At 66.9% G+C, this 228554-nt stretch carries 219 protein-coding genes, 5 tRNA genes, 1 pseudogene and 1 riboswitch (2 of these 226 cut by a window edge); of the genes and pseudogenes, 115 read left to right on the forward strand and 110 right to left on the reverse strand.

The window, feature by feature from the left end; all coding sequences use genetic code 11:
• The 8 genes from G6N53_RS27595 to G6N53_RS27630 all read left to right on the forward strand — a co-directional run.
• On the forward strand, positions 1–57 hold the end of the coding sequence (locus G6N53_RS27595; RefSeq protein WP_163894541.1) for an SMP-30/gluconolactonase/LRE family protein. Its footprint begins 1527 nt before the window's first position; the window shows 57 of its 1584 coding nt (coding positions 1528–1584); its start codon lies beyond the left edge, outside the window; its stop codon occupies positions 55–57.
• Positions 54–797: a GntR family transcriptional regulator gene (locus G6N53_RS27600; RefSeq protein WP_163894544.1), complete on the forward strand. Its 744-nt coding sequence runs from the start codon at positions 54–56 to the stop codon at positions 795–797. Before G6N53_RS27595 ends, G6N53_RS27600 begins: the two co-directional genes overlap by 4 nt.
• A complete protein-coding gene (locus G6N53_RS27605) occupies positions 794–2293 on the forward strand; it encodes an AMP-binding protein (protein ID WP_163894546.1) in 1500 nt (499 codons plus the stop codon). The genes G6N53_RS27600 and G6N53_RS27605 overlap by 4 nt, the downstream gene beginning before the upstream one ends.
• 1 nt (position 2294) lies before the next feature.
• On the forward strand, positions 2295–3080 hold the full coding sequence (locus G6N53_RS27610) for an SDR family NAD(P)-dependent oxidoreductase (protein ID WP_163894548.1): 786 nt from the start codon (positions 2295–2297) through the stop codon (positions 3078–3080).
• Positions 3077–4558, forward strand: coding sequence for an AMP-binding protein (locus G6N53_RS27615; protein WP_163894550.1), 1482 nt, complete (start codon positions 3077–3079; stop codon positions 4556–4558). Before G6N53_RS27610 ends, G6N53_RS27615 begins: the two co-directional genes overlap by 4 nt.
• A 25-nt stretch (positions 4559–4583) precedes the next feature.
• Positions 4584–5015 carry a VOC family protein gene (locus G6N53_RS27620; RefSeq protein WP_163894552.1) on the forward strand — a complete coding sequence of 144 codons (432 nt, stop codon included), beginning with the start codon at positions 4584–4586 and terminating at the stop codon, positions 5013–5015.
• A gap of 13 nt (positions 5016–5028) precedes the next feature.
• The gene (locus G6N53_RS27625; protein ID WP_163894555.1) at positions 5029–5694 is read left to right on the forward strand and encodes an NAD(P)H-binding protein; all 666 of its coding nucleotides are present in this window, start codon (positions 5029–5031) and stop codon (positions 5692–5694) included.
• A 228-nt stretch (positions 5695–5922) separates the two neighbouring features.
• The gene (locus G6N53_RS27630) at positions 5923–6429 is read left to right on the forward strand and encodes an STAS domain-containing protein (protein ID WP_163894557.1); all 507 of its coding nucleotides are present in this window, start codon (positions 5923–5925) and stop codon (positions 6427–6429) included.
• Positions 6430–6434: 5 nt separating this feature from the next.
• On the opposite strand, the gene G6N53_RS27635 is transcribed toward G6N53_RS27630, so the two are convergent.
• Entirely contained in the window at positions 6435–7508 is a 1074-nt protein-coding gene (locus G6N53_RS27635) for an NAD(P)H-dependent amine dehydrogenase family protein (protein WP_163894559.1), read from the reverse strand.
• 19 nt (positions 7509–7527) lie between these two features.
• Positions 7528–8316: an SDR family NAD(P)-dependent oxidoreductase gene (locus G6N53_RS27640; protein WP_163894561.1), complete on the reverse strand. Its 789-nt coding sequence runs from the start codon at positions 8314–8316 to the stop codon at positions 7528–7530.
• Positions 8317–8417: 101 nt separating this feature from the next.
• On the opposite strand from G6N53_RS27640, the gene G6N53_RS27645 reads away from it, so the two are divergent.
• The 12 genes from G6N53_RS27645 to G6N53_RS27695 all read left to right on the forward strand — a co-directional run bounded on the left by G6N53_RS27645 (position 8418) and on the right by G6N53_RS27695 (position 19697).
• The gene (locus G6N53_RS27645) at positions 8418–9020 is read left to right on the forward strand and encodes a TetR/AcrR family transcriptional regulator (protein WP_163894564.1); all 603 of its coding nucleotides are present in this window, start codon (positions 8418–8420) and stop codon (positions 9018–9020) included.
• A gap of 40 nt (positions 9021–9060) precedes the next feature.
• Entirely contained in the window at positions 9061–9792 is a 732-nt protein-coding gene (locus tag G6N53_RS27650) for a hypothetical protein (protein ID WP_163894566.1), read from the forward strand.
• 220 nt (positions 9793–10012) lie between these two features.
• Entirely contained in the window at positions 10013–11545 is a 1533-nt protein-coding gene (locus tag G6N53_RS27655) for a nitric oxide reductase activation protein NorD (protein ID WP_163894568.1), read from the forward strand.
• The gene (locus G6N53_RS27660; protein ID WP_163894570.1) at positions 11542–12336 is read left to right on the forward strand and encodes a CbbQ/NirQ/NorQ/GpvN family protein; all 795 of its coding nucleotides are present in this window, start codon (positions 11542–11544) and stop codon (positions 12334–12336) included. The genes G6N53_RS27655 and G6N53_RS27660 overlap by 4 nt, the downstream gene beginning before the upstream one ends.
• A gap of 15 nt (positions 12337–12351) precedes the next feature.
• Positions 12352–12483, forward strand: a complete 132-nt coding sequence (locus G6N53_RS30485) for a hypothetical protein (protein WP_264062788.1) — start codon at positions 12352–12354, stop codon at positions 12481–12483.
• Positions 12480–13214: a hypothetical protein gene (locus G6N53_RS27665; RefSeq protein ID WP_237166664.1), complete on the forward strand. Its 735-nt coding sequence runs from the start codon at positions 12480–12482 to the stop codon at positions 13212–13214. Before G6N53_RS30485 ends, G6N53_RS27665 begins: the two co-directional genes overlap by 4 nt.
• A gap of 18 nt (positions 13215–13232) precedes the next feature.
• Positions 13233–13661 (forward strand): hypothetical protein, encoded by a 429-nt coding sequence (locus tag G6N53_RS27670; RefSeq protein WP_163894572.1) that lies wholly within the window; start codon positions 13233–13235, stop codon positions 13659–13661.
• Positions 13658–14878 (forward strand): cytochrome P450, encoded by a 1221-nt coding sequence (locus G6N53_RS27675; protein ID WP_163894574.1) that lies wholly within the window; start codon positions 13658–13660, stop codon positions 14876–14878. Before G6N53_RS27670 ends, G6N53_RS27675 begins: the two co-directional genes overlap by 4 nt.
• Before the next feature lie 84 nt (positions 14879–14962).
• Positions 14963–16012 (forward strand): NAD(P)H-dependent amine dehydrogenase family protein, encoded by a 1050-nt coding sequence (locus G6N53_RS27680; protein WP_275999426.1) that lies wholly within the window; start codon positions 14963–14965, stop codon positions 16010–16012.
• Positions 16009–17184 carry a cytochrome P450 gene (locus G6N53_RS27685; RefSeq protein WP_163894584.1) on the forward strand — a complete coding sequence of 392 codons (1176 nt, stop codon included), beginning with the start codon at positions 16009–16011 and terminating at the stop codon, positions 17182–17184. Before G6N53_RS27680 ends, G6N53_RS27685 begins: the two co-directional genes overlap by 4 nt.
• A gap of 46 nt (positions 17185–17230) precedes the next feature.
• The gene (locus G6N53_RS27690; protein ID WP_163894586.1) at positions 17231–17800 is read left to right on the forward strand and encodes an isomerase; all 570 of its coding nucleotides are present in this window, start codon (positions 17231–17233) and stop codon (positions 17798–17800) included.
• Between the two features lie 73 nt (positions 17801–17873).
• Complete coding sequence (locus G6N53_RS27695; protein ID WP_163894587.1) at positions 17874–19697, forward strand: AMP-binding protein; 1824 nt, start codon at positions 17874–17876, stop codon at positions 19695–19697.
• Positions 19698–19714: 17 nt separating this feature from the next.
• On the opposite strand, the gene G6N53_RS27700 is transcribed toward G6N53_RS27695, so the two are convergent.
• From G6N53_RS27700 to G6N53_RS27725, 6 genes are read right to left on the reverse strand one after another with little or no spacing between them, the layout of a single operon-like run.
• Positions 19715–20155, reverse strand: a complete 441-nt coding sequence (locus G6N53_RS27700) for a type II toxin-antitoxin system Rv0910 family toxin (protein ID WP_163894589.1) — start codon at positions 20153–20155, stop codon at positions 19715–19717.
• Between the two features lie 13 nt (positions 20156–20168).
• On the reverse strand, positions 20169–20450 hold the full coding sequence (locus G6N53_RS27705) for an antitoxin (RefSeq protein WP_163894591.1): 282 nt from the start codon (positions 20448–20450) through the stop codon (positions 20169–20171).
• Between the two features lie 9 nt (positions 20451–20459).
• A complete protein-coding gene (locus G6N53_RS27710; protein WP_163894593.1) occupies positions 20460–22847 on the reverse strand; it encodes a cation-translocating P-type ATPase in 2388 nt (795 codons plus the stop codon).
• Positions 22844–24460, reverse strand: coding sequence for a serine hydrolase domain-containing protein (locus G6N53_RS27715; protein ID WP_163894595.1), 1617 nt, complete (start codon positions 24458–24460; stop codon positions 22844–22846). The genes G6N53_RS27710 and G6N53_RS27715 overlap by 4 nt, the downstream gene beginning before the upstream one ends.
• A gap of 27 nt (positions 24461–24487) precedes the next feature.
• Positions 24488–25600 carry an MBL fold metallo-hydrolase gene (locus tag G6N53_RS27720; RefSeq protein ID WP_163894597.1) on the reverse strand — a complete coding sequence of 371 codons (1113 nt, stop codon included), beginning with the start codon at positions 25598–25600 and terminating at the stop codon, positions 24488–24490.
• Between the two features lie 2 nt (positions 25601–25602).
• On the reverse strand, positions 25603–26337 hold the full coding sequence (locus G6N53_RS27725; protein WP_163894599.1) for an enoyl-CoA hydratase: 735 nt from the start codon (positions 26335–26337) through the stop codon (positions 25603–25605).
• 27 nt (positions 26338–26364) lie between these two features.
• Here G6N53_RS27725 and G6N53_RS27730 point away from each other — a divergent pair, with 27 nt between their 5' ends.
• Positions 26365–27840, forward strand: coding sequence for an acetyl-coenzyme A carboxylase carboxyl transferase subunits beta/alpha (locus G6N53_RS27730; protein ID WP_163894602.1), 1476 nt, complete (start codon positions 26365–26367; stop codon positions 27838–27840).
• A gap of 73 nt (positions 27841–27913) precedes the next feature.
• Here G6N53_RS27730 and G6N53_RS27735 read toward each other — a convergent pair whose 3' ends face one another.
• Positions 27914–28360, reverse strand: coding sequence for a hypothetical protein (locus tag G6N53_RS27735; protein WP_163896413.1), 447 nt, complete (start codon positions 28358–28360; stop codon positions 27914–27916).
• A gap of 25 nt (positions 28361–28385) precedes the next feature.
• Between G6N53_RS27735 and G6N53_RS27740 the strand changes: the two genes are divergently transcribed.
• A complete protein-coding gene (locus G6N53_RS27740) occupies positions 28386–29489 on the forward strand; it encodes an epoxide hydrolase family protein (protein WP_163894603.1) in 1104 nt (367 codons plus the stop codon).
• 3 nt (positions 29490–29492) lie between these two features.
• Here G6N53_RS27740 and G6N53_RS30540 read toward each other — a convergent pair whose 3' ends face one another.
• The 5 genes from G6N53_RS30540 to G6N53_RS27765 form a co-directional block, all read right to left on the reverse strand.
• The gene (locus tag G6N53_RS30540; protein WP_308206872.1) at positions 29493–29963 is read right to left on the reverse strand and encodes a hypothetical protein; all 471 of its coding nucleotides are present in this window, start codon (positions 29961–29963) and stop codon (positions 29493–29495) included.
• Entirely contained in the window at positions 29960–30715 is a 756-nt protein-coding gene (locus tag G6N53_RS27750; RefSeq protein ID WP_163894605.1) for a hypothetical protein, read from the reverse strand. The genes G6N53_RS30540 and G6N53_RS27750 overlap by 4 nt, the downstream gene beginning before the upstream one ends.
• A 76-nt stretch (positions 30716–30791) precedes the next feature.
• Positions 30792–32564, reverse strand: a complete 1773-nt coding sequence (locus tag G6N53_RS27755) for an ABC transporter ATP-binding protein (RefSeq protein ID WP_163896414.1) — start codon at positions 32562–32564, stop codon at positions 30792–30794.
• A 176-nt stretch (positions 32565–32740) separates the two neighbouring features.
• On the reverse strand, positions 32741–34639 hold the full coding sequence (locus G6N53_RS27760) for an ABC transporter ATP-binding protein (protein ID WP_163894607.1): 1899 nt from the start codon (positions 34637–34639) through the stop codon (positions 32741–32743).
• A complete protein-coding gene (locus tag G6N53_RS27765) occupies positions 34632–36608 on the reverse strand; it encodes an ABC transporter ATP-binding protein (protein WP_163894609.1) in 1977 nt (658 codons plus the stop codon). Before G6N53_RS27765 ends, G6N53_RS27760 begins: the two co-directional genes overlap by 8 nt.
• Before the next feature lie 176 nt (positions 36609–36784).
• On the opposite strand from G6N53_RS27765, the gene prrA reads away from it, so the two are divergent.
• Positions 36785–37495, forward strand: a complete 711-nt coding sequence (gene prrA / locus G6N53_RS27770) for a two-component system response regulator PrrA (protein ID WP_163896415.1) — start codon at positions 36785–36787, stop codon at positions 37493–37495.
• Between the two features lie 92 nt (positions 37496–37587).
• Positions 37588–38931 (forward strand): HAMP domain-containing sensor histidine kinase, encoded by a 1344-nt coding sequence (locus G6N53_RS27775; RefSeq protein ID WP_163896416.1) that lies wholly within the window; start codon positions 37588–37590, stop codon positions 38929–38931.
• Positions 38932–39007: 76 nt separating this feature from the next.
• On the opposite strand, the gene G6N53_RS27780 is transcribed toward G6N53_RS27775, so the two are convergent.
• From G6N53_RS27780 to G6N53_RS27795, 4 genes are read right to left on the reverse strand one after another with little or no spacing between them, the layout of a single operon-like run.
• Positions 39008–39370: an FKBP-type peptidyl-prolyl cis-trans isomerase gene (locus G6N53_RS27780; protein WP_163894611.1), complete on the reverse strand. Its 363-nt coding sequence runs from the start codon at positions 39368–39370 to the stop codon at positions 39008–39010.
• A gap of 20 nt (positions 39371–39390) precedes the next feature.
• Complete coding sequence (locus G6N53_RS27785) at positions 39391–40875, reverse strand: FAD-dependent monooxygenase (protein WP_163894614.1); 1485 nt, start codon at positions 40873–40875, stop codon at positions 39391–39393.
• Positions 40872–41753: an alpha/beta hydrolase gene (locus G6N53_RS27790; RefSeq protein WP_163894616.1), complete on the reverse strand. Its 882-nt coding sequence runs from the start codon at positions 41751–41753 to the stop codon at positions 40872–40874. Before G6N53_RS27790 ends, G6N53_RS27785 begins: the two co-directional genes overlap by 4 nt.
• The gene (locus G6N53_RS27795) at positions 41746–42357 is read right to left on the reverse strand and encodes a TetR/AcrR family transcriptional regulator (RefSeq protein WP_163894618.1); all 612 of its coding nucleotides are present in this window, start codon (positions 42355–42357) and stop codon (positions 41746–41748) included. The genes G6N53_RS27790 and G6N53_RS27795 overlap by 8 nt, the downstream gene beginning before the upstream one ends.
• A gap of 79 nt (positions 42358–42436) precedes the next feature.
• Here G6N53_RS27795 and G6N53_RS27800 point away from each other — a divergent pair, with 79 nt between their 5' ends.
• Together G6N53_RS27800 and G6N53_RS27805 are read left to right on the forward strand one after the other, a co-directional pair.
• Positions 42437–42685, forward strand: a complete 249-nt coding sequence (locus G6N53_RS27800; RefSeq protein ID WP_163894620.1) for a DUF2630 family protein — start codon at positions 42437–42439, stop codon at positions 42683–42685.
• An 11-nt stretch (positions 42686–42696) separates the two neighbouring features.
• The gene (locus tag G6N53_RS27805; protein WP_163894622.1) at positions 42697–44250 is read left to right on the forward strand and encodes a phytoene desaturase family protein; all 1554 of its coding nucleotides are present in this window, start codon (positions 42697–42699) and stop codon (positions 44248–44250) included.
• On the opposite strand, the gene G6N53_RS27810 is transcribed toward G6N53_RS27805, so the two are convergent.
• The 5 genes from G6N53_RS27810 to pdxH all read right to left on the reverse strand — a co-directional run bounded on the left by G6N53_RS27810 (position 44247) and on the right by pdxH (position 49017).
• Positions 44247–44666, reverse strand: a complete 420-nt coding sequence (locus G6N53_RS27810; protein ID WP_163894624.1) for a MarR family winged helix-turn-helix transcriptional regulator — start codon at positions 44664–44666, stop codon at positions 44247–44249. The genes G6N53_RS27805 and G6N53_RS27810 overlap by 4 nt on opposite strands.
• A complete protein-coding gene (locus tag G6N53_RS27815) occupies positions 44656–46092 on the reverse strand; it encodes an MFS transporter (protein ID WP_163896417.1) in 1437 nt (478 codons plus the stop codon). Before G6N53_RS27815 ends, G6N53_RS27810 begins: the two co-directional genes overlap by 11 nt.
• A 153-nt stretch (positions 46093–46245) precedes the next feature.
• The gene (locus G6N53_RS27820) at positions 46246–47550 is read right to left on the reverse strand and encodes a citrate synthase (RefSeq protein ID WP_163894626.1); all 1305 of its coding nucleotides are present in this window, start codon (positions 47548–47550) and stop codon (positions 46246–46248) included.
• Positions 47551–47655: 105 nt separating this feature from the next.
• A complete protein-coding gene (locus G6N53_RS27825) occupies positions 47656–48306 on the reverse strand; it encodes a TetR family transcriptional regulator (RefSeq protein WP_163894628.1) in 651 nt (216 codons plus the stop codon).
• 81 nt (positions 48307–48387) lie between these two features.
• Entirely contained in the window at positions 48388–49017 is a 630-nt protein-coding gene (pdxH, locus tag G6N53_RS27830) for a pyridoxamine 5'-phosphate oxidase (RefSeq protein WP_163896418.1), read from the reverse strand.
• A gap of 95 nt (positions 49018–49112) precedes the next feature.
• On the opposite strand from pdxH, the gene G6N53_RS27835 reads away from it, so the two are divergent.
• The 3 genes from G6N53_RS27835 to G6N53_RS27845 all read left to right on the forward strand — a co-directional run bounded on the left by G6N53_RS27835 (position 49113) and on the right by G6N53_RS27845 (position 51376).
• A complete protein-coding gene (locus G6N53_RS27835) occupies positions 49113–50225 on the forward strand; it encodes a citrate synthase 2 (protein WP_163894630.1) in 1113 nt (370 codons plus the stop codon).
• A 1-nt stretch (position 50226) separates the two neighbouring features.
• On the forward strand, positions 50227–50847 hold the full coding sequence (locus G6N53_RS27840; protein WP_163894632.1) for a maleylpyruvate isomerase N-terminal domain-containing protein: 621 nt from the start codon (positions 50227–50229) through the stop codon (positions 50845–50847).
• A gap of 67 nt (positions 50848–50914) precedes the next feature.
• Positions 50915–51376, forward strand: a complete 462-nt coding sequence (locus G6N53_RS27845) for a VOC family protein (RefSeq protein WP_163894634.1) — start codon at positions 50915–50917, stop codon at positions 51374–51376.
• Here G6N53_RS27845 and G6N53_RS27850 read toward each other — a convergent pair.
• Positions 51373–54105, reverse strand: a complete 2733-nt coding sequence (locus G6N53_RS27850; RefSeq protein ID WP_163894636.1) for a family 1 glycosylhydrolase — start codon at positions 54103–54105, stop codon at positions 51373–51375. The two genes, G6N53_RS27845 and G6N53_RS27850, sit on opposite strands and share 4 nt — an antisense overlap.
• A gap of 143 nt (positions 54106–54248) precedes the next feature.
• Here G6N53_RS27850 and G6N53_RS27855 point away from each other — a divergent pair, with 143 nt between their 5' ends.
• Entirely contained in the window at positions 54249–55025 is a 777-nt protein-coding gene (locus tag G6N53_RS27855) for a bestrophin-like domain (protein ID WP_163894638.1), read from the forward strand.
• A 4-nt stretch (positions 55026–55029) separates the two neighbouring features.
• Here G6N53_RS27855 and G6N53_RS27860 read toward each other — a convergent pair whose 3' ends face one another.
• Both G6N53_RS27860 and G6N53_RS27865 read right to left on the reverse strand, forming a co-directional pair.
• Positions 55030–56712 (reverse strand): FAD-dependent oxidoreductase, encoded by a 1683-nt coding sequence (locus tag G6N53_RS27860; protein ID WP_163894639.1) that lies wholly within the window; start codon positions 56710–56712, stop codon positions 55030–55032.
• 21 nt (positions 56713–56733) lie between these two features.
• Positions 56734–57771 carry an AurF N-oxygenase family protein gene (locus tag G6N53_RS27865; protein ID WP_163894641.1) on the reverse strand — a complete coding sequence of 346 codons (1038 nt, stop codon included), beginning with the start codon at positions 57769–57771 and terminating at the stop codon, positions 56734–56736.
• A 217-nt stretch (positions 57772–57988) separates the two neighbouring features.
• Between G6N53_RS27865 and serC the strand changes: the two genes are divergently transcribed.
• Positions 57989–59107: a phosphoserine transaminase gene (serC, locus tag G6N53_RS27870; protein ID WP_163894643.1), complete on the forward strand. Its 1119-nt coding sequence runs from the start codon at positions 57989–57991 to the stop codon at positions 59105–59107.
• Positions 59108–59236: 129 nt separating this feature from the next.
• Positions 59237–60016: a septation protein SepH gene (gene sepH / locus G6N53_RS27875; RefSeq protein WP_163894645.1), complete on the forward strand. Its 780-nt coding sequence runs from the start codon at positions 59237–59239 to the stop codon at positions 60014–60016.
• On the opposite strand, the gene G6N53_RS27880 is transcribed toward sepH, so the two are convergent.
• Complete coding sequence (locus tag G6N53_RS27880) at positions 59984–60262, reverse strand: DUF2537 domain-containing protein (protein WP_163894647.1); 279 nt, start codon at positions 60260–60262, stop codon at positions 59984–59986. The two genes, sepH and G6N53_RS27880, sit on opposite strands and share 33 nt — an antisense overlap.
• Positions 60259–61074 carry a TrmH family RNA methyltransferase gene (locus G6N53_RS27885; protein WP_163894649.1) on the reverse strand — a complete coding sequence of 272 codons (816 nt, stop codon included), beginning with the start codon at positions 61072–61074 and terminating at the stop codon, positions 60259–60261. The genes G6N53_RS27880 and G6N53_RS27885 overlap by 4 nt, the downstream gene beginning before the upstream one ends.
• Positions 61075–61178: 104 nt before the next feature.
• Here G6N53_RS27885 and G6N53_RS27890 point away from each other — a divergent pair, with 104 nt between their 5' ends.
• A complete protein-coding gene (locus G6N53_RS27890; protein ID WP_163894651.1) occupies positions 61179–61433 on the forward strand; it encodes a DUF2530 domain-containing protein in 255 nt (84 codons plus the stop codon).
• An 8-nt stretch (positions 61434–61441) separates the two neighbouring features.
• Positions 61442–61894 carry an SRPBCC family protein gene (locus tag G6N53_RS27895; protein WP_163894653.1) on the forward strand — a complete coding sequence of 151 codons (453 nt, stop codon included), beginning with the start codon at positions 61442–61444 and terminating at the stop codon, positions 61892–61894.
• Here G6N53_RS27895 and G6N53_RS27900 read toward each other — a convergent pair.
• Positions 61891–62709 carry a DUF3027 domain-containing protein gene (locus G6N53_RS27900; RefSeq protein ID WP_163894655.1) on the reverse strand — a complete coding sequence of 273 codons (819 nt, stop codon included), beginning with the start codon at positions 62707–62709 and terminating at the stop codon, positions 61891–61893. The genes G6N53_RS27895 and G6N53_RS27900 overlap by 4 nt on opposite strands.
• 88 nt (positions 62710–62797) lie before the next feature.
• Here G6N53_RS27900 and G6N53_RS27905 point away from each other — a divergent pair, with 88 nt between their 5' ends.
• Together G6N53_RS27905 and G6N53_RS27910 are read left to right on the forward strand one after the other, a co-directional pair.
• A complete protein-coding gene (locus G6N53_RS27905; protein ID WP_371870869.1) occupies positions 62798–64507 on the forward strand; it encodes an MFS transporter in 1710 nt (569 codons plus the stop codon).
• A complete protein-coding gene (locus G6N53_RS27910; RefSeq protein ID WP_163894660.1) occupies positions 64504–64998 on the forward strand; it encodes a DUF2771 domain-containing protein in 495 nt (164 codons plus the stop codon). Before G6N53_RS27905 ends, G6N53_RS27910 begins: the two co-directional genes overlap by 4 nt.
• Here G6N53_RS27910 and G6N53_RS27915 read toward each other — a convergent pair.
• Positions 64983–65999, reverse strand: coding sequence for a glutathione S-transferase family protein (locus tag G6N53_RS27915; protein ID WP_163894662.1), 1017 nt, complete (start codon positions 65997–65999; stop codon positions 64983–64985). The two genes, G6N53_RS27910 and G6N53_RS27915, sit on opposite strands and share 16 nt — an antisense overlap.
• A 91-nt stretch (positions 66000–66090) precedes the next feature.
• Positions 66091–66501: a cold-shock protein gene (locus G6N53_RS27920; RefSeq protein WP_163896419.1), complete on the reverse strand. Its 411-nt coding sequence runs from the start codon at positions 66499–66501 to the stop codon at positions 66091–66093.
• 169 nt (positions 66502–66670) lie between these two features.
• Between G6N53_RS27920 and G6N53_RS27925 the strand changes: the two genes are divergently transcribed.
• From G6N53_RS27925 to G6N53_RS27940, 4 genes are all read left to right on the forward strand, one after another.
• Positions 66671–67075, forward strand: coding sequence for a YccF domain-containing protein (locus tag G6N53_RS27925; RefSeq protein ID WP_163894665.1), 405 nt, complete (start codon positions 66671–66673; stop codon positions 67073–67075).
• Positions 67072–68142 (forward strand): GTP 3',8-cyclase MoaA, encoded by a 1071-nt coding sequence (moaA, locus tag G6N53_RS27930; protein ID WP_163894667.1) that lies wholly within the window; start codon positions 67072–67074, stop codon positions 68140–68142. The genes G6N53_RS27925 and moaA overlap by 4 nt, the downstream gene beginning before the upstream one ends.
• 3 nt (positions 68143–68145) lie before the next feature.
• Positions 68146–68412 (forward strand): MoaD/ThiS family protein, encoded by a 267-nt coding sequence (locus G6N53_RS27935; RefSeq protein WP_163894669.1) that lies wholly within the window; start codon positions 68146–68148, stop codon positions 68410–68412.
• A 282-nt stretch (positions 68413–68694) separates the two neighbouring features.
• A riboswitch (cyclic di-AMP (ydaO/yuaA leader) is annotated at positions 68695–68868 on the forward strand.
• Between the two features lie 8 nt (positions 68869–68876).
• Complete coding sequence (locus G6N53_RS27940) at positions 68877–70163, forward strand: transglycosylase family protein (RefSeq protein WP_163894671.1); 1287 nt, start codon at positions 68877–68879, stop codon at positions 70161–70163.
• 1 nt (position 70164) lies between these two features.
• Here the strand turns inward: G6N53_RS27940 and G6N53_RS27945 are convergent, their stop codons facing one another.
• The 4 genes from G6N53_RS27945 to G6N53_RS29965 all read right to left on the reverse strand — a co-directional run bounded on the left by G6N53_RS27945 (position 70165) and on the right by G6N53_RS29965 (position 71783).
• Complete coding sequence (locus G6N53_RS27945; RefSeq protein ID WP_163894673.1) at positions 70165–70590, reverse strand: molybdenum cofactor biosynthesis protein MoaE; 426 nt, start codon at positions 70588–70590, stop codon at positions 70165–70167.
• Entirely contained in the window at positions 70587–71066 is a 480-nt protein-coding gene (locus G6N53_RS27950; protein WP_163894675.1) for a MogA/MoaB family molybdenum cofactor biosynthesis protein, read from the reverse strand. Before G6N53_RS27950 ends, G6N53_RS27945 begins: the two co-directional genes overlap by 4 nt.
• Before the next feature lie 7 nt (positions 71067–71073).
• Positions 71074–71511: a cyclic pyranopterin monophosphate synthase MoaC gene (moaC, locus tag G6N53_RS27955; RefSeq protein WP_163894677.1), complete on the reverse strand. Its 438-nt coding sequence runs from the start codon at positions 71509–71511 to the stop codon at positions 71074–71076.
• An 80-nt stretch (positions 71512–71591) separates the two neighbouring features.
• Positions 71592–71783 carry a hypothetical protein gene (locus G6N53_RS29965; protein ID WP_205390482.1) on the reverse strand — a complete coding sequence of 64 codons (192 nt, stop codon included), beginning with the start codon at positions 71781–71783 and terminating at the stop codon, positions 71592–71594.
• Positions 71784–71886: 103 nt separating this feature from the next.
• Here G6N53_RS29965 and G6N53_RS27965 point away from each other — a divergent pair, with 103 nt between their 5' ends.
• Both G6N53_RS27965 and G6N53_RS27970 read left to right on the forward strand, forming a co-directional pair.
• Entirely contained in the window at positions 71887–74139 is a 2253-nt protein-coding gene (locus G6N53_RS27965; RefSeq protein ID WP_163894681.1) for a helicase-associated domain-containing protein, read from the forward strand.
• 31 nt (positions 74140–74170) lie between these two features.
• Positions 74171–75820, forward strand: coding sequence for a DNA repair helicase XPB (locus G6N53_RS27970; RefSeq protein ID WP_163894683.1), 1650 nt, complete (start codon positions 74171–74173; stop codon positions 75818–75820).
• A gap of 1 nt (position 75821) precedes the next feature.
• On the opposite strand, the gene G6N53_RS27975 is transcribed toward G6N53_RS27970, so the two are convergent.
• Together G6N53_RS27975 and G6N53_RS27980 are read right to left on the reverse strand one after the other, a co-directional pair.
• Complete coding sequence (locus G6N53_RS27975) at positions 75822–88127, reverse strand: Ig-like domain-containing protein (protein ID WP_163894685.1); 12306 nt, start codon at positions 88125–88127, stop codon at positions 75822–75824.
• A gap of 849 nt (positions 88128–88976) precedes the next feature.
• Entirely contained in the window at positions 88977–89969 is a 993-nt protein-coding gene (locus tag G6N53_RS27980) for an LLM class F420-dependent oxidoreductase (RefSeq protein ID WP_163894687.1), read from the reverse strand.
• 94 nt (positions 89970–90063) lie between these two features.
• On the opposite strand from G6N53_RS27980, the gene G6N53_RS27985 reads away from it, so the two are divergent.
• Positions 90064–90489, forward strand: coding sequence for a pyridoxamine 5'-phosphate oxidase family protein (locus tag G6N53_RS27985; protein WP_163894689.1), 426 nt, complete (start codon positions 90064–90066; stop codon positions 90487–90489).
• Positions 90490–90507: 18 nt separating this feature from the next.
• Here G6N53_RS27985 and G6N53_RS27990 read toward each other — a convergent pair whose 3' ends face one another.
• The 7 genes from G6N53_RS27990 to G6N53_RS28020 all read right to left on the reverse strand — a co-directional run bounded on the left by G6N53_RS27990 (position 90508) and on the right by G6N53_RS28020 (position 99904).
• Entirely contained in the window at positions 90508–91992 is a 1485-nt protein-coding gene (locus tag G6N53_RS27990; protein WP_163894691.1) for a class I adenylate-forming enzyme family protein, read from the reverse strand.
• A 38-nt stretch (positions 91993–92030) separates the two neighbouring features.
• On the reverse strand, positions 92031–93002 hold the full coding sequence (locus G6N53_RS27995) for a helix-turn-helix domain-containing protein (RefSeq protein ID WP_163894693.1): 972 nt from the start codon (positions 93000–93002) through the stop codon (positions 92031–92033).
• 249 nt (positions 93003–93251) lie between these two features.
• A complete protein-coding gene (locus G6N53_RS28000; protein ID WP_264064457.1) occupies positions 93252–94520 on the reverse strand; it encodes a sensor domain-containing protein in 1269 nt (422 codons plus the stop codon).
• A 231-nt stretch (positions 94521–94751) separates the two neighbouring features.
• Complete coding sequence (locus G6N53_RS28005; protein ID WP_163894697.1) at positions 94752–96899, reverse strand: 3-hydroxyacyl-CoA dehydrogenase NAD-binding domain-containing protein; 2148 nt, start codon at positions 96897–96899, stop codon at positions 94752–94754.
• An 11-nt stretch (positions 96900–96910) separates the two neighbouring features.
• Positions 96911–98122 (reverse strand): acetyl-CoA C-acetyltransferase, encoded by a 1212-nt coding sequence (locus G6N53_RS28010; RefSeq protein WP_163894699.1) that lies wholly within the window; start codon positions 98120–98122, stop codon positions 96911–96913.
• Positions 98123–98317: 195 nt separating this feature from the next.
• On the reverse strand, positions 98318–99421 hold the full coding sequence (locus G6N53_RS28015) for an alkene reductase (RefSeq protein WP_163894701.1): 1104 nt from the start codon (positions 99419–99421) through the stop codon (positions 98318–98320).
• Positions 99422–99481: 60 nt separating this feature from the next.
• Positions 99482–99904 (reverse strand): Rid family hydrolase, encoded by a 423-nt coding sequence (locus tag G6N53_RS28020; RefSeq protein WP_163894703.1) that lies wholly within the window; start codon positions 99902–99904, stop codon positions 99482–99484.
• Positions 99905–99999: 95 nt separating this feature from the next.
• On the opposite strand from G6N53_RS28020, the gene G6N53_RS28025 reads away from it, so the two are divergent.
• Complete coding sequence (locus tag G6N53_RS28025) at positions 100000–100491, forward strand: MarR family winged helix-turn-helix transcriptional regulator (protein WP_163894705.1); 492 nt, start codon at positions 100000–100002, stop codon at positions 100489–100491.
• Between the two features lie 24 nt (positions 100492–100515).
• Here the strand turns inward: G6N53_RS28025 and G6N53_RS28030 are convergent, their stop codons facing one another.
• Both G6N53_RS28030 and G6N53_RS28035 read right to left on the reverse strand, forming a co-directional pair.
• Positions 100516–101748, reverse strand: coding sequence for a dihydrolipoamide acetyltransferase family protein (locus G6N53_RS28030; RefSeq protein WP_163894707.1), 1233 nt, complete (start codon positions 101746–101748; stop codon positions 100516–100518).
• Positions 101748–103937 carry an alpha-ketoacid dehydrogenase subunit alpha/beta gene (locus G6N53_RS28035; protein ID WP_163894710.1) on the reverse strand — a complete coding sequence of 730 codons (2190 nt, stop codon included), beginning with the start codon at positions 103935–103937 and terminating at the stop codon, positions 101748–101750. The genes G6N53_RS28030 and G6N53_RS28035 overlap by 1 nt, the downstream gene beginning before the upstream one ends.
• A gap of 161 nt (positions 103938–104098) precedes the next feature.
• Here G6N53_RS28035 and G6N53_RS28040 point away from each other — a divergent pair, with 161 nt between their 5' ends.
• Genes G6N53_RS28040 through G6N53_RS28050 form a run of 3 tightly spaced genes read left to right on the forward strand, consistent with a single transcriptional unit; the run spans position 104099 to position 106692 of the window.
• Complete coding sequence (locus G6N53_RS28040; protein ID WP_163894711.1) at positions 104099–104623, forward strand: VOC family protein; 525 nt, start codon at positions 104099–104101, stop codon at positions 104621–104623.
• 7 nt (positions 104624–104630) lie between these two features.
• Positions 104631–105290 carry a GntR family transcriptional regulator gene (locus G6N53_RS28045; protein WP_163894713.1) on the forward strand — a complete coding sequence of 220 codons (660 nt, stop codon included), beginning with the start codon at positions 104631–104633 and terminating at the stop codon, positions 105288–105290.
• A 25-nt stretch (positions 105291–105315) separates the two neighbouring features.
• The gene (locus G6N53_RS28050) at positions 105316–106692 is read left to right on the forward strand and encodes an NADP-dependent succinic semialdehyde dehydrogenase (protein ID WP_163894716.1); all 1377 of its coding nucleotides are present in this window, start codon (positions 105316–105318) and stop codon (positions 106690–106692) included.
• A 1-nt stretch (position 106693) separates the two neighbouring features.
• Here the strand turns inward: G6N53_RS28050 and G6N53_RS28055 are convergent, their stop codons facing one another.
• Positions 106694–107701 (reverse strand): LacI family DNA-binding transcriptional regulator, encoded by a 1008-nt coding sequence (locus tag G6N53_RS28055; protein ID WP_163894718.1) that lies wholly within the window; start codon positions 107699–107701, stop codon positions 106694–106696.
• A gap of 97 nt (positions 107702–107798) precedes the next feature.
• Between G6N53_RS28055 and G6N53_RS28060 the strand changes: the two genes are divergently transcribed.
• Complete coding sequence (locus G6N53_RS28060) at positions 107799–108386, forward strand: carboxymuconolactone decarboxylase family protein (protein ID WP_163894720.1); 588 nt, start codon at positions 107799–107801, stop codon at positions 108384–108386.
• A gap of 75 nt (positions 108387–108461) precedes the next feature.
• Here G6N53_RS28060 and G6N53_RS28065 read toward each other — a convergent pair whose 3' ends face one another.
• The 6 genes from G6N53_RS28065 to G6N53_RS28090 are packed head-to-tail and all read right to left on the reverse strand — an operon-like array spanning position 108462 to position 115448.
• Positions 108462–109727 (reverse strand): M24 family metallopeptidase, encoded by a 1266-nt coding sequence (locus G6N53_RS28065; RefSeq protein WP_163894722.1) that lies wholly within the window; start codon positions 109725–109727, stop codon positions 108462–108464.
• Entirely contained in the window at positions 109724–110665 is a 942-nt protein-coding gene (locus G6N53_RS28070) for an NAD(P)-dependent oxidoreductase (RefSeq protein WP_163894724.1), read from the reverse strand. The genes G6N53_RS28065 and G6N53_RS28070 overlap by 4 nt, the downstream gene beginning before the upstream one ends.
• Positions 110666–110683: 18 nt before the next feature.
• Positions 110684–111442 carry an ABC transporter ATP-binding protein gene (locus G6N53_RS28075; protein ID WP_163894726.1) on the reverse strand — a complete coding sequence of 253 codons (759 nt, stop codon included), beginning with the start codon at positions 111440–111442 and terminating at the stop codon, positions 110684–110686.
• Positions 111439–113310, reverse strand: a complete 1872-nt coding sequence (locus tag G6N53_RS28080; RefSeq protein WP_163894728.1) for a branched-chain amino acid ABC transporter ATP-binding protein/permease — start codon at positions 113308–113310, stop codon at positions 111439–111441. Before G6N53_RS28080 ends, G6N53_RS28075 begins: the two co-directional genes overlap by 4 nt.
• Positions 113307–114188 carry a branched-chain amino acid ABC transporter permease gene (locus G6N53_RS28085; RefSeq protein WP_163894730.1) on the reverse strand — a complete coding sequence of 294 codons (882 nt, stop codon included), beginning with the start codon at positions 114186–114188 and terminating at the stop codon, positions 113307–113309. The genes G6N53_RS28080 and G6N53_RS28085 overlap by 4 nt, the downstream gene beginning before the upstream one ends.
• Before the next feature lie 48 nt (positions 114189–114236).
• Positions 114237–115448, reverse strand: coding sequence for an amino acid ABC transporter substrate-binding protein (locus tag G6N53_RS28090; protein WP_163894732.1), 1212 nt, complete (start codon positions 115446–115448; stop codon positions 114237–114239).
• 255 nt (positions 115449–115703) lie between these two features.
• Here G6N53_RS28090 and G6N53_RS28095 point away from each other — a divergent pair, with 255 nt between their 5' ends.
• Both G6N53_RS28095 and G6N53_RS28100 read left to right on the forward strand, forming a co-directional pair.
• Positions 115704–117215: an aldehyde dehydrogenase family protein gene (locus tag G6N53_RS28095; protein WP_163894735.1), complete on the forward strand. Its 1512-nt coding sequence runs from the start codon at positions 115704–115706 to the stop codon at positions 117213–117215.
• A gap of 42 nt (positions 117216–117257) precedes the next feature.
• On the forward strand, positions 117258–118385 hold the full coding sequence (locus G6N53_RS28100; protein WP_163894737.1) for an MFS transporter: 1128 nt from the start codon (positions 117258–117260) through the stop codon (positions 118383–118385).
• A gap of 5 nt (positions 118386–118390) precedes the next feature.
• Here the strand turns inward: G6N53_RS28100 and G6N53_RS28105 are convergent, their stop codons facing one another.
• The gene (locus G6N53_RS28105) at positions 118391–119293 is read right to left on the reverse strand and encodes an ABC transporter substrate-binding protein (protein WP_163894739.1); all 903 of its coding nucleotides are present in this window, start codon (positions 119291–119293) and stop codon (positions 118391–118393) included.
• A 72-nt stretch (positions 119294–119365) separates the two neighbouring features.
• On the reverse strand, positions 119366–120385 hold the full coding sequence (locus tag G6N53_RS28110) for a LacI family DNA-binding transcriptional regulator (protein ID WP_163894741.1): 1020 nt from the start codon (positions 120383–120385) through the stop codon (positions 119366–119368).
• A gap of 156 nt (positions 120386–120541) precedes the next feature.
• On the opposite strand from G6N53_RS28110, the gene G6N53_RS28115 reads away from it, so the two are divergent.
• A complete protein-coding gene (locus tag G6N53_RS28115) occupies positions 120542–121714 on the forward strand; it encodes a pyridoxal phosphate-dependent aminotransferase (protein WP_163894743.1) in 1173 nt (390 codons plus the stop codon).
• Between the two features lie 3 nt (positions 121715–121717).
• Here the strand turns inward: G6N53_RS28115 and G6N53_RS28120 are convergent, their stop codons facing one another.
• From G6N53_RS28120 to G6N53_RS28165, 11 genes are all read right to left on the reverse strand, one after another.
• Positions 121718–122161 (reverse strand): SRPBCC family protein, encoded by a 444-nt coding sequence (locus G6N53_RS28120; RefSeq protein WP_163894745.1) that lies wholly within the window; start codon positions 122159–122161, stop codon positions 121718–121720.
• Positions 122162–122221: 60 nt separating this feature from the next.
• Positions 122222–123298 carry a CaiB/BaiF CoA transferase family protein gene (locus G6N53_RS28125; protein ID WP_163894748.1) on the reverse strand — a complete coding sequence of 359 codons (1077 nt, stop codon included), beginning with the start codon at positions 123296–123298 and terminating at the stop codon, positions 122222–122224.
• Positions 123295–123735 (reverse strand): SRPBCC family protein, encoded by a 441-nt coding sequence (locus tag G6N53_RS28130; protein WP_163894750.1) that lies wholly within the window; start codon positions 123733–123735, stop codon positions 123295–123297. Before G6N53_RS28130 ends, G6N53_RS28125 begins: the two co-directional genes overlap by 4 nt.
• Before the next feature lie 196 nt (positions 123736–123931).
• A complete protein-coding gene (locus tag G6N53_RS28135) occupies positions 123932–125374 on the reverse strand; it encodes a hypothetical protein (RefSeq protein ID WP_163894752.1) in 1443 nt (480 codons plus the stop codon).
• Between the two features lie 528 nt (positions 125375–125902).
• On the reverse strand, positions 125903–127465 hold the full coding sequence (locus tag G6N53_RS28140; RefSeq protein ID WP_205390483.1) for a phytoene desaturase family protein: 1563 nt from the start codon (positions 127463–127465) through the stop codon (positions 125903–125905).
• 120 nt (positions 127466–127585) lie between these two features.
• Positions 127586–128191, reverse strand: coding sequence for a TetR/AcrR family transcriptional regulator (locus G6N53_RS29970; protein ID WP_205390484.1), 606 nt, complete (start codon positions 128189–128191; stop codon positions 127586–127588).
• Between the two features lie 29 nt (positions 128192–128220).
• On the reverse strand, positions 128221–128835 hold the full coding sequence (locus G6N53_RS28145) for a TetR/AcrR family transcriptional regulator (RefSeq protein WP_163894754.1): 615 nt from the start codon (positions 128833–128835) through the stop codon (positions 128221–128223).
• Positions 128836–128856: 21 nt separating this feature from the next.
• Positions 128857–129426 carry a chorismate mutase gene (locus G6N53_RS28150; RefSeq protein WP_163894756.1) on the reverse strand — a complete coding sequence of 190 codons (570 nt, stop codon included), beginning with the start codon at positions 129424–129426 and terminating at the stop codon, positions 128857–128859.
• 2 nt (positions 129427–129428) lie between these two features.
• Positions 129429–129502: transfer RNA gene (locus G6N53_RS28155), tRNA-Phe, on the reverse strand.
• Between the two features lie 42 nt (positions 129503–129544).
• Positions 129545–129621, reverse strand: a tRNA-Asp gene (locus G6N53_RS28160).
• Positions 129622–129658: 37 nt separating this feature from the next.
• Positions 129659–129731: transfer RNA gene (locus G6N53_RS28165), tRNA-Glu, on the reverse strand.
• A gap of 134 nt (positions 129732–129865) precedes the next feature.
• Between G6N53_RS28165 and G6N53_RS28170 the strand changes: the two genes are divergently transcribed.
• Positions 129866–129941, forward strand: a tRNA-Lys gene (locus tag G6N53_RS28170).
• Between the two features lie 160 nt (positions 129942–130101).
• On the opposite strand, the gene G6N53_RS28175 is transcribed toward G6N53_RS28170, so the two are convergent.
• The 5 genes from G6N53_RS28175 to G6N53_RS28195 form a co-directional block, all read right to left on the reverse strand.
• Entirely contained in the window at positions 130102–130527 is a 426-nt protein-coding gene (locus G6N53_RS28175) for a type II toxin-antitoxin system VapC family toxin (RefSeq protein WP_163894759.1), read from the reverse strand.
• A 6-nt stretch (positions 130528–130533) separates the two neighbouring features.
• Positions 130534–130773 carry an AbrB/MazE/SpoVT family DNA-binding domain-containing protein gene (locus tag G6N53_RS28180; RefSeq protein ID WP_163894761.1) on the reverse strand — a complete coding sequence of 80 codons (240 nt, stop codon included), beginning with the start codon at positions 130771–130773 and terminating at the stop codon, positions 130534–130536.
• An 83-nt stretch (positions 130774–130856) separates the two neighbouring features.
• Entirely contained in the window at positions 130857–131546 is a 690-nt protein-coding gene (locus tag G6N53_RS28185; protein ID WP_237166665.1) for a VldE C-terminal domain-containing protein, read from the reverse strand.
• A 135-nt stretch (positions 131547–131681) separates the two neighbouring features.
• Positions 131682–132587: a serine/threonine-protein kinase gene (locus G6N53_RS28190; RefSeq protein ID WP_237166666.1), complete on the reverse strand. Its 906-nt coding sequence runs from the start codon at positions 132585–132587 to the stop codon at positions 131682–131684.
• A 142-nt stretch (positions 132588–132729) separates the two neighbouring features.
• The gene (locus tag G6N53_RS28195) at positions 132730–133749 is read right to left on the reverse strand and encodes an oxygenase MpaB family protein (RefSeq protein WP_163894765.1); all 1020 of its coding nucleotides are present in this window, start codon (positions 133747–133749) and stop codon (positions 132730–132732) included.
• Positions 133750–133826: 77 nt separating this feature from the next.
• On the opposite strand from G6N53_RS28195, the gene G6N53_RS28200 reads away from it, so the two are divergent.
• The 11 genes from G6N53_RS28200 (at position 133827) to pstB (ending at position 145069) form a co-directional block, all read left to right on the forward strand.
• On the forward strand, positions 133827–134408 hold the full coding sequence (locus G6N53_RS28200; protein WP_163894767.1) for a TetR/AcrR family transcriptional regulator: 582 nt from the start codon (positions 133827–133829) through the stop codon (positions 134406–134408).
• A 106-nt stretch (positions 134409–134514) separates the two neighbouring features.
• On the forward strand, positions 134515–135525 hold the full coding sequence (locus G6N53_RS28205; RefSeq protein ID WP_163894769.1) for an acyl-ACP desaturase: 1011 nt from the start codon (positions 134515–134517) through the stop codon (positions 135523–135525).
• Between the two features lie 35 nt (positions 135526–135560).
• A complete protein-coding gene (gene dusB, locus G6N53_RS28210; RefSeq protein WP_163896421.1) occupies positions 135561–136694 on the forward strand; it encodes a tRNA dihydrouridine synthase DusB in 1134 nt (377 codons plus the stop codon).
• A gap of 211 nt (positions 136695–136905) precedes the next feature.
• Positions 136906–138870 carry an LCP family protein gene (locus G6N53_RS28215; protein WP_163894771.1) on the forward strand — a complete coding sequence of 655 codons (1965 nt, stop codon included), beginning with the start codon at positions 136906–136908 and terminating at the stop codon, positions 138868–138870.
• An 83-nt stretch (positions 138871–138953) separates the two neighbouring features.
• Entirely contained in the window at positions 138954–139622 is a 669-nt protein-coding gene (phoU, locus tag G6N53_RS28220; protein ID WP_163894773.1) for a phosphate signaling complex protein PhoU, read from the forward strand.
• Between the two features lie 136 nt (positions 139623–139758).
• A complete protein-coding gene (locus G6N53_RS28225; protein ID WP_163894775.1) occupies positions 139759–140457 on the forward strand; it encodes an arsenate reductase/protein-tyrosine-phosphatase family protein in 699 nt (232 codons plus the stop codon).
• Positions 140454–141119, forward strand: a complete 666-nt coding sequence (locus G6N53_RS28230) for an arsenate reductase ArsC (RefSeq protein ID WP_163894777.1) — start codon at positions 140454–140456, stop codon at positions 141117–141119. The genes G6N53_RS28225 and G6N53_RS28230 overlap by 4 nt, the downstream gene beginning before the upstream one ends.
• Positions 141120–141273: 154 nt before the next feature.
• Positions 141274–142245: a phosphate ABC transporter substrate-binding protein PstS family protein gene (locus tag G6N53_RS28235; RefSeq protein WP_163894778.1), complete on the forward strand. Its 972-nt coding sequence runs from the start codon at positions 141274–141276 to the stop codon at positions 142243–142245.
• Positions 142246–142267: 22 nt separating this feature from the next.
• Positions 142268–143212 (forward strand): phosphate ABC transporter permease subunit PstC, encoded by a 945-nt coding sequence (gene pstC, locus G6N53_RS28240; RefSeq protein ID WP_163894781.1) that lies wholly within the window; start codon positions 142268–142270, stop codon positions 143210–143212.
• Positions 143213–143310: 98 nt separating this feature from the next.
• Positions 143311–144156: a phosphate ABC transporter permease PstA gene (gene pstA / locus G6N53_RS28245; RefSeq protein ID WP_205390485.1), complete on the forward strand. Its 846-nt coding sequence runs from the start codon at positions 143311–143313 to the stop codon at positions 144154–144156.
• Positions 144157–144295: 139 nt separating this feature from the next.
• Positions 144296–145069, forward strand: a complete 774-nt coding sequence (pstB, locus tag G6N53_RS28250; protein WP_237166798.1) for a phosphate ABC transporter ATP-binding protein PstB — start codon at positions 144296–144298, stop codon at positions 145067–145069.
• 67 nt (positions 145070–145136) lie between these two features.
• Here pstB and G6N53_RS28255 read toward each other — a convergent pair whose 3' ends face one another.
• Positions 145137–145490: an ArsR/SmtB family transcription factor gene (locus tag G6N53_RS28255; protein WP_163894786.1), complete on the reverse strand. Its 354-nt coding sequence runs from the start codon at positions 145488–145490 to the stop codon at positions 145137–145139.
• 85 nt (positions 145491–145575) lie between these two features.
• Here G6N53_RS28255 and G6N53_RS28260 point away from each other — a divergent pair, with 85 nt between their 5' ends.
• Both G6N53_RS28260 and G6N53_RS28265 read left to right on the forward strand, forming a co-directional pair.
• Positions 145576–146913 (forward strand): NAD(P)-binding domain-containing protein, encoded by a 1338-nt coding sequence (locus tag G6N53_RS28260; RefSeq protein ID WP_163894789.1) that lies wholly within the window; start codon positions 145576–145578, stop codon positions 146911–146913.
• Positions 146910–148136, forward strand: a complete 1227-nt coding sequence (locus G6N53_RS28265; RefSeq protein WP_163894791.1) for an MFS transporter — start codon at positions 146910–146912, stop codon at positions 148134–148136. The genes G6N53_RS28260 and G6N53_RS28265 overlap by 4 nt, the downstream gene beginning before the upstream one ends.
• Here G6N53_RS28265 and G6N53_RS28270 read toward each other — a convergent pair.
• Entirely contained in the window at positions 148111–148443 is a 333-nt protein-coding gene (locus G6N53_RS28270; protein ID WP_205390486.1) for a YnfA family protein, read from the reverse strand. The two genes, G6N53_RS28265 and G6N53_RS28270, sit on opposite strands and share 26 nt — an antisense overlap.
• Positions 148444–148553: 110 nt before the next feature.
• Between G6N53_RS28270 and G6N53_RS28275 the strand changes: the two genes are divergently transcribed.
• The 5 genes from G6N53_RS28275 to arsA are packed head-to-tail and all read left to right on the forward strand — an operon-like array spanning position 148554 to position 152632.
• Positions 148554–148928, forward strand: coding sequence for an ArsR/SmtB family transcription factor (locus G6N53_RS28275; protein ID WP_163894793.1), 375 nt, complete (start codon positions 148554–148556; stop codon positions 148926–148928).
• Positions 148925–150016 carry an ACR3 family arsenite efflux transporter gene (arsB, locus tag G6N53_RS28280; RefSeq protein ID WP_163894795.1) on the forward strand — a complete coding sequence of 364 codons (1092 nt, stop codon included), beginning with the start codon at positions 148925–148927 and terminating at the stop codon, positions 150014–150016. The genes G6N53_RS28275 and arsB overlap by 4 nt, the downstream gene beginning before the upstream one ends.
• Positions 150017–150069: 53 nt before the next feature.
• Positions 150070–150456 (forward strand): arsenate-mycothiol transferase ArsC, encoded by a 387-nt coding sequence (locus tag G6N53_RS28285; protein ID WP_237166799.1) that lies wholly within the window; start codon positions 150070–150072, stop codon positions 150454–150456.
• Positions 150453–150854: an arsenite efflux transporter metallochaperone ArsD gene (gene arsD, locus G6N53_RS28290; protein WP_163894797.1), complete on the forward strand. Its 402-nt coding sequence runs from the start codon at positions 150453–150455 to the stop codon at positions 150852–150854. The genes G6N53_RS28285 and arsD overlap by 4 nt, the downstream gene beginning before the upstream one ends.
• Positions 150855–150859: 5 nt before the next feature.
• A complete protein-coding gene (gene arsA / locus G6N53_RS28295) occupies positions 150860–152632 on the forward strand; it encodes an arsenical pump-driving ATPase (protein WP_163894799.1) in 1773 nt (590 codons plus the stop codon).
• Here the strand turns inward: arsA and mshD are convergent.
• Together mshD and G6N53_RS28305 are read right to left on the reverse strand one after the other, a co-directional pair.
• Positions 152629–153522 carry a mycothiol synthase gene (gene mshD, locus G6N53_RS28300; protein ID WP_163894801.1) on the reverse strand — a complete coding sequence of 298 codons (894 nt, stop codon included), beginning with the start codon at positions 153520–153522 and terminating at the stop codon, positions 152629–152631. The genes arsA and mshD overlap by 4 nt on opposite strands.
• Positions 153519–154310, reverse strand: coding sequence for a winged helix-turn-helix transcriptional regulator (locus G6N53_RS28305; protein ID WP_163894803.1), 792 nt, complete (start codon positions 154308–154310; stop codon positions 153519–153521). The genes mshD and G6N53_RS28305 overlap by 4 nt, the downstream gene beginning before the upstream one ends.
• Positions 154311–154489: 179 nt before the next feature.
• On the opposite strand from G6N53_RS28305, the gene lmeA reads away from it, so the two are divergent.
• The 8 genes from lmeA (at position 154490) to G6N53_RS28340 (ending at position 158794) form a co-directional block, all read left to right on the forward strand.
• Positions 154490–155287, forward strand: a complete 798-nt coding sequence (gene lmeA, locus G6N53_RS28310; protein WP_237166667.1) for a mannan chain length control protein LmeA — start codon at positions 154490–154492, stop codon at positions 155285–155287.
• Entirely contained in the window at positions 155284–155718 is a 435-nt protein-coding gene (locus G6N53_RS28315) for a thioredoxin family protein (protein WP_163894807.1), read from the forward strand. The genes lmeA and G6N53_RS28315 overlap by 4 nt, the downstream gene beginning before the upstream one ends.
• 29 nt (positions 155719–155747) lie before the next feature.
• Positions 155748–155840 carry an Ms5788A family Cys-rich leader peptide gene (locus G6N53_RS30675; RefSeq protein WP_353961945.1) on the forward strand — a complete coding sequence of 31 codons (93 nt, stop codon included), beginning with the start codon at positions 155748–155750 and terminating at the stop codon, positions 155838–155840.
• A gap of 209 nt (positions 155841–156049) precedes the next feature.
• Positions 156050–156883 carry a sulfurtransferase gene (locus G6N53_RS28320; RefSeq protein WP_163894809.1) on the forward strand — a complete coding sequence of 278 codons (834 nt, stop codon included), beginning with the start codon at positions 156050–156052 and terminating at the stop codon, positions 156881–156883.
• A 2-nt stretch (positions 156884–156885) separates the two neighbouring features.
• Positions 156886–157188: a DUF1416 domain-containing protein gene (locus G6N53_RS28325; protein ID WP_159228423.1), complete on the forward strand. Its 303-nt coding sequence runs from the start codon at positions 156886–156888 to the stop codon at positions 157186–157188.
• A gap of 191 nt (positions 157189–157379) precedes the next feature.
• On the forward strand, positions 157380–157700 hold the full coding sequence (locus G6N53_RS28330) for a DUF732 domain-containing protein (protein ID WP_163894811.1): 321 nt from the start codon (positions 157380–157382) through the stop codon (positions 157698–157700).
• A 180-nt stretch (positions 157701–157880) separates the two neighbouring features.
• Complete coding sequence (locus tag G6N53_RS28335) at positions 157881–158510, forward strand: heme-binding beta-barrel domain-containing protein (protein ID WP_163894814.1); 630 nt, start codon at positions 157881–157883, stop codon at positions 158508–158510.
• Positions 158507–158794, forward strand: coding sequence for a hypothetical protein (locus tag G6N53_RS28340; protein WP_371870870.1), 288 nt, complete (start codon positions 158507–158509; stop codon positions 158792–158794). Before G6N53_RS28335 ends, G6N53_RS28340 begins: the two co-directional genes overlap by 4 nt.
• Before the next feature lie 271 nt (positions 158795–159065).
• Here the strand turns inward: G6N53_RS28340 and G6N53_RS28345 are convergent, their stop codons facing one another.
• The gene (locus tag G6N53_RS28345; protein WP_163894816.1) at positions 159066–159941 is read right to left on the reverse strand and encodes an aminodeoxychorismate lyase; all 876 of its coding nucleotides are present in this window, start codon (positions 159939–159941) and stop codon (positions 159066–159068) included.
• 51 nt (positions 159942–159992) lie between these two features.
• Between G6N53_RS28345 and ygfZ the strand changes: the two genes are divergently transcribed.
• Positions 159993–161078 (forward strand): CAF17-like 4Fe-4S cluster assembly/insertion protein YgfZ, encoded by a 1086-nt coding sequence (gene ygfZ, locus G6N53_RS28350; protein ID WP_163894818.1) that lies wholly within the window; start codon positions 159993–159995, stop codon positions 161076–161078.
• Positions 161079–161208: 130 nt separating this feature from the next.
• Entirely contained in the window at positions 161209–161394 is a 186-nt protein-coding gene (locus tag G6N53_RS28355) for a DUF3073 domain-containing protein (protein WP_159228429.1), read from the forward strand.
• A gap of 11 nt (positions 161395–161405) precedes the next feature.
• On the opposite strand, the gene purM is transcribed toward G6N53_RS28355, so the two are convergent.
• Together purM and G6N53_RS28365 are read right to left on the reverse strand one after the other, a co-directional pair.
• The gene (gene purM, locus G6N53_RS28360) at positions 161406–162479 is read right to left on the reverse strand and encodes a phosphoribosylformylglycinamidine cyclo-ligase (RefSeq protein ID WP_163894820.1); all 1074 of its coding nucleotides are present in this window, start codon (positions 162477–162479) and stop codon (positions 161406–161408) included.
• Positions 162480–162536: 57 nt separating this feature from the next.
• Positions 162537–162695, reverse strand: a complete 159-nt coding sequence (locus G6N53_RS28365; protein WP_205390487.1) for a hypothetical protein — start codon at positions 162693–162695, stop codon at positions 162537–162539.
• A gap of 92 nt (positions 162696–162787) precedes the next feature.
• Here G6N53_RS28365 and G6N53_RS28370 point away from each other — a divergent pair, with 92 nt between their 5' ends.
• On the forward strand, positions 162788–163759 hold the full coding sequence (locus tag G6N53_RS28370; RefSeq protein WP_163894822.1) for an NAD(P)H-binding protein: 972 nt from the start codon (positions 162788–162790) through the stop codon (positions 163757–163759).
• Positions 163760–163778: 19 nt separating this feature from the next.
• On the opposite strand, the gene purF is transcribed toward G6N53_RS28370, so the two are convergent.
• Positions 163779–165311, reverse strand: coding sequence for an amidophosphoribosyltransferase (gene purF / locus G6N53_RS28375; protein ID WP_163894824.1), 1533 nt, complete (start codon positions 165309–165311; stop codon positions 163779–163781).
• Between the two features lie 149 nt (positions 165312–165460).
• On the opposite strand from purF, the gene G6N53_RS28380 reads away from it, so the two are divergent.
• Positions 165461–166792: a DoxX family protein gene (locus G6N53_RS28380; RefSeq protein ID WP_163894826.1), complete on the forward strand. Its 1332-nt coding sequence runs from the start codon at positions 165461–165463 to the stop codon at positions 166790–166792.
• A gap of 14 nt (positions 166793–166806) precedes the next feature.
• Here the strand turns inward: G6N53_RS28380 and G6N53_RS28385 are convergent, their stop codons facing one another.
• Positions 166807–167199 (reverse strand): sterol carrier family protein, encoded by a 393-nt coding sequence (locus G6N53_RS28385; protein WP_163894829.1) that lies wholly within the window; start codon positions 167197–167199, stop codon positions 166807–166809.
• Between the two features lie 17 nt (positions 167200–167216).
• Between G6N53_RS28385 and G6N53_RS28390 the strand changes: the two genes are divergently transcribed.
• Together G6N53_RS28390 and G6N53_RS28395 are read left to right on the forward strand one after the other, a co-directional pair.
• On the forward strand, positions 167217–168419 hold the full coding sequence (locus tag G6N53_RS28390; RefSeq protein WP_371870871.1) for an MCE family protein: 1203 nt from the start codon (positions 167217–167219) through the stop codon (positions 168417–168419).
• Positions 168420–168452: 33 nt separating this feature from the next.
• A complete protein-coding gene (locus G6N53_RS28395; RefSeq protein ID WP_163894833.1) occupies positions 168453–168881 on the forward strand; it encodes a PPOX class F420-dependent oxidoreductase in 429 nt (142 codons plus the stop codon).
• On the opposite strand, the gene G6N53_RS28400 is transcribed toward G6N53_RS28395, so the two are convergent.
• Genes G6N53_RS28400 through G6N53_RS28420 form a run of 5 tightly spaced genes read right to left on the reverse strand, consistent with a single transcriptional unit; the run spans position 168811 to position 175183 of the window.
• Complete coding sequence (locus tag G6N53_RS28400) at positions 168811–169509, reverse strand: Rv0804 family intramembrane glutamic endopeptidase (RefSeq protein ID WP_163894836.1); 699 nt, start codon at positions 169507–169509, stop codon at positions 168811–168813. The genes G6N53_RS28395 and G6N53_RS28400 overlap by 71 nt on opposite strands.
• Positions 169509–171230: an alpha/beta hydrolase gene (locus G6N53_RS28405; RefSeq protein WP_237166668.1), complete on the reverse strand. Its 1722-nt coding sequence runs from the start codon at positions 171228–171230 to the stop codon at positions 169509–169511. Before G6N53_RS28405 ends, G6N53_RS28400 begins: the two co-directional genes overlap by 1 nt.
• Entirely contained in the window at positions 171227–173539 is a 2313-nt protein-coding gene (purL, locus tag G6N53_RS28410; RefSeq protein ID WP_163894838.1) for a phosphoribosylformylglycinamidine synthase subunit PurL, read from the reverse strand. Before purL ends, G6N53_RS28405 begins: the two co-directional genes overlap by 4 nt.
• 25 nt (positions 173540–173564) lie before the next feature.
• Complete coding sequence (locus tag G6N53_RS28415) at positions 173565–173912, reverse strand: VOC family protein (protein ID WP_163894840.1); 348 nt, start codon at positions 173910–173912, stop codon at positions 173565–173567.
• Positions 173913–173926: 14 nt separating this feature from the next.
• The gene (locus tag G6N53_RS28420) at positions 173927–175183 is read right to left on the reverse strand and encodes a M18 family aminopeptidase (protein ID WP_163894842.1); all 1257 of its coding nucleotides are present in this window, start codon (positions 175181–175183) and stop codon (positions 173927–173929) included.
• A gap of 52 nt (positions 175184–175235) precedes the next feature.
• Here G6N53_RS28420 and G6N53_RS28425 point away from each other — a divergent pair, with 52 nt between their 5' ends.
• The gene (locus tag G6N53_RS28425; RefSeq protein WP_163894845.1) at positions 175236–176261 is read left to right on the forward strand and encodes a Dyp-type peroxidase; all 1026 of its coding nucleotides are present in this window, start codon (positions 175236–175238) and stop codon (positions 176259–176261) included.
• Positions 176258–177055 (forward strand): family 1 encapsulin nanocompartment shell protein, encoded by a 798-nt coding sequence (locus G6N53_RS28430; protein WP_163894847.1) that lies wholly within the window; start codon positions 176258–176260, stop codon positions 177053–177055. Before G6N53_RS28425 ends, G6N53_RS28430 begins: the two co-directional genes overlap by 4 nt.
• 28 nt (positions 177056–177083) lie before the next feature.
• On the opposite strand, the gene purQ is transcribed toward G6N53_RS28430, so the two are convergent.
• Positions 177084–177758: a phosphoribosylformylglycinamidine synthase subunit PurQ gene (purQ, locus tag G6N53_RS28435; protein WP_163894849.1), complete on the reverse strand. Its 675-nt coding sequence runs from the start codon at positions 177756–177758 to the stop codon at positions 177084–177086.
• On the reverse strand, positions 177755–178003 hold the full coding sequence (gene purS / locus G6N53_RS28440; RefSeq protein WP_163894851.1) for a phosphoribosylformylglycinamidine synthase subunit PurS: 249 nt from the start codon (positions 178001–178003) through the stop codon (positions 177755–177757). Before purS ends, purQ begins: the two co-directional genes overlap by 4 nt.
• Before the next feature lie 91 nt (positions 178004–178094).
• Between purS and G6N53_RS28445 the strand changes: the two genes are divergently transcribed.
• Positions 178095–178748, forward strand: coding sequence for an MBL fold metallo-hydrolase (locus G6N53_RS28445; protein WP_163894853.1), 654 nt, complete (start codon positions 178095–178097; stop codon positions 178746–178748).
• A 55-nt stretch (positions 178749–178803) separates the two neighbouring features.
• Here G6N53_RS28445 and G6N53_RS28450 read toward each other — a convergent pair whose 3' ends face one another.
• From G6N53_RS28450 to G6N53_RS28465, 4 genes are all read right to left on the reverse strand, one after another.
• On the reverse strand, positions 178804–180435 hold the full coding sequence (locus tag G6N53_RS28450) for an FAD-binding dehydrogenase (RefSeq protein WP_163894856.1): 1632 nt from the start codon (positions 180433–180435) through the stop codon (positions 178804–178806).
• Positions 180436–180460: 25 nt separating this feature from the next.
• Positions 180461–181165: a DUF2334 domain-containing protein gene (locus G6N53_RS28455; protein ID WP_163894858.1), complete on the reverse strand. Its 705-nt coding sequence runs from the start codon at positions 181163–181165 to the stop codon at positions 180461–180463.
• A gap of 67 nt (positions 181166–181232) precedes the next feature.
• Positions 181233–181730: a glutathione peroxidase gene (locus G6N53_RS28460; protein ID WP_163894860.1), complete on the reverse strand. Its 498-nt coding sequence runs from the start codon at positions 181728–181730 to the stop codon at positions 181233–181235.
• 21 nt (positions 181731–181751) lie between these two features.
• Positions 181752–182306 (reverse strand): TetR/AcrR family transcriptional regulator, encoded by a 555-nt coding sequence (locus G6N53_RS28465; protein ID WP_163894862.1) that lies wholly within the window; start codon positions 182304–182306, stop codon positions 181752–181754.
• Between the two features lie 112 nt (positions 182307–182418).
• Here G6N53_RS28465 and G6N53_RS28470 point away from each other — a divergent pair, with 112 nt between their 5' ends.
• Entirely contained in the window at positions 182419–182850 is a 432-nt protein-coding gene (locus tag G6N53_RS28470) for a DUF3291 domain-containing protein (protein WP_163894864.1), read from the forward strand.
• On the opposite strand, the gene G6N53_RS28475 is transcribed toward G6N53_RS28470, so the two are convergent.
• Both G6N53_RS28475 and G6N53_RS28480 read right to left on the reverse strand, forming a co-directional pair.
• The gene (locus G6N53_RS28475; protein ID WP_163894866.1) at positions 182847–184973 is read right to left on the reverse strand and encodes a S9 family peptidase; all 2127 of its coding nucleotides are present in this window, start codon (positions 184971–184973) and stop codon (positions 182847–182849) included. The two genes, G6N53_RS28470 and G6N53_RS28475, sit on opposite strands and share 4 nt — an antisense overlap.
• Complete coding sequence (locus G6N53_RS28480) at positions 184970–185863, reverse strand: phosphoribosylaminoimidazolesuccinocarboxamide synthase (RefSeq protein WP_163894868.1); 894 nt, start codon at positions 185861–185863, stop codon at positions 184970–184972. Before G6N53_RS28480 ends, G6N53_RS28475 begins: the two co-directional genes overlap by 4 nt.
• Positions 185864–185903: 40 nt before the next feature.
• On the opposite strand from G6N53_RS28480, the gene G6N53_RS28485 reads away from it, so the two are divergent.
• Positions 185904–186533 carry a hypothetical protein gene (locus tag G6N53_RS28485; protein ID WP_163894870.1) on the forward strand — a complete coding sequence of 210 codons (630 nt, stop codon included), beginning with the start codon at positions 185904–185906 and terminating at the stop codon, positions 186531–186533.
• 84 nt (positions 186534–186617) lie between these two features.
• Here the strand turns inward: G6N53_RS28485 and G6N53_RS28490 are convergent, their stop codons facing one another.
• Genes G6N53_RS28490 through purB form a run of 3 tightly spaced genes read right to left on the reverse strand, consistent with a single transcriptional unit; the run spans position 186618 to position 189861 of the window.
• Positions 186618–187190, reverse strand: coding sequence for a DUF1707 SHOCT-like domain-containing protein (locus tag G6N53_RS28490; protein WP_163894872.1), 573 nt, complete (start codon positions 187188–187190; stop codon positions 186618–186620).
• 20 nt (positions 187191–187210) lie between these two features.
• Complete coding sequence (locus tag G6N53_RS28495) at positions 187211–188437, reverse strand: cytochrome P450 (RefSeq protein WP_163894874.1); 1227 nt, start codon at positions 188435–188437, stop codon at positions 187211–187213.
• Positions 188434–189861, reverse strand: a complete 1428-nt coding sequence (purB, locus tag G6N53_RS28500; protein ID WP_163894876.1) for an adenylosuccinate lyase — start codon at positions 189859–189861, stop codon at positions 188434–188436. The genes G6N53_RS28495 and purB overlap by 4 nt, the downstream gene beginning before the upstream one ends.
• 87 nt (positions 189862–189948) lie before the next feature.
• Between purB and relZ the strand changes: the two genes are divergently transcribed.
• Positions 189949–191703 (forward strand): bifunctional ribonuclease/(p)ppGpp synthase, encoded by a 1755-nt coding sequence (gene relZ / locus G6N53_RS28505; protein WP_163894878.1) that lies wholly within the window; start codon positions 189949–189951, stop codon positions 191701–191703.
• Here the strand turns inward: relZ and G6N53_RS28510 are convergent.
• Both G6N53_RS28510 and G6N53_RS28515 read right to left on the reverse strand, forming a co-directional pair.
• A complete protein-coding gene (locus G6N53_RS28510) occupies positions 191666–193102 on the reverse strand; it encodes an APC family permease (RefSeq protein WP_163894880.1) in 1437 nt (478 codons plus the stop codon). The two genes, relZ and G6N53_RS28510, sit on opposite strands and share 38 nt — an antisense overlap.
• 84 nt (positions 193103–193186) lie before the next feature.
• Positions 193187–193807, reverse strand: coding sequence for a TetR/AcrR family transcriptional regulator (locus tag G6N53_RS28515; RefSeq protein ID WP_163894882.1), 621 nt, complete (start codon positions 193805–193807; stop codon positions 193187–193189).
• Positions 193808–193881: 74 nt separating this feature from the next.
• Between G6N53_RS28515 and G6N53_RS28520 the strand changes: the two genes are divergently transcribed.
• The gene (locus G6N53_RS28520; protein WP_163896426.1) at positions 193882–194733 is read left to right on the forward strand and encodes an alpha/beta hydrolase; all 852 of its coding nucleotides are present in this window, start codon (positions 193882–193884) and stop codon (positions 194731–194733) included.
• Here the strand turns inward: G6N53_RS28520 and purD are convergent.
• Positions 194730–196013 (reverse strand): phosphoribosylamine--glycine ligase, encoded by a 1284-nt coding sequence (gene purD, locus G6N53_RS28525; RefSeq protein ID WP_163896427.1) that lies wholly within the window; start codon positions 196011–196013, stop codon positions 194730–194732. The two genes, G6N53_RS28520 and purD, sit on opposite strands and share 4 nt — an antisense overlap.
• Positions 196014–196130: 117 nt before the next feature.
• Between purD and G6N53_RS28530 the strand changes: the two genes are divergently transcribed.
• The gene (locus tag G6N53_RS28530) at positions 196131–197393 is read left to right on the forward strand and encodes a cytochrome P450 (protein ID WP_163894884.1); all 1263 of its coding nucleotides are present in this window, start codon (positions 196131–196133) and stop codon (positions 197391–197393) included.
• 31 nt (positions 197394–197424) lie between these two features.
• Positions 197425–198066 carry a TetR/AcrR family transcriptional regulator gene (locus G6N53_RS28535; RefSeq protein ID WP_163894886.1) on the forward strand — a complete coding sequence of 214 codons (642 nt, stop codon included), beginning with the start codon at positions 197425–197427 and terminating at the stop codon, positions 198064–198066.
• On the opposite strand, the gene G6N53_RS28540 is transcribed toward G6N53_RS28535, so the two are convergent.
• From G6N53_RS28540 to G6N53_RS28560, 5 genes are read right to left on the reverse strand one after another with little or no spacing between them, the layout of a single operon-like run.
• A complete protein-coding gene (locus tag G6N53_RS28540; RefSeq protein ID WP_163894889.1) occupies positions 198005–199231 on the reverse strand; it encodes a hypothetical protein in 1227 nt (408 codons plus the stop codon). The genes G6N53_RS28535 and G6N53_RS28540 overlap by 62 nt on opposite strands.
• On the reverse strand, positions 199228–199680 hold the full coding sequence (locus tag G6N53_RS28545) for a carboxymuconolactone decarboxylase family protein (protein WP_163894891.1): 453 nt from the start codon (positions 199678–199680) through the stop codon (positions 199228–199230). Before G6N53_RS28545 ends, G6N53_RS28540 begins: the two co-directional genes overlap by 4 nt.
• A gap of 4 nt (positions 199681–199684) precedes the next feature.
• Entirely contained in the window at positions 199685–200548 is an 864-nt protein-coding gene (locus G6N53_RS28550) for an NAD(P)-dependent oxidoreductase (protein WP_163894894.1), read from the reverse strand.
• Positions 200549–200579: 31 nt separating this feature from the next.
• Entirely contained in the window at positions 200580–201341 is a 762-nt protein-coding gene (locus G6N53_RS28555) for an SDR family oxidoreductase (protein ID WP_163894896.1), read from the reverse strand.
• Between the two features lie 28 nt (positions 201342–201369).
• Positions 201370–202839: an aldehyde dehydrogenase gene (locus G6N53_RS28560; RefSeq protein ID WP_163894898.1), complete on the reverse strand. Its 1470-nt coding sequence runs from the start codon at positions 202837–202839 to the stop codon at positions 201370–201372.
• Between the two features lie 174 nt (positions 202840–203013).
• On the opposite strand from G6N53_RS28560, the gene G6N53_RS28565 reads away from it, so the two are divergent.
• From G6N53_RS28565 to G6N53_RS28605, 9 genes are all read left to right on the forward strand, one after another.
• On the forward strand, positions 203014–203610 hold the full coding sequence (locus G6N53_RS28565) for a TetR/AcrR family transcriptional regulator (RefSeq protein WP_163894900.1): 597 nt from the start codon (positions 203014–203016) through the stop codon (positions 203608–203610).
• Positions 203607–204833 carry a cytochrome P450 gene (locus tag G6N53_RS28570; protein ID WP_163894902.1) on the forward strand — a complete coding sequence of 409 codons (1227 nt, stop codon included), beginning with the start codon at positions 203607–203609 and terminating at the stop codon, positions 204831–204833. Before G6N53_RS28565 ends, G6N53_RS28570 begins: the two co-directional genes overlap by 4 nt.
• Positions 204834–204853: 20 nt before the next feature.
• Positions 204854–205681, forward strand: a complete 828-nt coding sequence (locus tag G6N53_RS28575; protein WP_163894904.1) for an SDR family oxidoreductase — start codon at positions 204854–204856, stop codon at positions 205679–205681.
• Positions 205678–207033, forward strand: coding sequence for a lanosterol 14-alpha demethylase (cyp51, locus tag G6N53_RS28580; protein ID WP_163894906.1), 1356 nt, complete (start codon positions 205678–205680; stop codon positions 207031–207033). Before G6N53_RS28575 ends, cyp51 begins: the two co-directional genes overlap by 4 nt.
• 4 nt (positions 207034–207037) lie before the next feature.
• Positions 207038–207244: a ferredoxin gene (locus G6N53_RS28585; RefSeq protein ID WP_163894907.1), complete on the forward strand. Its 207-nt coding sequence runs from the start codon at positions 207038–207040 to the stop codon at positions 207242–207244.
• A gap of 2 nt (positions 207245–207246) precedes the next feature.
• A complete protein-coding gene (locus tag G6N53_RS28590; protein WP_163894909.1) occupies positions 207247–207801 on the forward strand; it encodes a nuclear transport factor 2-like protein in 555 nt (184 codons plus the stop codon).
• A gap of 91 nt (positions 207802–207892) precedes the next feature.
• Positions 207893–209020 (forward strand): NDMA-dependent alcohol dehydrogenase, encoded by a 1128-nt coding sequence (locus G6N53_RS28595; RefSeq protein WP_163894912.1) that lies wholly within the window; start codon positions 207893–207895, stop codon positions 209018–209020.
• Positions 209021–209026: 6 nt separating this feature from the next.
• A complete protein-coding gene (locus tag G6N53_RS28600) occupies positions 209027–209464 on the forward strand; it encodes a nuclear transport factor 2 family protein (protein ID WP_163894914.1) in 438 nt (145 codons plus the stop codon).
• On the forward strand, positions 209460–210314 hold the full coding sequence (locus G6N53_RS28605) for an SDR family NAD(P)-dependent oxidoreductase (protein WP_163896428.1): 855 nt from the start codon (positions 209460–209462) through the stop codon (positions 210312–210314). Before G6N53_RS28600 ends, G6N53_RS28605 begins: the two co-directional genes overlap by 5 nt.
• Here G6N53_RS28605 and G6N53_RS28610 read toward each other — a convergent pair.
• The gene (locus tag G6N53_RS28610) at positions 210311–211954 is read right to left on the reverse strand and encodes a long-chain-fatty-acid--CoA ligase (RefSeq protein WP_163894915.1); all 1644 of its coding nucleotides are present in this window, start codon (positions 211952–211954) and stop codon (positions 210311–210313) included. The two genes, G6N53_RS28605 and G6N53_RS28610, sit on opposite strands and share 4 nt — an antisense overlap.
• 58 nt (positions 211955–212012) lie before the next feature.
• Here G6N53_RS28610 and G6N53_RS28615 point away from each other — a divergent pair, with 58 nt between their 5' ends.
• Together G6N53_RS28615 and G6N53_RS28620 are read left to right on the forward strand one after the other, a co-directional pair.
• Positions 212013–213725: an HNH endonuclease signature motif containing protein gene (locus tag G6N53_RS28615; RefSeq protein WP_163894917.1), complete on the forward strand. Its 1713-nt coding sequence runs from the start codon at positions 212013–212015 to the stop codon at positions 213723–213725.
• 14 nt (positions 213726–213739) lie between these two features.
• A complete protein-coding gene (locus G6N53_RS28620; protein WP_163894919.1) occupies positions 213740–214144 on the forward strand; it encodes an HIT family protein in 405 nt (134 codons plus the stop codon).
• On the opposite strand, the gene G6N53_RS28625 is transcribed toward G6N53_RS28620, so the two are convergent.
• Positions 214116–215582 (reverse strand): sensor histidine kinase, encoded by a 1467-nt coding sequence (locus tag G6N53_RS28625; protein ID WP_163894921.1) that lies wholly within the window; start codon positions 215580–215582, stop codon positions 214116–214118. The two genes, G6N53_RS28620 and G6N53_RS28625, sit on opposite strands and share 29 nt — an antisense overlap.
• 30 nt (positions 215583–215612) lie before the next feature.
• The gene (locus G6N53_RS28630; RefSeq protein WP_163894923.1) at positions 215613–216329 is read right to left on the reverse strand and encodes a response regulator transcription factor; all 717 of its coding nucleotides are present in this window, start codon (positions 216327–216329) and stop codon (positions 215613–215615) included.
• A gap of 94 nt (positions 216330–216423) precedes the next feature.
• On the opposite strand from G6N53_RS28630, the gene G6N53_RS28635 reads away from it, so the two are divergent.
• The 6 genes and pseudogenes from G6N53_RS28635 to G6N53_RS28660 all read left to right on the forward strand — a co-directional run bounded on the left by G6N53_RS28635 (position 216424) and on the right by G6N53_RS28660 (position 220822).
• On the forward strand, positions 216424–217170 hold the full coding sequence (locus G6N53_RS28635; RefSeq protein ID WP_163894925.1) for a hypothetical protein: 747 nt from the start codon (positions 216424–216426) through the stop codon (positions 217168–217170).
• Positions 217171–217180: 10 nt separating this feature from the next.
• Positions 217181–217255, forward strand: a tRNA-Thr gene (locus G6N53_RS28640).
• A 78-nt stretch (positions 217256–217333) separates the two neighbouring features.
• Positions 217334–217447 (forward strand): annotated as a pseudogene (locus tag G6N53_RS28645) (HNH endonuclease); the annotation flags it as partial.
• Positions 217448–217565: 118 nt separating this feature from the next.
• Positions 217566–218162, forward strand: coding sequence for a PE-PPE domain-containing protein (locus tag G6N53_RS28650; RefSeq protein WP_163894928.1), 597 nt, complete (start codon positions 217566–217568; stop codon positions 218160–218162).
• A gap of 22 nt (positions 218163–218184) precedes the next feature.
• Complete coding sequence (locus G6N53_RS28655) at positions 218185–218541, forward strand: hypothetical protein (RefSeq protein WP_163894930.1); 357 nt, start codon at positions 218185–218187, stop codon at positions 218539–218541.
• Positions 218542–218710: 169 nt separating this feature from the next.
• The gene (locus G6N53_RS28660; protein ID WP_163894932.1) at positions 218711–220822 is read left to right on the forward strand and encodes a glycoside hydrolase family 183 protein; all 2112 of its coding nucleotides are present in this window, start codon (positions 218711–218713) and stop codon (positions 220820–220822) included.
• Position 220823: 1 nt separating this feature from the next.
• On the opposite strand, the gene G6N53_RS28665 is transcribed toward G6N53_RS28660, so the two are convergent.
• Positions 220824–221486, reverse strand: a complete 663-nt coding sequence (locus G6N53_RS28665; RefSeq protein ID WP_237166669.1) for a M15 family metallopeptidase — start codon at positions 221484–221486, stop codon at positions 220824–220826.
• Positions 221487–221518: 32 nt separating this feature from the next.
• Between G6N53_RS28665 and G6N53_RS28670 the strand changes: the two genes are divergently transcribed.
• The 5 genes from G6N53_RS28670 to G6N53_RS28690 all read left to right on the forward strand — a co-directional run bounded on the left by G6N53_RS28670 (position 221519) and on the right by G6N53_RS28690 (position 227121).
• Complete coding sequence (locus tag G6N53_RS28670) at positions 221519–222640, forward strand: XdhC family protein (protein ID WP_163894936.1); 1122 nt, start codon at positions 221519–221521, stop codon at positions 222638–222640.
• Between the two features lie 82 nt (positions 222641–222722).
• Positions 222723–225059, forward strand: coding sequence for a xanthine dehydrogenase family protein molybdopterin-binding subunit (locus G6N53_RS28675; RefSeq protein WP_163894938.1), 2337 nt, complete (start codon positions 222723–222725; stop codon positions 225057–225059).
• A gap of 2 nt (positions 225060–225061) precedes the next feature.
• Positions 225062–225760: an SRPBCC family protein gene (locus tag G6N53_RS28680; RefSeq protein ID WP_163894940.1), complete on the forward strand. Its 699-nt coding sequence runs from the start codon at positions 225062–225064 to the stop codon at positions 225758–225760.
• Positions 225761–225770: 10 nt separating this feature from the next.
• Positions 225771–226646 carry an FAD binding domain-containing protein gene (locus tag G6N53_RS28685; RefSeq protein ID WP_163894942.1) on the forward strand — a complete coding sequence of 292 codons (876 nt, stop codon included), beginning with the start codon at positions 225771–225773 and terminating at the stop codon, positions 226644–226646.
• Complete coding sequence (locus G6N53_RS28690; protein WP_163894944.1) at positions 226639–227121, forward strand: (2Fe-2S)-binding protein; 483 nt, start codon at positions 226639–226641, stop codon at positions 227119–227121. The genes G6N53_RS28685 and G6N53_RS28690 overlap by 8 nt, the downstream gene beginning before the upstream one ends.
• A gap of 19 nt (positions 227122–227140) precedes the next feature.
• Here G6N53_RS28690 and G6N53_RS28695 read toward each other — a convergent pair whose 3' ends face one another.
• Entirely contained in the window at positions 227141–227986 is an 846-nt protein-coding gene (locus G6N53_RS28695) for an SDR family oxidoreductase (protein ID WP_163894946.1), read from the reverse strand.
• Between the two features lie 55 nt (positions 227987–228041).
• A protein-coding gene (locus tag G6N53_RS28700; RefSeq protein WP_205390489.1) for an enoyl-CoA hydratase crosses the window boundary here: on the reverse strand, positions 228042–228554 show its 3' portion. Its footprint extends 384 nt past the window's final position; the window shows 513 of its 897 coding nt (coding positions 385–897); its start codon lies beyond the right edge, outside the window; it ends in the stop codon at positions 228042–228044.

Here is a 228554-nt window from a genome sequence, read left to right on the forward strand (position 1 = left end):
ACGCTGTACGTCTCGGCCGACGGTGACGGCAGCGTGCTGGCGGTGCGCCGAGTATGACCGCCACAGCCGGTGATCACCGCTACCTGCAGGTGGCGCGTGCGCTGCGCAAGGAGATCGTCGACGGGGTGTATCCGGTGGGTTCTCAGCTGCCCACCGAACACGAGCTGTGCGAACGGTTCTCGGTCAGCCGCTACACCGTGCGAGAGGCACTGCGCCGGCTGCGCGACGACAACCTCGTCGCATCCCGTCCGCGGGCGGGCACCCTGGTGGTCCCCCGCCCGAGCACCAACTCGTACGCGCAGGACGTCATGTCGATCGACGACCTGCTGGCCTTCGCCCAAGGCGCCCGGTTCGCGATCGAAACCAACGCGATGGTCACCGTCGACGACGCACTGGCCGAACGTACCGGCCTCGCGCCGGGCACGGAATGGCTTGCCGCGAGCGGCTACCGGCGCATCGACGACGCGACCGCCCCCGTCTGCCGCACCGAGTACTACATCAACCGCACGTTCGCCGCGGTGGGCCGGCTGCTGCACCGGCACACCGGGGCCATCTTCCCGCTGCTCGAGGACATGTTCGGGGTCAGTGTCGTCGAGGTACACCAGGAGATCTCGGCAGTGCTGCTGGACGCCGAGATGGCCGGGCGGCTGGAGACCGACGCCGGGAGCGTCGGCCTGCAACTGCAACGCACCTACACCACGTCCGACGGCGAGATCGCCCAGGTAACGGTCAACACCCACCCGGCGTCGAGATACCGGCACGCGATGACGATGCGGCGCGTCAGGGAAACTCGGTGACCACCCTGGCCGATGCGCTGCGCGGCGCGGCGGCCGCGACTCCGGACCGGATCCTGCTGCGGGACGGTGACCTGACATTGACCTGTGCCGGGCTGAGCTCCCAGGCGACCAGCCTGGCCGCTGCGCTGACCACGCGGCTGCCGGTCGGCAGCGTGGTGTCGTTCATGGTCCCCAACTGGCATGAGGCCGCCGTCATCTACCTCGGCGCCACGCTCGCGGGCATGGTCGTCAACCCGATACTGCCCTCGCTGCGCGACCACGAACTGCGTTTCATCCTCACCGACGCCGACAGCGGGGTCATCTTCATCCCGGAGACCTTCGGCGGTCACGACTATGCCGCGATGCTTTCCCGGGTGGCCGCTGATCTGCCATCCGCTCCCGAGGTCGTCGTGGTGCGCGGCGACCCCCGCGGCCACACCGCGTATGCCGACCTCTTCACGGCACCGATCGTCGAGCCGCTGCCCTCGCTGGACCCCGATGCGACCCGCATGATCCTCTACACGTCCGGCACCACCGGACGCCCGAAAGGTGTTCTTCACAGCCATAACACGATGGATGCGTTGATCGCCCAACTCGGGAAGTTCTGGCGGATAGAGGCCGGTGACACGTTCCTGGTGCCGTCCCCGGTCGCCCACATCGGCGGATCGATCTATGCCTTCGAGTGCCCGCTGCTGTTGAACACCCAGGCAGTTCTGATGCAGCGGTGGGACTCCGACGCCGCCGTCGCGCTGATGCTCGAGCACCGGTGCACCCACATGGCAGGGGCGACGCCGTTCCTGTCGGGTCTGCTCACCGCGGCGGAGCGGGCCGGCACCCGGCTGCCTGACCTGAAGGTGTTCATCTGCGGCGGCGCGTCGGTACCACCGTCTCTGATCCATCGAGCCGCAGAGTATTTCGAGCGTGCCCTGGTGACCAGGGTGTACGGATCGACCGAGGTTCCGGTGACCACGGTGGGCTCGCTCGACGACGTCGACCACGCCGCCGACACCGACGGCAGGCCGGGAATTGCCGACGTCATCCTCGTCGACCGCGAGATCCGCGCCCGCGGTCCGCAGATGCTCACCGGGTACCTGCACGCCGACGACACCCGCGCCGCCTTCGACGAGGCGGGGTACTTCCGCACCGGAGATCTCGGACGCTTCACCGACGACGGGTATCTGGTGGTGACGGGACGTGCCAAGGACATCATCATCCGCAACGGCGAGAACATCTCCCCCAAAGAGGTCGAGGACATCCTGGTCACCCATCCGCAGATCGCCGAGATCGCGATCGTCGGGATCCCCGACCCGCGCACCGGCGAACGGGCGTGCGCGGCCATCGTCGCCTCGCACCCGCCCGGTCCCGACGTCGCCGAGTTGCGGGAGTTCCTGCTGGCTCGGGGTGTCGCGAAGTTCAAAGCGCCGGAGCGTGTGGTGTTCTACGACACCCTGCCGAAGAACGCCGCGGGCAAGGTCCTCAAACACCACATCAAGGCCGAACTGACAGAGGAGTCCTGACATGCAGGTAGCGATCGTCACCGGCGCCAGCAGCGGCATCGGGTTCGGCTGTGCGACAACACTTGCCGCGCGTGGCATGGCAGTGCTGGGCACCGGCCGTGATCCCGGGCGACTCGCCGAACTCGAAGAGGCGGTGGGCGATCCGGATCGCATCGCCACGCTGGCCGTCGACCTCACCGACGACGATGCACCCAGCCGCATCGTCACCGCAGCGCTGGAAAGGTGGGGGCGGATCGACTTCCTCGTCAACAACGCCGGCGTCGGCAGCCCCAAGCCGTTGCACGAGACCGACGACGAATCACTGGACCATTTCCTGGGATTGATGTTGCGGGCGCCGTTCCGGCTGGCGCGCGACACCATCGGCCACATGCAGCCGGGGTCGGCGATCATCAACGTGACCTCGACGTTCGCCGTCGTCGGCGGTCTGCGCGGTGGCGCCTACTCGGCCGCCAAAGGCGGGCTGACGTCGTTGACCATACACATCGCCTGCCAGTACGGCGCACAGGGGATCCGTTGCAACGCAGTGGCACCCGGGGTCACGCTCACGCCGATGGTCGCCACCCGGCTCGAGGACGAACGGTTCCGCAAGATCAACACCGAGATGACCCCGCATCAGCGGCTCGGCCGCGTCGAGGACATCGCGTCCACCGTGGCGTTCCTGTGCTCCGAGGGGGGCAGCTTCATCAACGGCCAGACCATCGTCGTCGACGGTGGCTGGAGTTCGACGAAGTACCTCTCGGATTTCGCCCTGAACGCCGACTGGGTTGCGCGTGGGTCTTCGTCATGAACCTGTTCTCCCTGCTCGACCAGGCCGCCGCCCGCAACGGCGGCCGTGGGGCGGTGTATCACGGCGAGCGCCAGGTGCACACCTGGTCCTCGTTGCGGGAGAGGGCACTGCGGCTGGCGACGTCGCTGCGGGCGTTCGGCCCTGGGGCGCGGCTCGCGGTGGCCAGCGAGAACCGGCCCGAGATCATCGAGCTGATGTTCGCGATCTGGGCGGCCGAATGCGTGTTTGTCCCGGTCAATTCCAAGCTGCACCCCCGCGAGATGCGGCAGATCATCGACGACGCCGGCGTCGCCCGAGTTTTCGCCTCGCCCAAGATCGGCGCACAGCTGGCCGCGGAGACGTCCATCCCGATCGAGACCATCGGGGACGGTGCATACGAAGATCGTTGCGCCGCAGACATGTCGGGGCCGCCGCTGCACACCGATCCGACGAGCCTGGCGTGGCTTTTCTACACCAGCGGCACCACAGGTCGCTCCAAGGGGGCGATGCTGTCGCACCGGAACCTGATGGCGATGACGGTGTCACACCTGGCCGACTTCGATGCGCCTGACCAGAACTGCAGCCTGATCCACGGCGCCCCGATGTCGCACGGGTCGGGACTGTACGTGCCGCCCTACGTGTTGCGCGGCGCCCGGCAGGTGGTGCCGGCGTCAGGGGTGTACGACCCGGAGGAGTTCCTCGACCTGTGCGAGCAGCACCCGGGCTGCAGCGCTTTTCTGGCGCCGACGATGGTCGCACGGCTGGTCCGGACCGGACGGGCCAGGCCCCGCAACCTCCAGACGATCGTCTACGGCGGCGGGCCGATGTACGTCGACAGCCTCAAGAAGGCGCTGGCTGCGTTCGGCCCGATCTTCGTCCAGCTCTACGGGCAGGGCGAGGCGCCGATGACGATCACCGGTCTGCGCCGCGGCGATCACATCGCCGGTGATGCATGGGCCGAGGATGCGGTACTCGGTTCGGTCGGCTACGCACGCTCCGGCGTCGACGTCGCAGTGCTCGGGCCGGACGGCCTGCCTGCCGGGGTCGACGTCATCGGCGAGATCGTCTGCCGCGGTGACGTGGTGATGTCGGGGTACTGGAACAACCCCGAGGCGACGGCGGCCACGCTGCAGGACGGTTGGCTGCGCACCGGTGACATGGGGTCCTTCGACTCCGCCGGGTTGCTCACGCTGCGTGACCGGTCCAAGGACGTGGTGATCAGCGGTGGCAGCAACATCTACCCCCGCGAGGTCGAGGAGGCACTGCTCGAGCACCCCGCCGTCGTCGAGGCCGGCGTGGTGGGGGCTCCCGACGACGAGTGGGGCGAGGTTGTCGTCGCATTCATCGTCGGCGAGGTCTCCGTGGCCGAGCTGGACGCGCACCTGCTCGACCGCATCGCGCGGTTCAAGCGGCCCAAAAGCTACGAGTTCGTCGACGAGCTGCCCAAGAACAGCTACGGCAAGGTCCTCAAGCGGGAGCTGCGCGCCCGAGTGGGTTGACCGGATCCGTCCGTAGCATGGCGCTATGGACGTCCCCGACTCCGCGATCCCGCGGTTTCATCTCGCAGTACCGGTCGACGACCTGACCGCCGCCCGGCATTTCTACGGCGAGGTGCTCGGTCTCGACCAGGGACGCAGTGCCGAGACCTGGGTGGACTGGAACCTGTACGGACACCAACTGGTCACCCATCTGGCGCCCGACCGGATGGCTGCTCTGCACAACCCCGTCGACGGGCATGACGTTCCGGTCCCCCACTTCGGGCTGATCCTGACCATCCCGGCATTCCACGAGCTCAGCCGACGGCTACGCACCGCCGGTGTCGATTTTGTGATCGAGCCCTACGTGCGGTTCGCGGGTGAAACCGGCGAGCAGTGGACGATGTTTCTCCTCGACCCCGCGGGTAATGCTCTCGAGTTCAAGGCCTTCGCCGACGATTCGCAGGTCTTCACGACCTAGGAGGGTAGGACAAATGCACGTGGTGATCGCCGGAGGGCACGGCAAGATCGCGATGTTCCTGGAACGGTTGTTGTCCCGACGCGGCGACACTGCGGCCGGCTTCATCCGCAATGCCGCGCATTCTCCGGACCTGGAGAGCGTGGGCGCAAAAGCCATCGTGGTGGACCTCGAGGAAGCGTCCGTCGACGACGTCGCGACCCATCTGCACGGGGCCGACGCGGTGGTGTTCGCCGCGGGGGCCGGACCGGGCAGCGGTGCGGCGCGCAAGGAAACGGTGGATCGGGACGCGGCGATTCTGCTGGCCGACGCCGCCGAGCAGGCCGGGGTGCGCCGCTACGTGATGGTCTCGTCGATGGGAGCCGACGCGGCGGCACCCGATGACATCGGCGATCCGGTCTTCGTCACCTACCTGCGCGCAAAAGGCGCTGCCGACGACGACATCCGTGGGCGGGAAGCGCTCGACGCCACGATCGTGCGTCCGGGCATGCTCACCGACGACCCGGGGACCGGGCAGGTGACGATCGCCGCCGCGACCGGACGCGACAGCATCCCCCGCGAGGACGTGGCGTCAGTTCTGCTCGCCGTGCTCGACACCCCGGAAACCGCCGGTCACACCTTCGAGGTGATCTCCGGTGACACCCCGATCACCCAGGCCGTCAGCGCATCGGCCCGCACCTGACAACGGATTCCGTCGCGCGGGAGCGGACCAGAACCCCCGGCTCGGCCGCCCATGACCTGACTCTCCCGAGAAGTGCCTGCTGCCGCAGCGTGAATCGGAACTTCATCAAGCTGCAGACAGACGACGAGATCCGCACTATCCTTGATGACGGTTGAGCTCTCAGCCCGCGTACGCCGAGTCGGGCGTACCCCAACAGCATTGCTGCAACACAACCCGGGGATTTGAGCGATGGCCACAGACGCTGACAATTTGATCTTTCGTCCGGACCCGGCTGCAGCGGGCGGAACGCAACGATGCGGTGCGGCCACCTTCGCCGTCCGGCATCCGTCGTCGACCAGGATCTCCGTGGCCGTCCTCGGCGAGGTCGACGCCGTCAACGGCCGCGCCCTGGGCCGCTACGTCGAGCGCCACACCAGAAGTTCCAGACAACTGGTGCTCGACCTTCGGGCCGTCGAGTTCTTCGGAACCGCAGCGTTCACCGCGCTGTATTACACCAACGTGCACTGCACCCGCAGCGATGTGGACTGGGTGATCGTCGGCAGTCGCGCTGTGCGGCGCCTTCTGCGCATCTGCGATCCGCATGGTGAGTTACCGCTTGTTGACGACCTGTCGTCGGCCCTGCTCCGACTCGATCGTCTCGCACGGTGTCACCACCCCGTCGTCTGGACCGGACGTTCCGGGTGGCACACCGACAACAGGCCGCAGACGCGCGCCGACACCTCGGTCGCCAGCTGACCAACTCACCACATCAGGCCGCGAATGAGGTCGGTCGGTCGGATGTCCTCCACCGAGACCAAGCCGGCCGGGGCGCGGCACACCGAGTCGATCGCGTTGACCGCCCGGGCCGCCGTGGACACGCAGCCGGCATCGGTGACGTCGAGAACCGGATGGGACAGGTGCGTGCTCACTTCCACCCGTGGTTCGCCTTCCACGATCACCTTGTGCACCCCGAGATGTCCCTCGGGCGGGAACTCCCAGTGCGGCGCCGCCTCGGACGTGAGGCGGTTGATGTGTTCGACGGTGATGACGGGAACACCGGCGCGCACCCCCTCGACCGCGAACCGCACCGCGGCGAGCTGACCGGGCTCGACCGTCGTCATCGTGCATTCGATGCGCTCTGGGGTGAACCACGGCTCATACCGCTGCCGCACCTCGTCGAGTTTCACATCCAGATGGCCGGCCAGACTGTGCACCAGCCCGCCGAACAGTGACGTGATGACCCCCGGCTGAAACGCCATCGGCAACTCGTCATCCGGGCTGCTACCGAAACCCATTGCCGTACCGGTGTATTCGTAGTCATCATAGTTGCCGTAATCGAAGATCTCCTGCACGGTGACCGACTCGGCACGGGTGACCAGGCTCAGCGCGGCGTGCACGGCGGTGTCCCCGGAATAGCCTGGGTCGATACCGTTGACGTACAGCGAGGCGTTCCCGGCGGCGCAGGCTTGCTCCAGCGGCACCCGCAGCCAGTCGTCGGCCTGGTGCGGCGTCACCAGCCACACCATCGACGTTCCGACGACGTTGATGCCGGCGGCCAGCAGCTGCGACATCTGCTCGATGGCCTCCATCGGCCGCGTCTCCCCCAGCGCGGTGTAGACGACACAGTCCGGCTTCAGCGCGATCAACGCGGCGAGGTCATCGGTGGCGACGACGCCGGTCGCCTCACCGAGACCGCAGAGTTCTGCGGCGTCGCGGCCGATCTTGTTCTCGCTGGCAGCGTGCACACCCACCAGTTCCAGGTCGGGCCTGCCGATGATCGCCTGCAACGCGTGGCGCCCGACGTTGCCGGTGGAGAACTGAACTACTCTGCGCATCTGGTGTGTCCGTTCCTGCTCAGTAGTCGGGGATCGGGAGCGGCGAGTTGTTCGAGTCGATGCCACCGTCCACATGGAAGATAGCGTTCGTCGCGTAGCAGTCCCGCGTCGCCAGATACACGCACAGCCGTCCGAGGTCCTCGACATCGCCGAGCCGATGCAACGGCGTGGTCTCCTCCATCTTCTCCCGTGAACCGGGCATCATGTCCAGGCTGCCCTGAAGCCCCTCCGTGGCAAACGAGCCGAGGGCGATGGCGTTCACCCGGATCTTCGGCGCGAGTTCCTGCGCCATCGCGCGGGTGAGCGCTTCCATCCCGCCCTTGGCCACGCAGTAGGCCGTCAACGCACGGATGCCGAAGCGGGCCGACCCCGAAGAGATGTTGACGATCGACCCCCGCCCAGCCTCGAGCATATGTGGCGCGACGAGCTGACTCATGATGAAAGCTGACGTCACACACCAGTCGAAGGTGTGCCTGAAGTCCTCATCGGTGATGTCCAGGAAGCGGGCGTAGGTCGAGCCCCCGACGTTGTTCACCAGCATGTCGATCCGGCCGAACCGCTCGGCCACGGTGTTCACGACACGCTCGCTGTCCGGCCGACTCATCGCGTCCGCGACGAGCGCCAACCCGTTCCCGCCGGATTCCTCGATGCCGGCGATGGTGCCCACGATGTCGGACTCGGTCCGCGCGGTGCCCACCACCGTGGCGCCTGCCTCGGCGAGGACCCGGGCAATCCCCTGGCCGACTCCTTTACCGGCTCCGGTCACGATGGCGACCTGGCCACTCAGATCGAACTGTTCCAACGCCATGGGCGAATCCTCTCCACGAGTGCTGCCCATCTAACGTCTGCGCCTGACTTAAGTCAATCAAATCTCTGTGCCCACAACCCCGCCAGGGGTATCGTTCGCGAATGGCACTGGTGAACAGGCCCTCCCTGCGTCAAACACGGCGCCTGCAGACCCGCGAGCGGCTACTGGGAGCGGCCATTGCCGAGTTCAAGCGATCAGGAATCACCGCGGCAGACGTCGGTGCGATCGTGTCGGCGGCCGGGGTTGCGCACGGGACCTTCTTCTTCCACTTTCCGACGAAGGAGCACGTGCTGCTGGAGTTGGAGCGTCGCGAGGAGGAGCGCATCGCCAAACAACTCAGCCGCTTCGCCCGCTCGAATCGTGACCTGGCAGCCATCCTGCGCGAGTCGGTCCGGCTGGTGATGGGACTCGAGCGTCGCCTCGGCGCACTGCTGTTCAAAGACTTTCTTGCCCTGCACTTCTCACAGACACGACCACCGGCCGAGGCGGTCGGCCACCATCCCGTGGTCGTCGCGGTCACCCGCGAGATCGAGCATGCCCGAACGCTGGGCACCGTGGATTCAGACGTGGACCCGATGAACTGCGCGGTGTTCTTCCTGCTCGGGCTGTACGCACTTCTGACCACCACGCACGAGTGGCCCGGCCAGGCCGCGATGCTCGAGGACTACATGACGCGGACACTGCGGGGCATCCGGGCGGAGTAGCCAATTGACTCTGCAGATTCATTGACTATAGTCAGCTCGCATGAAGCTGCCCACGTTGGGAGGGCGCCGAGGCTCCGGCGGTTCAGCCACACCGGCACCTACACCGAGTGGGCTCGACGAACACATGGAGGCGTCGCGACGGGCGCAGCGCCAGGCCGACAAGTGGCTCATCTCCGGCAGTCTGCTGATCGGCACCGCCGCACTGGGAATCTTCGGCCTCCCACTGTTCCTGCGAGGCGTCTGGCTACTCCGCAGGGCGCAGCGCCAAGGCCTGTCCGTGCGCCCGATGCTGGTGACCCTGATCGGCTATCTCGTCATCATCGACGCCGCGATCAACACCGTGGGCTGGGCGCTGGACCTGGTCGCGAACCACACCATTCTGGCCCGAATCCTGTTGAACGGCTGGGGTGCGATGTTCGACGCCGGCTACTTCTGGCACTACAACGAGCTCTGGTTGGGCGGCGCCGCCGGCCCCGGCGAGAAGGCCATGGAAGTCGGCATGATCCTCACCGTGTTCACGATGCGGATCGCAGCGGGCATCGGCTTCCTCCAGATGAAGCGATGGGGCCACCAATGGATGATCATCACCTGCTGGATGGGAGTCGTCATCTGGTGCCTGTACGTGTTCAACATGACGATGTACGCCGATGTCCGGTTCGCCGGCGTCGTGCTGCCCGTGGTCGGATGGTGGCTCTACGACATCTTCTACATCACACCCTTCTTGGCGATCCCGTACCTTCACTCGGTCAACCGTGAGATCTTCTCCGACTAGGTATAGTGACTGCACTCAGTGACAGAACTCAGCGTTAGCCACAGGACAGCACGAGGACTGGAGGTCCGATGACATACCCCTGCTACGAGGAGAGCTGACGTGGGCGGCTGGATCTGGGAGATACTGCGTTACGTGGCCGCCTGGGGCGGAACCGGTCTCATCATCTGGTTCTGGTACTGGATGTTCTCCAATATCGGCACCTTCTGAGGCCGGACCCGAGATGTCCGAACTCTCCGACACACACGCCATGGCGATCGAGCGCAGCTGCGCCGTGAGTGCCGTTGCGCTGAGCGAACAGCGCCGCACCGGTGCGCATCTGGTCAGCGGGCAGCACCGCGGCTTCGGCTTGAGTTCGATGCTCGACGTCGTGCACGTTCCCTACCCCGTGACACACCGCGAGTGGACCCGCCGGACGCTGACATGCGGAGTGGCTCTTCAGTGTTCGCCGACAAAGGACCGGCTCGTCGACTATCGCCTCCACGAGCTTTCCGGTCGTGAACTCAACGCGCTCGCGCTTGTCGAGGCCGGCGTCGCACTCGGCTGGGTCGCGGCGAACTGGCCCGGGCTGCTCACCGAGCTGCGACGGCTCTTGCCGGAGCTTCCGATCTCACCGGCTGACATGGACGCCGAAGAGATGCTCAACCGCGCGGTGGCGTTGGCCCGCACCAGACAAGCGCTCGCCGTCGACCCCCTCTTGGGGAGCCTGCCGCGGGCATACACGATGCCCCGAGGACTGTCGGACAAGCTGCGCCGCTCCTTCGGTCGCCTGCCGTGGACGACGAACCAGAAGCGGGCTCCGCAACCGCATTCCGTCCCGGCCGGCGGTGACGGCGGGGTGCGCAACCCCAATCTGCCGCCACCCAGCCGCCCCCAGGACAACGATCTCGACCTCACCCCGGACCACCGCCCCGGTATCCCGTACCCGGAATGGAATGCGTGGACCGAGCGCTTCATGCCCGATCACGTCGCCGTCCTCGAGAAGGCACACAGCGGCAGGTCCGGGCCGCCCGGCGCCATCGCCGTCGACATCCGCAGATGGTTCGAGAAGAACACCCACCGTGCGATGACGAACCGGCTGGAGGACGGATCCGACATCGACATCGACCAGTACGTCAGTCACTACGTCGACGTGACCACCGGAGAGGCGGTGCAGCCACGCATCTTCCGCGAACTGCTGCCCGCCAGCCGCGACGTCACGACGGCGTTGCTTCTCGACGGCAGCTCCTCGCTCGGGGTGCACGGCGGCTCGGTATTCAAACTCGAATTGGCCTGCGCTGACGCGCTGTCCCGGGCGATGACGTCGGCCCGCGAACGGCACGGCATCTTCACGTTCACCGGGAACACCCGCCACCGCGTCGAGGTCACCTGCCTCAAGGACTTCCCGGATCGCCGGTTCGTCCCACCCGGCAGCCTCGGACTGTCCACCGGCGGGTACACCCGACTCGGTGCACCGCTGCGCCACATGACGAGCCGCCTTCTCGCTCAGCCGAGCGAACGACGCCTGCTGATCGTCATCGGCGACGGACTCATCTCCGATGAAGGCTACGAAGGGCGGTACGCCTGGGCCGACGCCGCCCATGCCGTCGCGGAAGCCGACGACGCCGGCGTCTCCATGTACTACGTCGGCGTCGGCCCGACCCGGGTGGACCCACTTCCCGAGGTGTTCGGACCGCGACGGTCCCAACGGATCCGCCGGGTCGAGGACCTTCCCCGTGTTCTCGCCCACGTCCACAGGGAGCTGGTGAGCGCATGACCTACTACGCCAACGGCAACGAGGTCCAGCTCTTCGAGCAGGCCTACCGGCAACGGCTACCCGTGATGCTCACCGGCCCCACCGGGTGCGGGAAAACCCGGCTGGTCGAGCACATGGGAACGCTACTGGGCCGCCCCGTCGTCACCATCAGCTGCCATGACGACCTGACCAGCTCCGATCTGGTGGGGCGGTTCGTCGTCACCGGCGGTGACGTCACCTGGACCGACGGACCGCTCACGCGTGCGGTCAAGGCCGGCGCCATCTGCTACCTCGACGAAGTCGTAGAAGCGCGGCATGACTCGCTGGCCGTCCTGCACTCTCTCACCGACCACCGGCGCACTCTCTATCTCGATCGCGCAGGCGAAGTCGTTCAGGCACCGGAGACGTTCATGCTGGTGTCCTCCTACAACCCCGCCTACCGCAGCTCGCTCAAGGAGCTCAAGCCGTCGTTCCGCCAGCGGTTCGTCACGCTGCCCATGCGCTATCTGCCACCCGAGCGCGAAGCCGAGGTGATCGTCACCGAATCGGGCATCGGGCCGGCGGCCGCTCAGCGCCTGGTCCGGTGCGCCACGGCGATCCGGACGGCGGAAGAGGCGTTCCACTTCGAACCACCATCCACCCGCGTTCTCGTCACCGCCGCACTTCTGATCGCGGCGGGTGCGACAGAACTGGAAGCCGCGCAGGCATGCGTGCTCGCTCCCCTGTCCAGTGACGGTGCCATCTCCGAAGGTCTGCGAGAGGTGGCCGCGGCCAGCCTCGCCGATGCCGACAGCCCGAATCCCAGCCGCTAGAAGGGAAGCGCCAACATGGTGGACCAGAAGGAAAAGAACCGCAAGAAGGCCCTGATCGTTCTGCAGGTCGTCATCTACGGATATCTGCTGACGATGTTCGGAATTCAGCTCTACATGTCGTTCGCCCGCGGCTGGTGGGAGCTGTGAACTTCCCTCCGCTGAAACGGAAGTCGGCAGCCGCGGTCACCGCCTCTGTTCCACTCGAAGGCTCGCTCGGCCTCGAGGAACACCACGAGGAGTCCCGGCTGGCGCAGCGGCGGGCCGACAAGTGGATGATCGTGGGCGCGGGCCTGATGGGGATGTGGGCACCAGGGCTGATCGGCTTTCCCATCTTCATGCGCGGCGTATGGCTGCAGCGCCAGGCCCTTCGGGCGGGATACTCCGTGCGCCCGATGATCGTCACGCTCATCGGCTATCTCGTGCTGATCGACGGCATGCTGAACAGCCTCGGGTGGGCTCTGGACCTGGTCGCCAACCACACCCTGATCAACCGGGTCCTGATGGTCGGCTGGGGAGCGATGTTCGACGCCGGCTACTTCTGGCACTACAACGAACTGTGGGTGGGCGGTGCCGCCGGACCGGGTGAGAAGTCCATGGTGTTCGGCATGATTCTCACCGTCTTCGCGATGCGCTGTGCCGCCGCGATCGGATTCCTGCAGATGAAGCGCTGGGGTCACCAGTGGATGATCATCACCTGCTGGATGGGCGTACTGATCTGGTGTCTGTACGTCTTCAACATGACGCTCTACGCCGACGTTCGCTACGCGGGCACTGTGTTCCCGGTCATCGGTTGGTGGCTCTACGACATCTTCTACATCACCCCGTTCCTCGCGATCCCGTATCTGCACACGGTGAATCGCGAAATCTTCTCCGACTGAATCCACCGAGGAGCAACTGTGAACACCGCATCTGAAGACACCGAAGAGAAGGCGGAAGACCTGCCTCCGGGCACCACGCCCTACTACGCGCGGATGCACAAGTGGATCAAACGCGCCGTCCTGGTATGTCTGGTCGCGCTGGTCATCGAGGGCGCCTTCACGCTGCCGTTCATGGCGGTGTACTACGGCTACCCGACACTGAGCCTCACCGAGATCTGCAGTGAGCTGCTCAAGGTCCGCTACTCCGACGACGAGCTGGAGTGCCAGGTGCCCTACCCGGCGTTCGGCCCGCCGGAAGGCGCCGAGGGCAAGGACACCGCACAGGACGAATGGGGGATCCAGCCCGTGCCGAAGTACAACCGGATCGGATTCCGAGAGTTGGTAAGACTGCACGAGGAACGCGAGGCCCGACAGGCCGCCGCACAACAAGGGGCGGCGAGTCCATGACCGAACCGCTCGCAGCACACGCCGCCAACTGGGATCTGCGCCACGAGGACTTCAACGACAACGATTTTCTGTACGACGTGTACTCCGTGATGCGTCGACAGTCACCGTTCGCCCGCACCGACAACCCCTTCCTCAGCGCAACACCGGCGGGAGCCTGGGTCGCGGTGCGCTATGCGGAGTGTGTGAGGATCCTGCAGGACTGGGAGCATTTCTCCAGCAATCCGACGCCGGAGGGGGCCGAGCAGCTCGCCGGTGATCTGGTGATCACCCTCGACCCACCGCGGCAGCAGAAGTTCCGCAAAGTCCTCAACCCGTACTTCTCCCCGGGCCGGATGAAGGCCCTGCGCCCCGAGATCGCCGCCGAAACCGACCGCCTCATCGACGGTTTCATCGAGTCGGGGAACGGCGACCTCGCCGAGGTCGCGTGGCGACAACCCGGCATCGTGTTCTTCAAGTATCTGCTCGGCATGCCGATCGAGGATGTCCCGCTGTGCGTCGAGCTCACCGACACCGCGCTCAACGGGGCCACCGAGGACGCCCGGATGGCCGCCTGGGGCGGGCTGTACCAGCATCTGCACGACGCGGTGACCGCACGCACCCAGCAGCCGCCGCAAGACGACATGATCGACGTCCTGCTGTCCGCCGAGATCGACGGCGAGAAGCTCTCGTTTCCCGACGTCGTGTCCAACGCGATGCTCCTGGTCCAGGCCGGACTCGAGACGACCGCCAGTGCAATGTCGTTCGCCTACCACTACCTCGCCACCAACCCAGCCGAACGGGACCGGCTGATCGACGAACCCGAGCTTGTCGCAAGGGCGGTCGAAGAGTTCATCCGGTTCGCCGGATCGATCCATGGGATTCCCCGTACCGTCACCGAAGATGTCGAACTCAGCGGTTGCACCTTCGCCCGCGGCGAGTCGGTGATCGTCAACTACGCCGCCGCCAACCGCGACGAGCAGGAGTTCCCCGACGCGGACCGGTGCATCCTGGACCGCCGGGACAACCGACACCTCGGCTTCGGCGCAGGTGTGCACCGTTGCCTCGGATCGAACCTGGCGCGACTCGAATTCCAGGTCGGCCTCGAGCGGGTGCTGTCCCGGATGCCCGATTTCACCGTCGCGCCAGGACAGCAGCCGAAGTTCCATGGCAACTCCGTGACTCGTGGATTCCGCTCGGTTCCAGTGGTCTTCAGCCCAGGCGAACAGTCGCGACCGTGACCTACCGGATCGTGCAGTGGACTACGGGCAATGTCGGCAAGAACGTCGGTTGCAGGCCGACCATCAAGAACTGAGAGGGTGCCCATGAAGACCTACCGAGTGATCCAATGGATGACCGGCGACGTAGGCCGGGTCGGGGTCCGCCACTTCGCCGACAACCCCGTCTACGATCTCGTCGGCGTTCTGGTTCACAGCAAGGACAAGGTGGGCAAGGACGCCGGCGAGATCGCCGGTATCGCGCCGATAGGCGTCACCGCAACCGACGACATCGAGTCGATCATCGCGCTCGATGCCGACTGTGTGTTCTACACACCGATCATCATGGACGTCGACACCGTCTGCCGGCTGCTGAGGTCCGGAAAGAACGTCGTCACCACGAGCGGATTCTTCCATCCCTCACCGGACTTCGAGGAGGCCGGGAAGGCGATACGCGCGGCATGCGAGGAAGGCGGCACGTCCTTACACGGCGGAGGCATTCATCCGGGATATGCGGGCGACGTCCTGCCGCTCACGCTCGCCCGCGTGATGAGCCGGGTCGACTCCATCAATGTGTACGAAGTCGTCGACGTCTTGAAAGATGCGCCACTGGATCACATCGATTGGATGGGGTTCGGCAAGGACAAGGACAAGTTCCTCACCGAGCCGACCATTCTCGGTCTCGGGACGTCGTTCTTCGCCCAGTCGATGTACATGATCGCCGACGGTCTCGGTGTCAGCATCGACGACGTGACATCCGAGGTGGAGGCGGCCACCGCGACCGAGGACATCCCGCACGACGAGGGTGTGATCCCGAAGGGCTCCGTCGCCGCGCAACGGCACGAGTGGACGGCGTGGGTAGGCGGACAGCCGCTGATCGTCTTTCACGCCATCTACCTGACCGCGGGACCCGAACAGCTGGAGCCGGCATGGGATTGGGGCACGACGCGGTACGAGATCGTCATCGACGGAGATCCGCCGACAGAGCTGACGCTGCAGGGCGTCCGGCAACCCGACGGGACGATGGCACACCCGGGTTACAGCTGGACGGCGATGGGTGCCGTCAACGCGATCCCCGACGTCTGTGACGCCGAGCCCGGGTGGGTCACCCACCACGACCTCGGCATGGTCCGGCCTCGCGGCCTGGTGCGCGGATGACCGCCGACCCGTCGGTCGATCTCCCCCATGTCCTCTATGGCGACCTGCCGATGGAGCGCGACCGCGGTGAAGGGTGGGCGGCACTGCGCCGGATGGGTCCGGTGCTGTACGGGGACGGCTGGTACTACCTCACCCGTCGGGAGGATGTGCTTGCCGCGCTGCGTGATCCAGAGGTCTTCTCGTCCAGAATCGGCTACGACGACATGATCAGCCCGGTGCCGTTGGTTCCGTTGGGGTTCGACCCACCGGAGCACACCCGGTATCGGCGGATCCTGCACTCGTACTTCAGCCCGCAGACGCTGAACGCGGCGCTGCCGTCGCTTCGGGCTCAAGCCGCCGACATCATCGCATCGATCGCCGAACGCGACGCCTGCGAGGTGATGGCGGACCTCGCGACGCCCTACCCGTCACAAGTGTTCCTCACGCTGTTCGGGCTGCCGCTCGAGGACCGGGACCGGCTGATCGCGTGGAAGGACGCGATCATCGCGTTCAGCCTCACCACGGACCCGGACAGCGTCGACCTGACCCCTGCTGCCGAGCTGTACGGCTATCTGAGCGAGGCCGTTTCGGCGCTGCGGGAGCAACCCCGCGACGGCATGCTGTCGGAGCTGCTGCACGGAGACGACCCGCTGTCGGACGCGGAGGCCGTCGGGCTGTCACTTGTGTTCGTCCTCGCCGGTCTGGACACCGTCACCTCGACCATCGGTGCGACGATGCTGGAGCTGGCACGGCGCCCGGAACTTCGCGCCTCGCTGCGGGAGAATCCGGACGGCATCGCCGCCTTCGTCGAGGAGATGATCAGACTCGAACCGTCGGCGCCGGTCGTCGGACGAGTCACCACGCGGCCGGTGACGGTCGCCGGCGTCGACCTTCCCGCGGGTGCGGAGGTCCGGCTGTGCCTCGGCGCCATCAATCGTGACGGCAGCGACGCGCAGTCCGGTGACGACTTCGTACTGGACGGCAGGCTGCACAAGCACTGGGGTTTCGGCGGTGGACCGCACAGATGTCTGGGATCGCACCTGGCCCGGATGGAATTGAAACTCGTTGTCAGCGAGTGGCTCACGCGGATACCGGAGTTCGAGCTGGTACCCGGATACATCCCGGAGATCACCTGGCCGTCGGCCACCTGCACCCTGCCGGAGCTGCCGCTGAGGATATTCACCAGGGAGTGACCATGGCTACCGGGACCGCAAAGCCGAGCCCCATAGAGTTCGACCGATGAGCTACAAGTTCGATCCGAACGTGCTGCACGAGGCCGCCAAGCAGGTCGCCGGTCTCCAGCTGGAGGGCAACGAGCTCATCACCAGGGCTGTCGCGCTGCTCAACGACGAGTACCCCGACCTCATCGACACCGCACCGGGACGCTGGGTGGGCAGCAAGGCCGGGGGCATCCTCGGCAAGGTCCGATTCCTGTACTTCAGTCCGCGCGAGTACATCGTGATCTTCGGGTCTCCGACCGGGACCCAGGGTTTCTCCGGCCGCTACAAGCATGTCGACGTCCACAAGTTCCTCATCGCCGGCCGGATCGACTCATACGACCTGGAGTCCGACGACACCGCGCCGCTCCCACCGCTGCTACCGGGTGACCACACCTGCCTGCAGAGGGGGCACGCCAGGGGCCTGACCATCCATCCCGGCTCGTGGCACATCGAGTACGGCCGCGGTGCCGTCGTCACCACGCTGCCGTTCGCGATGGTGGACACCTTGCTGGTGTCACTGGAGGTCGAGTCGGTGCGCCGTTCCACCGTGGAGTTCGCGAAGCTCGTGAGGCGGCGACTTCGCCGCTGACTCGCGTCGACCGCAGCTCGGCCGGCGACTAACCTTGCCCTGTCGTCCCACGCAGAATCCAGTGAGGAACTCCATGCCGGCTGCCGACCGCCCGGCCACGCTTCCGGAAGCCTTTCAGCGCACCGCGCGAATCGCGCCAGATGCGGTCGCCCTGCGCACGGTCGGCGACACCCAGGCCGTGCGGTGGCGCGACTACGCGGCCCGCGTGCGACAGGTGGCAGCGGGTCTCGCCGCTCTCGGTGTCGGCCGCGGCGACACGGTCGCGTTGATGATGGCGAACCGGATCGAGTTCTACCCGCTGGAGGTCGGCGCGCAGCACGTCGGCGCTACGTCGTTCTCGGTGTACAACACCTCGACAGAGGAACGCCTGGACCAGATATTCGCAAACACCGGAACCAGATTGGTGTTCTGTGAACATCGGTATGTCGAGCGAATCAAAGCGGGCGGCACGCCGGTCGACGTCATCGTCTGCATCGACGGTTCCCCCGACGGCACGATCTCTGTCGACGATCTCATCTCCTCTGGCACCGCGGATTTTGACTTCGACGCAACGTGGCAGGCGGTACGGCCCGACGACGTCGCCACACTGATCCACACCTCCGGCACCACCGGCGAACCCAAGGCGGTAGAGGCCACGCATACCAACCTGTTGTTCGAGGTGTTCGGCCTCGACGAGGTGCTCGGCCTGCGGTACGGCGACCGGATCACCTCGTTCCTGCCGACCGCACACACTGTCGACCGAGTGACCGCCCTCTATCTTCACGAGGTCATCGGTGCCCAGGTGACCGTCGTTCCGGATACCGCCGACATTCTCACCGCGCTGGCGGATGTGCGGCCGACCGTCTGGGGCGCGATGCCTCTGCTGTGGGAAAAGCTCAGGGCCGGAATCGAAGCCGAGGCCGCGGCACGGACCGGTGTGAAGAAGACACTGGGCGCCTGGGCGCTGGGCGCGGTGAACACCCGCGCCCGTGCGCTGCTAGACAGCCGCCAACCGGGCCTCGCCGACCGCATTCGATACGCGATTGCCGACAAACTGGTGCTCAGCGGGATCCGTGCGGCAATCGGACTCGACCGCGCCCATTGGTTGATCTCCGGGGACGCCCCCATCCCCAGGGAGACATTGGCCTTTTTTGTCGGCCTCGGCCTGCCGATGACCGAGGTCTGGGGAATGTCCGAACTCAGCGGTATCGCAACCGCGAGCCACCCACGCGATGCGGTGTTGGGTTCCGTCGGACGGCCGCTGCCCGGCCTGCAGACCAAGGTGGCCGCCGATGGCGAGTTCCTCGTTCGCGGACCACTGGTGATGCGGGGCTATCGCAGCCAACCCGAGAGGACCGCCGCGGTCATCGACGCCGATGGATGGCTGCACACCGGGGACATTGCCGCCCTCGACCACGACGGCAACGTCTGGATCGTCGACCGCAAGGAAGAACTGATCACCAATGTGGCCGGCAGGACGATGTCGCCGTGCCACATCGAGAAGGTGATCAAGGCCGAGTGCGATCTGATCGGGGCGATGACCACCGTCGGCGATGCTCGCCCCTACAACACGGCGCTCATCGTGCTCGACCGGGAAACCGCCCTCGCCTACGCGGCCCGCAACGGCCTCGCCGACGCCTCGGCGCAGGCGCTGGCCGCCGACGCCGGGGTGATCGAGCGGATCGTGACCGGCGTCGAGCGCGGCAACACGAAGCTGTCTCCCGCGGAGCGGATCGAGCGGTTCACGGTGCTACCGGTATTCTGGGAGCCCGGTGGCGACGAGATGACGCTGACCATGAAGCTCAAACGCCGCCGGATCGCACAGAAGTACGCTGTCGACATCGCCGACCTGTACTCGGCCGAGCCCCCGTCGAAGGTGCACGAACCGAAGTCAGCCACACTGCCCGTGAGCAGGTGAGAGCGAGCCCACCCTGCTCACGAGGGTGCGAACACCGCCTTGAAACGCTCCAGCGACTCCCGGATGTCACCCTTCAACGAGCCGGCGACGACCATCCCGATCGGGCCGAACAGTGCCGGCCCGCCCAGATGCACGTCGAACGTCACCGTGGACAGATCGTCGCCGCTGGGCTTGACCTTGCCGATCAGCTTGACCTTCACGCCGCCCTTGCCGTCACCGTTGAGCGTCATCGCCTCCGGCGGGCGGTAGTGCACGACCGTCCACCGCATGCGATTGGGCATGCCCTTGACCTCGACGATCGAGTCCAAAACCGTGCCCTTTTCGATGGTGTCCGGCAGCTTCGAACGCCACACCCGGTGGATGGACAACCACTCCTGGTAGCGGGACAGATCCGAGGCGCTCTCCCACGCCTTCTCCGGCGGCAGCGGTACGTCGACGGAGACCGACAACTTGGCCACGCGGCGAACCGTCCTAGGACGACGGCGGCGCCGTCGGGGGCTGCTGCTGCGGGGGCGTCCCCGGCGGCGCCTCGGGCGTGGGGGGCTGGCCGGACTCCTGCCCGGGAGGCACCTGGCCGGACGGGGTGGTGTTGTCCTGGACGGCCTTCTTTGCGGCGTCCTGCAGTTTGTCCACCTGCGAGGCGTACTTGCCCTGCGTCTTCTTGTCGACGAGGTCACCGGCCTTGTCGATCGCGGTGTCGACCTTGTCGGCGTTCTTGCCCAACAGATCCTTGGCCTTGTCGAGAAATCCCATGGGCAAAGCCTACCGTTCGCGTTGCCGCCACAACTTGCGGCGCTCGCCCAGAGCAGCGCCCTGAACCCACCAGATCACCTCGACCGCCAGTGCCCCGAGCAGGCCGATTCCCAGCGCCGTCGACGTGGCCGCGACGTTGGACGTGTCCAGGATGAACAACTCCCGCGCCGCCGGGATGCTGAAGATGACGAGGTAGGCCAGGGCGGACGCCGCGACCAGCGCCACCCGCCACCATTCGTAGGGCCTGGCCACCACGGCCAGCACCCACAACGCCGCAACCAGCAGCGTGATCAGCGCTGCGGTGGACGCCTGGGTCTGTTCGATCTCGGTGGCCGCGCGGCCCTCGTAGGCCAACAGGTACGAGGTGAACGTCGCGACGCCGACGACGATCCCCGACGGCAGCGCCGAGGTCATCACCCGCCGCACGAAGCCGGGGCGGGCCCGCTCCTTGTTCGGCGCCAACGACAGCACAAACGCCGGGATGCCGATGGTGAACCAGGCCGCGATGGTGACGTGGATCGGCTGGAACGGAAAGGGCAGCGGGTCGGAGCCGAACAACTCAGCCGACAACCCGGCCAAGCCCACCAGGACCGCGAGCAACACCGAGTAGACGGTCTTGGTGAGGAACAGATTCGAGACGCGCTCGATGTTGCCGATGACCCGGCGTCCCTCACCCACGACGTAGGGCAGGGTGGCGAACTTGTTGTCCAGCAGCACGATCTGCGCCACCGCCCGAGACGCCGAGCTCCCCGAACCCATCGCGACACCGATGTCGGCGTCCTTGAGCGCCAGGACGTCGTTGACACCGTCACCGGTCATCGCGACCGTATGCCCGCGCGACTGCAGCGCGTGCACCATCGCCCGCTTCTGGTCGGGCCGCACCCGGCCGAACGTCGTGCACTCCTCGAGTGTGTCGGCGAGTTCGTCGGGACATTCCGGCAGCTCACGGGCATCCATGGTCTGTCCCGCGAGACCGAGTGAACCTGCCACCGCCCCCACCGACACCGCGTTGTCGCCCGAGATCACCTTGACCGACACCTGTTGTGAGGCAAAGTAATCCAGCGTGTCCCGGGCGTCGGGCCGGATTCGCTGCTCGAGCACCACGAGCGCCGCGGGGGTGACCGTGCCCGGTGCGGCGGGATCGTCGACTGGAAGGTCGCTGGACCCGAGCAGCAACACCCGCAGTCCGCGCGCACCGATCTGTTCGGCGGCCTCGGCCGCCGGGGACGCCGGGTCCAGAAGCACATCCGGTGCTCCGATCACCCAGTCACCGTGCCCGGCGTAGGACGTACCGCTCCACTTGGTCGCCGACTTGAACGGTGCGGTGGCGGTCGCGACCCAGCCGGGCGGCGCCGTGAACGCCTCGGCGATCGCGGTCATGCTGGCGTTGGGGCGGGGATCGTCGGCGGCGAGTTGGGCCAGGACATCGGCCACTTCCGCTGCGCCCAGCATCTTCAGATCGCAGACCCGCATGCCGTTCTCGGTCAGCGTTCCGGTCTTGTCGGCGCACACCACGTCGACACGGGCCAGACCCTCGATCGCCGGAAGCTCGTTGACGAGGCACTGCCTGCGGCCGAGCCGGATCACCCCGACGGCGAACGCGATCGAGGTCATCAGCACCAGCCCCTCGGGAACCATCGGCACCAGTGCTCCGACCATGCGCAGCACCGATTCCCGCCAGCCTGCACCGGTGGTGAACAGCTGGGTGTAGATGATCAGCGCGCCGGCGGGGACCAGCAGGTAGGTGATGAACTGCAGGATCTTGTTGATGCCGCTGCGCAGTTCGGACTTGACCAGCGTGAACTTGGAGGCCTCTTCGGCGAGCTTGGCCGCGTATGCCTCGCGGCCGACCTTGGTGGCGCGATAGGCGCCGGTTCCGGCCACCACGAAGCTGCCCGACATCACGTGGTCGCCTGCGTCCTTGGCGATCGGGTCGGCCTCACCGGTCAGCAGGGACTCGTCGATCTCGAGGTTGGCCTCTTCGAGGACCACCCCGTCCACCACGATCTGGTCTCCTGGACCCAGCTCGATCACATCGTCGAGTACCACGTCGCTGGGAGCCATCGCCCGGGTACCGGCTTGCCTGCGCACCAGCGGTTTCGCCTGGCTGACGATGGCCAGCTTGTCCAGGGTCTGCTTGGCACGCAGCTCCTGGATGATGCCGATCGCGCTGTTGGCGATGATCAGCAGACCGAAAGCTCCGTTGATCACCGAGCCGGTGGACAGCACGATGATCAGCAACACACCGAGGATCGCGTTGATGCGCGTGAACACGTTGCCGCGGACGATCTCCGAGACGCTGCGCGCCGCCCGGGTGGGCACGTCGTTGGTCTTGCCCTCGGCGACGCGCTGGGCGACTTCGTCGTCGGACAGGCCGACGACGAGGGCGCTACTCATCGGGTGAAGGTCCCTTTGCCGTCCCGGTCGTAGTACTCCAACTCCAGCCAGTCACCGTCGAACGTCGCTTTCGAGATCGTGCCCGGGGGGGCGTTCTCGGTGATGAACGAGAACGTGAACACGTCACCGTCCCAGTGCTTCAACGGCACCACCATCTTCGGCCCGAGTGCCAGCTCCAGGCCGCCGTTCTTCTCCATCACCCGGGCCGGGCCCCAGAAGAAGTTCGAGTACTGGCCCACGTAGCTGGCGAGTGGGGCGGGCGGAGCGGGGTCGGCCGGCGGCCGCTGACCGACCAGCGAACCGACCGGTTGCTCCATCTCCTCGAAGGCACCCTTGTACAGCGCGTACCAGTCCTCGCGGATCTCACCGAACTGGACCAGGTCGGCGAACTCGGCGGTGAGCGTCTCCGGCACTCCGGACGGTGTGGCATTGGTGAGCGCCACGATCGCCACGTCGGCCGCGGGCAACATCACGAAGTTCGTTCCCGCCCCCAACTCGAATGCTCCGGAGTGCGACATCTCCATCCTGGCCGATGCCGTCGCGCTGACGTTGAACCCGAACCCGTAGAAGCCGGAACGCATCGCGGGTTCGCTTGCCCGACTCGAGACGCTCTGTGGGGTCAGTGCGGGCAGCAGCGCTTCGGGGTCGACTATCTGCTCGCCCTGATAGCTACCGTTGCCGAGCATCATCGTCAGCCACTTCGACATGTCGTTGAGCGAACTGCTGACCCCACCGGCGGGTGCCTCGGCCTGTGGGTCGCGGACGAAGTCGGGTTGGTATCCGTCGTCGATGTGGATGTGTCCGACTGCGCGGTTCGTACGGGACATGTACTCGTCGAATCGCGAACTGGTCGACCCCATCCCGAGGGGTTGGTACAGCACCTGCTGGCTGAGCTCCTCCCACGAACTCCCTGCCGCGACGGCGACCGCCTCGGCTCCGGCGGTCAACCCGAAGTTGGTGTAGGCGTAGGAGGTCCGGAACGGATCGAGCGGATACTCGCGCAGCTTCTCCAGCACCAGGCGCCGGTCGTAGCCGAGATCCTCCAGCAGGTCGCCGGCGTGGTCGGGCAGCCCGGACCGGTGCGAATACATGTCGCCGACGGTGACCATCCGGGTGACGGCGGGATCGGAGAGCGCAAACCAGGGCAGATGGTCGACGATCGGGGTGTCCCAGCTGATCGCGCCCTCACCGACCTGGTGTGCGACCACGGTCGCCCCCAACGGCTTCGACAGCGACGCCAACTGGAACACAGTGTCCGGGTCGACCCGATTCTCCGGTGCGTCACCGTTGCGCACATCCTTGACGCCGAAACCCTTGCTGTACACGGTTTCTCCACCGTGGACGACGGCGACCGCCATCCCGGGCACACCGGACTTCGCCATCAGGTCCTCGACCATCCCGTCGAGCTCCGACACGGCGTCGGCCACCGCGTTCTCCGGAAGTGGCATCGCAGGCACCAGGGGTGGCGGCAACTCCGGGGACTGAGCCGCAGGCGGCGCCGCCGACTTCGTCGGCCCTGCGGGTTCAGCGCTGTCGGTTGCATTGTCGGTGGCGCAGCCGGCGAGCAGAGCGACCAGCAACGACAGCACAGCCAGCCGACCCGGGAGTGTCATGTTCAGACCGTAGCGCGTCGCGGTGGTCTACATCCGCCACCACGGGTCATACGTTGATTCCGCATCGACACGCGCTCCCGGTATGGGCACCACGATACGGACCCGTTCGGCGTCGGCGGCCGACACCAGCCGCTCGGCCGGCTCCGCCCACGGATGCGGCGCCAGGCGAAACGTCGCCCAGTGGATCGGCACCATCAGGCCGGCGTCGACGTCGGTCAGATCGCGGTGCGCGCGTACCGCGTCCTCGGGGTTCATGTGGATGTCGGCGAACGCAGGGTGGTACGCGCCGATCGGCAGCAGCGTCAGATCGAACGGGCCGTGCTCGGCCCCGATCTCGGTGAAGCTCTTGGTGTATCCGGTGTCCCCGCCGAAGAACGCCCGGTGCGTCGGCCCGGCGATTACCCACGAGGCCCACAACGTGGTGTCACGTGCGAGCATTCGCCCGGAGAAATGCCGGGCCGGGGTGCACACCAACGTCAGCTCGCCGATCCGGTGGCTCTCATCCCAGTCGAGTTCGACGATCCGGCCCTCGGGTATCCCCCACTTGCGCAGGTGAGCGCCGATGCCCAGCGGCACGATGAACGGTGCGCGCTGGGTGCGGGCCAGCGCGACGATCGTGTCGATGTCGAGGTGGTCGTAGTGGTCGTGGCTGATCACCACCGCGTCCACGGCCGGCAGCGCCTCCAGCAGCAGCGGCACGTCGTGCATCCGCTGGGGGCCCACCGCGCGCGACGGCGAGCAGCGCTGGCTCCAGATCGGATCCGCCAGCACCCGGTACCCGTCGACCTCGATCAACACGCTGGAATGCCCGTACCAGCTGGCGGCAGCCTGCGCCGGCGCGGTGTCGGCCGGCGGCACCTCGGCCAACGGGACCGGACCGGGGGGCTTACCCAGCGATCCGGCGTTGGCCAGATCACGCAGCAGCATGCGCTGCATCTCCCGATTCATCGTCAGGCCCGACGGCGGCTCGAGGTTGGTGAACACCCCGTCGCGAAAATGCGGCGATCGGGACGCCACCGCAGCGATCTCGGCGGGGCCGGCGCCCAGCGCCTCCGGGGTTCCGTGCAGCGCCCGCAGCGCCCACCCGCCGGCCAGCAGTGACGCCGTGCCGAACCCGAACCGAAGCGCCGCCATCAGCATCGTCAGGCTCCCTGGAACCGGGGCGGACGCTTCTCGATGCGCGCCACCTGGGCCTCGATCACGTCCTGGCTCGCCCAGGCCCGGTCGAACAGTTCCTGATGCTGCGGCCACGGATCCTCGTAGGCACCGTCGTCGTTGAGCACCCGTTTCGCGTGCTGCAGAGCCAGGGGGGCGAAGCCGGCGATCTCGGCGGCCCACGCCTGCGCGTCGGCGAGGGTACCGACCCGGTTGGCCATGCCGGTCTGCACCGCGACGTCGACGGTGAGCCGCTCGGCGGCCAGCAGCATGCCACGCGCGCGGCCCGCCCCGACCAGTGAGGTCAACCGACGGATGCTCCAGTTGTCCAGCGCCAGACCGTACCTGGCCACCGGGAACTGGAAGTACGCCTCGGGTGCGACCACGCGCAGATCGCAGATCATCGCCAGGATCACCCCGGCTCCGATCGCGGGCCCGTTGATCGCGCCGATCACCGGCACCGGCGCCTGGTCGATCGCGATGTTGAGCGCCTTGGCCTTCTCGGGCAGCGCCTCGGCCACCCCCGCAGCGTCGGACAGATCCGCGCCGGAGCTGAACACGTGGCCCTGCCCGGTGAGCACGATCGCGCGCACGTCTTCGGCGGCGGCCTTCTCGATGGCGTCGCGCAGCGCGTCGACGAGTTCGACGTTCAAGGCGTTGCGACGCTCGGCGCGCTGCATCTCCAAGGTCATCACGGCGCCGTCCCGGGTCACACCAATCATGGACGCAAGCCTATATAGCCTGCTTGTGTGAGCCGGATCGGTGCCCTCAGATTGCGCGACACGTTGCTGGACGAGGGATCGTTCCGCAGCTGGGACGACCCACCGCTGGATATCGGCGCCGGTCAGGAGTATCGACGGGAGTTGGCTGCCGCGGCCGCCAAGACCGGTATGGACGAGTCGGTGGTGACCGGTGAGGGCCGAGTGTTCGGGCGCCGGGTGGCGCTGGTGGCCTGCGAGTTCGACTTTCTCGCCGGGTCCATCGGGGTGGCCGCGGCGGAACGGATCACCGCGGCGGTGATGCGCGCCACCGCCGAGAAGCTGCCACTGCTGGCCTCGCCGAGTTCCGGCGGCACCCGCATGCAGGAGGGCACCGTGGCGTTCCTGCAGATGGTCAAGATCGCCGCCGCCGTCGAACTGCACAAGCAGGCCCACCTGCCCTACCTCGTCTATCTAAGGCACCCCACCACCGGCGGGGTGTTCGCCTCGTGGGGCTCGCTCGGGCACGTCACCGCCGCCGAGCCCGGCGCCCTCATCGGTTTCCTGGGGCCACGGGTCTACGAACACCTCTACGGTGAGGCGTTCCCGTCCGGGGTCCAGACCGCGGAGAACCTGCAACGCCACGGCGTCATCGACGCCGTCGTCCCCGTCGAGGTGTTGCGATCCACCCTCGACCGCACGCTCAAGGTCGTCTCCGACCCACCCGGGGAACCACCAGCGGCGCCCGAACCCGATCTCCTTCCCGACATCCCCGCGTGGCAGTCCGTGGAGATCTCACGCCGCCCCGACCGGCCGGGTGTCGGCCACCTGCTGCGCCACGGCACCACCGAACGGGTGCTGCTGTCGGGAACCGGACAGGGGGAAGCGGCGACCACGGTGTTGGCGCTCGCGCGATTCGGCGGCCAGCCTGCGGTGGTGCTGGGCCAGCAGCGGGTGGTGGGTGGCCTGGTGGGCCCGGCCGCGCTGCGGGAGGCCCGGCGCGGGATGGCGTTGGCCGCCGGTTTGAGGCTGCCGCTGGTCCTGGTCATCGACACCGCCGGACCTGCGCTGTCCACCGAAGCGGAGCAGGGTGGGCTGGCCGGTGAGATCGCCCGCTGCCTGGCCGAGCTGGTCACGCTGGACACCCCGACGGTGTCGGTGCTGCTCGGGCAGGGCAGCGGCGGCCCCGCCCTGGCGATGGTGCCCGCGGACCGGGTGTTGGCCGCGCTGCACGGCTGGCTGGCGCCACTGCCGCCGGAGGGAGCCAGCGCGATCGTGTTCCGCGATCTCGACCACGCGCCGGAACTTGCTGCCGCACAAGGCATCCGATCGGCAGATCTGCTTCGCAACGGCATCGTCGACGCGATCGTGGCCGAGCGTCCCGACGCCGCGGACGAACCCGAGGAGTTCACCCACCGGCTGTCGGCCACCATCGCCGACGAGTTGCATCGGCTGCGCTCGGTCCCCACAGAACAGCGACGGGCCGCCCGGTTCGACCGCTACCGCCGCATCGGCCTGCCCGGCTGACGTTGAGGCTGCGCTCACGTAGACAAAGTGCGAGTAGCCGGGGCCCTGGCTGCAGTCTCAACGGCTAGAAGCTTCACCCGGTCGCCAGCGCCGCCAGCATCGCTCCGCAGGTGACCAGGCTCAGCGGCAGCCGCAGCAGGCTGCGGCGGGTCCAGCGGACAGCTGCGGCTTCGTCGACGTCGGCCGGATCCTTCCTCTCGAACGCCGCTGCCTTCGGCAACAGGTCGAAGGCCGACCAGATCCGCATCGCCGCGTGGCTGAGCAACGCCACCAGCAGTGCGGTACCGACGGTGGCGTCGCCCCAGGTGAGGATCAGGGTCACGACAAGCAGCACCTCGAACAGGGTGTGTACCGGCAGCCAGAACCGCACCCGCGAGATGCCACCGTTGTGTGATTGGACGATGCCCGGCCGTTTGGGCCAGTAGGGGTCGACGACAACCGCCTCGTAGACGGCACCGCCCAGCGAGATGCACGCCGCAAGCGTCGTGACGGCGATCAGGACGAGAGTCGGGGTGCCCACAGCCACCGATTATCCTGACTGGACCATGGCCCAGATCCAGCCGTTCCGAATCGACGTGCCCGATGACGTCCTGGCCGACCTCGCCGATCGGTTGAAACGCACCCGGTGGCCGGACGCCGAATGCGTCGACGACTGGAGCCAGGGCATCCCGTTGGCCTACACCCGGGAGCTGGCGCAGTACTGGGCCGACGAGTACGACTGGCGCGCCCGGGAGGCCGCACTCAACCGGTTCGACCAGTTCACCACCGAGATCGACGGTCTTCCAATCCATTTCATCCACCAGCGGTGCGGACGCGACGATGCCTTCCCGCTGATCATCACCCACGGCTGGCCGGGATCGGTGGTCGAGTTCCACAAGGTGATCGGTCCACTCACCGACGCCGGGTTCGACGTCGTCTGCCCATCGCTGCCCGGCTACGGGTTCTCCGGCAAGCCGACTGCCACCGGCTGGGGTGTCGAGCGCATCGCCGAGGCGTGGGACGAGCTGATGGTACGCCTCGGATACCGACGGTACGGCGCGCAAGGCGGGGACTGGGGCGCTGCGGTGACCACCGCGATCGGCCGCAACGGCCGACACTGCGTGGCGATCCACACCAACATGCCGTTCGGACGGCCGCCCAAGGACCTACGGGAACCGACAGCAGAGGAATCCGCGGCCCTCGAGCGGCTCGGCTACTACCGACAGTGGGATTCGGGCTATTCGAAGCAGCAGGCGACCCGGCCGCAGACGCTGGGGTACGGCCTGGTCGATTCTCCGGTCGGGCAACTGGCCTGGATCGTGGAGAAGTTCTGGTCGTGGACGGACTGTGAGGGTCACCCCGAAAACGTCCTCACCAAGGACGAACTGCTCGACAACGTGATGATGTACTGGGCCAACGGCGCGGGGGCCTCGTCGGCCCGACTGTACTGGGAGAGCTTCGGCAGCTTCGGCGGTGGCGCGCCGGTGGCGCTTCCCACCGGCGTTGCGGCCTTCCCCAAGGAGATCCTGCGCGCGCCCCGGCACTGGTGCGAGGCCAACTACAACATCACCCGGTGGACGGACATGCCCCGCGGCGGCCACTTCGCGGCCTTCGAACAGCCCGTGCTGTTCGTCGAGGAGGTCAGCGGATTCTTCGCAGATTTCCGCTAGCCGTCACAGCACCGACGGCGAGGGCTGCACCAGTTCGACGGCGTCGCCCACGTTCACGGTGACGACCTCGCCCGAGACCGCGGCAACCGACAGGTCCTGCGGGAGCGCGTCGCCGGCAAGGCGGGCGAGCTCGGCCACACCGTTGACGATCGGAGCCGTCGTGCCGTCGAGGAGCTGGTTCTGCTCGGAATCGAGAAAATCGGCAATCGGCCTGCCGATTGGTCGGCCGACATCAGTGCTGAAAGTCTCGGCACGAGCGAACAATTCATGGACGTCGAACACCTTGACCCGCAGCGTCTCTTCGGCCAGCCTCCCCAGGACGCGGCCGGACTCCGGATCGGTGACCATTTGGCCCGTCCCCGAGAACACCGCGAAGACCATGCCTGGCGCCACGCCCGCGTGCGCGCCCCTGTTGATGACAAGCGTGTACTCATCCTCCACGAGCGCCACCGACCCGGTGATCGGCTCGGTCATGAACGGTCCGGGTCCGCAGCGTCCGCATGCCGTGAAATCGTCGGCGCTCCGCCGTCCCTGATCCGCGGCCTGGCGGACGGAACGGCCACCGGCGCTGCCGATCTCGCGAGCTCGGTGGCGGTCTTGGCCTGGATCAGTGCGATCACAGCCTGCTGGTGCCTCTCGGTCCCGAACGAGTTGAGGGCGAACGCCAGCTTGGTGTCCACGAACTCGACAGAGCGCTCGAGCTGACCCGAAAGCGGGGCGACACGGTCGGCGACCTCATCGGCCCCGCCCTCTCGACTGAGACCTGCGTACCACTTGTGCGCAACGACGCCGAGCGCGAGCGAGAAGCAGGGGACCAGCACGACGGCGAACATCGTTCCGAGGGCGCTGTCGAACGTCAATGATCCGAAGACGCTCAACACCACCGACAATGCGAGTGCGCCGAGCAATCGAAGTGCCGGCGGTATCTCTGCGACGATGCGCCACCCAGCCGTGAGGACGCGTGCGCAGGCCGCGAGGAAGACTGCAGCGAAGCGGGCCACGCCTGCGCCCAGCGTGGACAGCGCCGAACCCACGGTGGTCGCGAACCGACCGAAGTCCGCGGCGTAATCCCGCCGCGGGCCCGCCGGTTTCCGGGCCTGTTTCTGCCGGCGGTCTGGTTGTTCCTGCGCCGATTCGGGCGGTGCCGGCGGCTGTTCGGCGGGCTCCGCCGCCACAGTGCCGGCCTGAGCCGTCGGCCTCTCGTCGATCGCGCCGATGCTAACCACTTCTGCATCATCCATTAACACCCGTCACAGGTACACCTGACGCGCCGGGGTCCGCCCAGAAACCGCTTTCGGGCTGTCAGGCCAGCGACTGCACCCACGACTGGTGCAGCGCGGCGTAGTGGCCACCCTCGCGAGAGGTGAGCTCTTCCGGCGAACCGTCCTCCACGATGCGGCCGTGCTCGAGAACCAGCACCCGGTCGGCGATCTGCACCGTCGACAACCGGTGCGCGATCACCAGCGCGGTCCGGTCGGTCAACACCGTCTCCAGCGCCCGCTGCACCATTCGCTCGCTCGGGATGTCCAGTGACGACGTCGCCTCGTCGAGGATCAGCACCGCCGGATCGGCCAGGAACGCGCGCGCGAACGCGACGAGTTGCCGCTGCCCCGCCGACAGCCGCCCGCCCCGCTTGGCGACGTCGGTGTCGTAGCCCTCGGGCAGGGCATCGATGAAGCTGTGCGCGCCCACCGCCTCGGCCGCGCCCCGGACCTCTTCGTCGGTGGCATCCGGTCTCCCGAAGCGGATGTTGTCGGCGACGGTGCCGTCGAACATGAAGTTCTCCTGGGTCACCATCACCGCGTGCCGGCGCAGTTCGGCCTGCGTCATCTGGCGCAGGTCCACCCCGTCGAGCGTCACCGATCCCGACACCGGGTCGTAGAACCGGGTGACCAGTTTGGCGATCGTCGTCTTGCCCGCACCTGTGGTGCCGACCAGTGCCACCGTCTGGCCCGCCGGCACCACCAGGTCCAGACCGGGCAACACCGGTCGGTCGCGCGCATACTCGAAATACACGTTGTCGAAGGCGATCTCCCCGCGGACTTCGTCGAGGGTGACAGGATGCTCGGGATCCTTGATGCCCGGCTTCTCGGCGAGCACGCCGGCGAGTTTCTCCAGCGCCGACGACGCGGACTGGAAGGTGTTGAAGAACTGCGAGATCTCCTGCATCGGCTCGAAGAACATCCGCAGGTAGAGCAGGAACGCCGTCAACGTGCCGATCGTCATCTCGCCCTGCAGCACCCGGTAGCCGCCGTAGAGCAGCACCACGCCGGTGGTCAGGTTGCCGACCAGCTTGACGCCCGGCATGAACACGGCCAGCAGCCGAAATGTCTTCTCGTTGATCACCCGGTAGCGGTCGGCGACGTCTTCGAAGATCTCCTGGTTGCGCGGCTCGCGCCGGTACGCCTGCACCGCCTTGATCCCCGTCATCGTCTCCACGAACTGCACGATGACCAGCGCTGAGATCTCCCGCACCTCACGGTAGATCTTCGACGAGCGATCGTGGAACCACCAGACCAGCACGACCAGCACGGGAAACGCCGCCAGGCACATCAGCCCGAGTTTGGCGTCGAGCACCACCAGCAGCACCGCGGTGCCGAACAGCGTGAGCACCGCGGTGATCAGGCTGTCGAACCCGGTTTCCAGCATGTCCTGGATGGCCTCGACGTCATTGGTGGACCGGCTCACCACCCGCCCGGAGGTGTAGCGGTCGTGAAACGCGATGTCCAGACGGCCGAAATGACGGAAGACCCTCCTGCGCAGTTCGCGCAGCACCTTCTGGCCGATGCGTCCGGAACGGCGCAGGAAGAACATCCGGCTGACCGCCTGAACCACCACCACGGCACACAACGCGCCGACGATCATCAGCAGGGTGTTCGCCGGGCCGCCGTCGACCAACGGCGGGATGCCGTCGTCGATACCCTTCTGCACCAGCAGCGGAACCGACAGCCGCGCAACGTTCTCCACGACGACGACCACGGCCAGTGCCGACAGGCTCCACTTGTAAGGCCGCAGCAGCGAACCCAGCAGCGCCCGCGCTTCACGCCGTCGCGGCACCGTCTCGTCGATCGGCAGGTCGCCCTGCTCGTCGAACTTGCCGCGCCAGTCGGTGCTCGTCTTCTCCTCGCGCGAGCGCTCGTCGGTGCTCGTCTTCTCCTCGCGCGAGCGCTCGTCGGTGCTCGTCTTCTCCTCGCGCGAGCGCTCGTCGGTGCTCGTCTTCTCCTCGCGCGAGCGCTCGTCGGGGGTGGTCGTCACCGGCCCTCCAATACTCGGTCTTCGAGCTGCGAGCGCGCGTCGTCGTCGTCGCCTTCGATTCGCGCAACCGGCTTGTCGGCCTCCCAGACGCAGTCACGTTCGGCACCGTCGTCGAGCTCGTCGTCGGCGGCCAGCAGGTACCGGTACTCGGGGACATCGGCGAGCATCTCGGCGTGGGTGCCGACGTGGGTGATGGTGCCGTCCTGCAGCAGCGCCACCCGGTCGGCGAGCATCACCGTCGACGCCCGGTGTGCCACCACGATGCCGGTCACGTCGTGCAGCACCCGGCGCAGCGCCTCCTCGACCACCGCCTCGGTGTGGACGTCCAGAGCGGACAGCGTGTCGTCGAGTACCAGGATCCTCGGGTCGGCCAGGATCGCGCGGGCCAGCGAAAGCCGTTGACGCTGACCGCCGGACAGGCTCATGCCCTGCTCCCCGATGCGGGTGTCCAGGCCGAACGGCAGGTCGTAGACGAACTGCGCCGCGGCCACCTCGACCGCCTGGCGCAGCTCGGCGTCGGTGGCACCCGGTCGGCCCAGCCGCAGGTTCTCCGCCACCGACATCGAGAACAGCGTCGGATCCTCGAACGCAGTGGCCACCGCGTCCCGCAGCGCATCCAGCGACAGCTCGCGGATGTCCTGGGCGTCGATGCGGATCTCGCCCTCGCTGACGTCGTAGAGCCGTGAGATCAGCCCGATCAGCACCGACTTGCCCGCACCGGTGGTGCCGACCAGAGCGAGCGTCTCACCCGGCTCGACGGTGACGGTGACGTGCCGCAGAACCCACTCCTCGCTGTCGGGAAACTTGAAACCGACATCGATGAGCTCCAGCCGCCCACCCTTCGGGGTCTGGTCCCGCGGACCGTCGGTGATCTCGCGGGGCGCGTCGAAGATTTCGGCGATGCGGTTGGCCGCGGTGAAGGATTCCTGAGTCATCGACAACAGAAAGCCCAGCGAAGCGATCGGCCACACCAGCGACAGCATCATCGTGATGAACGCGACGAGCGTGCCCATCGTCACATACCCATGGCCGGCGGCGTACGCGCCGAAACCGAGCACGATGATCAACGTCAGGTTCGGGATGATCTCCAGCAGCGTCCAGAACTTCGCCGACACCGACACCCGGCTCACCTGCGTGTCATAGAGGTCGGTCAGTTGGTCGTCGAACCGCTGGTAGACGTAGTCCTCGCGGCCGAAGGACTTGACGACGCGAAGGCCGAGGGCCGACTCCTCGACGTGCGTGGCCACGTGGCCGGCCTGGTCCTGGGCCAATCGCGACAGCCGGGTGTACTCCTGCTGGAAGTGCAGCACGGTCAGCGTGATCGGCACGATCGACACCAGCACGACGACGCCGAGCGGCCAGTACATCGCCAGCAGGATCGAGGTGACGACCGCGATCTGCAGCACGTTGAGCATCAGGAAGATCAGGCCGAACGACATGAACCGGCGAATCGTGCCCAGGTCGTTCATGATCCGCGACAGCAGCTGACCCGACTGCCAGCGACCGTGGAACGACATCGGCAGGATCTGCAACCGCGCGTAGAGGTCCTTGCGGATGTCGGCCTCCACGCCCATCGTGGCGCGCGACACCAGCCAGCGTCGGATGAACCACAGCACCGCCTCGGCGACCCCCACCGCCATCGCCGCGGCGCCGACCACCCAGAGGCCCTGCTGGTCCTGGTGGCGGACCGGGCCGTCGATGACCGCTTTGGTCATCAGCGGGATGGCCACGGTGGCGCCCAGGCTGGCGAGCGCGGTGATGATCATCGCGATCCACCGCACCCGGTAGGGCATCAGGTACGGCAGCATCCGCCACAGATCCGAGCTCGGCCTGACCCGCCTGGCCGGGGGGCCGATTGCGGGCGCCGCCCGAAGCGCGTTCAAGGAGTCACTCACTTAGAACATCTTCCCATTGCGCGCAAGGGATTAACCCCTCTGCCGGAACTGCATTCCGGGAGGGAATGGTCGAGTGCGCGCCTGCCGGAACACAGTTCCGGCGGTTGGTGCCGAACTGGGTGCGGTACAGCTCGGCGTAGCGGCCGCCGCGGGACAGCAGCTGCTCGTGGGTGCCACGCTCGACGACGCGCCCGTCCTCGACGACCAGGATGACGTCGGCGGCCCGCACGGTGGACAGGCGGTGGGCGATGACGATCGACGTCCGGCCTGCCAGCGCCTCGGCCAGTGCCTGCTGCACGGCGGCCTCCGACTCCGAGTCCAGCGACGCCGTCGCCTCGTCGAGGACCACCACCTGCGGAGACGCCAGCAGCACCCGCGCGATCGTCAGCCGCTGCCGCTGCCCACCGGAGAGCCGGTAGCCGCGCTCGCCCACCACGGTGTCCAGCCCGTCGGGCATGTCGGCGACGAGGTCGGCGAGCCGCGCCCGCTCCAGTGCCTCCCACAACTGGTCGTCGCTCGCCTGCGGCGCGGCCAACAACAGATTCGACCGGATCGACTCGTGGAACAGGTGGCCGTCCTGGGTGACCATGCCGACGGTGGCCTTCAGCGACGCGAACGTCAGGTCGCGCACGTCGACACCGTTGAGCCGGACGGCGCCGGAGTCGACGTCGTACAGCCGCGCCAGCAGTGCCGCCGTCGTGGACTTGCCGGCTCCCGACGGCCCGACCAACGCCACCATCTCACCCGGCCGCGCGGTGAACGACAATCCGTGCAGTACCTCCTCGCCGCCGCGATCGTCCAGTTCGGCCACCTCTTCCAGTGACGCCAGCGACACCTTGTCCGCGGCCGGATAGGAGAAGCGGACGTCATCGAATTCCACCGATACCGGTCCGGCGGGGACATCGGTCGCATCCGGGCGCTCCCGGATCAGCGGCACCAGATCCAGCACCTCGAAGACCCGCTCGAAACTGACCAGCGCCGTGGCGACCTCCACCCGCGCGTTGGCCAGTGCGGTCAGCGGCGCGTACAGCCGGGTGAGCAGCAGCGCCAGCGACACGATCGCGCCTGCCTGCAGCTGCCCGCCGATGGCCAGCGCCCCGCCCAGTCCGTACACCAACGCCAGCGCCAGTGCCGACATCAGCGTCAGCGAGTTCATGAACGTCGCCTGCAGCATCGCGGTACGCACCCCGATGTCGCGCACCCGGCCGGCTCGCACCCGGAACTCCCGGGATTCGCTGGTCGCATCGCCGAACAACTTCACCAGCGTCGCCCCCGGTGCCGAGAAGCGCTCGGTCATCTGGGTGTTCATCGTCGCGTTGTGCGCCGCCGCCTCCCGCGACAGCCGGGCCATCGTGCTGCCGATCCGCCGGGCCGGGATCAGGAACAGCGGCATCAGCGCGAGCGAGGCCAGTGTGATCTGCCACGAGATGCTCAGCATCACCGCGAGCGTCAGCGTCAGCGTGACGAGGTTGGACACCACCCCGGACAGCGTGTCGGAGAACGCCCGCTGGGCACCCATCACGTCGTTGCCCAGCCGGCTGACCAGAGCGCCCGTGCGGGTGCGGGTGAAGAACGCCACCGGCATCCGCTGAACGTGATCGAACACCGCGGTACGCAGGTCCAGGATCAGACCCTCGCCGATCCTCGACGACAACCAGCGCGTGAGCAGCGACACCACCGCTTCGCCGACCGCGACCGCGGCGATCACGGCCGCCAGCGCCACCACCACCGCAGAACTGCCCGCACCGGTGATCTCGTCGACGACACGCCCCGCCAGCAGCGGTGTCAACACGGTCAGCACTGCGCCGAGGACGCTGAACCCCAGAAACACGGCGAGCCTGCGGTGATGCCGCGCGGCGAACCGCCAGATCCGGCCCAGCAGGCGACGGTCGGCCAGTGATCGCAGATCTCCGCCACGCGCCCTGGTCTGCCGGTACAGCGATTGCCGGGCAACCGTTTCCAAACTCATGTTTTCACCGTAGAACCTCAACGATGGATGAGGTCAAAGCCTTCCCGGGCGATCGACGGTGATCATTCGATGACCAGATCCGGGTTTTGCAGAGGCAAGTGCGAGTGGCCGGCTCCAGAAGTCGGATCCCGTGCTGTGGCGCAGCCTCCCCCAGCCTAGGCCTCGCATCGGGCAAGATTGCGGGCATGGACAGTGGTGTGGGGTCGCCCAGGGTTCTCGTGGTCGACGACGATCCCGACGTCCTGGCCTCGCTGGAGCGGGGGCTGCGACTGTCCGGGTTCGAGGTGTTCACCGCGGTCGACGGCGCGGAAGCGCTCCGCAGCGCGACCGAGACCCGGCCCGACGCGATCGTGCTCGACATCAACATGCCGGTGCTCGACGGTGTCTCGGTGGTGACCGCGCTGCGCGCGATGGACAACGACGTGCCGGTGTGCGTGCTCTCGGCGCGTTCGTCGGTCGACGACCGGGTGGCGGGGCTGGAGGCCGGCGCCGACGACTACCTGGTCAAACCGTTCGTGCTGGCCGAACTGGTGGCGCGGGTCAAGGCGCTGCTGCGCAGGCGGGGGTCGACCGCGACGTTCTCGTCGGAGACCATCGCGGTCGGCCCGCTCGAGGTCGACATCCCCGGTAGGCGGGCGCGGGTCGACGGGGTCGACGTCGACCTGACCAAACGGGAGTTCGACCTGCTTGCGGTGCTCGCCGAGCACAAAACCGCCGTGCTGTCCCGGGCGCAGCTTCTCGAACTGGTGTGGGGATACGACTTCGCCGCAGACACCAACGTCGTCGACGTGTTCATCGGGTATCTGCGGCGGAAACTCGAGGCCAACGGTGCGCCACGGCTGCTGCATACCGTCCGCGGCGTGGGGTTCGTCCTCAGGCAGCAGTGATGAGCGCTTGCGCGAAGAACAGACAGCAGTGATGAGCGCTTGCGCGAAGAACAGACAGCAGTGATGAGCGCTTGCGCGAAGAACAGACCACAGTGATCGCGCTGTCGCGGGTCTTCCGACGCACCCCGTCGCTGCGCACCCGCGTCGCGCTGGCCACCGCACTCGGCGCGGCGATCGTCGTCGTCATCGTCGGCAGCGTGGTGTGGATCGGCATCACCAACGACCGCAAGGAACGCCTGGACCGCCGACTCGATGAGGCGGCCGGTTTCGCGATCCCGTTCCTGCCCCGCGGCCTCGACGAGATCCCGACGTCACCCAACGACCAGGATGCGATCATCACGGTGCGCCGCCCCGACGGGCCGGTGACCTCGAACTCCAAGGTGGTGCTGCCCCAGCTGGAACCCGGCTACGGCGACACCTACGTCGGTGATGTCCGCTACCGGGTGCGCACGGTCGACATCCGGCTGCCCGAGCCGATGTCGGTGGCGGTCGGTGCGACCTACGATGCGACCATCGCCGACACCAACAACCTGCACCGCAGAGTGCTGATCCTGTGTGTGTTCTCGGTGGGCGCGGCAACGCTGCTCGGCTGGCTGCTCGCGGCGTTCGCAGTGCGGCCGCTCAAACGGCTGGCACAGCAGACTCGCCAGATCGACGCCGGCGACGAAGCTCCCGATGTCGAGGTGCGCGGCGCCAGCGAAGCGGTGGAGATCGCCGACGCCGTCAACGGCATGCTGCAGCGCATCTGGAAGGAGCAGGGCAACACCAAGGCCGCGCTGGACTCGGCGCGCGACTTCGCGTCGGTCTCGGCGCACGAGCTGCGGACGCCCCTGACCGCGATGCGGACCAACCTCGAGGTGCTCGCCACGCTGGACCTGGCCGAGGACCAGCGCAAAGAGGTCGTCGGCGACGTCATCCGCACGCAGACCCGCATCGAGGCGACGCTGGGAGCGCTGGAACGACTCGCGCAGGGCGAGTTGTCCACCGAGGACGACCACGTGCCGGTGGACATCACCGAGCTGCTCGACCGGGCCGCATTCGACGCGATGCGGGTCTTCCCCGACCTGGACGTGTCGCTGGTGCCTGCGCCGACGGTGATCATCGTCGGCCTGCCCGCCGGCCTGCGGCTTGCGGTCGACAATGCGATCGCCAACGCCGTCAAGCACGGCGGCGCCGGCCGGGTGCAGCTCTCGGCTGTCAGCTCGCGGGCAGGGGTCGAGATCGCGGTCGACGACGACGGTGTCGGGGTGCCCGACGAGGAACGCACGGTGGTGTTCGACCGGTTCTCCCGAGGATCCACCGCATCGCACTCGGGCTCGGGTCTGGGCCTCGCGCTGGTGGCCCAGCAGGCCGACTTGCACGGCGGCACCGCGACGTTGGAGGCCAGCCCGTTGGGCGGGGCGCGGCTGCTGCTGCGACTACCCGGACCACGCTAGCGCCCGTTCGCCGGAACGGTATTCCAGGCGCGGAATCCCGCGTTCGGGGCGCCTGGAACGCAGTTCCGGCGGTGGTTTAGCGCGTGGCCAGCAGGTCGATGACGAAGATCAGCGTCTTACCGGAGAGTCGGTGCCCGCCCCCGGCCGGTCCGTACGCCTGCGCCGGCGGAACGGTCAGCTTGCGTCGCCCACCGACTTTCATGCCGGGGATGCCGTCCTGCCACCCCTGGATCAGTCCGCGCAGCGGGAACTCGATCGACTCGCCCCGGTTCCACGAGCTGTCGAATTCCTCGCCCGTGTCGTATTCGACGCCGACGTAGTGCACCTCGACATTGGCGCCTGGAACGGCCTCGATGCCGTCGCCGACAACGATGTCCTCGATCAGCAATTCGGTCGGGGCGGGCCCGTCGGGGAACTCGATTTCTGGTTTGGTAGCCACCACGTCACCCTACTGTGAGCTCAACGCTCGATGAATGTCCGGTTCAGCTGGGCGCGCAGCAGCGCGGGATCGCGGTGCGCGTCCAGGTAGGCCAGGTAGCCGTCCGGGCGGATCAGTGCCAGCCCTCCGTCGGGAAGGCCGTAGCGTCGCCACACCGCGGTGTCTGCCACCACCACCGTGCCTACTACATCGACGAAACCCTCTGTGGCCCTGTCGGTATCGGGCGGCTCAGGACCGAACCAGGCGAGCGTGTGGCGCGTCGGGTCGAACTCGAAAAGCGCGGGCGCCCGGTCCCCCACCGCGACCCGGCCGCGTGGCCCGGCGCCGCTGTGGTCGTGATACGAGACATCGATCTGGGATATGGCACGTGTCAAGGTCTGTTGCACGTGCGGGCGGGCCAGCACCAGCGGGGCCACCCTGCGCCGGAACGCCGTCGATACGGGGTTGCGCAGCAACGTCATCCGGGTCACCCTTCGGGTTCCCTCGACCAGACGGGCGGCGACGGGTGCGCGTTCGGTCGCGTACGTGGCCAACAGCTCGGGCGGCGCCGTCCCCTGTGCCACCGCGGCGAGTTTCCACCCGAGATTCATCGCGTCGGCGATGCCGGTGTTCATGCCTTGCGCCCCGACGACCGAATGGATGTGGGCGGCATCGCCCACCAGGAAGACACGACCCTTCGAATGTGTCTGTGCGCGACGCTGATTGATCCGGAACCGACCCGCCTGCCGGATCTCTGCGATGGTTGCGCCGGAGGGCGCACAGACGTCGACGGCCTCCTGCAACTCGTCGCGGGTGACGTCGCCGTCGGGCACGGCGTCAGCAGGCTGGGCCACCGCGATCCGGTGCCAACCGTGCAGCATCGGGAAGTAGGCGACGAACCTGCCCCGGTTGAGGTACGCGAAGAACTGGTCGTGCGGCAGTACCCAGTCCATGCGCAGGTCGGCGACGGCGAAGTTCTCCTCGAAAGCCGACCCGACGAAGCCGACCCCGAGCTCGTGCCGCACCGTGCTGTGCGCACCGTCGGCACCGACAAGCCATGTGGCCGTGACCTCTTCGACGGATCCGTCGGCATGTCGCAGCCGGGCCGCCACGCCGGAGGGGTCCTGGTGCAGACCGGTCAGCTCGACATTGCGCTCCACCGCCACGCCGAGTGCCGCGAGGTGGTCGGCCAGCACATTCTGGGTGTGGTTCTGCGGGATCATCAACAGGAACGGATACGGGCTGTCCAGTCCGGCGAAGTCGGCCCGCAGAATCTGGCGGTTCTCACTGAACACGTTGAAGATCCGGGCCCGAAGACCGCGCTCCAGCAGTCGTTCCACCAGACCCGCATGCTGGTAGAGCTCCAGCGTCCGGGCCTGCATGCCCAGCGCCCTCGTCTCGGTGTTGGGTCCGGACGCGGCGTCGACGATCCGCACCGCCACTCCCCTGCGTGCCAGTTCGATCGCCGCCGTCAGCCCGCTCGGGCCGGCGCCCGCGATGAGAACATCGGCGGTTCGGCCTGTCACGACACCTTCCTCCCTGTCACCTCGTCGAGAAATCGGATCTGGTCGGCGAGCACCCGTTCTCGGTGGTGCGGCCGGTAGAAGTCGAAGTGGCCGAGGGGATAACGCCGCAGCACTCCGTGTGGCGCGCGGTCTGCGATCAGTGCGGCGTCGGCTTGTTCGGTTTCCCGGTCGAACTCGCCGACTGCGACCAGCACCGGCATCTTCAGCTGTGGTGCCACATCTCCGGGCCGGTAGCGCATCATGTCGAAGAGCGCCCTGGGGGCGACCTCGTTGCGCCATGTCCGACTGCCCATCGCCGCGACGGCCTGTTCGGCTTCCTCGCCGGCCATCACGGCCAGTTCACCTTCCCCACCCACAGCGGCGATGTAGTGCGGCGGGCATGACAACCAGCCGCGAACACGGTCGGTGAGCATCGCCAGCAGCAGTCGCATCGTGGCGCGCATTGTCCGCCCGCGTACTCGCCGGGGGAAGCCGTTGAACGGGATCTGCGCGATCACAGCGGTCACCAGCGGGTCGGTGGCCGCGACCGACACCACGTGCCCCCCGCCCAGGGAGGTGCCCCACAACACGATGCCGGAAGCGTCGGGGCGCGTCCGCGCGAACGAGATCGCGGCGCGGATGTCATCGAGTTGACCGTCGAGGTCGACGAGCTGTCGTGGTTCACCGTCGCTGAGCCCGAAGTGGCGGTAGTCGAACGTCATCGCGTGATAACCGTGCCGCGCGAACTCCTCGGCCGCGGCGACCAGCGAGGGGGTGTCCTGAGTGCCTCCGAAGCCCGGGCACAGGATCACGTAGGGGCTCGGGGCGGTGGCGTTGCACGGGTAGACCAGTCCGCTGCAGCGGGCGGCTCCGGAGACGAACTGGACGGACTCAGGCATCGCGACCGTCCCCGAGCCCGGGTGAGGCGCCCAGGATGCGGACCAGCAACGCGATCACCCCGCGCCGATGAGCCGCCAGGTCCAGATCGACGCGGCCGGTGTAGACGTTGTGCAGATTTGTCAGGGCGCCGAGTACCGCGGTCGCGGTCATCTCGGCGTCCACGGCGTCGAATTCGCCGGAGCGCATGCCGTCACCGACAAGGTCCGTCATGGCGGGCAGCAGGTCGGTGGACACGAGGGTGGAGACCTTCTGGTCGACCTCAATCACGGCGGGAGGCTGCGGCTGGCGGAGAATTCCGTCGGGCGCCTCGGCGAGCCGGTAGGTGTGGTCGAGGAACCTCACCAGACGCGCTCCCGCGGCCAGCGAGGTGTCCGCCAGTATCGCCACGTACTGGCCGGTGAGCGCCTGTGCCGCAGCGGTCGCGCATGCGTCGAACAGCTCTTCCTTCGACCGGAAGTGGTGATAGAAGCACCCTTTGGCGACGCCGAGCTCGCCGATGATGGCCTCGACCGTCGTCTTCTCGTAGCCCTTCCTGGCGAACAACCGCAGCGCGGTGTCGACGATCTCGCTACGGCGGACGTCGGGCTTCTTGACCTCCCGCATGAGTGCAACGCTAACCGACCGACGGTCGGTCTGTCGAGTCCTCCTTGGGGTGAACGCGCCCATCCGGCAGACTGGTCTGGTGGCATCCGACAGAGAAATCCTGGACCGCGTCAACGAGCTGATCAGCCAGGAGAACGAGCTGCGCGACAAGCTGCAGCACCACCAGATCGACGAAACCGAGGAACACCGTCGGCTGCAGTCGATCGAAGTGCAGCTCGACCAGTGCTGGGATCTGCTCCGTCAGCGCCGCGCGCTGCGCGACAGCGGCGGCGATCCCGGGAACGCGCAGGTGCGCCCCGCCGGCGAGGTCGAGGGCTACCTCGGCTGACCGGCGCAGCGGTGACGCACACTGACGTCGTCATCGTCGGCGGCGGACACAACGGGCTGGTTGCGGCGGCATACCTGGCCCGGGCGGGCCGCCGGGTCCAGGTGCTCGAGCGCCTCGACCACGTCGGCGGGGCGGCGGTGTCGGCGCACGCGTTCGAGGGCGTCGACGCGCGCCTGTCGCGCTACTCCTACCTCGTCAGCCTGCTGCCGAGAAGCATCGTCGACGACCTCGGCGTCCGGGTCAGACTGTCCCGGCGTCGGTACTCGTCCTACACCCCCGACCCGGCCACCGGCGGCCTGACCGGGTTGCTGGTCGGACCGGAGTCGACCTTCGGCGCAATCGGGGCAGCCGCCGACGAAGCCGGTTTCGACGGCTTCTACCGCCGCGCCGCCGCCGTGACCGCGCGGTTGTGGCCGACGATGACCGAACCGCTGCGCACCCGCGCCGACATGCACCGGGCGATCGTCGCCGACGGCGGCGCCGACGCGGACGCCGCGTGGCGGGCGCTGATCGACCGTCCCATCGGCGAGATGATCACCGCCGCAGTGGACAACGACCTGGTGCGCGGGGTGATGGCGACCGATGCGCTGATCGGTACGTTCGCCCTTCTCGACGACGAATCGTTGCGCCAGAACGTGTGTTTGCTGTATCACCTGATCGGCGGGGGCAGCGGCGACTGGGACGTGCCGATCGGCGGGATGGGCGCGGTCAGCGGGGCGCTGGCGGCCGCGGCCACCGGCTTCGGCGCAGACATCGTCACCGGCGCCGAGGTCTTCGCGATCGAGCCGGACGGCGAGGTGCGCTACCGGAACGGCGACGCCGAGCACCGGGTCGGCGCCGACCATGTGCTGGCCAACGTGACACCGGCCGTGCTGGCCCGGCTGCTGGGTGCGCCCGAACCCGCGCTCGCGCCCGGCGCGCAGATCAAGGTCAACCTGATGCTGCGCCGGCTGCCTCGGCTGCGTGATGAAACCGTCACGCCGGAACAGGCTTTCGGCGGAACCTTCCACATCAACGAGACGTTCAGCCAACTCGACACCGCGTACCGCCGGGCCGCCGGTGGATCCGTGCCCGACCCGCTGCCTTGCGAAATCTACTGCCATTCACTGGCCGACCCGACGATCCTCTCCGATGAATTGCGCGCCGCCGGCGCGCACACCCTGACCGTGTTCGGGCTGCACACCCCGCATGGACTGGCGAGTTCGGGGACACCTGAGCGGATCCGTGATTCGCTGACCTCGGCGGTGCTGACATCGTTGAACTCCGTGCTCGCCGAACCCGTCCAGGATGTGCTGATGGAGGATTCGTCAGGACGGTTGTGCATCGAGGCCAAGACGACGTTCGACCTCGAGCGTTCACTCGGAATGACCAACGGCAACATCTTCCACGGCGCGTTGATGTGGCCGTTCGCCGAGAACGACGAACCGCTGGAGACACCGGCGCAGCGATGGGGAGTGGCGACCGCACATGACCGGATCCTGTTGTGCGGATCGGGATCTCGACGCGGTGGCGGGGTGTCGGGCATCGGTGGTCACAACGCGGCGATGGCCGTGCTGCAGGGTTAGCGCCCGGTCAGCTTGTCGAGGATCGCCCGCAACGTCGCGATCTCCTGCTCGTCGAGTTCGGCGAGGACCTCGGGAGCAGGATCGTGCACGTCGTCGATCACGCCGACCATGTCGTGGCCGGCAGCGGTCAGCGACACCACTTTGCACCGGCGATTCGTCGGGTCCGTCCGGCGCACCACAAGCCCACGGCCCTCGAGGTCGTTGACAGCCACCGTGGCCGCCGGCGCGTCGACAGTTGCGGCTGCGGCGAGCTCCTTGACCGTCAACGGGGATCGACTCAACCGCTTGAGGATCCGGATCCTGCTGAACGGCAACCCCGATCGCTCGACGACCGCGTGCTTCCAGACGTCCTGGTGGTCGAGGACAAACGCGGCGAGGTCCCGCCACACCGCGTCGGCGAGCTCCCTACTGGACACGGGCCTCCTTCGTCGGCTGTGCCGGACCGGCGATCAGCGGCGCCAACCGCTGCGCCGAGCGCAGGCCACGCTGCGACGTCGAATACAGGCCGAGCGACAGGATCACCAAACCCAGTGCCGCGCAGATGAACCACAGCGGTCGCGCCGCCGTCGCGAAATCTGTGCCGTCCATCGCCAGCGCCGGACCGGCGACCGAACCGCAGAGTGCCACACCGATGCTCACCCCGACCTGACGGCTGGTGGACGTCACCGCCGAGGCCGCGCCGGCACGATCGAGGGGCATACCGCTCACCGCGGCGTTGGTGATCGGCGCGTTGACCATCGAGAAGCCGATGCCGAAGACGGTGAAGACCACCAGCAGCGACCACACCGGCGTCGTCGCGGTCAGGAAGGTGAGCATCACCGCGGCGGCCGAGATCAACACCCCCGCCGCCACCAACGACGGCCGGGCACCGTAACGGCCCACCAGACGTCCCGACAGCGGGGAGAACAACAACGCCCCGAGCGCGATCGGCAGGTAGATGAGCCCGGTGTGCATCGCCGAGAAGCCACGTTCGCCCTGCAGGTACAGCGACATCATGAACAGGAACGCGCCCCACGCGGCGAAGCCACTGACCGCGGTGATCGTCGCCGCGCTGAACGGGATGCTCCGGAAGAAGCGCAGGTCCAGGAACGGATCGGCACGCCGCGATTCGTACCGCAGGAACACCGCGAAAGCAGCCGCCGCGACAGCGGCGATGGCGATCACCCGGGCACTGGTCCACCCCAGCACCGGTCCTTCGATCAGGGCGAAGACCACGCCGAACAGGAAGATCACGGCCAGGCCCTGTCCGACCGGGTCGATGTTGCGCATGGTGGCCGACTTGGATTCCGGCACGAACAGCGCGGTCAGCAGAATCGCCGCCGCACAGATGGGCAGGTTGATCCAGAAGACCGAGCGCCAGCCGATCGTCTCGATCAGCAGCCCGCCCACGATCGGGCCGAGCGACATCGAGATCCCGACCACCGCGCCCCAGGCCCCCAGCGCCCGCGCGCGCTCCACGCGGCCGGTGAAGATCTGCGAAATGATGGACAGTGCAACAGGGTTGAGCATCGACCCGCCGATTCCCTGTAGGAAGCGGGCACCGATGAGCGCGTCGATGGACGGCGCCAGGCTGCATGCCAGCGAGCCGAGCGCAAACAGTGCCAGACCGGTCTGGAACACCCGTCGGCGGCCGAGGCGATCCCCGGCCGCGCCGGCGAGCATCAGCAGCGATGCCAGCACCAGCGTGTAGATGTCCACGACCCACTGCAGTTGCGCGGGAGAGGCGGACAGGTCGGTGCGGATCGCTGGAATCGCGACGTTGACGATGGTCGCGTCCATCGAGACGATGAGCAGGCTCAGGCAGCAGGAAACCAGGATGACGGCCTTGCGCCTGGGCGTCATGGCCGCGACGGCTTCATTCACCCAACGATTGTGAAACTACAACTGTCTGGTCGGCAAGCGGCAGAGTTGTGACGTTCGACGCAGGTGAACGTGCGGGAAATGCCGGCGATTGCGGCGCGTCGGCGTGCAGACCCGCGCGCTCGCCGGGCAATGTCAGCGGGTGTCGAGGTCGGAGTAGTCGCGCTCGGTGTAGCCGGTGTAGATCTGGCGCGGACGACCGATCTTGTTGGGCTCGCCGTGCATCTCCCGCCAGTGCGCGATCCAGCCCGGCAGCCGGCCCAGCGCGAACAGCACGGTGAACATCCGCGTCGGGAAGCCCATCGCCCGGTAGATCACGCCGGTGTAGTAGTCCACGTTCGGGTAGAGCTTGCGCTCGACGAAGAAGTCGTCAGTCAGCGCGATCTCCTCGAGCTCCTTGGCGATGTCGAGCAGCGGATCCTGGACGCCGATCTTGGCCAGGATCTTGTCGGCCTGCTCCTTGACGATGCGCGCGCGGGGATCGTAGTTCTTGTACACCCGGTGGCCGAAGCCCATCAGCTTGACGTTGTCCTCGCGGTCCTTGACCCGCTTGACGAAGGTCGCCACGTCGTCGTCGCCATCGCGGATCTTCGCCAGCATCTCCAGCACCGCCTGGTTGGCGCCGCCGTGAAGTGGACCCCACAGCGCGTTGATGCCGCCGGAGATCGACGTGAACAGGTTGGCCTGCGAGGAACCGACCAGCCGCACGGTCGACGTCGAGCAGTTCTGCTCGTGATCGGCGTGCAGGATGAACAGCATGTCCAGGGCCCGCACGATCTCCGGATCGACCTCGTAGGGCTCAGCGGGAAATCCGAAGGTCATTCTCAGGAAGTTCTCCACCAGCGTCAGCGAGTTGTCCGGGTAGAGAAACGGCTGCCCCTCGGACTTCTTGTAGGCATACGCGGCGATCGTCGGCAACTTTGCCAGCAGCCGGATGGTGGACAGCTCCACCTGGCCGGGATCGAACGGATCGAGCGAGTCCTGGTAGTAGGCGCTCAGCGCGTTGACGGCACTGGACAGCACCGGCATCGGGTGCGCGTTGCGCGGGAAGCCGTCGAAGAACCGCTTGAGGTCCTCGTGCAGCAGCGTGTGCCGCTGGATCTGGGTGGTGAACTTCTCCAACTGCTCGGCCGTCGGCAGTTCGCCGAAGATCAACAGGTAGCTGACCTCGATGAACGTTGATTTCTCCGCCAACTGCTCGATCGGGTAGCCGCGGTACCGCAGGATGCCGGCGTCGCCGTCGATGTAGGTGATGGCGCTCTTGGTGGAGGCGGTGTTGACGAAACCGCCGTCGAAGGTCGTGTAGCCGCTTTTGGCCAGCAACGACCCCAGAGCGATGCCATCCGATCCCTCAGTGGCTTGGACGATGTCAAGGTCGAGCTCGCCACCTGGGTACTTCAGGGTGGCGTGTTCCTGCCCGGCTTCGGCGTTATCGGCCACTGGGATCCCTTCTTGCTTCTATTGGATCTGTCGGGAAATCGCTGAGTCTGCCTACAAAAGGTAGTCCCATTGCACCAGTCACGCCCGCGGGGGGCGGACGGGGGGTCAGACCACCTGTCCAAGCCCGGCGATTTCGCCGGCGAACTCGGCGTAGGTGACATCCAGGACGGCCACCATGTCGTCGATCTCGACCCTGCCCGCGGTGGTGAGATCGTCGGTCAGCTCGGTCAGGGCCGTCATCAGAACAGCCGCCCACACTGCGGCGATCAGCTTGACGCGACGGTCGCCGACGGTGGTGCCCAGTCGTTGCGCCACCACAGCGTCGACCGCACTGGCCCGGTACTCGGCTGCGGCGTGCCGAAGCGCCGGGGAGGTGACGATGATGCGCATGATCTGCAACAGCCGATCCGACGTCAGCGCACCGGCGGGCGCCAGCCTGGTGCCGTGAGCCATCGCGATGTACGCCCGCCGCAGTGCTTCGAACTGACCGATTTCGAGCGGTTGGCGCGCGAGTTCACCGGCCACAGTCGCGAGGATCTCGTCGATCAGCGCCACGGCGATCGCGTCCTTGGTGGCGAAGTACCGCGTGAACGTGCGCGGGGACACGTCGGCGATGGCGGCGATCTGGTCGACCGTGGTGCCGTCGAAACCCTGCCGGTCGCACAGGTCGACGGCTGCGTCGATCAAAGTGGCGCGAGTCCGGCGTTTCTTGCGCTCGCGCAGACCGAGGGCCGGCTCCCCCCTGACTTCAGCCACCTCTGGATGCTATCCCCGCTAAATGTGAATTGAGTGAGAAAGTGGCACCCCCGGACATTTCCGGCCGCTCAGCGGAACGGTTCAGGGCTGCAGGCGTTCGATCCGTCCGCCACACACTCGAATCCTGTTGTGCACCCGGTTCTCCCGGCCCTGCCAGAACTCGACTGCCTCGGGGGCGATCAGGTAGCCGCCCCAGTGTGGCGGCACCGGGACGTCGTCGACGTCGGCGAACCGTTCCGTCACCTCTGCCAGTTGTCGCAGCAGCGCCGCCCGCGACGCGATCGGCCGGCTCTGCAGCGACGCCCAAGCGCCGAGCTGCGAGCCGCGCGGCCGGTTGGCCCAGTACGCTGCCGTCGCCTCCGGGGACACCTTCGTGACCGGGCCCCGGACGTGCACCTGGCGCCCCAGCTGGTACCACGGGAACGTCGCCGACGCGTACGGGTTGGCGGCCAGCTGCTCGCCCTTGTCGGAGTCGTAGTTGGTGTAGAAGGAGATGCCGGTTTCGTCCACGCTCTTGCACAGCACCGTGCGGGTCACCGGCCGTCCCCCGGCGTCCACGGTGCCGACGACCATCGCGTTGGGCTCGGCGACGCCCGCCTGTTCGGCCTCCGACATCCAGGTGCTCAGCAGCGCCACCCAGCCTGCGTCGAGCCAGCCGGCATCGAGATCACTGCTGCCGTCCTTCTCCACCGAGCCGTACTCCACCCGCATCCCGGCCAGGTGATCAGAAGTGCCCACGTGACAACGCTACCGCTCCGGGACGGACTGTCGGCTCGGCCGAGGAGACAGGGTGCAAGAATCGGCGCATGACTTCGGTGCCGAAAGATTTCGCTCCTGGATTGGCGGGCGTGGTGGCGTTCGAGACCGAGATCGCCGAACCGGACAAAGACGGCGGCGCCCTGCGCTACCGCGGAGTGGACATCGAGGATCTGGTCGCGAACCGGGTCACCTTCGGTGACGTGTGGGGGCTTCTGGTCGATGGCCGGTTCGGCCACGGCCTGCCCCCCGCCGAACCGTTCCCACTGCCGATCCACAGCGGCGACGTCCGCGTCGACGTCCAGGCCGGCCTGGCGATGCTGGCGCCGATCTGGGGCTACCCGCCGCTGCTGGACATCGACGACCAGACCGCGCGCGACCAACTCGCACGCGCCTCGGTGATGGCACTGTCCTACGTCGCACAGTCGGCGCGCGGGATCTACCAACCCGCGGTGCCGCAGCGCACGGTCGACGAATGCCAGACCGTCACAGAGCGATTCATGACCCGCTGGCAAGGTGAGCCGGATCCTCGCCATGTCGAGGCCATCGACGCCTACTGGGTCAGCGCTGCGGAGCACGGGATGAACGCGTCCACGTTCACCGCCCGCGTCATCGCATCGACGGGCGCCGACGTGGCTGCCGCACTCTCCGGGGCGATCGGGGCGATGAGCGGGCCGTTGCACGGTGGCGCTCCGGCGCGGGTGATCCCGATGATCGAGGAGGCCGAGCAGACCGGGGACGCGCGCGCGGTGGTCAAGGGCATCCTCGACCGCAAGGAAAAGCTGATGGGTTTCGGCCACCGCGTGTACCAGGCCGAGGACCCGCGGGCCAGGGTGTTGCGTGCCACCGCCCAACGACTCGCGGCGCCGCGGTACGAGGTGGCGGCGGCGCTGGAACAGGCCGCGCTCACCGAGTTGCGGGAGCGCCGTCCCGACCGCGCCATCGAGACCAACGTCGAGTTCTGGGCGGCGGTGATCCTCGACTTCGCGCAGGTGCCGCCGAACATGATGCCCGCGATGTTCACCTGCGGACGCACCGCAGGGTGGTGCGCACACATTCTGGAACAGAAGCGGCTGGGCAAGCTGGTGCGGCCGTCGGCGGTCTACGTCGGGCCGGCACCGCGCAAACCCGAGTCGGTCGAGGGTTGGGATCTGCTCGCCTGACATGACCGGACGCGAACCGCGGGTGGTGTTCGCCTCGGCGGCAGAGAGTTTCGCGGCGCTGGTACGGCGCATACCGGTCGGGCGCTGGGACGGACCCGGCCTCGGGGAATGGGATCTGCGCTCCCTGGTCGGCCACACGTCCAGGTCCCTGGTCACCGTGAGCACCTATCTGCAGACCGCCGCCGGGCACGAAGACGTGCTCGATGCGGCCGACTACTACGCGAAGATCCACGACCTCGCCGCAGGTATGGGGACCGCAGCCATCGTCGAGCGGGGCCGTCAGGCCGGACGCGACCTCGGCGCGGATCCGGTTGCCGCCATCAACACGCTGGTGGCGCGGGTGCGTTCTGACCTGGACGGCGTCGGCGACCCGCTGATCGAGGTGATCGGTGGTCTGGGCATCCGGCTGAACAGCTACCTACCGACCCGGACATTCGAGTTGGCCGTCCACGGGATGGACATCGCCGGCGCCGTCGGCATCGAGTTCGTGCCGCCGGACGACGTACTCGCCGCGGCCGCCACGCTGGCGGCCGAGATCGGCGTCCGACTGGGACGCGGACCCGAGGTGCTGCTCGCGCTGACCGGGCGGGCGGGACTGCCTTCAGGATTCTCGGTGGTCTGATCTCCGATGAGTTTTAGCGGCGCGACTGGTCTCCATCCACGTCCCATCCCGATTGTGAGGAGATCCCATGGCCGTCAACCCTGAAGCCAACCAGCCCATGCTGGTGCCGCACCTCGTCGTCGACGACGCTGCCGCCGCGCTCGACTTCTACGCCAAGGCGTTCGGCGCCGAAGAGATGACTCGTCTGCCCGGTCCGGAGGGCAAGCTGATGCACGCGGCGTTCCGGATCAACGGTTTCATGGTGTTTCTCAACGACGACTTCCCCGAGTTCAACGACGGCAAGTCGACCACCCCGACCGCGCTGGGTGGCTCATCGGTGACACTGCACCTGCACGGCCCGGACGTCGACGGCCGGTTCCAGCGAGCGCTCGACGCCGGTGCCACCGTGGTCAATCCCCTCGAGGACCAGTTCTGGGGCGACCGCTACGGCGTGGTCCGCGACCCGTTCGGCCACCAGTGGTCGCTGGCCGAGACCGTCCGGGAGGTCGACTTCGCCGAGATGACCGCCGAGATGGGCAGTCAGGGTTAGGTCGTCACCGCGTTCGGGACGTACTGCCCGAGCAGCCACAGGGGCAGTCCGTTCGCGGTGGTGATCCCACTCAGCGCGGCGATGCTGTCCGGTTTCGGGGTGCGTTCCAGTTCGGGAGTCTCCGGATCCGAGCCGTACAGGCCGAACTTCAGGTCGTAGCCTTCGGACCATTCGAGGTTGTCGACGAACGACCAGTACGTGTACCCGCGGATGTCTACCCCGTTTTCACCCGTGCGCGAGGCTAGATCCTGTACCACCGAGATGTGGTTGACGATGTAGGACGGCCGCTTGGAGTCGTCGGCGTCGGCGATCCCGTTCTCGGTGATCCACAACGGTTTTCCGTAGGACGCCGCGAGTTCGAGCACCTCGCGGAATCCGCCCGGGTCGGTGGGCTGATTGAAGTCACTGCATGTCGGCGAAGCCTGGCAGCGGATCGGGAAGCCGCGCAGGAACGGGAACCCGGGCACCGGTGCCACACCGAAACCGATCATTGGCTGCGAGCCGTAGTACTGCACGCCGAGGAAATCGACCTTGCCCACGAAGTCGGCGAACACCTCGTTTGCGGTTTTGATGCCGTCGAAGTTGACATCCACCCACCCGTCGATCACGGCGTTCGGGAACCACTGGTTGTAGTAGTGGTTCCAGGCGTCGGCGGCCTGCACATCGAGAATGCTCACCGGATTGGCCGGCCGCGCCGGGATCATGTTGTGGGCGAATCCCACAAACGCGGCGGGGCCGCCTACGTTCGCCGGCTCGGTGTCCCAGGCGTGGATCGCGTCGTAAGCCGCGACGTGGCCGATGGCCTGGTTGACGACGAACGTCGACGCGAGGTCGGGACGGATCACCCCGGGCGGCCAGTTCGGCACCACCCACGGGATCGCCAGCAGCTCCGTCAGCACCGGCGGGAAGGGCTCGTTGACGGTGACCCAGTTGTCGACCTGGTCGCCGAACTTCCACGCCACGTAGGCGGCGTACTTCTCGAACTCCTCGGGTGTGCTCGACGACAGCCACCCCGCGGCGGGTGCGGGCAGCCCCAGCTGGATCAGCGGACGCGCGACGATCGGGTCGTGCACCCACACCGGCAGGGTGAAGTGGTTGACGGTCACCATCGGGTCGAGGCCACGCAACCGCAGCGCGTCGAACACTGCCCGATAGTGGCCCACCTCATCGAGGTTCGCCAGCGCGTCGAGCGCCTGCAGATCGGCAAGGCTGACGCCGCCGCCCTCATCCGAGATATCAATAGCTGCAGTGGAATTCGGGAAGATACGGCTCCACTCGATGCCCATCCGGAAGGTGTTCACGCCGAGTTCGTCGCGCGCCAGGTCGGCGTCGTTCTCGTAGGAGACATACGCGCCAGGGCCATCTTCGGGCACCCCGTCGACGAGGCCGAGGAGCTGGTTGAGTGGATCGTGCACCCACCGGTACCAGTCGGAGTTGGTGTCCACAGGCGAACCGGGGCCGCCTTCGGCCTGGAATCCGGAGTGCGCCACCCCCCAGCGGAAGCCGTCGGGCAGTGACAGATCGACGCCCTCCACGGGATCGACCGTGACGGTGACGGTGTGGGCCACCCGGTGCCCTCCGCCGGGGTAGAGCAGCGGGCCCAGAATGGGCACGAACTTCAGCAGGCCGAGCAGTCCGCCGATCTGGAGGCCGGCCCGCTGGTCGCTGACGACGACGGTGAACGAGTCGGTGCCGCCGACCGCTGCCATCGCGTTCATCGGCCGGTAGATGAAGTCGCCGTTCTGGTCGACGTGCACAGTGCCACCGTTGTGCGGCCTGCCGATCACCGTGTAGCTCAGTGGGTCTCCATCACGGTCTTCGAACCCGACTGCGCCAGTCACAACGACATCGCCCTCGAGGGTCAGGCTCTGGGTGTAGGGCAGCGGGTTTTCGACCCGAGTCGGTCTCTGGTTGAAGAACTCGCGTCGGATCCAGGCCAGCAGTGCCCATTCGGCGGGGTCGGCCGACGGCGCAGCCGGCTTCGACACGAACGGCTGCAGCAGGGCCTCGACGAAGCTGCTGGCGAGATCGACCACATACGTCACGGCGGTTCGCAGGTCGTATGCGGTGGGCCACGGACGCCATGACGGGACCTCGGGTGGCGCGATGGTGGTGGTGGTGACGATGCTCGGCGTCGTCGGCGCGCCCGACGCGGCCTCCTGAGTCACCGCGATTGAACCGGCGATGTCTGGGGGTTCGGCGACGGCTTCTGCTGTGACCGTGGCGGCCTGCGGGCGGCGGGCCGGTGCGGGCCCCGTTTCCTCGATTCCCTCGGCAGCATCGTCCGTACGGGGCAGCGCCCGCTTGGGTTCGGCTGCCTCGTCGGTCTCGGTCGGTTCGGCAGGAGTGGGGTCGTCCTCAGTGTCTTCGGCCTCGGCGTCGTCGGCGTCGGCATCGTCGGCATCGTCGGCATCGTCGGCATCGTCGGCATCGTCGGCATCGTCGGCATCGTCGGCATCGTCGGCATCGTCGGCGGTGTCGTCGGTGTCTCGGCTGTCTTCGGCATCCGGGTCTGCGTCATCTTCGTCGCCGGCAGCGCCCCTCTTGCCCGAGGAACCGCCGGCGTCGGTCGGTGATGCCGGCTCCGACACGGACGCACCGGCCGCCGAGGAAGGACCATCGGATTCCTCGGTCGCCCATGCCGTCCCGGTGCCGGTGAACACGGCGGCGCCGACCCCCAGGGCGACCGCCAGGCTTCCGACGCGACCGATGACCTGTGCAGAGTTCACCTCCACTGCATACCTCCCCCGGGCCTCGTTGGGGCAGCTTCGGCCGAAGACGACCCCGCGGAGATCAGGCAGGTGTGTTCACCTCACGGGGACGGGTGCGGACAGTGATAATTACCCGTCGACTGACTGTGAGGGTGGAGCTTGTGATTTGGCTGCTGCAGATTCCTGCACCGATACTGGGCTTGCTCTGGGTCGTCGTGATCGTCGGGTTCTCCGTGGGCGGACTCCTGGTCTTCCGCAAGCTGGTCTCACACACCCGGCTCGAGAACGCGAACACGGTGTCGGGCACCATGTTCCAGCTGACCGGTGTGCTGTACGCCGTGCTGGTGGCCTTTGTGGTGGTGGTGGTCTGGGAGCAGTTCGGCGACGCCGAGGACGCGAGCACGATGGAAGCCAACGCCATCTCCGACCTGCTCCGCGACTCGGTCGCCCTGCCCGCCGAATCACGGACGTCGATCGAGCAGGCCCTGGTCGCCTATACCCGCGACGTGATCGAGGACGAGTTCCCCCGGATGCACCGGGGTGAGCCGGTCGAGCTGCGGTCTGAACAACTCGTCGCCGTCTGGGAGGCCTACCTGGCGGTGCAACCGCAGACGCGCAACGAGATCGCCTTCTTCGACCACTCGATCGGCCGGTTGAGCGACCTGGACACCGACCGCTCGCTACGGGTCTCGGCCAGTGGGGCCTCGGTGCCCGGCGAGCTCTGGGTTCTGCTGGTGGGCGGCGGCGGTGTGGTGATGGCGTTCACGTTCCTGTTCGGCACCCGCGACGTGGTCGTCCACGCGCTTGCGGTCGGCCTGACCGCGGCGCTGCTGGCCTTCGTCCTCTACCTGATCTTCGCGCTGGAACACCCGTACGTCGGCGATCTGTCGGTGCAGCCGACCGAGTACGTCAACGTGCTGGAGGCGTGGGCGGTGTGACGGTTCAGCGCCGTAGGCCGGCGAGCAGCCGCTGATGCACCGGCGGCGCCGGTGCTGCTGCAGCGGCTTCGACCATGCCGGCGACGGTGGTGAACTTGACGCGAGGTCGCAGATCACCGCCGCGGCCGACCTCGGCGTCGTCGATCGCCTTCCACCCGGCGGCGTCGATGACGGCGGGCTGCCTGCCCCGGACGAACCGGTCGAGCGAGGCGACCTTGTGGACGGGCTCGCTCAACAGCCCGACGTTGTAGTCGGCGACCAGGTTGTGCACCGTCTGGGCGGCACACGACTTGTTGGTCCCGATGAACCCGGTCGGGCCGCGCTTGATCCACCCCGCGACATAGCTGCCCGGCACCGGCTCCCGGGTCCGCGGATCGAGCACCCGGCCGCCGTCGTTGGGGACCACCGCGGCCGCGTCGTCGAACGGCAGACCACGAATCGGCTTGCCGCGGTACCCGATTGACGTCAACACCAGACCGGCGGCGAGTTCGCGCACCTCGTCGGTGCCCGTCACCGAGAACTCCACCCCGGTGGCGGCACCCTCCCCCAGCACGCGCCTGGGGGTCAGCCCGTAGGCCAACCGGATTCTGGGTCGCTCCCCACCGGGGTCGGACGCCTGGCCCAGCTTGGCCAGGATCTCGAGCTTGTTGCGGGTCAGCGGGTCGGCTTCGCTTGCGAGATCGCGGATCACCAGATCGTGGTCGGCGGTATCGAGCACCACCTCGCATGTCGACGTCAGACCAATGAGCTCGGGCAGGGTGAAGGCCGACGCAGCGGGTCCCCGACGGGCCGCGATCACCACCTCCTGCACCCGGGAAGCGCGCAGGGTTTCCAGCGCATGGTCGGCGATGTCGGTGCGCGCCAGGACATCCGGGTCGGTCGTCAGGATGCGCGCGACGTCCAGCGCCACGTTCCCGTTGCCCACTATGACGACGCGTTCGCCGCTGAGATCGACGGGCAGCCCGGCATATTCCGGATGCCCGTTGAACCAGGCGACGACCTCGGTCGCGGTCGATGTCCCCGGAAGTCCCATCCCCGGCACCTCGAGACGACGGTCGTCGGGTGCGCCGACCGCGTACAGCACCGCGTGATGATGTTCGAGCAGTTCGTCGTGCGTCAGGTCCGACCCCACCTCACAGTTGAGATAGAAGGAGAACCCGGGAAGACGGGCGATGCGGTCGAAGAGCCGGGTCACCCTCTTGGTGCTCTGATGGTCGGGGGCCACACCCGCACGCACCAGGCCGTAGGGCGTCGGGAGCTTTTCGAAAACGTTGACCCGCACGCCCTGCTGGGTCAGCAGTTCGTCGGCGGCATACATCGCGGCCGGACCGGACCCCACCACGGCGACTCGCAGCGGGCCGCCCGGCCGCGGGTGCACCACCGGCGCCTCCAGCACCGGAGCCAGCTTGGACGTCGGGGGCAGCTTGGTCTCCCGCTGCGGATAGAACGCCGCGTTCAACTCGACGAACGGCAACTGCTTGTCGGTCAGCCGGGTGTCCGGCGCGATCGCGCCGACGGGGCATGCGGACACACACGCGCCACAGTCGACACACGCCACCGGATCGATGTAGAGCATCTCCGCGGTGGCGAAGCCCGGCTCGTCGGGTGACGGGTGGATGCAGTTGACCGGGCACGCGTAAACGCACGACCCGTCGCTGCAGCACGACTGGGTGATGACGTGAGGCATGAGGATCCTGTCCGGGACCGCCTACGCGGCGGTCACCACGTGCTGACGCGCCGGTTCGCTGCGGTAGCGGCTGGGCTGGCCGTCGATCCTGCACGCCCGCCACATCAACTTCGCGGCCGGGTTCATCAACCCTGTCTCGTGGCACAGCATCCGGACATCGCCGAACATGTCGCGCAGGAACTGCCGCGACTCCGGCGAACGGAAGAACAGCTCCCGCTTGACCGAGCGCGGGATGTCGAACTCCTTCCAGAAGGATTTCGGCGGCTTGACGATCGCCTGGCACAACACCCGCATGATGATCGGCACGTGCAGCGACAGCCAGAAGCGCTTGCGGCGCGGCAGGTGCGGAACCCGCTTGCGCAGATACTCGTGGGCGAACGAGATGTGCCGGGCCTCTTCGGCGACGTGGATGGCCATCACGCGCTCCATGATCGGGTGCAGCGCCTTGCCTTCCCGCAGGATGTTCTTCTGGGTGTGGTCGATGGGCTCCTCGCCGGCCAGCACCCCGAAGAAGAACGGGATGGGCAGCGGGCCCGCGGCCAGCGGGATGAACTGCGACAGCCACTTGAGCATCCGCGGCATGCCGGGCACGTCGGCGCCGATGCGGTTCACCATCTCCTGGAACATCATGGTGTGGTTGCATTCTTCGACCGATTCGTGCAGGCAGTACCGGTACTCCGGGGAGCCGTTCGGGACCCAGAACGCGTAGTTCATCAGACCGCGAATCAGGATCGACTCGAAGTGCAGGCCCACTTTGGCGACGTTTGCCTGGCGCCACATCCCGATCTCGATCTGCCGCTCCACCGGCTGCGATTGGTACCAGGGGTGACGTCCGATCGGGTCGGTTCCGGGCAGGATCCAGCGGGTGTCATCGGGGACCACCGCGAACTCGGGCGAGTCCCACTCGATGTCCGTATACGGATTGAAGTTACGTCGCACCGACCCCTCGGACAGGGTGGTCAGCATGTCGACGTACTCCCGGTCCTCCGGGCTGTCGCCGATCTCCATGTTCTTGCGCCAGCGCCGGATGATCGGCGTTCGAGCTTCCTTGACAGCCATCTTGAGCCTCCCGTGAGGTTTACATTCGTCCGCTCGCTGTCCAAATACAGTACCCATGGTCCCAGGAATTGAACAGGCCGTTTTGCGGCAGTGTGGCCACCAGGGGTTATCTGCGTCACATGTGTTCTAAGTCACAGTCACTGGGGTGAGCGGGGACGTTTTGCGTACCCAGGACCCACGCTCGGCGGACCGGGCACCGGAACTTAGGCTGGTCGACATGGCCGACGCTTCCCTGATCATCCCGCCCGAGCTCAAGCCCGCAGACGGACGCTTCGGCTGCGGACCGTCCAAGGTCCGGCCGGAGCAGCTGCAGGCGCTGGCCGCCGCCGGCGAGTTGTTCGGCACCTCGCACCGGCAGGCGCCGGTGAAGAATCTGGTGGGTCGCGTGCGGGACGGGCTGCGCCGGCTGTTCTCCCTGCCCGAAGGCTACGAGGTGGTCCTCGGCAACGGCGGATCCACCGCCTTCTGGGACGCCGCGGCGTTCGGTCTGATCGACAAGCGCTCGCTGCATCTCACCTACGGCGAGTTCAGTGCCAAGTTCGCCTCGGCCGTGGCGAAGAACCCGTTCGTCGGCGATCCGGTGGTCGTCAAGGCGGACGCGGGCAGCGCACCCGAACCGGTGTCCGACCCCTCCGTCGACCTGATCGCGTGGGCACACAACGAGACCTCCACCGGCGTCGCGGTCCCGGTGGTGCGCCCCGACGGTTCGGGTGACGCGCTGATCGCCATCGACGCCACCTCGGCGGCCGGCGGGCTGCCGGTCGACATCTGTGATGCCGATGTCTACTACTTCGCGCCGCAGAAGAACTTCGCTGGTGACGGCGGTCTGTGGATCGCGCTGATGTCGCCCGCCGCGCTGGCCCGGGTGGAGGCGATCGCCGGTTCCGGACGCTGGGTGCCGGAGTTCCTGTCGCTGCCCATCGCGATCGACAACAGCGTCAAGAACCAGACGTACAACACCCCGGCCATCGGCACGCTGGTGCTGCTGGCCGAACAGATCGACTGGCTGCTCGGCAACGGCGGCCTGGACTGGGCCACCAAACGGACCGCTGACTCCTCGGGGCGGTTGTACTCGTGGGCCGAGGCGTCACCGTTCGCCACACCGTTCGTCACCGATCCGAAGCTGCGCTCCCAGGTCGTGGGCACCATCGACTTCTCCGACTCCGTCGACGCCGCGGCGGTCGCCAAGATCCTGCGCGCGAACGGCATCGTCGACACCGAGCCGTACCGCAAGCTGGGACGCAACCAACTCCGCGTCGGGATGTTCCCCGCAGTAGAGCCCGACGACGTCAGCGCGTTGACGGCGTGCGTCGACTTTGTGGTGGAGCGGCTTTAGCCGCGACAGAAGGTGGCGAGCGGCTTTGGTTGCGCTTCAGCCGCTGCCGCGTGTCACCCCGGTTACGGACCGATAACGCAGTAGGGTCACGTCCGTATCGGGTTTGGCATCAGCCCGGAGGAGGTCGTAATGCGGGAACTCAGGGTCCTAGGACTCGACGTCGACAGCCGACGGATCATCTGCGAAACCGACGACTCCACGGAGAAGTTCGTGCTGCGCTCCGACGAGCGCCTCAAAGCCGCGGTACGCGGCGACCAAGTCGGCTCAAACCAAACCACGATCGAGGTCGAGGCTAAAAACGTGCTGCGCCCCAAGGAGATTCAGGCAAAAATCCGCTCAGGCGCGTCAGTCGAGCAGGTCGCGTCGGCGTCCGGGATGGACATCTCCCGCGTCGAGCGATTTGCCCATCCGGTTCTGCTGGAGCGCGCCCGCGCCGCCGAACTGGCCACCGCGGCCCATCCAGTGCTCGCCGACGGCCCGTCGGTGTTGACCCTGCTGGAGACCGTGACCACCGCACTCGTCGCCCGGGGTCTGGACCCCGACGTCACGAACTGGGACGCCTGGCGCAACGAGGACGGCCGGTGGACCGTACAGATGTCGTGGACCGCCGGAAGGTCCGACCTGCAGGCGCACTTCCGCTTCGCCCCGGGGGCGCACGGCGGCACCGTCACGGCCTTCGACGACGCCGCGTGCGAGCTGATCGACCCGAGCTTCGCCCGTCCGCTGCGACCCCTGGCGCCGGTGGCGCAACTGGCGCTCGACGAGCCGGACACCCCGCTGGCGCCGCCGACCGAAGCACCCGAGCCGCCCCCGACGACGAAGCCGCCACGCCCGAAGAAGGGCCGGCCTGCCGTCCCGGCCTGGGAGGACGTCTTGCTAGGCGTTCGTTCCAGCGGCGGCCAGCGCTAGCAGCGCAATCCAGGAAACCGCGACGCCGACAGCTGAACCGAGCACAAACCAACGCCATACCGGCACCTTGCGCCACCCCCACACCGTCGGGGCGAGGCCGCCGACAGCGACCAGGTTCAGTCCGACCGCGAGCAGCGGATGCACCCGCGCCAGCCCGATGCTGAGCACGACGATGGCCGCGCCGATCACGGCGGCGACAAACGCCGCCACCGTCAGACCTGTTGCCCACGGCGTGGAGTCGGTCACTTCCCGAGCCTATCCCGCTCGTAGAAGGCCAACGCTGCGGCTGTCGCCACGTTGAGCGAGTCGGTTCCCCGCGACATCGGGATTCGCACGCACACGTCGCTGGACCGCATCGTCCGCTCCTGCAGGCCCGGCCCTTCCGCGCCGACCATGATCGCCACCCGCTGCGCGGCCAACCCCGGCATCGCCTCCGCCAGCGACTCCGCACCCGGGTCAGGCGTCATCGCCAACAGCCGAAAACCAGTCTCCCGCAACAATTCGAGGTCGGCGGGCCAGCGCTCGGCCCTGGCGAACGGCACCAGCAACGCGTGTCCCATCGAGACGCGGACAGCACGCCGGTACAGCGGGTCGGCGCAACCGCTGCCGAAGACCACCGCATCCACTCCGAGTCCCGCGGCATTGCGAAAAACAGAGCCGAGGTTCTCGTGGTCGTTGACACCTTCGAGGACCGCGACGGTCCGGGCGCCCTCGAGTACATGCGGCACCGTCAGCTCGGTCGCGCGCGACGCCGAGGCGAGCACACCCCGGTTCAGGTGAAACCCGACGACCTCCGCCATCACCTCGGCCGTCACCCGGTAGAACGGTGCGGCCACACCGTCGAGGTCGGCACCGAGTTCAGCTCGCCGCCGCTCGGTGCCCAGGAGCGCCCGCGGCGTGAAACGGGACGCGAGCATGCGCTGCACCACCAACACACCCTCGGCGATCACCAGCCCTTTTCCTGTGGGCAGGTCCGGTCGCCGGTCGACGCTGTTGAGGTCCCGGAAGTCGTCGAGCCGAGGGTCGCCGGGATCGGCGACATCGATCACGTTGGCCATCACGCGTTTTGGTGACCATCGACAACGGATCCGACGGCACTCACAGCGTCGAGACTACCCAGTTGGTCTCGGGCTGCGATCACCGATCGGCTACGTTGAACGCAGTGACGAGCAACCATCGACCCCCGGAGCCCCCAGCGCTGCCTGCGGCGCTTCTCGCGCCGTGGCCTGTCATCGTGGCGATCACCTGTGGCTGGTTGGTCGCGGCAGTCCTTGCCTTCACCGTGAGCTCGCTGCACGACTGGCGGCCCATCACCGTCGCCGGACTCGGGGTCGGCGTTTTTGGCACATCGATATTTCTGTGGCAACGTCACGCCGTGCGTCGCGGATCTCGTGGCGCCCAGAGCGGCCTCACCTAGGAGAAGCCATGGCAGCACCTGTCTTGCAAGCCCAGATCGACATCAATGCCCCGGTTTCCAAGGTGTGGGGACTGGTTTCGGATCTGAGCAAGATGCCGCAATGGAGCCCTCAGTGCCGCCTGATGAAGCCGATCGGCGGACTGCGCCAGGGCGCTCGCACCGTGAACTTCAACCGGCGCGGCCTGCTCTTCTGGCCGACGACGAGTCGCATCACCGAGTTGATCCCCGAGCAGAAGCTGGCGTTCCGGGTCAACGAGAACCACACCGTCTGGACCTACGAACTCGAGCCGACGGAGGCCGGCACCCGGCTGATCGAGACCCGCCACGCCGAGAACGGAACCACGGCGGTGTCCAATTTCCTGGTCAACTCCGTGATGGGCGGCGTGCCCAGCTTCGAAGATGAACTGGTCGAGGGCATGAACGCTTCGTTGGCCCGTATCAAGGCCGCCGCGGAGAGCTAACTGTCGGCGGGCTTCACCACGTCGAGGACACCGTCGTCGTACGGGTCGTGCACCGGCGACCCGGTCCCGGCGGGCGCAGGGGTGTCCGAATGGGCTCCGCACCCGTACTCGGCGTCGACCACGTGACCGTCGGATGCGAACTCGTTGGCGCACACGCCGAACATCACACCCAGTGCCCCGCCGAGCGGCACGTAGAAGCCGCAATCGCGACACATCCGCCGGGTGGCTCTGGCCATCGACGACCCGGGCCCGTGGTCGCCGTCGTGCCAGCGTTGCGCGGCCTCGTTGCGACCCCACAGGCTCAGCACCTGCCGACGTCCCAGCCCGACCTCGACGGCGACGTCGTCGATCTGCGGATCTCCGGTCGCCGTATAGCCCGGCGCCAGGCGGGGATCGTCGGTCGCCGGGGCGAGAAGATCACCGGGACCCAGATCGCCGGGGCGGACCCGTTCGTCCCAGGGCACCCATTTCGGTGCGAGCAACGCGGTCGGGCCCGGCACCAGCACCACCTCGCTGATGGTGGCGTGCGCGGCTCCCGGACATGCGGCGACGACAACCGCCCACTGCCACCCCTGATAGCCCGGTAGCTGGGCCAGGAAGCGGTGGGTGGCAGCCGTCGGATCCTCGAAGCCGGCCCCGAGGTACTCGCCGACGGTGTCCTCCCCGCTGAACTCGACGATCGCCGCACGGGCCTCGTCGACCGCACCCATGAGCACCGCCTCGAGGCCCGGGGAGGCATCGGCGGACCACGGGTCCGGATTCGCCGCCTCGGGCGTATCCACGTTCTGCTGGTCGGGTTCCGTCACACTGTCCATCGCCTCCAATCTTGCACGACAGGACCAAGGTCTAGCCACACCGGCCGCCCACACGCCCGCCGTCGTCCGCATGGGGGAGAATCAACGCGTGACCGGAGCGCGGCGTGACCACCGGGGCCCCGAGGGGCAACCGGGTGAACGCTACTACCCACCGCGCCCACCTGCGGGGGAACACCCGGGGATGGCCAACTACCCCAGCGACCCGTTGCACACCCCCGGCCACCGCTCGTCGCGCCGCAATCCCCCGACCAACCACAGCGCCAATCGATGGCTACCGCCTTTGGACGAGAACGCCCGCCACACCACGTCGCACCGCGACCGTTTCGACCCGCCGCCCGGCCGGCTGGGGGCAGGCGCCGGTGAGAAGGTGACCGTGACGCGGGCGGCCGCGCAGCGCAGCCGGGAAATGGGCTCGAGGATGTACGGCCTCGTACACCGCGCCGCCACCGCCGACGGCGCGGACAAATCCGGCCTGACCGCCCTGACCTGGCCGGTGGTCGCGAACTTCGCGGTGGACGCGGCGATGGCGGTGGCGCTCGCCAACACGTTGTTCTTCGCCGCGGCGTCGGGGGAGAGCAAGGGCAAGGTGGCCCTGTACCTGCTCATCACGATCGCACCGTTCGCCGTCATCGCCCCACTGATCGGGCCGGCGCTGGACCGCCTCCAGCACGGCCGCAGGGTCGCGCTGGCCACCTCGTTCGCGCTGCGCACCGTGCTGGCCGTGATCCTCATCGCCAACTTCGACAGCGCCACCGGCAGCTTCCCGTCCTGGGTGCTGTACCCGTGTGCCCTCGGCATGATGGTGTTGTCGAAGTCGTTCTCGGTGCTTCGCGGTGCCGTCACCCCGCGGGTGCTGCCTCCTTCGATCGACCTCGTCCGGGTGAACTCCCGGCTGACCACGTTCGGGCTGCTTGGCGGCACCCTCGTGGGCGGCGGCATCGCTGCGGCCGCGGAATGGGGTTTCCAGCTCTTCGCGATGCCCGGCGCGCTGTACATCGTCGTCGCAGTGACCGTCGCCGGCGCCGGGCTGGCGATGCGCATCCCCAAGTGGGTGGAGGTCACCGAGGGTGAGGTGCCGACCACCCTGAGCTACCACGGCGGGTCCGACGACCTGCGCCGCCGGCCCGAACCGTACAGCTCGACGATGCGAGCCCGGCAGCCCCTGGGCCGCAACATCATCACCGCGCTGTGGGGCAACTGCACCGTCAAGGTGATGGTCGGATTCCTGTTCCTGTACCCGGCGTTCGTCGCCAAGGCGCATGACGCCAGCGGCTGGGAGCAGTTGCGCATCCTCGGACTGATCGGCGCAGCGGCGGCCATCGGCAACTTCACCGGCAACTTCACCGCCGCGCGCCTCAAGCTCGGCCACCCCGCACGGCTGGTGGTGCGCTGCGCCATCGCGGTCACCGCTGTGGCGCTGGCGACCGCGCTGACCGGCAATCTGATGGTCGCGGCGGCGGCCACGCTGATCACGTCGGGAGCAAGCGCCATCGCCAAGGCATCGCTGGACGCGTCGCTGCAGGACGACCTCCCGGAGGAATCGCGGGCCTCGGCGTTCGGCCGGTCCGAGTCGTTGTTGCAGCTGGCGTGGGTCGCCGGCGGCGCAACCGGGGTGTTGATCTACACCGAGCTGTGGGCGGGTTTCACGACGATCACCGCCATCCTGATGCTCGGTCTCGCCCAGACGATCGTGAGCTATCGCGGCGAATCGTTGATCCCCGGCCTCGGCGGCAACCGGCCGGTGCTCGCCGAGCAGGAAGGTGGGCGGAGCGACGCGACGGCGGTGACGCACGAGTGAAACGTGTTGTCGCCGTGCTCGCGGCGGTGGCGCTGGTGGCTTCCACCGGCACCGGCGTGCTGGTGTGGCAGCTCACCAGAGACCACGAGCCGCAGCTGCCGGAGATCTCCGCGTACTCGCACGGCGAGCTGACGCGGGTGGGTCCCTACCGGTTCTGTGAGGTCCTCAACCCCACCGACTGCGTGGTGCCCGCCGAGCAGGGCGAGCTGCCGGTGACGGGCCGCCACCCGGTCCAGCTGTCGGTGCCGACGGCGATCGCGCAGGCACCGTGGGTGCTGCTGCGCGCCTACGAGGACGACGATGTCATCGATGAGTTCCGCCCCGACAGCAGGCTTGCGGTGACGATTCCCACTGTCGACCCACGACGGGGCCGGCTCACCGGCATCGCCGTGCAGTTGCCGACGCTGGTCCGCGACGAGACGGGCAACGAGTTCCCGGTGCCGCATGCCGAGTGGTCGGTGCGGACCGTCTGGGGTCAGCCGGCTGAATGAGCGGCAGGGACGCGCTCGTCCTGCCGCGGCGGCCCCGGAGGCGACCCGTCTCCGAACGGCCTGCCGCCCAACGCTTCCCGACCGTGTGGCGTCAGCCAGGTCGCCAGGTCCGGGCCCTTGGGCACGACGCGGGTGGGGTTGATGTCGGTGTGGACGATGTAGTAGTGCTGCTTGATCTGGACGAAGTCGGTGGTGTCACCGAACCCCGGGGTCTGGAACAGATCTCGCGCATAGGCCCACAGCACCGGCATCTCGGCGAGCTTGCTCCGGTTGGTCTTGAAGTGGCCGTGGTAGACGGCGTCGAAGCGGGCCAGCGTGGTGAACAGCCGCACGTCGGCCTCGGTGATGGTGTCCCCCACCAGATAACGCTGGTCGGTCAGCCGATCGGAGAGCCAGTCGAGCGCGGTGAACAACCGGTCGTAGGCCCTCTCGTAGGCCTTCTGCGACCCGGCGAACCCGCATCGATACACGCCGTTGTTGATCTCGGTGTAGACCCGCTCGGCCACCTCGTTGATCTCGTCGCGCAGCGGCTCCGGATACAGCTGTGGCGCGCCGTCACGGTGGTGAGCGGTCCATTCGGTCGAGAAGTCCAGGGTGATCTGCGGATAATCATTGGTGACCACCTGCCCGGTGGGGACATCGACGATGGCCGGAACCGTCACCCCTTTCGGGTAGTCGGGAACGCGCTTGTTGTAGGCGTCACGGAGGTAGTGGATCCCCAGCACCGGGTCGAGCCCGTCGGGGTCGAGGTCGAAGGTCCAGCTCCGCTCATCGTGGGTGGGGCCGCAGAAACCGATGGAAAGAGCGTCTTCCAGCCCCAACAGCCGTCGCACGATGATCGTGCGGTTGGCCCACGGGCACGCTCTGGCGACGACGAGGCGGTAGCGGCCGGGTTCGACGGGGTAGCCGTCGCGGCCGTCGGCGGTGATCCGGGTGTCGATGTAGTCGGTGTCGCGGGTGAAGTCACCATCGGCGGTCGAGGAGTCGGCGACGTAGCTCATGCCTCAGTCATACCCGTCGGAATCGAACTCAATGTGCGTCCCGTCAGAAGCGGGAGCGAGATCAGGTACGTCGTCAGGTACTACACGGCCCTCATGCGTCGAGTTCGCGGGCGACGGCCTTGACCACTTCGGAGACCCTGCGGGCCACCTTGCGGTCTGGGTAGCGGCCTTTGCGCAGCTCCGGCTGCACCGCACCCTCCAACAACGTGATCATGTCCTCGACCATGCCGTGCAACTCGTCGGGCGTGTGCTTGTGCTCGACGGATGAGGCTTCTCGCCGTGTCTTGCTCAGGCTCGGCGGCGGGTCGATCAGCTTCAGCGTCAGCGCCTGCGGGCCGCGCCGGCCGGCAGCCACCCCGAACTCGACGCGCTGCCCGGCCTTGAGGCCTTCAACACCGGCGGGCAACGCCGAGGACCGCACGTAGACGTCCTCGCCGTCTTCCTGCGACAGGAACCCGAAGCCCTTCTCCGCGTCGTACCACTTCACCCGGCCGGTCGGCACTGGTCTCACCCGCTTGTCTCTTTGAAGCCAATAAATGTCTGTCCCTGTCGGGTACACAACTAACGCGCCCCGCCTGCGCCGGGACGCGTCCGAAAAGATCTTACTCGGACGCCGGCCCGGCCAGCATCCCCCGATGTCGGTAGGCTGCAGTCACCGTTGGAGGAAGAAGATGCGACTGATACTCAATGTCATCTGGTTGATCTTCGGCGGCCTGTGGCTCGCGTTGGGGTACCTGCTGGCTGCCCTGATCTGCTTCATCCTGATCGTCACGATCCCGTTCGGGTTCGCGGCGCTGCGCATCGCGTCGTACGCGCTGTGGCCGTTCGGTCGCACCATCGTCGACAAGCCCGGCACCCGCCCCGGCGCCCTGGTCGGCAACGTCATCTGGGTCATCCTGTGCGGGGTGTGGCTGGCGATCGGCCACATCATCAGTGCGGTCGCGATGGCCATCACGATCATCGGCATCCCGCTGGCTCTGGCCAACCTCAAGATGATCCCGGTGTCCCTGATGCCGCTGGGCAAGGAGATCGTGCCCGTCGACTCGGTCGACGCCACCGCCGGAGCCCTGCGGTGACGGTGGTTTCGCTCGGGGTGCCGTCGGTGCACCGTCCCAGGCCGCCGGCGCCACCGGAGGGTCCGCTGGTCGACACATTCGGCCGGGTCGCGACCGACCTCCGCGTCTCGCTGACCGACCTGTGCAATCTGCGCTGCACCTATTGCATGCCCGCCGAGGGCCTGGACTGGCTGCCGAGTGATCAGAAGTTGAGTTCCGCAGAACTCGCCCGACTGCTCCACGTCGCGGTCACCCGGCTCGGAATCACCAGCGTCCGGTTCACCGGCGGCGAGCCGCTGGTGGTCCCCCATCTCGAGGATGTGATCGCCAGGACGGCGGCGCTGGACCCGCGCCCGGAGATCACGTTGACCACCAACGGTGTCGGGCTCGAGCGCCGCGCCGCAGGACTCAAGGACGCCGGACTCGACCGCATCAACGTGTCACTGGACACCGTGGACGCCGCCCACTTCGCGGCGATCACCCGCCGCGACCGGCTGGGCGACGTACTGGCCGGACTGCAGGCCGCCAAGGCCGCAGGGCTGAATCCGGTCAAGGTCAACGCGGTGCTCGACCCGGTCACCGGGCTCGACGATGCGGTGGCGCTGCTGCGCTTCTGCCTGGAGCACGGCTATCAGCTGCGCATCATCGAGCAGATGCCGCTCGACGCCGGCCACACGTGGCAGCGAGGGCGCACCATCACCGCCGAGGACGTGCGGCGCACGCTGCAGCGGTACTTCACGTTGACCCCTGACCCGGCCCCGCGCGGTTCAGCCCCGGCACAGCTGTGGCAGGTCTCGTCGGCCGAGACGGGAGACCGGGTGCTCGGACGGGTCGGCATCATCGCATCGGTGTCGCAGGCGTTCTGTGCGGCCTGTGACCGGACCAGGCTCACCGCCGACGGTCAGGTCCGCAACTGCCTGTTCTCCACTGAGGAGACCGATCTGCGCGCCCTGCTGCGCTCCGGGGCCGACGACGACGCTCTGGAGGCTGCGTGGCGGGCCGCGATGTGGGCCAAAGCCGCCGGTCACGGGATCAACGACCCCGACTTCGTCCAGCCTGACCGGCCGATGAGCGCGATCGGCGGCTAGTCGATGCAGGCATGCCCAGAAGTGCGGGTGACCGTGCGGTACTTCGCCGCGGCTCGTGCTGCGGCGGGCGCCGAAACCGAAACGGTCGCGCTGAACGCCGGAACGACGATCGCCGAGTTGATCGACACGCTCAGAGCTCGGGACTCGGAGCTGTCCCGGGTGCTCGCCCGGTGTTCGTTCCTGCGCGACGGAATCGCGGTGCGTGACATGGAATCTGCACTCGGGGATGCGCAGACCGTCGACGTGCTGCCCCCCTTCGCCGGCGGCTGAGACAGTCCCGTTATCGATGTATTCCGTGATTTGCGTCACATAACAGAACGGTCACGGGATGGCTACGGCACGGTTTCGCCGCGTGGTACCTGCAGGAACAACGCAGTTTCCTGGGTTTTTAGAGTTTTTTTAGTATTTGCCGCGGTCAGAAACGCCGACGCGGCCAGAAGGTGACGGGGCCAAGGCCACCGGTTACCGTCTTGACTCAGGTCGTCGACCCCAAACCCGACGGCCCGCCGTGTGACCAATTGCGCCGAGCTCCATCCGTTGGTCCGCGGGGACATCGAGACACAACCTGGATGGAGGCGGGGGACCCACCGGTCCACCGAACACAAGGGACCTGGGGCCGTTTCCGGCTCCTAGGGGTGAAGCCGTCCTCGTTTCGACGATGCCGGCCGGGCGACCTCTCCAGCCCGAACCCGACAGCTGACCTCGCGGGCGCTTCAGAGAGGACCACACGCACTATGAGTGGACGGCATCGCAAGCCCACTTCGTCATCAGTCAGCGTCGCCAAGATCGCCTTCACCGGCGCGGTCATCGGCGGTAGCGGCGTCGTGCTCGCCGGGCATGCCGGCGCGGCAACCGACAGCGAATGGGACCGCGTCGCCAGCTGCGAATCCGGCGGCAACTGGGCCATCAACACCGGCAACGGCTACCACGGTGGTCTTCAGTTTTCGCCGAGCACCTGGTCCGGACACGGCGGTGCCGAGTTCGCGCCGGTCGCCCACCAGGCCACCAAGGAAGAGCAGATAGCCGTCGCTGAGCGAGTCCTGGCGTCCCAGGGCAAGGGTGCATGGCCGTCGTGCGGCGGGCCGCTCTCCGCCGCCACGCCGCGCAATGTGGTCGACGAGCCGCAGCCTGTGGATCCGGTGGCGCTGAACGGCGAGTTGCCGCCGCCGCCTCCCATCGATCCGTTCGCACCGCCACCTCCGCCGCCCGCGCCGTTCGACGCGATGTCGGCCCCCCTGCCCGCGGCACCGCCGCCGGCACCTATGCCGATGGATGCCCCGCCGCCTCCTCCGGCCCCACTGCCGCCCGCACCTGCGCCGATGGACGCGCCGTTGCCGCCCGCACCCGCGCCGATGGACGCCCCGTTGCCGCCCGCACCTGCGCCGATGGACGCGCCGTTGCCGCCCGCACCCGCGCCGATGGACGCGCCGCTGCTCCCCGCACCGCCGGTCGACGACACCATCGCCACCGTCGTGGACTGGGACGGCGCACACGGCCCGGTTCCCGCCGATCAGCCCCAGAGTTGGTCCCTGCACACCGACGTTCCGTTGCAGCCCGCGCCTGTCGACCCGGCACTGCCCCCGCCGGCCCCGGCGGCCCCGGCGGCCGTTGCCGCACCGCCCGCACCCGCGCCGGTCGACCCGCTGGCGCCGCTGGCGGACGTGGCTGTTCCCGCCCCGGCCTACGACATCGCCAACCAGGCAGTCACCGGTGACCTCGCCCTCCCAGATGCCACCCCGCATCTGGTCAGCCCGGACAATCTCCCGCCCGGCACCACGGTCGATCCGGCTCTTGTCCCCAACGAGAGCCCGAACGTGACGTACCTCAAGGAGATCTGGCACGCGATCCAGACCCAGGACATCACCGGCAGCGACGCCCTGCTGGCGCTGACCCAGCGTCCGCTGACGACGCCGGACACCCCGGGTGGTCCGCCGCCGAACACGCCGCTCCCGGTGGGCGCCGACCCGGCTGCTCCGATGCCTCCGGTCCCCGCGCCGGCCCCGGTGTTGCCGCCCGCCTGACCTAGGCGGAGTTCACCCACTCGTCGGTACCGTCGGCGAAGTACTGGTGCTTCCACACCGGTAGCCGCGCTTTCACGCTGTCCACCAGGCGCGCGCAGGTCTCGAACGCAGCGCGCCGGTGGTCGGCAGCCACCGCAACCACCAGCGCGGCGTCGCCGATGTGCAGGATGCCGACACGATGGCTGACGGCGATGGCACGAACTCCCGAGCAGTCGGCCGCGATCTCGGCGACAACGTCGGTCAGCGTCTGTTCGGCGGTTGGATGCGACGAGTAGTCCAGGCGCGTCACCGTGCGACCGCCGTCGTGATCACGCACCACCCCGGCGAACACCACGACCGCGCCCGCGGCGTGGTGCGACACCAGGGCTTCGTGCTCGGCCGAGTCGATGGGGTGCTCGGTCAGCGAGGCGCGCACGACGACGGTCATCCGGTGTGGTCCTTACCGCGGAGTTGGTCCAGCGCGTGCTCGAGGACGTCCGCGAGCACGCCGAGGCCGTCGCGCACGCCCCCGGTCGATCCGGGAAGGTTCACGATCAGCGTCCGACCGGCGACACCGCAGACACCCCGGGACAGCACAGATGTGGGCACGTGCGGAAGTCCCGCGCGCCTGATGGCGTCGGCCAGACCGGGAATCTGATAGTCCACAAGCGCGGCGGTCACTTCGGGGGTGGCGTCCGTCGGCGAGATACCGGTTCCGCCAGAGGTGACGATCACATCGTGATTCTCACGCAACGCCGCCCGCAACGCTGATTCCAGGGGGCCACCGTCGGCGACGACAACCGGCGGCGGGGTGGCGATGCCGCGTTCGTTGAGCCAATCGGCGATGACGGGGCCACATCGGTCCTCATAGACGCCGGCAGATGCCCGGGTGGAGGCGATGACGACCGCGCCCGACCGCGTCATGCGGCCGTCACCTGACCCATGGACCGGTCTTACCGCCCTCTTTGCGGACCACCCGGACATCGTCGATCCGCGCGGACCGGTCCACAGCCTTGATCATGTCGTAGATCGTCAGCGCGGCGACGCTCACCGCCGTCAACGCTTCCATCTCGACACCGGTGCGGTCGGTGGTGCGGACGGTCGCGGTGATGCCGACCGAGCCGGGGTCGTCGGCGTCGCCCATCGTGAACTCGACGTCGACGCCGGTGATCGCCAGCGGGTGACAGAGAGGGATGAGCTCGCTGGTGCGCTTGGCGGCCAGGATGCCGGCGACCCGGGCGGTGGCCAGGGCGTCACCCTTGGGGAGCCCGTTGGCACTGATCATCGCGACCACGTCGGGGCGGGTGTGTACCGTTCCCGCTGCAACCGCGACGCGTTTGGTGACGTCCTTGGTCGTGACGTCGACCATATGGGCCGCGCCCGACTCATCGAGATGCGAGAGATCCGAATGGCCATCCGAATCGACGGGGCCCACCGATCAGCCCGCCGTTACTTGTTGATGACCGTGGAGGATTGGACGAACGGAAGTTCGTCGGCCGGAAGTGGGAACGTGATGTCACCGAACGGCGACAGCGCCCCGGTGCGATCGGCGGCCAGTTCGCTGACCGCGTGATCGTCGAGGTCGGTCGTCGGCCAGCCCGGGTCGACATATCTGGTCTTCTGCCGTTTCTGATCAGCCACCCCCACATTGTGGCAGGCCGCTTGCTGGCTGGCGAGGCCGGGACGCTGCTTTACGCTGGTCAGCGATGAGCGCTTGCGCGAAGAGCAGAGGACACCGATGAGCATGAGCGCTAAGAGCCCGGGCGTGCCACTGGGCGCCTGGTTGGCCGAGCTGGACGACGACCGGCTGATCCGGCTGCTGCGGTTGCGCCCCGATCTCACCCAGCCCCCGCCGGGCACCATGGCCGCGCTGGCCGCCCGCGCGGCGGCACGTCAGTCGGTCAAAGCGGCTACCGACGATCTCGACTTCCTGCAGCTGGCAGTACTCGACGCCCTGCTCACCCTGCATGCCGATACCGCTGGCGTCAGCATCGCCGACCTGACGGCATCGCTCGGTGAACGAGCCGATGGCGTCACGGTGAGCACCGCAGTCGAGGATCTGCGGGAGCGGGCGCTGGTGTGGGGCGACGACGTGCTGAGGGTGGCCGCAGAAGCCGCGTCCGGGCTGCCCTGGTACCCCGGACAGACCACCGCGGAGAGCACTGCGATGTCGGCGGCCGAGATCAGCGAGGCGCTCGAATCCATCGATGATGCTGCGCGGGAGTTGCTCGACAAGCTCCTTGACGGATCTCCGGTGGGCCGGACCCGCGACGCGATGCCGGGCACCCCGCCCGACCGTCCGGTGCAGCGGCTGCTCAGTGCCGGGTTGCTGCGCAGGATCGACGACGACACGGTGATCCTGCCCAGGCTGGTCGGCCAGGTACTGCGCGGCGAAGTCCCGGGGCCCGTCAGCCTGACCCGCCCTGATCCCACGGTGTCGTCGACCGCTGCCCGCGATGTCGACGCAGTTGCCGCCGGCGCCGCGCTCGACCTGTTGCGCGAGGTCGAGATCGTCATCGAAACACTGAGCGCAACCCCGGTCCCCGAGCTGCGCAGCGGCGGTCTCGGGGTGCGTGACGTCAAGCGCCTGACCAAGCTCACCGGCATCGAGGACCGTCGGCTTGGGCTGGTGCTGGAGGTGGCCGCCGCCGCCGGGCTGCTGGCTACGGGAATGCCCGAGCCCGATCCGCCCGACGGCGTTGGCCCCTACTGGGCGCCCACCGTGGCGGCCGACCGGTTCGTCGAGTCACCGACGGCGGTCAAATGGCACCTGGTCGTCTCGGCATGGCTGGACCTGCCGGGCCGACCCAGCCTGATCGGTAGCCGTGGGCCCGACGGTAAACCGTATGCTGCGCTGTCGGATTCACTGTTCTCCACCGCCGCTCCACTGGACCGCCGGCTGCTTCTCGACACCCTCGACGATCTGCCGCCGGGGTCGGGGGTCGACGGTGAGAGCGCTTCGCGCGCGATGGTGTGGCGGCGTCCCCGGTGGTCGGTACGGCTGCAACCCGAACCGGTGGCCGCGCTCCTCGCCGAAGCGCACGCTGTCGGCGCGGTCGGCCGCGGCGCACTGTCCACGCCGATGCGACGCATGCTCGCCGGAGAGTCCGAGGACGCCGTCGTCGCCGCCATGTCGAAGGTGCTGCCCAAGCCGATCGACCACTTCCTGCTTCAGGCCGACCTGACGGTCATCGTGCCCGGGCCGCTGGAGCGCTCTCTGGCCGAGCAGCTGGCCGCGGTCGCGACCGTGGAGTCCGCCGGAGCGGCCATGGTGTACCGGATCACCGAGGGGTCCGTCCGGCGAGCGCTGGACACCGGAAAAACGGCAGGCGAGCTGCACGCGCTGTTCGCCAAACACTCCAAAACCCCGGTCCCGCAGACACTGACGTACATGATCGACGACGTCGCACGCCGCCACGGTCAGCTGCGGGTGGGCATGGCGTCCTCCTTCGTGCGCTGTGAGGACGCCGCGCTGCTCGCGCAGGCGGTCGCGGCGCCGGCGACCGAATCGGTGGAGTTGCGCACCCTCGCGCCGACCGTGGCGGTGTCACAGGCCCCGATCGCCGAGGTGCTGACCGCCCTGCGAGGCGCCGGGTTCGCCCCGGCCGCCGAGGATGCGGCGGGGGCGATCGTGGATCTGCGCAGCCGCGGTTCGCGGGTTCCGGCGCCGGGCCGTCGCCGTGGGTACCGGCACGGGCTGACGCCGACGGATCAGACGCTCGGCGCGATCGTGGCGGTGTTGCGCAAGGCCGCGGCCACGCCGTCGGGCATGCGTCTGGACCCCGCGGTCGCGATCTCGGAGCTGCAGTCGGCCGCGCACCACCAGGAGTCGGTGGTGATCGGCTACGTCGACCCCGCAGGCGTCGCGACGCAGCGCGTGGTAGCGCCGATCAACGTCCGCGGCGGGCAGCTGACCGCCTACGACCCGGCCTCGGGCAGGGTCCGTGAGTTCGCGATTCACCGCGTGACTTCGGTGGTGTCCGCGGAGTCCGGATAATGGGTGGGATGACTTCCTATCGAGACCGCGCATGACCGACGGCCCGCTGATCGTGCAGTCCGACAAGACGGTGCTGCTCGAGGTCGACCATGAGCTTGCCGGGGACGCGCGTGCGGCGATCGCCCCGTTCGCCGAGCTGGAACGCGCCCCCGAGCACATCCACACCTACCGCATCACCCCGCTGGCGTTGTGGAACGCCCGCGCGGCCGGACACGACGCCGAGCAGGTGGTGGACGCCCTGGTCAGCTTCTCCCGCTATGCGGTGCCCCAGCCTCTGCTGGTCGACATCGTCGACACGATGGCCCGCTACGGCCGGTTGCAGCTGGTCAAGAGCCCGGTGCACGGCTTGATCCTGGTCAGCCTGGACCGTGCGGTGCTCGAGGAGGTAATGCGCCACAAGAAGATCGCGCCGATGCTGGGCGCCCGGATCGACGACGACACCGTCATCGTGCATCCCAGCGAGCGCGGTCACATCAAGCAGTTGCTACTGAAGATCGGCTGGCCGGCCGAGGACCTCGCCGGCTACGTCGACGGTGAGGCGCACCCGATCAGCCTGGCTCAGGACGGCTGGCATCTCAGGGACTACCAGGAGATGGCGGCGGACTCGTTCTGGGCGGGCGGTTCGGGTGTGGTGGTGCTGCCGTGCGGGGCGGGCAAGACACTCGTCGGTGCGGCCGCGATGGCCAAGGCCGGCGCGACCACGCTGATCCTGGTCACCAACACCGTCGCCGGGCGGCAGTGGAAGCGTGAACTGATCGCCCGCACCTCGCTGACCGAGGAGGAGATCGGCGAGTACTCCGGCGAGCGCAAGGAGATCCGTCCGGTGACCATCGCCACGTATCAGGTGATCACCCGCCGCACCAAAGGCGAGTACAAGCACCTGGAACTGTTCGACAGCCGGGACTGGGGCCTGATCATCTACGACGAGGTTCATCTGCTGCCCGCGCCGGTGTTCCGGATGACGGCCGATCTGCAGTCGCGCAGGCGTCTGGGGCTGACCGCCACGCTGATCCGCGAGGACGGCCGCGAAGGCGACGTGTTCTCGCTGATCGGGCCGAAGCGCTACGACGCCCCGTGGAAGGACATCGAAGCCCAGGGTTGGATCGCACCGGCCGAGTGCATCGAGGTGCGGGTCACGATGACCGACAACGAACGGATGCTGTACGCCACCGCCGAACCCGAGGAGCGCTACAAGCTCTGCGCGACGGCGCACACCAAGATCGCTGTGGTGAAGTCGATCCTGCAACGGCACCCGGCCGAGCCGACGTTGGTGATCGGCGCCTACCTCGACCAACTCGACGAGCTGGGCGCCGAACTCGACGCCCCGGTGATCCAGGGGTCGACCAAGACGGCGGAGCGGGAGGCGCTCTTCGACGGCTTCCGCCGTGGCGAGATCCGAACCCTGGTGGTGTCGAAGGTCGCCAACTTCTCCATCGACCTGCCCGAAGCCAGTGTCGCCGTTCAGGTCTCGGGAACGTTCGGGTCTCGCCAAGAGGAGGCCCAACGCCTGGGGCGGCTGTTGCGACCCAAGGCCGACGGCGGCGGCGCGGTGTTCTACTCGGTGGTCTCTCGCGACAGCCTCGATGCGGAGTACGCCGCGCATCGGCAGCGGTTCCTCGCCGAGCAGGGCTACGGGTATGTCATCAAGGACGCCGACGACCTTCTGGGGCCCGCGATCTGAATCAGAGGATCACGGTCAACAAAAGTAGTGTCTCATTGCTGTTGAGGCCTTGTTGGTCTTGTGTGACAAACGTTATCGAGCGCACACCGGTTTGGAAGAGTCCGCTCGAGGAGAATCTGACCGACCGAAGTACGGTTTCGTACTCGGCGACGGTGCCCAGTCCGGTCAACGTCAGCACGCCCCCGCTGTAGTTGCCAGTGATCGCCCCGGTCGGAGTGAAGGACAACGTGTCGTTTTCGGGGTTTGCGATCGTGACGACCGCATTCTGCAGGAACGACGATTCGTCGACGATGAGCGTGGCGAGGCCTGGGCTCAAGAGTTGCGGCGCGGTCCCGTTGACGTAGGTGCCAAGCAACGCGGTGGTGAGTAGCGGCGGCGTGTTTGCCACGACCGTCAGCGAGACCAGTCCCGGCACACTCGTTGCCCCTTCGGAATCAGTGACCGCAAAAGCGATGGCCTTGACCGAAGCCAGCAAGACCCCACTGGATGCGTATGTGACCGATCGCAGGGCTTCCTGATACTGCTCGAGGGTTCCGGTTCCCGACAGGGTCAGCGTGCCGGTCACGCTGTCGTAATCACCGGTGATCAGGCTGCCCTCCGGCGGTGTGAACGTCAGGACATCACCGGTCGTGAGACCGCCGTTTATCGTCACCGTGGCGCCTGCCATGTCGGTCGAATCGAGGTCGGCCAGACTGACAAGCGAATCAACGGTCACTGCGGTGTTCCCGGCGGTGTAGATCGGGCCCACCACAGTCGTCACCACCAATGGCGCCAAATTGACCGGTGCGGCCAACACAGTCACCGCGACGGTGCCTGGCAGGCTCGACATCCCCTCGGCGTCCACTACGGCGAACGAAACCGTCTTTATGGTTGCCAGCGCCGATGCGCTCGTCGACAACTGGACCGACCGCAAAGCCTCCTCGTATTTGGCGATCGATTCCGTGCCCGTGAAGGTCAGCGTGCCGGTGACTTCGTCGTAATCACCGGTAATTCCCTCCGGCTCAGTGAAAGTCAACGTATCTCCCGGGGCGAACCCGCCGGTGATCTTGACCGTCGCGCCGTCGAGGTCAGTCGAATCGAGATCGAGGACGCCGACCGCCGGATCCACGGTGATGGCGCCGTCGCCTGCGGTGTAAGAGACATTGACCACCGAGGTCGTCACCAGTGGCGGGATCTGCAGTGGCGACGTCACGACCGTCACGGCGACAAAACCTGTGCCGCTGACATTGTCCTGGTCGTCGGTGACCACGAATGAGATGGACTTGATGGTCGCCAGTGCATCGGAGTTGGTCGAGAACGTCACTGATCGCAACACCTGTTGGTACGCCGCCACCGAGGCGTCTCCGTCGAACGTGAGGACGCCTGAATTGTAACTGCCGTTGATGCCCGCCTGCGGTGTGAAATCGAGGGTTTCGCCGACCGCGGCGCCGCCCACGATCGACACCACAGCACCGGACATGTTCGTCGAGTCTGCGTCCAGCAACACCAGCCCGGGATCAACTGGGATAGCCGAATCACCGGCCGTATAGCCGACATTGGCTACCGAGGTGACCACGACCGGTGTCGCGAGGATAGGCAGCGACAGGACGGTGACTGCGACCACGCCAGGTGCACTGACGCCGTTCTGGTCGTCGGTGATCGTGAACGAGATGGTCTTGATCGTCGCCAGTGCTGATGCGTCCGTCGAGAAGGTCACCGACCGCAGAAGTTGCTGGTACTCGCTGACCGAGGCGCTGCCCTCGAAAATCAATACTCCAGAATCAAAGTCAGCGGTGACACCGTCGGGCAGCGAGCCATAGGTCAGCACGTCGCCCGCTGCCGGATCGGTGATCGTCACCGTCGCACCGGTCATCGTCGTGGAATCCGCATCGAGGACGATGAGACCGGAATCAACCGGGACACCTGAAGACCCGGCGGTATAGGAAACGTTGATCACCGATGTCAGCACGGTCGGGCTGGTAGCACCCGGCAATCCGACGACAGTGACCGTGCTGATCGCAGGCACCAAACTGGGGTTACCGTCGGCGTCGACCACGGCGAAGGTGACCGTCTTGATTCCTGCGTCGGTCGAGGTCAACGTCACCGACTGCAGAAGCTGCTGGTACTCGGCGACTGTTGCCGTCCCGGTGAACGTCAACACCCCACCAGCCACACTGGCCGTCACATCGGTGGGCAACGAACCCCAGCCGAACGAATCCCCCGCACCCGCATCGTTGAGAGTGACTGTCGCCGAACCGAGGTCATCAGAATCGAGATCGGTGATCACCACCACCGGACTGATCGTGATCGCCGAACCCGTTGCGCCGGCCGCGACCGGAGTGGCCACCACCACCGGAGCCAGCGAGGCTCCCGGCACCCCGACCACCGTCACCGCACTGATCGCCGGCACCAACGACTCATTACCGTCGCCATCGACCACCGCGAAGGTGACCGTCTTGATCCCCGCATCCGCCGAGGTCAACGTCACCGACTGCAAAAGCTGCTGATACTCCGCCGCTGTCGCCGCACCGGTGAACGTCAACACCCCACCCGACACACTCGCCGACACATCGGTCGGCAGGGTGCCCCACCCGAACGAATCTCCCGCACCCGCATCGTTGAGAGTGACTGTCGCCGAACCGAGGTCATCAGAGTCGAGATCGGTGATCACCACCACCGGACTGATCGTGATCGCCGAACCCGTTGCGCCGGCCGCGACCGGGGTGGCCACCACCACCGGAGCCACCGAGGCTCCCGGCACCCCGACCACCGTCACCACCGAAACCGCGGGCACCAGCGATTCATTGCCGTCGGCATCGACGACCGCGAAGGTGACCGTCTTGATCCCCGCCTCCGCGGAGGTCAACGTCACCGACTGCAAAAGCTGCTGATACTCGGCCGCTGTCGCCGCACCGGTGAACGTCAACACCCCACCCGACACACTCGCGGTCACATCGGTCGGCAGGGTTCCCCACCCGAAGGAATCTCCCGCACCCGCATCGTTGAGAGTGACTGTCGCCGAACCGAGGTCATCAGAGTCGAGATCGGTGATCACCACCACCGGACTGATCGTGATCGCCGAACCCGTTGCGCCGGCCGCGACCGGGGTGGCCACCACCACCGGAGCCAGCGAGGCTCCCGGCACCCCGACCACCGTCACCACCGAAACCGCGGGCACCAGCGATTCATTGCCGTCGGCATCGACGACCGCGAAGGTGACCGTCTTGATCCCCGCCTCCGCGGAGGTCAACGTCACCGACTGCAAAAGCTGCTGATACTCGGCCGCTGTCGCCGCCCCGGTGAACGTCAACACCCCACCAACCACACTCGCGGTCACATCGGTCGGCAGGGTTCCCCACCCGAAGGAATCTCCCGCACCCGCATCGTTGAGAGTGACCGTCGCCGAACCGAGGTCATCAGAGTCGAGATCGGTGATCACGACCACCGGGCTGATCGTGATCTCTGCATCCGTCGTGCCCGCCGCCACCGGCGTGGCCACCACCACCGGAGCCAGCGAGGCTCCCGGCACCCCGACCACCGTCACCACCGAAACCGCGGGCACCAGCGATTCATTACCGTCGGCATCGACGACCGCGAAGGTGACCGTCTTGATCCCCGCATCCGCCGAGGTCAACGTCACCGACTGCAAAAGCTGCTGATACTCCGCCGCTGTCGCCGCCCCGGTGAACGTCAACACCCCACCAACCACACTCGCCGACACATCCGTCGGCAGGGTGCCCCAGCCGAACGAATCCCCCACACCCGCATCGTTGAGAGTGACTGTCGCCGAGTTCAACTCATCAGAGTCGAGGTCGGTGATCACCACCACCGGAGACACGGTGATTTCCGAATCCGTCGTGCCGGCCGCGACCGGGGTGGCCACCACGACTGGAGCCAGCGACGCTCCCGGCACCCCGACCACCGTCACCACCGAAACCGCGGGCACCAGCGATTCATTGCCGTCGGCATCGACGACCGCGAAGGTGACCGTCTTGATCCCCGCCTCCGCCGAGGTCAACGTCACCGACTCCAACAACGCCTGATACTCCGCCGCTGTCGCCGCCCCAGTGAACGTCAACACCCCACCAACCACACTCGCCGACACATCCGTCGGCAGGGTGCCCCACCCGAACGAATCTCCCACACCCGCATCGTTGAGAGTGACTGTCGCCGAGTTCAACTCACCGGAATCCAGGTCGGTGATCACCACCACCGGGCTGATCGTGATCGCCGAATCCGTTGTGCCGGCCGCGACCGGGGTGGCCACCACGACTGGAGCCAGCGAGGCTCCCGGCACCCCCACCACCGTCACCACGCTGATCGCCGGAACCACACTCGGGTTGCCGTCGGCGTCGACCACCGCGAACGTGACCGTCTTGATCCCCGCCTCAGCCGAGGTCAACGTCACCGACTGCAAAAGCTGCTGATACTCGGCGACTGTTGCCGTCCCGGTGAACGTCAACACCCCACCAACCACACTCGCGGTCACATCGGTGGGCAACGAACCCCAGCCGAACGAATCCCCCGCACCCGCATCGTTGAGAGTGACTGTCGCCGAACCGAGGTCATCAGAATCCAGGTCGGTGATCACCACCACCGGGCTGATCGTGATCGCCGAATCCGTTGTGCCGGCCGCGACCGGGGTGGCCACCACGACTGGAGCCAGCGAGGCTCCCGGCACCCCGACCACCGTCACCACGCTGATCGCCGGAACCACACTCGGGTTGCCGTCGGCGTCGACCACCGCGAAGGTGACCGTCTTGATCCCCGCATCCGCCGAGGTCAACGTCACCGACTGCAGAAGCTGCTGATACTCCGCCGCTGTCGCCGTCCCGGTGAACGTCAACACCCCACCCGACACACTCGCCGACACATCCGTCGGCAGGGTGCCCCAGCCGAACGAATCCCCCGCACCCGCATCGTTGAGAGTGACCGTCGCCGAACCGAGGTCATCAGAGTCGAGATCGGTGATCACGACCACCGGGCTGATCGTGATCTCTGCATCCGTCGTGCCCGCCGCCACCGGCGTGGCCACCACGACTGGAGCCAGCGACGCTCCCGGCACCCCGACCACCGTCACCACCGAAACCGCGGGCACCAGCGATTCATTGCCGTCGGCATCGACGACCGCGAAGGTGACCGTCTTGATCCCCGCATCCGCCGAGGTCAACGTCACCGACTGCAAAAGCTGCTGATACTCGGCCGCTGTCGCCGCCCCGGTGAACGTCAACACCCCACCAACCACACTCGCCGACACATCCGTCGGCAGGGTGCCCCAGCCGAACGAATCTCCCACACCCGCATCGTTGAGAGTGACTGTCGCCGAACCGAGGTCATCGGAGTCGAGATCGGTGATCACGACCACCGGGCTGATCGTGATCTCTGCATCCGTCGTGCCGGCCGCGACCGGGGTGGCCACCACGACTGGAGCCAGCGACGCTCCCGGCACCCCGACCACCGTCACCACCGAAACCGCGGGCACCAGCGATTCATTGCCGTCGGCATCGACGACCGCGAAGGTGACCGTCTTGATCCCCGCCTCCGCCGAGGTCAACGTCACCGACTGCAAAAGCTGCTGATACTCGGCCGCTGTCGCCGCCCCGGTGAACGTCAACACCCCACCAACCACACTCGCCGACACATCGGTGGGCAGTGAACCCCAGCCGAACGAATCTCCCGCACCCGCATCGTTGAGAGTGACTGTCGCCGAACCGAGGTCATCGGAGTCGAGATCGGTGATCACGACCACCGGAGACACCGTGATTTCCGAATCCGTCGTGCCGGCCGCGACCGGGGTGGCCACCACCACCGGAGCCAGCGAGGCTCCCGGCACCCCGACCACCGTCACCACACTGATCGCCGGCACCAGCGATTCATTACCGTCGGCATCGACCACGGCGAACGTGACCGTCTTGATCCCCGCCTCAGCCGAGGTCAACGTCACCGACTGCAAAAGCTGCTGATACTCCGCCGCTGTCGCCGCACCGGTGAACGTCAACACCCCACCAACCACACTCGCCGACACATCGGTCGGCAGGGTGCCCCAGCCGAACGAATCCCCCGCACCCGCATCGTTGAGAGTGACCGTCGCCGAACCGAGGTCATCAGAATCCAGGTCGGTGATCACCACCACCGGGCTGATCGTGATCGCCGAATCCGTCGTGCCGGCCGCGACCGGGGTGGCCACCACCACCGGAGCCAGCGAGGCTCCCGGCACCCCGACCACCGTCACCACACTGATCGCCGGCACCAGCGATTCATTACCGTCGGCATCGACGACGGCGAACGTGACCGTCTTGATCCCCGCATCACTGGACGTCAACGTCACCGACTGCAAAAGCTGCTGATACTCCGCCGCTGTCGCCGCACCGGTGAACGTCAACACCCCACCCGACACACTCGCCGACACATCGGTCGGCAGGGTGCCCCATCCGAACGAATCTCCCACACCCGCATCGTTGAGAGTGACTGTCGCCGAAGCGAGGTCATCAGAATCCAGGTCGGTGATCACCACCACCGGGCTGATCGTGATCGCCGAACCCGTCGTGCCGGCCGCGACCGGGGTGGCCACCACCACCGGAGCCACCGAGGCTCCCGGCACCCCCACCACCGTCACCACACTGATCGCCGGAACCAACGACTCATTACCGTCGCCATCGACCACCGCGAAGGTGACCGTCTTGATCCCCGCCTCCGCCGAGGTCAACGTCACCGACTGCAAAAGCTGCTGATACTCCGCCGCCGTGGCCGCCCCGGTGAACGTCAACACCCCACCCGACACACTCGCCGACACATCGGTCGGCAGCGAACCCCAGCCGAACGAATCCCCCACACCCGCATCGTTGAGAGTGACCGTCGCCGAGTTCAACTCATCAGAGTCGAGGTCGGTGATCACCACCACCGGACTGATCGTGATCGCCGAACCCGTTGTGCCGGCCGCGACCGGGGTGGCCACCACCACCGGAGCCAGCGAGGCTCCCGGCACCCCGACCACCGTCACCACACTGATCGCCGGCACCAGCGACTCATTACCGTCGCCATCGACCACCGCGAAGGTGACCGTCTTGATCCCCGCCTCAGCCGAGGTCAACGTCACCGACTCCAACAACGCCTGATACTCCGCCGCTGTCGCCGCACCGGTGAACGTCAACACCCCACCAACCACACTCGCCGACACATCCGTCGGCAGGGTGCCCCACCCGAACGAATCTCCCACACCCGCATCGTTGAGAGTGACTGTCGCCGAGTTCAACTCACCGGAATCCAGGTCGGTGATCACCACCACCGGGCTGATCGTGATCGCCGAATCCGTTGTGCCGGCCGCGACCGGGGTGGCCACCACGACTGGAGCCAGCGAGGCTCCCGGCACCCCGACCACCGTCACCACGCTGATCGCCGGAACCACACTCGGGTTACCGTCGGCATCGACGACGGCAAACGTGACCGTCTTGATCCCCGCCTCCGCGGAGGTCAACGTCACCGACTCCAACAACGCCTGATACTCCGCCGCTGTCGCCGCCCCAGTGAACGTCAACACCCCACCAACCACACTCGCCGACACATCCGTCGGCAGCGAACCCCAGCCGAACACATCACCATCGGTGGCGCCACCCAACGTCACCGTCGCCGAGTTCAACTCATCAGAGTCGAGGTCGGTGATCACCACCACCGGACTGATCGTGATCGCCGAACCCGTCGTGCCGGCCGCGACCGGGGTGGCCACCACGACTGGAGCCAGCGAGGCTCCCGGCACCCCGACCACCGTCACCACACTGATCGCCGGAACCAACGACTCATTACCGTCGCCATCGACCACCGCGAAGGTGACCGTCTTGATCCCCGCATCCGCCGAGGTCAACGTCACCGACTGCAAAAGCTGCTGATACTCCGCCGCCGTGGCCGCCCCGGTGAACGTCAACACCCCACCCGACACACTCGCCGACACATCGGTCGGCAGGGTGCCCCACCCGAACGAATCCCCCACACCCGCATCGTTGAGAGTGACCGTCGCCGAACCGAGGTCATCAGAGTCGAGATCGGTGATCACCACCACCGGACTGATCGTGATCGCCGAACCCGTTGCGCCGGCCGCGACCGGGGTGGCCACCACCACCGGAGCCACCGAGGCTCCCGGCACCCCGACCACCGTCACCACCGAAACCGCGGGCACCAGCGATTCATTGCCGTCGGCATCGACGACCGCGAAGGTGACCGTCTTGATCCCCGCCTCCGCGGAGGTCAACGTCACCGACTGCAAAAGCTGCTGATACTCGGCCGCTGTCGCCGCCCCAGTGAACGTCAACACCCCACCAACCACACTCGCCGACACATCCGTCGGCAGCGAACCCCAGCCGAACACATCACCATCGGTGGCGCCACCCAACGTCACCGTCGCCGAGTTCAACTCATCAGAGTCGAGGTCGGTGATCACCACGATCGGAGACACGGTGATTTCTGAATCGGTCGTGCCCGCTGCGACCGGGGTGGCCACCACCACCGGAGCCACCGAGGCTCCCGGCACCCCGACCACCGTCACCGCACTGATCGCCGGCACCAACGACTCATTACCGTCGGCATCGACCACCGCGAAACTGACCGTCTTGATCCCCGCCTCAGCCGAGGTCAACGTCACCGACTGCAAAAGCTGCTGATACTCCGCCGCTGTCGCCGCACCGGTGAACGTCAACACCCCACCCGAGACAATCGCCGACACATCGGTCGGCAACGAACCCCACCCGAAGGAATCCCCCGCACCCGCATCGTTGAGAGTGACTGTCGCCGAACCGAGGTCATCAGAGTCGAGATCGGTGATCACCACCACCGGGCTGATCGTGATCTCTGCATCCGTCGTGCCCGCCGCCACCGGCGTGGCCACCACCACTGGAGCCAGCGAGGCTCCCGGCACCCCGACCACCGTCACCACCGAAACCGCGGGCACCAGCGATTCATTACCGTCGGCATCGACGACCGCGAAGGTGACCGTCTTGATCCCCGCATCCGCCGAGGTCAACGTCACCGACTGCAAAAGCTGCTGATACTCCGCCGCTGTCGCCGCCCCAGTGAACGTCAACACCCCACCAACCACACTCGCGGTCACATCGGTCGGCAGGGTTCCGTAACCAAGAACGTCACCACCAGCGGCGCCACCCAACGTCACTGTGGCCGAACCGAGGTCATCAGAATCCAGGTCGGTGATCACGACCACCGGGCTGATCGTGATCTCTGCATCCGTTGTGCCGGCCGCGACCGGGGTGGCCACCACGACTGGAGCCAGCGAGGCTCCCGGCACCCCGACCACCGTCACCACCGAAACCGCGGGCACCAGCGACTCATTGCCGTCGGCATCGACGACCGCGAAGGTGACCGTCTTGATCCCCGCATCAGCCGAGGTCAACGTCACCGACTGCAAAAGCTGCTGATACTCCGCCGCTGTCGCCGACCCGGTGAACGTCAACACCCCACCCGACACACTCGCCGACACATCCGTCGGCAGGGTTCCCCAGCCGAACGAATCCCCCACACCCGCATCGTTGAGAGTGACCGTCGCCGAACCGAGGTCATCAGAATCCAGATCGGTGATCACCACGATCGGAGACACCGTGATCGCCGAGCCGGTCGTGCCCGCTGCGACCGGGGTGGCCACCACCACCGGAGCCAGCGAGGCTCCCGGCACCCCCACCACCGTCACCACACTGATCGCCGGCACCACACTCGGGTTGCCGTCGGCGTCGACCACCGCGAAACTGACCGTCTTGATCCCAGCATCATTGGAGGTCAACGTCACCGACTCCAACAACGCCTGATACTCCGCCGCGGTCGCCGACCCGGTGAACGTCAACACCCCACTAGCCACGGCCGCCGACACATCGGTGGGCAGTGAACCCCAGCCGAACACATCACCATCGGTGGCGCCACCCAACGTCACCGTCGCCGAGTTCAACTCATCGGAATCCAGGTCGGTGATCACCACGATCGGAGACACCGTGATCGCCGAATCCGTCGTGCCAGCCGCCACCGGCGACACCAGCACCAACGGCGGTACCTCCACCGGCAACCCGACCACCGTCACCACCGTGGCCGCAGGCACCGTCGACGCGTTCCCGTCCGCATCGACCACCGCGAAACTGACCGACTTCAACCCCGCCTCCGCCGAGGTCAACGTCACCGACTCCAACAACGCCCGATATTCCGCGACAGTCGCCGACCCGGTGAACGTCAACACCCCACCCGACACACTCGCCGACACATCCGCCGGCAACGCCCCGTAACTAAGGACATCACCGGCCGCCGAATTGCTGACCGTCACTGTCGCCGAACCGAGGTCATCAGAATCCAGATCCGTGATCACCACAATCGGCGACACCGTGATCGCCGAACCCGTCGTGCCAGCCGCCACCGGCGACACCACCACCAACGGCGGCACCTCCACCGGCAACCCGACCACCGTCACCACCGTGGCCGCAGGCACCGTCGACGCGTTCCCGTCCGCATCGACCACCGCGAAACTGACCGACTTCAACCCCGCCTCCGCCGAGGTCAACGTCACCGACTCCAACAACGCCCGATATTCCGCGACAGTCGCCGACCCGGTGAACGTCAACACCCCACCCGACACACTCGCCGACACATCCGCCGGCAACGCCCCGTAACTAAGGACATCACCGGCCGCCGAATTGCTGACCGTCACTGTCGCCGAACCGAGGTCATCAGAATCCAGATCCGTGATCACCACAATCGGCGACACCGTGATCGCCGAACCCGTCGTGCCAGCCGCCACCGGCGACACCACCACCAACGGCGGCACCTCCACCGGCAACCCGACCACCGTCACCAGGGTGCCGACCGGAATGCTGGGCTGATCCTGGTCGTCGACAACCTGGAAGGACACCGTTTCAATCGCGGTGACCGGCGACGTCAACGTCACCGACTGCAAAAGTTGCTGATACTCCGCCACCGACGCCGCGCCGGTGAACGTCAACACGCCATCGGCATAGGCCGCAGTCACCCCGGTGGGCAACGCCCCATGACTCAAGACGGGCCCTGAATCGGGATTACCGAGAGTCACTGTGGCGGAGCTCAACTCGTCGGAATCCAAGTCGGTGATCACCAGTATCGGCGAAACTGTGATCGCCGAATCGGTCGTGCCTGCCGCGACAGGGGTGACAACCACCACCGGCGCCAGTTCCACGAGTGGGTTGACCGTCACCGGGATCGTGACGGTCACTTCATCGGGCTGCGCGAGTCCGATAGCCCGGAAGATCCCGTGAAAGACGCCTTGAATCAGGCCGCAAATGCCCGTGAGGTGCTCCGACGAGTCACTGATGACAACCTCGAAGGTGTCCTGCAATGGTTCACCCGTGACTACAGAGGTCGGCGTGTAGACAAACTTGCCAGTGAGCGGATCTCGAACGACCAAGCCGTGCTCCGGCTGCACGATGGTGTACGTCAACGGGTCACCGTTCGGATCGGAAGCCGGAACGTCGACGAGCAGTTGCCCGGTGAGGATCTGCTCCGTTGTCACCTGACCGACAACCGGAGACTTGTTGAAGAATGTGTGAGTGATCTGACGGCGCACCCACGCCAACAACGCGTCGAACCAGGGGGCCTGCGCAGGAGTCGCCGGATCTGCGAACGGCGACACCACACCAGCCACGAGCGCTGAGACGATGTCGACAGATTCGACGGTCTGCTCGGATGGCGCAGCGACAATCGCCTCTTTGACCGCAGTTTCGCTTGCGATCACATCAACCACGGCTACGTCGCTCTGGGATTCCGCATCAGCATCGACGAGCGTGCCCGGGTCGGAGTCGAGCGACATGTCGGCTTCATCGTCGGCTACGGACTCCTCAGGATTCACGACAGGTTCCTCGGCGCCCGTCGTCAGGGCGTCGTCCGTCGCCGACGGTGCGGCGGCTACGTCGTCAGAGGCTGCGGGAACTTCCGCAGACTCCTCGACCGGGGGTTCTGCGACGTCGACGGGGTCGGCAGCGTCTACATCCTCCTCATCAACGGGAACCCCGGCATCCTCCTCGCTCGACTCGTCACCGTCCGCGGGCGCGTCGTCGTCCGAGATGTCGCCGTCGGAGATGTCGCCGTCCGGGCTATCGCTGTCCGAGGCGTCGTCGGCCTGAGAATCGCTGTCTGATGAGGTCTCGCTCGACTCACCGGCGTTACGGTCGCGCTTCTTTCGCGGTCCCGGCGCATCACTGTCGGCATTGGTTCCTGCGGACACCGATTCGGAGTCGGTGTCCGCATAGGCCACCCCGGATGAGTTGGCGACCGCCAGGCCGACGCCCAGCGAGACGGCCAGCGCACCCACTCGGCCCACATGGAGCGCGTATTTTGACGGCGCCCTGCGCGCATGTCTGGCGGTGCCGCCCCGTCCATCGACGGTGACGAGGCCCCTCGCCGCCCAGAACTCCCGTTCAGTGTCAGCAGACTTCCCGTACTGGGCACGATGACGAGCCGGGGTCGCACACATACCTGATCCTCCGTTTGCTCTGCCTGCGATCCCCCACCGGCTGTATTCGCGCAGGCCCCTATAAAAGGAGAAGAAATTGGCGTTGCGGGGACCTTGCGCGTAGGTTGCCCACCAAGTACACACGCAGCGTCATTGCCGCTCCCCGACTTTCCGTGCCCACCAATGCAGGTTTGCTGATGCGTGCCGCGTCGCTTGTCGGCGGCTCCACAATCTTGAGCCTAGGGCAACAAAGTGATTTTCATCACTGTGTTTGCCGATTTATTTTCGGAAGCAACTAAAAAGGCAATGATTTTTCGAGACGCCAAAGGCGATGAACTGGGAACACGTCGGCAAGCTCTCCCTGATAGCAAATTTGCGTGAACGAAAAAGTAGCCATGCGTCCTACGGCGACCGATCGCGGACCCACCGGGCGGGCCCCGCTCCAGGAACATGCGGTCAAGAGCCAAGTCCCGCGAAACACCGGCAACCCATCTGGCATCCGAGTTCGCGACCGCCCCGGATCGTTCACGCTGCAACCGCCGTAGTTCACCTGCTCGATATCCGTCAACTTGCTTGCCGGGACGCGGTGGCACCGCGAGTGGACGGGCAAGCGCAAGTCCAGCGCCACCGCCCGGCACTGCCTGAGATCAGGACATCCCGTCGGTATACAGGTTTGCCCGCTCTATGGGCTGGGGGCCGCCCGCGAGGGGCTACCCGTCACGCCAACGCGGGGATGACCTCGCGTTCGAACAACTCGAGGCCAGAACGGTCATAGGCCGCCTCGGGGCAGTAGCAGATCACGTATTCGCAGCCCAGGTCGCGGAGCTTCTGCAGCGCCTCGACGAGTTGCTCCGGGGTGCCGCTGCCGGACTGGGGTGTGCTCATCGATTTCAGCATGGCGTCCGCGGCGGCGTCCCCAGTGAGTCCGCCGATGCGGGATCGCACCCGAGCGAGCCGGTCCTTGACGTCCGACTCGGTGGCGCCGGTCACGACGTTGACGTTCGCCGAGCGGACGATCGCCCCGAAATCGGTACCCTCCTCCCGGCAATGGGCGGCGAGCACCTCGGACTTGTGGGCGAACCCGTCCGGTTCCGACGTGAAGTTCGTGTACTGGGCGTATTTGGCGGCGATGCGCAGCGTGACCTTCTCGCCGCCGCCGGCGATCCACAGCGGGAGACCGCCGTCCTGTAGCGGTTTGGGCGCCACGACCGCACCGTCTGCCTGATAGTGTTTGCCGTCGAACGTGACCATCCCGTCACGCCAAGCGGCCCGCATGATCTGCACACCTTCGTCGAGTCGCGCCAGCCGGACACCGGCCGAGGGAAAACCGTATCCATAGGCGCGCCATTCGTGTTCGTACCAGCCGCCGCCGATCCCCATCTGGACTCGGCCTCCCGAGATGATGTCGACGGTCGCTGCGACTTTGGCGAGGTAGACAGGGTTGCGGTAGCTCATCGCCGTGCACATCTGGCCCAACTTGACCGTCGACGTGGTGGCGGCGAACGCAGCCATCAGCGACCACGCCTCGTGGGTGGCCTCGTCCGTCGGCATCGGGACCGTATGGAAGTGGTCGTACACCCACAGTGAGTCCCATACCCCGCCCTCGTCGACGTGGGTGGCGAGATCCGACATCACCCGCCATTGGTCGCCGGGGTCGATGCCGACCAGGTCCAGCCGCCAACCTTGAGGGATGAAGAGTCCGAAGCGCATGTCGTCCGACTTTAGAGGTGTTGGCACAGTTCTGGGCTGTGGATCCCGGGGCGAACGCCCGAAATCTGTCGCACTCCGTCGGTAGCGTGCCTTCATGGCACTTTCGAAGGATGAACGAGAACAGTTCCTCGCCGAACCACATGTAGCGGCACTTTCTGTCAACGCCGGCACGGATCGGGGCCCACTCACCGTGCCCATCTGGTACCAATACGCCCCGGGCGGTACCCCGTGGTTCATCACCGGGAAAGGTTCGCGCAAACACCGGTTGATCGAATCCAGTGGCTTCCTGTCGCTGATGGTCGAACGCGTGGAGCCCACCGTGCGCTACGTCGCGGTTGACGGTCCCGTCCTCCGTATCGAACCGGGTACAGACGACCAACTCGTAGAGATGACCAAGCGCTACCTCGCGCCAGAGGCGGTTGAGCCCTACCTGGAGTTTGCGCGGCGTGAGCACGGCGACAGCGTGGCAGTGTTCGTCCAACCCGAACACTGGTTGTCGGCCGATCTCGGTGCGGTGTAGCACCTTCCGCAACAAACGCTAAGTGCTGTCGAGGTAGAGCTCAGCGACGTCCGGCAGGCTCACCTTCAGAGCGGGATTTCGCGGCAATGCGTCGACGACCGCAAAGGCCACCGGCACGTTGTACGCCGGCAGTGAGTGACGCACCAGCTCTTCGAGTTCGTCGGCCGAGGGTGGGTCGTTGCCTGCGGCGACCTCGACTGCGGCAAATGGCACCTGCCCGAGGCGAACGTCGGGTACACCCACCACACAGGCGTCGCGGATACCGGGGTGCGAAATCAGGACTTTCCGGACTGTTTCCGGCAATACCTTGAATCCTCCGCGGTTGATCGCACCGTCGGCCCTGCCGTGCAATGTCACGAAGCCGTCGGTGTCGATGCTGGCGATATCGGTGGTGCGAATCCAGTCCGGGCCCAGCGGAGCCACCTTGGCCTCCAGCAACCCCTGCCGACCGGCAGCCAGCACGGTGCCGGTCTCCGGGTCGACTACACGTAATTCGGTGTCGTGCAGCGCACGGCCCACACTGTTGCGCTTGGACTCACCGAAATCGCGGAGCATCTCCGGAGTCCACGCACACAGCGACCCGGCGAATTCGGTTGCCCCGTAGGCCAACCGGATCGGAATGCCGTAGCGATGCTCGAACTCGTCGCGAGTCTCCGGGTCCAGCGGTCCCGATGCGCTGATCAGGCACTCCAGCGACGCGAGATCTTCTTTGGGCACGTCGGCGTCGAGCAGCATTCGAATCACCGCAGGCTGCACACCGCCACGGGTGATGCGGTGCTTCTTGATCGCCTCGACCCAGCCGTCCACCGTGAAGCGTTCGAGCATCGCGATCCGGCGGCCGTTGTAGACCCCGGCGATCAACTGGCACACCCCGATGCCGCCGAACTGCCAGTACGCGAACTCCGGAGGCGCAGCCGGTGACGCCGCTTCACCGCTGGTGACGCTGAACACCGTCCGTTCCAGGGCAGAAGCTCTGAGCGCCTGCCTTTTCGGTGGCCCCGTCGTTCCACTTGACAGGATCTCGAGTGCCACACCGGGTTCGGACCGGGCGTGATGGCGGGTCCTGTCTAGTCGCTCCAAGCCCTCGACCGAGGCGACGGCCGGCTCGTCAAGTGAGATCGCGATGCCTGCGCTGCCCGCGCGACCGGCGGCTGCGATGACCTCACTGCTCCAGTCCTCGGGGTCGGCCAGGACGGCCGACATGGAGAGCTTCTCGATGTCCCGACCGATCGCTTCCGGCGACTGGAAGGAGTAGATCATCGAGACCGGACGGCCCGCGGCCAGGAAGCCGATGATCGCGGCGGCGTGGTGCAGCCGGTTGCGGACCACCAGGCCGACGGGAGCGTCGTCGGCTACGCCGGCGTCGTCCAAAGCCGACGCGATCGCTGCGGCATAGGCGGTGACGTCAGCGCCGGTGTACCAACGCCCTTCGAACTCGATGCAAGGCTGGTCGCCGTAACTGGCAAGACCTGCTGCGAACCTTCCGGTAAAGCTTTCGGGCACCGAACCATTGTGGCGTGCCAATGGCCGGGTGAACAGCCTTATCCGGTTTCGCCGGTGAAGCAACTCCGGTAATCGCTGGGCGTGGTGTGCATCTGGCGCACGAAGTGATGCCGGTAGGTCACCGGCGAGTCGAAGCCGACGCGCGCCGCGATCTGCTCGACGGAGAACGAGGACGACTCGAGCAGCGCGAGGCTGGCCCGGATCCGCTGCTCGATCAACCACTTGATCGGCGTTGTCCCGGTCGCTTTGGCGAACTGGCGCAGGTAGCTGCGTCGCGACATCGCCGATCGGGAGGCGAGGTCATCGAGTGTGATGGTTGTGTCGAGGTGCTCGAGCGCCCAGGCCATCCCTGCAGCGATCCGCCCATCAGCCGCAGGCTCGGGAACCGGGGTTTCGATGTACTGGGCCTGTCCGCCGGCACGGTGCGGTGAGACCACCAAGCGGCGCGCGACATCGTTGGCGACCTGCGCCCCGTGGTCCGACCGCACGATGTGTAGACAGAGATCCAGGCCCGCAGCACAACCCGCGCTGGTGAGCACCCGCCCGTTGTCGACGTACAGCGGTGCCGGATCGATGTCGACACCCGGGTAACGCTGCCGAAGCAGGTCCACGTAGATCCAGTGGGTGGTTGCGGTCCGGCCGTCGAGAACCCCGGCGGCGGCCAACGCGAAGGCACCCGAACAGATCGACACCAGCCGGGCCTGCCGGTCGTCGGCTGCCTTGATCGCGTCCACCAGTTCCGGCGACGTGGTTTGCGCGACATCGCGAACGCTGGGGACGACGACGGTGTCGGCGGCGGCGAGGTCATCGAGTCCGTACGAGGTGCGTACCGTCGCGCCGCCGAGCAACCGGATCTCGGGGGTCTCGGAGCAGAGCTTCACCGAATACCAGGGCGCGGGGATGCCCGCAGAGAACATCGCGGACAACTCGGCCATTCCGAAGATCTCCGCCGCCAGGCCGGACTCGAAACCCGACATCTCGTCGTAAGCGAGGATCGCAACGGTATGCATGGCACTATCTTATCGGAGAGTGGCACCAGGGCCACTGTGCCCGCAGGGTTCGACCCGGCAGCATAGGGAACATGTTGCACAAAGCACCCACTCGCTGGAAGCGACCCCGTCGGAAGCTGCTGACTCGCACCGTCATTCGCCTTGTGCGGGAGTTCGCCGCCGGCGTCGACGCTGGGCACGCACTCGCACACGGCATCGCGCCGTCACCGGATTCGGCAGCGCGAGTCAAGCGGTAGGCCGCCGGACGCCTCACGACTCCGTGCTGAGCACCCCGCCGCTACGGCGCCGCGCCTTGTGTTGGTACATGTTGGAATCCGCGATCCGCAGGAGCCTCTCGATCTCAGCGGCCGGTCCGTAGGTGCTCCCGACGGAAGCCGCGAGCGTAACCGGCACGACGGCAGCCTCATAGCGCCCGTCCATCGCCTCGCCGAGGAGGGTGGCGAGCCGAGAAACGACGGTTTCTGATTCCGCTGAAGGCACCACGACGACGAATTCGTCGCCACCCAGTCGGTACACCGAGGCGGGTGCCGGCACGACCGCCGCCAATCGGGTCGCTGCTTCGATCAGCACCGCATCGCCTGCCATGTGCCCATGCGCGTCGTTGACTTCCTTGAAGCCGTCGAGGTCGACGAAGATGATGCCGACCGAAGCCCCCAGCTCCGTGTCACGGTGGTGCCGTACACACTCCTCCAAGGCGTGGCGGTTGTTCAGGCCGGTGAGCGGATCTGTCACCGCCATCCTGGCGAGCTCCGCTTCGGCCCGCTTACGGGCGGTGATGTCCTGGAACTGCGCGACGATCACATCATCCGCGCCCTGGGCGTGCGGTACCAGCACGGCATTGCGTTGCATCCAGATCGTCCTCCCGTCCAGACGCACGTACCGTCCTTCCGAGGAAACCTGCTCACGATCGCGAACCAGCGCCATTCGGTCGGCCTCGGCCGCCGGCAGATCCTCCGGATGAATGAACCGGCCAAAGTCGGACCCGACAAGGTCCTCCACGGAACAGGCCAGCAGGTCACACAGCGCCGAATTCACCTGCAGCGCAGTTCCGCTCGTATCGAATACGCCGTTGCCGAACGGCGCATTCGCGATGCTGATCTCGTACATCCGGACTGCTTCGTCGCGAGCACGTTCGGCCTCGACCCGTGCCGTGACGTCGGTGACCTGGACATAGAAACCGCGTACAACACCGTCGACGACGTCGGGCAGATACGACGCCTGGGTGTAGCGCGTCGCGCCCCGTTGGTCGGTGAGTGTTCGCTCGAACAACTGCTCGCGGCCGGCGAGTGCATCCTGGATATAGGGCAGATTCAGGGCGTAGATGTCCTCGCCCAGCACCTCCCGGATGTGACGCCCCCGGATCTCCTCCGGAGTCATTCCGAAGTAGTCGACGTAGCTCTGGTTGGCCACCACATTGTGCTGGTCGCGATCCCAGTAGCCGATCAGCGCGGGCAACCGGTCGATCAGCAATCGAAGCCGGCGCAGCTCCTCGGATCGACTCGCCGTGGTTCTATCCATGGCGCACAGCCGACGTCACGTGCGCGACACGGTGGGGCAGATGAAGCCTGCACGCCGAGCGCGCTCCGAGTTGCATGGCCGTCTCCCCACCCTGACGATGATCCGCCCTTTCATGATCCTGCCGAATCAAGATCGTGGGCGAGAGAGCACTTCGACCCTAGTTTGCGCGGCAACGCACCCAACGCACGAACCCCCGCGACGGAATCGTCACGGGGGCTCATGCGGTAACAATTACTTGGTCAGCGACTCCGGCGGGGTGAAGCGGTCGCCGTACTTCGCGGCCAGCTCCTTGGCGCGCGCCACGAAGGCGTCCTTGCCCGTGCCCAGCGCACCCTGATATCCGACGATGAACTGCGCCGAACCACCGGTGTACGGGGGGAAGCCGATCCCCATGATGGACCCGATGTTGGCATCAGCGGTCGACGTGAGCACGCCCTCGTCGAGGCACTTCTGGGTCTCGAGCGCTTCGGCGAACAGCATGCGGTCGATCATGTCCTGCAGCGGCGGTGTCGACGATCCGGAGTTGAACGTCTCGCCCAGCCCCTCCCACAGTCCGGCACGCTTGCCGTCGACATATTCGTAGAACCCGGCACCCTTGAGCCGTGACGGCCGCCCGATTTCGATCATCTTGTTGACGACCGCCTCGGCCGGGTGCGGCTCGTAGGTGCCGCCGGCATCCTCGACGCCCTTACGGGTTGCCGCAGCGATCTTCTGCATAAGCTCGAGGTTGAGCTCGTCGGAGAGCTGCAGCGGCGGTGCCGGGTAGCCGGCCTGCGAACCCGCCTGCTCGATGCTGGCCGGAGCGACACCCTCGCCGAGCATCGCCAGCGCCTCGTTGACGAACGTGCCGATGACCCGGCTGGTGAAGAAGCCGCGGCTGTCGTTCACCACGATCGGCGTCTTGCCGATGGCCAGCGTGTAGTCGAACACCCGAGCCAGCGCCTCGTCGGAGGTCTTCTCGCCCTTGATGATCTCCACCAGCGGCATCTTGTCGACCGGCGAGAAGAAATGGATGCCGATGAAGTCCTCCTGGCGCTTCACGCCGGTCGCCAGACCGGTGATCGGCAGCGTGGAGGTGTTCGAGCCAAGAACGGCGTTGGGCTCGACAATGTCCTCGATCTCCTGGAACACCTTGTGCTTCAGCTCAACCGACTCGAAGACAGCCTCGATGACGAAGTCGACCCCCTTGAGGTCGGCGGCATCGGCCGTCGGCGTGATCCGGGCGAGCAGTTCCTTGGATTTCTCCTCGGTGGTCTTGCCCCGCTCGAGGGCCTTCGCCTCGATCTTCTCCGAGTAGTTCTTGCCCTTTTCAGCGGCTTCGATGCTGACGTCCTTGAGCACGACGTCGAAACCCGCCTTGGCCGAGACGTAGGCGATGCCTGCGCCCATCATGCCCGCACCCAGCACACCGACCTTGGTGATCGGCGTCTTGCCGATGCCGTCCGGACGCGAGCCGCCGCCGTTGATGGTCTGCAAGTCCAGGAAGAACGCCTGGATCATGTTCTTGGCGGTCTGCCCTGTGACCAGCGTGGTGAAGTAGCGGCTCTCGATGCGGCTGGCAGTGTCGAAATCTACCTGCGCACCTTCGACCGCCGCGTCCAGAATGGCGCGCGGCGCCGGCATCGGCGCACCCTTGAGCTGCTTCTTGAGCAGCGCAGGAAACGAGGGCAGGATCGCGGCGAGTGCCGGGTGCGAGGGCGTGCCCCCGGGCATCTTGTAACCCTTCTGATCCCACGGCTGCGTGTGTGCCTCGGGGTTGGCCTTGATCCATGCCTTCGCGGCGGGAACCAATTCCTCGGCGCTGCCGACCAATTCGTCGACCAGACCGATCTCTTTGGCCTTGCCCGGCTTGAAGCGGGTGCCCTGCGAGAGCACCTCCATGAACGCCTTCTGGATGCCGAACATCCGGACGGTACGGGCGACGCCGCCACCGCCCGGCAGCAGGCCCAACGTCACTTCCGGCAGGCCGATGACCACGCCCTTGACGTCGGCGGCGATGCGGTGGTGGCACGCCAGCGCGATCTCCAGACCGCCGCCGAGCGCGGCGCCGTTGATGGCGGCGACAACCGGCACACCGAGGGTCTCCAGCTTGCGCAGGTCGGCCTTGATGAACTCGACCTCGGCGAACGACTCGGCGGCATTGTCCGGACCGACGTTCATCATGCCCTTGAGGTCACCGCCGGCGAAGAAGGTCTTCTTCGCGCTGGCGATCACCACGCCGGTGATCGAATCCTTCTCCTCGACAAGGCGCTCTACAGCCTTGTGCATGGATTCCTTGTAGTGCTCGTTCATCACGTTTGCTGAACCCGTGGGGTCGTCCAGCGTCAGGGTGACGATGCCGTCGGCATCCTTGTCCCACTGAATGGTGTTCTCTGCCATGGTCATATCTCCTAGACGCGCTCGATGATGGTGGCCACGCCCATGCCGCCGCCGATGCACAGCGTGATCAGGGCACGTCGGGCGCCGCGGCGCTCGAGCTCGTCGACCATGGTTCCGGTGATCATGGCGCCGGTGGCGCCGAGCGGGTGCCCCATCGCGATGGCGCCACCGTTGACGTTGAGTTTCTCGTCGGGGATGTTGAGGTCTTTCTGGAACTTCAGCACCACCGAGGCGAACGCCTCGTTGAGCTCGAACAGATCGATGTCGTCGACGGTCAGACCGGCTCGGTCGAGCACCTTGCGGGTCGCCGGAGTCGGACCGGTGAGCATGATGACCGGGTCGGCGCCGCTGGTGGCGGTGGCCACGATCCGGGCGCGCGGAGTCAGGTTTTGAGCACTTCCTGCACTCTCTGAACCGATCAGCACGAGTGCGGCGCCGTCGACGATGCCCGAGCTGTTGCCGCCGGTGTGGACGTGGTTGATCTTTTCGACGTAGTGGTACTTCTGCAGCGCCACGTCGTCGAAGCCACCCATCGCCCCGACACCGTCGAAGGCGGTCTTCAGCTTGCCGAGGCTTTCGATGGTGGTCCCGGGACGCATGTGCTCGTCGTGGTCGAGGACCACCAGACCGTTCTGGTCCTTCACCGGCACGACGGACTTGGCGAAGTAGCCGCCCGACCAGGCCGCTGCGGCCCTGTCCTGCGAGCGCGCGGCGTAGGCGTCGACGTCCTCCCGGGAGAAGCCCTCGATGGTGGCGATCAGATCGGCGCCGATGCCCTGGGGTACGAAACCGATGCGGTAGTTGGTTTCGGGGTCACTGGCCCATGCGCCGCCGTCGGAACCCATCGGAACGCGGCTCATCGACTCGACGCCACCGGCGATCACCAGGTCGTCCCAGCCGGAACGAATCTTCTGCGCACCCAGGTTGACGGCCTCCAGGCCGGAAGCGCAGAACCGGTTGAGCTGGAATCCGCCGGTGGTCTCCGGCAGTCCGGCCACCAGACCGGCGGTGCGGGCGATGTCGCCGCCCTGGTCGCCGACGGGCGAGACGCAGCCGAGGATGAGGTCGCTGATCATGTTCTCGTCGAGGTCGGGGTAGCGCGACCGCATTTCTTCGATCAGGCCGACCACCAGGTTGACGGGCTTGATCTCGTTCAACGAGCCGTTCCGCTGCTTGCCGCGGGGGGTGCGGATGGCCTCATAGATAAAGGCTTCTTCGGACATCGGTGTCCCACTCCTATTGACGTTGGTGTGCGGGCCCCATGCTGTGGGTCCGCGGGAGGACAGTCCTCTGGACCGCAGCTTAGCAGCTTCACCCAACCCGTTGGTTGGGAGGGTTTGCTGCGCCGACTTCTGCCGAACAGACACGAACTCGCACGATCCCGACCGGAATCGTGCGAGTTCGTGTCTGCTCGCGGGTCAGGCGGAGAGTTGCTCCGCTTCGGCGAGTGTGGGGTAGTCGATGTAGCCGGCGGGCCCGGGCGCGTAGAACGTCGCAACGTCGGGCTCGTTGAGTTCAGCGCCCAGAACAAGCCTCTCGATCAGGTCCGGATTGGCGAGGAACCCGCGGCCGACGGCGGCGGCGCTGATCACGCCCCACTCGGCCAGCTGTTCCAACACGGCGAAGTCGGAGTCGACCTCACGCGGGGTGTTGAGCACCACCGCGCCCTCCCACTGGGTGCGCAACGCGGCGAACGCGGCTTGCGAGGGCTCGATCAGCATGTGCAGATACGCGATGCCGAGAGGGGCGATCCGGCACAGCAGTGCCTCGTAGGCGCTGACTTGGTCGACCTCGCGCATGTCGCCGGCACCGTTTCCGGGCGAGATGCGCAGTCCGACGCGTTCCGGTCCGATCTCCGCCGCAACCGCCTCGACCACTTCCGCGGTGAACCGGGCACGGTTGCGGGCCGAGCCGCCGTAGCCGTCGGTGCGCTGGTTGACAACATCGGACATGAACTCGTGCAGCAGGTATCCGTTGGCGGAATGGATCTCGACGCCGTCCATGCCGGCATCGACGGCCCGGCGCGCAGCCGAGCGGAACTGCCCGACGATCGAACCGATCTCGCTCTCGGTCAACGCTCGCGGCACCGGCAGGGGTTGCTTGCCCGCCGGTGTGTGGGCCGTCAGTTCGGCAGCGATGGGTGAGGGACCCACCGTTTCGAAGCCGCTGATATCGGGATGCGCCATGCGGCCGACGTGCCACAGCTGGACGAACATCTTGCCGCCGGCTGCATGCACCGCGGAAGCGATCTCGGCCCACTTGTCCTGATGCCGGTCGGTGTAGAGACCCGGCGTGTTCATGTAAGCGCCATTGGCCTGTTCACAGACGGCCGTGGCCTCGCTGATGATCAGACCCGCCGAAGCCCGCTGCGCGTAGTAAACAGCTGCCAACTCGGAGGGAGTCGCGTCGGGATCGGCGCGGGTTCTGGTCAACGGTGCCATGAAGATTCGATTCGACATGGATGCGCCGCCCAAGGTGACAGGCTTCAGCAGGGCGGAGTTTTCACCGAGAGCGAAGGTCATGCCTGCAGTCAGCGCACATCACCGCGGATTCATTCCCTCAGGCGAGTTCGTGGCCCACTCTCACTCGCCCTGCCCGACGATCGCGCTGACCTTGATCTCGACCCGCATCTTCGGCGCGCCCAGCGCTGTGACACCGATCTGCGTCCAAATCGGCGCCCGGTCCCCGATCCGCTTGCGGAACTGCTCGACCATCACGCGGGTGTGCGCATCGCCGATCTCGTCGTCTTCGACCGGTACGTGGTACGAGTCCACCGTCACCACATCGCGCCAGGTGGCCCCCGCGGCGGCCAACACGCGCTCCACGTTGTCGAAGGCCCGCACAATCTCGTCGTCGAGCACGTCGGGAAACCGGACGTCGTCGTCCCAGCCCCCCTGCCCGGAAATCTCCACCCGGTCTCCGATCCGCAGCGCCTGGTTGTAATGCAGCTTCTCTCGGGCCATCTCACCAAAGCCCGGAGTGATGAAGAATTCGATCTCAGGCATTTCCGATTCCCTTCGGTATTTACTTCATGCGTGAAGTCAACCTAACACGCAATGACTTCACGCGTAAAGTGACGGTGTCGGGATAGGCTGCCGGCATGGCTCGAGCCAAGAAGCGGGACCCGGCCCCACCAGAAGATTCGCTGTGGCTGACCGCGACGGAGAAAGAGGCTTGGACGGGGCTGATCTCCCTCATCCTGCTGCTGCCCGGCCGGCTCGAGGCGCCGCTGCGCAAGGTCGACCTGACCTTGTTCGAATACCTGACGTTGAGCCATATTTCAGAGGCCGAGGATCGCCGGATCCGGATGAGCGAGCTGGCGTACCTCACCAACGGGTCACTGTCGCGGTTGTCGAACGTGGTCAAACGATTTGAACAGCGCGGCTGGGTGGTGCGCTTCCCCGACCCCACCGACGGGCGTTACACCATCGCCGCGCTCACCGATGTGGGATATCGCCTCGTCGTCGATGCTGCACCGATCCACGTGCAGGCCGTACGAGATTTTGTGCTCGACCCGCTCAGCGCCACCGATCAGCAAGCGCTCGCCCGCATCGCGGCCAAGTTGAGAATCAGGCCGGCAGACCTGACGTAGATACTCCTGCCGGACGTGACCTGGTCAGATCAGAATCGTCAGCGGATTCTCGACCCTCCGCACGAATGCTGCCAGCCACTGCGCGGCCACGGCACCGTCGATCACCCGGTGATCGGCGGACAGGGTCACGGTCATCACGGTGCCCACAGCCAGTTCGCCGTCCACCACGACTGGACGCTGGGTCGCCCCACCGACAGCGAGGATTCCCGCCTGTGGCGGGTTCAAGATGGCCGAGAACTCGCTCACCCCGTACATGCCGAGGTTGGAGACCGAAAAACTGCCGCCTTCGAGTTCATGCTGTTGAATCCTGCCGGCGCGGGCGCGTGCCGCGAGGTCGGCGATCTGGGTGGCGATCGCCGACACAGTGAGACTCTCCACGCCCCGGATCACCGGCGTCAGCAAGCCGCCGTCGACCGCGATGGCAACCGCGATATCGGCCGCCGAGAACCGGCGGATCGAATCGCCGTTCCAGATACCATTCGCCTCGGGCACTTCCACCAGGGCACCGGCCACCGCCTTCAGCACGAAGTCGTTCACCGATACCTTGGTGGTTCCTGCCTCGTTGACCGAGCGCCGCAGGTCCAGCAGGGCGTCCACCCGACAGTCGGCAACGACGTAGAAGTGCGGCACCGTGGACTTGCTCTCGGTGAGCCTTCGGGCGATCGCCCTGCGCATACCGGTCAGCGGGATGTCGACATGATTCGTTTCTGCAGGTTCGGCCGTTGATGCAGGTGCTCGCACCGGTTGTGTTGCCGCCTCGGCGTTCTGGACCGGCAGCAGGTCCAGATCCCGACGGACGATTCGTCCGCCCGGTCCCGTGCCGGTCACCGCATCAAGATCGATGCCCCTCTCCCGGGCCAGCTTGCGCACCAACGGTGTGGCGAACAGGCGTCGACCGTTGGTCACCGTCGGCGCTTCGGGAACGGGTTCGGCCGCCTCCAGTACCGGCGCCCCCGATTCCGGATCCTGCGGCGCCGCGCCGGCCAGCGGGTCCGACTCATCGCCGGTGGCGGTTTCCCCCGGCGCCAACACCAAGGCTATGGGTTCCCCGATGGGGACGGTGGCGCCGGCGTCGGCGAGCAAACGTGACAGCACGCCGCCCACCTCGGCTGCGTACTCGACAACCGCTTTGTCCGTTTCGATTTCGGCGATCGGATCGCCGATCGAGATCTCCTGGCCGACTTCGACCAGCCAGGTCTGGATGATCGCTTCGGTCGCATTGGCCAATACCTCGGGCATCCGCACGACGGTGGCCATCAGTTCACCTCGCCCATGCCGATACGGATCTTCTCCAGCCCGGCAACCACTTCCTCGGTGCGTGCGATCGCCGCACGTTCCAGCACTCTGGAGATGCTCGGCGACGCCTCCTCCCCCGACACCCGCTCGACAGGCTGGTCGAGCCAGTCGAAGAGTCGGCGCTGGATCTCATCGGCCAGCCAGCCGCCGTAGGAGCTGCCCTGGGCACCCTGTTCCACGATCAGCACCGCGTTGGTCTTCTTCACGCTGGCCTCGATGGTGCCCCAGTCGATCGATGCGCGGTCCAGCCAACGCAGGTCGATCAGTTCGGCGTCCATGCCGGTCTGTTCGATCGCCTCGGCACAGTGGCCCACCATCGACAGGTAACTGATCACGGTCACGTCGTTGCCGACCCGCCGGATCGCGGCATGGCCCGGCGGAATGATGTAGTCGAGATCCCCGTCGGGAATCTGATCAGCGATCCCGTAGAGGTCCACATGCTCGATCACGAGTACCGGATCCTGCAGTGCCAGTGCGGCGTTCATCAGACCTATGTAGTCGGCGGCCGTCGACGGCGCCACGATTCTCCAACCCGGGCTGGTGGCGAAGATCCCGGCCGGATCCATCAGATGCTGCGAGCCGTATCCGGATCCCATCGCGACCTTGGTGCGGAGCACGAATGGAACGGAGTTCTCGCCGCCGAACATGTGGCGCGCCTTCCCGATCTGGTTGAACACCTGATCGGCGGCGACCCACATGAAGTCGGGGTACATGAACTCCACCACCGGCCGGAACCGGCCGTCGAGCGCCATGCCTCCACCGATTCCGGTGAAGGCGTTCTCACTGATCGGGGTGCCGACCAACCGGTTGTCGCCGTACTTGGCCAACCCCTTGGTCGCGCCGTTGGTGCCACCGTTGAGATGGTGAACGTCCTCGCCGAAGATCACGATCCGATCGTCGGTTTCCATCCGGCGGTCCATCACCCCGGAGACGGCTTCAACGAATTTCACCGGGCGCCAGGGGCCTTCGAACGTCGTCGGCTCCAGCGCGGCCAGCGAGTTCAGTTCGCTGGCGTCGCCGCGGACACCGACGTTGACGAAACTGGGATCCGGCCAGAGTTCGGGCCGGATGCGGCGCTTGCCCGCCTTTTCCGGATCGGATTCCAAGAGTTCGGCTACCGCTTCAGACATCGCGTCCTGCGCCTGTTTGCGCAGCGACGCCACAGCCGCCTCGTTGATGAGTCCCAGCGCGATCATCTGATCCGCCACCTTCCGGAGGGGATCCCGCGCGCGCCATGACGCTTCTTCGTCCTTGTCGCGGTAGCCGAAGGCACTGCCCGGGAAAGGCCCGTTCTGGTGGAAGAACCGGTAGACCTCCGCCTCGATGACAGCGGGTCCACCGCCGTTGCGCATCTGTTCGGCCGCCTGCTGGGTCGCCAGGTGCACCGCGAGTGGATCCATTCCGTCGACGCGCCAACTGGGAATCCCGAAACCCTGCCCACGGACCGACAACCGTGGATCGGCGGTGATCTCGTCGACACGGGTCGACACCGCGTACAGGTTGTTCTCTATGAAGAAGCAGAACGGCAGCTTCCAAGCGGCCGCCAGGTTCATGGTCTCCAACACCGAGCCGATCTGGCTGGATCCGTCGCCGAAGTAGCTCATCGTCAAGTCTGTTGTGCCACTGTGCTTTTGCGCCCAGGCGTTTCCGGCTCCCATCGGGACCCCGCCGCCGACAATCGCGTTGGTCCCCAGTGCGCCCGCCTCGAACCACTGCAGGTGCATCGAGCCCCCGCGACCGCGGCAGAACCCCTGGGCCAAGCCGAGGATCTCGGCGAGCGTCTTCTGAAGCAGGCGCTGGATCTTGGGCGTGATCGCCGCGGCCGGGTCGATCACCCCACCGGAGACGTGGGTCAACGCTTTGGCCAGGAATTGATGGTGACCGCGATGGGAACCGTTGACCGCATCGGACGACCGGAGGCCGACAATGGATCCAACCGCGCCACCTTCCTGCCCGATGCTCGAGTGCGCGGGACCATGAACCAGACCTTCGCCGGCCAGTTCCAACACCACCTCCTCGAACACCCGGATGATGTGCAGCTCGGCGAGCATCGTGCCGAGAAGCGCCGGGTCAGCGGCCTCCCAGTCCTCGTCGGTGGTCGACAACTCGATCCAGGGAGCGCCCGTTTCCAGGCGGTTCTGCTGTGGCATGTCCCTCATTTCCATCGACGGCGGGCGGCTCGGGTGCCGGTCGATCTCTTGGCTCTGTGTCGCGAACATACCTCGATTGGATACACTTTGGCCATAGTTCTTGCGAAAATGCCCGTCGGGACCGCTATTATCAGGGTTATTGGATCCACTGAGGAGGTTTCATGCCGCTACCGGGTCTGGTCGGCACCGACCACATCGGCTTCACCGTGCCCGACCTCGAGCAGGCGCACGACTTCTTCGTCCGCGTACTCGGATGCACCCACGTCTACACACTCGGGCCCTACGCCCACGACGACGACTGGATGAAGGAGCACCTCAACGTCCACCCGCGCACAGTGATGCGTGAACTCCGGTTCTACCGCTGCGGCACGGGGGCGAACTTCGAGGTCTTCTCCTACGAACCGGCGGACGGCCAAGCGCCGCAACCCCGGAACAGTGACGTCGGCGGACACCATCTGGCCTTCTACGTGCACGACATCGACGCCGCGGTTGCGTATCTGCAGTCCGAGGCGGTCGAGGTGCTCGGCGGGCCGACAGCCAGTCGAAACGCCAGCGAAGGGCAGCGTTGGGTGTACTTTCTGAGCCCGTGGGGCATGCAATTCGAACTGGTCAGCTTTCCCGAAGGCAAGGCCTACGAAGCCGACGCCGACGTACTGCTGTGGAACCCGAACCAACCGGCGGACTGACTCCCCGATGACCCAATCCCAGGTGCGCGACGGCGTCACCGGCGCCCGAGTGGCTGACGAACTGCGTAATGCCATCCTGCGCGGAATGTATCCGCCAGGAACCCGATTACGGCAGGAGGAGCTCGCAAACCAGTACGGCGCCAGCCGAGTGCCGGTGCGAGAAGCGTTGCGGATACTCGAATCCGACGGTCTCGTCACCACGGTGGCCAACGCCGGCGCATGGATCGCCCGTCTAAGTCTCGACGAATGCGTGGAGCTCTATCAGGTCCGCGAACGGATCGAACCGCTGTTGCTGCGTTACAGCATGCCGCACCTGCCCAGTGAGCAGGTCGACCGGCTGGCCACTCTGGCCGAGGAGATGGCGGCAGTCCACGATGTCGAGCGGTTCCTGGAACTGGATCGCGAATTCCATCTCGGCAGTTACGCGGGAGCCAACACCACGTTCCTGGGACAGACCGTGGAGCGGCTGTGGAACACCACTCAGCACTATCGCCGCGCATTCACCCAACTCCTGAACGAAGACAGTCATCGCATCCTGCACGACGAGCACCACATGTTGGTCGCCGCGATCCGCGACGGCGATTCCACCGAGGCCGAGCGGGTGCTCCTCGGCCACATCCGACGCACCCGACGCCAACTCGCCAATCACCCAGAAGTCTTCGAGTAACCACACCACCGAACAGGATCCGCACATGGCAATCGCAACCATCAACCCGGCCACCGGCAACACCGTCGAGACCTTCGAACCGCACGACAGCGCCGAGGTGGAACGGCGCATCGCCGAGGCCTACCAGGCGGCACAGACGCTGCGCAGCACCAGCTACGCCCAGCGGGCGGAATGGATGCACGCCACCGCCGACCTCCTGGAAGCCGATGTGGACCGCGCCGCCGCGATGATCACCCTGGAGATGGGCAAGCCCATCGCGCAGTCCCGCGGCGAGGTACTCAAGTGCGCGAAGAACATCCGCTTCTACGCTGACAACGCCGAATCATTCCTCGCCGCCGAGGAACTCGCCGATCCATCCGTTGTGGCGGCGTCCTCCGCGGGCACGGTGTGGCAGCCGCTTGGGGTCGTGCTGGCCGTCATGCCTTGGAATTATCCTCTGTGGCAGGTCATTCGGTTCGCTGCACCGGCGTTGATGGCAGGAAACACCGGCCTGCTCAAGCACGCGTCGAACGTGCCGCAGTCCGCGTTGTACCTCGACGAACTCTTCGAGAGGGGCGGCTTTCCCTCCGGTTCGTTCCGCACCCTGTTGATCGGGTCCGCTGAAGTTGCTGCGGTGATCGAGGACCGACGTGTCAAGGCGGTCACGCTCACCGGTTCTGAGCCGGCGGGCCGTTCCGTGGCCTCGACTGCGGGCCAGGAGATCAAGAAGGCCGTGCTGGAACTCGGCGGTTCGGATCCCTTCATCGTCATGCCCAGCGCCGACCTCGAGGCGGCATCAACCACCGCGGTGAAGGCACGGATCTCCAACAACGGCCAGTCCTGCATCGCCGGAAAGCGATTCATCATCCACGCCGATGTCTACGACCAGTTCGTCGGCCTCTTTGTCGACAAGATGAAGGCTCTTGTCGTCGGGGACCCAATGGACGAAGCGACCGAAGTCGGCCCGCTCGCCACCGCATCAGGTCGCACTGATGTCGCCGAACTGGTCGACGATGCGGTCGCCAAGGGTGCGCAACTCCTCACCGGCGGCGGCGCTCCGGACCAGCCCGGGTGGTTCTACGAACCGACCGTTCTGACCGGCTTGTCCGACGACATGCGGATCGTGATGGAGGAGACCTTCGGCCCGGTGGCCTCGGTGTACAAGGTGGCAGACCGCGAGGAGGCCGTGCACGTCGCCAACCAGACGACGTTCGGGCTGAGCTCGTCGGTGTGGAGTAGCGAAGAAGCAGAACAGGATTGGTTCATCGCCAACCTCGATGCCGGCGCGGTGTTCCTCAACGGCATGACGGTTTCCTACCCCGAGCTGCCGTTCGGCGGGGTCAAGGACTCGGGCTACGGGCGCGAGCTCGCCGCCGCCGGCATCCGCGAATTCTGCAACCTGAAGACGGTCTGGAAAGCCTGAGCTACCTATTTGGTGGACCGGTAGAGCCCCGTACCACCAGCGCCACCGGCAAGAGCCGATGCGCCGGGCGACCATCATTGATCACTTCGAGGATCAGTTGCGCCGCTGCTGCTCCGATGTCGTTTTGCGGGATGGCCACCGTCGTCAGGGCGGGATCCAGAAAACCCGACAGCGGCATGTCGTTGAAGCCGACGACCGACACGTCCTCAGGACAACGGAGCCCCCGTCCCCGTAGTGCCGAGTAACAGCCGATCGCGATCATGTCGTTGCCGGCGATCACTGCTGTCGGTATGTGGCGGTCCAGGAGACGGTTGAATGCGTGAGCACCTTCGTCCACCGCGTAACGATCGGCGGTCTCGATCAGGTCCGGACCGGCGGCGACCCCCGCGGCGGCCATCGCCTCCTCGAAGGCGGCACGTCGAACCCGGGTCATCGACAGCGTGGCTGGGCCGGTGACGTGCGCGATTGTGGTGTGCCCCAGCCCGATGAGATGACTCACCGCCGCCCGCATGCCGGTGGCGTCGTCGCTGACCACCGAGGCGGTCTCGGTGTCCATCAGCCGGTTCACCAGCACCACAGGGGCTTTCGACTCCACAAGTGTTGCTACGGCAGGGTCATCTCGTCTCGAGGAGGCGATGATGAAGCCGTCGCAGTGCCGCGCCGTGAGCACCTTGATCAGATGGTCTTCGCGCTCGGGGCTGTCGTCGGTGTTGGCGATCAGCGCCTCGTAGCCGGCTTCGCGCAGACCGTCCTCGATACCGCGGACGATGGGTGGAAACACAGGATTGCCGAGATCGGGAATCAGCACCCCGATGGTGTGGGAGCGGCGGGTTCGCAGATTCCGCCCGAGCTGATCGGGCACGTAGCCCAGGCGCGTCGCCGCCTCTTTGACACGCCGGGTGGTCTCAGGGGTGATCCGGCCCGTGAGTTCAGGGTTGAGTGCCCGCGATGCCGTGCCCGGATGAACGCCGGCAGCGCGGGCGACATCCTGGATCGTCGGCTTGGGCACGCGGCCAGCGTAGTCGGATTCCGATCGACCATTGCGGTACAGCCACGTTCGAGTAAGCTGGTTGGCAATCGATTGCCACCTGGTGGAAGGACTGCAGATGCCCCGGATCAGCTACATCGACCCCGATTCGATCACCGACCCCGAACTCGCCGGTTACATCGCCGACTCCCGCACGTACGGCACACCGCGCGTCGAGAGCCAGGCCATCCGCGCGCATGTGCCCGCGGTGCTGCGCTCGTTCAACCAGTCATGGCAGGCGGTGTTCCGTGAGGGTGTGCTCGACCATTCGGTCAAGGAGCTCGCCCGGGTATTCATCGCCAAGTCGCTGGACTGCGGCTACTGCGCAGGCCAGCGCTCCCACCTGGCACTGGCCGCCGGCCTGTCCGAGCGCGAATTCGACGACGTGATCGAGTTCCGTGACTCCGAGGCCTTTTCACCCCGCGAGAAGGCGGCCCTGCTGCTCGCCGAGGCCATCGCCTGGGATCCCAGCCTGGCTGACGACAGCGTCTGGACGCTGCTGCACGCACACTTCACCGAGCCCGAGATCGTCGAGCTCGGCTACTTCATCGGATTGACGATGGGTCAGCAGAAGTTCCTCAAGACGCTCGGCATCCAACACGGAGATCTCGACAGGGCCTCCACTGCCGGGCTCGCACCCGAGGTCGCCGCCGCACTGCAGACCTGAACTGAGCGCGAAAGTGCGGTTTGATACGCGCCTTCGGCGTGTTGCGTATCAAACCGCACTCTCAGCGGGCGAGGCCTAATACTCGTTGGCGACGAAGAGCTCCTGGGCCGGGAACTTGGTGAGGATCACGGGGCCGTTGTCGGTGACGACGACCTCTTCCTCGATGCGGGCAGCGGAGATGCCGTCGGAGGCGGGCGCGTAGGTTTCCATGGCGAACACCATGCCGGCCTGCAACTCGACCGGGTTCTCCAGTGAGTTGAGCCGCGAGATGATAGGCCGCTCATGCAACCCGAGCCCCAGACCGTGGGCGAATTGCAGGCCGAAAGCGGCCATCTCGTTCTCGAAGCCGAAATCCTCGGCCTTCGGCAGCAGCCGGGCTATCTGATCCGACCCGACCCCGGGCTGGATCGCCTCGATGGACCGATCCATCCATTCCCGGGCCTGCTTGTAGGCATCGCGCTGGCTCTCCGTGGCACTGCCCACTCCGAATGTCCGGTAGTAGCAGGTTCGATACCCGTTGTAGGAGTGGATGATGTCGAAGAACGCCTGATCACCCGGACGGATGATCCGGTCGGTGAAGTTGTGCGGATGAGGATTGCACCGCTCACCGGAGATCGCGTTGACGGCCTCGACCTGATCGGAGCCCATCTCGTAGAGCCGTTTGTTGGCAAGTGCGACGATTTCGTTCTCCCGGACGCCGGGTTTGAGTACGTCGACGATGTCCTGATACACCCCGTCGACCATGGCTGCGGCTTGGTTGAGCAGCATGATCTCGTCGGCTGACTTGATCACTCGCGCGTCCAGCATGCTCTGCTGCGCGTCCACCACGGTCAAACCCTGGCGCTGCATTTCGAACAGAAACGGCGGCTCGACGATGTCCATGCCCACCGGCAAACCTGCCAGGCCGGCATCGGAGAGAATGCCTTTGATCTCGGTGACCGCATCACGCATCAGCCCGGCATCCGGGGCCACGGCACCGCGGAACCCGAGGAAACCCGCCCGCCAGTTCTCCTGTGGCAGCCACGGGGAGTACAGCTTGTGGTGCCGTACCGCGGAGCCGAAGTCCCAGAGGATCGGGTCACCCTCGCGGGTGAGCAGGCAGTACCGAATCATCTTGTCGCCCAGTGCACCCCCGATCCAGGTCTGGGTGGTGTAGCGGATGTTGTAGAAGTCGAACAGCAGGAAGGCCCCGCATTCGCTGGCCGCCAGCGCGGCTTTTGCCCGCCCGATCCGGTAATTCCGGAGCCGGGCGAAATCGACCCGCTCCTCGTAGTCGACACCCATGTGGCCTGGGGCGCCGATGGGGCGCACCACGACCGGCGGAGCAACCAGCGCTGTCATGAAAGCACCGGGGTCAGACCGTCGTCCACCGAGACGTTCTCCGGCTTCAGCTCGAGACCGGCGCCGCGGGCCACCTCGAGCAGCAACGTCGCAAAATCCTCCTCGATGCCCACACCCGCACCCGCAGCCTGCGCGACGATCTGCCGGGTCGCCGATGCGATCGGCATCGGGGACTTCAGCGCATACGCTGCTTCCAGCCCCAGATCGAAGTCTTTCTGCAGCAACTCCATGGTGAACGTGGGGCTGAAGTCCAGATTCACAAACGCCGGCGACTTGTACTGAGTGAAAACCGAACCCATCACCGAGTCATTGAGGAAGGCAAGGAAATCAGCACGGCTGACCCCGCCCTTCTCCACCAATACTGTGATCTCGGCCAGACACTGAGTGACCACACCCAGCATCAGGTTGTGGGCGATCTTCACCAACCGCGCCACCTCGCCCTCACCCACATACGTGACACTGCGACCAAACACGTTGAGCACCGGCTCGATCGACTCGAACACCTCACGCGGACCCGACACCGCCACCGTCAACTTTCCCGCAGCGATCACCTTCGGATTCCCACTGACCGGAGTGGCCAGCAAGTCACATCCACGCGAGTTGGCCGCCTCCCGGATCCGTGCACTGACCTCCGCCGACACCGTCGACGAATCGGCGATGATGCGAGGCGACGCGTCGCCGGTGAGCAGACCGCCCTCGCCGAGCATGACCTGCTCCAGATCTTTCGACGACGACACCATCGAGAACACCAGATCACGATCAGCCAGATCCACCGGCCGGGCAGCCACTTTCGCACCCTTCTCCGCCAGATGCGCGACCTTCGACGCCGTCCGGTTGTACACCGTGACGTCGTAGCCGGCATCCAACAGCCGGGTGATGAGCTGAGCACCCATCCGGCCCGCACCGATCCAGCCGATTTTCAAATTCGCGACAGACATGTTGTTTTCCTATTCTTTTCAGGCCGTGGGTTGGGTGGCCGGGGTGTCGGAGGCGGCAGGTGCCTGTACCGCTCCGCCGAAGTAGAGATCAGCGATCTCGGGGTTGTTGAGCACGGACTGTGCTGGGCCGGTGAGCAATACCCGTCCGCTTTCCATCACGATGCCGCTGGATGCCATCCGGAGGCCGAACCGGACATTCTGCTCCACCATCAGCACGGCCTTGCCGCTGGAGCGCATGATCGCCACGGCTTCGTCGATGACGGTGAGCGATTTCGGGTCCAGACCCAGGGACGGCTCGTCGAGCAGGACCAGTTTGGGATCGAGCATGAGGGACCGTGCGAATTCCACCATGCGCCGCTGCCCGCCCGAGAGGTTGCCGCAGCGGATCCCGGTCTTGTCCTTGACCAGCGGGAACATGTTGAGCACCTCGTCATAGCGCTGCTTCACCAGTGCGCGTTGGCGGCGGATGACATACGCACCCATCAGGATGTTCTCTTTGACGGTGAGGGGCGGGAAGAGCCCGTTGCTCTGCGGAACCTGAGTGACACCGCAGCCCAGCACCGCGTCAGGCGCCATCCCGGTGATGTCTTTGCCGTCGAGCAGGATTCTGCCGGCACTCGGCTTGAGGATCCCGCTCACCGCGCGCAGCACGGTGGACTTTCCGGCACCGTTCGGTCCGACGATGCAGCCGAGTTCTCCGGCTGCGACCTCGAGATCAACACCCTGGAGGACATTGCCGCCGCCATAACCGGCGACCACTCCTTCGAGTCGGATCATGCGGGATTCCTTTCCACCACTGAGACGCTCGTGCCCTTGGACGGTGCCTCGAGCAGATAGTCGTCGCCGAGATAGGCGTCGAGCACCAGCGGATCCTTCTGAATCTGCTCCGGTGTCCCCTGTGCGATCACCGCTCCGCGGGCCAGTACCCGGATGGGGTCGCACAATCCGACCACGAACGGCATGTTGTGTTCGACCAGCAAAAACGTCGTACCCTTGGCATTCAGTTCGCGGATCAGATCACCCATCCGCTGGATCAACGTCGGGTTGATACCACCGGCCGGCTCGTCGAGCAGGATCAGCTTCGGATCCAGCATCAGCACCTGCGCGAGTTCGACGAGCTTCTGCTGGCCGTAGGACAGTGCTCCTGCCCGAGCGTCGCGATAGGCGGCCATGCCGACGAACTCGAGCAGTTCTTCGGCGCGAGCGGCTTCGGATCCGCTGACCGCACCCAGCCCGAGTTGGCCCACCGAGAAGTCCCGCAGCGGTGAGACGACATTCTCGAGCACCGTCATCTCCCGGAACAACCGGGTGATCTGGAAAGTTCGGCCGACCCCGCGGTGAGCGCGTGACCACGGCGTCAGCCCTTCGAGATGTTCACCGTTCAAAAGAATTTCGCCCTTGTCGGGTGCCATGGTCCCGGAGATCAGATTGAACACCGTCGTCTTGCCCGATCCGTTCGGCCCGATCAACGCCGTGATCGACCCCTCGGGCACTGTGAAGCTGCAGTCGTTGACGGCGTGGTTGCCCCCGAAGCTCTTGTGTAGGCCGCGGACCTCGAGCAGCGTTTTGCCGGTCGGTTCGGGTCTGCGGACCTCGGTGGTGGCCGACGGACGGTCCAGCGGATTGAGACGGGCACCGGAAAGTCCTACCGTGCCTCGGGTTCTCGCCTTCTCGATCAGCCCGGCCAGAGTCGGCAGAATGCCCTTGGGCAGCAGGATCACCAGCAGGATCAGCAATCCACCGAACAGGACGAGGCGGGCGTTGCCGCCACCGAAGGCCTGGTTGGCATAGATGTTGACCGGCTGAATGATGAATGCGCCCAACACCGGGCCGAACAGCGTGCCGCGGCCGCCGAGAATGACCGAGAGGACGATCAGTGCGCTGGTGATGATGGAGAACATGCCGATCGGGTCGACGAAGGACAGGTAGTACCCGTACACCGAACCGGCCATGCCGACGAACAATGCGCTGGCTCCGAACGCGAGCAGTTTGTAGACGGGCGCGTTGACACCGATGGTGCCTGCTTTGCCCTCGTCCTCGCGGATGGCGATCAGGCCCATGCCGAACTTGGTGCGACGAATCCACCACGTCATGAGCAGTGACAGGCCGAGCAGCACACAAAGCAACAGATGGAATGGCCAATTGCCCCAGGAATCAGGCCAATCCGGCAGCGGGAGCGTAAGACCGGCGGAGCCGTTGGTGACAGGCACCCACTCGATGGCGACGAACTGGATGAGGAACAGGAACGCCACCGTGATGATGACGAACGCCGGGCCGCGCGAGCGGTAGGTGACCAGACCGAGCAGCATCGCGATGCCGGCGGCGATGATGCCGGCGAGCGGGACCCACAGCAGTGGTTCGATGTCGGTGAATCGATTCGACAGGATCGCACCGACATAGGCGCCGATCCCGATGAACGCACCCTGGCTCAACGACAGGTAGCCGGTGAAGCCGGTGATGATGTTCAGCCCGCTGGCGCCGATGGCGAGCACCAGCGACAGGATCACGATGTTCTGTGCGGACATGCTGGGCGACAACGGGAAGAGGAGGATGACGACAGCCGCGACAGCGACCAGTCCGCGGGTCACCCAGGTGTGCAGCTTCGGGTCGAGCAGACGGGTTGTGGTGGTCGTAGAGGTACTCATGCCACCGCGTCCTCTCTGAGTCGGGTGCCGAGCAGGCCCTGCGGCCGGGTGATCAGCACAACGATGATGACCAGGAACGGCACCGCCACCGGCCAGGCTGCTCCCACGTAGGCGGTGGCGGCCATCTCCCCGACACCGATCACCAGGGCGCCCAGGACAGCTCCCGGCAGGCTGCCGAGACCGCCGAGTACGACGATCGCCAGCAGTCGGGCGATCCACTGGTAGTGAGTTCCGGGCAGGAACGGGTAGATGGTGGAGAGCATCGCCCCGCCGGCGCCGAGGGTGGCCACGCCGATGGCGAAGGTGAGAGCGGCGATGGTCGCGACGCTCACCCCCACCAGCAGCGCGCCACTCTCATTGGACGAGGCCGCGCGGATGGCCCGACCCGCCCAGGTGTGGTTGAGCAACAGGTAGAGCGCGCCCATCACCGCGACCGCGATGACCGCGGCGATCAGCATGGCCTGCGGTACGTAGATCGAACCCAGCGTCAGCGAGGCGTCGGTGTAGGACACCACCACGGTGCTCGAGGTATTGCCCCAGATGAAGCCCATGATGCCCTCGAGCATCAACGCGATCCCGAAGGTCGCCAGCACCGTCATGGTGACGTGTGCGCCACGGACATGGCGAATCACCAGGACGTAGACCAGCCAACCGAACCCGAACATCACCGCCATGACGATCGGGATGGAGAGCAGGGGGTCCAGCCCTAGTTGCTTCCACAGGGTGTAGGTGAGGAACGCCGCGAGAACGGCGAAGGCGCCGTGGGCGAGGTTGATCACCCGCATGACCCCGAAGATCAGGGTCAGCCCGGATGCCATCAGCGCATACAGCGCGCCGACGAGCAGGCCGAGGATGAGCGTTTGGACAAGGGATGTCATGGAACTTCAGCTCCTAAACAGAACAGGGATGTCGGTGTGCCGAGATCATCAGATGTCGCCGCCACGCCAGCGCATGATCTGGTCGGAGGTGGCGACGTCGGTGGGTAGCACGACCTGCGACACGCCGCTCTGCCACTGGCCGACGAGGAAGTCCCCCTTCGGGCTACCATCTTCGTTCCAGCTCAGGTTCCCGAGCACGGTGTCAACGCTGTTGCCGCGCAGCCAATCTGCCAGCGCCATCTGATCGTCGAACGATCCGACTCCATTGATGGCGGCGGCGAGCACCTGACCCGCGGCGAACCCGTCGGCGGCATCCTCAGGCGGACTCTGGCCGAACTTCGCCTCGAATCGCTCGACGAATTCCCGGTTCTGGGTGGTATCCGCCAGCGTGCTGTAGCTCGACGAGAAGAACACACCCTCGGCATTGTCTGCGCCCACCGCGTCCAGGTACTGCTGCCCATAGGTGGGCGAGCTGCTCTGATACAGGAACGCCGGCTGGTAGTTCGCGCGGTTCATCGACCGGATCATGTTGACCCCGTCTTCGAATTGCGCTCCCTGAAGTACGATTTCAGCTCCGGCATCACGTATTGCGTTGACCACTGAATCGAAGTTCTTGGTGGTGGCCGGGTACTGATCCTTGTATACGGTCTGAATGCCTGCCGCGGAGAGGATCTGCTCGGCGCCTTCGACGACCGGCCCGGCGAACGGATCATCAAGGGATGGGTACGCGGCAGTCCTGGGACGCTGATCGGGCGGCAGGTTGGCGATCCACTCGGCGAACACTTTCGCCTGATCGGTGGCGATGGCCTGCTGCGAGAAGAAGATGTGCTTGAAGCCACGGTTGAACATGTCCGGAGAACCGCAGGACGGGCAGACGAAGAGCATCTTGTTCTTCTCGGCGATGGCCGAGGCCGGGATGTTCAACAGCGAAGATTGGCTGCCGAGCAGCAGGTCGACCCCATCTTGGGAGATGAGGTTGTTGTAGTTGCTGACCGCCGTCTCCTGTTGGGTGGCGTCGTCTTTGACGATGATCTCGACCTGCTTGCCCAACAGTCCGCCGGCCTCATTGGTCATCTCGACCCAGGTCTCGTACCCGCGTTGGGTGTCGAGGCCGCCCTGACTGAACTCACCGGTGAGTGGAAGCGACGCACCGACCCGGATGGTGTCGCTGTCACCACCTCCATCAGCGGAACACCCCGTAGCAGCCAGCGCGATCGCGGCGGCTGCCGCGACCCCGCGAAGAGCAGTGGTTATGCACATGTCCAACCTCTCTGTCAGACCGATTGCCCGACCAGAGCCAAACTGTTGCGTAGCTCACCTGCAATCGATTGCAGTGAATCGTCACACACGTCTGCAGCGAGTGTCAACGGCTGACCGAGACCTGTTTCAACGGACGCGGCGATTTTGGCGCCCGGCGACTACTTGTCGGCCATTTCCATTCACTGGATTCGGATAGCGGCCTATAGTCGAATGCAATCGATTGCAAAAAGTCGACCACAGACCCTCGGAGTGATCATGACGACGACCGACACCGCGGTCCGCACGCCCGGCACGCTGGAACGCAAGGAGTGGGGAGCATTCGTCGACGGCGGCTTCGTCCCCGTCGGCGACCAGGAGACCTTCGAGGTCGTCGAGCCATCAACTGCCCGACCGCTGGCCAGAGTGGTCTCCGCCGACGCGGCACTGGTCGACCGGGCCGTACAGTCGGCCCGCCGGGCCCTGCCGGCCTGGCGGGCGCTGTCGGGCCGCCAACGCGGCGCATACCTCAAGCAGGTGGCCGAGCGGATCCGTGCCCACGCCGACGAACTCGGCGAACTCGTCTCCCGCGAAAACGGCAAACCCAAGCGCGACGCGCTGGCCAACGACGTCTCTTTCAGCTCCAACTGTTTCGACTTCTTCGCCGGCCTCGGCGACAGCCTGCCCGGCGAGATCATCGATCAAGGCCCCATCGAAACCCGCGTCCTCTACGAACCCTACGGTGTCGTCGCGTGCATCCTGCCCTTCAACTGGCCACCCATCCACTTCGCTAAAAAGGGTGCGCCGGCATTGATCACCGGCAACACCGTGGTGATCAAGCCCGGCGAACAGGCGCCGCTGACGGTGCTCCGCCTCGTCGAGATCGCCAACGAGGTGTTGCCGCCCGGGGTGCTCAACGCGGTGCCGGGACTGGACGCCGGTGCCGCGCTGGCCGGACACCCCCAGATCGAGAGGATCAGCTTCACCGGGGCGACGGCGACCGGGCGGCGCGTGCTGGAAACCGCGGCGCAGAACCTCACCTACGCAACCATGGAACTCGGCGGCAAGAACGCCCTCATCGTGTTCCCTGACGCCGATCTGGACCTCGCGGTGGAGGTGTCCATCGAGGGGATGTTCTACAACCAGGGCGAGGCGTGTACGTCCACCGCGCGAATCCTGGTGCACGACGACGTGTACGACACGTTCTTGCAGCGTTTCGCCACGGCGTCGACCGCCCTGGTGGTCGGCGACGGTCTCGATCCGCGCACCGATGTCGGCCCGATGGTGGATGCCCGACAACGTGACCGCGTACTCGGCTATCTACAGACCGCACTCGAGGAGGGCGCGCGGGTGGTGGCCCAGGGTTCGGTGCCCACCGATGCGGTGTACGCCGACGGCTACTGGGTGCCGCCGACGGTGCTCGCCGATGTGACTCCGGATTCGACGGTGGGTCAGGAAGAGATCTTCGGACCCATCGCACTCGTGATGCGCTACTCGACCATCAACGAGGCGGTCGACATCGCCAACGGCACTGCCTACGGACTGACTGCGGCCATGATCACCCGGGATGAGGCGCAGGCCTGGCAGGTCGCGCAACGCCTGGAAGCAGGCATGATCTTCGTCAACAACTACATGCGGCGTTCCTTTCTGGGATCCCCGTTCGGCGGCATCAAGGGCAGCGGATTCGGGCGCGAGAACGCGCCGGAGACATTGCATGAGTTCGTGCGATCCAAGGCGGTGCGTTTCCGGTCCGGCCGGGGCGAGGTCCCGGTGTGGCCACCCCGTGGCTGATTCCCCGCTCTCGGTTGAAGTCGCCGAACCTGCAGTAGCTCGATGATTCTCGTCATTGCCGCTTTTGTGTCGATGGTCGATCGTTCGGTGATGCCGACGCTGGTGCCGGTGATCGCCGAGGACCTCGGCGCTCCGATCGACGCGGTGGGTCAGTCGCTCACCGTCTACGCGGTCTCGTACGCCGCTCTGCAGTTGGTGTGGAGCACATCGGCGGCCCGGTACGGACGGGTCCGGGTGCTCGTGGTGTCCACCGCACTGGCGGGACTGGCCAATGTCGGGTCGGCGTTGGCAACCGACGCGCTGATGTACAGCGTCATGCGGGGGCTCGCGGGCGCGGCCTTCTCCGCGACCATCACCACAGTGCTGATCTACTACGGGGACACCCTCGCGCTCAGGCAGCGTGCCGTCGCGACGGCGAACCTCGCGGCCGCGATCTCACTGGGCCTGGCCGCGGGAACCCTGGGCGCAGGAGTGGTCGCCCAATGGTTCGGTTGGCGATGGGTTTACGCAGTCGTCGCAGCCTTCTGTGTCGTGTTGACCGTCTGCCTGACCCGCCTGGCGGAGTCTGCATCAGGAACAACGGAGCGGCTACTGCCGTCCATCAGGCGGCTGGCCGGGAACCGTTGGGCTCTGATGATTCTCGTTTTCACCGTGATCGAGGGCGCTCTGCTGATCGGAGTGTTCAACTACCTCGCAGTCGCTCTGCAGGCCACGGGAGTCAGCGTCCTGGCCGCAGGTCTCGCGACTGCCACGTTCGGCGTCGCCGTCGTGCTCGTGAGCCAACTCATGAAGCTCATCCTAGGGCGGTGGCCGTCGTGGGTGCTGATGGTCCTGGCAGGGCTCTCGATCATCGGGGCGTACACCGCTGTCGCCATCGATGTCTCGATCGCCGGTGTGGTCGCGGCGGCGTCGCTGCTCGGTCTGGCGTGGGCGCTCGGTCACACCACGATGCAGACCTGGATGACCGATGCCGTCGCTGACGGTCGGGCGATCGGGATGTCCTTCTTCTCCATAGCACTGTTCGTCGGCGCGTCGATCGGCGCAGCGGTGGGAAACCTGGCTGCCGGCGGGCACCGCTTCGGCTTGCTGTTCGCGGTGAGCACCGTCGTCGCAGTGGGGTACGCAATCGCCACAAGCATCGCCCGTGCCAGATACGTGGAGCGCGAATGAATCCGTCAGCCGAGCAGAATGCCGTCTCGCATCACATCGTCGTACCGCGATGTCAGGCCGTCGAGCTCGGGAACAGGCAGGAACCGGCGACGAAGCTCCACGAGCGTGCTGAGTGCTGCCAGGTCCACCGTTCCGTCAGGGATCAACCCCCGTGCCGGATCCCGCAGTAGCGCGACGTGTTCGACCGCCAGTCCCGTTGCAAGACCGAGCAACCGGGTAGCGGCCTCGGCGGCTTCGCGCTCGAGTGCACCGCTACCGATGGCATCCGCCGTGTCGGCCAGCGCCTGCACCAGCCTGTCCACCGCATCGGCTGCTGGTGCCTGTCGCATGCGGGCCACGACTGTGCCCAGATAGGGGCCGAGGCAGGTGACGTCGGCCAGTAGCAAGCATCCTTGCGCGCGGGCGGCGAGTTCATTGCCGGCGTTGAGGACCGTCACGTCACAGCCCCCGGTGTGTAACGCGTTGGCCCGCTGAGGTGTTGAACCGAGTGCGACGATCTCGACATCGTGTTTCGAGAGGCCGAGTTCCTCCAGCAGCGCGTAGGCGACGAAGGCAAAGCCGGAATTCGGGACATCGACTCCAAGGCGTCCGCCGCGCAGGTCGGCAGGAGCGGCGACATCGGGGCGCACACCCAGACACAACCCGAGGCCGCGGTCGATTCCGGCGACGATCTCCACATCGAGCAACTCGCCCAACGGGTTCGCGGGCAGGAATCGGTAGGCCAACACATTGTCAGGACTGGTGAATACGGCGTCGTACTCGCCGCCCCGCAGGGACGCGAACTGGGCGGGCGACGACGGCACCGGGACGTCACTGACCTCCAGATCGGCGTCCGCCAGCCGACCGGTGGAGCGCGCGACGTCGAGAAGTACCGAGGGGCTGAAGACCCCGAGCGTGAGCTGATCCATCGGCTGCAATCGATTGTAGTGACAGTTTTCTGCAGCGTACCTGTAGCGCCACCCTGCCGACCGTCGAGTCCGTCAGCCCCCGACAGCTGCGGTGGAACCGCGAACCAACAGCGAAACCGGCAGCGTCACCGTCACACCTTCCTGCTCACCGGCATCGATGCCGCGCAACAACAACCGGGCGGCCTCCGCTCCGATTTCCCGCAGGGGCATGTGCACCGTCGTCAACGGCGGCCAGAAATCCTCCGCGAAGGGCATGTCGTTGAACCCGACCACCGACACGTCTTCCGGGCAGCGCAGACCTTCCGCCCGCAGCCTTCGGATCAGGCCGAGCGCCACCAGATCGTTCCCGGCGACCAACGCGGTGGGACACCTGCCCCGGCCCGCCAGGATCTGATCGGCGACGTCGAAACCAGCCTCGATGGTCAGTCCCGAGGCGTAGATGGTGCCGTGCTCGACACCCGCCTTGGTCGCCGCGACTTCGAATGCCTCGGCGCGTGAGCGAGTGGTCGAGAAATTCAGAGGACCAGCTGCATGGACGATATGTCGATGCCCGAGGTCGAGCAGATGGGCCAGCGCCAGGTCGATTCCGTGTGCATTGTCCCCGGAGACCAACGGAAACCCACCCATTCCCGCGCCGCGGTTCACCAACACGACAGGCACATCAGCCGCCGTCGCCTCGTCGATGACGGTGTGATCGTCGAGCCGACCGGTCGCGAGGATGAAACCGTCGACCCTGCGCTGTAACAACGATTCGAGAACCGAGATCTCCACGTCGTCATGGGAGTCGGTGTTCGCGATGAGCACGGTGTACCCCTGCGCCTGCAACACGTGTTCGATGCCGCGGATGATGGGCGGAAAGATCGGGTTCATCAGATCGGGAATGATCACGCCGATCGTCATCGACCTGCTGGTGCGCAGTCCGCGCGCCATGGCGTTCGGTACGTAACCGAGTTGGCGCGCCGCGCGCTTGACACGCTTGAGCGTCTCGGCGTTGACCTGGTCCCGGGTCTGGGCGTTGAGCGCGCGCGACACGGTCGCCTTGTGGACCTCGGCCAGGCGTGCCACGTCATCGATCGTCACTCGCCGCGGCATGCTCGGAGCTCCCCTACCCTCCCTGGAGCCCGGGCTGATGGGCTCCGGAGTCAGATTACCGCCCGATGGCTGCAAACAAGCCGAGGCGGTGCAATCGTTCGCAGCCACCGCCGGGTTGTTCGCGACCTGAGTGGCCACCGCTAGGCTGCGAACCTGATGACGGTTCACAGGCTGGCGCCCTACGCGGTGACGATCTTCGCCGAGATGTCGGCGCTGGCGGCACGGATCGGAGCCGTCAACCTGGGGCAGGGTTTCCCCGACGAGGACGGCCCGCCGGCGATGCTCGCGGCCGCGCAGCACGCGATCGCCGAGGGCGTCAACCAGTACCCGCCCGGCCTGGGCATCCCCGCGCTACGACAGGCCATCGCCGATCAGCGCCGTCGTCGCTACGGCACCGAGTACGACCCGGACACCGACGTCCTGGTGACCGTCGGCGCCACCGAGGCGATCGCCGCGTCGGTGCTGGGACTCGTCGAGCCAGGTTCCGAGGTCCTGCTGATCGAGCCGTTTTACGACTCCTACTCCCCGGTGATCGCGATGGCCGGCTGTCACCGCCGCGCGGTTCCGATGCGGCCCGCCGGCCGGGGTTTCGCCATCGACATCGACGGCCTGCGCGCCGCCGTGACCGCGAAGACCAAGGCGATCATCGTCAACTCACCCCACAATCCGACCGGCATGGTCGCCTCCGACGACGAGTTGCGGGCGCTGGCCGAACTGGCCGTGTCCGCCGACCTGCTGGTGATCGCCGACGAGGTCTACGAGCACCTCGTCTTCGACGGCAGGCGTCATCTCCCACTGGCCGACTACCCGGGAATGGCCGAGCGCACCATCACCATCTCCAGCGCGGCCAAGATGTTCAACGTCACCGGTTGGAAGATCGGATGGGCCTGCGGGCCGGCCGAACTCATCGCCGGGGTGCGGGCAGCCAAGCAGTACCTCAGCTATGTCGGTGGCGCCCCGTTCCAGCCCGCGGTGGCTCAGGCGCTGGCCACCGAGGACGCATGGGTGGACGCGCTGCGCGATTCATTGCAGTCGCGCCGCGACAGGCTCGGGGATGCACTGGCGGACATCGGTTTCGACGTCCACGACAGCGTCGGGACGTACTTCGTGTGTGCTGATCCGCGGCCACTCGGATACGACGACAGCACCGCGTTCTGCGCGGAGCTACCGGAGCGTGTGGGGGTGGCCGCCATCCCGATGTCGGCGTTCTGCGATCCCGCCGCCGAACATGCAGATCAGTGGAATCACTTGGTGCGCTTCGCCTTCTGTAAACGTGACGACACTCTCGACGAGGCGATCCGGCGGTTGCAGACGCTGCGGCGCAGATGAGTGTTACTGGGCTGTAGGCCGCATCACGCGCTCGCGCAGGTTCTCCAGCGCGACGTCGAGAACCATCTGCCTGGCCCGTCTCACCAGGAAATTCGGGTACGGCGCTGCCAGATCGAGAATCAGGTCGAACCGCACCCGGGTCTTGTCCTCGCCGACCGGTACCAGGTTGTACTCGCCGTGCTGTCCCCGTTGCTTGAACGTCTCCGCCGCATCCCAGACCACCCAGTCCTCGCCCCAGTGGTACTCGAGGATCTCCCGGTCGGAGATGCCCATGATCTTGACCGTGGCCCGGACATGATGGGGACGCCCGTCGGGGTAGCGGTCGAGAACCTCGGCGTCCTTGTGCAGCGACGACCACGAGGCCACCGCGTCGATGTCGGCCAAGGCATCCAGAATCGCCGCAGGCGGTGCCTCGATCACGACTTCACTGGAAGCGCGTACCGCCATACTGGCAAATCGTAGTCAGGTGATCGGCCTTGCGCAGAGGTTTCCGCAGCTAACCCCCGGTCACCACCCGATCCGGTCGATGGGGGTCGCCCCACGCGGCGGTGCGGCCGCCGGGTCCGGCGGGGTACGCGAGAACCGCGGTGCCGGCGCGGCCTGGTCGACGCCGTTGCGGGTGACGACGGTCTCGCGGGCCCGAAGGTGTTCGCTGTGTGCCGCTTCGGTCCAAGTGAGGACCGGGGTGACACACGCATCGGTCCCAGCGAAGATCTCGGTCCACTCGTCGCGGGTCTTGGTGGCGAACCGTTCGGCGAACAGCTTCTGCATGTCGGGGAAGGCTGAGCGATCCATCTGGGCGGGCAGGGATTCGGCCGACAGACCGAGGCCGGTGAGAAGCCGCGCATAGAACTGCGGTTCGATCGCGCCGACCGCCATGTACCTGCCGTCGGCGGTTTCGTAGGTGCGGTAGAACGGTGCGCTCCCGTCGAGCAGGAACGACTCCCGCTCGTCCTTGAGCGTGCCGGCCGCCTTCATCGTCCACGCCATCTGAGCCAGCACGCTGACCCCGTCGACCATGGCCGCGTCGATCACTTGTCCCTTGCCGGATCGCTCGCGTTCGTACAGCGCGGCGACGATGCCCACCGATGCCAACATCGAGCCGCCTCCGAAGTCGGCGACCAGGTTCAGCGGCGCCACCGGCGGCCTGTCGCGGTAGCCGATCGCCGCCAACACCCCCGTCTGCGACAGGTAGTTGATGTCGTGACCCGCGGACATCGCCAGCGGGCCGTACTGGCCCCACCCGGTGACCCGGGCGAAGACCAACCTCGGGTTGACGGCCTCACAGTCCTGCGGCCCGATGCCGAGCCGCTCACAGGTACCCGGCCGGAAGCCGTCGATCAACACGTCGGCTCTGGCCACCAGCGCGAGCAACGCCTGGCGGTCCGCCTTCAGGTCCAGGTCGATCACCCGCTTACCGCGATGCATCAGGTCGACGTCCTCGGCCGGCATCTGCAGGCCGCCGGGACGGCGCACCCGAACCACGTCGGCACCCAGATCGGCCAGCATCATCGCGGCGTGCGGGCCCGGGCCGATCCCGCCTAGTTCGACGACCCTGACCCCGGCGAGGGGCCCTCCGCTCACCCCTTGATGACCTTGAGCACCTGCTTGCGCAGACCTTCGGTGGCAGTCTCGACGCCGCCCTTCATCGTGCGCTTGAGGATGAAGCCGGGCATCGGCACCGACAGGTCGATCGCGATGTCGAACCGCACCCGGGTCTTGTCACCCTCCGGGGTCAGCGTGTAGCCGGCGTCCTGGGCCTTGAGCTGGCCGGCTGAGACAAGCGTCCAGGTGACCTCCCTGTCGCCCCAGGTGTATTCGATGACCTGCTCGTCGGTCAGGCCCGCAGCCTTCACGGTCATCTTGACCCGCTTGGGCCTGCCGTTGTCGTAGCTCTCCAAGATCTCCGCCTTCTGGTACTGCGGCGACCAGCTCGGTGTCGCTTCGACATCGGCGATGACGTCGAGGATCTGCTCGGGTGTTGCTTCGATCACGACTTCGCGGGAGTCCTTGGTTGCCATGGCGCGAACGATAGACCACGCCACAGGCTGTCCGGAACGGCTTGCCGGACGGTAGCCCGGATCTCGCGCCGCCGCTGAACCAATCACCGCGCGCTGGGTAACCGTTTGTCGTGACCGCGTCCTTCAAGCCCGCCCATGTATGCAGCGTTCGGTCCCCTCGGCGGGCGAGGGGACCGAACCGTGTGGGATGTTCTGACTAGTCGGAGTCGCTCGAACCGGAATCACTCGAGCCGGAATCACTCGAGCCGGAATCGCTCGAGCCGGAATCGCTATCGGAGCTACCGGACTCGGAGCTGCCACTGCCGGGTTCGCTGTCGCCGGTGGCTCCGCTGCCGCCATCGTCGCCCGCGGCGTCGCCACCGCCGGAGCCATCGTCGGACGCGTCGGCCTCATCAGCGGCGAGGCTGTCCTCCAACGCCGACGAGTCTCCGGCATCGTCGGTCTCCTCAGCCGCGAGACCGTCCTCGGATGCCGAATCCTCCTCGACACCGTCGGACTCCTCGACCAGACGCTTCTTCGTACCGGAAACATCCTCGGCATCCACGACTTCGGCCTCGCCGGCGACCTCAGATTGCTCCGCTGCCGATTCCTCCGTAGAACCCTCGGACGCATCGCCGGTCTCCTCGGTCACCGAGGCGTCGACGGCGTCCGCGGCACGTGAATCCCCATCGGCACTCGCCGTTGCGGTTTCGGTGTCAGATGGTTGCTCGCCTTCGGTGTCCGCGCTGGCCAAGATGGCCGGAGGAGTGTCCGCCGGCCCGGTGGTCGCCGATTCCGGGCTCTCTTCCTCCGGAGCGATCGCCTCCGCGATCGCCCTTGGCAGGGTCACGACGAGGGCGTGGACGAGTCCGTCTTCGGAGAACAGGCCGGGGAATTCGGTTCCGGCCAGATTGGTGTAACCATTGAGAACCGCACCGGTGAGGGCGGCGGGAATGTTGATGATCGCGTTGAGCGCCGCGCCGACGTCGCCGTCACCCAACGAATCGAACGTCTCCTGCAGGCTGTCGCCGAACGCGTTGACCGGTCCCAGCACCGTCCCGAGCGCTCCGAGGGCGATCGGCAGCACCGTCGCCGGGTCGGTGACGGTCTGGACGACGTTTGCAAAGTTCTGCGCCATCGTGCCCGGGATCTCCAGCACACCACTGTCCAGTACAGGAAAGGCCACGTTGAGCACCGGCGAAAGGAACAGCGCCTGGGTCGCCGTTTCGATGGCACCGGCGATGTTGCCCGAGGCCAGCTCCTCGGCGGCGGTCTGCAGCTGGGCTCCCAACCCGAAAGCGTTGTCCGGGGAGATGTACTCGATGAAACCGTTGATGGCACCCGCTCCCGCCGAGACCACGGCCTCACCGTTGCCGAGCTGATTCAGGATGAACTGGCGGAGTATCGGCGCCGGGTCCGAGAGCACCTCCTCGCCCAGCGTGGCCACGTTGCTGTAGGCGGACGTGACGACCTCGGCCCAGGCAGTGATGGGGTTCGCCGTCGTGGCGAGTTGCAGGTCGGCGGTCGACACCGTGACGGCAGATTGGGCGTTCACGCCGGGAGGACCGAGCGGTGCAGCCACCACCGGTGACACGGCTATGACGCTCGCGCCTGCCAGTGCGACTCCCGAGGTGAGGTAGGACTTCGCAGCACGGTTCATCTTCTCTCCTTTACGTGAACGTGATTTGTGCCACATCGCAATTTACTCGCGGGTAAGCCCATTGATGTCGGAATTGAGAATATGCAACGCGCATCGTGAATTTGATAAAATACCTGTTCAAGTCGTTACTAAGCGTTACTAATTAGCTAATTGGGTTCCCTTAGGTATGCCATTTGTCTAGTCGGGCAAATTTCGCGTGACCGATGATGGATCAGGCTCTCCACCACGCCCGGAAGCAACCTTTCAACTTCGCTGCACCATGGCGCCTACTGCCACTTTTCCGCCGCACAGCGCTGTGACGGTCGTCACGGGACTTTGCCATCCGGCGGTGGCGAGGTCTTCGTCGCCGGCACGAGCCGAAGCCCGCCGACTTGGCAGTGGGCAAACGCTTCAGACGGGTCACGTCTTGTTAGCTGCAGAAGTTTCGCGCGCCCCGACGCCGCCCCCGGCGTTCGCCAACCAACACGGTGTCCCCCTCAGCCACTGTGGTAGCTGGAGACTCCCGAGGCGATGTTCGCCAACCCGGCGTCAGCCGCGGTCGGCGAGCACCTGTTGGGCGGCGTTGTAGCCGGGAATGAAGGTGATGCCGGGGCCACCGTGACATCCTGCGCTGGCCAGGTACAGTCCGTCGAGTGGAATCGGTTGGTCCACATATCCTTTCGCCCCGGGACGGTTGGGGCCCATCTGCTCGGGATGAATCAACCCGTGACAGTAGTCGCCGCCCGGGGCACCGAACATCGTGCCCATGTGTTTCGGGGTGAACGTGGTGTGACGCGTGATCAGGCTCTCGAAGTCGGGCGCCAGCCGGGTGATCTTCTCGATCACCCGGCGACCCATCTCGGCCTTCATATCCCCGTAGCTCGATTCGCTCTGCTCGATCGGGAACCACAGCGAGAACGCTGAGGCCGCGTGCTTGCCGGGCGGCGCCAGGCCGGGATCGTTGGCCGACGGGATCTGCAGTGCGATGGCGGGGTCGGCGGGAACGATCCCGCGCCCCGAATCCTCCCACTGCCGCTGCAACTCTTCGGGCGTGCTGAAAATCCCGATGGCCGACTGGTAGTCGGGGTCGTTGAGCACCTCGTAGGGCTCGGCGAACGTCGGCGGTCCGTCGAGCGCGAAGTGCATCTGCAGGTAGCTTCCCCGATGATCGATGTGCGAGAACCGTTCCCGGATGTCGGCCGGCACCGCGGTGGGGTCGATCAGGCCGTTGACGGTGAGATCCGGTGCGACAGCGGAGACGACCACCCCAGCGCTCACGGTCGACCCGTCGTCCAGCCGGATGCCGCAGGCGCGGCCGTCGCCGACGAGGATCTCCTCGACCTTGCTGCGCAGGCGTAACTGACCGCCCGCGGCGGTGAACAGTTGCAGCAGGTGTTCGGTCACCGCGCCCATTCCGCCACGGAACTTCTTGATCAACGTGGCGTTCTCGTCGGGCACCGCCAGCCCGAAAGCCAGTGCCGCTGCGCTGCCCGGGGTGGCGGGACCCCGGTAGGTGGTGTTGACGGCCAGGAAGGCCAGCATTCCGCGCAACGCGCCGTGCTTCTCCCGGTCCGGGAGGTACCGGTCGAGCACGTCGCTGACCGAGCCGAACAGCATGTCGTTGATCGCCTGCCGTTCGAATTCGTTTGTCGCACAGGCATACATCTCGTCCAGGGTTTTCGGTGGCTGGGCGGCGTCGAACCGGCCCAGCGCCCTCGTCGGAGCCTGGCACCACGCCATCAGACCAGCCATACCGTTGACGGCTTCGGCGCCGTGCACCTCGTTGAGGTGGGTCAGCAGCTTCATCGGGTCGGTGTAGTAGATAACGGGGTCGTCGCCGACGCCGCGCAGTTGCACCGACATCACCTCGAGGTCGACCGTGGGCAACTCGTCCAGTCCGAGCGCGGCGCTGACGACCGCGGACGTCGGCACCTGTACCGAGCCGGCGATCTCGAACCGGAAGCCGTCGAAGAGCTCGACGGTGGAGGCCATTCCGCCCGGATAGAGCTTGGCGTCCAGGCACAGGGTCCGCAGTCCTGCCTGCTGCATCAGGGCAGCGGCGGTGAGGCCGTTGTGTCCGGCGCCCACGACGATGGCATCGAAGTCCGTCATCGCCCGAGGCTGACACGGTGCCTCAGGTTTTGTCAATATTGACGAAACTCTTTCCCAGCCGGAACGGTATTCCAGGCGAGAAAATTCGAGAAGACGCCTGCTGGAATACCGTTCCGGCGATCAGATCCGGTCGTCGATGCCGGTCCGCAGCAGTTGCAGGGCGTGTCGGCACAGCCGGTCCAACTCGGGCAGCGAGCGGTCCTCGCCGAGCATCCACACCTCCATCGCCCCGAACACCGCGGCCGCGATGCACCGTGCGGTGACGGTGACCCGCATCCGTTCGTCGGTCCCCGGGTCGGGTGGGTCGGCGCCCGCCACGTGCGCCTCGATGGCCTCGGCGAAATCCGCCTCGACCTGCCGCAGGTGGCGCACGATCCGGCCTGGGTCCAGCTCCTGGGCGCGCATCGAGGCGATCTTGGTGACCGCCCAGTCGTCGTAGGGCGACGCCATGATCGCCGACTGCACCGACTCGATGATCGTCTCGTCGGGTGAGCGCGCTGCCAGTGCAGCGCGGAACCAGTGCAGGCCCGCGTCGTAGTCGGCGAACAACAGATCGTGCTTGGACGCGAAGTGGCGGTAGAAGGTGCGCAGCGAGACCCCGGCGTCGGCAGCGATCTGCTCGGCCGACGTGTCCTCGACCCCCTGGGCCAGGAATCTCACCACCGCGGCCCGCCTGAGCGCTTCCCGGGTGCGCTCGCTGCGCGCAGTCTGAGCAGGGCGGACCATGCCCGTAAAGTACCGCCCGCGCTGCGGGATCAGGAGCGGTTGGGGCTCAGCAGGGAGATCGACGCGTCGACGGCCTCGTCGGTGACGTCGCCCATCCGGCCGCCTTCTTCCACCGTGATCGCGGTCAGTTCACGCAGACCGCCGAGCAGCATGATGATCCGTCGGCGCGATATCGGGCCCACGCCCGCCGCCCGGAATTCGTCGGTGTCCCCCAGGGCGCCGACCATGTCGATGAAGCTCTCCATCGCGTCCCGCTGCAGACCCCGCGCGGCGGCGCCCAACGCCGGCACGTCGCGGATCCAGCTCAGCATGAGCGCCGATCGCTCCTCCCCCGAGGAGATCCACGCCTCGATGGCCTGTCGTACCTGCTTCTGCCAGGGCGCGCTCGGGTCGACCGCGTCCGAGATCTGCCTGACCTGATCGATGTTGGCGTCGGACAGCAACGCGACAAAACAGGCTTCCCTGCTGTCGAAGTGCTCGTAGAACGTGCGCCGCGAGGTCCTCGCCCGGCGGACGATGTCGGCCACCGTCGACTTGGCATAGCCGACTTCGGTGATCGAGTCCTCCAGCGCAACGAGCAGCCGCTGCCGAAAGTCGTTTCTGCCAGCGTCGCCGCCGATGCCGGTCGTGTCCGCGGGTTTCATGTCACCGACATGATTTCACGCTCAGCGGCAGTAGTGACGGGTGGCGAAGTCGATGGCCTGCCGGTAGAGCGGATCCAGCGATCGGGTCTCTGTCACCACCGCTTTCGCCGCGTCGAGATCGGCCGGGCACGTCGGCGAGTGCAGCACCGTCCACTCGTCTGCCATCTCGGTGACCATCGTCCGGTTGAGCCCGTCGATGGTGGCGCGTGAGGACGCCAGATCAGGAGCCTGCACGGGTGCCGACGCGGGATCGAACTTCCATCGCGCGAGTCGGGTGTACTCGATGGCCACGGTGGCGTCGATCTGGTCGCGGAAGGCCGACGTCACGTAGGCCGGATCGATCTGGCGGTCGGTCGCGTCGGCGGCCACGGCATCGAGGACCTGCTGTTCGCGTGCCGGGTCCTCGATGAGCCCGCCGGTCAGCAGTTTGGATGCGGCCACCGGTTCGGCGACCTGGAGTCGTTGCGCAGCGGCGTCCACCAGCGGAACCAGTGGGTTCTCGGGTTGGCCGTGAGCGGCGGCAGGTGAGACCAGCATGGCCAGAGCGGCGGCGACGCAGAACGCGGCTGCGCGGATACCCGAGTCGATCATTGTGGCCAGGGCCGGGATCGAACCGGCGACCTTCCGCTTTTCAGGCGGACGCTCGTACCAACTGAGCTACCTGGCCGGACGGCCCGACCACTTCGTCGAACGAAGCGCCTCGCCGTAATGGCGACCCTGACGGGACTCGAACCCGCGACCTCCGCCGTGACAGGGCGGCGCGCTAACCAACTGCGCCACAGGGCCTTACTCGTGCAGCTTCCGTCGGAACGGTCGCCGCGTGTACCCCCTACGGGATTCGAACCCGCGCTACCGCCTTGAAAGGGCGGCGTCCTAGGCCGCTAGACGAAGGGGGCCGGCCGAATCTCTTCGGGGTACTCACAACAACATGTCGTTGGGAGCTTCGATAGCTTAGGGTACCGACACCCAAATCCTCAAACGAGCAGCCCGCCGCTATCCTTTGCAGTGCCGGTTTCACATCCACCGATACGCCCCTATAGCTCAGTTGGTAGAGCTACGGACTTTTAATCCGCAGGTCGCAGGTTCGAGCCCTGCTGGGGGCACCACGCGAAAGCCCAAGTCAGGGCCTCGCAGCTCCGCAACCTGTTTGGCTAGCGGCCCACGTCGGCGCCACCGTGTCCACATCTCGTCCACACTTGTGAAAACTGGCCAAGCCGTAGTCCACGTCGTGAGCGTAGGCATGACCGCCGACAGAACCGCACAGCGTCAGCGCATGGTGCGCTCGGCCAGCACTTCCGTTTTCACCCCGAGTGCGATGTAGGTGGACCTGGCACGAGCATCCCGGGTAACCAGCACAGCACCGTGCTCACGGGCCGCCAACGCGACAAGTCCGTCATAGGTTGCCCCACCGGCGATGCCCCGCTGCGCGAATTCACGATGCGCGGCCCGCGCGGAGTGGACACCCAACTGGAGCTGTTCAGGGAAGTTCTCGTCGATCAACGCGACCGCGTCAGCAGGTTCGACACGAGCATCGCCGGGCAGGCGGGTCAGCACTGAGTAGGTCTCAGCCAGCGCATGCCCGCTGAGGCCGAGCTTTCGGCTCTTCGCCCATTCCGCGACCATGCCGTGCTGGCTGTGCGAGGTGACCAAGAGCGGCACCGCGACACTGGTGTCGATTGCTGTGATGGTCATGGAAGGTCAACGTCGCCCCGAGTCGATGAGCGCGAACATCATCTCGTCGGTGACCGCCGTATCTGCCCGCGCGACCAGACGCCCGTCCGCATCGCGCTCAAGGCGCGCGGTGCGACCGCCGGGCACGATCTGCAGTCCCCCGCCGTAAGCCGAGATGTCGACCGTCGTACCGGGCGTCAATCCCAAGGCATCACGCAGCTGCTTGGGCAGGACGACACGGCCTCCGGAATCGATGACAGCCTCCATGGGATCAGGCTACCAGTGAGATCCCATTGTGGTGACGACGTTGAACCGGCGCATCCGGCAGTCGTGCTGCACGCGTGGGGCAGTCAGCGGAAGTAGAGCTCGTCGCCGGACGGATAGCCACCACCGGTCGTGGTGATGTGGACGTGGTCGTAGTGGCCGTAGCCACCGGGCCGGGCACCGCCCGGCGTGTAGTAGACACCCCGCCAGATCGCGTCCTGGATGCCGAACCGCCCGGCGTTCTTGAACACGTAGGAGACGATCGCGTTACCGAGTGCGATACCTTCCGCGGAGTTGGGGTTCGGGATCATCACGTCGATCGCCAAGCCGTTGGGATGCCACTGCAACGCGTCCTGGCGATGCCCGCCGATGTGCTTGATCTCCGGGAACACCGCGCTGATGCTGCGAGCGGTCAGGATCGTCCTCACCTGCAGGCCGCGCTCCGGCGCGATCCCCTCGGGCAGCGTGGGGCTGACGACCCGCCATCTCGACGCCGCAGTCACCACCGAGTCCGGCGGGATGGGCGCGCTCGCCTGGACGATCGTTCTGGCTGCCTCCGGCCCCGTGACGGGCGAGGCGACGATCTCGACGCAGCACGGCGCCGCCGGCTCCTCGACGATCTCTGGGGCCTGCTCGGCGACGGGGGTGGTGGTGGCAGGCCGGGGAAGCTGAGAGGCGTCACCCTTGACGACAAAAAACAACGCCGCCGGAGCGAGCACGGAGGCCACGAACACAGACGGGTGGCGTCGTTCGTTGGCTAGGGAGTGCCGGCCCACGCACTGCAACATACGTGGAATCGGCGGAAAGTACAGCACCGGAGCGGAAAAATGAATACGGCGCGCCGATCGTTACCCGACCGGTACCGGTCGGAGAGCCACCGTATATCTGCAGGTCAGATCGACTGTTCGGCGCTACATGGCGACGAGTAGACCGGCGATCGCGAGCACGGCAAAAATTGTCGCCACGGCGAGCCATCCGCCGGCGCTTCGGGGCTGCTGCGCCGGCGTGTCCAGGCAGGCCCGCATCTGCTCGGCGGTGCCGAAGCGCCATCGCGGATCGCGGGCCATCGACCGCTCGATGGTCAGCACCAGAGCCGCGTCTACGTCTGGGCGCACGACCCTCAGCGGCGGCAGCTGCCCTGCTGAGATCGCGTCGGCCAGCGCGCACAGATTCGTCTGCGGGAAGGCCCGGCGGGCGGTCAGCGCCTCGTAGGCGACGACGCCGAGTGCGTACAGGTCGTCACTCGCCACCGCCGGTCGTCCGGCGATCCGGTCGGCAGGCAGATAGGCCATCGTCCCGAAGATCCGATTGGTCAGCGTGTGCGGCGTATCAGCACTCTTCGCGACGCCGAAATCGGCGATCTTCACCCCACCGGACGGGGTGAACAGGATGTTGGCCGGCTTGATGTCGCGGTGCAGCACGCCGCGGGCATGAGCGGCGCCGAGGGCCGACAGCACGTCCCGCAGGATCGCGCGCACCTGCTGGGTCGACAGCGGACCGCCGCGGGCCAGCACATCGGCCAAGCTCTGCCCGGGCAGCCGCTCCAACACGATGTAGTGCCTGCCGTGATGGACGCCGGAGTCGTGCACGGCCACCACGTGCGGGTGATTGAGCCGGGCCGCAGCGCGCGCTTCGGTGGCGAACCGGCGCCTGGTGTCGGGCTCTGTGCTCGCCGACGGATAGAGCAGTTTGACGGCCACCGGGCGGCTCAGCCTGATGTCCCAGGCGTCGCGCACCTCGGCCATTCCGCCGCGGCCGATGACGCCCCGCAGTTCGTAGCGTCCGCCGAGAACCTCCGGCGCCTGCATGACCTGCATGGGTTCTAGCTAGCCAATCTGACGCAGACGCAAACCTGACCGACCCCACACGTGCATCAAGACTGCGGCCACGGCGGAGAAGTGCGAGTAGCGCCCGCCGCCAGCGCAGCCTCAACGGTGACGCAGACGCAAACCTGGCGAGTCAGACCTTCGGGCTGTAGTAATGCGGGTTGTCCCGGTACTCCACCGGTGGCAGATTGCGCGCAGGAGTCTCCACCAGCGGCGCATCTGCGGGCAACCGGCCGTGCGCACGGTCCCATGCCGACCGCTTCCGGGGATGCATCAGCATCCGCTTGGGCAGCAGCCTGGTGCCCACATACACGGCCTGACCGAAGAGTCGGTGCAGCCGCTCCTGGCGGGGAGACCAGCTGTAGCCCATCAGCTCCCGCACCGCAGGATCGAACAGCCCGACGGTGGTGAAGTTGAAGAACCGCTGCATCCCTTGCACATTCAGCCGCCACAGCCAGTCGGGCATCCATTCCAGCGATGGATGCTTCGGCATGGTCGACAGGTCCAGCACCGCCCGGGCGGCCCAGTTGTTCTCCAGGACGTCGTGGCACATGTGATCCCAGTACTGCTGGAAGTCCTCCCAGGTCTTCGGTACCGGCCGCATGCTCATCCCATACATCCGGTACCAGGCGACGTGCTCGTCGAACAGTTGCCGCTTCTGCGCCTCGGTCAGGCCGCCGCCGAGCCATTCCGCGGCCAACAGCGTCGACTTGAAGAACGTCGCGTGGGCCCAGTAGAAGACCTCGGGGTTCAGCGCGCTGTACCGGCGCCCCTGGTCGTCGACGCCCTTGATCCCGATGTGATAGTCACGGACCTCGGCGCCGGTGCTCGGCGCGCGGTCGCCGTCGAACACCACCCCGCCGATCGGGTACACCGACCGGAACAGCCGCGGCATCCGCTCGATGAAGAAGATCGAGTGCTGCTGCACCGCGGCCCCGAGTTGCGGATGCATGTTCTGCATCGATCCCGCCCACGGTCCCTGCAGCATCCCGGTCCACTGACCGAAGTACTTCCATGTCAGCGATTCCGGGCCGAGGGGAAGTGGCGGCGCGTCATAACCTCCCGGTGCGACCGGACAACCCGCTGCCACCGGCGCGGCCGCAGGATCGGATGTGCTGGTCACCGGGCACGTCTCGGACGTATCTTGAGTCACTGGTGACCTTTCCCTGAACGTGTCACGTCGCCACAGTGTTTTGACTACGAACGTTGTCAGTGGAGTTTAGGAGTGATGTGGCGTCCGGTCAACGACGCGGCCGATGGTCGGGTGTTCCACTACAGGACCGCCAGATTCTTCGCCGCGGCGAACTGATCACCGCAGGCATCGGCCTACTGGGCAGTCCGGGTGGGCCGAGGCTGACGGTGCGCGCGGCATGTCGCGCCGCCGGGCTGACCGAGCGCTACTTCTACGAGAGCTTCACCGACCGCGACGAGTATGTGGGTGCGGTCTACGACGACGTGTGCAACACCGCGATGTCCACACTGCTCAAGGCCGACAGCCCCCGTGACGCCGTCGAGCAGTTCGTCGCGCTGATGGTCGACGACCCGGCCCGAGGGCGGGTGCTGCTGCTCGCGCCGGAAGTCGAGCCGGTGCTGGCGCGTTCGGGCGCGGAGTGGATGCCCAACTTCATCGATCTGCTGCAGCAGAAGCTGACCCGCATCACCGATCCCACCGTCCAGGCGATGGTTGCCACCGGCCTGATCGGGGCACTCAGTGCATTGTTCACGGCCTACCTCGACGACAGGTTGGCCGCGACGCGCGAACAGTTCATCGACCACTGTGTTGAGCTACTGCTCAGCAGAGCTGCGACCTGAACAGCCCGCCGACCTGGGTGTGAGCCGTGGCGTGGTGGCTTGAATGTCACCCGTTTACACAGATATATTGAGTGCAACCATCAGGTACAGATAACTGGGAGGTGTCGTGTCGAAAGACCTGACCGACCTGCAGCTGTTGACCGAACTCGAGCCAGTCGTCGAGCAGAACGTCAACCGCCACATGCGGATGCGTAAGGACTGGAACCCCCACGACTACATCCCGTGGTCCGATGGCAAGAACTACTACGCGCTCGGCGGCCAGGACTGGGACCCCGAGCAGACCCAGCTCTCCGAGGTCGCCCGCGTCGCGATGCTGGTGAACCTGCTCACCGAGGACAACCTGCCCTCCTATCACCGCGAGATCGCGATGAACTTCGGCATGGACGGCCCGTGGGGTTTCTGGGTGAACCGCTGGACCGCCGAGGAGAACCGGCACGGCATCGCGCTGCGCGACTACCTGGTGGTCACCCGCGCGGTCGATCCCGTCGAACTCGAGCAGCTGCGCATCGAGCAGATGACCCGCGGTTTCAGCCCCGGCCAGAACGACCAGATCGAGGCCGACCTGTTCGCCGACAGCCTGTTCGACTCGGTGATCTACGTGACGTTCCAGGAACTCGCCACCCGCGTCTCGCACCGCAACACCGGTAGAGCGTGCGAGGAGCCAATCGCCGACCAGTTGTTGCAGCGGGTCTCAGCCGACGAGAACCTGCACATGATCTTCTACCGTGACGTGTCCGAGGCCGGCTTCGAGATCGCCCCCAACCAGGCGATGAAGTCGCTGCACAAGGTGCTGCGGAACTTCAAGATGCCCGGCTACACGATCCCCGACTTCCGCCGCCGGGCCGTCACCATTGCCTCCGGCGGTGTCTACGATCCGCGGATCCACCTCGACGACATCGTGATGCCGGTGCTCAAGAAGTGGCGGATCTTCGAACGCGAGGACTTCAACGGCGAGAGCGCCCGGATGCGCGACGACCTCGGCCTCCTCGTCGACGAGCTGCAGGAGTCGGTCGACAAGTTCGAGATCGCCAAGCAACGTCGCGAGGAGCGGCTGGCTCAGATGGCCGAGAAGAAGGCCGCGAAAGCTCAGCTGGTCGGAACCTCCACGGGCAGTTGACCGCCACCACCGACCACCGGCCGGCCCGATCCGCGTTGCGGATCGGGCCGATCGCACTGCGCAGCCCGGTCGTCCTCGCCCCGATGGCCGGGGTGACCAACGTCGCTTTCCGGACGTTGTGCCGTGAGCTGGAGCTGGCCCGCGCCGGCACGGTGAGCGGACTGTACGTCTGCGAAATGGTGACCGCCCGCGCCCTGGTCGAACGGCACCCGGTCACGATGCACATGACCACGTTCGCGCCCGACGAGTCGCCACGGTCCCTGCAGCTCTACACCGTCGACCCGGAGAACACCTACGCGGCGGCGAAGATGATCGCTGACGAGGGGCTGGCCGACCACATCGACATGAACTTCGGCTGCCCCGTGCCGAAGGTCACCCGCCGCGGCGGCGGCGCCGCACTGCCGTTCAAGCGGCGGCTGTTCGGCCAGATAGTCGCCGCCGCCGTCAAAGCGACCGAGGGCACCGATATTCCGGTCACCGTGAAGTTCCGGATCGGCATCGACGACGACCATCACACCCATCTCGACGCCGGGTCGATCGCGGCCCAGGAGGGAGCGGCGGCGGTCGCCCTCCACGCCCGCACCGCAGCGCAGCGCTACTCCGGCACCGCCGACTGGACGCAGATCGCCGCGTTGAAGGCCCATGTCACCGATGTTCCGGTGCTGGGAAACGGTGATATCTTCGACGCCCGAGACGCCCTGGCGATGATGGCCGCGACGGGTTGCGACGGTGTGGTGATCGGCCGCGGCTGCCTGGGACGGCCGTGGTTGTTCGCCGAGCTCTCGGCGGCATTCACCGGAACGTCCCCAGCGACCCCGCCCACGCTCGGCGAGGTCGCGCAGATCATCCGCAGGCACGGCGAGCTCCTTGTTGCACATTTCGGAGAGGACAAGGGAATGCGGGACATCCGCAAGCACGTGGCGTGGTATCTGCACGGATTCCCCGCAGGAGCCGACCTTCGGCGGTCATTGGCGCTGGTCAAGACGATTTCAGAGCTCGATGACCTGCTGGAGCAGCTGGACCCGGAGGTACCGTTTCCGCCCGCGGCGGGCGGTCCGCGCGGGCGCCAGGGCTCGCCGGCGTCGGTGACACTGCCCGAAGGCTGGCTCGACGACCCCGACGACTGCATGGTTCCCGCTGGGGCCGATGTGATGAACTCAGGTGGCTGAGCTGGACAGATCGAGACAGGACTGACACCTTAGTTTGACTAGCTGTCTCTCAGGTTGTCTCAGTACGATGGGACTCCGACTACTCTGCTCCGGTGGCGGAGCCGGGGTGAGTGCTCTAGACAGATAGCAGGCAGTCCTCGCCTGGGCGGCGGTGCGCGACGACGCCCGAACGCCGTGGGGAGCCGTAGGGAGCTGGAAGGCCGGTACGAACATGAGTGACGGCGGTAACGCCACTCCTGGCCGTCCCCTCCCCGGCGACGGCGACAGGACCGGCGACACAACCGATGCTGACCGGCTTACCCGATCGCGACGGCCGACGCCAGGCGGCGCGCCGTGGGAACGGGCAACCGAGTCCCGCCGGCTTGACGAGGGCCCCCCGCCCGAACCCGTCACCGTCGCCGACCTGATCGCCAAGATCAACGGTGGTGCCCCGGTCTCGGAGCCGAAGCGGCACCGCGCGGAACCGGTGCCCGACGCCGAGCCGTATCCCGAGCTGGACGATTTCGACACCACCGTGCTGCCCGTCACGGTGCTGCCCACGTCCGAGCTCCCGGACCTGACCGGACCGCGCGTTCCGGTTCGCCGCGATCTCCCGAAACCCGACCACCACCGCGCAGTGCTCGTGGGGCGGGTCGCGGCGGCGCTGGTCGCGGTGCTCGCACTGGTGCTGACCGGCGGCGCCTGGCAGTGGCAGTCGTCGAAGAACAACTCGCTCAACCGGGTCTCGGCACTGGACCCGGGCTCCCGCGACATCGTCGACCCCAATGCGCAGTTCGGCGACGAGAACTTCCTCATCGTCGGTGTGGACAGCCGCTTCGGTGAAAACCTCGAGATGGGCGCCGGAACCACCGAAGACGCGGCCGGCTCCCGGTCGGACACGATCATGCTGGTCAACATCCCCGCCAACCGGGAACGTGTTGTGGCCGTGTCGTTCCCGCGGGACCTCGAGATCGACCCGATGGAGTGCGAGCCGTGGGATCCCCAGACCCGCGAGTACGGCCCCATCACCGACGAAGAATCGCCGATGTACGGCATGGAGACGGTCTACACCGAGTACAAGCTGAACTCAGCCTTCGCCGTCGGCGGGCCCAAGTGTCTGGTCAAGGTGATCCAGAAGATGTCGGGTCTGCACGTGAACCGTTTCATGGCAGTCGATTTCGCCGGATTCTCCAAGATGGTCGACGCCCTCGGCGGGGTCGAGGTGTGCACCACAGCGCCGTTGGAGGACTACGAACTCGGCACGGTGCTACCGGTCGCCGGCCGCCAGATGGTCGACGGCCACACCGCACTGAACTACGTTCGCGCGCGCCAGGTGACCACCGAGAACAACGGCGACTACGGCCGGATCAAGCGACAGCAGCTGTTCCTGTCGTCGCTGCTGCGTTCGCTGATCTCCAAGGAGACGTTCTTCTCGCTCTCGAAACTCAACAACGTCGTCAACATGTTCATCGGCGACAGCTACGTCGACAACCTGGACACCAAAGACCTCGTCGACCTCGGCCAGTCGGTGCAGGGCGTCTCCGCGGGCCGCATCACGTTCGTCACCGTGCCCACCGTCGGTTATGCCGACGAGTGGGGCAACGAGGTGCCCCGCACCGATGACATGCGCGCCCTGTTCAGCGCGATCATCAACGACGATCCGCTGCCCGAGGAGCGCAACGCCGACAACACACCGGTGCCCGGCACGCCCGAGTCGCTGATCAACTCGGCGTCGGGTGAGGCTGTCCCGCACACCGGGGACCCCTCCGGCGAGGGTGAGTTCGTGACCGCTGTGGCCACCGACCCCGAGGCCGTCACGGTGCGGGTCTCGAACGCGACGGCGGAAAGTGGGCTCGCGGCCACGGCCGCCGACGCGTTGCAGGTGCACGGCTTCAACGTCACCACCCCCGACGACTACCCGGGCCCGCTGTCGCAGACGACGGTGTTCTTCTCCTCGGGCAACGAAGAAGCCGCCGCGACCGTCGCCTCGTCGTTCGCCAACCCGACGATCGAGCGTGTCACCGGGATGGCCGATGTGGTCCAGGTGGTGCTCGGCAGCGATTTCCAGTCGGTGGACGCCCCCGTCCCCAGCGGATCGTCGGTCCAGGTTCACGTCATCCGGGGCACCGGCGACACGACCGCAGAACTCCCCGAGGACCTGTCGGTCACCAACGCCGCCGACACCACCTGCGAGTGAACGCCGTTTGGGCAGGTGGCATTCACCTTTCGTTCACCGGCCGGTTCGTGACGATTGGGCAGGTCAGCCCGTAGGCTTGCGCCATGCGAAGCGCCTACCACGAACAGCTTGATGCCCTCAGCAGCCAACTCGGCGAGATGTGCGGGATGGCGGGGGTGGCGATGGAGCGTGCCACCCAGTCCCTGCTCCAGGCGGACCTCGCGCTGGCCGAGCAGGTCATCACCGATCACGAGCTGATTGCAGAATCGAGCGCGCGCGCGGAAGAGAGCGCGTTCATACTTCTTGCGCTGCAAGCTCCGGTGGCCGGTGATTTGCGGTCCGTGGTCAGTTCGATCCAGATCGTCGCCGATGTCGACCGGATGGGGGCGCTGGCGCTGCACGTGGCCAAGATCGCACGTCGTCGCCACCCTCAGCACGCGCTGCCGGAGGAGGTCAACGGCTACTTCGCCGAAATGGGCAGGGTCGCAGTCGAACTCGGACACGGCGCACAAGAGGTGCTGATCACCCGGGATCCGGAGAAGGCCGCCCGGATCCGCGAAGAAGACGACGCGATGGACGATCTGCACCGTCACCTTTTCACCGTGTTGATGGACCGGGAGTGGAAGCACGGCGTCGCGGCGGCGGTGGACATCACACTCCTGGGCCGGTATTACGAGCGTTTCGCCGATCATGCGGTCGAGGTGGCTCGCCGGGTGATCTTCCAGGTCACCGGAGAACTGCCCACCGCAGACGGTGAATTGAATGCCCGCTAACTGAACCCTCAGGGAACGAAGCTCGCTGTCCACAAGTGGAACAGCAGATGAACGGAAAAGCATGACCGGCGAACAGCAGACCAATTCTGTTCTGGCACATTGACCGGCCCAGGATAGCTCACCAAACATTGAGTCAATGTCTGCTGACTATTCAGCCGAAACCCATCGGCGGGCCTCCGTTCATGCGGCACTCGCCGATCCCGGCCGGCTCGCCATCGTCGACCGTCTGCTGCTGAGTGACGCAACACCGTCGGAGCTGCGAGTCCTGCTGGGGATGCCCTCCAACCTCCTCGCTCACCACCTGGGAGTGCTCGAGACGGCGGGCGTGTTGCGACGGTCTCGGTCGGAGGGCGATCGTCGCCGCACCTATCTGTCGATAGCACACGAAGCGCTAGAAACACTGCTTCCGTCTCCGGTCCACAACGCGCGCCGGGTGGTCTTCGTGTGTACCCAGAACTCAGCGCGCAGCCAGTTGGCCGCAGCCGTATGGCACCGACACCACAGCCCCCTGGGTGCAACCTCGGCAGGTACCCACCCCGCGTCCGCGGTGCACCGCGACGCACTCGCAGCGGCCCGGCGGCGTGGGTTGTCGCTGCACGCAAGGGCGCCACAACACCTCGACGATGTCCGGGAACCAGGCGACCTCATCGTCGCGGTATGTGACAACGCCCACGAGGAGTTGCCCACGGACCTGCCCCGCATCCACTGGTCGATTCCCGACCCGACCCGCACACCTGAGCCACAGGTGTTCGACCACACGATCGAGGTGCTCACCGAGCGCATCAACCGGCTCGTTTCCCTGGTAGGCCCATCTAGCAACGGAGCAGATCAATGACCGAGAACACCGTCCAGCCCTTTCGTCACGACCTGAGCATCGACCAGCAGCTCGGCCTGAGAACCGCCGCGAGTCGGCTACAGTCGGAGTTCGGCACCATGTTCGGCGTCGAGACGCTCGAGCGGTTCCTGCACTCGTCCTACGACCAATTCGCCAGTAGGGCCACCGTCCCGAATTATCTGCCGCTCTTGGCAGAACGATTTGCGCGGCAACGCCTGCGGGCGCTGGCCAAGGTGGAGGGCAAGCATGACGACGGTAAGCCGGTGGTGTTGTTCCTCTGCACCCACAACGCGGGACGTTCGCAGATGGCCATGGGTTTCTTCACACACTTCGCCGGCGAGGAGGCGGTGGCTTGGTCAGGCGGATCGGAGCCGGGCCACGAGGTGAACCCCGCGGCAGTGGAAGCGATGGCAGAGATTGGAATCGACATCGCCGGCGAGTATCCGAAACCGTGGACCGATGAGATCGTCCGGGCGGCCGATGTGATCATCACCATGGGCTGCGGGGACGCGTGCCCGATCATTCCCGGCCGGCGCTATGAGGAGTGGGTCCTCGACGACCCGGCCGACATGTCTGTGGACGGCGTTCGACCCATTCGAGACGAGATCGAGCGCCGGGTAGAGAGCCTTCTCGCCGAGCTCGGGGTTCCCGTCACGCGCTAGGCCCGTTGGACCGAACGACGATATGTCTGCGTCGTTCACCTTCCGTTCACCTTCCGTGTTCCGGATGGATGCGTGTCTTTCCTACGTTTTGCGAGTACTCAGTACGAGACCGGGCTCGCAGGTGCGCGCCCGCATCAACAGTGATCGGAGAAAAATGCGCAACTGGCTACCAGCGGCCGCACTGGCCGCGACGGCTTCCATCTTTGTCGCGGGCTGCGGCGGGAGCGGTGACAGTGCAGGCGGCGGTGAAGGCGGCGGTGAGTCCCTGTCGGGCAACATCCGCGTCGACGGCTCGAGCACGGTTGCGCCACTGTCGGAGACCATCGCCGAGCTCTTCCAGCAGGAGAACAACGGTGTGCAGGTGACGGTCGGCACCTCGGGTACCGGCGGCGGATTCGAGAAGTTCTGCAACGGCGAAACAGACCTCAGCGACGCGTCGCGACCGATCAAGGACGACGAGGCCGCCAACTGCGAGGCAGCGGGCATCTCATTCGACAGCATCACGGTGGCCAACGACGCCCTGTCGGTGGTCGTCAATCCCGAAAACCCCGCGACCTGCATGACGGTCGATCAGGTCCGCCAGATCTGGGACCTCGGTTCGACGGTCAACACCTGGGGCGACGTCGAGGGTCTCGACGTCCCCGCGGAGTTCGCCGGCACCCCGATGCAGCCGTTCGGTCCGGGTGTCGACTCGGGAACGTTCGACTACTTCACCGAAGCGATCAACGGTGAAGAGGGCAAGATCCGCGAGAACTACACCGACATCGGTGAGGACGACAATGCTGCCGTGACCGGCGTCTCGGGCGCGGTCGGTGGCATCGGCTTCATTCCGTACTCGTTCATCACCGAGGTCGGCGACGCAGTCAAAGCCGTCGAGATCGACAACGGAAGCGGCTGCGTTGCCGGGACCCTGGAGAACGTGCAGGGCGGCACCTACACCCCGCTGGGCCGCGAACTGTTCGTCTACGCGAAGGACCAGTCCCTGAACCGCCCGGAGGTGCTGGCGTTCATGGAGTTCTACGTCGACAACTCCGACGCGGCGGCCGAGGCGGCCTCCTACATTCCGCTCACCGACGAGCAGAAGGAAGAGGCGCGCGCCAAGATCGCCGAGCTCGAAGCCAAGTGACCGAGGAAACGGCAACGTTCACATGACGATCACGGACGACGCCGCCAGCCCACCTCTCGACGAGGTGTCGCTGGCGGCGTCCAGCCCCCGCTACATGGAGAAGGCGATCAAGGCCGCGTTCGCGCTGTGCGCGGCGCTGTCCGTGGCGATCACCACGGCGATCGTCCTGGCCCTGCTCTTCCCGACCATCAGCTTCTTCAGTCACGTCTCGATCATCGAGTTCTTCACCGAAACATCGTGGCGGCCGGCGTTCGCGACACCCTCCTTCGGCGTGATGCCCATCGTCGTCGGAACGCTGACGGTGGTGTTCTGGGCCTTGCTGATCGGCATTCCGATCGGCCTGCTCGCCGCGATCTACCTCGCCGAGTACGCCCCGACGGGGGTGCGGAGGGTGGTCAAGCCGGTCCTGGAAGTTCTGGAAGGCATTCCGACCGTTGCGATCGGCATGTTCGGCTTGCTGTTCATGCGACCGTTCCTCGAGGACCTCATGCCGTTCCTGCAGTGGCAGGCGTTCTCGGTCGGCGTCGCCGGGATCATGGTCGGCATCATGATCGTGCCGCTCATCACCTCGGTGTCCGACGACGCGATGCGATCTGTGCCCGCTGGCCTCCGCGAAGGTGCGTACGGCCTGGGAGCCAACAAGATGCAGGTCTCGCTGCGAGTCATCTTCCCGGGGGCGATCTCCGGCATCATCGCCGCGATCGTGCTTGCTACCTCACGCGCAATCGGCGAGACCATGGTGGTGTTGATCGTTGCGGGCCAGACACCGTTGCTCGGCTTCACCTTCACCGGGTCGGTGCAGACGATGACCGCGTTCATCGGGTCCACCGCCACCGGCGACATCTCCACCGGCAGCATCGTCTACGAGGCGATCTTCGCCGTGGGTGCGCTGCTGTTCGTCATGACACTGGCAATGAACATGTTCGCGATCCGCATGGTCAGCCGCTTCCGGGAGGTTTACGACTAGTGACTATTGAGAAGCCGGCGGTGCGCACCGAACGCGCGCGATTGGCCACCGCTGGGGCGCGAGCCGTCGTGGAAAGCACGCTACAAAGCAAGTCGCCCATGGGGAAGGTCAAGAATCAGCTGTTCCTGGCCCTGATGCTGCTCGCCATCGCGACCGCGGTCACGATGCTGCTCGGCATGATCCTGTGGGCCGCGATCAAGGGATGGCCGCGGCTGGACCTGAACCTGTTCCTCAACGCACCCTCGACGATCAATCGAGATACCGCCGGGTTCCGGCCGGCGATCCTCGGCACCATCTACATCATCTTGGGCGTCATCCTGCTCATCGTGCCCATCGGCGTCGCTGCGGCTGTGTACCTCGAGGAGTATGCGGACAAGACGAAGTGGTTCAACAGACTGATCGAGCTGAACATCCAGAACCTGGCCGGCGTGCCGTCGATCGTCTTCGGCATCCTCGGGATGGCGTTCATCGTGCGCGGTCCGATCAGCATGGGCTTCGTTGCGGCAGCCGGTTCGATCACCTTGGCAATGCTCGTCTTGCCGACGGTGATCATCACCGCTCGCGAGGCCATCAAGGCAGTGCCCTCGTCGATACGTGACGCTTCGTTGGGCCTGGGTGCCACCCAGTGGCAGACGGTGAGCAAGCAGGTTCTCCCCACCGCGATCCCAGGCATTCTCACCGGGGTCATCCTCGCGGTGGCGCGGGCTATCGGCGAAGCCGCGCCGCTGCTCCTGGTCGGGGCCACGACGTTCGTCACGTTCAACCCGAGCTTCTGGGAGGGTGGCTACACGGCGATGCCGGTGCTGATCTACAACTACATCGCCCGCCCGCAGGAGGAATTCCATATCCTGGCCGCAGCCGGCGTGATCGTGATGCTCGCAGTGCTGCTGGCAATGAATTCGTTCGCGATCTGGCTGCGCAATCACTACGAACGGAAGTTCTGACACCATGAACCAGGGACCAGCAGCGACCACCACCGGAAGCGGACAGATGACCGATCGACTGACCTCCGACGACACAGCCGAGAAAAACACGTTCCAGGTGGACAAGCGGCCCCCGCGGGAACGCGCTGCCGTCGGCGGGATGGTGTTCACCGTTAGGGAAATGAACGTCTGGTACGGCTCACACAAAGCAGTTCGCAACGTGAACCTCGACATCGCCAACGGGGACATCACCGCCCTCATCGGCCCGTCCGGGTGCGGCAAGAGCACAGTGCTGCGGTGCTTCAACCGGATGAACGACCTGGTGCCCTCCGCCCGTGTGGAAGGCCAGGTGAAGTACCACGGGATCGACCTGTACGGGAAGAATGTCGATCCGATCGAGGTGCGTCGTCGCGTCGGCATGGTATTCCAGAAGCCCAATCCGTTCCCGAAGTCGATCTACGACAACATCGCGTATGGCCCTCGGGTCAACGGGATGAAGGGTGACATGGACGAGATCGTCGAAGGGGCACTCAAGGGCGCGGCGCTTTGGGACGAAGTGAAGGACAAGCTCAAGGAGAGCGCACTGGCCATGTCGGGCGGCCAGCAACAGCGGTTGTGTATCGCACGCACGATCGCCACCCGTCCCGAGGTCATCCTGATGGACGAGCCGTGTTCGGCCCTCGATCCGATCGCGACGAGCAAGATCGAAGATCTGATGCGTGAGCTCGCCGAGGATTTCACGATCCTGATCGTCACCCACAACATGCAGCAGGCTGCGCGTGTCAGCGACCGGACCGCGTTCTTCACCGCCGCGGTGGATGAGAGTGACGGCGTACGTTTTGGTGAGCTCGTCGAGTACGACGACACCGAGAAGATCTTCTCGAATCCGTCGGACAAGCGCACCGAGGACTACATCTCGGGCCGCTTCGGCTGACGACGAGCCAAGTTTGATTGATGGTGTGTGGCCGGCCAAGTGCCGGCCACACGTCGTTTCGGCTCCATCATCGCGGCGCGACAGCAACCGCGATTCGATTCAACGCGTCGGCGTTGACGCGGTAGTACGCCCACTTGCCGCGTTGCTCGCGCTCGACCAACCCGGCCGCGGCCAGCAGTTTCATGTGATGTGACACCGTCGGCTGACTCAGGCCCAGTGGAGCGGTCAGGTCGCACACGCAGGCCTCGCCATCCTCCCCCGCGGCGATCAGCGACAGCAGCTTGATCCGGGCCGGGTCGGCGAGCGCTTTGAAGACCCCGGCGAGCTTTTCGGCGGCGGCGTCACCGAGGACGCCGCCGGTCGCCGGCGAGCAGCAGGCCTGGAGATCGTCGAGACCAACAGGTGTCGCGGCACTGGGCATGGGCCCATGATGCCACACATATTGACAAACTTCGATGGATCGCGCACGGTGGTATCCATCGACGTTCATCGATGTGAGGAGTGAGATGTCCGAGTTGCCTGTTGTCGTGATCGGCGCCGGTCCGCAGGGCCTGGCCGCCGCTGCTCATCTACTGGAACGGGGCTTGACCCCGGTGGTGCTCGAGGCCGGAAACGGTCCCGGAGCAGCGGTCGCCCACTGGTCACACGTGCGTACCTTCTCCCCGTGGCCCGAGCTGGTGGACGCCGCGGCTACCCGGCTGCTGACACCCACCGGATGGGCCGCGCCGACGTCGGGGTACCCCACCGGTGGAGAGTGGATCAGCCGCTACCTACGACCGCTGGCCGAGGCGCTCGGTGATCGCATTCGCTATCACACTCGGGTGACCGGGGTTTCGCGTCGCGGGCACGATCGCGTGCTGAGCCAGGACCGGGACAGTGCGCCCTTTGTCGTCCACGTGGTCGGCCGCAACGGGCAGGAGGCGACACTGTCCGCCCACGCAGTGGTCGACGCTTCGGGCACCTGGTCATTGCCGAATCCAGCAGGTGCCGACGGCCTTCCAGCTCTCGGCGAGAAGAAGGCCGCCTCGGCATCGCTGGTCACCTACGCGCCGCCCACGCCCGACACGTCAGCAGCATGGCGTGACGAGCACGTCGTGATCGTGGGCAGTGGCCATTCGGCGATGACGGCGGCGATCGAGTTGGCGGAGGTGGCCCGACAGCATCCCGCCACCCGGGTGACCTGGGTGCTCCGCCGCGGGGCCGCCGGCGATGTGTTCGGCGGCGGCGAGTCCGACGCCTTACCGCAACGGGGCGCGTTGGGCGCCCGGGCCCACGTAGAGGTGGACGCCGGTCTGGTGACCATGGTCACCGGGTTCCGGACAGAGCGGATCGACGTCGACGGGGGCCGGGTGACGGTCGTCGCTGATGACGGTCGGACGCTGCCGCCGGCTGACCACGTCGTCGTGCTGACCGGCTTCCGTCCGGATCTGTCGTTCCTGTCGGAGCTGCGTCTCGAACTCGACCCGGTGCTGCAGGCGCCGCTCAAACTGGCACCCGAGATCGACCCGAATGTGCATTCGTGCGGCAGCGTCCCTCCGCACGGCGCCGCCGAGCTCGCGCATCCGGACGAGCCGGGCCTATTCGTCGTCGGCATGAAGTCCTATGGCCGAGCGCCCACGTTCCTGGCGCTGACCGGCTACGAGCAGGTGCGGAGCGTGGCAGCCGAACTGGCCGGAGATCACGACGACGCCCGGCGGGTCCAGTTGGTGCTGCCCGAGACCGGCGTGTGCACCGGCGCCGGCCTGAGCGATCAGCCTGAAGCGTCGAGCCACGGCGGCAGCTGTGGGTCCACCCCCGCTGCAGACCAGGTGCCGTCGTTGGCGCTCAACACGATTGGCACATGACGTCACTGCACAGTGAGAGCACAGCCGCCGCCCACGGCGTCGGGTTGCGTGCGGTGCTTTTCACATTGTGCATCACCGAGATCACCAGCTGGGGCGTGCTCTACTACGCGTTCGCCGTCCTGTCGCCGGATATCAGCAGCGACACCGGCTGGTCGGCTCCCGCGGTCACGGGGGCGTTTTCCGCCGGGCTGGTGACCGCGGCGCTGGCCGGCATCGCAGTGGGGCGCCGGCTGGACCGGCACGGACCCCGGGTGATCATGACGACCGGCTCGGTGATGAGTGCGGCTGCGCTGTGCGGCGTCGCGGCGGCACCGAACTATTGGTGCTTCGTGGCGGCCTGGCTTTTTGCAGGGCTGGCGATGAGCGGTGTCTTCTACGCACCGGCTTTTGCCGCGTTGACCCGCTGGTACGGCCATCGAGCGGTGGGCGCACTGACGGTCCTGACGCTGGTGGCGGGTCTGGCCAGCACCGTGTTCGCCCCACTGACCGCGCTGCTCGCCCGGGACATGGACTGGCGCACAACATATTTCATACTCGCCGCGGCGCTGGCCATCGTGACCATCCCTGCCCACGCGTTCGGCTTGCGCCGCAGCTGGCCGTCGGTTGAATCACTACATCCGGTCGAATCGCCCACGACAACGGCCCGCAGCCGGCCGTTCGTCGCCCTGACCGTCGCTTACGCGGTAGCGGCGTGTGCGTCCTACGCCGTGATCGTCAACCTGGTACCCCTGATGAACCAGCGCGGTATCAGCACCGAAGCAGCTGCGCTCGCCCTCGGGCTGGGGGGCGCCGGCCAGGTGCTGGGTCGGCTCGGATACCGCACGATGGTCCGACGGATCGCGGTCGTGCCGCGAACCGTCCTGGTGATGGCGGCGGTGGCGGTCACCACGGTGTTGATCGGCGTTTTCACCTCACTGACGGTTCTGGTAGCAGTGACCGTAGCCGCCGGGATGGCGCGCGGTGTGATGACCCTCCTGCAGGCCACTGCGGTCACTGAGCGTTGGGGCCCAACACATTACGGCCATCTCAGCGGCATCCTGTCCGCACCGGTCATGCTCACCACCGCCCTGGGACCTTTCATCGGTGCCGGTCTGGCCGGCCTGCTCGGCGGCTACGCCGCGATGTTCGTGGTGCTCGGCGCACTTGCAGCCGTCGCGGCGTTGCTGGCAGCGGGCAGTGGCGTGAGCCGACGGCGGATCAGTGTGCGCGCGGCACGTACATGATCACTGCCACCCCCAACAGGCAGATCGCCGCGCCCACCACGTCCCACCGGTCCGGTCGAAACCCATCAAGCGCCATGCCCCACAGCAAGGAGCCCGCGACGAACACTCCGCCATAGGCGGCGAGGATCCGGCCGAAGTGAGCGTCCGGCTGCAGCGTCGCGACAAAGCCGTACGCCCCCAGGGCCAGAACCCCGAAGCCGATCCACATCCAGCCCCGGTGTTCCCGTACCCCCTGCCAGACCAGCCAGGCGCCGCCGATCTCCAAGACCGCCGCCACCACGAACAATGCGATCGACCTGGCAATCATCAGAGCGATCCCCCATCTATGTCCAGCATCGTCACAGTTTGACGCCAAACCTGTCGATCAGCCGGACCGACCGCGTTGCCGCCAGCTTCGACATCTGTCAATATAGATGGATGTCGAATCCGGTGGAGTTGCTGCCTGCGGCTGACTGGGCTGCGCTCGACGAAGCCACCTGCGTTTCCCTGTCTCAGATGTTCAAGGCGATCGGCGACCCCGTGCGACTGCGGCTGCTGAGCCTGATCGCGAGCCATTCCGGTGGGGAAGCCTGCGTCTGCGACATCTCCGGCCCGTTCGACCTGTCCCAGCCGACGATCTCCCATCACCTCAAGGTGCTTCGTTCGGCGGGCATCCTGGACAGCGAGCGACGAGGCTCGTGGGTCTACTACCGAATCGTTCCCTCCGCGCTGCAGAGGCTTTCAGCTGTCCTGCAGACCGAGGGCGGAGCCGCCATGCCATCTGACATCTGCACCGAGGAGACGGCGCGATGAGCGCACCCACCGATACCCACAACCCCGTCGTTGCCAAGCTGTCCACCCTGGATCGACTGCTGCCGCTGTGGATCGGCGTCGCCATGGTCGCAGGTCTGCTACTCGGCCGGATGATCCCCGGCCTGGGTAACGCACTGAGCGTGGTCGAACTCGACGGGATTTCCCTGCCCATCGCCATCGGGCTGCTCGTCATGATGTACCCGGTGCTTGCCAAGGTTCGCTACGACCGGCTCGACACGGTCACCGGGGATCGCAAACTGCTGGCGGCGTCGCTGGTGCTGAATTGGATTCTCGGCCCGGCACTGATGTTCGCCCTGGCGTGGCTGATGCTTCCGGACCTGCCGGAGTACCGCACCGGCCTGATCATCGTCGGGCTCGCCCGGTGTATCGCGATGGTCATCATCTGGAACGATCTCGCCTGTGGCGACCGAGAGGCCGCCGCGGTACTCGTCGCGATCAACTCGGTGTTCCAGGTGTTCATGTTCGCCGTCCTCGGCTGGTTCTATCTTTCGGTGCTGCCGGGGTGGCTCGGTCTGGAGCAGACCACGATCGACACCTCGGTCTGGCAGATCGCCAAGTCGGTCCTCATCTTCCTCGGCATACCGCTGCTCGCCGGCTATCTGACCCGCCGGTTCGGTGAGAAAACCAAGGGCCGCGAGTGGTACGAGTCTCGATTCCTTCCCAAGATCGGCCCGTGGGCGCTCTACGGCCTGCTGTTCACCATCGTCATCCTCTTTGCGCTGCAGGGCGACCAGATCATCTCCAACCCATGGGATGTCGCGCGCATCGCGCTGCCGCTGCTGGCCTACTTCGCGATCATGTGGGGCGGCGGATATCTCCTCGGCGCCGCTATCGGCCTGGGCTACGAGCGCACCACCACACTGGCGTTCACCGCCGCAGGCAACAACTTCGAGTTGGCGATCGCTGTGGCCATTGCCACCTACGGCGTCACCTCCGGACAGGCACTGGCCGGGGTTGTCGGTCCACTCATCGAAGTTCCCGTCCTGGTTGCCCTGGTGTACGTCTCGCTGGCCCTGCGCGGACGATTCGCCCACCAGACTCCCGCCGCAGTCGAGGAGAGGCAGTGACTCACAAGCCGGCCGTGCTGTTCGTCTGCGCGAAGAACGCCGGCAAGTCCCAGATGGCGGCCGGGCTGATGCGCCAGGTCGCCGGCGACGCGGTCGAGGTGCACTCTGCGGGCACCAAACCGGGAACGGCCGTCAACCCGCTGTCGGCGGCAAGCCTGATCGAGGTCGGGGTGGACATCAGCGGCGAAACACCGAAAGCGGTGGATCCGAAGGTCGTTCAATATGTGGACGTGGTGGTGATCCTGGGACGGGAGGCCCAACTGGAGCCGGTTGCCGGCACCGAACTCCAGAACTGGGACACCGACGAACCCAGTGAGCGCGGCATCGACGGCATCGAACGGATGCGTCTGGTGCGCGACGACATCGCTGTTCGAGTCCGCCGGCTTGCCGAGCAACTCCGCACCGCACCTCCGAAACAACCCGAGAAAGCCGTCCGATGAGCAAAGTCGAAGTGTTCGAACCAGCATTGTGTTGTGCGACCGGCGTCTGCGGCGAGGATGTGGACCAGCAGTTGGTGATCTTCTCGGCGGATCTGGATTTCGTCTCCAGCCGCGGCGGCGACATCACCCGCTACAACCTCGCCAGCGAGCCCAGCTCTTTTGCCGAGAACGAGACGGTCAGGGCGTTCCTTCAGGTCGCCGGCTCCAGCGGGCTGCCGTTGACCTTGGTCGACGGCATCACCGCGATGACGGGCCGCTACCCCGACCGGAACCAGCTCGCCACCTGGGCCGGCGTCGAGTCGGCGACGGGGACGAATCTGCTCGAGACCGGCGGACCCGCAACTGAGGGCGACAGCTGCTGCGGCGGCAACGATTCCAACGCCTCCGGGTGCTGTTAGAACCCGTGAAGTTCCTGGAAGCACCACCACGATTCCTGTTCTTCACCGGCAAGGGCGGGGTGGGCAAGACCTCCATCGCGTGCGCCACGGCCATTCACCTGGCACGCCAACACAAGCGGGTTCTGTTGGTCAGCACCGATCCCGCGTCCAATGTCGGCCAGGTCTTCGGGCTCGAGATCGGTGACACCATCACCGCGATCCCCGCCGTCGAAGGATTATCCGCTCTGGAGATCGACCCCGACCAGGCGGCCGAGGCCTACCGGGAACGCATCATCGGCCCGGTGCGCGGCATGCTGCCCGACGAAGAGCTGAGGTCGATCACCGAACAGCTCTCCGGCTCGTGCACCACCGAGATCGCCTCCTTCAACGAGTTCACCGAGCTACTCACCGATTCCGATGGGCTCGTGGCCCAGTTCGATCATGTGTTGTTCGACACCGCGCCGACAGGGCACACGATCCGGTTGCTGCAGTTGCCCGGATCCTGGACCGACTTCCTCGCCAAAGGCAAGGGCGATGCGTCGTGCCTGGGACCGCTCTCAGGGCTCGACAAGCAGCGTGACCTTTACGCGGGCGCGGTCGCGGCGTTGGCCGATCCGCAGCGCACCCGGCTTGTGTTGGTGGCGCGTGCCCAGCGCTCGACACTCGACGAAATCGCCCGCACTCAACAGGAACTCACCACGATCGGCCTCACCAACCAATACGTCGTGATCAACGGTGTCCTGCCAGCCGCCGCCGGACAGCGCGACCCGCTGGCGGCGGCGATCCACCAGCGCGAACAACAAGCCATCGCAGCCCTACCGGAGGAGCTACGCGCGCTACCACTCGATCAGGTCGATCTCAAGGCCACCAACATCGTCGGACTTCCGGCGCTCGCGTCGCTGTTCACCCCGGACGCGCGCACGGCTGGCAGTGACGAGCATCCGGCCCCTGACGTGATGGACGCCCCTTTGGCGGCCCTGGTCGACGAACTCGCCAAGAACCACAACGGACTGATCCTGTGCATGGGCAAAGGCGGAGTGGGCAAGACCACCATCGCAGCTGCCATCGCCGTCGCCCTGGCCGACCGCGGCCACCCGGTGCACCTGACCACCACCGACCCCGCCGGACACCTCACCGACATGCTGCACGGCTCGATGGAGAACCTGCACGTTTCGAGCATCGACCCGGCCGAGGCCACCCGCGCATACCGCGACCATGTGCTCGCCACCAAGGGAGCCGCACTCGACGCCCAGGGTCGGTTGATGCTCGAAGAAGACCTGCGCTCGCCGTGCACCGAGGAAGTCGCTGTCTTCCAAGCATTCTCGCGGGTGATCGGCGAATCGAGGAACAAATTTGTTGTTGTCGACACCGCGCCGACGGGACACACCCTGCTACTGCTCGATGCCACCGGCTCCTATCATCGCGAGGTTGCTCGGCAACTCGGTAGTCGCCACTTCACCACGCCGCTGATGCGGTTGCAGGATCCGGACCGCACCAAGGTCGTCATCGTCACGCTGGCCGAAACCACACCGGTTCTCGAAGCCGTTGGGCTCCAAGAAGAACTCGAACGCGCCCACATCCACCCGTGGGCGTGGGTGGTCAACAACTCGCTCGCAGCCGCTCACCCGACGTCGCCGCTGCTGTGTCGGCGAGCCGTCGCCGAACTGCCGGAGATCGACAAGGTGAGATCCGAGCACGCAGTTCGGTTTGCCGTGGTGCCGCTGTTGGCGAGCGAACCCGTCGGAATCCCCGCCCTCGAGGCGCTCACGGGGTCGCGGACCGCGGCGACGGCAACCTAGGCGCCTGCATCCGGGCGGGCGTAGGCGGTGTCGGTGCTGTAGACGGTGAACCCGAGCCGTTCGTAGGTGCGCACCGCCGCGGTGTTGTCCGACTCCACGTAGAGCATCACGGTGGGCTCGCCCGCATCGGCGAGCCGCCGCGCCAGGTGTGCCATTCCGATGACCGTGAGGGTTCGCCCCAGACCCATCCCCTGGGCTGCCGGGTCGACACCGACGACGTAGACCTCGCCGACACCGGGCTTGTCGAGATGCTCCTTGGTCCAGTGGAACCCCAGCAGTCGCTCGCCGGTGTGATCGAAGGCCAGGAACAGCCCGTCGGGGTCGAACCACGGCTCCCCCCGTCGCTCGGCGATCTGGGCGTCGGTCCAGCCGCCCTGCTCGGGATGCCACGCGAAGGCCGCGTTGTTGACCCGCAGCAGCTCGGCGTCGTCGGCCGGGCCGGCATACGAACGGACCTGCACCCCGTCGGGGGTGCCGGCGTCGGGGACGTCACGCAGCGGGCGCCGCATCTGCAGCAACCGGCGGACCGGGGTCAATCCGAGCGAGGCCGCCGTCGCTTCCGCGGCGGTCAGCGTGCCGTGTGCCCAGAACCGGCCGCGCCCCTTTGTCCGATCCAGCGCGGCGCGGATCAGCGCCGTCCCGGTTCCCTGCCTGCGGGCCCGCGGAGCCACCACCAACTCAGCCATCTCCGGCGCCAGGTTCAGATAACCGGTGAGTTCGCCCGCTTCGTCGACCGCGACCAGATGCGGTGTGCGATCGTGGCCCAGCTCGCGCAGGACCTGTTCACCGACCGGGGATACTGCATCAAATTCCGTTGCTGCCGCGATGATTTCATGCACTGCCTGTTGATCGGCGGCGGACAGCTGCGGGCGCCAGTCGGTCCGGCTCACTGACTGTGCAGGTGATCGGCAAGCGGGGTCTGCACGCCGTCCGGAATGTCGGTGTACTCCGCGTCCTCCGGCTCATCCAGATCCTCGGGGAGTTCCGGTTCCGCCGTGGCCGAACGACCACGCGCCGGACGGACCGCCTTGTAGCCGACGTTGCGCACGGTCCCGATGAGCGACTCGTATTCGGTGCCGAGCTTCGCGCGCAACCGGCGCACGTGCACGTCGACGGTGCGGGTGCCGCCGAAGAAGTCGTAGCCCCACACCTCCTGAAGCAGTTGAGCCCGGGTGAACACCCGGCCGGCGTGCTGGGCCAGATACTTCAGCAGCTCGAATTCCTTGTAGGTCAGATCCAGCGGCCGTCCCCGGAGTCTCGCGGTGTAGGTGCCTTCGTCGATGACGAGCTCGCCAAGGGTGATCTTGCCCAGATTCTCCTGGTTGGCCACCCCGCCACGGCGCCCTACGAGCAGCCTCAGCCGGGCGTCGATCTCGGCGGGGCCGGTGCTGGGCAGAAGGATCTCATCCAGACCCCATTCCACATTGACGGCGACGAGGCCGCCTTCGTTGACGACGGCGACCACCGGGACCGACGATCCCGTCGTCCCCAGCAGCCGGCACAGACCGCGCGCGGCGGCCAGGTCGGTGCGCGCATCGACGATTGCCACGTCCGCGGTGCCGGCCTCCAGCAGAGACGACACTTCGGTAGGCGCCGTGCGCACGTTGTGAGCCAGCAGCGACAACGAGGGCAGCACCGACTCGGGATGTGGGTCAACCGTCAGTAGCAGTAGATCCAACTGGCCCTCCAACAGCAGTGGAGATCATTCGCCGGGACAACCTTGTCGCGCGGTGACTTCCCAGATTCATGCCTGACACACGGCCGTTACTCGACCGATGGTTTCATAACGATAGCGTGCCACCTGCCGTTAAGCGGTGCCGAACCGTTCATCGTTGTTCGGTGGGCCACAATATCGGCGTGCGCAAACTCGTGATCGGCGCCTTGGCTACCCTGACCGCGGTGCTGGTCGGCGCCGTCGGCGCGGACTTCGGCGGCGCCATCTTCGCCGAATATCGCCTGGCCAGGAGCGTACGCAGTGCCGCCGACCTGAACTGGGACCCCTCAGTGGCGATCCTCGGATTCCCCTTCGCACCGCAGGCGATGCGCGGCCATTACGACGAGGTGGAGATCAAAGCGAGTGGCGTTGATCACGCTGTGGTCGGCACAGCATCGCTGGAAGCGACCCTGCACTCGATCGATCTGGGCGACAACTCGTGGCTGATCCCCCCGGACGCGACGCTGCGGGTGGGCAAGGTGGAGAGCCGGATCATCATCGATTCCACCCACGTCGGCCGCTATCTGGGCGTCACCGACCTACTCGTCGAGGCCCCCACCGTGGAGACCAACGACTCCACCGGCGGCACCACCGAGTCGGGCATCTCGAGCAACCGCGGGCTGGTCTTCACCGGCACCCCGACCAAGGCGGGATTCGACCAGAAGGTGAGCATCGCGGTGGATCTGTCGATCGCCGGGCCCGAGGCCACCACGCTGGTGATGACCGCGACCGGAGTGCTGACCGGACCGGGGACCGCCGATCAGGAGGTACCCGAGGACCAGCTGCCTGAGGTGCTGGCCGCCTTCTCCACAAGCCTGCCCGGCCAGAAGCTCCCGTTCGGGATCGCACCCACCAGCGAGGGCGCCCGGGGCTCCGACGTCATCATCGAGGGCATCGCCGAAGACGTGACCATCGACCTCGACGAGTTCCGGCTGTCATGAGCGGGACATGGATCGCCGTCATCGCCGCCCTGATCGCGGTGTTCGGCCTGGCGTTCGTGATCAGCAAGCTGCTGACGTTGCGCACCACCCTGGCCGCGGCGGGAGCGGCGGCCGAAGCGCAGATCGCCAACATGGACACCAGCGACCTGGGACTGTCCACGACCGGACCGACCGTCGTGCACTTCACGGCGCAGTGGTGCGCGCCCTGCGTGAGCGTGCGCAAGGTGGTCGACGAGGTCTGCGCGGACCTGCCCGCCGTCGCCCACCTGGAGCTCGACATCGACGCCAATCCGGAGGCTGCGCGCAAGCTTTCGGTCCTGTCGCTGCCGACGACATTCGTCTTCGACGCCGACGGCCGGCAGCGCTACCGCACCTCAGGGGTGCCGACCGCTTCTGACCTGCGGGGGGCCCTGGAACCACTGTTGGCTTGATCACCCTTCCATTGGGTAAGCTGTCTCCCGTGTCAGCCCGCCTCGAGCTCTTGCTCACCAAGCGCCGCGCAGTCGATCTGTGCCGCGTCGCGGGTTGTTGCTGTTGTTGTTGCAGCTGCTGAGTAGCCGCGCACTCTATTTTCGCGCCGCACTCTGCGAGCGGGCCCCGGGTCCTGCCGCGTCCAGCCGATCGAAACAACAGGAGCACAACTATGTCGACCACCATCACCATCACCCAGCTGTATCCGCTCGGCGCGCGGCTTCACCCGAAGCTGCGTGGATAACCACCGCACAGTCCGCTTCCTGAAAAGCAACCGAAAGGATCTCCTACATGGCACGCTCCGACGTCCTGGTCACAGCCGACTGGGCCGAGAGCAATCTCGACGCGCCGAAGACCGTTTTCGTCGAGGTCGACGAGGACACCAGCGCCTACGACACTGGTCACATCCCGGGGGCGGTGAAGCTCGACTGGAAAACCGATCTGCAGGATCAGGTCAAGCGCGACTTCGTCGACGCCGCACAGTTCTCCAAGTTGCTGTCCGAGCGCGGCATCGCCAACGACGACACGGTGATCCTCTACGGCGGCAACAACAACTGGTTCGCCGCGTACGCGTACTGGTACTTCAAGCTGTACGGGCACCAGGACGTCAAGCTGCTCGACGGCGGCCGCAAGAAGTGGGAACTCGACGCACGCCCGCTGTCCACCGACGCGGTCAACCGCGATCAGACGAGCTACACGGCCAAGGACCCCGACAACAGCATCCGCGCGTTCCGCGACGAGGTCATCGCCGCGATCGGAACCAAGAACCTGGTGGACGTGCGCTCCCCCGACGAGTTCTCCGGCAAGATCCTGGCCCCGGCGCACCTGCCGCAGGAGCAGAGCCAGCGCGCCGGCCACATCCCCACGGCCATCAGCGTGCCGTGGAGCAAGGCCGCCAACGAGGACGGCACCTTCAAGTCCGACGAGGACCTGGCCAAGCTCTACGCCGAGGCCGGGCTCGACGGCGAGAAGGAGACCATCGCCTACTGCCGCATCGGTGAGCGCTCGTCGCACACCTGGTTCGTGCTGCAGGAGCTGCTGGGACACAAGAACGTCAAGAACTACGACGGCAGTTGGACCGAATACGGCTCCCTGGTGGGAGCCCCGATCGAGTTGGGAAGTTGATTATGTGCTCTGCACCGAAACAAGGACTGACGTTGCCGGCCAGCGTTGACCTCGAGAAGGAGACGGTGATCACCGGCCGTGTCGTCGACGGCTCGGGCCAGGGTGTCGCCGGGGCGTTCGTGCGTCTGCTGGACAGCTCCGACGAGTTCACCGCGGAGGTCGTCGCGTCGGCCACCGGGGACTTCCGGTTCTTTGCCGCCCCCGGCACCTGGACGCTGCGCGCCCTGTCGTCGGCCGGCAACGGCGACGCCAGCGTGGCACCGTCGGGCGCGGGCATCCACGAGGTCGACGTCAAGGTCGCCTGACGACGAAGGAGTCAGGCAATCAGGACACGCCTGACGACGCTCTGATGTTGCTGTCAAAACGCTGCAAGATCGGCTGACGTCGGCGAAAATGTGGTGATCCCGCGCCGCTCGGCGCGGGTCAACCCCATCCGCTCCGTGGTCTGCCGCGGCGGCGGGTGCGCGGCCCGCCGCGGTTACCTCTAGGACCGACCATGAAGATCATGTTCGCCTGTGCCGCGGCAGCGGCCTTCGGTGCAGTTGCTCTCGGAGGCGCGCCGGTCGCCGGCGCGGACCCGGAGGGCGATTTCCTGACGGTGATCTCCGACGGCGGCATCACCTGGCCCTCGGACAAGACCGCCCAGGTCATCGAGACCGGTTACGCGGTGTGTCAGGACTGGGCCGCCGGCGTCACCTTCGAACAGGAGGTCGCCGACCTGACCAGCGCGACTGCCTGGTCGGACTACCAGGCGGGTTATTTCATCGGGGCGGCCACAGGCGCGTTCTGCCCGGAGTACGAGGACAGGATCGGCTGACCGCACCGCCGCTGTGGGCCGCCGAGAGGCCCGCACGCCCGGCGGCTAGACTTCCTGCCGTGGTCCTGTTCTTCGAGATCCTGCTCGTTGCGGCTGTCGTGGTGATCACTTGGTTCGCGCTGTACGCGGTCTACCGGCTCGTCACCGACGAGTCGTGACGCTGCCCACGCGAGGAGCGCCATGACCTCCGGTGACGATGCAGTCGCCGCGGCTGCCGAACGAGCCAGAGAAACTGCCGCGCGCAACATTCCGGTGTTCGGCGACCTTCCGCTCCCTGCCGACACGGCCAACCTGCGAAAGGGCGCCAACCTCAACGACGCGCTGCTGGCGCTGCTGCCGTTGGTCGGGGTCTGGCGGGGTGACGGCGAGGGCCGCGACACCCACGGTGATTACCGGTTCGGCCAGCAGATCGTGGTGTCCCACGACGGTGGCGACTATCTCAACTGGGAAGCCCGTTCCTGGCGGCTCGACGACGACGGCGAGTACGACCGGCCCGCGCTGCGCGAGACCGGCTTCTGGCGGTTTGTCGACGACCCGAACGACGCGGGCGAGTCGCAGGCCATCGAGTTGCTGTTGTCGCACTCGGCGGGCTACGTCGAACTGTTCTACGGCCGACCGCTCACCCAGTCGTCCTGGGAGCTGGTCACCGACGCACTGGCCCGCAGCAAGTCCGGCCTGCTCGTGGGCGGAGCCAAGCGGCTCTACGGCATTGTCGAGGGCGGCGACCTCGCCTACGTGGAAGAGCGGGTGGACGCCGACGGTGGACTGGTGCCCCATCTGTCCGCCCGCCTGACCAGGTTCGTCGGATGATGCGACGGCCGGTGATCGTCGCGGCGTTGGCCGCGGCCGGGGTCGCCGCGGCGGCCTGCACTGCGCCGGAGGACCCACCAAACGGTCCAGACACGGCGCCGACCTCCACCTCCACCTCGGTGACGCCCAGCGTGGGTCACGGCTCACTCGCGTACTGCCTGAGCCAGCATGGAATGCCGGCACCACCCGGTCCGACGGCCGACGCGCCTCCCGGCGTGGATCCCGCGGCCTGGGAGCAGGCGATGGCCGAATGCTCGTCGCTGGCACCGGGTCCGGCGGGCTGACCACCCGGCTCCCCCGTCGAGCCACCACCACGCCCAGGACATGGAGCGGCCCCCGAGCCGTTGTTCCTGGTCGGACAAGACCGAGGGGCTCGGGGGCCGGGTGACTGCGGGGATTTCGCCAGCGCGCACAGGTGCGTCAACGGCCTCCCGGCGCTGCTAGCTCGCAGCCACCTCACATGTCCATGAGTCAATCAATTTCTCGGACCACCTCCTTCCCTGTGTACAGGCGAAGGTACCCGCGATCCGGCAGCGCGACAAGGGAATTAATCTGTCAGCGATCAGAGACGATCGCGGCGTCGACCAACGCCGAGATGTCGTCCGCCAACGGCGCCGGCGCCAGCGCCACCCCGTCGAGGGTGTGCACCCGCGCCGCCAACGTGATACTCGACACCAACCAGACTCCCTGGGCGGCAACCAGATCGGCCGGCCGCAGCGCCTGGTAGTCACAGTCGTAGCCGCTGTTGCGCGCGACCTCGAACAGCGCCTGCTGGGTGGTGCCACGCAGGATCGGATACCACGGCGGCGGGGTCAACAGACAGGTGCGTCCGTCAGAACCCGTGGTGGCGATGACGACAGTGGAGCGCGGCCCCTCGAGGACGAAGCCGTCGGTGCTGACGAAAACGACGTCACCGGCGCCGTGACGCTCGGCGTGCCGCAGCGCGGCCATGTTCACCGCGTAGGACAGCGTCTTGGCGCCCGCGAGCAGCCACGGCATCGTGTCGATCCCGTGAGCGGACATCCCCCGATCCAGGGTCAGCGCCGCCAGCCCGGTCCGCCGGACCTCGGCCACTCGCGCAGGCAGCGGACCCACCGTGGCGTAGGCGGTGCCTGTTGCCTGCATGCCACTTTCCCGGCCTCGGCTGTACACCAGCCTCAGCACGCCTTCGCCGCCGCCGTCGGCGAGCCAGCGCTGCACCGCGACCGCGACCGCCGATCGCCACCGCGGCAGATCCGGGGCAGCCAGGTCGAGCAGCTGAGCGGAGTGGGCCAGCCTGCCCAGGTGGGATTCGAGCAGGCACGGTCGGCCGTCGCGGACCAGCAGGGTCTCGAAGACTCCGTCGCCACGCACCGCGGCCAGATCGTCGGCGTGCAGAAACGGCGCCTGCGGATCGTGCAGTTGCCCATCGAGAGTCACCACAACCGCCATGGGCCGAAAGCGTAGCCCCGCCGGCAAGGCCGCTGACCGTAGAGTTGACCTATGTCTTCGACCACTTCCGCGGTGCCGGCTCCCACCACCGGACCCGACGCCGGCGCCATCTGGCACTACGGCGACCCGCTGGGCGAACAGCGGGCCGCCGCGGAGGGCGCGGTCCTGATAGACCGCTCCCACCGGGGCGTGTTGACCCTGACCGGCGCTGAACGCAAGTCCTGGCTGCACAACCTCACCACCCAGCACGTCAGCGAGCTCCCCGAGGGTGTGGTCACCCAGAATCTGAGCCTCGACGGGCAGGGCCGTGTGGAAGATCACTGGCTGCAGACCGAACTCGACGGCCTCACAGTCCTCGACACCGAACCCTGGCGCGCGGAGCCGCTGCTTGCCTACCTGCGCCGGATGGTGTTCTGGGCCGACGTCACCGTGGAGCCGGCTGAACTGGCCGTGTTGTCCCTTCTCGGCCCCCGCGTGGCCGACACGCCGGTGCTGGAGGCCCTGGGGCTGACCGGGCTGCCCGCGGAGGGCACGGCGACGGCCCTGCCAGAAGGCGGTTTCGTGCGTCGTCTCTGGGGGCCGGGCGTCGAGGTCGACGTGGTGGTGCCACGCTCCCAGGTCTCCGGGTGGCGCGACCGTCTGCTGGCGGCCGGAGTCCGGCCCGCAGGCGTCTGGACCTACGAAGCCCACCGGGTGGCCGAACGCCGCCCCCGCCTCGGCGTCGACACCGACGAACGCACGATCCCCCACGAGGTCGGCTGGATCGGGCCCGCCGTGCACCTGGACAAGGGGTGCTACCGCGGCCAGGAAACCGTCGCGCGGGTCCACAACCTGGGCAAACCGCCCCGGATGCTGGTGCTGCTGCACCTCGACGGAGACGGTGACCGGCCGGTACCGGGCGACCCGCTGCAGGCCGGCGGCCGCACCGTGGGCCGGCTGGGAACCGTCGTCGACCACGTGGACGACGGCGTCATCGCGCTTGCCCTGGTCAAGCGTGGCCTGCCTGCGGACACCGAGCTCATCACCGGCGGTGACGTCGCGACAGCGGCTGCCATCGACCCCGATTCGATGCCCGGAACCGACGGCGTCGGCGCGGGTCGCCTGGCCGTCGATCGGCTGCGCGGAGGTGCCCGTTGACGACAGGCGACCAGGGTCTGCCAGCGCCCCGGCGACGGGCACGGTAAAGTGTTGGCAGGACAATAAACACACTCAGATCGGAGCCGCCTGTTGATTGGGCCGCTCCGTTATTGCGCGAGGGGGTTCCCCCATGGGCCGCGGCCGGGCAAAGGCAAAGCAGACCAAGGTTGCACGTGATCTCAAATACAGTTCACCGCAGACCGACTTCGAGCGGCTACAGCGCGAGCTGTCGGGTTCGCCGGACGACGACCGCCTCAACGGCAGCGACGTCCCGGCAGACGACGGCTGGGTAGACGAGGACGACTGGCGGCGCTAGCCGCGCGCTCCTCAGAACCTGGGGTGCTGGCCCACGAGCGTGGCTCGTGCGGAGTCCTTGCTCCCCTTTTCGATGGTTCCCAGGGTCCAGCAGTTCAAGTGGCGGGCGGTGAGCACGGCCAGCGCGCGATCGGTGTCCTCCGGCGCGACGACGGCGACCATTCCGACGCCCATGTTGAACGTCTTCTCCATCTCCACCCGGTCGATGCGGCCGCGCTGGGCGATCATGCCGAACACCGGCGCGGGCGTCCACGTCCCCCGGTCGAGCTCGGCAACCAGACCGTGCGGGATGACCCGCTCCAGGTTTCCGGCCAGCCCGCCACCGGTGACATGGCAGAAAGTCCGCACCTGGGTCTCGGCGGCCAGCGCCAGGCAGTCCTTGGTGTAGATGCGCGTCGGCTCCAGCAGTTCCTCACCGAGGGTGCGGCCGAACTCCTCCACATGCCCCGCCAGGTTCATGTGGTCGATTTCGAGCAGCACGTGGCGGGCCAACGAGTAGCCGTTGGAGTGCAGCCCGGTGGACGCCATGGCGATGATGACGTCGCCGGGCCTGACCCGGTCGGGGCCCAGAACGTCGTCGGCTTCGACGACACCGACCCCCGTCGCGGAGATGTCGTAGTGGTCGGGGGCCATCAACCCGGGATGCTCCGCCGTCTCACCACCGAGCAGAGCGCAGCCGGCGAGGACGCACCCGTCGGCGATGCCGGAGACGAGTTCGGCGACACGTTCGGGGACGGTGCGCCCGACCGCGATGTAGTCCTGCAGGAACAGCGGCTCGGCACCGCAGACCACGAGGTCGTCGACCACCATCGCGACCAGGTCGATGCCGACCGTGTCGTGCTTGTCCATCGCTTGGGCGACGGCGAGCTTGGTGCCCACCCCGTCGGTCGACGACGCCAGCAGCGGCTCGCGGTAGTCACCGCGCAGCGCGAACAGCCCGGCGAACCCGCCCAGCCCACCGCGCACCTCGGGCCTGGTGGCCTTCTTGGCTAGCGGCTTGAAGAGTTCGACGGCGCGGTCACCTGCTTCGATGTCCACCCCTGCCGACGCATAGGAAATGCCGTGTTGTTCGGCGCGCTCGGTCATCGAGAGCAAGGCTACCCCGCGTTTTGGTGGCTAACCGCTACCGGTATGTGCCGGCCGTCAGCCGACGTTGCGGGCCGGCCACCCGTTGAGCGGTTTCGCCGCGCGGAAGGCCGTCACCACGCGTTGCTCGGCTTTTCTGGTGCCGAGCCAGGCCCCGACGGGCCAGATCCTCATCATCGCGATGCCCTTGTGCCGGAGCAGCTCGATCCCCGTCACGGTTAGCAAATGTGCTCAGCGGGCACTCCACGTCGGCACCGGCAACGAAAAACTATCGAGAGCAGTTGCGGGTGACGACGAACGGAGCGGTAGTGGCAGAGCAGATCAGGTGCTTGGTGACCGGGGCGACCGGCTACATCGGAGGTCAGTTGGCGCCGGCGCTGATCGAGCACGGCCATCAGGTGCGGGCGATGGCCCGCACACCGGACAAGCTCTCCGACGCCCCCTGGCGGGACCGCGCCGAGGTGGTGCGAGGCGACCTGTCCGAACCCGACTCATTGATCGCGGCGTTCCAGGACATCGACGTCGTGTACTACCTGGTGCACTCGATGGGGACGTCGAAAGACTTCGTCGCCGAGGAGAAGCGCGCCGCTCAGAACGTGGTCACGGCCGCAAAGGTCGCCGGGGTCAAACGCGTGGTCTACCTCAGTGGTCTGCATCCCGAAGGCGAGCTGTCGCCGCATCTGGCGTCGCGCGCGGCCGTCGGGGACATTCTCATCGGGTCCGGCATCGAAACCCTGGTGCTGCAGGCCGGCATCGTGGTGGGCTCCGGTTCGGCGTCGTTCGAGATGATCCGCCATCTCACCGACCGGCTGCCGGTCATGACGACCCCGAAATGGGTGCACAACAAGATCCAGCCCATCGCGATCGACGACATCCTGCACTACCTGGTCGAGGCAGCGACGGCGTCGGTACCGCAGTCCCGGACGTGGGACGTCGGCGGACCCGACGTCCTCGAGTACGGCGACGCCATGCAGGTCTACGCCGACGTCGCCGGGCTGCGCAGGCGCGTCATCGTTGCCATCCCGTTCCTGACCCCCGCCATCGCGAGTTGGTGGGTCGGGTTGGTGACGCCCATTCCGCTGGGGCTGGCCCGGCCCCTGGTCGCGTCGCTGGAATGCGACGCGGTGGCCCTCGAACACGACATCGACGCGGTCATTCCGCCGCCGCCAACCGGTCTGACCGGCTACCGCGACTCGGTGGTGCTGGCGCTGCAGAGCGAAGACCACCCCAAGGCCGGCCGTCGGCTGTTGATGCGTTGGAGTCCCACCACGGCGCAGTGACGCCCGCGGGTCGGTGCCGCTAGGGCCGCCGCAGCGCCGAGGCGTTGTCGTTGTCCACCTGCAGCGGGATGCCGGTGCGGGCCGCGGTCTCGAGCATGTGCTCGATGACGTTCTTACCCAGCGCGGTCTCCCCGGGCAGCTCGATCGGATACACACCGTCGAAGCACGCCGAACACAGCCGCGACGCCGGCTGCTCGGTGGCCGCGATCATGCCCTGGCGGCTGATGTAGCTCAGGGTGTCCGCGCCGATCGCCCGTCGGACGCCGTCGAGCATCTCGCCCTCGTCCGCCGAGTTGCTCGCGGCGTTGGCGATGAGCTCGGCGGGCGTGGCGAAGTCGATGCCGTAGAAGCACGGCCACTTGACCGGCGGAGACGCGATCCGCACGTGCACCTCGACGGCTCCGGCCTCGCGCAGCATCCGGATCAGCGCGCGCTGGGTGTTGCCGCGCACGATCGAGTCGTCGACGACGATCAGCCGCTTGCCGCGGATGACTTCCTTGAGCGGGTTGAGCTTGAGTCGGATGCCGAGCTGCCGAATGGTCTGGGAGGGCTGGATGAAGGTCCGCCCGACGTACGCGTTCTTCATCAGACCCTGCCCGTACGGGATGCCTGAGCCCTGCGCGTAGCCGACCGCGGCCGGGGTTCCCGACTCGGGGACGCCGATCACCAGGTCGGCCTCGACGGGCGATTCGGCCGCCAGCCGGCGACCGATCTCCACCCGGGTGCCGTGCACGGAGCGGCCCGCCAGCGTGCTGTCCGGGCGGGCGAGGTAGACGTACTCGAAGACACATCCCTTGGGCGTCGGGTTTGCGAAGCGTGTGGAACGCACGCCGTCCGCGTCGATGGCGAGCAGCTCGCCCGGCTCGATGTCACGGACGAACGCCGCGCCGACGATGTCCAGCGCGGCGGTTTCCGAGGCCACCACCCAGCCGCGGTCCAGCCGACCCAGCGACAGCGGCCGCACCCCGTAGGGGTCGCGCGCGGCGTAGAGGGTGTTCTCGTCCATGAAGGTCAGGCAGAACGCGCCGCGCACGGTGGGCAGCAGTTCCAGAGCAGCCTGCTCGAGCGAGGAGTCCGCCGCACCGTGGGCCAGCAGCGCACCGAGGATGTCGGAGTCGGTGGTGGCGGTGACGGCGCCGCGGTTGCCCATCAGCCCTTCGTCACGGGCGCGTGCGGCCAACTCGGCGGTGTTGACCAGGTTTCCGTTGTGGCCCAGGGCCACCCCGGTGCCCGCGGCGGTGTTACGGAAGACGGGCTGGGCGTTCTCCCAGGTGGTGGAACCGGTGGTGGAGTAGCGGCAGTGGCCGACGGCGACGTGGCCCGGCATCGCGGCCAGGGTCTGCTCGTCGAACACCTGGCTCACCAGCCCGAGATCCTTGAACACCAGCACCTGCGAGCCGTCCGCCACGGCGATGCCCGCGGCCTCCTGACCCCTGTGTTGCAGCGCGTAAAGGCCGTAGTACGTGAGCTTGGCCACCTCTTCGCCAGGCGCCCACACCCCGAAAACTCCGCATTCTTCCTTGGGATCGTCTTCGGGTGGCACGTCGGTCACGATGGCTGCTCCCTAGGGGCGGTGGGTGACATCGGCAAGTCTACGGTGAACGCCGGGGGAAGGTTGAATCGACCGGCGGTGTCGTCGATAAACTTCAACACCGATCTTCAACAGCGATGGCACCGCGAACATTTCTCGGAGGAGTTCGCGTGCAGAGGGTCCAGGCCCAGGAGCAGACGGCCACGGAAGAACGGCAGCCGACATGGCGGCCCGTCACTCGGGTCGCCTTCCGGTTCGCCGTCGCCTATCTCGGGTTGTTCTGCCTGATCTACGCCCAGATCACATTCGTCTACACCGGAGTCCTCTCGTTCTGGCTGCCGCAGAACGCCGTGCTCTGGCAGATGTCGGCGCTGGACCCGGTGACCCATTGGGTGGGCCGGACAGTGTTCGGTGTCGACGCGCGACTGAACCCGATGTCCGGCAGCGGCGACCAGGCGGCCATCTGGGTGCTGGTCTTCTGCCTGCTCGTGGTGGCCGTCATCATCACCGCGGTGTGGTCGGTGCTCGACCGGCGGCGAACGGCCTATCCACGACTCGCGGCGTGGTTCGCAGTATTCCTGCGCCTGTGCCTGGGCGGCCAGATGTTGTTCTACGGCTTTGCCAAAGTCATCCCGACCCAGATGCCAGCGCCGCCGCTGGCGGCTCTGCTCGAACCGTTCGGCAACCTGAGTCCGATGGCGGTGCTGTGGTTGCAGGTGGGAACTTCGCACCCTTACGAGATCGCGCTCGGATCGATCGAGGTGTTAGCCGGACTGCTGCTGTTCGTGCCGCGGACCGCCACGGCGGGCACGGTTCTGAGCGTGGCCGGGACCGCGCAGATCTTCCTGCTGAACATGACCTACGGCGTGCCGGTGAAGATCCTGTCGGCACACCTGCTGGTCATCAGCGTGGTGTTGCTGGCGCCGCAGGCGCGGCGCCTGACCGGGGCGCTGCTCGGTAGGGAAGTCGCCGCCGAGCGACGCCGTCTGCTGTTCGACTCCCCGCGACATGACCGCATCGCCGCCTGGGTCCAGGTGGCACTCGGCCTCTGGGTGTTGGCCGGCTGCCTTGTGTACAACGTGCAGTCGTGGCGGGAGTTCGGCGGCGGGCGGGAAATGCCGGAGCTGTACGGCATCTGGTCGGTCACGGATTTCACCGTCGACGGCGCTGCGCTGCCTCCCCTGTTGAGCGATGAGGTCCGTTGGCAGAAGATTGTTTTCGACGTCCCCCAGGTCGCGACGTACCAACGGATGGACGGCGAACTGGTTGATGTCGCCGCATCCTTGTCAGAGGGGACGCTGACGTTGTCGGACCTCTCTGGTGAAAGTCCGTCGCCGCTGGCGACGATGACAATCGACCGGCACGGCCCGGATTCGTTGCGTCTGGAGGGCACACTCGACGAACGTCCGGTGACCATCACGCTTGACCGCCTGCCGCTTGACGAGTTCACGCTCCACAACCGCGGCTTCCACTGGGTGCAGGAGGAACCCTTCTTCGGGTAGGGAGTGCACCTCGCTCAGTCGGGGAGACGGACGACCGGCAGCAGCTCGGCGATCTCCGCAGCTCTGGTGCCCGACATCTGCAGCCCACCGGCGGCAGCCGCGTCGGCGACCGACAGCAGCCCGGCGGCCAGCAGCAGCCAGGTGCGCGGGGCGGCCTCGACCACGTTGGGCGGGTTGCCGCGGGTGTGCCTGGGACCTGCGATGCACTGCACCGCCACGAACGGCGGCACCCTGACTTCGACGCTGGCACCCGGCGCGCTCTCAGCGAGCGTCCTGGCGGTCAACCGCACCGCGTCGGCCAGCTCGGCACGCGTGGGTGGGGCCACGTCGCCGTCGCGGAGCCAGCCGGCCAGCGCCGCCACCGCGGCCCGGGTCTTTGCCGGATCGGCACTACGACGAGCAGCCACGCTCTATGGTCTCAAAAGTGTCTGTCGACCGCGACGACCCGCCGTACAAGCTCGCGGGCGCGCTCTTCCTGGCGATCGCAGTCTTCGCAGGCACGCTGCTGTTCCTGCAGTTCCGCGGCGAGTTCACCGCAAAGACCACGCTGACGCTGACATCCCCGCGCGCCGGCCTGGTGGTGGAACCGGGCGCCAAGGTCACCTTCAACGGCGTCGAGATCGGCCGGGTGGACCGGATCGAGGGGATCTCAGAACGCGATGCCACCGGCGCCAGGCTCATGCTGGACGTCGATCCGGACTACGTACGGCTCATTCCGGCAAATGTGGTGGCCGAGATCCGCGCGACCACCGTCTTCGGCAACAAGTACGTGTCCTTCAGTTCACCCAACGACCCTGTCGCCCAACGCATCTCCTCCGATGACACGGTCGCGGTCACGACGGTCACGACGGAGTTCAACACGTTGTTCGAGACCGTCACCGAGATCGCGCAGCAGGTGGATCCGGTCAAGCTGAACCAGACGCTGAGTGCCGCGGCGGAAGCGCTGACCGGCCTGGGTGAGCGGTTCGGCGAATCCCTGGTCGACGGCAACCGCATTCTCGAGGAGCTGATCCCGCAGCTGCCACGGTTGCGCTACGACATCGACCGGGTGGCGGCGCTGGCCGACGTGTACGCCGATGCGTCCCCGGACCTTCTCGACGGTCTGGATGCCGCGGCCACGACAGCGCGCACGCTCACCGAGCACTCCGGCGACGTCGACGCCGCGTTGCTGGCCGCTCTCGGCTTCGCCGACGACAACACCGAGGTATTCGATCGTGCGGGGCCGTATCTGGTGCGCGGTGCCGCCGACCTGGTGCCGACGTCGATGCTGCTCGACGAGTACCGCGGGATGATCTTCTGCACCATCCGCAACTACGCCGAGGTGGGCCCGGAGATCGCGCGTACCCTCGGGGACAACGGGTACTCGCTTCGGGCCGCCGGGACGGTGCTCGGCGCCGGAAACCCGTTCGTCTATCCCGACAACCTGCCGCGGGTGAACGCCAGCGGTGGCCCGGGGGGCCGGCCGGGTTGCTGGCAGAAGGTGACCCGCGACCTGTGGCCGATGCCCTACCTGGTGATGGACACCGGCTACAGCCTGGCGCCCTACAACCACGCCGGAATTCCGGAACCGATGCTCGTCGACTATGTGTGGGGCAGGCAGATCGGCGCACCGACGATCAACCCTTGACCTCAATATTCGTTGAGGTTCTAGGTTGGGGACATGACCTTCACCGCATTCGAGATCGAGTTCATGAAGCAGGCCGACATCGGCAGGTTGGCCACCATCCAACCCGATGGCACCCCGCAGAACAGCCCGGTCGGCTTCGCATTCAACGAGCAGCTCGGCACCATCGACATCGCCGGCTACGAGATGTCGCGCAGCCGCAAGTTCCGCAATCTCGCGCGAAACAACAAGGTGGCCTTCGTCGTCGACGACATCCCGTCGCGGGATCCGTGGCGGGTGCGCTGCCTGGAGATCCGCGGCACCGCCGAACAGGCACAGCTCGACGAAACCCCACGCGAACCCAACGGCGATCCGCTCGACACCGCGATCATCCGCATCACGCCGCGGCGGGTGATCAGCTTCGGGATCGACGACCAGACCACCGAACCGCACCAGCTCGTCGCCCACGTCCGAAACGTCGGCTGATCCCCTCGCCCTCACCCCTGCGCCTCTGCACGGCGAGCGCCCCCACAGCTCCCGCCTCGTTGACCGCCAGATGGGCCAGCATCGGCGCTGCCAGGCTGCCCGACTTCGCATACAGCCAGTCGAAGACCCACCCCGCGGCGGCGGTCACCAGCACCGTGCCCGACACCGGCTGCCCCGCCGCGCGGGCGTCGGTTACATGGGACAGCCCGAAGACGGCCGCCGCGACCAGCCGCCCGCCGGGCGCGCCGAACGCCCGCTTCGCGACGGTGCCCAAGGCGGCCCGGTAGGCCACCTCCTCGGTCCACACCGTGCCCACCGGGATGCGCAGCAGCAGCCAGTGACCAGCGGAGGCGGGCAATGTGCGTTCGGCCATTCCGGCGCGCACCGGCCGGATGACCGTGCCGGCTGCCACCGCGAGCGCCACGGGTGCAGCGACCGCCGCTCCCCACCGCAGGCCCGCCCACAGCTCAGGAGGTCGCAGACCGTGCGGGGCACCGCCGGCCAGCGACACCGAGGTACCGAACACCGCGTGCGGAATCGGATTCCACTGCAACGGGATTCGTGGTGTCGTCACGCTCCACCCGATGAGCACCGCCGCCAGCGCGGCCGTCCTGAGCTTGTCGCGCACTATTTCACGCTGTCGTAAGACTCGGCCTGCTCCAAGGCCAACCGGATCCGTTCGGTGTCCGCCGGCGTCCATCCCGGCGGCGGAGCGACACCCACCCACCCGTCGAGGATGAAGTCGCCGTAGTTGTGCCCGTGACCGCCCGGGACCGACGCCGCATTCGTCAGATCGGCGGCGACCTGCCAAAACGTGATGATGGGGTACCAGCGCATGGAGGCCGTCCGGTCGCGCCCCGGCGGCTCGGCGAGCCAGTCGGGGCGGCTGAACAGCAGATCCGGCGACCACCAGACGATCGGGTCGGAGGCGTGCTGCAGGAACAGCACCCGGGTTCCGTCCCACGGGGCCGCGGTGTCGCCGGCGATCTCGGTGGCACTGTTGCCCTGGGAGAAGCGCACCGTCCTGCCGTCGTCGTAGCGCGGCTCCACCTCGGGAGTGCCCGGATCACGGCGCGCCGTGATCGCCCGCCACAGCGGGCTGGCGTTGGGCGGACCGACCCAGAGCACCGAGGAGAAGCCCATCCGGGAGATGTCGGGCAGCCAGTCGAAGGCGCCCTGTCCGGCCATCGAACCCAAACTCTCGCCATAGAGCAGCAGCTGCGGACGCTGCTCCGGCGGCAGCTCTGCCCACCGGCCGTGAATCGCGTCGATCATCAGCCTGCCGGCTTCCATCGACTTGCGCTGATCGCCGAGGAACGAGATCCAGCTCGGCAGATAGGAATACTGCGACCCGACGATCGCGGTGTCGCCGTTGTACATCATCTCCAGCGCACCCGCGGCGATCGGGTTGACCCACCCGGTGCCGGTCGTCGGGACTATCGCGAGCACCTCGCGATCGAAGGCGCCCGTCCGTTCCAGCTCGCTGAGGAGCACCGCCATCCGGGCTTCGTCGGTGTCGGCGGTCTGCAACCCGACGTAGGCCCGGATGGGTTCAAGGGCCGGCCGCCCGTTGATCCGGGCGAGTTCGTCGGCGTCGGGTCCGCCCGCGACGAAGCTGCGGCCCTGGTAGCCCAGGGAGTCCCACGAAGCGAAAGACTCTGGGCTACCCGATCTTTCGGGTTGCTGGGGCTGGACCACGCCTTCCCGCGTTGTGGTGTTCTGCGGCTGGAACACCCGGTTGGCGCCGGCGAGAAAACCTCGCAGCAGCACACCGTTGACCAGGGTGATCACCAGCACCACGACGATCGCGGTGCCGATGAACAACGCCACCTCGTCGGACAACCGCCAGCGGCGGATGAGCACCCGGGCCATGGTCTTGATGACTTCGAGCAGCACCCGGGACCCTGCGACGCACACGCCCGCCACCACCACCGCGATCACAAAGGTGCGTAGATAGCTCACGGTGCTGGGGCCCTGCATACCCATCAGCGACGAGACCTGACGCTGCCATGCGGCCGCCGGAATCACCATGAGCAGACACGCCGCGACCGACAGCACGACGGTGACCGCTTTCAGCGTGTACAAGACGACTGGGCCCGGTGGCCACCACCTGCGGCGCGCCAGCAGGAACCGGCGCATCATCTTCGACACGAACACCCCGATGCCGTAACCGATCGCCGCGGTCACGCCCCCGATCAGCCCCTGGAACAGCCAGTCGCGTGGCAGCAGCGACGGGGTCATCGACAGACAGAAGAACAGTGCGCCGAAGGCGGCACCGGTGAAATCCAGGCGCAGCAGCCGAAATGCCCAGAGATAGAACGGACGTTCCTGGTGGTCCTGCGTCGTCACCCGAACAACCCGGGCAGCACGCCCTCCGACGTGCGCCGCAACTCCTCCAGGGTCACCGTGAACTGGCCCTGCACCTCGATGGTCGCCTCGCCCCCGTCGGGTCCTTCGTCGACGACCCCGATGCGGGTGGCCGGCAGCCCGCGGGCCTGACACATCGCGGTGAACCTGCTCTCTTCGGTGCGGGGCACCGCGACCAGCACCCGCCCGGCGGACTCGGAGAACAGGAATACGAACGGGTCGCTCGACTCGGGAAGTACCAGGCGGCAACCGGTTTCGCCGGTGAGCGCGGCCTCGACGACAGACTGGATCAATCCGCCTTCGGACAGGTCGTGGGCGGCGGAGACCAGACCGTCCCGCGATGCGGCGGTGAGCACATCGGCCAGCAGGCGTTCCCGTTCCAGGTCGACCACGGGCGGTACGCCGCCGAGATGGTCGGCGGTGACCTGAGCCCAGATCGAGCCGTCGAACTCGTCGCGGGTGTCGCCCAGCAGGATCAGCGTCTCACCGGGTTCGTTGCCGAATCCGGTGGGAAGACGTCGGCTCACGTCGTCCAAGACGCCGAGCACCCCGACCACCGGGGTGGGCAGGATCGGGGTGGTACCGGTCTGGTTGTAGAAGCTGACGTTGCCTCCGGTGACCGGAATGCCAAGGGTGGCAGCGCCGTCGGCCAAGCCGCGCACCGCCTGCGAGAACTGCCACATCACGCCTGGATCCTCGGGGGAACCGAAGTTCAGACAGTTGGTCACTGCAATCGGGGTGGCGCCGGTGACGGCGACGTTGCGGTAGGCCTCGGCCAGCGCGAGCTGCGCACCGGCATACGGGTCGAGCGCCGTGTAGCGCCCCGACGCGTCGGTGGAGATCGCGACGCCGCGTCCGGTCTCCTCGTCGACGCGCAGCACACCACCATCGGCGTTCTCCGCCAGCACGGTGTTGCCGCGCACGTAACGGTCGTACTGCTCGGTGATGAACGCGCGACTGCACAGGTGCGGGCTGCCGACCATGGCGAGCAGCGTCGAGCGCAGCCCGTCTCCGCTCGACGGCCGCGGCAACGACGCCGAGGTGTCGGCGTTGAGAGCGTCCTGTGTGTCGGGCCGCTGCACCGGCCTCTCGTAGACCGGGCCCTCGTGCGCGACCGTGCGCGGCGGCACGTCGACGACGGTTTCACCGTGCCAGGTGATCTCGAGCCGGTCGCCGTCGGTCACCTCACCGATGACGGTGGCCAGGACGTCCCACTTGCGACACACGGCCATGAAGGCGTCGACGTGCTCCGGCGTCACGACCGCGCACATCCGTTCCTGGGACTCACTCGACAGGATCTCGGCCGGGGTCATGTTGGCCGCCCGCAGCGGCACAGTCTCCAGCGCCACCTTCATGCCGCCGTCACCCGCGGCCGCCAGTTCCGAAGTAGCACAGGCTAATCCGGCACCACCAAGATCCTGGATACCGACCACGAGATCGGCGGCGTACAGCTCCAGGCAACACTCGATGAGGACCTTCTCGGTGAACGGGTCACCGACCTGGACAGACGGCAGCTTCTTGCGGCCCGGGCCGCCCCCGCCCTCGTCGCCGCCGAACGTCTCCGAGGCCAGCACCGAGACCCCGCCGATGCCGTCGAGGCCGGTGCGGGCTCCGAACAGGATGATCTTGTTGCCGGCCCCGGAGGCGAACGCCAGCTGCAGATCCTCTTTGCGCAGCACGCCGACGCACAGCGCGTTCACCAGAGGGTTGCCGGCGTAGCTGGCGTCGAACACCGTCTCCCCGCCGATGTTGGGCAGGCCCAGCGAGTTGCCGTATCCCCCGACGCCGCGCACCACACCGTCGAGGACGCGCCGGGTGTCCGGGGCGTCGGCTTCCCCGAACCGCAGCTGGTCCATCACCGCCACCGGCCGGGCGCCCATCGCCATGATGTCGCGGACGATGCCGCCGACGCCGGTGGCGGCTCCCTGGTACGGCTCGATGTAGGACGGGTGGTTGTGGGACTCCACCTTGAAGGTGACCGCCCACCCGTCGCCGATGTCGACGACGCCGGCGTTCTCACCGATACCGGCGAGCATGGCTTCGCGCATCTTGGCGGTGGTGGTCTCACCGAAGTAGCGCAGATGCACCTTGGAGGACTTGTAGGAGCAGTGTTCGCTCCACATCACCGAGTACATCGCCAGCTCGGCATCGGTGGGCCGACGTCCGAGGATCTCGCGGATCCGCTCGTACTCGTCGTCCTTGAGCCCCAGCTCACGGAAGGGCTGGGGTTGGTCAGGCGTCGCGGCCGCGCGCTCGACAGTGTCTACCTCTTGGGTCAGCCCAGACGTCACCGAAACAGTCTAACGGCGCGGCCCGTCAGCCTCCGGCGACGCAGAACGCGTTGCCCTCGGGGTCGGCCAGCACCACCCAGTCGAACTCGGGCCCGAAGCTGTGCCGACCGGTTTCCCGCGCTCCCAGACCGACCAGACGCGCCACCTCGGCCTCCTTGTCGGCGCTGTGGAAGTCCAGGTGCACCTTGTTCTTGCCCGGCGTCGGATCCGGCACCCGCTGGAAGCCCAGCGCCGGCCGTCCCTCGCTCGTGACCATGACGAATTCGCCTGGAGCGACAGCGTTCACGTCGCCACCGGCGGCCTGGGCCCACCAGCCGGCGAGTCCGTCGGGGTCGACACAATCGATGGTGATCATCTCGATGCCAAGTGCCATACGCCGACCCTAGATCAGGCGGGTGACAAAAACGCCGCAAGTGCCGCAGAGTAGGCGGCGACATCGGAAGACCCCATCACTTCGCGCGCCGAGTGCATCGCCAACTGGGCGGCGCCGACATCCACGGTGGGGATACCGGTACGCGCCGCCGTCATCGGACCGATCGTCGATCCGCACGGCAGGTCCGCACGGTGCTCGTAGCGCTGCAGCGCAACACCCGCCTGCCCACACGCCAGGGCGAACGCCGCAGCGGTGCGGCCGTCGGTGGCATACCGCAGGTTGGGCTGCACCTTCAGCACCGGACCCGCGTTGACCTCGATGAGGTGGCCGGGTTCATGCCGCTCCGGATAGTTCGGATGGGTGGCGTGCGCCATGTCTCCAGAGGCGACCATCGACTCCGGCAGCCGACGCAGAAAGTCCTCCCGCCCGCCGCCGGCAGCCAGCGTGAGCCGCTCCAGCACCGTCAACAGCAGGTCGGACTGCGCACCGTGGCCGGACTGGGACCCGACCTCCTCGTGGTCGAAGAGCACCAGCACCGGGGTGACACCGGACGGCGGTGCCGCCAGGAGCGCCTCCAGCCCGGCGTAGCACGTCGCCTGGTTGTCCAGCCGCGGCGCGCTGAGCAGGTCACCTTCGGCGCCGACGAGTCGCGACGGGGTGATGTCGTGGGTCATCAGATCGGCGCCGAGCACATCCTCGACGTCGACGCCGGCCCGCTCGGCCACGTATGCCGGGAACGACCGGGCCCCACTGCCCGCCCCCCAGACCGCGTTCACGTGCCGCTGCGGGTTGAGCTCGACGGCCTTGCGGTCCTCGGCGAGGTGGATGGCCAGCTGCGGCACCCTCAGGATCGGCTCGTCGATCTTGACCAGCTGGTGGGTCACCGTGTCGCCCCTGCGCACCGACAGCCGTCCGCTGATCCCGAGGTCCCGGTCCAGCCAGGAGTTCAGCCACGCACCTCCGTAGGGTTGCAGCGCCACCACCTGCCAGCCCGAGACGAACCGGTCCGGGTGCTGTTTGACCCTCAGGTTGGGGCTGTCGGTGTGGGCGCCGACGACCCGGAACGGCGCGCCGGTATCCCCGCCGGACCGCCATGCGATCAGCGAACCTGCCCGGACGGCGAAGTGATCACCCGACGCCGGCCACGGCTGACTCTCGGACAGTTCGGTGAATCCGGCCGCGCGCAGCCTCGCCGCGGCCGTTTCACAGGCGTGGAACGGCGAGGGCGATGCGTCGATGAACTCGCACAGGCCCTGCGGAGTTGCAGACATGTTCTCCATCATCGTCGATCATCGGCGATGATCTTGATCTAGGGTCAGACGCGTGCCCACTCCCCTGCCGCAGGCGGTACTGGCGCCGCTGACGCCTGCGGCCCTGTTTCTGGTTGCGACGATCGACGAGGGTGGCGAGCAGACCGTTCACGATGCGCTGGGGGACATCGCCGGTCTGGTGCGGGCGATCGGGTTCCGCGATCCCGCCAAGCGGCTGTCGGTGGTGACGTCGATCGGGTCGCAGGCCTGGGACCGGTTGTTCTCCGGCCCGCGTCCCGCCGAACTGCATCCGTTCGTCGAACTCACCGGCGGACGCCACCACGCCCCGTCGACCCCCGGGGATCTGTTGTTCCACATCCGCGCCGAGTCGATGGATGTCTGTTTCGAGTTGGCAACCAAACTCGTGGCCGCCATGGATGCGATCACCGTCGTCGACGAGACGCACGGGTTCCGGTTCTTCGACAACCGCGACCTGCTGGGATTCGTCGACGGTACCGAGAACCCCGATGGCCCACTGGCCGACAGCGCCACCCAGATCGGCGCCGAGGACCCAGATTTCGCCGGCGGCTGCTACGTGCACGTGCAGAAGTACGTCCACGACATGGACGCGTGGAATGCGCTCACGACCGGCGAACAGGAACGGGTGATCGGACGCACCAAGCTCGACGACATCGAGCTCGATGACGACGTCAAACCTGCGAATTCACATGTGGCACTGAACGTCATCACCGACGACGACGGCAACGAGTTGAAGATCGTGCGACACAACATGCCCTTCGGCGAGATCGGCAAGGGCGAATTCGGTACCTACTTCATCGGTTATTCGCGCTCCGCGGTGGTCACCGAGCGGATGCTGCAGAACATGTTCGTCGGCGACCCGCCGGGGAACACAGACCGCGTCCTGGATTTCTCCACCGCCGTCACCGGCTCGATGTTCTTCACACCGATCGTGGACTTCCTCAACGACCCACCCCCGTTACCCGATTCGACCGTCGACGACGAGGTGGTCCCGACGGTGACTTCCGCCGAGCGTGACGGGTCCCTGAGGATCGGCAGCCTGAAAGGACAACCCCGATGAACAACCTGTATCGCGAGCTGGCACCGGTCACCGAGGCCGCCTGGTCGGAGATCGAGCTGGAGGCCACCCGCACTTTCAAGCGCCACATCGCCGGCCGTCGGGTCGTCGACGTGAGCGAACCGGGCGGGCCGGTGACGGCCGCGGTGAGCACCGGTCACCTGACCGATGTCACCGCCCCCGGCGACGGGGTGCTCGCCCACCTGCGTGACGCCCGTCCGCTGGTCCGGTTGCGGGTGCCGTTCACCGTCAACCGGATCGACATCGACGACGTCGAGCGGGGTTCTCAGGATTCGGACTGGGATCCGGTCAAGGAGGCCGCCAGGAAGCTTGCCTTCGTCGAGGACCGGGCGATCTTCGAGGGTTATGAGGCCGCCCACATCAGCGGGATCCGCAAGTCGAGCTCCTGCCCGAACCTGGCACTGCCCGAAGACCCCCGTGAGATCCCCGATGTGATCAGCCAGGCGCTATCGGAACTGCGGCTGGCCGGCGTCGACGGCCCCTACAGCGTGCTGTTGTCGGCAGAGGTGTACACCAAGGTCAGCGAGACCACCGCCCACGGCTATCCGATCCGTGAGCACCTCAACCGGCTGGTCGACGGCGACATCATCTGGGCCCCGGCCATCGACGGCGCCTTCGTGTTGTCCACCCGCGGTGGTGATTTCGATTTGCAGTTGGGCACCGACGTGTCGATCGGGTACCTGTCCCACGACGCGGACACCGTCTCGCTGTACCTGGAGGAGACGCTGACGTTCCTGTGCTACACCGCGGAGGCGTCGGTCGCCCTCAGCGCCTGACCGTTGCCCCGCGAGCGCGACGTTTTGCTCAGGAGACCAGAACCGAGTCCAGAGCGGACAGGAACAGCCCGAGCCCGTCGTCGGACGGGCCGGTCAGCGCTTCGGTGGCGTGCTCGGGGTGCGGCATCAGGCCCACGACGCGGCCGTTCGCCGAGCTGATTCCTGCGATGTCGCGCATCGAGCCGTTGGCATTCTCCCGGTAGCGGAAGACGACCCGGCCCTCCCCCTCGAGCTCGTCGAGCACCGCCTCGCTCGCGACGTAACGACCCTCGCCGGACTTCAGCGGCACCAGCAGGTCGGCACCCTGCTCGTAGCGCGACGTCCAGGCCGACGTGTTGGATGCGACCTCGAGCCAGACGTCGCGGCAGATGAAGTGCAGACCGGCGTTGCGGGTCAGTGCTCCTGGCAGCAGACCGGCCTCGCAGAGCACCTGGAAACCGTTGCAGATCCCCAGCACGGGCATGCCGCGCTCGGCAGCGGTGACGACCTCTCCCATCACCGGGGCGAACCGCGCGATCGCGCCGCAGCGCAGATAGTCGCCGTAGGAGAAGCCGCCGGGGACCACCACCGCGTCGACCCCCTTGAGGTCGGCGTCGGCGTGCCACAGACTCACCGCTTCGGCGCCGGCCAGCCGCACCGCCCGGGACGCGTCGATGTCGTCGAGGGTGCCCGGAAATGTGATGACCCCCACTCGAGCGCTCATCGGTGTGTCTCCGGTTCCCAGCTCACTGTCCAGTCCTCGATCACGGTGTTGGCCAGCAGCGATTCGGCGATCTCGGTCAACTTCTGATCGTCGATACCGTCGTCGACCTCGAGTTCGAATCGCTTACCTTGCCGCACATCTGAGATGCCGTCGAAGCCCAGACGGCCGAGGGCACCGACGATCGCCTGCCCCTGGGGATCGAGGATCTCGTTCTTCGGCATGACGTGTACCACCACTTTTGCCACGGCGATCACTCTACCTGCGGAGAAGACGGCGCCGCGGCAGCGCGAGGGTCAATCGCTGTCCCGCAGGTCCCGGGCACGCCACAATGGAGGGATGCAGCTCACACATTTCGGCCATTCCTGCCTGCAGGCACACTTCAGTGACGGCTCGGGCGCGCAGACCACGGTGCTGTTCGATCCGGGCACCTTCTCCCACGGCTTCGAGGGCATCACGGGACTGTCGGCGATCCTGATCACCCATCAGCACCCCGATCACGCCGATACCGAGCGGCTGCCCGCGCTCATCGACGCCAACCCGCAGGCCGCCCTGTACGCGGACCCGCAGACCGCCGCCCAGCTGGGCGGGCCGTGGCAACCGGTGCAGGTCGGCGACGAACTGTCCATCGGCCACCTCACGGTGCGGGGTGTCGGTGGCACACACGCGGTGATCCATCCGGAAATCCCTGTGATCGACAACATTTCGTACCTCATCGGTGACGACGAGCACCCCGCGCGACTGATGCATCCCGGCGACGCGCTGTTCGTCCCCGACGAGCCTGTCGACGTGCTGGCCACGCCGGCCGCCGCGCCGTGGATGAAGATCTCCGAAGCGGTGGACTACCTCCGCGCGGTCGCGCCGACCCACGCGGTGCCGATCCACCAGGGGATCGTCGACCCCGTCGCCCGGCCGATCTACTACGGCCGCCTGTCGGAGATGACGGACACCGACTTCCAGGTCCTCGAACCCGAGAACGGCACCCAGTTCTGAGTGAATCGGGCGCGCTGACGCCCCCTAGGTGTCGTGTTTCGCGCCGAATTCGCCGTCAGCTGACGTCGCGGGCGGCGGCGCGACCGGCAGCCCGGCCGGAGAACACGCAGCCGCCGAGGAATGTCCCCTCCAGAGACCGGTAGCCGTGCAACCCACCCCCGCCGAATCCGGCAGCCTCGCCGGCGGCGTACAGCCCGGGCAGCACCTCCCCGTCACTGCGCAGCACACGTGAGTCGAGGTCGGTTTCCAACCCGCCCAAAGATTTACGAGTCAGTATGTGCAGCTTCACGGCGATCAGCGGTCCGGCTTTCGGATCCGTCAACCGATGCGGGGCGACCACCCGGCTGATCCGGTCGGCCAGGTAGCCGCGGGCGGCCCGGATCGCGGTGACCTGGCTGTCCTTGGTGAACCGGTTGGCCACCTCCCGATCTCGGGCGGTGACCTCCTCCTCGACGACGGCGAAGTCCAGCGGCTCGACGTCGGGTACCGCGTTCATCGCCGCAACCAGATCGCGCAACGACGAGGCGGTGACGAAGTCGACGCCCTTGTCGACGAACGCGTGGACCGGCGCGGGACCGTTGCGGGCACGATCCAGCACACCACGCACACTGCGACCGGTCAGGTCGGGGTTCTGCTCCTGGCCCGACAGGCCGAACTCCTTGTCGATGATCCGGGAGTTGAGCACGAACCACGTGTAGTCGTGGCCGGTCTTGGCGATGTACTCCAACGTGCCCAGGGTGTCGAATCCGGGGTACAGCGGCGCGGGCAGGCGCCTGCCGGTGGCGTCGAGCCACAGCGACGACGGTCCGGGCAGGATCCGGATGCCGTGCATCGGCCAGATCGGGTCGTAGTTGGTGATGCCCTCGGTGTAGTGCCACATCCGGTCGCTGTTGATCAGGTTCCCGCCCGCCGCCGCGGAGATCTCCAGCATCCGGCCGTCCACATGGGCCGGAACTCCGCTGAGCAGCTGTTCGGGAACCCGTCCCATGCGCGCCGGCCAGTTCCTGCGGACCAGGTCGTGATTGCCGCCGATGCCGCCGCTCGCGACCACGACGGCCTGCGCCCGGAACTCGAAATCACCCACGACGTCGCGCGACGACGCGACTCCCCGCGCTGCGCTGGTGGGTTCGAGCACCGCGCCGCGGACCCCGACGACGGATCCGTTTTCGACGACGAGTTCGTCGACGCGGTGCCGGTGCGCGAACCGCACCCCCGCCAGCCGGCGAGCGAAGATGTCGACCAGCGCCGGACCCGTGCCCCACGTGATGTGGAAGCGCGGCACCGAGTTGCCGTGCCCCCGGGCGTCGTAGCCGCCCCGTTCGGCCCAGCCGACCAGGGCGAAGGTCTGCAGGCCGCGATCACGTAGCCAGCTGCGTTTTTCCCCTGCCGCGAAGTCGACGTAGGCGTGCGCCCACTGCCGGGGCCAGTGGTCCTCGGGCCGGTCGAACCCTGCGGTGCCGAGCCAGTCCTGCAACGCCAACTCGTGGCTGTCACGGATTCCGAGGCGGCGTTGTTCGGGACTGTCCACGAAGAAGAGTCCGCCGAAGGACCAGAACGCCTGACCGCCGACGTTGGCCTCGTTCTCCTGGTCGACGATCAGGACGCGACGGCCACGCTCGACCACTTCGCATGCGGCCACCAGGCCTGCCAGCCCGGCACCCACGACGATGACATCAGCGTCAGCCATTGCCCCAATCTACGGCCAGCGGCCCCTACGCGGCGTCGGACAGCGCAGGTCGAGGGCGCCATTCGTAGACGGTGGGGACGCAGGAGTGCATCAGCGCCAGGTCGACGGCGTCGAGCATGGCCTGCCGGGGACCCGGCCGGCGCAGGTGGCGCGCCGCGACCGCGACACGCACGACACCGGCGCGGCGCGCGGTGCGCTCGGCGGACAGCACCAGCGTGCGGCACCACCACGGCTCGGCCAGGAAACCCTCCCCGATCCCGAGCACCCGGGTGCGCACGGTCTGGTCGCGGACCAGGTCGGTGATGCCGGTCAGACCAGCCAGAAGCCGAAACCCGTTGCGGGGCAGTACCTTCACCGCGCCCGGGGAGACGTTCCACCCCGGGGCCGCGAACAGCCGGGTACGTAGGCCGAGGTGTTCGAGGGTACGGTCGGCGGCCATCAGCCGCAGGTTCGCCTCGTGAGCGGGCAACGTCGCGAACTCACCCTTGCGCGCTTTGGTGGCGGCCTCGTCGAACCCGTGCAGCACGATGGCGTCGCCGTCGGCCCGCCTGTCGGCCAACCACTGGACGGTGGCCGGGTCACTGTCGAGCCGGTATCCGCCTTTGAGACGCGGTGCCACCAGGAAAGACGCAGGCACTCCCCGGTCATCGAGCTGAGCACTGAATGATGCGACGTCGGCGAGCGTGCGCTCGCTGACACCGGAGATCGAGACGATCAGTTGTCCTGCCACATCCGCAGTGTCGCAACAGCAGATGTCGGGATGGTTGCGAACACTCCGACCACAGGTGTCGTTTCGGCTATCGCGGCAAGACGGCTTCGATCGCCGAGATCACCTCTGGGGCGTCGGGCTCGGTGCGGGGACGGAACCGCTTGACCTCGGTGGCGCCGGGGGCCAGCAGGAACTTCTCGAAGTTCCACTGCACGTCGCCGGCCTCACCCTGCTCGTCGGCGACCTTGGTGAGTTCGGCGTAGAGCGGGTGCCTGCCCGGGCCGTTGACCTCGGTCTTGGCCAGCAGCGGAAACGTCACCCCGTAGGTCGTCGAGCAGAACGTCTGGATCTCTTCGGCGGTGCCGGGCTCCTGGCCCATGAACTGGTTGCACGGCACACCGATCACCGTCAGGCCCCGGCCGGCGTACTCCTTCGCCAGTGATTCGAGCGCGCTGTACTGCGGCGTCAGACCGCATTTGGAGGCGACGTTCACCACAAGCGCCGCACCGTCGGCCAACTCCGCCAACGTGGTGGAACGGCCGTCGAGGGTGGTTAGCGCGATGTCGGTCAAGGGCGTTTCGGTCATGCACTCGACGCTACCCGTGGCTCATTTCGTGAACAGCATCCGGGCCACCCGCTGCACGGCGGCAATCGGATCTTGCCTGGTCTCGATCGCCTCGTTGAGCCAGAGCATCACAAAGCCGTGCACCAGCGACCATGCGGCGAGCGCGGCCGCCTGCGGATCCTGTTGGGCACGTGGATCTTTGAGCGTGCCCACGCCGGCGGCGAGCTCTGCACCCGCGGCATCCTGGGCCGCGACCAGCTCGGGGTTGTCGGGGTCCACCAGCGAACGGTCGAACATCACCTCGTAGTGGCCGGGGTGGTCCACGGCGAAACGCACGTATGCCAGTGCGGCGTCGTCGAACTGGGGTCGCGCCTCGGCGAGCACAGCCGCCAACTTGCGCCACCCCTGCTCCGCGAGAGCAGTGAACAGCCCGCGCCGGTCCACGAAGTGGTGTGCGGGTGCGGCATGCGAGACACCCGCCGCCCGTGCCAGCTCCCGCAGCGAGACTCCATCGGCCCCGCGCTCGGCCACCAGCGCTGCAGCCTGCCCGAGGATGGCGGCCTTGAGGTCGCCGTGGTGGTAGGAATCCCTGCTCATGGCCGTCATCGTACCGGCATCTTGACATTGACTAGTTGTCGGACCTAGCCATTAACTTGTCACTGTCAAGATGCGGCGGGCCCGTCGACGCTCCGACCGAAGGAGGTTTCCAATGCCCACCCTTCCCTGGACCACCCCTGCCGGTGCCGGCCCCCACCGCGGCGCACCTGGAACGTTGGCGATGGCTTCCCGCTTCGAGTTGGAAAGGTGGCGAGATGTGCCCGGCTTCTTTATCTCGGCACTGCGGATCCGCGATCAGATGCTGCAGTCGCCCGGCGTCATCGGAGTCTCTCTGGTCGCCCGGCCGTTGCGAAGGACCTTCTTCACATTGTCGGCTTGGCGCGATCGCGCCGCACTGAATGCCGCAGTGGCCGGTCAACCGCACGCCGCGACGATGGCCAGATACCGAACGCGGATGGCCGACTCCGCTTTCACCTTCTGGGAACCCGCCGACGATTCGCCCCCGGACTGGCGGGACGCCGTTGCGCGACTCGACGAGGCGGCCGAGATCCGGGCGGCCGCTGACGGCGGCCGGACACTTTAACCGCTGGCTTCGTCGGCGCCCACACCAGCCCTGTCCAACAGCCACGCGTACTGGAACGCAGCTTCCTTCCACCGCTCGTAACGCCCGCTGATTCCGCCGTGGCCGGCGTTCATCTCGGTCTTGAGCAACACCTTGGCGGCATCCTTTTCCGGGTCATCCTGGACGTGACGCAGCGCCGCAACCCATTTCGCCGGCTCCACGTAATACACCCGGGTGTCGTTGAGCGACGTCATCGCCAGGATCGCTGGATAGTTCTTGGGTTCGACGTTCTCATACGGCGAGTAGGACTTCATGTAGTCGTACACGTCGGGATCTTCCAACGGGTTTCCCCACTCGTCCCATTCGGTGACGGTCAGCGGCAGCGACGGGTCGAGGATCGTCGTGAGCGGGTCGACGAAGGGCACCGCGGCCAGGATGCCGGCGAAGAGGTCGGGTGCCAGGTTGGCCACCGCCCCCATCAGCAGGCCGCCCGCGCTGCCACCGTAGGCCACCAGATTCTCCGGACGGGTCACCTCCGTACCCACGAGGTGGCTTGCCACGGTGATGAAGTCGGTGAACGTGTTGCGCTTTTCCAGCAGCTTTCCGTGCTCGTACCAGGGTCTGCCGAGCTCGCCGCCACCGCGCACGTGGGCGATCGCGAACATCATCCCCCGATCGAGCAGCGACAGTCGCGCGATGGAGAAACGAGGGTCCTCACACGACTCGTAGGCGCCGTAGCCGTACAGCAGTACCGGCGCCGGATACTGCAGCCCGGCCCGGTGGATGATCGAGATCGGTACCCGCGCACCGTCGTGGGCGACCGCCCAGTCCCGCCGCTCGACGTAGTCTTCGGGCCGGTAGTCACCCAGTACCGGCTGCTCCCGCAGCAGCGTGCGTTCACCGGTGGCCAGGTCCAGGTCGTAAATTCGCACCGGCGTGACGAACGACGTCGCACCGATGCGGAGTTTGGGCGCGATCCAGTTCGGGTTGGCGGACAGCCCTGCCGACATCAGTTCGGAATCGAAGGTGATGTCCTGGGCCTGGCCGTATCCTTCTTCGTGGATGGGCCACAGCTGGATTCGCGGCAGCGCATCCTTGCGGTAGCTGACCACCAGGTGTCCGCCGAAGGCGTCGACGGAGTCCAATCGGACGTCGTGGCGATGCTCGATCAGGGTCCGGCTCTGTGCGGGATCGCTGACCGGTGCCTCGACGAGCGTGAAGTTCTCCGCTCCGTCGTTGTGCAGGATGAGGAATCGGTCCTGCCCGCCGACGACGACGTGGTCGACCGAGTACTCGACGTTCTCCCGCCGCGGCCATACCGAGGTGAACTCGGCCTGCGGGTCGGCGGCGTCCCCGTATCTCAGCTCGGAGGTCACCGCACTGCCCGCGGCGATGATCACGTACTTGTTGCTCCGGGTGCGTCCCACCGCAACCCAGAACCGTTCGTCGGGCTCGTGGTACACCCGTTCGGCCGGCAATCCGGCACCCAGCCGGTGGCGCCACACGGTGTCCGGCCGCCACGCGTCGTCCACGGTGACGTAGTAGACGGTGTGGTTGTCGGCCGCCCAGGTGGCGCCTGCGCCGATCCCGGCGATCTCGTCCTCGTAGCGTCGTCCGGTCCGTAAGTCCTTGAAGCGCAGCGTGTACCGCTCATCACCCTTGACGTCGACCGAGTACGCCAGGATGTTGCCGTCGATGCTGACGGTCGCCGCGCCCAGGGAGAAGAAATCGTGCCCCTCGGCTTCGACGTTCTCGTCGAGCAGCACCTGCTCACCGGGAATCTCGGTGTGCTCGTCGAACTGCGGCGGTGTCCAGTCGTCGGGATCGACTACCGGGCACCGGCACTGCACGCCGTACTGCTTTCCCTGGAAGCTGCGCCCGTAGTACCACCAGTCACCGCGACGGGTGGGCACCGAGAGGTCGGTCTCCTTGGTCCTGGACTTGATCTCGTCGAAGATCTTCTGGCGCAGCGGCTCGAGCGCCTCGGTCACACCGTCGGTGTAGGCGTTCTCGGCCTCGAGGTGGTCGATCACCTCCTGGCTGGACTTGTCCCGCAGCCACTCGTAGGGGTCGATGAACACGTCGCCGTGATGTTCCCGGCGGTGCGCTGCCCGCCTGGCAACCGGCGCCTGACCCGCGCTCACGCGGACGCGCCGATCCAGTCGTCGAATCGCAGACCCGAGATGCGTTCGTAGGCTTCGATGTATCGAGCCCTGGTGGCCTCGACGATGTCCGCGGGCAGCGGCGGCGGCGGATTGTCGGCTGCCCGGTCCCAACCGGACTCGGGGCTGGTCAGCCAGTTTCGGACGAACTGCTTGTCGAAGCTGTTCTGTGTTTGGCCTTCGACATGGTCCTCGGCGCGCCAATAGCGCGACGAGTCGGGGGTGAACACCTCGTCGGCCAGCTTCAGTGCGCCGTTCGCATCGACGCCGAACTCGAATTTCGTGTCGGCGACGATGATGCCGTGGCTCAGGGCGTGCTCCGCGCCCTGGGTGTAGGTGTGCAGGGTGCGCTCGCGCAGTTCGTCGGCGCGCGTGGCACCGACGAGCTCGACGACGCGGTCGAAGGTGATGTTCTCGTCGTGCTGCCCGAGTTCGGCCTTGCTGGCCGGGGTGAACAACGGCTCGGCGAACTTGCTGGCCTCCACCAGCCCGGCCGGCAGTGGGATTCCGCACACCGCGCCGGTCTGCTGGTAGTCGATCAGTCCCGATCCGGTCAGATAGCCGCGGGCCACCGCTTCCACCGGAAGCATCTCGAGTTGCTCCACCACCAGCGCCCGGCCCAGCACCTCCTCGGGGATGCGCTTGTCGTCAGGCGGGCCGGCGAGATGGTTGGGCGAATCCAGATGGTCGAAGAAGAACACGCTCATGGCTGTCAGCACGCGGCCCTTGTCGGGTATCTCCGAATCCAGGATGTGGTCGTAGGCCGAGATCCGGTCCGAGGCGACGAACAGCAGGTGGTGGTCGTCGACCCGGTACAGTTCACGAACCTTGCCGCTGGCCAGGTGCTGGTAGTCGGACAGAGCGGGGCGCATTCGGCCAGCCTAACGGCCGCGGTGTGTTGTGATCGAACCCATGAAATCGCGGTGGGTCCCCTACGCCACAACGCCCGGTCGGCTGCTGTGGCAGCTGTTCAGCGACGTCGTGATGATCATCTGGACGACGATCTGGGTTCTGGTCGGCATGGCGGTGCACTCCGCGGTGTCGCTCATCGCCGACTTCGGCTACCAGCTGGAGAGCGGCGCGAACGGGGTGGCGGGCAATCTCGACTCGGCGGGAAACAGCGCCGACGACATCCCCCTCATCGGTGATTCGCTGGCCCGCCCGCTGTCGGCCGCGGGCGATGCGGCCCGGGAGATCGCCGGTGCCGGGCAGAGCCTGGGGGTGACGGCCGGGTGGTTGGCGTGGCTGCTCGCTCTGGCGGTGGCGGCGCCGCCGATCCTCGCGCTGATGATGCCGTGGCTGTTCCTGCGAGTGCGGTTCTTCCGGCGCAAGTGGACCGCCGTCACGCTGGCGTCCACCGTCGCGGGTGAGCAACTGCTCGCGCTGCGCGCGCTGGCCAACCGACCCCTGGCGAAGCTGGCCGCGGTCAGCGCCGACCCGGTGGGCGCCTGGCGAGATCAGGATCCGATCGCGATCCGCGGCCTCGCTGCGCTCGAGTTGCGCGCGTCGGGCATCCGCGCCGCCGGCCTCAAGCATCAATAACACACCGCCGGAACGGTATTCCAGCAGGCGCCCACTCGTATTTTCGCTGCTGGAATACCGTTCCGGCGGAGGGCGTGGGCTGGGTCAGCGCAGCAGTCGCTTCAGCGTGGTCCCCAGCGGGTGCCGGGCGGTCAGCGAGCCCAACCGGACCCGTCCGGTGACCACGACGTGCAGCCTGCTTGACGGCGGGCTGGTCCCCACCTTGACCGAGGTGGAGGAGCCGACGTTGGCCACGCCGTTGAGGTCGGCGGTCGCGCCGTCGGGCAGGATCAGTTCGCTGGAGCTCAGGTAGTCGTCGATCTCGATCTGCACCACCGGGCTCTGCAAGGTTGCCGACGTGAAATCCAGCGTCGTCGAACACATCCTGGTGACCAGCTGCAGCCGCGGTGGCACCGTCCACTGCCCCTTGCGGGTGATGCTCGACATCCAGCTGCGCAGCACTTCGGGAGGCGCGGGCGGGGGCTGACGACGGACGTGAGGCAGGTCGGCGATCACGGTGTCCAGTTCGCGCCGGGTCCGAGCGGCGAGCACGACGTCCACCCGCTCGGTGTACTCGTCGAGCGAGAGCATGCCCTGCCCGACGGCCTGCTCCAGAATCTGGCTCACCGCGGCACGGTCAGCGTCCGAGGCTCTCAGGTCGGGTTGTCCGGCGTCCATGTGGTTCCAGGGTAGGCGGCTCACGCCCCCAGTTCGACCATCAGGTGCCGGATGCCGGTGTGCCGGTTGCTTCGCGTCCACTCCACGGGCTCGGCGATGTGCACCGAGGAGAACCGCGCGAGCAGCTCCTCGAACAGCACCTTCAGTTCCAGCCGTGCCAAATTGGCGCCGAGGCAGTAGTGCACACCCTGGCCGAACCCCAAGTGTGGGTTGGGCTTACGGGCGATGTCGAACCGGTCGGGGTCCGTGAAAGCGGCGGGGTCGCGGTTGGCCGACCCTTCCCACACGAGGACCTTCTGCCCGGGTTCGATGCGGTGTCCGGCCAGCGTGGTGGCCTGCGTCGCGGTGCGGCGCTTCGACGGTGACGGCGACGTCCACCGCACCATCTCCTCGATGGCGGTGGGCAACAGTTCCGGGTCGGCGCGCAGCGCCTCGAACGTTCCGGGGTGCTCGGCCAGTGCGAGCAGCCCGCCGGCGATCGAGTTGCGGGTGGTCTCGGCACCCGCGCTGAAGAGCAGGTTGAAGAACAGGTAGCTCTCGATGTCCGACAGGGCGGGGTCGTCGGAGTTGACCACGACCGACAGCATGTCGTCGGTGGGTTTGGCCCGCTTGGCGGCGATCAGCTCCTGGCCGTACGCGTACATCCGCGAGCCGGCCTCTTCGACGGAGAGCCGGGTGATGGCGGCCTTGCGGGAGCCGCCGAAGTCGAAGCTGGGCTCGATCGCCTCGAACAGCCAATGCCGTTCGGATTCAGGCACTCCCAGCAGGATGCAGATCATCTGCATCGGCACCTCGGCAGCCACGTCGGTGACGAAATCAAAAGCCGAACCAGGGGTCACGTCATCCAGCAGTCGACGCGCCCGGGAGCGCAGGTCGTCCTCGACGCGGTGGATCATCCGCGGAGTCAGACCCGAGCTGACCAACCTCCGCACGTCGGCGTGCCGGGGGTCGTCCATCATGTTGAGCAGTTGCCCCGCGATGGAAAGGTCTTGCAGGAGCGTGCCACCGAACGGCCGGGCGCCCCCGGTCACCGACGAATAGGTGTGCGGATCACGGAATACCGCAAGGGTTTCGGCGTGGGTGGCGACCGACCAGAAGCCCTCCCCGTCCGGGGTGTTCTCGGTGGGCTCGTGCCAGTAGACCGGCGCCACACGACGGTGCAGGTCGAACAGGTCGTGCGGGAAGCCGTCGGCGAAGTTGTCCAGGTCGGTGAAGTCGATCCGGGCCAGCTCCGGAGCGGTGCTCACAGAATCGCATCCGAGGTGTACTTGGCGGCTTCGGGAAAGCGCGCGATCAGGTCGTCGACCGCCGCGACCACGCGGTCCACCTGATCGCCGGCCGCACCGGTGAAGACCTGCTTGTCGGCCAGTGCCGCGTCGAGCGCCGCCCGGTCCAGCGGCAACCTCGGGTCGGCGGCCAACCGCTCCAGCAGGTCGGGCTCGGCACCGCGCTCGCGCATCGCCAGCGCCACCGCGACCGCGTGCTCCTTGATCACCTCGTGGGCGGTCTCCCTGCCGACCCCCGCCCGGACCGCGGCGATCAGGATGCGGGTGGTGGCCAGGAACGGCAGGTAGCGGTCCAGCTCGCGCTGGATCACCGCCGGGTAGGCACCGAATTCGTCGAGCACCGTCAGGAAGGTCTCGGTCTGACCGTCGAGGGCGAAGAACGCGTCCGGCAGCGCGACCCGGCGCACCACCGAGCAGAACACGTCGCCCTCGTTCCACTGCGCGCCGGCCAGTTCGGCGGCCATGGACGCGTACCCGCGCAGCACCACCTGCAGGCCGTTGACGCGTTCACAGCTGCGGGCGTTCATCTTGTGCGGCATCGCCGACGACCCGACCTGCCCGGGAGCGAAGCCCTCGGTCACCAGTTCGTGGCCGGCCATCAACCGGATGGTGTGCGCCAGCGAGGACGGTCCCGCACCGAGCTGCACCAGGGCGGACACCACGTCGTGGTCCAGCGAACGCGGGTACACCTGCCCGACGCTGGTGAGGATCTCGGTGAAACCGAGAAAAGTTGCGACGCGCGTTTCCAACTCGGCGAGCCGCTCGGTGTCCCCGTCGAACAGGTCGAGCATGTCCTGCGCGGTACCCATGGGGCCCTTGATGCCCCGCAGTGGGTAGCGGTCGATGAGCTCGCTGACACGCTGCAACGCGACCAGCATCTCCTGGGCAGCAGAGGCGAACCGCTTGCCCAGCGTGCTGGCCTGGGCGGCCACGTTGTGGCTGCGGCCGGCCATCACCAGGTCGCGGTAGAGCGCGGCGCGTTCGGCGAGCCGGGCCACCACCGCGACACCGTGGGCGTGCGCCAGCTGCAGTGACCGCCGGATCTGCAGCTGCTCGACGTTCTCGGTGAGGTCCCGGCTGGTCATGCCCTTGTGGACGTGTTCGTGCCCGGCAAGCGCGTTGAACTCCTCGATGCGCGCCTTCACGTCGTGGCGCAACACCCGCTCCCGCGCGGCGATCGACTCCAGGTCGACGTCGTCGAGCACCCGCTCGTAGTCGGCGAGAACGGCGTCGGGAACGTCCGAATTTCCCGCGCCGAGCTCGATCTGAGCGCGCAGCACCGCCAGCCACAACCGCCGTTCGGTGACGATCTTGGCCTGCGGGGACCAGATCGCCACCATCTCGTCGCTGGCGTAGCGCTGGGCCAATACGTTCGGGATGCTCACGAAAACACAGCCTATCGGGCCGACGGGCCCCAGCGGCGGACCGGCCATCAGGCCGCCCGCGGGGCGCCGATACGGCAGAGTGGCCCCATGTTCTTCGTCGGTCTCGACCTGGCCTGGGGCCAGCGCAAGCCCACCGGTGTCGCCGCGATCGACGAGGCCGGGCGGCTGGTCTATGCCGGTTCGGCCACCGACGACACCAGCATCCGGGCCGCGTTGGGTCCCTACACCCAGGACGACTGCCTGGTGGCCGTCGATGCTCCGTTGATCGTCACCAACCCGACCGGACAGCGCCCCGCCGAGCGGGAACTCAACGCCGACTTCGGCCGCTTCCAGGCCGGTGCCCACCCGTCCAACACGGGCAAGCCGGAGTTCGCCGATGTCCCCCGCGGTGCCCGCATCGCCGGCGCGCTGGATCTCGACATGGACCCCTTCTCCACGGCTGCGCGCCGGGCCATCGAGGTGTATCCGCACCCGGCCACGGTGGCCTTGTTCCGGCTCGGAAGAACCCTGAAGTACAAGGCCAAGCCAGGGCGCAGTGTCGCTCAGTTGCGCGCGGAGCTGCTGCGCCTGATGGAGCACATCGAGGGGCTTGCGCAGACCGACCCGCCGCTCCGCACAGCCGACAGCGCGGACTGGGCGAAGCTGCGCGAGCTGGCCGAGAACGCCGAGCGCAAGAGTGAACTCCGTCTGGTCGAGGATCCGGTGGACGCGGTGATGTGCGCGTATGTGGCCATGTACGCGGCGCGCCGGCCGTCGGACGTGACCGTCTACGGCGACGGTGAGACCGGCTACATCATCACTCCGACGTTGCCGTCCGACCTGGTTCCGGCGCCACCGGAGCCGACGCCCGGGGCGATTCACGACGCGATCGCGACCTACGCCGAGCGCCGACCGACCCTGACCCGGTCGACCGCACGCTATTTGTCGGAGGTCATGGGCCTGCTCGACGACGCCGGCATCAACTACCTCAGTGTCACGGCGCGCACCAAGACGGTGGCGTCGTTCGCCGCGAAGGCGGACCGCACCGTCGAGGGTCGTCGGCTCTACACCGATCCGCTCTCCGAGATCACCGACCAGATCGGACTGCGGGTGATCACCTACCTGCGCGACGACGTCGCCGCGGTCGCCAACCTGCTCGGGGAGGAGATGCGGCTGCTCGACGACCGGGACATGGGGGTCGAGACGGCGAGCGAGGGCCGCTGGGGGTATGCCAGCAGGCACCTGCTCGTCGCGGTCGAAGGTGAACAACAACCGGCCTCGGTGCAGGTCCGGACGATCCTTCAGCACGCGTGGGCCGAGTTCGAGCACGACATCCGCTACAAGGGCTCGGTTCCCGAGGAGGACGCACCCGATCTGAACCGGCGCTTCACGCTGGCAGCGGGACTGCTCGAGCTGGCCGACCGTGAGTTCTCGGCGATCCGCGAGAGGCTGCGCTCAACCGTGCCGTCGGAACGTGCGCCGCAGACCACCAGTGATCCCCGCATCCCGACGCCGGTGTTGGCCACCTATCTCGGCAACCGGTTCCCCGACGCCGGATGGTCACGCACCGAGCACTATGCCTGGATCGCGGGGCTGTTGCTCGAGCTCGGCATCGACTCCGTCGACGGCGTGGATGCGATCCTCAGCCGCGTCGACACCACCGCGGTCAACGACGCGATGGGCTACCGCTACCCGGCGGGCGCGGTGCGCCGGCTCGACGACGTGCTGCTGGCGGTGTTCGGCACGCAGTACCTGCAGCTGGACGGCAACGGTGATCGCATTGCTCTGCTGGAGAACAGGTTCCAGCGACTCAACGAGACGTTGGCTAATCCGGGCCAGCCCCCAGGTGCGTCGGATCGGTGATGTGCCCGTCGCGGATTCCCAGTTGCTTGTTGATCGCCTGGGTGATGAAGAACAGCACCACCCCGATCACGACCAGCGCGCCCGCCACGATGTACTGCTGAAGGGGCCGCCCCGACAGCGGGCTGACCAAGAACAGTGACACCAGGAACCCGACGACCGGCAGCGCGGTGGGCGTCGTGAAGTGCCCGCCGGCCTCCTGCACATCACGCCGCAGCACCAGAACCGCGACGTTCACCACCGCGAACACCGCCAGCAGCAGCAACGACGTGGTGCCACCCAGCACCGAGATCGCACTACTGCTGGCGAACGTCGACACATAGATGATCAGGCCGAACGCGATCAAGGTGGTGAAGATGATCGCCGCCCACGGCGAACGACGGGTCGGGTGCACCGAGCCCAGCACCGGGGGAAGCACCCGCTGGCGGGCCATGCCGTAGATCAGCCGGCTGGCCATCAACATGTTGATCAGCGCGGTGTTCGACACCGCGAACATCGTGATGAACGGCAGGATGTCGTCGATCGGCAGACCGGGGGCGCCCGCCTTGACGACCTCCACGAGCGGGGTGTCGCTCTCCTTGAGCTCACCGACCGGCACCAACGCGACCGCCACAATGGAGACCAGGATGTAGACAAGCCCCGCGATCGACAGACCACTCAGCAGGATCTTGGGAAATGTCTTGACGGGATCCTTGGTCTCCTCGGCCATGTTCACCGAGTCCTCGAACCCGACCATCGCGAAGAACGCCAGCGACGTCGCAGCCGTGATTGCCAGGAACGTGCTCTTGTCCTCACCGGTTTCGAAGGCGACCGTCCGGGAGAAGTCGACGTCGGCGCCACCGGTGAAGGCCCAGAAGCCGACCATGATCACCACGATCAGGCCGGTGATCTCGATGATGGTGAGGACGACGTTGAGCTTGACGCTCTCGCCGACCCCACGGTAGTTGATCGCCGCGAGACCGGCCATGAACAGCAGGGCCAGCGCGGCCACGGTCACTTTCGACGCATCGTAATCCACACCCTCGAAGAAGTTCGCCGCAAACGCCCTGGATGCTGTTGAGGCCGAGGTGATTCCGGAGCACATCACGATGAACGCCACCAGGAAGGTGACGAAGTGGATGCCAAAAGCCTTGTGCGCGTAAAGTGCTGCGCCCGCCGCCTGGGGGTATTTGGTGACCAACTCCAGATAACTGAACGCGGTGATGGTGGCGACACCGAACGCAATCAGGAAGGGCAGCCACGCCGCTCCGCCGACCTCGCCGGCGACGTCGCCGAGCAGCGCGTACACGCCGGTCCCCAGGATGTCCCCGACGATGAAGAGCAGCAGTAGGCCCGGACCCATCACCCGCTTCAACTCGGGTTGTTGATCACCGACCTTCGCCCCGGTGCCGGACTCCGTCATCGCGCCCTCCCCTGACCGCTCGCTGGAAAATCCATGATGGGTCAGTCGGAATTGCCGTGCAGGGTCAACCGCAAACTTCGTCGATCACAAACGCTGGGGATGGAACGGAGCCAGCATGTCGATCACGTCGATCAGGGTCGCCCTGGCCGTCGCACGCGGCCCGTCCCCGTCCCCGACGAGCGCGGCCACCACCGCACCGTCGACCGCGCACACCAGGGCGGTGAGCAGTTCCGCGCGTACGGATCTGCCGGACCGTTCGACGACCTCGAGGACGGCGTTGGTGCGCTGGGCGAGGATGCGCCGCTGGATGTCACGCAGGCTGGGCTGGCGGGCGCAGGCGATCAGCCGCTCGTACCGCGAGATCAGTTGTTCGGTAACCCGTTCGGGACTGTCGCCGACGAGTAGGTCGACCAGGATGTCGGCGATGGACTCGGCGCCGCGGCGCCGGCGCGACAGCGTGGCGACCCGCTCCCGCAACTCCACCGACTCCCGGGTACCGACATGTTCCACCGCCTTGGCGATCAGGTCTTCCAGCGACGAGAAGTAGTAGGTGGTGGACGCCAGCGGCAGCCCGGCACGGCGGGCGACGGCACGATGTCGCACCGCGTCGAAGCCCCCTTCGCACAGCAGGTCGGCAGCTGCGCTGACCAGCGCATACCGCCGACGTTCTCCCTTGGGAGTGACTGCTGCCGTCACCTCTAGCATCGTGCCAGTCAGGAGGTTTCGGCATCGGGGTTTCGACTAATCACCGTCCTTTACCCGGGCACCGCGATGGCATGATGGCGCCCATGTCCGACATCAGCCGCCGCGCGCTCCTGCAAATCGGCTTGGGCACTGGCGTCCTGGCCGCCGGCGGGTACGCATTGGGCGCCGCAGTGGCCGCAGGCGCACCGCCTGTACCGCAGGCACCACCCGTCCCGGCTCCGACCTATGCCGCCGGATCGTTCGTGTCCGCTGCCCGCGGCGGGGCGGTCACCAACTGGATCATTGCGCGCCCGCCCGGCCAGGCGGCCCCGCTGCGGCCGGTGATCCTGCTGCACGGCAAGGATTCCAGCGCCCAGACCGTGATGTCGATGGGCGCCGAGCAGTTCCTGGCGGATGCCGTCCGGGCCGGCATCGCGCCGTTCGCCCTCGCCGCGGTCGACGGGGGCAACGGCTACTGGCACCGCCGCGCGTCCGGCGACGACTCCGGGGCGATGGTGCTCGACGAGTTCCTCCCGCTTCTCGGCGACCACGGCCTGGACACCTCCCGGGTGGGCTTTCTCGGGTGGTCCATGGGGGGATACGGCGCGATGCTGCTGGGCTCGCGGTTGGGCGCCGGACGCACCGCCGCGATCTGCGCGGTCAGCCCTGCGTTGTGGACATCGGCGGGGGCCGCGGCGCCGGGCGCGTTCGACGGCGCCGAGGACTACGCCGCCAACAGCGTGTGGGGTCCGGGCGCGCTCGACGGGATCCCGCTGCGAATCGACTGCGGCTACGACGATCCCTTCTACCCGGCGACGCAGCAGTTCATCGCGCAGTTGGCGGCGCCGCCGGCCGGCAGCTTCTCCCCCGGCGGGCACAACGCGTCGTACTGGTCCTCACAACTGACCGGTGAACTCACCTGGGCGGCGCCGCTGCTCACCGCCTAGAGGGAGATGCGCCCCTCCGCGGCCGCGAGGCCGATGTCGGTCCGAAAATGACTGCCCGGCAGACGGATCGACTCGATACGCCGGTAGGCGGCGTCGCGCGCGGCAGCCAGGTCGGCGCCGACACCCACCACCGACAGCACTCGGCCGCCCGAGGACACCACGGCGCCATCATCGCGGCGGGCGGTGCCGGCATGCAGCACGCTTCCGCCGTGCTCGGAGCCCGGCTCGGCACCGTGGATGACGTCACCCACCCTGGGGCGACCCGGGTAGTTCTCCGCGGCGACGACGACCGTCACGGCCGCGCCATCGCGCCACTGGAGCGGCGGCTGGCCGGCCAGCTCTCCGGTGGCGGTCGCCCGCAACAGCTGTCCCAGCGGGGATTCCAGCAGCGCGAGCACCGCTTGGGTCTCGGGATCGCCGAAGCGGCAGTTGAATTCAACAACGGCCGGACCGCTCGAGGTGATGGCCAGCCCGGCGTATAACAGACCCGAGAACGGGCAGCCCCGGTTGACGAGTTCGGCGGCAACGGGTTTCACGACCTCGTCGACGATGCGGCTGGTCATCTCGTCTGGCAGCCACGGCAGCGGGGTGTAGGCGCCCATGCCACCGGTGTTGGGTCCGCTGTCGCCGTCGCCGACGCGCTTGAAGTCCTGCGCCGGAAGCAGCGGAACCACCGTCTCCCCGTCGACGACGCAGAACAGCGACACCTCCGGACCGTCGAGGAACGACTCGAGCAGTACCGGGTGGCCGGCCTCGAGCAGGCTGGCGGCGTGCGCGCGGGCGGCGTCGCGGTCGGCGGTGACCACCACACCCTTACCGGCCGCCAGGCCGTCGTCTTTGACCACCCATGCCGGCTCACCGCCCGCAGGGCCGAACCGGTCCAGCGCGGCGTCGAGGCGGGCGGGGTTGTCGACGATCTCGCTGCCGGCGGTGCGTACTCCCGCCGCGGTCATCACGTCCTTGGCGAAGGATTTTGAGCCCTCGATGCGGGCGGCGTCCCTCGTCGGCCCGAAGCAGGCGATACCGGCTGCGCGCACCGCGTCGGCGACACCGAGAACCAGCGGCACCTCAGGTCCGATGACCACCAGGTCGGCGCCGATGCGGCGCGCGAGAGCGATGACCGCCTCACCGGAGGTCACGTCGAGCTCGTACTGGTCGGCGAGTGCCGCCGTGCCCGCGTTGCCGGGCGCCACGGTGAGCGCATCGACCTCCGGGTCTCGGCGCAGCGCGAGCAGCAGCGCGTGTTCACGGGCTCCGGATCCGACCACCAGGACGTGCACAGCAGCCCACCCTAATCGCACATCGGCCGGGAAGTCCGACCCCATCGGCCATACAGTTGGCTGCATCGGTGTATGGTCTAACGAAAGTGCTGCACGTCACATCAGGAGTGAACCCACATGACCACGACGAACGACGGGTTGCAGAGTTGCCCGTTCCTGCCCGACGGATATGACTTCACCGACCCGGATGTCCTGCTCAAAGGCATTCCGGTCACCGAGTTCGCCGAACTCCGCAAGACCGCGCCGGTGTGGTGGAACGCCCAGGAGGAGTCGATCTTCGACGACGGCGGCTACTGGGTGATCAGTCGGCACGCGGACATCAAGGCGATCTCGCGGGACGGCTCGCTGTGGTCGACCAACCGCAAGGGCGCGGTGATGCGCTTGCCCGACGGCGTCACCGCCGACCAGCTCGAGCTGACCAAGGCGCTGCTGATCAACCACGACGCGCCCGAGCACACCCGGTTGCGCAAGATCGTCTCGCGGCTGTTCACGCCCAGGGCGATCGTCGCCCTGGAGGAGAAGTTGGCCGTCGCCGCGCGCGGCATCGTGCGTTCGGCGTTGGAGAGAGACTCCGGCAATTTTGTCGACGACATTGCGATGCCGTTGCCGCTGCTGGCGATCGCCGACCTCATCGGGGTGCCCGAGGGCGACCGCGAGAAGCTGTTCCACTGGACCAACTGCATCATGAACACCGACGATCCCGACTTCGACTCCGACCCGACCGTCGCGAACGCCGAACTGATGGGCTACGCCTACAACATGGCCGAGGAGCGCCGCCGCTGCCCCGCCGACGACATCGTCACCAGGCTGATCCAGGCGGACTTGGGGGAAGAAGGCGGCGAGACCAATGAGCCATTGGGCGACGTCGAGTTCGCATTCTTCGTGATCCTGCTGGCGGTGGCCGGCAACGAGACCACCCGCAACGCGATGACCCACGGCATGAACGCGTTCCTGGAGAACCCCGACCAGTGGGAGCTGTTCAAGCGCGAGCGACCCGAGAGCGCGGTCGAGGAGATCATCCGCTGGGCCACACCCGTGCACTGCTTCCAGCGCACCGCACTGGCCGATGTGGAAATCGGCGGTGCGAGGATCAGCGAGGGCCAGCGGGTCGGGCTGTTCTACAGCTCCGCGAACTTCGACGAGGACGTCTTCGAGCGGCCCTTCGAATTCGACATCCTGCGTAGCCCCAATCCGCACTTGGCGTTCGGCGGGAACGGCGCCCATTTCTGCATCGGCGCCAACCTCGCCCGGATGGAGATCAAGCTGATGTTCAACGAGATCGCCGACCAGATTCCCGACATCACCAAGCTCGCCGAGCCGCAACGGCTGCGGTCGGGCTGGATCAACGGCGTCAAAGACCTGCAGGTCGCCTACCGCTGAGTCCGGCCCGCGGGTGGCCTAGAGTTCCTTCGTGCGCACCCACGGCTGGTCCGGTTCAGCGCCTGCCAATGACGAGGAGGCAGTCGCGCGGATCCTCGCCGCGGCGGGGAAAGCGATCGAGAACAAGGGCGCCGACTTCAGCATCTCCGATGTGGCCCGCACCGTGGGGGTCACCCGGCAGACGGTCTACCGGTACTTCGCCAGCACCGAGGCGCTGCTCGTCGCCGCGGCGGTGCACGCCGTCGACGGGTTCCTGGACCGGCTGGCCGCGCATCTGTCGGGAATCCACGATCCCGCGGAGGCCGTCACCGAAGCCGTTGCCACCGCATTGGAGTGGCTGCCGCGGGAGAAGTACATCGGTCTGTTGATGGTCCCCGGCGGCGCGACCCACGTCGAATCCGTCACCTCGGACATCGCGCTGCGATTCGGCCGGGACATGGTGGGACGTCTCGACGTCGACTGGACTGCGGCGGGTTGTCACGATGCCGATCTCGACGAGCTGGCCGAGCATCTGCTGCGCATCATCCAGTCGTTTGTCATCGACCCGGGACGCCCGCCAAGACAGGCCGACGACCTGCGCTCCTACCTGCGCAGGTGGGTGGGCAACGCGCTCACACCACCGTCAGCGGCAACGACTTGCGATCCTCGAACACCCACGATGCGCCGCCACTGAACTTGCACACCGCAACCTCGGGCAGTTCCTTTGCCGCGGTGTCGGTCTCGACGACGCGCACGGTCCAGTCGGATTCGGTGCCTGATACCTCGGCGCGCAGATGCGGGTCGACCGCCTGGACGACAGCCTGAAGTGGTTGGTCGGCCACGGGCGAGACCAGCGAGATCCAGGAATCATCCTCGTGGGCCGGTGACCGGCGCACATGCAGCGAGTCGGGGGCGACGTCGGCCCACACATATGCGGCGGGATTGAGCAACGGGTGCAGCTCCAGAACGCGCAGTGCACCCTTGACATCACTGGACAGCCTGAGTGCCTTGTGAATCCGCTCGGCGGCCACACCCGCGATGCCGATCAGCTGCTTGGTCCGGATGGAACGCGCCAGCGCCACATCGTCTTTGGCGCGCTTCTCGACGGCTATCGTGAAGGACAACACCAACAGGTGCATCTGCAGACACACCTCGTCGGCGATCCGGACCAGCGCCGAGTGCGAGAACGCGCCGAAGTCGACGTCGGCGAGCAACTCACCCGAATAGTCGGCCATGCCTTCGTCGTTCGGATCGATGGGCTCGAGTTCGCACGAGTGTGCGTGGCTGGCGGCGACGAGGTCCATCGCCGGTATGAACGGAACCTCGGGATAGGACTCGTCGATGATCACCGTCCACCGGCAGTGCGGGTGCTGGTCTGACGGCACCCTGGGCGGCCGGTGGATCGGGCGCACCTGGGCTTTGCGATTGGTGGCCAGCGCCGTGGCATCAAACGTCGGGTCCTCGATGTCGTGGCACATCCCCTGGACGTAGTCCTCGCCCATCGGCTCGACGTCGAGCAGTGCGCCACAGTGGTCGAGGTGGAACTCACCGTGCCATCGGTCATGAACGGTGTAGCGGAAATCCATGAACTGCGGTGGGGCGCCGATGTCCAGCTGCAGTCCTTTGAACAAGGTGAAGATGTCGACGCCCTCGTAGTTGAGCGCCTTCTGCATCCGCTTGGTGTAGAGCGGACTGGACGCGGCCCACTCCTCGATGGCCACCTGAAGCATCTCATCCCGACCCCAGGCGCTGATGCAGTGAGCCATTCCCGACCGGTCGATTAGTTGACCGATCAACAGCAACTCGGGCACCAGCGTGGCGAGCTCCTCGCGCGACAGCGCGGCATACCTACTCATCATCGATCTTGGTCATCATCGAGCTTGCTTCCCGAGTGCATGTTCAACGCCGCATTGACGTTGGCCTTCTTGTCTTCGGACTCGCCCTTCTCGGCTGCCTTCTTGCGTTTTGCCAACACCTTGCTCACCACCCCGTCCAGCTTCGAACCCAGCGGAAAACCCAGATAGTGCGTGAGGAAAACCGCCATCTCCTTGAGCTCAGCTCCGGTGAGCTCGCCATTGTGCAGCGCCGCGTTCACCTGGATCTCGGCCAGATCCGCGTTGCCCACCGCGGTGACGCAGGTCAGGGTCATCATGCGCTTTTCGCGCATCGACAGTCCGGGTCTGGTCCAGATGGTGCCGAAGAGGTGGTCGACGGTGAGGTCGAAGTAGGGGTCGCCCTGGATGTCGGGCATCTCCCAGCCGTAGACCTCGTTCATCTTGGCGAGGCCCTTTTGTCGAAGCTCGTCCATGTGGCTACTCCTTCGTCGTCGAAGTCGTGTGCGGCACACCGAGTCCGGCGGCCAGGTCACGCAACGCTATCTCTGCCAGCGGCAACTGCACCCCGGTTGCCTCACCCAGACCCAGTGCCAGCCGCAGATCCTTCTCGCCCAGACCGCGGGTGTGGACGAACATGTCGTACAAGAAGTGGTCGGGCTGCAACGGCTTGGTGTCGTCGCGGGCCATGATCGCGCCCGGGCCACCACTCTGCGCGTCGCTGTGCCGCACTACCCGACCCAGCTTCTGCAGATCGATACCGGCCGCCTCGGCCAACTTCTGCGCCTCGCACGCGGCGGCGAACCCGACGAAGGTCAACATGTTGCGGGCCAGCTTCATCCGGGTTCCCGCCCCCGGCTCCCCCGCGCGGACCACCATCGACGCCCACTGCTTGAACACCGGCTTGACCACGGCGTAGGCATCCTCGTCGGCACCGACCATCACGGCGAGCTCGCCCTTCTCGGCTGCGCCGGCGCCGCCGCTGACCGGAGCATCCACGATGTGAATGCCCTTGGGCCGCAGCTGCTCAGCAAGTTCGACAGCCGTGTCGGGCTCGATCGTCGAGTGAATCGCGATGACGGTGCCGGGCTCGGCGTGGTCGGCGAGCTGGGCCACCACGTCGCGCACCTGCGCGTCGGTGAGCACCGTGACGCTGATGACGTCGGCCTTCGCAACGTCGGCAACGCTGTCGGCCAGCGTTGCACCGAGTTCGGCCAGCGGCGTCATCGACTCGGTGCGCACGTCGAACACGATGAGTCCGCCCGGCCAGTCGACGAGCCGCTTCGCCATCGGCGCGCCCTGATTTCCCAGGCCGATGTATCCGAGCTTCAACTCCGTGCTCATCAGCGCTGTCTCCTCTTCGCGCAAGCGCTCATCAGCGGATGATCTGTCCGCCGTCGACATTGAAGATCTGGCCGGTGATCCACTTGGCCTGATCCGACAGCAGGAACAGCATCATGCCGACGAGATCCTCGGGTTCGCCCATCCGCGACAGCGGGATGTTCTTCACGATGTCGGCCACCATCTCCTGGGGAGTGGTGGTGCGGTTGGCCTCGGTGTCGATCGGGCCCGGCGCGATCGCGTTGACCCGGATGTTCTGCCCGCCGAGTTCGGTGGCCAGTTGCTGGGTGAGGCCGTTGATGCCCACCTTGGCCAGCCCGTAGAAGTTCGAGTACAGCCATGCCGCGGTCGAGGACTGGTTGACGATCGCCCCGCCGCCACGTTTGGCCATCTTGCGGTACACCGCGCGGGTGCACACCAACGCACCGTCGAGGTTCACGCTCATGAACTTCTTGTAGTAGTCCCAGTCCACGGTGATCAGGAAGTCGAGCTTCATCCCGCCGAAGATGGCGGCATTGTTGACCAGGTAGTCGATGCCGCCGAACTCCGAAAGTGTCTGCGCCGCCATTTCCTTGGCTGAATCCGGGTCGGAGACGTCGACCCGCACGGCGAGCGCGTTGCCGCCCTCCCCCTTGATGCCGTCGGCGACCTTCTGGGCCCCCTCGGTGTTGATGTCGGCCACCACCACCGCCGCGCCTTCGCGGGCGAGCGCCTCCGCGTAGGCCTGGCCAATGCCACCGCCGGCTCCGGTGACGATGGCCACCTTCTCCGTGAACTGGTCTCCGTAGAGCGCCACCCATGTCTCCTAGCGTCGTTGTCTGAAGTTACTGTGCCGCCGTGGCAAGCGCTTTGATCTCGAGATACTCCTCGAAACCTGCGAGCCCCATCTCCCGGCCGATACCGGATTGCTTGTAACCGCCGAACGGCAAGTCCGCCGAGTACCAGACACCGCCGTTGATGTTGACCGTGCCCACCCGCAACCGCGCCGCTACCGAGTTCGCGCGGTCGAGGTCGGGCGAGAAGACGGTGCCCGACAGTCCGTAAGGGGAGTCGTTGGCGATCCGGACCGCGTCGTCGTCGCCGTCGTGGGCGATGACCGTCAGCACCGGGCCGAAGATCTCCTCGCGCGCCACCTTCGCGGTGTTGTCCAGTCCGGCGATCACCGTCGGCTCGATGAAGAAGCCGACGTCACGGTCGGCGGGACGGCCACCACCGCAGGCGAATCGGCCACCCTCGGCGATCGCGGAATCCAGGTACTCCTGGATGCGATCGCGCTGCCTGGCCGAGATCACCGGCCCGCAGATGGTGCCGGGGTTCGTCGGGTCACCCGGCTTGAGTCCGCCCATGGTCGCGGCGGCGGCTTCCACTGCCTCGTCGTATCGATTCCGTGGCACCACCAGCCGGGTGGTGATCGCACAGCCCTGCCCGGCATGCATCGACGCGGTGAACGCCGCCATCGAGCAGGCGCCGGCCAGGTCGGCGTCGTCGAGGATCAGAAACGCCGACTTGCCGCCCAGTTCCAGGAAGACCTTCTTCAGCGTGGCGGCGCCGTCGGCCATCACTGCGCGCCCGGTGGCGGTCGAGCCGGTGAACGAGACCATGTCCACCCGAGGGTCTTTCGACAGCAATGCCCCGACACCGTGGTCGCTGGAGGTGACGATGTTGAGCACACCGGCGGGAATGTCGGTGTGCTCGGTGATGAGCTCACCTAGCACCGCGGCGCACCACGGGGTGTCCGGCGCCGGCTTCAGGACGACGGTGTTGCCCGCGGCCAGCGCCGGTCCGATCTTGGCGAAGTTGATCTGGTGGGGGAAGTTCCACGGGGTGATCGCCCCGACCACGCCGACGGCCTCGCGGGCGACGGTGCGTTGCGTCTTGATCCCCATCGGCGACGCGATGCCGAGATCAATTCGCCACTGGTAGTTCTCGGCAGTGTCGGCCGAGAACGACAGGTCGGCGATCGGTCCTTCCAGCTGAGCTGCCGAGGTGAGCATCCGCGGCGCGCCCACCTCGGACATGGTCAGTTCCCGAAGCTCCTCGACATGCTTGGACAGCGCGTCCTGGAGTTGACGGATACAACGCACCCGCAGGGCGGTGTCGGTGGACCAGTCCGTCTCTTCGAAGGCTCGCCGGGCGGCTCCGATCGCCGTGCTCATGTCCTCGACGCTCGCGTCGGCCGCGACGCCGAGCGTCTCCTCGGTCGCCGGATTGACGGTGGAAAACGTTCCCGAGCTGCCAGCGACGAGCTTGCCGTCGATGAGCAGCCGGCTCTCGCGATCGGCCAGGATTGGCATCCGACCTCCTGTCTATGCGCCCTGGACAGCTGTCCGACTGATTTCCTTCGAACGATAGACCCAGATCACCGGGCGAGGCAAGGTCGGGTGGGCTTGCTGCCAGAACAAGCCGGTTGAACTGCCGTTTTTCAACTTCGCTTGCCTGCAGGTGGCAGTGTCGGATAACTTGGACATGTGTCCAGTGATGCAGCGGCCGCGCTTTCAGATGAGGCGCGCCAACCACCTCGGAACCGTCGGCAGGAAGAGACTTTTCGCAAAGTCCTGTCCGCCGGCGTCGAGATGCTGCGCGAGTCGTCGTACGCCGATCTGACCGTGCGTGCTGTCGCGGCACGGGCCAAGGTCGCACCGGCGACGGCGTACACCTACTTCTCGTCGAAGAACCACCTGATCGCCGAGGTCTACCTGGACCTCATGCAGCAGGTCGAGTACTTCACCGACGTCAACGACAGCAGGGCCAGCCGTGTGGAGAAGACGCTGCGGGCGATGACGCTGACGCTCGCCGACGAGCCGGAGGTCGCCGCGGCATGCACCACCGCACTGTTGTCGGGCAACGATCCGGCCGTGCGGGCGGTACGGGAACGGATCGGCGTCGAGATCCATCGCCGCATCCGCGCCGCCGTCGGCCCGGACAGCGACCCGCGCACGCCGGCCGCGCTGGAGATGACGTTCTTCGGTGCGCTGGTCAACGCCGGCAGCGGGGCATTCACTTATCACCAGATCGCCGACCGCTTGAGCTATGTGGTCGGCCTCATCGTCGGGGAGGACCGATGACCACCAACAGCGGCGCCGTGAGCGACGCCATCCTCGATCCGTATGACTACGACTTCCACGAGGATCCGTATCCGTACTACCAACGGCTCCGCGACGAGGCCCCCCTCTATCGCAATGAAGAACTCGGCTTCTGGGCGTTGTCGCGGCACCGCGACGTGCTCCAGGGCTTCCGCAACAGCACGACCCTGTCCAACTCCTACGGCGTCTCGCTCGACCCGGCCTCGCGTGGACCGCACGCATCGAAGACGATGTCCTTCCTGGCGATGGACGATCCCGACCATCTGCGGCTGCGCACCCTGGTGTCCAAGGGCTTCACGCCGCGACGCATCAGGGAGCTCGAGCCCAGGGTCACCGAGCTGACCGTCGGACATCTGGACACGATGCTGGAGAAGGCGCGCAGCGGCTCCGGAACAGTGGACTACGTCAACGATTTCGCGGGCAAGCTGCCGATGGACGTCATCTCCGAGTTGATGGGGGTCCCGCAGGCCGACCGCGACCAGGTGCGGGCCTGGGCGGACGGGGTGATGCACCGCGACGAAGGCGTCAACGACGTTCCCGCCGCGGCGGTCGAGGCGTCCATCAACCTGATCGTGTACTACCAGGCGATGGTCGCCGAACGTCGCAAGCAACTCACCGACGACCTGACGTCGGCACTGCTGGAAGCCGAGATCGACGGAGACCGGCTCACCGACGACGAGATCCTCGGCTTCATGTTCCTGATGGTGATCGCCGGAAACGAGACCACCACCAAACTCCTTGCCAATGCCGCCTTCTGGGGTCACCGCAACCCCGATCAGCTGGCGTCTGTGTACGAGGACATCGAGCGGGTGCCGCTGTGGGTGGAGGAGACCCTTCGCTACGACACATCCAGTCAGATCCTGGCCCGCACGGTGTCCGGTGAACTGACGCTGTACGACACCACGATTCCCGAGGGTGATGTGGTGCTTCTGCTTCCGGGCTCCGCGCACCGCGACGAACGGGTCTTCGAGAACCCCGATGACTACGTCATCGGCCGGGAGATCGGTTCGAAGCTGATGAGTTTCGGCAGCGGTGCCCACTTCTGCCTCGGCGCGCACCTCGCGCGGATGGAGGCCCGGGTGGCACTTGCCGAGTTGTTCAAGCGAATCCGTGGATACGAGGTCGACGAGGCCAACGCCGTCCGCGTCCATTCCAGCAACGTGCGCGGATTCGCCCATCTTCCGATCACTGTCCAGGTCCGCTAGCACGGCCGGAAAGGTCTCAGATGCCCCGTTTCGACCCACTGCCCGACCGCCGGCCCGCCCTGGTGGCCGGCGCCTCCTCCGGTATCGGCGCGGCGACAGCCGTCGACCTTGCCGCGCACGGCTTTCCGGTCGCGCTGGGCGCGCGCCGGGTGGAGAAGTGCCAGGAGCTCGTCGAGCAGATCCGCGCTGACGGCGGCGAAGCCATCGCGGTCCATCTGGACGTCACCGATCCGGATTCGGTCAAGTCCTGCGTCGAGCAGGTGTCCTCCGAGCTCGGTGAGATCGAGTTACTGGTCGCCGGGGCGGGTGACACCTACTTCGGCAAGATCGAGGCCATCAGCACCGAACAGTTCGAGTCGCAGATCCAGATCCATCTGATCGGCGCCAACCGGGTCGCCGGTGCGGTGTTGCCCGGAATGATCGAGCGTCAGAGGGGCGACCTGATCTTCGTCGGTTCCGACGTGGCGCTGCGGCAGCGCCCGCACATGGGCGCCTACGGCGCGGCCAAGGCGGCTCTGGTCGCGATGGTCAACAATCTCCAGATGGAGCTGGAGGGCACCGGGGTGCGGGCGTCGATCGTGCACCCCGGCCCCACCAAGACCGGGATGGGTTGGAGCCTGCCCGCCGACCTGATCGGCCCCGCTCTCGAGGACTGGGCCAAATGGGGTCAGGCCCGCCACGACTACTTCCTGCGGGCCGCCGACCTCGCGCGGGCCATCACCTTCGTCGCCGAGACCCCCCGAGGTGGGTTCATCGCCAACATGGAACTGCAGCCCGAAGCCCCTCTGGCGAGTGATCCTGCCGACCGCCAGAAACTTGTCCTGAACGAGGAGAACCTGAAGTCATGACGACAGCAGTGGTGCCCCGCGTCTCCGGTGGCGAAGAGGAACACGGCCATCTCGAGGAGTTCCGGACCGATCCGATCGGCCTGATGAACCGGATCCGTGAAGAGTGTGGTGACGTCGGCTGGTTCCAGCTGGCAGACAAACAGGTGGTGATGCTGTCGGGGTCAGAGGCCAATGAGTTCTTCTTCCGCTCCAGCGACAGCGAACTCAACCAGGCCGAGGCCTACCCGTTCATGACGCCGATCTTCGGGGAGGGGGTGGTGTTCGACGCCGACCCCGAACGTCGTGCGGAGATGTTGCACAACACTGCGCTGCGCGGCGAGCAGATGAAGGGCCATGCCGCCACGATCGAGAACGAAGTCAAGAAGATCATCGCCGACTGGGGGGACGAGGGTGAGATCGAGCTGCTCGACTTCTTCTCGGAGCTGACGATCTACACGTCCACGGCGTGCCTGATCGGGCTGAAGTTCCGGGAACAGCTCGACAGTCGCTTCGCCCAGTACTACCACCAACTGGAACGCGGCACCGACCCGCTGTGCTACGTCGACCCCTACCTCGACATCGAGAGCTTCCGCATCCGCGACGAGTCGCGCGTCAAACTCGTTGCGCTGGTGCAGGAGATCATGAACGGCCGCATCGCCGACCCGCCCAAGGGCAAGGAGGATCGCGACCTGCTCGACGTGCTGGTGTCGATCAAGGACGAGGAGGGCAATCCGCGCTTCTCGGCCAACGAGGTCACCGGCATGTTCATCTCGCTGATGTTCGCGGGTCACCACACCAGCTCGGGAACGTCGTCGTGGACGTTGATCGAGCTGCTGCGCCACCCTGACGTCTACGCCCAGGTGCAGCAGGAGCTCGACGAACTCTACGCCGACGGCCAGGAGGTGAGTTTCCATGCGCTGCGCCAGATCCCGAAGCTCGACAACTCACTGAAGGAGACGCTGCGGCTGCATCCGCCGCTCATCATCCTGATGCGCGTCGCGCAGGACGAGTTCGAAGTGGCGGGCCATCCGATTCACAAGGGACAGATGGTGGCCGCCTCGCCTGCCGTCTCCAACCGGATTCCCGAGGACTTCCCCCGACCGGACGACTTCGACCCCGACCGCTACCTGAAGCCCCGACAGGAGGACCTGGCCAACCGGTGGACGTGGATTCCCTTCGGAGCGGGCAAGCACCGCTGCGTCGGGGCGGCGTTCGCTCAGATGCAGATCAAGGCGGTATTCTCGGTACTGCTGCGCGAGTACACATTCGAGATGTCGCAGCCGTCGGAGAGCTACCGCAACGATCATTCCAAGATGGTGGTGCAGCTCGCTCAGCCGGCCAAGGTCCGCTACCGCAAGCGAGTCAAGGACTGACGAGATGGGTTGTTACCGCGTGGAGCTCGATGAGGACCTGTGCCAGGGCCACGCGATGTGCGAACTGGAAGCCCCGGATGTGTTCCGGGTGCCCAAGCGCGGGGTCGTCGAAATCCTCGACCCGGAACCGCCCGACGAGATCCGCGAGGATGTCGAGCGGGCAGCTGAGATGTGCCCTACCCAAGCAATTTCCCTCAAGGACAAGGACTGACGATGGCGTCAAGAGAAGCACTCGAAGCCTGGACCGACCGTTGGCTCAAGGCCAACCAGGACGCCGAGAAGGCCGGTGACTGGAAGCCGTTGGCCGACTTCTACACCGAGGACGCAACCTACGGCTGGAACATCGGCCCCAAGGAAGACGTCATGTGCATCGGTCGCGACGAGATCCGCGACGTCGCCCTGGGCCTGGAGATGGAGGGCCTGGAGAACTGGGTCTACGAGTACCAGAAGGTGCTGATCGACGAGAAGCAGAACGAGATCGTCGGCTTCTGGAAGCAGATAGCCAACAAGAGCGATGGCTCGCGCGACGAGATCTACGGCATCGGCGGCAGCTGGTTCCGGCTCACCGCCGTTGGGGACGACGACCAGTTGCTGATCGAGTGGCAGCGGGACTTCTTCGACTTCGGTCACGTCCAGAAGGCGTTCATGAAACTGATCGAGTCCGGGGACCTCACCCCCACCATGCAGAAGCGAATCGAGCGCTCACTTGCCGGCGAGAAGTTGCCCGGCTACTACCCGCTCGGTGAGGCCCCCACCCCAATCTGGTAGCTCCCACCCAAGCGGTTGCTTGGGGCCGCTGTGATATGGCTAACTAGAGCCTCTAGTCTTTAACTAGAGGCTCTAGTCGAAAGCAGGAGAGATGAAGACCAAAGGCGCTCTGATCTGGGATTTCAACCAGCCATGGTCGATCGAGGAGATCGAGATCGGCGATCCCGTCAAGGACGAGGTCAAGATTCAGATGGAAGCGGCGGGCATGTGCCACTCCGACCATCATCTGGTGACCGGCGACATCCCGATGGCCGGCTTCCCGGTGCTCGGTGGACACGAGGGTGCCGGCATCGTCACCGAAGTCGGACCCGGCGTGGAGAACATCGCCCCGGGTGACCACGTCGTGCTGTCGTTCATCCCGTCGTGCGGTGAGTGTCCGACGTGCCAGAGCGGCCAGCGCAATCTGTGTGACCTGGGCGCGTTGCTGCTCACCGGTACCGCCGTCTCCGACGGGACCCACCGTGTCACGGCCAACGGCAAGCCTGTCATCCCGATGACGCTGCTGGGCACCTTCAGCCCCTACATGGTGGTGCACAAGAGCTCGGTCGTGAAGATCGACCCGTCCATCCCGTTCGAGGTGGCCTGCCTGGTCGGCTGCGGCGTCACCACCGGCTATGGCTCGGCGGTGCGCAGTGCGGACGTCCGCCCCGGTGACGACGTCACGATCGCCGGGATCGGTGGCGTCGGCATGGGCGCCCTGCAGGGCGCGCTCAACGCCGGTGCACGCAACATCTTCGCCATCGACCCGGTCGACTGGAAGCGGGATCAGGCACTCAAGTTCGGCGCGACGCACGTCTACCCCGACCTCGCGTCGGCGATGATGGGTGTCGCCGAGGTCACCCACGGCAAGATGGCCGACAAGACCATCATCACCACCGGTGAGCTCAAGGGTGAGGACATCGACAACTATCTCAACATGACCGCCAAGGGCGGTACCTGTGTGGTGACAGCGGTGGCCAACATGATGGAAACCAGCGTCACGCTGAACCTGGCGATGCTGACCCTGATGCAGAAGAACCTGCAGGGCACCATCTTCGGTGGCGGCAACCCGCACTACGACATCCCGCAGCTGCTGTCGATGTACAAGGCCGGCAGGCTCAACCTCGACGACATGGTGACCCGGCAGTACAAGCTGGAGCAGATTAACGAGGGTTACAAGGACATGCTGGAGGGCAAGAACATCCGTGGCGTGATCCGCTACACCGACGCCGATAGGTAGAGCGGGATGACCGACAGCGCAACCGAGACCACCGAGCTCTCGCCGGTGGTCGCGGCCTCTCAGAGTTCGTGGCGATGCGTGCAGTCCGGCGACAAGGCCGGCTGGCTGGCGCTGATGTCCGAGGACGTCGTCATCGAGGATCCGATCGGCGAGGCCGTCACCAACCCCGACGGCACCGGAGTGCGCGGGAAGGCGGCTGTCGCCGACTTCTTCGACGCCAACATCGGACCGAACCAGTTACGCATCACCTGCCAGGAGGCGTTCCCGTCGAGCAGTCCGACGGAGATCGCCTACATCCTGGTGCTGGAGACCACGTTCCCCAACGGTTTCGTGGCCACGGTCCGGGGAGTGTTCACCTACCGCGTCGACGACGCGGGGCTGATCACGAACCTGCGTGGCTTCTGGAACATGGATGCGATGACGTTCGCGGAGAAGGCGGATTAGCCAGCCGCTGGCAGGCCGCGGCGCGGTTGTCGTCGGTGGTACCCGCGGTGTCGGCCTGGCGGTCGCTGAGCTTCTGGCGGCCCTCGGCGCCGGCGTCGTCGTCAACGGCCGCGATGAGGCGGCAGCCGACCAAGCGGCGCAACGCATTCCCGGCGCCGTCGCCCATCCGGGTTCGCCCGCCGATCCGGCGGTGGCCGATGCCCTGGTGGATACCTGTGTCCGCCGGTTCGGCCACATCGACATCCTGGTCAACTGTGCGGGCACCGCCGAACCGGCAGGCTCGTCGATTCTCGACATCACCACCGAGCAGTTCAACGAGCTGATCGAGGCCCACTTGGGCACCGCATTTCAGATGTGCCGCGCGGCAGCCCCGCGGATGGTGCAGCGGGGCGCCGGGGCGATCGTCAACACCAGTTCGTTCGCTTTCCTCGGTGACTACGGCGGCACCGGGTACCCGGCAGGCAAGGGCGCGGTCAACGGCCTGACGGCGGCGATCGCCGCCGAACTCAAGGAGCACGGGGTCCGCGCGAACGTGGTGTGCCCCGGCGCCAAGACCAGGCTGTCCACCGGGCCCGACTACGAGGCCCACATCGCCGAGCTCAACCGGCGCGGACTGCTCGACGAGGTCAGCATGCAGGGTGCGCTGGACGCCGCGCCGCCCGAGTACGTCGCGCCGACATACGCCTACCTGGTCAGTGATCTCGCCAAGGATGTGACCGGTCAGATCTTCATCGCCGCAGGCGGGTTCATCGGCAAGTTCGACCGACAGACCCCCGCGATCGTGGCCTACCGTGACCATCACGACTCCCCGCCGTGGTCGATCGACGAGATCTCCGCACAGGTCGGTTAACCCGGCAGCGTGTGGTCGCGGTACTGCTCGCGCAGCTTGAGCTTGACGACCTTGCCGGTGGCGGTGTGGGGCAGTTCGTCGACGAACACCACGTCGTCGGGCAGCCACCACTTGACGACCTCGCCACCCAGGTACTCCAGAATTTCCTCCCGGGTGGCGTTGTGCCCCTTGCGAAGCACGGCGATGAGCACCGGCCGCTCCTGCCATTTCGGATGGGGCACCCCAATGACGGCGGCTTCGGCGATGGCCGGGTGCCCCATCGCGGCGTTCTCGAGGTCGATCGAACTCACCCATTCGCCACCGGATTTGATGACGTCCTTGGCACGGTCGACAAGTTGCAGGTAGCCGTCGGGGTCGATGGTCGCGACATCGCCAGTGGGGAAGAAACCCTCGCCGTCGAGCTTCTCGCCTCCCTCGCCCTTGAAGTAGCCACTGGCGATCCACGGACCGCGCACCCACACCTCGCCGAACGCCTTTCCGTCCCAGGGCAGTCGGCGGCCGTCGTCGTCGACGATCTTGAGGTCCACTCCCCAGACGCCGCGCCCCTGTTTCAGCCTGATGCGGGTGCGCTCCTCTTCGGAAAGCCCTTCGTGTTTGGGCAGCAGCCTGCCGATTGTGCACAGCGGACTGGTTTCGGTCATCCCCCAGCCCTGCATCGACTCGGCGCCGAAATCGCGGTCGAACCGCTCGATCATCGACTGCGGCAGGGCCGCCCCGCCGGTGCCCGCGATACGCAACCCGAGTTCGTGCGGGTCGATCTCGGGGTGCTCGTCGAGATAGGAGAACAGCATCATCCACACCGTCGGCACCCCCTGGCTCTGGTTGACGCCCTCGGACTTCATCAGGCTGTAGACGGATTCGCCGTCGAGGTGCGGTCCGGGCATCACGAGTGTCGCGCCGACCATCGCCGCGGTGTAGGGAGTCCCCCACGCATTCGCATGGAACATGGGCACCACCAGCAGGATCCTGGAGCCGCTGTGGATGTCGATGGCGTCGCGCGCCGCGATCATCAGCGTGTGCAGCATCGTCGAACGATGCGAGTACAGAACACCTTTCGGGTTCCCGGTGGTGCCCGAGGTGTAGCACAGCGATGACGCGCTGCGCTCGTCGAACTCGGGCCAGTCGTAGTGGGTTGACTGCGTGCCGATGAGTTCGTCCCAGCACTGCAGGCGATCCGCGGGAATCCCGGGGATATCGGGCATGTGTGCGCGATCGGTCATCACGACATAGGTGTCGACCGACTCGAGTTGGGGCGCGAGCTGGCCGACCAGAGGCGCGAAGGTCACATCGAAGAACAGCACCCGGTCCTCGGCGTGGTTGATGATGTAGACGATCTGCTCGGGGAAGAGCCGCGGGTTGACGGTGTGCATGACCGCCCCGGAGCCCGACACGCCGAAGTACAGCGCCAGGTGGCGATCGCTGTTCCACGCGAGTGTCGCGACCCGGTCTCCCTGCTGGATCCCGAGGCCGGCCAGCGCGTTGGCCACCTGCTTGGACTGATCCCTGACCTGCGACCAGGTGGTGCGTCGGATGTGCCCTTCGGGGATCCGGGACACGATCTCGGTGTCGGCGTGAAACGCGGCCGCGTGCTCGATCAGGGAGGAGATCATCAGCGGTCTGTCCTGCATCAGTCCCAGCATCCGGCCAGGCTATCGAGGGCGCGGGGACTTGTCGGTCGGTTCTGGCATGATCGAACACATGTTCGATGGTTCGTTGGTGGGGCCGGATCAGCTCACCGGTCTCAGTGACGCCGCGCTGGCCCGGGCCGCGGCAGGCTGGGCGAGCGCTTCGGCGGCGGCCGAGGCCCGCAAGCTGGCGGTGATCGCCGAGATCGAACGCCGCGCCCGGGCCGCTCAACAGCATCCGAACTGGGTCGTCGATGATCTCGATGCCGCCGCGGCCGGGTTGTCGTGTGCCCTGACGATCAGCCACGGCCGGGCGTTGGGCCAGATCGGGCTGGCGGTCACGCTGCGTGACCGGCTGCCCAAAGTCGGGGCCCGGTTCCTGGCCGGGCAGATCAGCGCGGCGATGATCGCCACCATCTCCTGGCGCACCTACCTGGTGTGCGACCCGGGAGCGCTGGCCCGCATCGACACCGAGATCGCCGAGCACGCCCCGGCCTGGGGCCGGCTGTCGCAGTACAAACTGGAAAAAGCCATCGACTTCTGGGTCGAACGCCATGACCCCGACGCGGTGCGCCGGGTCCGCACCGGGGTCCGCGGACGCGACTTCGTCATCGGAGACCGCGACGACGCCACCGGCACCACCAGCGTGCACGGACGGCTCACCAGCACCGACGCCGCGCTACTCGAACAGCGCCTGGCCGCGATGATCGCCACCGTGTGTGACGACGATCCCCGCACCCTGGCCCAACGCCGCGCCGATGCCCTCGGCGCGATCGCCGCCCACGCCACCACGCTGGCCTGCCGCTGCGACAACCCCGGATGCGCCGCCCAAACCGACGACGGCCGCGCCAGCAACTTCGTCGTCCACGTCTTCACCGACACAGACACCCTCAACGACACCCGCGACCGGGGCCTGGACCCGACACTGCACGGCCCCGACGACCCGCCACCCACACCCACGCCGAAGCCCGCCGAATCGCCAGCGCCCAAGCCCGCCGAGCCGGCTGCGTCACCCGAGCCGACAGTCGCGAAACCCGCCGCCGAGTCGAAGCCCGAGTCAACACCGCCCACGTCGGGTCGACCGGCGCGGCGGCGCCGCACGGCGGCGCTGATCCCCGGCTCCAACGCCGCGATCGTGCCCCCGGCACTGCTGGCCGACCTGATCCACCACGGCGCCAAAATCCGCTTCGTCACCACCCCCGACCCCTGCGGCGAAGACCGCTACCGACCCTCGACCGCACTGGCCGACTTCATCCGCACCCGCGACCTGACCTGCCGCTTCCCCGGCTGCGACCGCCCCGCCACCCACGCCGACATCGACCACACCCGACCCTGGCCCACCGGACCCACCCACCCCACCAACTGCAAGTGCTACTGCCGGCTACACCACCTGATCAAAACCTTCTGGACCGGCTGGCACGACACCCAACACCCCGACGGCACCCTGGCCATCACCACCCCGTCGGGCCTGACCTACACCACCAAACCCTTCACCGCACTGCTGTTCCCCCACTGGAACACCACCACCCCACCACCACCGCGACCACCCGGACCACCCCCACCGACCAACCCCGGCCGGCACCTCAAAATGCCCACCCGCCGCCGCACCCGCACCCAAACCCGCACCGCCCGCATCACCGCCGAACGAAAACTCAACGCCACCCAACGCGCACTGGAAAACTCATCAACCACACCGACCCCACCACCGGGCCACCACTACCCCGACTACCAATTCCACCCCGCCCACCACACCCCCGACTACGGCGACGACCCACCACCCTTCTGAGTAGCGTGGGCGGCATGGCGACCGTCTTCACAAAGATCATCAACGGGGAGATCCCCGGCCGTTTCGTCTACGAGGACGACGACATCGTGGCGTTCCTGACGATCGAGCCGATGACACAGGGCCACACGCTGGTCGTGCCCCGGGCCGAGATCGACCAGTGGCAGAACCTCGAACCCGCCGTGTTCGGCAGGGTCATGGAGGTTTCGCAGCTCATCGGCAAGGCGGTGTGTCAGGCCTTCGACGCTGAGCGCGCCGGTGTCATCATCGCCGGGCTGGAAGTGCCCCACTTGCACGTGCACGTCTTCCCGGCCCGCGACCTGGCGGACTTCGGCTTCGCCAACGTCGACCGCAACCCGTCAGCGGAGTCGCTCGACGAGGCTCAGACGAAGATCAAGGCGGCGTTGGCGACGCTGCGCTGACAGCTGCCGACGCGTCGGCGAACCGCGGCATCTTCACCCGGAACCGGCACCCTTCGCCCGGCCCTGTGGTCACGCTGACGCTGCCACCGTGGGCATACACCAGGGAGTCGACGATCGACAGCCCCAGCCCGGTCCCCCCGCTGGCTCGCGCCCGCGACGCGTCGGCCCGGTAGAACCGCTCGAAGATGCGCTGCGCATCCTCCGGCCCCATCCCCGGCCCCTCGTCGCACACCTCCACGACGGTGTTGTCCTCGTCGGTTCCCACCCGCACGGTGACCCCGGTGCCCTCGGGGGTGTGCTGCAGCGCGTTTGCCATCAAGTTGCTCAGCACCTGACGCAGTCTGGCCTCGTCACCCACCACCTCCGGGGTGCCGGGCCCGTCGAAGACCTCGACGCGGATCCTGCGTTGCGGCGCGATCGACTGAGCGTCGTGTACCGCGTCGGTGGCCAGAGCGAGCAGATCCACTCGCTTTCGTTCCAAGGGTCGCTGCGCGTCGAGTTGGGCCAACAGCAGCAGATCCTCGACGAGCAATCCCATCCGCCGCGATTCGCTCTCGATGCGACTCATCAGCATCTCGACGTCGCGGGCAGCGCCCTGGCGGTACAGCTCGGCGAAGCCGCGGATCGTCGTCAACGGTGTCCGCAGTTCGTGGCTTGCGTCGGTGATGAAGCGACGCATCCGTTCCTCGGAGGTGCGGGCCTGCGCCGCCGACGATTCCGACGAGGCCATCGCCCGCTGGATCTGCGTCAGCATCCCGTTGAGCGCCAACGACAGGCGGCCGACCTCGGTGCGTGGGTCACGTTCTGGAACACGCCGGTCCAGTTGCCCCGACGCGATCGCGGCTGCGGTCTGTTCGACCTCGGCCAGCGGGCGCAGACTGCGGTGCACCACGGCGTAGCCGGCGATGGCGAGCACCACCAGGACCGCCACCCCGATACCGGCCTGCAGGTAGGCCAGCGACCGCACCGTCGATTTCACGTCGGACAGGTCGATGGCCACCGTGGTGAGCTCGCCCCCCAACCCCCGCACCGTCATCGCACGCCACTGCACGTCGGAGTGATCAACAGATCCGACGGTGACCGGCAGCGGGCCGACATTGTTGTCCGCGGGCAGCGCCGGCTCCGCCACGCGGTCGTTGACTTCCATCCAGATGTGTCCTTCCGGATCGATGCCACGGACGAAGAAGTCGGAGGGAGGCCGCGCGGGGTTGGGATCGTCGATCGGGGTGACGGGCAGCCGACGGGGCACCTGGGCCCACCCTCGGGACGCGTCGAGCAGGGTGTCATCCACCCTCTTCATCAGGCTGTGCTGCAGGATCGTCGTGACTGCGACGCCCGACGCCACCAGTCCGCACGCCACCAGCACCAGAGTGGCAGCCACCAGCCCTACCCGCAGAGGAATGCCACGCCCTCTGGTGTTCCCGCCGCCAGCTACCACGCCTCTATTGTCGGCTCGTCCGGCGAGCGCTCACCGCGGCTCGCGCAGGACGTAGCCGACCCCACGCAACGTATGCAGTAAGCGCTTGTCTCCGGTGTCGACCTTGCGGCGCAGATAGGAGACATACGACTCGACGACGTTGACGTCGCCGCCGAAGTCGTAGCGCCACACGTGATCGAGGATCTTCGGCTTGGACAGCACCGTGCCCGCGTTGATGACGAAGTACCGCAACAGCGTGAACTCGGTCGGCGAGAGCGACACCGGCTCGCCGGCCTTCCACACCTCGTGGGTGTCCTCGTCGAGTTCGATGTCGGCGAATGTGAGCCGCGACGGGCGTGGCGCCTCGTGACCGCGGCCGGTCCGGCGCAGGATCACCCGCAGCCGCGCCACCACCTCTTCGAGGCTGAACGGCTTGGTCACGTAGTCGTCGCCACCCAGCGTCAGCCCGGCGATCTTGTCCTGCAAGGTGTCGCGTGCGGTCAGGAACAGGGCCGGGGCGTCGATGCCATCGGCCCGCAGGCGGCGCAGCAACCCGAACCCGTCCATGCCGGGCATCATGACGTCGAGAATGACCGCGTCGGGGCGAACCTCCCGTGCCTTGTCGAGCGCGGCCGCGCCGTTGGAGGCGGTGTGGACCTCGAAGCCCTGGTACTTCAGGCTCACGGAGAGCAATTCGACGATGTTGGCCTCGTCGTCGACCACCAGCACCCGCGCCTCGGGCACGTTCTGCTCAACGGGCATGGCCATGGGTTCAATCTCCACCAGTTCACTTGGAAATATGCTGCCGACTACCTGTGCACTTCCTGTGAGTTTGCCCTTGCGCTGTCCATAGACTGAGTAGATGAACCTCGGCAAAGCGCTGACCGACCTCGCCTTCGCGCCCGTCCGCGTCGGCCTGGCCGTCGCGGACGCGGGCATCGGCGTGGCCAAGGGCGGCATCGAAGTGGCATACCGCACGTTGGGGGAACCCAAGGACGGCGCCAAGCCCGGGTCTCCTTCCCTGGCTTACATGCTCGGTATCGACGAGGCCGTGGAGCGGGCGAACCGGTTGGCCCGACTGATGGACGAGGACCAGCCGCTGGGACGCGCGCTGGCGCCGGACGGAGCGCTGGACCGGCTCCTGCGACCGGGCGGCGTGGTCGACCGGCTGACCGCCCCCGGCGGCGCACTGGACCGGCTGACCGAGGAAGAGGGCGGGTTGATGCGCGCCATCGAGCCCGGCGGGCTGGTGGACCAGCTTCTTTCCGAGGACGGCCTGGTCGACAGGTTGCTGGCCGAGGACGGCGTGGCCGACCGGCTGTTCGCCGAGGGCGGGGTGGTCGACACGCTGACCGCCCGCAACGGCCCACTCGAGCAGCTCGCGACCGTCGCGGACACACTGAACCGCCTCGCGCCGGGGCTCGAGGCGCTCGAGCCGACCATCGAGGCGCTGCGAGAAGCGGTGATCGTGCTCAGCCAGGTCGTCAATCCGCTGAGCAACATCGCCGACCGGATTCCGTTTCCGGGCCGTCGCCCGCGGGGCCGGCCGTTCAATCGGCCGGTGACGTCGCAGCGGGTTATCGACGTCGAGGACGAGCCGTTAAGCTAGGGCCGCTTAAGCCTCCTTAGCTCAGTGGTAGAGCGTTCGCCTTGTAAGCGGAATGTCATCGGTTCAATCCCGATAGGAGGCTCCACGATCCGACGACCGCTGGTTGTCGGAGGCACGTCGTAGCGTCACCCGTGTGAGACAGTGGCGGGGCTGCGGTTCACCGCTTCGGCTCATCTGCCCGAACTGCGATTCGCAGCTGCCGACGTACAAGAGCCGGAACCGCGGCAACGGGCGGCACCACCGCAGACAGCGATACGCCGACAGTCAGTCTTTCTGACCGTGACATCCCACCGGCGAAGCCGGCCGTCCCCCTCGAACCTCTTCATATGCAACAGTTTTCAATTCGGCGACGGTAGGCAGGACACACCACAGAGGTAGGATCGAGCGGTGAGTTCATGGTGAGCACCGTCCTCACCCTCGGCGGCCTGAACTATGGCATCGCCGACCGCGTGGGCAAGGCGATGTCCGGTTACGCGTCGAAGGCCGACCGGGTGATCGTGAAGTATCCGCAGTCCGCGTCGCCGAAGTCCATTCCCGCGGGGGTCGAGGCCCTGGATCTCGCCCTCCGGTCTGCCCTCTCGAACGCGTCCGGTCCGATCGATGTCGTCGCGCACAGCCAGGGCGCCGAGGTCGTGTCCGAATGGCTCGAGCAGCACGCGCGACGACCGGACGCTGCGCCGGCCGACCGGCTGCGATTCATCCTGCTCGGCAACCCGCGTCGCCGGTTCGGCGGCACCGGAACGCGTGGACTCGACGGCAAACCGCTGCGCCGAACCCCCGATGACACCCAATACACGGTGCTCGACATCGCCCGCGCCTACGACGGCTGGTGCAACGGCGACGGCTGGCCCGCCGAGAAGCTCACCATGGTGAAGAAGGCGCGACTGCTCGGCGGCAGGTTCATCGACCACCTCGACTACAGCGACGTGAACATCAACACCGCGCAGGTGCGGTCGCGCGTCGGCAATACGACATACTTGGTCGCGCCGTGACCAGTCCGACCGAGGAGGAGCGTTGGCCGAAGCAGGACTGTGGGTGGCATGGGGAGTGCCGACGAGCGGGCGCGAGCGGGCGGCCTTGGCGCTGCTCATCGAAACCGAGGGCTATCTCTCCGGCCTCCGGGACCAGGGACGTATCGAAGGGTTCGACAGGGTCCTGCTCAAGCCGCAAAGCATCGAGCTGGGTGGTTTCATCCTGATCCAGGGCTCGGTCGCCCAGATCGACGCACTTCGCCGGGATCCGGACTTCGAGGTGTGGCTCAACCGGGTCCAGCTCGTCGCCGATCAGGTGGGCGTCGTCGACGCCTGGGTGGGCGACGGAATTGCCGAGGCGGTCACCCTCTATGAGAAGGCGCTGGAAAGCCTCGACTAGCGTCTCCGGACTGATTTGCTGACCAAGGTCTGAGCCGAGAAAGCCCTTTGGTCACAGTAACGTTTCGAAAGCCGTGACGATTTAACTATTTGCTCGCCACTTCCGGTACCGATGCGCTTCAATGGCCACGACGACGGGGGGTCGGACAAGGCTGGATCGAAGGGGTTTTATGGGTGCCGCAGCGTATATCGGTCGGGTCGGCGGTCTGGCCGTCGCAATGGGCGTCGGCTCAGCAGTATTTGCAGGCCAGGGGGTGGCGTGGGCCGGTGAAACCGATTCGTCCGCGTCGACGTCGGCCACCTCAGCAACCTCGGACAGCGACGGGTCCGACAGCGACTCGCCGAGCAAGCGGGACACAGCGAAAGTAGCTGACAAGGACGCCGACGAGTCCGACGACGACGAGGCTGAAGCTGAGGACGACGAGGACGAGGACCAGCCTGCGGTCGACGAAGACGAAGCTGACGACGAAGACGACGAAGACGCCGAGGCTGAGCCAGAAGCCGTAGACGAAGACGACGAGCCCGACGACGTAGACGAAGACGACGAAGACGCCGAGGCTGAGCCGGAGGCCGACACCTCATCGGCGCCGCCCAAGACCAAGCGGTCGCAGAGCGTCCCGGCGGAGACATCCGCGACCGAGGAGACCTCCGCAACAGAGGAGTCCGCGACAACAGAGAAGTCGGCGACCGAACCCACGAAGTCGGCGACCGATCCCGCGGTGGCACCGCAGGAGCCGGAGAAGGTCGCGGTGTTCGCCAGCGCCAGCAGCCTGGCCGCCGCGAGCCCGACCACGGTGTCCCCCCGGGTGGCGGCGCTGCTCTCGGAACCGACGATGGCAGAACAGACGCCGAAGCCGAACCTGGTGACCGCGGTCGTGAACGTCGTCAACAGCATGCTGGACTGGGCGCGCCAGAAGGCCGACGCCACCCCGGACAGCCCCGCGCAGCCGCCCTTCCTGTGGGCGCTGATGTCGTTCGCCCGTCGCGAGCTCGAGAACCTCTTCGTCTCGCGCAGCACGGTCAGCGCGGCCAGGACCACCGTCGTGGCGCCGACCAGCCTGGCCCTGATGGCCGACGACGTCACCTCTGCTGCGGTCTTCGTACCGTACTCGCCGTGGCTGAACCCTCAGGTCAGCCCGTCGACGAACTTCGTCAGCTGGGTGACGGGCAAGAACGTCTACAGCGACAAGACCCTGGCCAACACCCTTGCCCGGTACCAGGTTTACGGAACCGACGTCGGCGTCATGTGGGACAACGGGATTCCCGACGACCCCAGCACCCCCGACATCAACGAGAACCAGGTGCTCATCGCCGTCGGCGACACCTTCGGTTCGGCCAACATGAGCGGCCGGTGGATCTACAACACGTTGTTCCGCAGCTCCGACGACGACCTGTCGGACGGCATGACCATCCCCAACGGAGAATGGTTCAACGGAAACATGTTCGGCGGTGCGCCGCTGTCCGAGCCGAACCAGGCGCGGCCCATCATCAACCGCCCGTCCTGGGCGCCCAACTCGGTGACGCTCATCCCGACCGCGGGGATCTCGCTGCCCACGCCCGACACCGAGTTCGGCGCGACGCAGTACGTCAGCTTCATGTCGGTGTCGAACTGGGGCTCCTCGGGTCGGTGGACCACGAACTACTCGGCCATCGCGTACTCGACGGACAACGGCGAGAATTTCACCGTCGCGCGCGAAAGTGTGCGCTACAACTCCATTTTCAGTGGCAATCGGAACTTTCAGCAGTCCGCCTTCGTCAAGGGCGACGACGGCTACGTCTACATGTACGGAACCCCGAACGGCCGCCAGGGCGCGGCTCACATCGCACGGGTCGCCGAAAAGGACATCCTCGACGTGTCCGAGTACGAGTACTACAAGAAGGCCTCGTCGGGGTGGTTCGGCAGCAGCCCCGCCAGGTGGGTGCAGGGCAACCCGTCGTCGGCTTCCGCGATCATCGGCAAGTCGGGCGGCGCCTGCGGTGCCACCAAACCCGGCAACACGGTCAGCGAGATGTCGGTCCAGTACAACGAGTACCTGGAGAAGTACATCGTTCTCTACGGAGACCAGTCCAACAACATCGTCATGCGCACCTCCGACACCCCTGAGGGCGAATGGTCGGAAGCGACCGTGCTGATGGATCAGCAGAACGGCGGGATCTACGCGCCGATGCTGCACCCGTGGTCACCGTCGACGGTGGGCACCGGTTCGGACCTCTACTGGAACCTGTCGCTGTGGTCGGAGTACAACATCATGCTGATGCGGACAGACCTCACCAAGCTCTGACCTAACCCACGGGCACATCGAGGATCTGGCGATCCACCGCGGCGCCGGGACCGTCGAAGTGCCACCACTCCCCCGCGTACACCGTCAGTCCGCCGGCGGCCATCGCGTCCCGCAGCCGGGCCCGATTGTCCTGTGCTGCGGCGCTGACCCCGTCGGTGGCCCTGGCGTGACTGCGGGGGGAGAAGTCGTCGAACCCGGTGCCCATGTCCACCAGGCCGTCCTGGCCTGCCAGCGTGACGTCCACCGAGCGGCCCGCTTCGTGGCTGCGTGCGTACGGCCCGGGACGGGCGACCCACGCCGGGTCGGACACCGCGTCGAACATCACCTGCTGAACGTCGTGCGGGCGGTAACAATCCCAGAAGACGAGCCGTTCCCCACCCTGTCGCAACAGGTTCGCAGCGGTGACGAGTCCCGGCGCCAGAGACTCGTGCACCAGGCATCTGGCCCCGTCCGGGTACAGCTGCGCGCCGACGAAGTTGTCCGCCGTCGCGTACCGCAGGTCGATCACCGCATCCGGGATCACGCTGCGAACGTCGACGAACCCGGCCGCACGCGCCTCCTCGGACACCGGCGGTACCGGCTCCGCCGCCGCCACCGTGCTGCTCGCGGCGGCGAACCCGATGATCGAGCAGCACAGCGCGGCAATCCGGTGAACACCACCCATCACTGCACTGTAGGCGCGCATACACTGCGCTCGTGCGCGATGTCCTCGAGGAATTGCTGGCGGTCTGGCGAGCCGGAGGGACCGCGGGCCTGGCCACGGTGGTGCGCACCATGAAGTCGGCGCCCCGCCCGCCGGGGGCCGCGATGGTGGTCGCACCCGACGGAAGCGTGGCGGGGTCGGTGTCCGGCGGATGTGTCGAGGCCGCCGTCTACGAGGTCGCCAACGACGTCGTGGCCACCGGCCGTCCGGAGCTGCAGAGCTACGGGGTCAGCGACGACGATGCCTTCTCGGTCGGGCTGACCTGCGGTGGCACCATCGAGGTGTTCACCGAACCGGTGTCGCGCATCACCTTTCCGCAGCTGCAGTCGGTGGCCGACGACATCGCCGCCCATCGCGCGATCGCGGTCGCGACCGTCATCGCCCACCCGGACCCGCGCCGGCTGGGACTGCGACTACTCGTCGGCGAGGCTTCGGCTCAGGGATCCCTGGGGTCGGCGCGAGCCGACGACGCGGTCGCCGACGACGCCAGAGGCCTGCTCGCCGCCGGCCGCTCGGCCGTGCTGTCCTACGGAGCCGACGGCCAGCGTCAGGACGCGGGCATGGAGGTGTTCGTAGCCAGCCACGCACCACGGCCGCGGATGCTGGTCTTCGGCGCCATCGACTTCGCCGCGGCCCTCGCCCAGCAGGGTGCGTTCCTGGGCTACCGGGTCACCGTGTGTGATGCCCGCCCGGTGTTCGCCACCGCCGCCCGCTTCCCGGCGGCCGAGGACGTCGTCGTCGAATGGCCCGACCGCTACCTGGCCGCCCAGGCCGAACTGGGCGCGATCGACGCGCGCACCGCGATCTGCGTGCTGACCCACGATCCCAAGTTCGACGTGCCGGTACTCGAGGTGGCACTGCGCTTACCCGAGGTGGGCTACATCGGCGTGATGGGCTCCCGGCGCACCCATGAGGACCGGCTGCGCAGGATGCGGGAGGCGGGCCTCACGGACACCGAGCTCGCCCGGCTGGCCAGCCCGATCGGCCTGGATCTCGGCGCCAGGACGCCCGAGGAGACCGCGGTGTCGATCGCCGCGGAGATCATCGCCCGGCGCTGGGGCGGGGGCGGCCGGCCGTTGACGGAGGTCGGAGGACGCATCCACCACGAGGCGTGACAACCGTGAGACAACAATGGTGGAAATGTCGCTCTCGGATGCGATAACGTCACTCTTCAAGCCCTCAGGAGAGTGATACGACGTGACCGACACCGTGCCATCCGTCACGACCCGCTATGCCGGCGCCAGGGTTCCCCGGGTCGAGGACAGCCGCCTTCTCACTGGTCACGGCACGTTTGTCGACGACGTGCAGCGGCCGGCGATGCGGCACGCCTGCTTCGTCCGCAGCCCGTTCGCCCGCGCCACCATCAACGGCATCGACGCCTCCGCTGCCCTGGCTCTGCCCGGCGTACACGCCGTGTTCACCGCCGCCGATCTCAACCCGGACGTCAAGGAGGCCTGGCACGCCGTCGCGGGCAAGGACATCCCGGACACCCCACGGCCGCCTCTGGCCGAGGGTGAGGTCAAGTTCGTCGGCGACCCGGTCGCCCTCGTGATCGCCGACAGTCGGTACCTGGCCGAGGACGCGGTCGACCTGGTCGACGTCGACTACACCTCGTTGCCCGCACTCGCCGACTTCCGACAAGCGGTCGGCGGGGCCGACACCGGCGTTCCGGTCGTGCACGAGGCCTACCCCGACAACGTCGCAGGCGGCATGGGCGGCGCCCCACCCGACGAAGAGGTGTTCGCGAACGCGGCGCACGTGGTCTCCGAACACATCTACCAACAGATGTACGTCCCGGTGCCGATGGAGACCCGCGGAATGGTCGCCGAGTGGACGGCCACCACAGCCGAACTCACCATCTGGGCGTCGACGCAGACGCCGCACGAACTCCGGGCGTTCGCCGCCCGACTGCTGGGCATCCCCGCCCAGGGGGTACGCGTGGTGGTGCGCGACACCGGCGGCGCGTTCGGGCAGAAGGTGGTGCCGATGCGCGAGGACATGTGCATCCTGCTGGCCGCCCGCAAGATGCCGGCGGCACTGAAGTGGATCGAGGACCGCCGGGAGAACCTGATGTCGGCCGGGCAGTCCCGCCACGTCGACGGCACGGTGCGGATGGCGTTCGACGCCGACGGCAGGATCCTGGCCGCCGACATCGACTTCATCCAGGACGTCGGCGCCTATCCGACGCCGTATCCGGTGCTCACCACCGCCGCCATCGGCATGTTCTTCCCCGGCCCCTACCGCGTCCCCAAGGCCAGCTTCAACTACAAAACGGTGTTCTCCAACACCCCGGGCCTGCACGCCTACCGCGGACCCTGGCAGTACGAAACCCTGACCAGGGAAATGCTTCTCGACTGCGCCGCACGCAAGATCGGGATGGATCCCGTCGAGTTGCGGCGGATCAACATCCTGCGTGGTGACGAGATGCCGTTCTTCAACCCGAACGGCATGCCGTATGACAACTGCGCCCCCGCCGACACGTTCGAACAGGCCGTGAAGATCCTCGATCACGAGGGCTTCCGCAAGGAGCAGGCCGAGGCGCTGGAACAGGGTCGCTACCTCGGGCTCGGCTTCTCCGCCTACATCGAGCCCACCGGCGCCGCGACCGGGCACCTGGCCACCGAGGGCGCCACCATGCGGATGGAACCGACCGGCAAGATCAATGTCTACGTCAACGGCGGTTCGGCCGGCAACAGCATCGAGACCACCGTCGTGCAGCTCACCGCGGATGCGTTGGGCGCCGACATCGATGACGTGTCGACCATCCAGGGAGACACCGCGGTGACCCCGTACGGCGCGGGCACCCAGGGCAGCCGCAGCGGGCCCATGACGGCCGGCGCCGTGCACGAGGCAGGCACGATGCTGCGCAACCAGATCATCGCGATCGCAGCAGGAATGCTCGGGGTCGAGGAATCACAGGTCGAACTCGCGGACTCCAGCGCCCGGGTGCGCGACGAGCCCGACAAAGCCGTCAGCTTCGCCGACATCGCCTACCGCTCGTACTACGAGCCCGCACAGCTGGGCGGCATCTCCCCCACCCTGGAGGCCACGGCGCGGTTCAACTCCCAGTCGATGATCCACTGGGCCAACGCCACCCATGTGTGCACCTGTGAGGTGGACATCGAGACCGGGCACGTGACGCTGACCCGCTACATCGTCAGCGAGGACGTCGGGCCGATGATCAACCCGAACGTGGTCGAGGGTCAGGTCGCGGGCGGCACCGCGCAGGGAATCGGTGGGGCGCTGCTCGAGCACCTCGCCTACGACGACGCGGGCAACCCGGTGGCGTCGACGTTCGTGGACTACCTGCTGCCGACGGCCACCGAGGTGCCGCCCATCGAGTTCGGGCATGTCGAGATCCCCGGGACCGGGGTGGGCGGCTACAAGGGCGCGGGCGAAGGCGGGGCCATCGGTTCGCCGCCCGCCGTCATCAACGCGATCAACGACGCACTCGCCCCGCTCGGCGTGACGGTGACCCAGCTGCCGGCCAGCCCCGCCGCCATCGTCGCGTTGCTCGAAGGAAAGGACCACTAGAGGTGGAGCTCAACAACGAATTCCGGGTCGCGGTGCCCACGGCGAAGGTCTGGGAGGTGTTCACCGACGTCGAACGCGTCGCACCGTGCCTGCCCGGCGCCACCCTGTTGTCGGTCGACGGCGACGAGTTCCACGGGGCGGTCAAGGTCAAAGTCGGCCCGATCACGGTGTCCTACAAGGGCATCGCCTCCTACCAGGAGAAGGACGTCCCGGGCCAGCGGATCGTGCTGCGCGCCGAGGGCAAGGAGACGCGGGGCAACGGCACCGCCGCGGCGACCGTCACCGCGCAGCTGAAGGACGAGGGCGACTCGACCCACGTGGGCATCACCACCGACCTGGCGATCTCGGGCAAGGCAGCACAATTCGGCCGCGGGGTGCTGGCCGACGTGTCGGGCAACCTCATCGCCCAGTTTGCCAGAAGCCTCGAGGCCGAACTACTCGGCGGCGCTGCGCCCGCTGCGAAAGTGGCCGAGAACGGCTCGGCCACAACCACTCCGCTCGCCGCCGTGCCAGAGTCCGGCGACTCGGTCGACCTGCTGAAGGTGGTGGCCGTGCCGATGGCCAAGCGGTTCGCACCGGTGCTGGTCGCCGCTGCCGCCGCCGGGGCGCTCGGCTTCCTGGTCGGCCGCCGCAGGCGCCGGGGCCCGGCCACCGTGCTCGCCGACGACCTGCAGGCCGCACTGGCGCGGCTGTTGTCGTGAAGGCGCACTCATGAAAGCCGCACCGTTCGCCTATCACCGTCCCGACACCGTCGCCGACGCCGTCGGTCTGCTCGCCGAGCACGGCGACGAAGCCAAGATCCTCGCCGGCGGACAGAGCCTGGTGCCGATGCTCGCGATGCGACTGACGCACTTCGAGAACCTCGTCGACATCTCCCGAGTGGAGGAGCTGCGCAACATCGAGCTGCGCGACGGCTCGGTGTGGATCGGCGCGGGCACTCCGCATGCGCTGGTGGGCATGGATGACGAAGTGGCCGAGTCGGTTCCGCTGCTCACGCTGTCCACCCCGCACATCGGGCACTTCCAGATCCGCACCCGCGGCACCCTCGGCGGCGCCATCGCCCACGCCGATCCCGCAGCCGAGTACGCCGCGGTGGCGGTGACCCTGGACGCGCTCATGGAGGCCGTCTCGCCCCGGGGCCGGCGGCAGATCCCGGCGGCGGAGTTCTTCACCGGCCTCTGGGAGACCTCGCTGGCCGCCGATGAGATCCTGACCGCCGTCGCCTTCCCCGTGTGGTCGGGCCGCTGTGGCTTCTCGGTGCAGGAGTTCGCACGCCGGCACGGAGACTTCGCCATCGCGGGTGCGACGGTGGCAGTGGAACTCGACGACCGGGACACGGTGAGCCGCTGCGGAATCGGGCTCCTGGGTCTGGGCTCACGGCCGGAGCGGGGCACCCCGGCCGAGGACGCCGTCGTCGGCAGGCACGTCACCGACGTCACCGCCGAGGAGCTGGGCCGGCTGGCCATGTCAGCGCTGCAGGATGTTCCCGCCGACCTGCAGGGCACGGCGTCCTACCGCACCCGCGTCGGCGCCGCGATGGTGGCGCGCGCATGGACCGAAGCAACCACGGAGGCCCTCAATGCATGAACTTCCCGTCGAGCTCTCGGTCAACGGTCGCCCCCACAGTGGGACCGTCGAGCCGCGACTGACCCTCGCCGACTTCCTCCGCGAGAAGTGCGGACTGACGGGCACCCACCTGGGTTGTGAACACGGCGCGTGTGGAGCCTGCACGGTGCTGCTCGACGGCCAGGCGGTGCGGTCGTGTCTGGTCTTCGCCGTCCAGGCCGAGGGGCAGGAGGTGACGACGGTCGAAGGCGTCGCCGGCGACGACGGTGAGCTCTCCGCGGTGCAGGCGGCCATGCGCGAGTGTCACGGGCTGCAATGCGGTTTCTGCACGCCGGGGTTCGTCACCAGCATCACCGCGCTGCTGCGCGACAACCCGACACCCACCGACCAGGAGATCCGCGAGGGCCTGTCGGGCAACTTCTGCCGATGCACCGGCTACCAGGGCATCGTCAACGCGGTGCGGCGCGCGGCGGAGGTGCCCGACTCGACTCCATGAGAGTCGGGTTCCCGCGGTTTCAGACCACGCCGCGCAGCCCGTCCGCGCCGAAGAGCGGTTCGAGCATTCCCGACAGGTCCGGCCCCCGCCGCAAGCCGTGGCCGCCGTCGACGTTGATGACCTGGCCGGTGATGAAACTCGCCGCGTCGCTGAGCAGGAAGACCGCCAGGTTGGCCACATCCTCGGCCTCACCGACCCTGGGCAACGGCGTGCAGGCGCGGTAGTCCTCGCTGACCGCCGGGGATTCCATGATGGGGGCGACCATGTCCGTGCGGGTGAGGCCGGGCCGGATGCCGTTGACCCGCACCGAGGAGGCGCCGAGCTCGTCGGCCGCCACCATCATCAGATGGTCCAACGCCGCCTTGCTCGGTCCGTAGGCACCGAACCACCGGTGGGTGTTGCTCGACGCGATCGACGAGATACCCACGAACGAACCACCGCCGCCGCGCACCATCTCGCGGGCGGCGTGCTTGAGCACGTACATGGTGCCGTTGACATTCAGGTCGACGGTGTTGCGCCAGGCCGCGGAGTCGATCTGGGTCAGCGGCCCGATCGTCTCGGAACCCCCGGCACTGTGCACGACACCGTCGAGCCGGCCGTGCCAGGCTGTGGTGGCCTCCACCACCCGGGCCGCCTGGTCCTCGTCGGTCACGTCGGCGGGTTCGTAGCGCACCTCACCGCCGCCGTCGCCTGCCTGGGCCGTGATCGCTTCGATCTCCTTGGCGGCCGCCGCCAGCTTGTCGGCATTGCGGCCCGCCAGCATCGTGTTGCCGCCGGAGGCGACGATCGCGGTCGCCGCCGCCCTGCCGATCCCGCTGCCACCACCGGTGACCAGGAACGTTCGATCCTTCAACGAAAGCAGCATGGGGGAATCCCTCCGACCGGAAGCCTGTCTAACAAGAACAGGTTCTAGTTATACGTCACGGTTCGTCGCGGCGGGCCAGCTTCGGCGCCCCCAACGTGCGCCAGTCCGGCACATCGGGCGGAAGCCCGACCGGATAACGGTTCTCGTTGTGCGCCGCCCAGTGGGCGTGCCCGAGCTCATGGATGTGGAAGGCGTGCCGCAGCGCCTCGGGGAAGCCCATCGCATCACTGGCCGCGTTCACCGAGTCCTTGATCAGCAACGCCGCCATCGTCGGCCGCTCGGCGATACGGCGGGCGAACTCGAGGGTCTTGTCCTCCAACTCGGCACGGGGGAACACCTTCGACACCATCCCCAGCCGATGCGCCTCCTCCGCGTCGATCGCGTCGCCGGTCAGCAGCAGCTCCTTGGCCTTGCGCGGGCCGAACTCCCACGGGTGGGCGTAGTACTCGACGCCCGGCATCCCCATGCGCACCCCGACGACGTCGCTGAACTTGGCATCGTCGGCGGCGACGATCAGGTCGCAGGCCCAGATCAACATGAGGCCCGCCGAGATCGCGTTGCCCTGCAC

This window comes from Mycolicibacterium hippocampi (assembly GCF_010723735.1).
Taxonomy (GTDB): Bacteria; Actinomycetota; Actinomycetes; order Mycobacteriales; family Mycobacteriaceae; genus Mycobacterium; species Mycobacterium hippocampi.

Excerpts from the sequence above, each read along its gene's own strand:
- G6N53_RS29970 (WP_205390484.1), bottom strand. The coding sequence starts at position 128,191 with ATGGTCCGCCCTGCTCAGACTGCGCGCAGCGAGCGCACCCGGGAAGCG.
- arsB (WP_163894795.1), top strand. The coding sequence starts at position 148,925 with ATGAGCGCACCCACCGATACCCACAACCCCGTCGTTGCCAAGCTGTCC.
- G6N53_RS28585 (WP_163894907.1), top strand. The coding sequence starts at position 207,038 with ATGGGTTGTTACCGCGTGGAGCTCGATGAGGACCTGTGCCAGGGCCAC.
- G6N53_RS28150 (WP_163894756.1), bottom strand. The coding sequence starts at position 129,426 with ATGATCGACTCGGGTATCCGCGCAGCCGCGTTCTGCGTCGCCGCCGCT.
- G6N53_RS27655 (WP_163894568.1), top strand. The coding sequence starts at position 10,013 with ATGTCCGAACTCTCCGACACACACGCCATGGCGATCGAGCGCAGCTGC.
- G6N53_RS27645 (WP_163894564.1), top strand. The coding sequence starts at position 8,418 with ATGGCACTGGTGAACAGGCCCTCCCTGCGTCAAACACGGCGCCTGCAG.
- G6N53_RS30540 (WP_308206872.1), bottom strand. The coding sequence starts at position 29,963 with ATGACCGAGCCGATCACCGGGTCGGTGGCGCTCGTGGAGGATGAGTAC.
- G6N53_RS28215 (WP_163894771.1), top strand. The coding sequence starts at position 136,906 with ATGAGTGACGGCGGTAACGCCACTCCTGGCCGTCCCCTCCCCGGCGAC.
- G6N53_RS28175 (WP_163894759.1), bottom strand. The coding sequence starts at position 130,527 with ATGACCATCACAGCAATCGACACCAGTGTCGCGGTGCCGCTCTTGGTC.
- G6N53_RS28345 (WP_163894816.1), bottom strand. The coding sequence starts at position 159,941 with ATGGCGGTTGTGGTGACTCTCGATGGGCAACTGCACGATCCGCAGGCG.
- G6N53_RS27620 (WP_163894552.1), top strand. The coding sequence starts at position 4,584 with ATGGACGTCCCCGACTCCGCGATCCCGCGGTTTCATCTCGCAGTACCG.
- G6N53_RS28415 (WP_163894840.1), bottom strand. The coding sequence starts at position 173,912 with ATGGCACTTGGCATCGAGATGATCACCATCGATTGTGTCGACCCCGAC.
- pstA (WP_205390485.1), top strand. The coding sequence starts at position 143,311 with ATGGGGAAGGTCAAGAATCAGCTGTTCCTGGCCCTGATGCTGCTCGCC.
- G6N53_RS28025 (WP_163894705.1), top strand. The coding sequence starts at position 100,000 with ATGGCTCGAGCCAAGAAGCGGGACCCGGCCCCACCAGAAGATTCGCTG.
- G6N53_RS27660 (WP_163894570.1), top strand. The coding sequence starts at position 11,542 with ATGACCTACTACGCCAACGGCAACGAGGTCCAGCTCTTCGAGCAGGCC.
- pstB (WP_237166798.1), top strand. The coding sequence starts at position 144,296 with ATGGTGTTCACCGTTAGGGAAATGAACGTCTGGTACGGCTCACACAAA.
- serC (WP_163894643.1), top strand. The coding sequence starts at position 57,989 with ATGGCCGACGCTTCCCTGATCATCCCGCCCGAGCTCAAGCCCGCAGAC.
- G6N53_RS28620 (WP_163894919.1), top strand. The coding sequence starts at position 213,740 with ATGGCGACCGTCTTCACAAAGATCATCAACGGGGAGATCCCCGGCCGT.
- G6N53_RS27720 (WP_163894597.1), bottom strand. The coding sequence starts at position 25,600 with ATGCTGATGGCGGCGCTTCGGTTCGGGTTCGGCACGGCGTCACTGCTG.
- G6N53_RS28460 (WP_163894860.1), bottom strand. The coding sequence starts at position 181,730 with ATGACCGAAACGCCCTTGACCGACATCGCGCTAACCACCCTCGACGGC.
- G6N53_RS27940 (WP_163894671.1), top strand. The coding sequence starts at position 68,877 with ATGAGTGGACGGCATCGCAAGCCCACTTCGTCATCAGTCAGCGTCGCC.
- G6N53_RS27995 (WP_163894693.1), bottom strand. The coding sequence starts at position 93,002 with ATGCATACCGTTGCGATCCTCGCTTACGACGAGATGTCGGGTTTCGAG.
- G6N53_RS27615 (WP_163894550.1), top strand. The coding sequence starts at position 3,077 with ATGAACCTGTTCTCCCTGCTCGACCAGGCCGCCGCCCGCAACGGCGGC.
- G6N53_RS27860 (WP_163894639.1), bottom strand. The coding sequence starts at position 56,712 with ATGCCTCACGTCATCACCCAGTCGTGCTGCAGCGACGGGTCGTGCGTT.
- G6N53_RS27705 (WP_163894591.1), bottom strand. The coding sequence starts at position 20,450 with ATGGGATTTCTCGACAAGGCCAAGGATCTGTTGGGCAAGAACGCCGAC.
- G6N53_RS27685 (WP_163894584.1), top strand. The coding sequence starts at position 16,009 with ATGACCGCCGACCCGTCGGTCGATCTCCCCCATGTCCTCTATGGCGAC.
- G6N53_RS27765 (WP_163894609.1), bottom strand. The coding sequence starts at position 36,608 with ATGAGTTTGGAAACGGTTGCCCGGCAATCGCTGTACCGGCAGACCAGG.
- G6N53_RS28395 (WP_163894833.1), top strand. The coding sequence starts at position 168,453 with ATGACCTTCACCGCATTCGAGATCGAGTTCATGAAGCAGGCCGACATC.
- G6N53_RS27985 (WP_163894689.1), top strand. The coding sequence starts at position 90,064 with ATGGCACTTTCGAAGGATGAACGAGAACAGTTCCTCGCCGAACCACAT.
- G6N53_RS28635 (WP_163894925.1), top strand. The coding sequence starts at position 216,424 with ATGAACCTCGGCAAAGCGCTGACCGACCTCGCCTTCGCGCCCGTCCGC.
- G6N53_RS28090 (WP_163894732.1), bottom strand. The coding sequence starts at position 115,448 with ATGTGCATAACCACTGCTCTTCGCGGGGTCGCGGCAGCCGCCGCGATC.
- G6N53_RS27900 (WP_163894655.1), bottom strand. The coding sequence starts at position 62,709 with ATGGACAGTGTGACGGAACCCGACCAGCAGAACGTGGATACGCCCGAG.
- G6N53_RS28045 (WP_163894713.1), top strand. The coding sequence starts at position 104,631 with ATGACCCAATCCCAGGTGCGCGACGGCGTCACCGGCGCCCGAGTGGCT.
- purQ (WP_163894849.1), bottom strand. The coding sequence starts at position 177,758 with ATGAGCGCTCGAGTGGGGGTCATCACATTTCCGGGCACCCTCGACGAC.
- G6N53_RS28180 (WP_163894761.1), bottom strand. The coding sequence starts at position 130,773 with ATGGAGGCTGTCATCGATTCCGGAGGCCGTGTCGTCCTGCCCAAGCAG.
- G6N53_RS28140 (WP_205390483.1), bottom strand. The coding sequence starts at position 127,465 with ATGACGGACTTCGATGCCATCGTCGTGGGCGCCGGACACAACGGCCTC.
- G6N53_RS28610 (WP_163894915.1), bottom strand. The coding sequence starts at position 211,954 with ATGCTGGGACTGATGCAGGACAGACCGCTGATGATCTCCTCCCTGATC.
- G6N53_RS27715 (WP_163894595.1), bottom strand. The coding sequence starts at position 24,460 with ATGACACTCCCGGGTCGGCTGGCTGTGCTGTCGTTGCTGGTCGCTCTG.
- G6N53_RS27690 (WP_163894586.1), top strand. The coding sequence starts at position 17,231 with ATGAGCTACAAGTTCGATCCGAACGTGCTGCACGAGGCCGCCAAGCAG.
- G6N53_RS28005 (WP_163894697.1), bottom strand. The coding sequence starts at position 96,899 with ATGGCAGAGAACACCATTCAGTGGGACAAGGATGCCGACGGCATCGTC.
- G6N53_RS28550 (WP_163894894.1), bottom strand. The coding sequence starts at position 200,548 with ATGAGCACGGAGTTGAAGCTCGGATACATCGGCCTGGGAAATCAGGGC.
- G6N53_RS28035 (WP_163894710.1), bottom strand. The coding sequence starts at position 103,937 with ATGCCACAGCAGAACCGCCTGGAAACGGGCGCTCCCTGGATCGAGTTG.
- G6N53_RS30485 (WP_264062788.1), top strand. The coding sequence starts at position 12,352 with ATGGTGGACCAGAAGGAAAAGAACCGCAAGAAGGCCCTGATCGTTCTG.
- relZ (WP_163894878.1), top strand. The coding sequence starts at position 189,949 with ATGTTCTTCGTCGGTCTCGACCTGGCCTGGGGCCAGCGCAAGCCCACC.
- G6N53_RS28355 (WP_159228429.1), top strand. The coding sequence starts at position 161,209 with ATGGGCCGCGGCCGGGCAAAGGCAAAGCAGACCAAGGTTGCACGTGAT.
- G6N53_RS28445 (WP_163894853.1), top strand. The coding sequence starts at position 178,095 with ATGCAGCTCACACATTTCGGCCATTCCTGCCTGCAGGCACACTTCAGT.
- G6N53_RS28330 (WP_163894811.1), top strand. The coding sequence starts at position 157,380 with ATGAAGATCATGTTCGCCTGTGCCGCGGCAGCGGCCTTCGGTGCAGTT.
- G6N53_RS28515 (WP_163894882.1), bottom strand. The coding sequence starts at position 193,807 with ATGCTAGAGGTGACGGCAGCAGTCACTCCCAAGGGAGAACGTCGGCGG.
- purM (WP_163894820.1), bottom strand. The coding sequence starts at position 162,479 with ATGACCGAGCGCGCCGAACAACACGGCATTTCCTATGCGTCGGCAGGG.
- G6N53_RS28490 (WP_163894872.1), bottom strand. The coding sequence starts at position 187,190 with ATGGACGCCGGACAACCCGACCTGAGAGCCTCGGACGCTGACCGTGCC.
- G6N53_RS27610 (WP_163894548.1), top strand. The coding sequence starts at position 2,295 with ATGCAGGTAGCGATCGTCACCGGCGCCAGCAGCGGCATCGGGTTCGGC.
- G6N53_RS28685 (WP_163894942.1), top strand. The coding sequence starts at position 225,771 with ATGAAAGCCGCACCGTTCGCCTATCACCGTCCCGACACCGTCGCCGAC.
- G6N53_RS28630 (WP_163894923.1), bottom strand. The coding sequence starts at position 216,329 with ATGGCCATGCCCGTTGAGCAGAACGTGCCCGAGGCGCGGGTGCTGGTG.
- G6N53_RS27650 (WP_163894566.1), top strand. The coding sequence starts at position 9,061 with ATGAAGCTGCCCACGTTGGGAGGGCGCCGAGGCTCCGGCGGTTCAGCC.
- G6N53_RS27845 (WP_163894634.1), top strand. The coding sequence starts at position 50,915 with ATGGCCGTCAACCCTGAAGCCAACCAGCCCATGCTGGTGCCGCACCTC.
- G6N53_RS28665 (WP_237166669.1), bottom strand. The coding sequence starts at position 221,486 with ATGGGTGGTGTTCACCGGATTGCCGCGCTGTGCTGCTCGATCATCGGG.
- G6N53_RS28145 (WP_163894754.1), bottom strand. The coding sequence starts at position 128,835 with ATGAAACCCGCGGACACGACCGGCATCGGCGGCGACGCTGGCAGAAAC.
- G6N53_RS27935 (WP_163894669.1), top strand. The coding sequence starts at position 68,146 with ATGCAGGCATGCCCAGAAGTGCGGGTGACCGTGCGGTACTTCGCCGCG.
- G6N53_RS27675 (WP_163894574.1), top strand. The coding sequence starts at position 13,658 with ATGACCGAACCGCTCGCAGCACACGCCGCCAACTGGGATCTGCGCCAC.
- G6N53_RS27600 (WP_163894544.1), top strand. The coding sequence starts at position 54 with ATGACCGCCACAGCCGGTGATCACCGCTACCTGCAGGTGGCGCGTGCG.
- G6N53_RS27710 (WP_163894593.1), bottom strand. The coding sequence starts at position 22,847 with ATGAGTAGCGCCCTCGTCGTCGGCCTGTCCGACGACGAAGTCGCCCAG.
- G6N53_RS28650 (WP_163894928.1), top strand. The coding sequence starts at position 217,566 with ATGGTGAGCACCGTCCTCACCCTCGGCGGCCTGAACTATGGCATCGCC.
- G6N53_RS28000 (WP_264064457.1), bottom strand. The coding sequence starts at position 94,520 with ATGGATAGAACCACGGCGAGTCGATCCGAGGAGCTGCGCCGGCTTCGA.
- G6N53_RS28570 (WP_163894902.1), top strand. The coding sequence starts at position 203,607 with ATGACCACCAACAGCGGCGCCGTGAGCGACGCCATCCTCGATCCGTAT.
- G6N53_RS28615 (WP_163894917.1), top strand. The coding sequence starts at position 212,013 with ATGTTCGATGGTTCGTTGGTGGGGCCGGATCAGCTCACCGGTCTCAGT.
- G6N53_RS28520 (WP_163896426.1), top strand. The coding sequence starts at position 193,882 with ATGGCGCCCATGTCCGACATCAGCCGCCGCGCGCTCCTGCAAATCGGC.
- G6N53_RS28595 (WP_163894912.1), top strand. The coding sequence starts at position 207,893 with ATGAAGACCAAAGGCGCTCTGATCTGGGATTTCAACCAGCCATGGTCG.
- G6N53_RS27795 (WP_163894618.1), bottom strand. The coding sequence starts at position 42,357 with ATGCGGGAGGTCAAGAAGCCCGACGTCCGCCGTAGCGAGATCGTCGAC.
- G6N53_RS27815 (WP_163896417.1), bottom strand. The coding sequence starts at position 46,092 with ATGACGCCCAGGCGCAAGGCCGTCATCCTGGTTTCCTGCTGCCTGAGC.
- pdxH (WP_163896418.1), bottom strand. The coding sequence starts at position 49,017 with ATGCGGGTGGAGTACGGCTCGGTGGAGAAGGACGGCAGCAGTGATCTC.
- G6N53_RS28335 (WP_163894814.1), top strand. The coding sequence starts at position 157,881 with ATGACCTCCGGTGACGATGCAGTCGCCGCGGCTGCCGAACGAGCCAGA.
- G6N53_RS27835 (WP_163894630.1), top strand. The coding sequence starts at position 49,113 with ATGACTTCGGTGCCGAAAGATTTCGCTCCTGGATTGGCGGGCGTGGTG.
- G6N53_RS28325 (WP_159228423.1), top strand. The coding sequence starts at position 156,886 with ATGTGCTCTGCACCGAAACAAGGACTGACGTTGCCGGCCAGCGTTGAC.
- G6N53_RS28275 (WP_163894793.1), top strand. The coding sequence starts at position 148,554 with ATGTCGAATCCGGTGGAGTTGCTGCCTGCGGCTGACTGGGCTGCGCTC.
- cyp51 (WP_163894906.1), top strand. The coding sequence starts at position 205,678 with ATGACGACAGCAGTGGTGCCCCGCGTCTCCGGTGGCGAAGAGGAACAC.
- G6N53_RS28235 (WP_163894778.1), top strand. The coding sequence starts at position 141,274 with ATGCGCAACTGGCTACCAGCGGCCGCACTGGCCGCGACGGCTTCCATC.
- G6N53_RS28340 (WP_371870870.1), top strand. The coding sequence starts at position 158,507 with ATGATGCGACGGCCGGTGATCGTCGCGGCGTTGGCCGCGGCCGGGGTC.
- moaC (WP_163894677.1), bottom strand. The coding sequence starts at position 71,511 with ATGGTCGACGTCACGACCAAGGACGTCACCAAACGCGTCGCGGTTGCA.
- G6N53_RS28315 (WP_163894807.1), top strand. The coding sequence starts at position 155,284 with ATGAGCGGGACATGGATCGCCGTCATCGCCGCCCTGATCGCGGTGTTC.
- G6N53_RS27950 (WP_163894675.1), bottom strand. The coding sequence starts at position 71,066 with ATGACGCGGTCGGGCGCGGTCGTCATCGCCTCCACCCGGGCATCTGCC.
- ygfZ (WP_163894818.1), top strand. The coding sequence starts at position 159,993 with ATGTCTTCGACCACTTCCGCGGTGCCGGCTCCCACCACCGGACCCGAC.
- G6N53_RS27865 (WP_163894641.1), bottom strand. The coding sequence starts at position 57,771 with ATGGCTGTCAAGGAAGCTCGAACGCCGATCATCCGGCGCTGGCGCAAG.
- G6N53_RS28575 (WP_163894904.1), top strand. The coding sequence starts at position 204,854 with ATGCCCCGTTTCGACCCACTGCCCGACCGCCGGCCCGCCCTGGTGGCC.
- G6N53_RS27635 (WP_163894559.1), bottom strand. The coding sequence starts at position 7,508 with ATGCGCAGAGTAGTTCAGTTCTCCACCGGCAACGTCGGGCGCCACGCG.
- G6N53_RS28260 (WP_163894789.1), top strand. The coding sequence starts at position 145,576 with ATGTCCGAGTTGCCTGTTGTCGTGATCGGCGCCGGTCCGCAGGGCCTG.
- G6N53_RS28100 (WP_163894737.1), top strand. The coding sequence starts at position 117,258 with ATGATTCTCGTCATTGCCGCTTTTGTGTCGATGGTCGATCGTTCGGTG.
- G6N53_RS28020 (WP_163894703.1), bottom strand. The coding sequence starts at position 99,904 with ATGCCTGAGATCGAATTCTTCATCACTCCGGGCTTTGGTGAGATGGCC.
- G6N53_RS28695 (WP_163894946.1), bottom strand. The coding sequence starts at position 227,986 with ATGCTGCTTTCGTTGAAGGATCGAACGTTCCTGGTCACCGGTGGTGGC.
- G6N53_RS27840 (WP_163894632.1), top strand. The coding sequence starts at position 50,227 with ATGACCGGACGCGAACCGCGGGTGGTGTTCGCCTCGGCGGCAGAGAGT.
- G6N53_RS28130 (WP_163894750.1), bottom strand. The coding sequence starts at position 123,735 with ATGGCAACCAAGGACTCCCGCGAAGTCGTGATCGAAGCAACACCCGAG.
- G6N53_RS28115 (WP_163894743.1), top strand. The coding sequence starts at position 120,542 with ATGACGGTTCACAGGCTGGCGCCCTACGCGGTGACGATCTTCGCCGAG.
- G6N53_RS28095 (WP_163894735.1), top strand. The coding sequence starts at position 115,704 with ATGACGACGACCGACACCGCGGTCCGCACGCCCGGCACGCTGGAACGC.
- G6N53_RS28660 (WP_163894932.1), top strand. The coding sequence starts at position 218,711 with ATGGGTGCCGCAGCGTATATCGGTCGGGTCGGCGGTCTGGCCGTCGCA.
- G6N53_RS27740 (WP_163894603.1), top strand. The coding sequence starts at position 28,386 with ATGGCCCAGATCCAGCCGTTCCGAATCGACGTGCCCGATGACGTCCTG.
- G6N53_RS28015 (WP_163894701.1), bottom strand. The coding sequence starts at position 99,421 with ATGACCTTCGCTCTCGGTGAAAACTCCGCCCTGCTGAAGCCTGTCACC.
- G6N53_RS27790 (WP_163894616.1), bottom strand. The coding sequence starts at position 41,753 with ATGCCTGAGTCCGTCCAGTTCGTCTCCGGAGCCGCCCGCTGCAGCGGA.
- G6N53_RS27695 (WP_163894587.1), top strand. The coding sequence starts at position 17,874 with ATGCCGGCTGCCGACCGCCCGGCCACGCTTCCGGAAGCCTTTCAGCGC.
- G6N53_RS27945 (WP_163894673.1), bottom strand. The coding sequence starts at position 70,590 with ATGACCGTCGTCGTGCGCGCCTCGCTGACCGAGCACCCCATCGACTCG.
- G6N53_RS28225 (WP_163894775.1), top strand. The coding sequence starts at position 139,759 with ATGTCTGCTGACTATTCAGCCGAAACCCATCGGCGGGCCTCCGTTCAT.
- G6N53_RS28010 (WP_163894699.1), bottom strand. The coding sequence starts at position 98,122 with ATGTCCGAAGAAGCCTTTATCTATGAGGCCATCCGCACCCCCCGCGGC.
- G6N53_RS28190 (WP_237166666.1), bottom strand. The coding sequence starts at position 132,587 with ATGCAGGTCATGCAGGCGCCGGAGGTTCTCGGCGGACGCTACGAACTG.
- phoU (WP_163894773.1), top strand. The coding sequence starts at position 138,954 with ATGCGAAGCGCCTACCACGAACAGCTTGATGCCCTCAGCAGCCAACTC.
- G6N53_RS28075 (WP_163894726.1), bottom strand. The coding sequence starts at position 111,442 with ATGATCCGACTCGAAGGAGTGGTCGCCGGTTATGGCGGCGGCAATGTC.
- G6N53_RS28470 (WP_163894864.1), top strand. The coding sequence starts at position 182,419 with ATGCCCACCCTTCCCTGGACCACCCCTGCCGGTGCCGGCCCCCACCGC.
- G6N53_RS27895 (WP_163894653.1), top strand. The coding sequence starts at position 61,442 with ATGGCAGCACCTGTCTTGCAAGCCCAGATCGACATCAATGCCCCGGTT.
- G6N53_RS28545 (WP_163894891.1), bottom strand. The coding sequence starts at position 199,680 with ATGGACGAGCTTCGACAAAAGGGCCTCGCCAAGATGAACGAGGTCTAC.
- G6N53_RS27980 (WP_163894687.1), bottom strand. The coding sequence starts at position 89,969 with ATGCGCTTCGGACTCTTCATCCCTCAAGGTTGGCGGCTGGACCTGGTC.
- G6N53_RS28230 (WP_163894777.1), top strand. The coding sequence starts at position 140,454 with ATGACCGAGAACACCGTCCAGCCCTTTCGTCACGACCTGAGCATCGAC.
- G6N53_RS28285 (WP_237166799.1), top strand. The coding sequence starts at position 150,070 with ATGGCGGCCGGGCTGATGCGCCAGGTCGCCGGCGACGCGGTCGAGGTG.
- G6N53_RS28600 (WP_163894914.1), top strand. The coding sequence starts at position 209,027 with ATGACCGACAGCGCAACCGAGACCACCGAGCTCTCGCCGGTGGTCGCG.
- sepH (WP_163894645.1), top strand. The coding sequence starts at position 59,237 with ATGCGGGAACTCAGGGTCCTAGGACTCGACGTCGACAGCCGACGGATC.
- G6N53_RS28030 (WP_163894707.1), bottom strand. The coding sequence starts at position 101,748 with ATGGCCACCGTCGTGCGGATGCCCGAGGTATTGGCCAATGCGACCGAA.
- G6N53_RS28320 (WP_163894809.1), top strand. The coding sequence starts at position 156,050 with ATGGCACGCTCCGACGTCCTGGTCACAGCCGACTGGGCCGAGAGCAAT.
- G6N53_RS28120 (WP_163894745.1), bottom strand. The coding sequence starts at position 122,161 with ATGGCGGTACGCGCTTCCAGTGAAGTCGTGATCGAGGCACCGCCTGCG.
- G6N53_RS28480 (WP_163894868.1), bottom strand. The coding sequence starts at position 185,863 with ATGCGCCCCGCTCTGTCCGACTACCAGCACCTGGCCAGCGGCAAGGTT.
- G6N53_RS27680 (WP_275999426.1), top strand. The coding sequence starts at position 14,963 with ATGAAGACCTACCGAGTGATCCAATGGATGACCGGCGACGTAGGCCGG.
- G6N53_RS28105 (WP_163894739.1), bottom strand. The coding sequence starts at position 119,293 with ATGGATCAGCTCACGCTCGGGGTCTTCAGCCCCTCGGTACTTCTCGAC.
- G6N53_RS28110 (WP_163894741.1), bottom strand. The coding sequence starts at position 120,385 with ATGCCGCGGCGAGTGACGATCGATGACGTGGCACGCCTGGCCGAGGTC.
- G6N53_RS28255 (WP_163894786.1), bottom strand. The coding sequence starts at position 145,490 with ATGCCCAGTGCCGCGACACCTGTTGGTCTCGACGATCTCCAGGCCTGC.
- G6N53_RS27630 (WP_163894557.1), top strand. The coding sequence starts at position 5,923 with ATGGCCACAGACGCTGACAATTTGATCTTTCGTCCGGACCCGGCTGCA.
- G6N53_RS28085 (WP_163894730.1), bottom strand. The coding sequence starts at position 114,188 with ATGACATCCCTTGTCCAAACGCTCATCCTCGGCCTGCTCGTCGGCGCG.
- G6N53_RS28590 (WP_163894909.1), top strand. The coding sequence starts at position 207,247 with ATGGCGTCAAGAGAAGCACTCGAAGCCTGGACCGACCGTTGGCTCAAG.
- arsD (WP_163894797.1), top strand. The coding sequence starts at position 150,453 with ATGAGCAAAGTCGAAGTGTTCGAACCAGCATTGTGTTGTGCGACCGGC.
- G6N53_RS28540 (WP_163894889.1), bottom strand. The coding sequence starts at position 199,231 with ATGATGAGTAGGTATGCCGCGCTGTCGCGCGAGGAGCTCGCCACGCTG.
- G6N53_RS28450 (WP_163894856.1), bottom strand. The coding sequence starts at position 180,435 with ATGGCTGACGCTGATGTCATCGTCGTGGGTGCCGGGCTGGCAGGCCTG.
- G6N53_RS28530 (WP_163894884.1), top strand. The coding sequence starts at position 196,131 with ATGACCACGACGAACGACGGGTTGCAGAGTTGCCCGTTCCTGCCCGAC.
- G6N53_RS28430 (WP_163894847.1), top strand. The coding sequence starts at position 176,258 with ATGAACAACCTGTATCGCGAGCTGGCACCGGTCACCGAGGCCGCCTGG.
- G6N53_RS28065 (WP_163894722.1), bottom strand. The coding sequence starts at position 109,727 with ATGACAGCGCTGGTTGCTCCGCCGGTCGTGGTGCGCCCCATCGGCGCC.
- G6N53_RS28420 (WP_163894842.1), bottom strand. The coding sequence starts at position 175,183 with ATGTCTGCAACTCCGCAGGGCCTGTGCGAGTTCATCGACGCATCGCCC.
- G6N53_RS28050 (WP_163894716.1), top strand. The coding sequence starts at position 105,316 with ATGGCAATCGCAACCATCAACCCGGCCACCGGCAACACCGTCGAGACC.
- G6N53_RS28560 (WP_163894898.1), bottom strand. The coding sequence starts at position 202,839 with ATGCCAATCCTGGCCGATCGCGAGAGCCGGCTGCTCATCGACGGCAAG.
- G6N53_RS28485 (WP_163894870.1), top strand. The coding sequence starts at position 185,904 with ATGAAATCGCGGTGGGTCCCCTACGCCACAACGCCCGGTCGGCTGCTG.
- G6N53_RS27915 (WP_163894662.1), bottom strand. The coding sequence starts at position 65,999 with ATGAGCTACGTCGCCGACTCCTCGACCGCCGATGGTGACTTCACCCGC.
- G6N53_RS27625 (WP_163894555.1), top strand. The coding sequence starts at position 5,029 with ATGCACGTGGTGATCGCCGGAGGGCACGGCAAGATCGCGATGTTCCTG.
- G6N53_RS27885 (WP_163894649.1), bottom strand. The coding sequence starts at position 61,074 with ATGGCCAACGTGATCGATGTCGCCGATCCCGGCGACCCTCGGCTCGAC.
- G6N53_RS28080 (WP_163894728.1), bottom strand. The coding sequence starts at position 113,310 with ATGAGTACCTCTACGACCACCACAACCCGTCTGCTCGACCCGAAGCTG.
- G6N53_RS27640 (WP_163894561.1), bottom strand. The coding sequence starts at position 8,316 with ATGGCGTTGGAACAGTTCGATCTGAGTGGCCAGGTCGCCATCGTGACC.
- G6N53_RS27725 (WP_163894599.1), bottom strand. The coding sequence starts at position 26,337 with ATGATTGGTGTGACCCGGGACGGCGCCGTGATGACCTTGGAGATGCAG.
- G6N53_RS27970 (WP_163894683.1), top strand. The coding sequence starts at position 74,171 with ATGACCGACGGCCCGCTGATCGTGCAGTCCGACAAGACGGTGCTGCTC.
- G6N53_RS28135 (WP_163894752.1), bottom strand. The coding sequence starts at position 125,374 with ATGAACCGTGCTGCGAAGTCCTACCTCACCTCGGGAGTCGCACTGGCA.
- G6N53_RS28510 (WP_163894880.1), bottom strand. The coding sequence starts at position 193,102 with ATGACGGAGTCCGGCACCGGGGCGAAGGTCGGTGATCAACAACCCGAG.
- G6N53_RS28270 (WP_205390486.1), bottom strand. The coding sequence starts at position 148,443 with ATGATTGCCAGGTCGATCGCATTGTTCGTGGTGGCGGCGGTCTTGGAG.
- pstC (WP_163894781.1), top strand. The coding sequence starts at position 142,268 with ATGACGATCACGGACGACGCCGCCAGCCCACCTCTCGACGAGGTGTCG.
- G6N53_RS27925 (WP_163894665.1), top strand. The coding sequence starts at position 66,671 with ATGCGACTGATACTCAATGTCATCTGGTTGATCTTCGGCGGCCTGTGG.
- G6N53_RS28465 (WP_163894862.1), bottom strand. The coding sequence starts at position 182,306 with ATGAGCAGGGATTCCTACCACCACGGCGACCTCAAGGCCGCCATCCTC.
- G6N53_RS28040 (WP_163894711.1), top strand. The coding sequence starts at position 104,099 with ATGCCGCTACCGGGTCTGGTCGGCACCGACCACATCGGCTTCACCGTG.
- G6N53_RS28265 (WP_163894791.1), top strand. The coding sequence starts at position 146,910 with ATGACGTCACTGCACAGTGAGAGCACAGCCGCCGCCCACGGCGTCGGG.
- G6N53_RS28690 (WP_163894944.1), top strand. The coding sequence starts at position 226,639 with ATGCATGAACTTCCCGTCGAGCTCTCGGTCAACGGTCGCCCCCACAGT.
- G6N53_RS28060 (WP_163894720.1), top strand. The coding sequence starts at position 107,799 with ATGCCCCGGATCAGCTACATCGACCCCGATTCGATCACCGACCCCGAA.
- G6N53_RS28070 (WP_163894724.1), bottom strand. The coding sequence starts at position 110,665 with ATGTCTGTCGCGAATTTGAAAATCGGCTGGATCGGTGCGGGCCGGATG.
- G6N53_RS27965 (WP_163894681.1), top strand. The coding sequence starts at position 71,887 with ATGAGCGCTAAGAGCCCGGGCGTGCCACTGGGCGCCTGGTTGGCCGAG.